Source organism: Methylophilus sp., from assembly GCF_008015755.1.
In the GTDB taxonomy this organism is placed as follows: domain Bacteria; phylum Pseudomonadota; class Gammaproteobacteria; order Burkholderiales; family Methylophilaceae; genus Methylophilus.
In genome coordinates this window covers 1-226,300 of the sequence record NZ_SSGF01000007.1, presented here as the reverse complement: position 1 = coordinate 226,300, position 226,300 = coordinate 1, and the positions used below count along the sequence as shown (strand labels likewise).

The following is a 226,300-nucleotide window of genomic DNA, read 5'->3' as shown; positions in this document are numbered from 1 at the left end:
GCCAGAGCGGCTGGCACTGGCCAAGCCGGATGCGATTGTCATGCACCCGGGGCCGATGAACCGTGGCGTAGAAATTGATTCAGCCGTCGCAGACGGCAAGCAGTCGGTGATCCTGCCGCAAGTGACTTATGGTATCGCCGTCCGCATGGCGGTGATGGCCATTTTGGGGGGAGGCAACGCCGCATGAACATCGTCATTAAACAAGGCCGCTTGATGGATGCTAGCCAACAGCTGGATCAGGTCAAAGACCTCTATATCAGCGCTGGCAAAATCGTCGCCATTGGTGAGGCGCCTAACGGCTTTAAAGCAGACCAAACGCTGGATGCCAGCGGCAAATGGGTATTACCTGGCCTGGTGGATTTGTGCGCCCGCCTGCGCGAGCCTGGCAGTGAATACAAAGCCACACTACTGAGCGAGCTACGTGCTGCCATGGCTGGCGGCGTCACCAGCCTGGCCTGCCCGCCAGACACCGACCCGGTGCTCGATGAGCCTGGCCTGGTAGAAATGCTCAAGCACCGCGCCAAGTCACAGGCACTGGCGCATGTCTATCCGCTCGGTGCCGTCACGCGTCAGTTGCAAGGCCAGTTACTCACAGAAATGTATGCCTTAACTGCCGCCGGTTGTGTTGGTTTCTCACAGGCAGATACCACCATTGTCGACACACAAGTACTGTGGCGCGCCTTTGAATATGCGGCCTCGTTTGGCTATACCCTGTTTATGCGTGCTGAGGATCCCTATCTGGCCAAAAACGGTGTCGCCCATGATGGCGAAGTCGCTTCCAGATTGGGCCTGAAAGGCATTCCTTCTGCGGCGGAAAGCATCGCCTTACAAACCATGCTCCGTATTGGGCAAGCCACTGGCGTCAGGCTACATATTGCCCGCGTCTCGACGGCCGAGTCCGTCGAACTTATCCGCCAGGCCAAGCAATCCGGCATGCAGGTGACGGCAGATGTGAGCATTCAGCACTTGCACCTCACAGACATGGATATTGGCTTTTTTGACAGCATGGTACATCTCACACCGCCGGTACGCACGCAACGCGACCGTGATGCCTTACGCGCTGGCTTGCTGGATGGCACATTAGATGCGATTTGCTCCGACCACACGCCGGTAGACGACGACGCCAAGGCGCTACCATTTGCGGAATCACACCCCGGCGCTTCCGCGCTTGAATTACTGTTGCCACTGACACTGAAATGGGCGGCACAAGCCAAGCTCTCACCGACGCAAGCGCTGGCAAAAATCACGCAAGCGCCAGCCAACATTCTCGGCGTCGCCGCAGGTGATTTAAAGGTAGGCGCTACCGCCGATGTGGTCATTTATGACCCGGAAATGGAGTGGCGGGTAGATGGTCGCGCCCTGCTGAGCCAGGGCAAAAATACGCCGTTTGTGAATCATGCAGTCACGGGCAAAGTGACGACTACCTTCACACAAGGCAATCTGGTGTTTCAGCAAGAAAACCTGCAAACCTTGTAGTCGTCAAACAAAACGCCTGTAATGTTGTCATTGCAGGCGTTTTTTTATGTCTGTCACTTTGAAGCTGGCTACAAAATATCCAGGTCAGAAATCTTGCCGCGCTCCTGGTTTTCTGGGTTGGCCATTTTGCTGTTGAGTTTAAATTTGAGGCGTAAATCATTGACCGAGTCAGCATTGCGTAGCGCATCGTCGTAACTGATCTGGCCAGACTCAAATAAATCAAACAAGGCCTGGTCAAACGTTTGCATGCCCAACTCGCGTGATTTAGCCATGATTTCTTTAATCGCGTGCACATCGCCTTTATAGATCAAGTCAGAGATCAGCGGCGAATGTAATAACACCTCTACTGCGGCGACGCGACCACTGCCGTCAATTTTTGGAATCAAGCGTTGTGAAGCGACACAGCGCAAGTTAAGCGACAAGTCCATCAACAACTGTTGCCTGCGCTCTTCGGGGAAAAAGTTAATAATCCGGTCCAAGGCCTGGTTGGTGCTGTTGGCGTGCAAGGTGGCCAGACATAAATGGCCGGTTTCAGAGAAGGCAATGGCGTAATCCATGGTTTCACGGTCACGGATCTCGCCGATCATAATCACATCCGGCGCCTGGCGCAGGGTGTTTTTAAGCGCCGCATGCCAGCTTTCAGTATCCACACCGACCTCGCGCTGGGTCACAATACAATTGCGGTGGCCGTGAATAAACTCAACCGGGTCTTCAATGGTAATGATATGACCGTAACTACTCTCGTTGCGATGCCCCAGCATGGCCGCCATCGAAGTCGATTTACCAGAGCCGGTGCCGCCAACAAAAATGATCAGACCACGTTTGGCCATCACCACATCTTTCAAAATCTGCGGTAATTTTAGATCATCAAACTTGGGGATATTGGTATTAATCACCCGAAACACCAGGCCGACTGCGCTGCGCTGGATAAATGCATTGACACGGAAACGGCCGACCGAAGGCATGCTGATGGCAAAGTTGCACTCCAGCGTGTTTTTAAATTCGAGCGCCTGCTTGTCATTCATCACTGCACGACAGATTTCGGCCGTTTGCTGCGTATTTAAGGTTTGTGTGGAGACCGGCGTCAGCTTGCCGTCTATCTTCATCGCTGGGGGGAAACCGGCGGTGATAAACAAGTCAGACGCTTTGCGAGTGACCATCAGCTTTAGCAGGTCAGTGACGAACTTCTCCGTCTGGTCATGATCGCCAGCAGTTTGTGCGCTATCCATAGTATTAGCCGATGATAGCGTCACGGTTTGCGGCCTTGGTGCGTGCTTCGGCAGCACTAATGACATTGCGTTTAACCAGGTCTTGCAGGTTCTGGTCCAGGGTTTGCATACCCATACTCTGACCGGTCTGGATGGCAGAATACATCTGCGCAATCTTGTTTTCGCGAATCAGGTTACGAATCGCCGGCGTGCCCATCATGATTTCATGCGCGGCCACACGGCCTTGTTCGTCCTTGGTTTTACACAGCGTTTGTGAAATCACGGCACGTAAGGACTCAGACAACATAGAGCGCACCATTTCTTTCTCGGCCGCCGGGAACACGTCGACTACCCGGTCTACGGTTTTTGCAGCAGAGCTGGTGTGCAACGTACCAAACACCAAATGGCCGGTCTCGGCGGCAGTCAGCGCCAGACGGATAGTTTCCAGGTCTCGCATCTCCCCCACCAGGATCACATCCGGGTCTTCACGCAGGGCTGAGCGCAACGCGTTTTCAAAGGATTGTGTGTGCGGACCGACTTCACGCTGGTTAATCAGCGACTTTTTCGAGGTATGCACAAATTCGATCGGGTCTTCCACCGTGAGCACGTGTGACATCTGCGACTCATTGATGTAATCAATCATCGCCGCCAGCGTAGTCGATTTACCAGAGCCGGTGGGCCCGGTCACCAGCACAATGCCGCGTGGCGTCTCGGCAATATCCTTAAACACTTTAGGCGCATTCAACTCATCCAGTGTCAACACCTTGCTCGGAATGGTACGGAACACCGCACCCGCACCGCGTTGCTGATTAAAGGCATTGACCCGGAAACGCGCCAGGTCAGGAATCTCGAACGAAAAGTCACATTCCAGGGTTTCTTCATAGATCTTGCGCTGGCTGTCGTTCATGATGTCATACAGCATGCGATGCACTTCGGCATGATCCATGGCGGGCAGATTGATCTTGCGCACGTCGCCGTGCACCCGAATCATCGGTGGCAGGCCGGAGGACAAATGCAAGTCCGAGGCTTTATTTTTAACAGAAAATGCCAATAAATCTGAAATATCCACAATCGACTCCGGTGATTATTTATATAATATTGCTTTGGTTTTTTGTATTCTTCGTGCTTAATTCACGTGTGTCCGCATACTTGCCTAATCCGCCATGACCACCATTTCTGACAATCTTGCCCTGATACAACAACAGATCACAGACGCACAGGCCCGCTTTCAGGCATCGCAGCCTGTGACACTATGCGCCGTCAGCAAAGCACAATCTGCCGATGCGATGCGTGCCGCCTACCATGCTGGCCAAACCGTGTTTGGCGAAAACTACCTGCAAGAAGCGCTGACAAAACAGGCACAACTAGACGACTGTGCTATAGCATGGCACTTTATCGGGCCAATTCAAAGCAATAAAACACAGCTAATTGCCCGTCATTTCGACTGGGTGCATTCGGTAGATCGCCTCAAAATTGCCCAGCGCCTGTCAGATGCACGCCCAACTGAACTGCCGCCATTAAACATTTGCCTGCAGGTAAACATTAGCGAAGAGGCAAGCAAAAGTGGTGCCAGTGGCCAAGAGTTATTGCAACTCGCCTTAAATATCAACCAGTTGCCACGCTTGCGGCTACGCGGTTTGATGGCGATTCCGGCCCCTTGCAGCGACTTTGCGCAGCAGCGTGACCAATTTCGACAGGTGCGTGTGTTGTTTGAGCAACTCAACCGCCATGGCCTGTCACTAGACACCTTATCCATCGGCATGAGCGGCGACTTTGCGGCGGCCATTGCCGAAGGTGCCACCCTGGTGCGTATAGGCACCGCCATTTTTGGGGCGCGTTCAACCCCCTCCCCTACAGATTCAGCCACAGAAGGAACCTGATCACCATGCAATCACTTTCAGCCACACGCATTGCCTTCATTGGCGGCGGCAATATGGCGCAAGCCTTGATGACAGGCCTGCAACAGCGTGCCTTTCACATGCAGCACATCACCGTGATTGACCCGGACACCGCCAAACACGCACATTTGCAAACCACCCTGGGCATCAATACCAGCGCTAGCCTGACGGCAGAATCACTGGCGGTGGATGTGATTGTGCTGGCGGTCAAACCACAGCAGCTACAAAGTGTGGCCCAATCGCTGGCCCCTTTGCTGCAATCACAATTAGTCATTTCTGTCGCCGCGGGCATCCGCACGGCCGACCTCAGCCGCTGGTTAAATGGCTACCAAACCATGATACGCACTATGCCGAATACACCAGCACAGATTCAGGCAGGCATTACCGGCGCTTACGCATTGCCAGCCGTCTCTGCCACACAGCGTGCATTGGCTGACGCAGTCTTACAAGCGGCGGGCGAAGTGGTTTGGCTAGACGATGAAGTGCAACTGGATGCTGTCACCGCCATTTCTGGTAGCGGCCCGGCCTATGTGTTTTTGATGATAGAAGCCTTGACGGCAGCAGGCGTTGAATTAGGCCTCAGTGAGGCGCAATCGCTCAAACTGAGTCTGGCAACATTTAAAGGCGCCAGCCTGCTGGCAGCTGGCAGCAGCACACCGATTGCTACCTTGCGTGAACAGGTCACTTCCAAAGGCGGCACCACCGAACAAGGTCTGCTCAGCATGCGCCAGCACGATATTCATGGCATGATGCAAGCTGCCGCTGCGCAAGCCGCACGCCGCGCCAAAGAACTGGGTGATCAACTGGGAGCACAAGCATGATGTTGCAAAATATGACGACTTTTTTACTCAATGCTGCGTTTGGCATTCTGACCTTTTTACTGGTCTTGCGCTTTTTAATGCAATGGACGCGTACTTCATTCCAGAATCCGCTGGGGCAAATGACCGTGGCGCTGACCGACTTTATGGTCAAACCAGCGCGTAAACTGATCCGCCCCATCAAGCAGTGGGATGTGTCTACACTGCTGTTGGCATTACTCATGCAAATTGCGTTATTTGCCCTGCTGGCCTTGCTGGCGGGTGCGCCTGCCTCACCACTTTTCTGGGTATGGCAAGCGGTGTTTGGCGTACTGGCGCAAATGGTGGATGTCTTTTTCTATGCCATCCTGCTGATGGCAATTTTAAGCTGGGTCAACCCATATAGCCCGATTTACGGTGTCCTGAACCAACTGTCAGCGCCGATTCTGGAGCCATTACGGCTTATTTTGCCACCGATTCAGGGCTTTGATTTTTCTGCACTGGTGGCATTGATCTTATTGCAAATGATCAGCCATATTGTGTTGCCAGGTCTGGCAACGGGCATTCTTTAAAAGCTGACACACAATAAAAAAGGACGACAATTTGTCGTCCTTTTTTTTTTATATCCAAACAATATCAAATTCTTCCCGCCCATATTGCGTATCCGGGTGCAGCGACAGTGGCTTTTTAATAAAGTCAGACAAGCTAGCCAAACTCTGTGACTCTTCGTCACTCAGCATATTAATCACGATTGGTGAGGCTAATATCTTGAATTCTTTAGCATTTTTAAACTGCTTAGACTCACGCAGTACCTCACGCATAATTTCATAACAAATGGTTTGTGCTGTTTTGAGTTCACCACGCCCCTGACACACCTGGCAAGATTCACATAACAAATGCGCCAGGCTCTCGCGTGTACGTTTGCGCGTCAGCTCGACCAAGCCCAAGGCCGAAAACCCATTCACATTAATACGCGCTCTATCCAGAGTCACCGCCTTGCGTAGCTCTTCGAGTACCGCTTCACGCTGGGCATCTTCATCCATATCAATAAAATCGATAATGATAATGCCGCCCAGATTGCGCAAGCGCAGTTGCCGCGCAATGGTTTGCGCCGCCTCGAGATTGGTTTTAAAAATGGTGTCAGACAGGTTTTTGCCGCTGACAAAACTACCCGTATTCACATCCACCGTGGTCAGCGCTTCGGTCTGATCAAAAATCAGATAGCCACCTGACTTCAACTCCACTTTGCGCGACAAGGCTTTTTCGATTTCACTTTCAATGTCATAAAACTCAAACAGCGAGCGTTCGCCCTTGTAGTGCGTGAGCGGCTTGACTGCATGGGAGACATACAACTCGGCAAACTCTTTCAGGCGCTCGAACATTTCACGCGAATCGACGCGGATACTGGTCGTTTCCGTGCACACCACATCGCGCAAAATACGGCGTGGCAAGCTCAGGTCATAAAAAATCAGCGAACGCTCACCGACTTTTTTACTCTCGGCCTGGATTTTTTGCCAGACTTTGCGCAAGTATTCAATATCAGCCAGCAGCTCGTCATCGGTTGCATTTTCGGACATAGTACGAATAATGTAGCCACCCTCGCGCTCTTCTGGCAATAAGCCCAGCAAGCGATTGCGCAAAAACTCGCGTTCTTCTTCGATATCAATGCGTTGCGAAACGCCAATATGCTTTTGATAAGGCAAATAAACTAAAAAACGGCCAGCAATACTGATTTCCGTCGTCAATCGCGCACCCTTGGTGCCGATGGCTTCTTTAATCACCTGCACGATAATCGACTGCCCTTCGTGCAACACCTCCTGAATCGGCCTGGCGGTTTTTACCGTCCCATCTTCTGAATGGCACTCCATAATATCTGCGGCATGCAAAAAAGCCGCGCGCTGTAAACCGATCTCAACAAAAGCGGACTGCATGCCAGGCAACACGCGCACCACTGTACCGCGATAGATATTACCCACAATACCGAGTGACGAAGCCCGTTCTATATGTAGCTCCTGGACAATGCCTTGCTCCAGAATCGCCACGCGCGTTTCCTGCGGCGTGACGTTAATCAATACTTCCTGCGCCAATGACATATTGCTTTACCCGATCCCGATCATTATTTTTATACAAAGTTTACCATGCGTGCAGTAACTGCGCCGTTTCATGCAGTGGCAATCCCATCACGCCGCTATAGCTGCCCGTAATGCGCCTGATCCACGCCCCCGCGCGCCCTTGTATGCCATAGGCACCGGCTTTATCCATTGGTTCTCCTGAGGCAATATAGTCCTGCAACACGGCCTGCGGCACCGGCATCATCTCCACCTCTGTAGTGCTCAGCAAGCAGCGCACTTCACCTGCCTCGTACACCGCCACCGCCGTATGCACCAAATGCACACTACCGCTCAGGCGCGACAACATGGCCAATGCTTCGCTGGCATCGGCAGGTTTACCTAAAATCTCCTGCCCCAGTGCAACGGTGGTGTCAGCGGCCAGAATCAGCAAACCACGTTCACCATGGTGTGCCGCAACAGCCAGCGCTTTTTCTTGTGCCAGTCGGCATACATACTGCGCCGGGTCTTCACCGGGCAGACTCGATTCATCAATATCGGCAGGCAAAATATCGCATTGCACGCCGAGTTGTGCCAGCAACTCCACTCGACGTGGACTACGTGATGCCAGAATGATCTTTTGTTGAGTCATAGATATTTTATAAGTGCAATAAACAAGCCGCACAAGGTAACACAAACACAGGGGATTTTGCGCTGTCGTCAGCCTAACTTACGCTAACCGCCGCTGGATGCATTGTGTACAATAAGCCCTCGTTCGACTTTTCTCACCAAGCCACTCGCATGAACTCACTTGAACACTTGCTGCAACGTGCTGAACAACTCATCACGCGCCTGGAAACGCTGCTACCAGCCCCGCCTGCCGACATCAATTGGCAAGCCATTGCCTGGCGCTGGGTCAAACATAGCGCACACGGTCAATTACAGGCCGTCGAACACCCGCATCATGTGCTGTTAGACGATATTCGCTTTATTGACCGCCAAAAAACCGAAGTCGTGCGTAACACCCGCCAATTTTTACAAGGCCTGCCAGCCAACCATGTGCTGCTCACAGGCGCACGCGGCACCGGCAAGTCGTCACTGGTTAAAGCCTTACTCAACACTTATGCAGACCAAGGCTTGCGCCTGATCGAAGTAGAAAAACAGGACCTCAACGACCTGCCGCAAATTGCGCAGCTGATTCGTCAGCGGCCTGAAAAATTCATTATTTTTTGTGATGACCTCACCTTTGAAGCCAACGACACCGGCTACAAAGCGCTTAAAGTCATCCTCGATGGTTCGATTGAGAACGCTTCATCCAACCTGCTGGTGTACGCTACCTCTAACCGCAAAAACCTGATGCCAGAATATATGGCCGATAATCAACCGATTGTTGATCAAGGTGAAATTCGCCAGAACGACACCATAGACGAAAAAACCTCACTGGCAGAACGTTTTGGTTTGTGGCTATCGTTTTACAGTTTTGACCAGGACGAATACCTGAGCATTGCCGAGCACTGGCTGGACACGTTTGGCATCACAATGGATGACGCTGCGCAGCACGCCGCCTTGCAGTTTTACCACACGCGTGGCGCGCGCAGCGGCCGCGTCGCCTACCAATTTGCCAAAGACTACGCGGGCAAACTGCAACTGAAATCCTGATATTTATGACCAAACTCGTACAAGTCGCCGTTGCCATCCTCATGAAATCCGATGGTGAATACCTGCTCGCCAGCCGCCCTAACGGCAAAGGCTGGGCAGGCTGGTGGGAGTTCCCAGGCGGCAAAATTGAATCTGGCGAAACACCAGAACACGCATTGATTCGCGAGTCGCAAGAAGAGCTAGGCATCACGCCGACCCAAATACAACCGTGGATCAAACGGCGCTACGACTACCCTGCCACGCACGACGCCGAAGCCAAAACCGTGCTGCTGCACTTCTTCTTCGTGCATGCCTGGCAAGGTGAACTCACCGCACGCGAAGGCCAGCAATTCGCCTGGCAACACCCGCGTAAGCTCAATGTCAGCCCCGTATTGCCCGCCAACGCGCCGATTATGCAAGCCCTGAGCCTGCCGCCTATGTACGCCATCAGCAACGTGCAAGAAATGGGCGAAGCCGCATTCTTGCACGCTTTAAAAAAACAATTAGACCAAGGCCTGCAACTGCTGCAAATTCGCGAATCACAGCTTGATAGCCCAGCCTTGGCGAAATTAAGCGAACAAGTGCTCACACTGTGCGCCCCTTACGACTGCCGCAGCCTGCTCAACGGTACGCCCGAACAAGCCCTGCAACTCGGTTATCAAGGCGTGCATTTAAATAGCCAGCGCTTGCTGACCCTCACGCAAAAGCCAGACCAGTTATTAGTCGGCGCCTCTTGCCACGACGCCGAACAACTACAACAAGCGCAAACGCTGCAATTAGACTTCGCCCTGCTCTCGCCTGTGCTGCCGACCCAAAGCCACCCAGAAGCCACAGGGCTAGGCTGGGAGAAGTTTGGTGAAATGCTGAATGGACTGGAAATCCCTTTATACGCGTTGGGAGGTATGCGCCTGGAACATCTTTCACAAGCACAAGCCTGTGGTGCGCGTGGTGTCGCGATGCAGCGGGCTTGCTGGTAAGCGCATCTGAGAGACTATGCGAAATCTCTAATACGAATGTCTATTCTTTTTCAAATATCACCACCGATAGACAATATCAATACTTAAGAAGTTAAGTTAAACCTTAACTGCGCCCTCCTATCTGTTTGCTTCTAGGCAAACAACATTCTTAAACATTAGCTTCCCGCCTTATCGCGAACACTTTTTTCTAAATCCACACAATTTCGCACATTACAGGCATTGCAATATGCAGGCAATCAATGTAAATTTAACATATGTTAATAAATATTAAATAGAAAATGTCTCGTAAGATCCGCTGTTAACGCTAATGGTTCAGCTATCGAAACTAAGGGAGTCATAGATGAAAAGTAATCGCTCTTACTCTAAGTTTGTATTTACTCTGCTATTCATGATGAACATTACTCCAACATTCGCTTTAGCTGGAGGTGTAAAAGAAACTCCAAAGGAGCTAACGCTTACCCGACATGATGATGGTACTTTTAGCATAGTATCCAAATCAGTCAGGTTAGAAGTGCTATTGTCAAAGATTCGAGAAAAAACCAATGTGGATATTTATGTAGATAACGAATTAAAGCAGCAACCTATTTCGATTGACGCGAAGAGTATTTCGCTAATTCAGCTATTGCAGCATATTGCCGGCGACAATTATGCAATTGTATATGATGGAGATAATATCGTAGCGATGCATATGCTCTCAGAAAAAGCCACGCCATCAACCAACTCAACCAACCCAGCACCCGACTTTTCTGGGCAAGTTAAAATTCGGAATCAACATGCCAAGATGTTTTTCATGCCTGCAAATAACTCCGAAAGCGCAATTAATAACTACATCAAAAAACGTCACCAAATTCTATCTAAACTAGTAGCGGGAACGCCAAAAAAAGAGCTCCACGCGCAATTATCATTCCCGCACTACATCTCATCCGAACAACTTGTAGCAACTCTAAAACAAAAGCAATTAGATCCTGTCACTCTAAATATTGGATGGAAAGAAAATGGCGGTGGATATGATTTGAAGTCTGGTGAATCTACAGAGGACGCCATTAAATCAGCCTCTTTACATCACGCTCGATTTGTCTCACAGCTCTTAGAAGATGCAAACTTGCAGGTGGAAACTTTGCGTCAGCAGGGTACAAATGACGATCAAATGATACCGGCACTTGAATTTCAAAAGAATGCAAATGATCTAAATACAACACTAAAGCAGAAGGGAATCCAGTTTTATGGCGTTCGCGTTGCAGCAACGGCAGAAAAACTACTTGCAGCAGCAAGTGACAATAGAAGTATTAGACTTGTTGATCCATTGTGGGGTGGGACAATAGAGTATGAAATCACTCATGTATATCCCACCATAAAAATCGCCATTCCGATTGCACCTCAAAGTACTGTGACCCCAGATATGAACGAGGAGAGTGAAAAATGAAAACAAGATTTATATTCAGTCTTCTACTTTGCATTGCTCCGACTATATTTGCCGGTGAACAATGGGCGCCTGTCTCTGGGTACAGCAGTGTCACTCAGTCAAAAGCCTACAATAGATTTATCTTCCCATCACTGAGTGGTCAGTATGCCGATACTGATACATATGAGCACGAAACTCAGGTTTACAACAATGCCTTTGCTAATTATGACGGATACTGGTCTAGCAATCTACCAACAAAATACTATGACACTCCTTTTCTGGATGACATAGACAATTTTACTATTGGCTCAGCAAGAGCTGCTGACATTAAAGAGGCTGTACAATACTACACGTACATGGCGTTAACAAAAGGTAACGATTCCGACTGTCAAGGCTGCTGCTCAACACATGGTGGAGTGGTTTGCACGAATGGTATTTCGCAATGTGCTGACGGCTCAGCAGCTTCCCCAACCTGTTTGGCCAAAGGGTGTAACCAATGTCTAAACGAAGCTGTCATTAGGATCAAAGCACAGCGCGGACATAGCGTTATTCCCGGTTGTACGTCGACATGGTGCATATTCGCCGATGCGACTACAGGAACAATGTGCCTCTTACATGCCCCTCAGTATAAGAGCTGGTCGTATTGATGATTCAGCCAGCGCAGCATGGCATTACTCTCGCCTGCACTGCCAACAAAATCCACTAGGAAGTGGTGAGGTTGGGAGAAATTTGGTCAAATATGCTGAATAGCATAGAAGCTACAGTCTATGGATTAGGCAATATACACGTTGAGTCATTTCTAAACTCAATCAAAGAAGATCAGCATTTGCGCGAGATTGAAATTGATCAGGAAGTCCAAGCCACTGCATAACGATTGCACTGGACGCAGGCAGATCAGTCCAGTTTTTTCAGAAAAATACTCTCGTCCTCAGAGTTTTCAGCATTTGAGGTGGAGAAGCAACCCATGATGGCCGAGATCATCAGCATCGTGAAGGCGTTTAACAAAGGAAGTGCATCAAATATGCCAGAGAGTTGCGATGATATTATTAGAATTCAGTCGATTATTTATCAAATCAGGGACGTGAATCGACGTCAGTATGATTTCATGTCGCGAACACTCAGTACTGCGAATTAACTTTTAAAAGTGAAGGCCAGTTGCGCTCAAATAGTTCAGCTCAAATGTTAGCTGAGTCTGCTTTTTCACAACAACTCTTGGGAGCATTTCACTCGCATAGAATAACTCTTGCCCTAACCAGCCTGCCGCCATATACTAATGCAATATACATATTTTGCAGAGGTGACTGGTATGAGTATTAGCACTGTTTTTATCAATAACCGAACGCAAGCCGTTCGCATTCCGGCAGATGTGCGCTTGCCTGAAAACGTGAAACAGGTGACGGTGCGAGCGATTGGCAAAGAGCGCATTATTGCCCCACTGGAGTCCACCTGGGATAGCTTTTTTATCAACCCATTAAATGTGACTGATGATTTTATGCCGGAGCGTGTAACACAAACGCAGCCTGAGCGCGAGGCGCTGGAATGATTCAATACCTGCTTGATACCAATATTGTGATTTACGTGATCAAGCATAGGCCCATTGAAGTACTTGAAACGTTTAATGCGCATGCAAATAGAATGGCCATTTCAAGCATCACGCTGGCTGAGTTATTTCATGGTGCAGAAAAAAGTAGCAAACCGGGGCACAACTACTCCGTGATTGAAGACTTTGCCAGCCGCCTGGAAGTGTTGCCTTATGCAACCAAAGCCGCACAGCATTACGGTAGCATCCGCAGCGAGCTGGAAAGACGTGGTCAACCAATAGGCGTGAATGACTTGCATATCGCCGCACATGCACGTAGCGAGGGGCTTGTATTAGTCACCAACAATTTGAAAGAATTCGACCGCGTTTCGGGGTTATTACTTGAGAATTGGGTCAATCGCTGATTGAAACGCTAAGCATCAACTATGCATACACCACAACCAAACAACCCACTACATGGCCTGACACTTGAGCAGATTGTCGAGCAACTGGTCGACCATTACGGCTGGAATAAACTCGCGCAGCGGGTCAATATCAACTGCTTCAAGAGTGACCCTTCAGTGAAGTCTAGCCTGAAGTTTTTACGCAGGACGCCCTGGGCAAGGGCTGAAGTTGAGGCTTTGTATCTGGCAACATTTGCCAAAGATCGCCATTAATACTGGCGATATAAGGCAGCGAATCAGGGCGCAGTTTTCACTGGCATGGTGACGAACTGATCTGTAATGTTGCCTTTTTTGTCTTTGAAGCACAGTCTGAATTTCACTTGTTCGCCTGCCTTAAATGGGGTTGGCAACTCAAACAGCATTAGGTGCAGGCCACCTGGTGCAAGTTTAACGGGCTTGCCTGCGGGCACGGGCAACGTTTCCATACTGCGCATTTTCATGACGCCGTTTTGCATGGTCATGCTGTGCATTTCCACGGTGCCTGCGCGCTCTGTTTCTGCATAAACCAGCGTCACATCCTTGTCACTGCTCAACGTCAGATAGGCTGCACCGACTGATTGACCAGGGTTTGAGGCACGCACCCAAGCCTCAGTGGTTTTGACTTCTGCATGCGCAAAACTTAGCCAGCCAAGCAAACAAACGCTGGTGATTAGACGAGATAAGCAATGAGTTGTATGCATTTGAATGATCCTGGCAGCCTGTTATTCCTGCTCGAACATATCTGGCGGGGTGTTATCGGGAATGCGGAATTTCTCGGTGGCCCAATCGCCTAAATCAACCAATTTGCAGCGCTCACTGCAAAAAGGCCGGTAAGCGTTGGCGGTTGAGTATTCTGAGGTTTCACCACAGGCGGGGCAAGCGACCTTACGGGGTATTATGGCGGGCTGGGTCAATTGTGTCCCGCTCCGGTAAAGTTACAGACAATCATTTTAAACGGGATGTCTTGCTCACAGCCTTTGGGGCGTTGTACAAAGTCCAGCCGTTGAAAACGGATATTGATGGCATATTTGTTGGCACTGACTTCAGGGAAGCATTCATCGTGGTCGATCTCGATGCGCAGCAATTGCGCTGGCTTGTGGCCGGACAATTGCTGCTGGTAAGCCCCATGATGCGCGACCAGCGACAGTACCTGACCGCTACCGCGTAATAACTGCAGAATCAGGCGGATAGATTCATACATAGGCATTAATTTAGCCAACCAATGCGCAAAGTCTTGCTTGCGACGCTCAATCCCCAGGTACAACCAGTGACGATAAGAAGGCAAGTCAAACTCACAGACGCCGCCAGGAATGCTGGTGCGTTGTTTGACGCTCATTAACCAGTCATTTTCACGTAATGACTGGCCGAGTTTTTGATGATCAGAACGCAAAGCGGTCGCGCAACGGTCCAGGCTGGACAAGGTACTTGCCAGTGCGTTATGGTCGATATTGGGATTGGTTTGCAGAAACGACAGCTGGACTTTATGGCGGTCCAGCTCTTGCAGCAGATCAACTTTCAAATCGCCGCGATCAATCAAATCGAGGATTTGCAACATCGAAATCAGCGCGACATGATGATTGATCTCATGCCCAATCTCTATGTGGTGCAACATTTTGACGAACAAATCCTCCAGGCGGAGATAAGTTCTGATGCGCTCGTTAAATGGAAACTCGTAGCTCGACACGGCAGCCTTTTCTGTCAGCTGATACTTGAAAAGTATGCAATAAAAGCCTGATTATGAAACCCTTTTCACTCACTGGCAAGTCTTAGAGAAGTTTTTATGAAACTCTAGCACTTTTTCCTGCAAATTATCCAATGTTTGGTCGTTTTCAATCACCGAATCCGCAATCGCCAAACGCTCATCACGGCTGCTTTGTGCGGCGATCATGGCCTGCGCCATGCCCTCGGACAACTGGCTGCGTTGCACCACGCGTGTCAGTTGCGTCTGCTCATCGCAATCCACCACCAACACGTGATCAATCATCTGCCAGTCGGCGCGACTTTCAACCAATAAGGGAATCGCCAGCACCACATAAGCCTCTGTATATTGCGCGATCTGGCGGATGGCTTCAAGCCGGATGGCCGGGTGCATGATCTGGTTGAGCTGGTCCAGCGCATCTGGCTCGGCAAACACCAACTCGCGTAATTTGGCCCGGTCAAGCTGACCTTCTGCGTTAAACATTGCATCACCAAACTGCGTGCGCACTGCCTGCATCGCCGGGCTACCGGGCGCACTCATGTCATGGGCAATGTGATCTAAATCGACCACAGGCACGCCGAGTGCCGTAAACGCTTTGCACACTTCGGTTTTACCACTGCCAATGCCGCCAGTCACCGCCACCACTTTACTCATACCAGCGCGCTTACGGGATCAGGTAATAGGAGGCCAGCGCTTGCCCGTAAAACAGGGCAGCAATGCCGCCCAGCGCTAAAAATGGGCCAAACGGAATCGCTGTTTGGCGGGTTTTGCCTTTAAGCAGAATCAAGCCGATGCCGATCACACTGCCGACCACCGAGCTCAGCAAAATAACAGCGGGTAATAATTGCCAGCCAAACCAGGCACCAATCGCAGCCAGCAGTTTAAAGTCACCATAGCCCATGCCTTCTTTACCGGTCACCAGCTTGAATAACCAATACACTGACCACAACACCAGGTAGCCTGCCATGGCGCCGACCACCGCTGAGGTGAGGTCGGTAAATCCGTATTTAATATTGAGCAACAAGCCCAGCCATAACAAAGGCAGCGTAATGTCATCGGGGAGCAACTGTGTGTCAAAATCGATAAAGGTTAAGGCAACCAAGGCAAAAACGAATACCAGCGCAAATACCGTTAGCATGCTGTAGCCATACTGCACCGCCACCGCCAGTGACAGCAGACCAGTTAACAACTCGACCAACGGATAACGGGCTGAAATAGATGCTTGGCAACCGCGGCAACGCCCACGCAAGAACAGGTAGCTGATAACAGGAATATTTTCGATAGCGGTAATCTGGTGTCCGCAATGCGGACAAGCCGAACGTGGCACGACCAGATTATATTTGGCTTGCTCCGGCGCAGTTTGCCCCTGCAAATCCAGGCAACTGGCATGCCATTCACGCTCCATCATTTTAGGCAGGCGGTGGATCACCACATTGAGAAAACTACCGACTAGCAAGCCAACCAACAAGCATACCGCTTGTAAAAAATGGGGTTGTGTTTGCAATAAACTTAAAACAGGTTCAAGGATTTCTGACATGATACCGATAACATAGTTAAAGTTGCTGCATGATGGCATCGTTAATGCAAGTAAGCAAGGCTAAAAGACGGCAAAACCTGTTTAAAAGCCGCTTTTCCCATCTTGAAAATCACTTGCTTGGCACCATTTATGTGTAAGATGGATACTGCAGTGCGGCAACATAATCGCGCATCTGTGTTTAAGTGACATCCGTTATCTAGTGAAGGAAGTTGCCTATGTCTGATCAAATCAAATTTACGCCACCGACCGAAGCAAGTCTCAATCAGGTCGAGTTAAATCAAGTTGACCATCCCGCCTGGGATCAGCCCGTGATTTGCCGGGTAGAAGTTGACTTGCCAGGCTGGCTGACAAAACTGACCGGACAATCGCACTGGGAAGTTTACAGTGAAGAGGAAGAAGAAAACTGCATCAGTTTTGGCATGCGTTCACTGCATAGCCACAGCTTGCACAAAGCGACCAAACTGATGGAAAAAGACATGCAGGCAGAGGTCACGCTCTATCACAATGGTTATGCAGTAGTAGATGTGAATGGACAGTCATTGTTTGACGGCGCACTCACCAACGCCACCAATGATTGTGCGCGGCTGAGCTATTACCACATCAGTGGCGAGCCGATCGCCTTGAATTAATAGACTGCAACAGTCAGCCTGCTCACAGGCTGACTGCCTGATTATTGCTGACGGCTGACAGAGAAATTGGCTAAATCCAGCATCGCCTGCTTGGCGGCTGTTGGTGCAAAGACAGACAAGGCCTCACAGGCCAGCTGCGCTTCTTTTTGTGCGACCGCACGCACGTAATCAAATGCTTGCACCGAATGCAAAATCTCCAGCACCGCATCCAGCTGTGATACCTGCCCTTCCAGTAACGCCTGCTTTACTAAATCTGCCTGCGCGGCCGGTGCTTGTTGAATCGCATACAGCATGGGCAAGGTAACTTTACCTTCGGCCAAATCATTGCCCAGGGTTTTGCCTATCTTTTCGCTGTCGCCCGTTAAATCCAGCACATCATCAATCAGTTGAAACGCGGTGCCCAGATGCATGCCATACGTGGCTAAACCCTCTTCCTGCTCTGCATTGGCCTGGCATTGCACTGCCCCCAAAAGCGTCGCCGCTTCAAACAGCTTGGCCGTTTTAAAGTGAATCACCTGTAAATAATCCTGCTCGCTGACGCCGATATTGCGCACGTTGAGCAACTGCAACACTTCGCCCTCAGAAATCACATTGGTTGCGTCGGCCAAGATCTCCATCACGCGCATATTTTGCAGCTTGACCATCATCTGAAAGGCGCGCGAATACAAGAAATCACCCACCAGCACACTCGCCGGGTTACCGTAAACATGATTAGCGGTCGATTTACCACGGCGTAACTCAGAGGCATCGACTACGTCGTCGTGCAGTAAGGTCGCGGTATGGATAAATTCAATAATGGCAGCCAGTGTATGATGTGCCGGAGAAACCGCGCCGGCCAGATCGCCGGACATTAACACCAGGGACGGACGCAAGCGCTTGCCACCACTGTGTATGATGTATTCCGAAATCTGATTAATCAGCGGAACTTGGGAGGACAAAGACTGGCGAATAACGGCATCCACCTGCTGCATATCGCCTGCAATCCTCGCCAAACAAGCATTTAGAGACACTGAAACACCAATGAAAAAACAAAGTTAAAGCATACCATACCTGCCCCGCCTCTCGCTATGCTCAACGCGGCAGAATATACATACAGATGGCGGCGATCATGCAGCAACATCTGCCAATAAGCAGCAAATACAATACGCTGTGACAGAAAAGAAAAAAGCCTTGCTTCCGAAGAAGCAAGGCTTTTTATTTTTGGCGCGCCCGGAGCGATTCGAACGCCCGACCCTTTGGTTCGTAGCCAAATACTCTATCCAACTGAGCTACGGGCGCCAAGGTTTGTTGCTATGCAACAAAAACAGCATTATAACACTATTTTAAGCTTTGTGGCGGTGCAGATTCACATCCAACAACCAATCTACCAAAAACAAAACCCACGCGGAGCAAGGTTTTTGGCGGTGAGCGAGGGATTCGAACCCTCGATACAGGTTTAAGCCCATATGCTTCCTTAGCAGGGAAGTGCCTTCGACCTCTCGGCCAGCTCACCTTATTAAAACAATCAAGTTCTAATAAAACCAACACAGCTTACGCTGTTTTCTTTGCAGCATTGCTACTGCATCGAAGGGCGCCATACTACGTGAAAACCCTTCAGAAATCAACGCAAAAAAGAAGAATGTTTTATTTCTTTAATTTTGCGCTTGTGATTATGCGTTTTCGAGGCCAAACGCCTTGTGCAACACGCGTACAGCCAGTTCCATATATTTCTCTTCGATCACCACGGCGATTTTAATTTCGCTGGTCGAAATCATCTGGATGTTAATGCCTTCTTCAGCCAAGGTACGGAACATCTGGCTGGCAATACCGACGTGTGAGCGCATACCCACACCCACCACGGACACCTTGGCGATCTTGTCGTCGCCGCTGATTTCACGCGCCTGAATATGGCCTTGCACCTTGTCACGCAACAACGCCAGTGTTTTGTTCATTTCGTTTTTATGCACGGTGAAGGTGAAATCAGTAGTGCCGTCTGCGCCAACGTTCTGGATAATCATGTCGACATCGATATTGGCATCCGCCACCGGGCCCAAGATTTGATAAGCGATACCTGGTTTATCCGGCACGCCAGTCACGGTAATTTTCGCCTCATCGCGATTAAAAGCGATGCCGGAGATAATTGGTTCTTCCATGTTGTCCTCATTTTCTTCGAATGTGATCAGTGTGCCGTCGCCTTCTTCTTCAAAGCTTGAGAGCACACGTAATTTAACTTTGTATTTACCGGCGAATTCTACAGAGCGAATCTGCAGCACTTTAGAGCCTTGAGACGCTAGTTCCAGCATCTCTTCAAAAGTGATTTTTTCCAGGCGGCGCGCCTCAGGCACCACGCGCGGATCGGTGGTATACACGCCATCCACATCGGTATAAATCTGGCACTCATCGGCTTTTAACGCGGCCGCCAAGGCCACGCCTGTGGTGTCAGAGCCACCGCGACCCAGCGTGGTGATATTGCCATTGCCATCCACGCCCTGAAAGCCTGCCACGACACAGACATAGCCGTCATCAAGGTCTTTTTTCAGGTTGTGCTGGTCAATGTCCAGAATGCGCGCTTTATTAAAAGCGTCATCGGTCAGAATCTTCACTTGCGTGCCGGTATAGCTTTTCGCCTTGATACCCAGCTCCATCAGCGCCAGCGCAGTCATGCCGATGGTCACCTGCTCACCGGTAGACACCATGACATCCAACTCGCGTGGATCAGGATCCGGCATGATTTCCTTGGCCAGCGCAATCAACCGGTTGGTTTCACCAGACATGGCTGAGACCACGACCACCACTTGATGCCCCATGGCTTTGTAGCGCGCCACACGACGCGCCACATGACGGATACGCTCAGGATTGGCGACTGAAGTGCCGCCATACTTTTGTACGATTAATGCCATTTTATTTCCTTAACAATCTTTTTTCTTATCCGCAGATAAACGCCGGTGAACGCCGATTTTCACAATCAACTATCGGCGTCTATCGATGTGCATCGGCGGTTAAACAAGCTTTTGCTTTACCCAATCGGTGACGCTTGCCAATGCTTGCGGCAAGTTGGCAGGCTCAGTACCACCGGCCATGGCCATATCAGGCTTGCCACCGCCTTTGCCACCGACCTGGCCTGCGACGTGATTCACCAGCTCGCCAGCCTTTACTTTGCCGATCAAGTCAGCGGTCACACCTGCCGCCAGGCTGACCTTACCGTCAGCCACGCTCGCTAACACAATGACGGCAGATTTGAGCTTATCCTTGAGTTTATCCATGGTTTCGCGCAGCGCGTTGGCATCTGCGCCTTCCAGGGTGGCGGCCAACATCTTCACACCGTTGATATCCAGTGCCTGTGTCGCGAGGTCATCCCCTTGGGAGGACGCCAGTTTGGATTTGAGGCGTGCCAGTTCTTTTTCCAGCGATTTCACGTTGTCCATTACTTGTGCGACCTTGGCAGGCAGCTCATGCGCTGGCGCTTTCAGCTCACCCGCCACCTGATTAATCAGGGTTTGTTGCGCCTGCACCAGCTTTAATGAGCCCTCGCCTGTGGTTGCTTCCACACGACGCACGCCCGCAGCCACACCACTTTCAGCGGTGATTTTAAACAAGCCAATATCGCCGGTACGGCTGACATGGGTGCCCCCGCACAACTCACGTGAGGTGCCGATATCCAGCACGCGCACTTCGTCGCCATATTTTTCGCCAAATAACATCATGGCGCCGGTTTGCTGTGCAGACTCAATGTCCATCACACGCGCTTGCGTTGCGGCGTTCGCAAGAATTTCAGCATTGACCAGTGACTCTACGGTGGCAATTTCTGCATCTGTCATCGGCCCATTGTGCACAAAGTCAAAACGGGTTTTTTCGGTATCGACCAGGCTACCTTTTTGCTGCACGTGCTCACCCAACACTTCACGCAAGGCTTTGTGCATCAAATGCGTGGCCGAGTGGTTACGCATAGTATTGACTCGCGCCTGCAGATTGACTTTGGCGGCTAACGCATCACCGACTGACAAAGTGCCGGTCTTGAGCACACCATGATGACCAAATACCGCGGCCTGAATTTTTTGCGTGTCTTCGACAGCAAAAATACCGTTGGCAGACTTGAGTTCACCGCTGTCGCCAATCTGGCCACCGGACTCGGCATAAAATGGGGTCTGATCCAACACGACCACGCCCAAGTCGCCTTCATTGAGCACATTCACTGCACTGCCATCTTTATACAGCGCCAGCACTTTAGCCGGTGTCTCTAATTTATCGTAGCCATGAAAGGTGGTCGCCGCACCATCATATTCAAGATTCAGCGCCATTTTAAACTTGCCGGCGGCACGCGCCTGTTCTTTCTGGCGCGCCATCGCCGCGTCAAACCCGACGGTATCGACGGTGACACCGCGTTCGCGGCAAATGTCGGCGGTCAAATCAAGCGGGAAGCCAAAGGTATCGTGCAATTTAAATGCCAGGTCACCATTGAACACAGTTGGCTTGGTCGCCAGTTCGGTTTCCAGAATCTGCATGCCGTTTTCAATGGTTTCAAAGAAGCGGTCTTCTTCCTGCTTGAGAATGTCAGTGATACGTACTTGATTGCTGACGAGCTCAGGATAAGCCTCGCCCATTTCAGCCACCAGGTCTGCTACCAACTTGTGGAAGAACGCAGCACGACAGCCCAGTTTGTAACCATGGCGAATCGCGCGGCGGATAATCCGGCGCAGGACGTAACCGCGGCCTTCGTTACCCGGAATCACACCATCGGCAATCAGGAAAGAGCAGGCACGGATATGGTCAGCCAGCACTTTGAGTGACGGGCTATCGAGGTCGGCCGTATGGGTTTCGCGCGCAGCCGCTTTAATCAGCGCCTGGAACAAATCAATTTCGTAGTTGGCATGCACGCCTTGCAGCACGGCAGAAATACGCTCCAAACCCATCCCAGTATCCACCGATGGTTTGGGCAGCGGATGCATGACGCCCGCTTCATCGCGGTTAAACTGCATGAAGACGTTGTTCCAGATTTCGATAAAGCGGTCGCCATCTTCATCGGGGGAACCTGGAGGCCCACCTGGGATATGCGCACCGTGATCATAGAAAATTTCGGTACAAGGGCCGCAAGGACCGGTATCGCCCATCATCCAAAAGTTGTCAGACGCATAACGTGCGCCCTTGTTGTCGCCAATACGCACGATTTTGTCCGCAGGCACGCCGACTTCTTTGTGCCAGATGTCATACGCTTCATCATCTTCCGCGTACACGGTCACCATCAGGCGCTCTTTTGGCAAGGCATAGACTTCTGTCAGCAACTCCCAGGCGAATGTAATGGCATCGCGCTTGAAATAATCGCCAAAACTGAAGTTACCCAGCATCTCAAAAAAGGTATGGTGGCGGGCAGTGTAGCCGACATTTTCGAGGTCATTGTGCTTGCCGCCAGCACGTACACATTTTTGCGCTGAAGCCGCACGCGTATAGGCGCGTTTGTCAAAGCCTAGGAATACGTCTTTAAACTGATTCATACCCGCATTGGTGAACAGCAAGGTCGGGTCACCGTGCGGCACCAGCGAACTGGAAGCCACTACCTGATGGCCTTTGGACGCAAAAAAATCCAGGAATGCCTGGCGGATTTGCTTGCTGGAAGGATTGCTTCCGTAACTAACTGTCGTCTTCTGGACTGTCATCTTCTGCGTGTCTATTCAATATGTGTTTAATGACTTCAAACTTAAAACCGCGACTTTGTAAAAAACGGGCTTGTTTCGCCCAGTCTTCACGCGTTGTCGCGGCCGCTTTAAACTTTTTGCGCCAGACTTCTCTGGCGCGTTCTATTTCACTGCCCTGCAAACCGGCAACGGCTTCAGCAATCAGGGTGTCATCCACCCCTTTTTCACGCAACTCTTGCGCCACGCGCGCTGCCCCAAACTTGGCCTGGCGCGCATGCACCATTTGCTCGGTATAGCGTGCATCACTTAACCAGCCACGGCCCTTGAAATCTGCAATCAAGGCCGGGATATCCTCTTCTTCGCCAGCGTAACTTTTGAGCTTTTGCGCCAGCTCAGCGGCGGAATACTCTCGCTTGCTTAACAACTCAAGCGCACGCTGGCGTAGTGATTTCTCCAGGGGTTGCCGCAAGAGTATTAATCGTCCTCGCCTCTGGCTGAAGGCATGCTATCGGCCAGCACATTTGAGTTGTCGCGAATCTTGGCTTCGATCTCGGCCGCAATGGCTGGATTTTCACGTAAAAACTCTTTGGCGTTTTCTTTACCTTGGCCGATTTTTTCACCTTTATAGCTATACCAGGCACCGGCTTTTTCCACCAGTTTGAGGTTGGTGCCCAGCTCAATCACTTCGCCCAGGCGAGAAATACCTTCGCCATACATAATGTCAAACTCAGCCTGCTTGAACGGCGGCGCGACTTTGTTTTTGATGACTTTGACTTTGGTCTCAGAACCAATCACCTCATCACCTTTTTTAATCGCGCCAGTACGGCGGATATCTAAACGCACAGACGAGTAGAATTTGAGGGCGTTACCACCTGTGGTGGTTTCAGGATTACCGAACATGACACCAATTTTCATACGAATCTGGTTAATAAAGATCACCAGTGTATTGGTACGCTTGATATTGCCGGTGAGTTTACGCAAGGCCTGTGACATCAATCGTGCCTGCAAGCCCATGTGGCTGTCGCCCATTTCACCTTCAATTTCGGCGCGTGGCGTCAATGCGGCGACCGAGTCGACCACCACGATATCCACTGAACCAGAGCGCACCAGCATGTCGGCGATTTCCAGCGCCTGCTCACCGGTATCTGGCTGCGAAATCAGCAACTCAGGCACATTCACGCCCAGTTTGGCGGCATATTGCGGATCCAAGGCGTGCTCGGCATCGATAAACGCGGCGACGCCACCTAGCTTTTGCATCTCGGCAATCGCTGACAAGGTCAATGTGGTTTTACCTGAGGATTCCGGGCCATAAATTTCCACAATCCGGCCACGTGGCAAACCGCCTACGCCCAGCGCAATATCCAGGCCCAACGAACCGGTAGAGACCACTTGCAAGTCTTCACCAATATCGCCATCGCCCATGCGCATGATGGAGCCTTTGCCGAACTGTTTTTCAATTTGAGAGAGTGCGGCGGCGAGCGCTTTGCTTTTGTTGTCATCCATGCTGATTGCTTTCTTTGACCAATAAAAATGCGTTGTTTTCACAATCGCTATATACTTCAAACAATAACTTCTAATTATTTCATAAATCGACCATCAGTGAAATGGCGAAGCCATGAATTCGAGCCGGTGGTTGCACGCAATTGCATTCAACCGGGCGCGTGTCAACCGTGACACAAGAGACGCGTTAAGTGAATATGGGAGCAGCAATTGTTTTCTGCACGAGGAGAATATATGAACATCGTCAAATATGTGTTGGGACTCACACTGAGCAGCCTGGCCGCATTCAGCGCACAAGCACAGGATAACTGGTCTGTTGGCGTGGTGGTTGGTAACCCTTACCCACCCGCTTACTACGCCCCGCCACCGGTTTATTACGCGCCACCACCAGTGGTCGTTTATCGCCATCCACAAAGTAATTTTTATGGTGTGCCTGCCGTCGCTTATCCGCAACCAGCGCCTGGCTTTATCCAGTTTTCATATGGTAACGGTGGCTATGGTGGTTATAACTACGGCCCGAGAAACTTTTACGGTGGTGGTTGGAACGGCGGCGGACATGGCCATGGTCACGGCCACCATCACCACCGCTAGTGGTTAATCACAGCCAGGCTCTCAATCAGCGAGAAGCCGCAATCTTCAACAAGCCAGCCAGCAAATAGCTGGCGGCTTGTTCGCGTATGTCAGCTCTATCACCTTCAAAATACCGGGTTTCCACCACAATTGCCTCAGGCGCGTCATCATTCGCACGATAAGCCCAGGCAAAACAGACGGTGCCAACAGGCTTGTGTGGAGAGCCACCACCAGGACCTGCAATCCCTGTGATGGCGGCACTCAACTGTGCCTGACTGTGTTGCAACGCCCCCAAGGCCATGGCCTCGGCAACGGGCTCACTCACAGCGCCAAACTCATCAATCAAAGCATTAGGTACGCCTAACATTTCGTTTTTTGCCGCATTGCTATAGGTGACAAAACCGCGATCAAACCAGCCTGAACTCCCAGCAATCGCAGTCACAGACTGCGCCACCATGCCGCCGGTACACGATTCGGCCAACGCCAACTGCCAGCCTCTCGCTTGCAGCGCCAGACCAAGCGTCTCGCTTAATTCAAGTAAGATGCTCACGCCAACATGCCTTGCGCAGCCTGCAGCACCACGATGGCCATGATCGCAGCCAGGACATCGTCCAGCATCACCCCCAAGCCGCCTTTGACGCGCTGATCCACCCAGCCAATCGGGAAAGGTTTCCAGATATCAAACAAGCGGAAGCTGGCAAATGCAGCGAGGCCCCAAGCCCACGTAAATGGCACAGTGACTAGCACGGCCGCCATCGCCACGACTTCATCCCACACAATCGCGCCATGATCGCTCACTCCTAGCGCACGCCCAGTGATCTCGCAACACCAGATGCCGAATACAAAAAATACGCCCAGACTTAGCCATTGCTGTGCCAGCGGCAAATCCATCAATAGCCAATACAGCGGGAAACCCAACAATGTCCCAACGGTGCCCGGCGCTTTGGGCGACAAGCCCGTGCCCAGGCCAAAACTCAGGCAATGCAAGGGATGCGAAAACAGCAAGCGCCAACTTGGCGGCTGAGATTGCGGAGATGGATTAGCCAAAATGCGCGTACCCTTTCTGCGACAAGACCACAGCGGCCTCGCCATTAAACACCTGCAAGCCTGCGGCCGCGGTAATGTGCCCGATGCGGTGTAATGGCAAAGCCAGTTGAGCAGCCAGTGCGCTCAAGGCGTCCCGATGCTGAGGTGCAGCGGTAAAACACAATTCGTAGTCATCGCCGCCAGCCAATACTGCTTGCTGCAACACCGCTTCAGTCACTGCCGATTGCTGCAACAAGGGCTTGGGCATGGCCGTCCAGTCTAACGCAGCGCCAACGGCTGATGCCTCAAGAATATGTGTCAAATCAGCCAGCAAGCCATCCGAAATATCCAGCACTGCCGAGGCGATGCCACGTAATGCCTGCCCCAACGCCACGCGTGGTTGCGGCGCATGCATGGCCGTGGCCAGTATCGCCACATCCTGCGTATGCAAATCGAGTGCGCCTAAACGATGTTGCAACCATAGTGCCGCCTGCCCCAACATACCACTGACCCAAACATCATCGCCCGCTCGCGCGCCGTTACGTTGTAGCGCCTGCCCTTGCGGCACTTCGCCCAAAATATTGATGGCGATATTTAACGGCCCGCGTGTGGTATCGCCGCCGATGAGCGACACGCCAAACGCGTCTGCACAGGCAAACAAGCCGGCACTAAAGCGTTGCAACCATGCGTCATCAATTTGCGGCAAGGCAATTGATAAGGTCGCCCACTTAGGCTCGGCGCCCATCGCGGCCATGTCACTGACATTAACGGCCATCGATTTCCAGCCAATCGCAAATGGGTCAATGTCGGCAAAAAAATGCGTGCCCGCCACAGACATATCGGCAGAGATGGCCAACTGATAACCGGGACGCACACGGATCAATGCCGCATCATCGCCGACGCCGAGGTCGGCCTGGGCTGGGCGCGTGAAATACTTGGCAATCAGTTCAAATTCTGCCACGGCGCGTGCTCCACCAGCGCTGCCACATCACGGCCACGCCCCAGGCCAGCAACAGACCAACCACGTCCGCCAGCCAGTCATAGAAGCTTGGCTGCCGAGTGGTTGTGAGGATGCCTTGCAATACTTCCATCAGCGCGCCAAAAACGGCGAGACCGAACAAGGTCGCTTTCGGCGACTGCGAAAACGCCAGCAAGCCCCAAAATGCAACGCCACCAAAGGCAATCACATGCTGTATTTTGTCTTTGTAGAGAGAGCCATCCGTGGTCGGCGCCATCTCTATGAGTAGCAAATAGGTGAGCAAAGTAAAGCAAAGTATGAAAATCAGCTTAAAAATGGGGCTGTAACGCATGCAATCTCTTTAGTAACTTAAGAATTAAATTTATTTGCGTATGGCAGACTTTGGGCGAAAGGCTTTGACGATGCTGTCCTCAGTCTCCAGATAAGGCATCGGTTGGCCGCTCGTCGCCAGTAAGTCGAGACAATATGGCACAGCCGCAAAAATCCCCGGCACCAGCGTGTTGCCTTCACGATCTTTGAGGCCTTCGAGTGTTTCTTGTATCGACTTCGGCTGTCCTGGCAAGTTAATAATCAGGCATTGCTTGCGGATCACCGCGACCTGGCGCGACAAAATCGCGGTTGGCACAAAGCGCAGACTAATCTGCCGCATTTGCTCACCAAAGCCCGGCATCTCGCGGTCAGCAATGGCCAAGGTAGCTTCTGGCGTCACATCTCTAAGCGCAGGTCCGGTGCCACCAGTGGTGAGCACCAAGTGGCAAGCCTCGTCGTCGACCAATTGCTTGAGGGTATGAGAAATGGTGGCTTGTTCATCGGCAATCAGGCGGGTGACGATGGTATAAGGAGAAACCACCGCTTGTGCCAGCCAGGCGGTGAGCGCCGGGATGCCTTTATCTTCATACACGCCTTGTGAGGCACGGTCACTGATAGAAACTAATCCAATGCGTGTGAATTGTTCTTGCATAACTTAGTCTACGTCAATTATGTCTGTGTTAATGTACCAATACATCATAACATTACAACCTGTTATTCGATCATGGAGAATTCAATGAACCGCCTGTGCATGCCTGCACCATCCCTTATCGCAAACGCTTCCCGGTCAGACCAGCGGTTATCATGGTTTAAACATGCCATGGTGTTGATAGCGCTGGCTGCAAGCCCGCTCAGCTGGGCAGAAGACAACCCTTACAGTAGTCACTATCAGCCGCAAAATCAGGGCAACCTGCGCTCACTGCAAGCACAGCCGGAACCACAAATGTTCAGTGGCACCCGCCGCGAAGAGGACAACATCAGAATGTTGGAAAATGGCTACGATCTGATGGGATTTAGCAGTTTTGAAGCAGGCGAAGTCGACGCAGCGCAGGCGCTCAACCACGGTCGCGAGATTCAGGCAGACAGCATCTTGGTTTACATGAAAAAAGCGGGCGGCGCGTCACCAGCCTCGAGGATGGAAGTGATTAAAGAAGCGGTTAAAAAAGGACAATCGCTCACCGAAAAAGACATGGCAACCAAGCCCGGCACTTATCGCTACTATGCGACCTTTTGGGCCAAACTGCCGCCACCAGTGCTTGGCATCCACGTCATTAAGCTGGTGCCTAAAAAGTCAGGTCAAAATGAGGATGCAGCGCCTGAAACCGGCAAGAGCGCGGGGGTGCGTGTGATTGCGGTCATTCATGAGTCTGCGGCTGAAAAAGGCGGCGTGTTGCGCGGCGATCAACTGCTCAGCATCAATCAGGAAAAAGTGGATGACGCCGCCCAACTCTCCAGCCTGGTGAGAAAATACCGTGGCAAAGCCATTCGTTTACAATTAGAACGTGAGGGCGAACCGCTGACGATTGAGGCTCAGCTGTAAAGCGCGACAGCAGCTCAGCAGCAACACCCTTATTAAAATAAAAAAAGAAAGCTTTTTGCATGTTTCAACCCACCTTTGATCATCAGGCTGCTCGTGAGGCTGCTGGTGACCTGGATGATATCCAGTTTTTGCGAGCATTGTTTGATGATATTCGCCCCAACGTATCGACTGATATTGAAAGTGCCAGCAAGGCATTACAGGCACTGTGTTTTTTATTGCAGCAACACCCGCAATATGCCTTATCGCTACGTAATAGCCTGCTAAGACTGCTGAATGAAAAAAGTGTGATCTCACTTTATTCTGATCACGGCATTCAGTCTGACCTCGGCTTTTTTACAGAAATCTACCGCAGACTCTCGCACAAACTTTTGCCAGATGTGCCAGATCCCAAATATTTAAAAGATGTATTTGGTCAGATTTTTCATCAAAACAGCGATGTTGACTGGGTGATAGGCATGCCGGATACCGTCTGGCGCGACTTTATGCAAACGCTGGACATCAGCCAGGGCGATGCCACGCAACAGCAAAACTGTATTCAGGAGGTCAAAGACGCTCTGCAAGTGCTGTCTTATCGCTTATCGGCTTCGGGGCTAGACCCTGAGCTGATTTTGCAGCATGAGGACCTGGAGTCCAATGACTCACCGTTTATCACGCAGAATATCGAGATTCAAAAATTTTTGGCGCTCAGCGCGATTCGGGCCGAAGATATTCAGCATCTCTACACCGTGCTCAAACGCTGCGAGCAACTGACTTACGAAATCCGCAAGTCAAATGCCAAAACCGGCACCAGCATTTCGCTCACGGCGCTCATGCAACGCATCCTGCAACAGATTCAACGCATGCAGCTACTGCTGGACATTTTGCACGGGCTGATTCTGAAGCACGATGTCAGCCAGGCCATCACACGACTGCTCAAGCAACTGGTGGATGCCGAATGCAAGAAAAATAACCTGGCTGAATACTGGCGACAAAATACCGAGCTACTGGCCTTGCGCGTGACCGAAAACGCCAGCCACACCGGCGAACATTACATCGCACAACATCGTCATGAGTACTATAAACTCATGGGCTCTGCCATGGGGGCCGGTATCATTATTGCGATCATGGCGCTGTTTAAAATCATCATTGCCAGCTACCACCTGGCACCGCTCACCGAGGCGATTTTGTTCAGCCTGAATTATGGTCTGGGCTTTGTGATTATTCATTTATTGCATTTTACAGTTGCTACCAAACAACCGGCCATGACAGCAGCCACCATCGCAGCCACCATAGACGACCATGGCCACGACAGTAAAAATATCCATAACCTGGTGAATATCGTGGCACAAACGACCAGCAGTCAGACCATTGCCATTTTAGGCAACGTGGTGGTGGTGATCCCGATGGCGATTCTGATTGACTGGCTCGTGATACAAGCCACCGGTCATCACTTTATCGGCGCCGAAAAAGCACATGCCTTGCTGGACAGCAACAACCCGCTGATTAGCCTGACGGTGCTCTATGCAGCCGTGGCGGGTGTCTGCCTGTTCTTATCCGGTCTCATTGCCGGTTATCACGACAATTTAGCCGCCTATAACCGGATTCCTGAGCGACTTGGGCATTTGCAGTGGTTACAACGACTTCTGGGCAAAGATCGCCTATGGCGTATTACTGAATATATCCGCCACAATCTGGGCGCGCTGGCCGGTAACTTCTATTTTGGCTGCTTGTTAGGCTTTGCCTCGGGGCTGGGCGTGATGCTGGGCTTACCGCTGGATATTCGCCACGTGACGTTTGTGGCGGCGTTTTCAGGCTACGCATTACCGGCGTTAGATTTCCAGGTCAGTCATTACATCATCGCCACCAGCGTGCTGGGGATTGCACTGGTCGGCACCACCAATCTGATTACCAGTTTTGGCCTGGCGATTTATGTGGCAATGAAGTCGAGAAAAGTGCGCTATCGGCATTGGAAAGCCTTTTGGCTGGAGCTGTTTACTGCACTCTATCGCCAGCCTGGCAAGTTTTTGCTACCGCCCAAAAAACCGGAGTAAGCAACCAGTAGCAGGCAGCGTGAAACTGCCTGCACAAACGTATCTTGGCAAGCGTTTATTGGCTTGCCAGCACGCCGTCTTTTTCGATCAAAAATTGAAACACACCGTTATCCTTGTTTAAGGAGAGTAATTTCACCGGGTGATTGTTGATCAGATTGCGAATATTTTGCTCGCTACCGACGGCGGTGGTCTTCACCAGTAACACCTGCCCTGGTAACAAACGATCCAGTGCATCCTTGGTTTGCAGCATAGGCAGCGGACTTTCCAAACCAGTTAAATCAAGTTGCAGATCAATGTGGTTATGCATGTTGGCTCCCTTTGTTAAGTGATTGGCAAATGGCGTACATCGCGCCATCTGCTGCTGATATTATTATATGGTTAATCGTCCAGTGACTCGTCTGCTGGCAGTGCTGCGTCAAACGCGTCATCCTCGGGACTGCTTTTGCCTTCCATGGTTTCGCGGATGATTTTAAATAGCTCGCGGCTACTTTTGGGCGGCTTGCCTGCCGCATGCTCTTTTTGCGCATTACGAATCAGCGTGCGCATTTGCTGCACAGGCGTGTGCGGAAACTCGACAATAAACAATTCAATCGCTTTCACATCTTCCAGCATGCGCATGCGCCAGCGCTCCATCTGATGAAAGCGGGCATTTTCTTCCTGATGCTTGCCATCCCACTTTTGCAACTGCTCGACAATCGGTGCCAGGTCTGTGTCGCGCATCAGGCGACCAATATATTGCATCTGACGACGAATGGCGCCATTGGCGGTAATGCGCTTGGCTTCAGCAATCGCGTCGAGCAAAGCCTCTTCCAGCTGTAGTTTTTTCAATCTTTCTTTAGGTAAAGCAACCAGTTGACGGCCTATTTCCTGCGCAGCATCGGCCTCTGCTTTCAATCGGGTTTTACTGGGCTGGGAATCATCAAAGGTTTCAGATGTCATGGTAAAAGCAATCTCTGCCAAATCACGGTATGATACCAGCTTTAACTGCCAAGCAAAAAACTAGCGCGTACAGCATGCAATCGGATCAACTTAAACAAATCGCTCAAGACATCATTCACCTGGCGCGTAAAGCAGGTGCCAGCAGTGCCGAAGCCGAGGTCAGTTTTGGCACCGGCCAAAATGTCTCCGTCAGGCAAGGCGAAACTGAAAACATTGAATATAACCGCGACAAAGGCTGCTCGGTCACTGTTTATTTTGGTCAAAGTAAAGGCTATGCCAGCACCTCAGACCTCAGCTTGCAAGCCTTGCAAGACACCGTAGAAGCCGCCTGCAATATTGCGAAATATACGGCGCAGGACCCCTTCTGCGGCTTGGCAGATGCGGCATTAATGGCCACTGAGTTTCCAGACTTATCCTTGCATCATCCCTGGCAGATCGACGTCGATGCGGCGCTTGCTTTGGCCAAACGATGTGAAGCAGCCGCCCTTGGCGTTGATGCACGGATCAGCAACAGTGAAGGTGCCAGCATTTATAGCCAAAGCGGCGCCTTTGCCTATGCCAACAGCCATGGTTTTATTGGCGGCTACCCTAGCTCGCGCCATAGTATCAGTTGCTCGGTGATTGCCGAAGCCAATGGCCTGATGCAACGCGACTACTGGTATAGCAGCGCACGTGATGCGCAAGATCTGGCAACGCCAGAACAAGTCGGCCAAATAGCAGGCTCGCGTACCGTCAAACGCCTGGGTGCACGCCCGATCAAAACCGGGCAATATCCAGTTTTATTTGAAGCGCCGTTGGCCAGTGGCTTGATTGGCACCCTGATCAGTGCGATTTCTGGCGGCAATTTGTACCGCAAATCTTCCTTCTTGCTGGATAGCCTGGGCCAGCCGATTGCTAGCCCGTTACTGCACATTGATGAAAATCCGTTTGTGCTCAAAGGCGCTGCCAGCAGTGCGTTTGATAGCGAAGGGGTGGCTTGCAAACCACGCATACTGGTTGAAAACGGCGTGCTGCAAGGCTACTTGCTAGGCAGCTACTCCGCCCGCAAGCTGGGCATGCAATCGACAGGCAATGCCGGTGGTGCGCACAATATTGTGGTGCGCTCAACCGGCCATACCCTTGAGCAATTATTACAAACCATGGGCAACGGCCTGCTAGTGACCGAGTTACTGGGTCATGGCATGAACATGGTCACAGGTGACTACTCGCGCGGCGCAGCTGGCTATTGGGTAGAAAACGGCCAGATTGTGCATCCCGTAGAAGAAATCACCATCGCGGGTAATATGAAAGACATGTTGAAGAACATCACGGCGATTGGCAACGATACGATTCCAAACAGCTCGAGATCAACAGGATCCATCCTGATAGAACGCATGACCATTGCCTCTGCTGAGTAAACGGCGGCGCCGGTGACACCCAATAAAAAAGGCTTTGCATGATGCAAAGCCTTTTTTATCACTCAGAGAGTAACACTACTGTGCTGACACCCCTGCATCCAGCATCAACAAGGTCTCATCTATCCCTGCCACAATCGCTGCTGATTCCTGTTCAACCACAGGCACCTCTTCGCTTGTCGATTGGTCAGCCTGCTCCAGCAACGGTGGCAGTGCCTCCAACACCTCTTCGGCTGGCTCAGCTTCAACAGCAGAGACTTCCAACGCTTGCACAGGCGACTGACTGGTGACAGACGCACCTTCAGCAGCTTGAGCTTCAGGGCCTTCAATCGGTGCAGCAGATTGCAACAGCACGGCATCAGCGGCCGCAGGCGTTAGCTCTGTATGGCTTGGCACATCTTCATCAGCTGGCTCAAACTCGTCTTGCAACAGCTCTTTTGGCACCAGGCCATCTTGAATCAGGCTGGCACGGCGCTGCAGATAAGCGTCACGCATAAACGCATACGGATCAATCGACGCATCATCCACCAAATCTGTGGCGTCCAGCAATTGCGTACGTTTATCTAAAAACTGCACAGCACGCACCTGGTTGTGCGCGCGGATCTGGCCGGTATTGTGTAAATAGGTAATTGGATCTGAGGTCACGGTATCAATAAACAGACCGCTGGCGTCACGCACAGTACTTGGCCCGATAATCGGCAGTACTAAATAAGCACCAGAGCCGACACCCCAATAGCCCATGGTTTGGCCAAAATCTTCCTGGTGTTTTTCAATTTTGTCCATGCTGGCGACATCAATAAAACCAGCAATGCCAAACGTCGAGTTGATGACGAAACGGCCCGCATCGGTAAATGCCTGAGCAAATTTCAGTTGCAGCAGATCATTCACAACGGTGGTCAAGGTGCCCAAGTTGCTAAAGAAATTGCTGATGCCTGTACGCACCGGCGTCGGCGCAACGGCTTTATAGGCTTTGGCGACGGGCTTGATGGCATAGCGATCGGCCACATCGTTAAATTTATAAATTCCCCGGTTGATGCCTTCGAGAGGGTCTTTGTTGGTTGTAGCACAACCTGAGACACTCACCAAAACGGCAGTCAGTACGATCGCTTTTAATGTTTTCATATTTGTCATTATGTTTAGAAGCTATTCAAGCGCATTTAAATTGTGGTATCCCCAACACAGCTTGCAGTGTGATCTTCGCAAAGGTGTGTCTTTCAGTTAACGGAAATCTCTTCTAAAAGTTGAAGGGATAGTTGTTAAAAAGTCGGATTAATTCACTCACCGGCGCTACACAAACCTCACCTTAGCACGAAGTAAAACGATCTTATTCTACATCAAATGTCATCTCTGCTTCACATTATTTTTGTATAAGCGCAAGGCCTCCTCGCGCTGTTGTGCATGATCCACCACAGGGGCCGGGTATTCCCCCATTAACCCATTGTCAAACAAGGATTTTTTGCGGAATTTTTCTGCCCATGGCGCATGAATTTGTTGATCATCAAGACCGGCAAGTTCGGGCACATATTTGCGGATAAACTTGCCTTGTGGATCAAACTTTTCTGACTGCGATTGCGGGTTAAATATCCTGAAATAGGGTTGTGCATCGCAACCGGTCGACGCGGCCCATTGCCAGCCGCCATTGTTGGCAGCAAAGTCAAAGTCGATTAACTTTTGTGCAAAATACCGCTCACCCCAACGCCAGTCTATGAGCAAATCCTTGACCAAAAAACTGGCCACCACCATGCGCAAACGATTATGCATATAGCCAGTTTGGTTCAATTGCCGCATGGCCGCATCCACAATCGGGAAACCGGTTCGCCCTTCGCACCAGGCGGCAAACCAGCCTGGGTCATTGCTAAAAGGCAGCGTTTCATACTCGGGCTTATACGAACGCCCCTGCTGCAGGTCCGGCCGATGAAACAGAATCTGAAAATAAAAATCGCGCCAGATGAGCTCACTCAACCACGTGGCTGCTCCGGCATTGCCAGCAACTGACAGTTGCCAGGCGGCACGCGCAAGCTGACGAATAGAAATCGTACCGAAACGCAAATGCACAGAGAGATAAGACACACCTTTAACGGCCGGAAAGTTACGCGCGTCGTGATAGTGGTCGATACGCTGCAAAAAATCGTCAAACAACTGCCGGGCACCCGCCATGCCGATCGGCACCCGCAAAGCCGCGAGATTGGTGGGTGTAAACCCAAGCGATACCAAGCTTGGCATCGGCTCGGGCGACACCTGCGCCAAATGGCTCGTATATTTTTTGACTGGATAGGCCTTTAAGTAAAAGGCATTCAACTTGGCCAGATGGGCATTTTTATAAGGGGTGAACACGCCGTATGGCTTGCCGGCTTGCGTCATCACTTCGTCTTGTTCAAACAGCACCTGATCCTTGAATAAGTGCAGGGTTAGCCCCGCGTTAAGTAGCGTCTGCGCTACAGCAGCATCGCGTGCAATCGCCAGCGGCTCGTAATCTTTGTTGGCATAAACAGCCGTCACATTGAGCGCTTGTGCCAAGGCGGGAATTTCTTCCTGCGCCCGGCCATGACGCACCAGCAGATCGCCGCCTTGCGCTTGCAAAGCCTGCTTGAGTGCCTGCACGCTCTCCCAGATAAACTCTACCCTGCGATCCTGTTTATCGCTCAAGGCATCCAGAATATCGGTATCAAAAACAAAAGCGACATACACTTGCGTATGCCGCTTTAAGGCGTGATAGAGCGCAGCATGATCGTCATCGCGTAAGTCGCGACGCAACCAGACCAAGGCATTAGACATAATTACTCTCTATGATAGGGGTGTCCGCTTAGAACCGTATGTGCGCGATAAAGTTGCTCAGCCAGCATCACACGCACCATGCCATGTGGCATGGTCAGTTTAGACAGGCTGAATAACCACTGCGCCTGACTTTTAAGTTGTATGTGCAAACCGTCTGCACCACCCACGACCAGAGACACATCACGACCCATTTCCTGCCAGCTTTTGAGCTTTTCAGCCAGTTGCAAGGTGGTCACCGCCTGCCCGCGCTCATCCAGCGCCACCAGGTAATCTTTACCCGCCACTTCCAGGATGCGCTTGGCCTCGGCCTCTTGAACCACTTCACTGTTTTTACCGGCCGCCCGTTTATCGGGCTTGATTTCAATGATGCGTGTGTCGAGTTCACGCGGCATGCGCTTCAAGTACTCGGCGCAGGCGCTTTCAACCCAGTCTGGCATTTTATGGCCGACCGAGATGATATTGAGTTTCATACCAGGAAAGGAGGTGTGCTTTTAGGCAGCAGACGCCGTGCGGCGCGTCTGTGACTCGGTCCACAGTTGTTCGATGTTGTAGTAGGCGCGGGTGGTAGGCACCATGACATGGACAACGATATCGCCCAAATCAACCAACACCCATTCGCCCTCTTTTTCGCCTTCAACACCGCGTGCTTCTATGCCCTTTTCTTTGAGCTTTTCACGTACGTTATCGGCAATCGCCTTGCATTGACGGGTGGAGTTACCACTGGCGACAACCATGTAGCTGGTGACCGCGGTCATCCGGCGCACGTCCATGACAGTGATGTCAAAGGCTTTAATATCTTCCAGCGCGTCGACGACGGCCAGCTTCATGTCGTCTAACGACATGGCATCAATGTGTGGTTGCATAGGTGTGTTCAAAATCAGGCGGCTTGCGCAGGAATATGGTTTTTTTGTTCGACAATGCGGTTTTGCGCATCGACATAAACCAGTTGTGGATGGTAATTGGTCAGTTCAGCTTCGGTATATTGCGAATAACTGGCAATAATAATCAAATCATCAGGATCGGCTTTATGCGCGGCAGCGCCATTGACCGAAATCACGCCTGAGTGGCGCTCGGCACGAATGGCATAAGTTGTGAAACGCTCACCATTGTTGATATTGTAAATCTGGATCTGCTCATACTCATGAATATTGGCGGCCTCCAGCAAGGCTTCATCAATCGCACAGCTGCCTTCATAGTGCAGCTCGCTATGCGTCACACGCACTCGATGCAGCTTTGATTTCAACATGGTTCTTTGCATTGCGTCCCTCAGCTCCAACTTCCACTCGCGCGGAAAAGGTCGTAATTATAGAGTTATCAATGGCTTAGCGCAAAATAAATTTATCAAAAACGCATTTATTCACCGCCAGCGCTGACTTCACAGTTATCGATGAGCCGCGTCTTGCCCAATCGAGCCGCCGCCAAAATCACCCAGTCACGCGTCTGCGCATCCGGCAAGGTCAGTGACTGTTGACGTCGAATCTCTACATAATCGACCTGCCAGCCCTGTTGGCTGAGCGCCAAACAGGCTTGTTCACGCAACGCCGCATAATCGCGCTGCCCGGCCAGCAAGGCCTGTTGAATAATTTGTAACTGCTGGTTGAGCTGGGCAGCTTGTGTTTTTTCCGTCGCGGTCAGATAGCCATTTCTTGAGCTCATCGCCAGCCCGGACGGCTCGCGCGCCGTTTCACCGGCAATAATCTCAATCTCAAAATTAAGTTGCCGCACCAGGGCGCGGATCACCATCAGTTGCTGGTAGTCTTTTTTGCCGAATACCGCCACCTGTGGCTGCACCATATGAAACAGCTTGGCGACCACCGTGGCCACACCCGCAAAATGCCCAGGGCGACTGGCGCCACATAAGTCATCGGCCAATGGGGGTGGTTGAATCACCACCTGCTGATGCAGAGAATGGCCATCAAAATCGGGATACATCTCAGCCACCGATGGCGCAAACACGACGTCGGCGCCCACGGCTTGCAACTTGTCGCAGTCAGCCTGCAAGGTGCGCGGATAACTGCCAAAATCTTCATTGGCGCCAAATTGCAGGGGATTCACAAAGATACTCACCACCACCAGGTCCGCATGCAGCTTCGCCAGCGTCACCAATTGGCAATGCCCGGCATGCAAATTCCCCATGGTGGGCACAAAACCCACGCGCTGATCCCCGCGACCAGCCAAAAATGTGCGCAATTCGCGCAAGCTATGAAACAACTGCATCTAGACTCTTCAACTTATTCGTCAACCACCAGAACAACCAATATATCACACAGCGCAATGCAAGAGCCTGGTACAAACGATTGCCCTGCCGACAATTGACAAGCATGCAAGTCCGCGCCTATAGTCACCATTTGCATCTATCTACAATAATTAACATCAGGAGTAAGTGAATGAGTGTGATGACCGAATTTAAGCAATTTGCGCTAAAGGGCAATGTCATGGATCTGGCGGTGGGTGTCATCATCGGCGGGGCTTTTGGCAAAATCGTCGATTCCATGGTCAACGACATGATTATGCCGGTCATCGGCAGAATTTTTGGTGGGTTTGATTTCAGCAATTTATATGTACCGCTGAATGGCCAATCAGCAGATTTAGCCTTGGCAGAAGCCAAAAAACTAGGCGCCGTGCTGGCCTACGGCAACTTCATCACCATCGTGCTTAACTTTATCATTCTGGCTTTTATCATTTTTCAAATGGTCAAATTCATGAATAGCCTCAAACAGGCAGAACCTGCACCAGCGCCGGCAGCCACGCCAGAAGATATTGTGTTGTTGCGTGAAATCCGCGACAGCCTGAAAAAATAATTTTTTGGCAACATCCATATGACAAAGGGCGCTAAAGCGCCCTTTGTTTTTTAACCCACCTTATGAGCGCCTATAAATCCGCTGGATTAGGCTGAACCTCATAAGTCTGGCCAGTGCTGGCATCAGAACCATCGTTATTCAGAAACACCACCACACTGACCTGATCATCAATCAGGTCCAGCTCTGTCGTCGGATAATAAGCGCCGGCGGCATCTTTATTGATGTTGTGATAATGCCAGATAGAAGCGACCACACGACCGCTATCCTTTAACTTCACATCTTCAGCCCGTGCCGGTTCACCTAATACAGCAATGAGCTGGGCGCGATTCAGTTTACCCACCGCATCAACAAAGCCTTGCTCATCTTCTGGCAATTTAGTTGCAGAGGTTCCCGCCACCGCGCCAACACTCAAAGACAATAATGCAACAGCCAACACCCCACCCAACCAAGTTTGTGCTCTCATCACGACTCTCCTTTATAATCAGAAACTCAGGCAATTAAAACAACAATAGGTTCACATCAGAGCATGACGCTTTACACTGACTCGATCGGATAGGCCTCTTCTGGCAATTGCTCGACCAGCAACACATGCACACGACGACTATCGGCATGCACCACGGTCACACTTAAGTTATCAATGCGGACATGCTCACCACGCTTAGGCAAGTGACCAAAGTGATTAACCACCAGGCCGCCAACGGTAGAAAACTCTTCGTCGCTAAACGCGGTGCCGATGGCTTCATTAAACTCGGGGATTTCGGTCAGGGCCTTGACGCGGTATTTGCCAGGCTCCTGCTGAATAATATTGCTTTCGTCTTCGTCATCATCGTATTCATCTTCGATATCGCCGACAATTTGCTCGAGCACATCTTCAATGGTAACCATGCCTGCGACACCACCATACTCATCGACCACAATCGCGATATGGTTACGGTTGCTGCGAAATTCTTTTAATAAGACGTTCAGGCGCTTGGATTCGGGAATAAACACTGCCGGACGCAGCATATCGCGCAGCTCAAACGACTCATTAGCGTAATAGCGTAATAAATCCTTGGCCAGCAAAATACCAATGACATCGTTTTTATTATCTTCAATGACGGGAAAACGCGAGTGCGCTGTTTCAATCACAAACGGCAAAAAGCTTTCTGGCGGTTGGGCAATATCGATGACGTCCATTTGCGACCGCGGGATCATAATATCCCTGACCTGCATTTCACTGACTTGCAGCACACCTTCAATCATCGCGAGCGAATCGCTATCCATCAGGTGATTTTCATAAGCCCCATGCAGCAACTCAACCAGTTGCTCTCTGTCTTCTGGCTCGCGCAGAAGAAAGTGACTTAATCGTTCTAAAAGAGAGGGTTTGTGAGACAACTTATCCGGCTCTGAAGCCATAGTTACTGCTGAAAACAGCATCCTGTATAACACGTTAACTCAAGCATACATGAAAATGGATGGCAATGTCACCTTCATCCCAGTGCGTGCCTGACTTATCATGGTCATCGTTATAAGCGCCAACATGCGCAAAGATTTGTTATAAAACACCACAAACAAACGGTATAACAGATTTAATTTCTGCTAAATTAACGCCTATGTTGAATCGTTTACCGCCTTCATTGCGCACCGTGTGGCAGTCACTCACCTTTAAGGTGCTTGCCGGGCTGCTTGTTTTTTATTTTTTATTTGCCTGGCTGGCGATTAATCCGCTGGCAAAATGGCTGCTGCCCTGGGTCGCTGAGACACAATTAGCCAGCAAGGCCAGCGTAGAAAAAGTCACATTTGACCCGCTACGCCTCACCGCCACCATCGACAAACTGGCATTGACTGAAAAAAATGGCGCGCCGCTGGCCTCGTTTGACAAGCTGGTGGTGGACATGGAAGCCAGTGGCTTGTTTGACTGGGCTTGGAAGCTCAAACAGATTGTACTGACCGCCCCGCGCGTCAATGTTCATATCTCCAAACAGGGGCGACTTAACTGGGCAGACCTCATTGCAAAGCTGAATGAAGACCCGTCACCACCGAGCCCAGACCTGCCGCGCGTGATCATTGAAAACATCGCGATCAGCCAGGGTAATATCGACTACCAGGATGTGCAGCATGCAACACCGCTGCAAGCCTCGATCAAACCGCTGGACTTTGAACTGGAAGGGTTCTCTACCTTGCCCAAAGACCGTGGCGACTACCTGATTGCTGCTAAACTGCCTTACCAGGGCGGCACGGTTAAGTGGAAAGGCAATTTTGGCGTTAACCCGGTTGCGTCTCAAGGCTCGCTGGCCATTGAAGGCCTGCAAATCGCCAAACTGATGCAATGGGTTAATCAGGCCAGCCTACCGCTGCAAGTGGAGACAGGCACGTTTTCCAGCCAGTTTAACTATGATTTTTCTTTGCCGAATCAACAGCCTAAGTTGTTGGTGACGGATGCCAGACTGCGTGTGAACGATTTGGCAGGCACACTAGCCGCTGGCGACAAACTGGCGTTAACGCAGTTGGAACTCAAGGCTAAACAGCTCACGCTGAATCAACAAAAACAGCTCTCGATCACAACGCAAGACATCGCAGTGACGCTGGATCAATTCAAACTCCACAAACCGCAGGCAGACCTTGCCATCGCGAACAGCCACCTGGCCTTACCTAAACTGGTGTTCAATCAGGACCATCAGGCGCAACTGCAGTTTGATGACCTCACCCTGCACGCTGAGCAAATACAGCTGCAGCAAGCGCAGAAAACCTTGTTTGCACTACCAGCACTGGCCATTGAACATGTCAGCCTCAACTTGGCAGAACGTCAGGCCAATGTGGCACACATATTGTTAGATAAAGGACAATTGTCTGCCACACAAACGGCCACCGGGCTGGATTGGCAACATGCTTTTGCTGAGCCTGCTGCAACAACAGCGGCAAACACGGATACCAAGACGGTTGCCAATCAAAAGTCCGATGATGCTTTCCACTTTAAGATAGACGACATCACGCTGGCACACTGGCAGCTGTCTTATACCGACCAACAATTTGCCAAACCATTACAAGCCACAGTTGGTGACGTCAATCTACAGCTCGCTGTAGATAATGCGTCAGGCCTCGCGCTAAAAAACCTACAACTGGAAGCGACGCAACTCAGCCTACAAGCCGATAAAAAACCCGCTGCACAATTAGCCAAATTTGCGCTAAACAATACACAGCTGTCGCTAGACCAGCAAAAAATAGACATTGCAGCCATTCAATTGCAAGGACTTAAAACAGCCGTCATCAGGCAAGCAGATCAACGCCTGAACTGGCAGACTATTCTCACACCAGCTGCAGGCAAAAACACCGCGACCACCACCACTGGCAAGCAAAGCGCCGCAGCAACCAAGCCCTGGGCTTACGCAGTGAAACAGCTGGCCTTGCAGCAGGCAGAAATTCATATTGAAGATCAATCGACACCGACACCAGTTGTGCTAGATGTGGTCGATGCCAGTGTGGAAGCCAGCGACCTGAGCCAGAATATGGCGCGCTTGCTGCCATTGAAAGCAGGGTTTAAGGTGAAACAAGGCGGCCAGTTTAAGGTGCAAGGCAAACTGGCAGCTGCGCCGTTTAAAACAGAGTTGCAATGCACACTCAGCGACCTGGTACTGAAACCCTTTGCACCTTATCTCCAGCAAGCAGCGCTACTGAAACTAGAGAGTGGTGCCGCCAGCCTGCAAGGCAAATTGCAACAAACAGGCAGTGGCGCGACCACATTTAACGGTGGCTTTAGCATCAACCAGCTATCTATCCTTGAGGAAAGCAGCCAGCAACCGTTTTTACGCTGGGAAACTCTACAGGGTGACGGCTTGGCCTTGTCACTGGCACCCAACAAGTTGCAATTAAGCACGCTCACGCTGAACAAACCGCAAAGCAAATTTATCATTTATCCGGATCGCAGCCTCAACATCACCAAAGTCATGCGTACCAATGCTCCAGGCCAGGCAGCAGACCAGGCGCAGGCAACAACACCAGCGGCTACACCAGCCACGGTGAGCCAATCTAGCCCAACGGCAACGGCCGCTAGCCCTGGCAATGACTTCCCGGTCGGCATCGATACCGTACGCATTAATAACGCAGAGCTGGAGTTTGCAGATTTGTCATTGCCGCAACCGTTCGGCACCAACATACACAGCCTAGGCGGCGTCATTAACGGTATTTCCAGCAATCCGTCATCGACTGCACAAGTCGAGCTGGACGGCAAGGTAGACGACTATGGCGCCGCGCGTATCCGCGGTGCCCTGCAACCGTTCAAGGCCACCGAGTTTACTGACATCAAACTGGCATTCACTAATCTGGAAATGAATCGCCTGACGCCTTACTCAGGTAAATTTGCCGGTCGCCGGATTGAGTCTGGCAAATTGTCTGTGGACTTGGGCTACAAGATCAAGCAGCGCAAGTTGGCCGGTGAAAACAAGTTTGTCATCAACAAACTCACCTTGGGTGAAAAGGTCGATAGCAAAGATGCCCCCAACCTGCCGCTAGACCTGGCCATTGCGATTTTGGAAGACAGTAACGGTGTGATTGACCTGGACTTGCCCGTCAGCGGTAGCCTCGATGATCCCAAATTCAGCATTGGCGGCATCGTCTGGAAAGCGTTTACCAATGTGCTGACTAAGATTGTAACGGCGCCGTTTAGCGCACTGGGTAAATTGTTTGGCGGTGGTGAAAAACTGGAAGCCATCGTCTTCGACCCCGGGAATGCGACGATTGCGCCACCGGAACTGGAAAAACTCCACACGGTGAGCGCTGCGCTGGCAAAGCGCCAACAACTTAAATTGGGTATTGTGCCTGGCTATGATGTGGCAGTGGACACGCGTGCGATTCAAGAAGCCGGCTTGCGACAACAAGTGGCCGACGAGGTCGGCATCCGCCTGGAGCCAGGACAAGCGCCAGGGCCGATTGACTTGAACAACCGCAAAGTGCAGTCGGCGATACAAACCTTGCACGACAAACTCACTCATAAAGGCTTGCTCAAGCGAATGGCCGCCAAACTGGAAAAAGCCCCTGAAGGTTTTTACGCACAGGCACAGGAGGCGCTCACCACCAGTATCCAGGTCACTGACGCTGACTTGCAAGCGCTGGCCAAGACACGGGCTGATGCCATGCAGAAAGCACTCTTAGCGGCTGGCGTGGGTGCCGAACGGGTTGCAATCGCCACCCCGGCCACCGTGAAGGCAGACCACGACCATGTGCCGAGCAAGCTGACGCTGGACGCCATCAAACAGTAAATGGCCATACATGATAAAGCCGCTTAGGTAGCGGCTTTATCAAAAAACTACATGACCAAGACTGTTAATACATGCTGAAAGAAGCGGATGACAGGCGACAACAACACGCCCAGAATGCCGGTAAATAACAGGGCGATGAGAATCAACATGCCATAGCGCTCGATCTGCGCAAACTTGATCGCAGCCTTCATTGGTAGCAAGCTGACCGCAATACGGCCGCCATCCAGTGGCGGTAACGGAAATAAATTCAACACCAGCAAGACCAGGTTAATCTGCACGCCCGCCAGGCTCATTTGCGCCAAAAAAGCCTGTGCAGATTCCGGAAACAAAGCAATCCGCGCCAGCACCAATCCCCACACAATGGCCATGGCAAAATTAGAGGCCGGACCAGCCAGCGCCACCCACAACATATCCTGTTTGGGGCGACGCAATTGGCCAAAGTTAACGGGCACCGGCTTGGCCCAGCCAAACAGCACCCCGCCCAGGATAATACTCAGCGCGGGCAGCAAAATAGTGCCGATCGGGTCAATATGCTTGAATGGATTTAAAGTGATTCTGCCCATACGCTCAGCGGTGAGGTCACCAAAAAACTTGGCGGCATAACCGTGTGCTGCCTCATGCACAGTGATGGCAAACAGGATGGGCAAGGCATAAGCGGCGATTTTCTGTACAACAGTCAGTTCCATGTCATTCTTTCAGCGAACATCAAGACTCTGCTGTAGAGTCGAATATTACAAGTTGCGGCCAAAGGCATTCAAATCAAGGCCATGGTGCCACACCAGCGCGCACCAGTTCAGGCGGGTCTTGGGTCAAGTCGACCACCGTAGTTGCGCCCACATGCGCAATATCACTGTCGATGACGGCGTCAATCTGGTGTTCCAGTGCTTCACGAATCTCCCAGCCCACAGACATCGGCGCCTCATCATCAGGCAACTGCAAAGTCATGCTGAGTAAGGGCGAGTCCAGCGCCTCCAGCAACGCTTGCGTGACCACATGCTTGGGCACTCGCAAACCAATGTTGCTGCGTTTGGGATGCTGCAAGCGGCGCGGCACTTCACGGCTGGCTTCTAACAAAAAGGTATAAGCGCCCGGCGTCATTGCCTTGAGCAAGCGAAACTGGCTGTTATTCACTTTGGCATAGGTGCCAATCTCCGCCAGGTCACGGCAAATCAGGGTGAACGGATGTTCATCATCCACACCACGCAAGCGGCGAATACGGGTTTGCGCATCCTTGAACTCCATCAGGCACACCAACGCATAACTGGAGTCGGTAGGGCACGCCAGCACCCCACCCTGCCTTAATAACTGCGCCGCCTGCTGGATTAACCTGGTTTGCGGGTTCTCCGCATGAATCACAAAATACTGTGCCATGAATAATAACCGCCTAACTCACTGAGGCCTGCAATTGGCTGGCCTCAGGCCAGTCTTGCCAGACTGGCACACACCCGGCTGGCAACGCTGGCAAGCGCCCCATATCCATATAAGACATGCCCGGGCCGTGATAATCAGAGCCTTGCGAGGCTTTCAAATCAAAGCGATGTGCCAGTTTGGCAAATTGCTCATACTGCGGTGGCTGATGGCTACCAGTGACGACTTCAATCGCCGCACCACCCAGGTCTCTAAACTCGTTAAGCAACAGATGCATATTCACAAAACCCAAGTCATAGCGGCCAGGATGCGCCAATACCGCGACGCCACCGCTCTCACGAATCAGCTGCATGGCCTCATCCAGGTTCATCCATTCATGATTGACATAGCCTGGTTTGCCTTTGACCATATATTTTTTAAACACCGATTTGACATTTTTGGCATGGCCGCGCTTCACCATAAACTGGGCAAAATGGCTGCGTGTCATCACACTGTTACCCGAACACTCACGCGCACCTTCATAAGCATCGGCGATGCCCGCCTTAGCCAGGCCTTCGGCAATCTGCCTAGCGCGGGCATCCCGCCCCTGGCGTACAGTAGCAAACGCGGCCAACAATGCTGGATGTTGCGGGTTTACGCGTAAACCCACCACATGCAGCGTCCGTTTTCGCCAGGTCACCGAAATCTCAACGCCATCAATAAAAGAAATGCCTTGTTGCTCGGCCGCGGCACGGGCACGCGCCAGCCCGCTCACTTCATCATGATCGGTCAGCGCCAATACGCGTACGCCTTTGCTCGCAGCATGCGCGACCAGTTCTTCAGGCGAGAGTAAGCCATCAGACATGGTGGAGTGACAATGTAAATCAATGGGAACAGACATGATGAATATGGGCGCGCCGTTTGAAAAAAAAGAGGCAGTCAAAGCGACTAACTTTACATTTTGACAGAAATCATAGCAAAATAGTGCCCTCACAGATAGCAGGAATTCAGTCGCCTGAAGCCAGTCATGCAAGTCATTACCGATTTACTCCCCGTCATCCTCTTTTTTATCGCTTATAAAAAAGCTGGCATTTTTACCGCCACGGCGGTCGCCATCATCAGTACGCTGGTACTCATGCTGATCCTCTGGATCAAACGCGGCAAGATAGACAAAATGCTGATGATCAACGGCGCGGTGATTACGGTACTCGGCGGCATCACATTATTGCTGCATGATAAAACCTATATTATGTGGAAACCTACGGCGATTTACTGGATAGGCGCACTGGCATTGTTATTCAGCCGCTACGCACTTAAACGCAACCTGATTGAAAACATGCTGGGCAAAATGATGGCGCCACCGCTGGCCATCTGGGATAGATTAAACCTGTGCTGGATTGCCTTTCTGGTAGGCATGGGCATCCTCAACCTCTACGTCGCCTTTCATTTCAGTGAAGATGACTGGGTCAACTTCAAACTGTTTGGTGCCACCAGCCTGATGTTTATCTTTATTATTGTGCAGGTGTTTGCCTTAAAAGCACATTGGATTGAACAAAACACGCCTTCTGCCTGACTAAGAGACAACAACCATGCTTTACATGATTTACGCCCAAGATACCGCTAACAGCTTGCCGCTGCGGTTGGAACATAGACCGCCACACCTGGCGCGCTTGCAACAGTTGCAGAATGAAGGACGTTTGTTACTCGCCGGGCCACTGCCCGCCATTGATAGCGTAGACCCTGGTGCAGCTGGCTTTAGCGGCAGCCTGATTGTGGCAGAATTCGATTCTTTGCAAGCCGCCACAGACTGGGCTAACGACGACCCCTTTGTGCATGCGGGTGTATATGGCAAAGTAGAGGTCAAGCCCTTTAGAAAGACCTTGCCATAGCATGTTAAAAACAGAGATTGAGCAACGTTTGCAGGCGCTGGCGCCCGATCTGCTCGAGATACAAGATGACAGTGACTTGCACCGCGGACACGCCGGCAATACGGGCGGCGGGCACTTCACCATCACGGTAAAAAGCTCGCTATTTTCAGGAAAATCACAGATAATGCGGCATCGCATGATCTATCAATGCTTGCAAGATTTAATGCCTCATCGCATACACGCGCTCAGTATTCAGGCCTTTTCGACTGATGAGTCATTTATTTGAAACATTCCTGTTTTTTAATATCGCACCAATTCAAATCGTTATATAAGGATATTGCATGAAATTTTTGAAAGTAATGTTGGCGATTGCTTGCTTAAGCGCACTGCCACATGTATACGCGGCTGATGCCGATGCGGTTGCCACAGTCAATGGCAAACCGATTAAAAAAACCTGGGTAGAGTTTATTTTGCGTGATGCTGAAGCACGTACTGGCCAAAAGGCTAACGACGGCATGAAAGCAGCGGTTGTCAACGAGCTAATTGGTTCTGAATTGGCTTACCAGGAAGCACAAAAAGCCGGCATCGATAAATTGCCAGACTTTATTGCCAGCGAAGAACTGGCACGTCGCAAATTACTGGTTAACGCATTCTTGGCTGACTTCATCAAGAAGAATCCAGTCACCGATGCCGAGAAAAAAGAAGGTTACGAGCAGTATAAAAAAGAGCTGGGCGACAAAGAATACAATGCACGCCACATTCTGGTCAAAACCGAAGCTGAAGCCAAAGCCATTATTGCTGACCTGAAAAAAGGTACTGACTTCGCCAAAATCGCCAAAGAAAAATCTCAGGACCCAGGTTCTAAAGACAAGGGTGGCGATCTGGGCTGGTTCTCTCCAGCAGGCATGGTCAGACCATTTGCTGAAGCTCTGGTGGGTTTGAAAAAAGGCGAAACAACGCCTGAGCCAGTTCAATCACAATTTGGCTGGCACATCATCAAACTGGTGGACACACGCGCTCTGCAAGCACCGCCTTACGAGAAAGTGCAAGAAGGTATTGAGCGTACCTTGCAACAACGCAAACTGGAAAAATACATGCTGGGTCTGAAAGACAAAGCGAAAATTGATGTCAGCGGCATCGAGAAGAAATAATCGCTAGCCCTGCTGTTAGCCAATAAAAAAGCCAGTTCAGACTGGCTTTTTTATTGGTTCTGCCTCCCCTTGCCACCCCCTCTGCCCATACAGAAACATTTTCTTTGCCTGGCATTCTGAGATAAAATCAAGAATTATTCTCATTTATAATATGCACATGCATCTTGACGCCCTCAAACCCGGCCAGTCTGCCATCATTGACCGCATTCATGCCGAGCAAGCCTTATCGCAACGCCTGAGCGCATTGGGTTTTCGCGCTGGCAAAAAGCTGGAAGTAATTCGTCAAGCGGCGTTTAATGGTCCGTTGCATGTACGTATCGGCTCGACAGACGTCATTATCCGCCTACTGGATGCCAAAGCCATCCATGTGCATCTCCTCTCCAACCAGACAGAATCCACCACCGCATGAAACGTGTTGCCCTGCTCGGCATGCCCAATACGGGCAAATCCACCCTGTTCAATCGTTTAAGCGGCGCCTCGGCCCGCGTTGGCAACTGGCCAGGCATCACCGTTGACTTAATGAGCGCAAAAATACTGCTGGGCGGCCATATTGCCGAACTGGTCGATTTGCCTGGCTTATATGACTTGCATGGCTTTTCTGATGATGAGCACGTCGTCCGCCACTTTTTAAGCCACCATCCGGTTGACCTGGTGCTGATTATCTTAAACAGCGCGCAGATTGACCGCCAGCTCTCACTCGCTTTGCAAATTCGTGCGCTGGGATTGCCTGCAGTGTTGCTATTGAATATGGAAGATGAGGCCAAGCGCGCGGGCATTACCATTGATGCACAAGCGATGAGCAAACAATTGGGCATGCCAGTACGCACGATTAGCGCCAAATATGGCCAGGGCTGTCCAGAGGCACTGCAACTGGCGGCACAAACCCTGTTACAGCAACCCAACCTGGTGACGCCAGAAACAATTGCTGGCAAGCTGGAGATGGATAACGTCATTGAGCAGGAAATGCACCAAATTATTGACCGCACCGTGCATTTCCCTATCCAGCTCAATCACAGCCTGACTGATAAACTGGATAAGATTTTGCTGCACCCATGGCTGGGGTTGCCACTGTTTCTGCTGTCGGTGTTCTTGCTGTTTCAGTTTATTTTTACGGTGGGCGCACCACTACAAGAGGGCATGGCCTGGCTGTTTGACAGCCTGCGTAGCGAAGTGCTTGAACCGGCACTGGCCAGTTTGCCTGACTGGTTAAATGGCTTGTTACTCGACGGCTTGTATACCGGATTCAGCACCGTGGCGGCATTTGTGCCGATTATTGTGCTGTTCTTTTTAGTCATGAGCATGGTGGAGGATAGCGGTTATTTATCACGCGCGGCCTTTCTCATGGATACGCTGATGGCCAAAATGGGCCTGGATGGCCGTGGTTTTGTCATGATGCTGATGGGCTTTGGCTGCAACGTGCCCGCCTTGATGGGCACGCGTGTGATGCGCAGCCGCCCGATGCGCCTGCTGACCATGCTTACGATTCCCTTATCGCTATGTTCCGCCCGGCTACAGGTGTTTTTATTTATTATTGCCATTTTGTTCCCACCGTCACAGGCGGCATTGGTGCTGTTTTCGCTCTACATGGTGAGCTTCGGGACCATCTTCATCACTGCCATTCTGTTCAAAAACAAGTTTGCCAGTCGCGAACCGTTTGTGCTGGAGTTACCGCCTTATCGCTTTCCGACCCCGCAGCAAATCTGGATGCGTGGCTGGCAAGAGGTCAAACACTTTTTAGCCCGCGCCACCAAGTTTATTGTGATTGGCGTGGTCATGGTCTGGCTGCTCACGCATCTGCCGACGACCGCCGTGCCCGCCAGCGCCGACACCTGGGCAGGCAGCATCGGCCGCTTTTTTGCGCCGGTACTAGACCCCATAGGCATTGACACACAGCTCGCCATTGCCTTGATCTTTGGCTTTGTCGCCAAAGAAATCGTCGTCGGCTCACTGGCGGTTATTTACGGCTTGCAAGGCGATGCGCTGAGCCAGCAGATTGCGGCCAATATCGACTGGGTACAAGGCATGAGCTTTATGCTGTTCACGCTGATTTACACACCTTGCCTGTCCACCATTGCCACCCTCAAATCAGAGAGTAAAAGCAGCGGCTTTATGTGGCTGTCGCTGGCCTGGTCACTAGGTCTGGCGTGGATCGTCAGCTTTCTGTTTTACCAAAGCGCCCGCGCACTGGGTTACTAGCCGCCTAGGCACAGCATTCAAACGGCCACCTGTGTGTGGCCGTTTTTATTTGCGGCGCGATTAGCCCTGCGAGAACACGCGCTTTCTGTTAAAATAACGGTTTGAATTTTCATTGAAAAATCCAACCGTCACATGTCCAGTCAAGCGCATTTTTTTAGCCTGCGCGGCAGCGCCGCCCTCTCGCAATTCCGTCTCGATAAGCTGTATAGCGCCCTCAAAGTCAGCGCACCGAATATCGCCCACATTTATGCCGAATTCGTGCATTTCGCTTTTAGCGAAACCGTCCTGAGTAGCACAGAGCAAGAGACCTTGCGCCAGATTTTGACCTACGGCCCTAAAACCGAGATTGAATCACCAAGTGGCGAGCTGCTGCTGGTGACGCCACGCATAGGCACCATTTCGCCCTGGGCCTCACGCGCCACCGACATTACACACAACTGTGGCCTGAACAGCCTGTTGCGGCTGGAACGCGGCATTGCTTACTATGTGACCACACACAACGGTCAACCACTGACAGACAGTGAAAAGCAGGCCTTGCGTGCCGTTATTCAAGACCGCATGACGGAAACCGTGATTGACAGCCTGGCCGCCGCCGAAAAACTGTATCACCATGCTGACCCGAAACCCCTGTCCAGCGTCGATATTCTGGCTGGTGGCAAAGCCGCGCTGGAAGCCGCCAACAGCGACATGGGCCTGGCACTCTCGCCTGACGAAGTCGACTACCTGCTGGAAAACTACAACAAAATGGGCCGCAACCCAACAGACGTTGAGTTGATGATGTTTGCCCAGGCCAACTCCGAGCACTGCCGCCATAAGATTTTCAACGCCGACTGGGTGATCGATGGCGTGCAGCAAGAGCTGTCGCTGTTCAATATGATCCGCAACACGCACAAGTTGAACCCCGGCCACACGGTGGTGGCTTATTCGGATAACTCTTCGATTGTGCAAGGTCAGAAAACCAAGCGCTTTTACCCAGCCGCCGACCAAAGCTACCAGTTTGTCGAAGACAATATGCACTACCTGATGAAGGTAGAAACTCATAACCACCCAACGGCCATTTCACCGTTTGCCGGTGCGGCTACAGGTGCAGGTGGCGAAATTCGCGATGAAGGTGCGACAGGTATTGGCTCCAAGCCCAAAGCTGGGTTGGCTGGTTTCTCAGTCTCCAACCTCAACCTGCCAGATTTCACCCAGCCCTGGGAAGAACACTACGGCAAGCCTGGCCGTATCGCCAGCGCCTTGCAAATCATGATCGATGGCCCACTCGGTGGCGCCGCCTATAACAATGAATTTGGCCGCCCTAACATTGCCGGTTATTTCCGTACCTTTGAGCTGGCAACGACTACCACCGACGGCCAATCCGAGGTTCGCGGCTATCACAAGCCGATTATGCTAGCCGGGGGTGTGGGTAACATTTCTGACAGCCATAGTTTTAAAAACAGCATTCCGCCTGGTTCCGCCCTGATTCAATTGGGTGGCCCAGCCATGTTAATCGGCCTCGGCGGCGGTGCGGCGTCCAGTATGGATACCGGCGCCAACACCGAGAACCTGGATTTTGACTCGGTGCAACGTGGCAACCCTGAGCTGCAACGCCGTGCGCAAGAGGTCATCGACCGCTGCTGGCAAATGGGCGACAAAAACCCGATCTTAAGCATTCATGACGTCGGTGCTGGTGGCATCTCTAATGCCTTCCCAGAGTTGGTCAACGACGCTAAAGTCGGTGCGGTGTTTCAACTGCGTGACGTGCATAATGAAGAGCCTGGCATGAGCCCGCGTGAGTTGTGGAGCAACGAAGCGCAAGAACGCTACGTGCTGGCCGTGACCCAAGACCAGTTGCCATTGTTTGAAGCCATTTGTGAGCGCGAGCGCTGCCCATTCGCAGTCGTGGGTGTGACCACAGAAGAACGTCACTTAACAGTAGAAGATACGCACTTTGCCAATAAACCAGTCGATATGGAACTCTCTGTCTTGCTGGGCAAACCACCTAAAATGCTGCGCGATGTGAAGTCAGTCAATAAATCACTGCCTGCATTTGATACCAGCAGCATAGACCTGAACGATGCCGTGGCACGTGTCTTGCGTTTGCCGGGGGTCGCCGATAAAACCTTCCTGATCACCATTGGCGACCGCAGCGTGACCGGCCTGATTGCGCGCGACCAGATGGTTGGCCCATGGCAAGTGCCAGTGAGCAACGTCGCGGTGACCTGTGCCGGCTTTGAAACCAATATCGGCGAAGCCTTTGCGATTGGCGAAAAAGCGCCATTGGCGCTGATTGATGCGCCTGCTTCCGGCCGTATGGCCATTGGTGAAGCCATCACCAACATTGCTGCGGCATCGATTAGTGACATCGGCAACCTCAAGTTGTCTGCCAACTGGATGGCCCCTGCTGGCCACGCCGGTGAAGACGCCGCCTTGTACGCGACTGTGAAAACCGTGGGCATGGAACTGTGCCCGGCCCTGGGCATCAGCATCCCAGTCGGCAAAGACTCCATGAGCATGAAAACTGTGTGGCAAGACAACGGCGAGAACAAAGCCGTCACTGCGCCGATTTCTCTGGTGATTTCCGCGTTTGCCAATACGCCAGATGTGCGTAAAACTCTCACACCACAACTGCGTACCGATTTGGGCGACAGCGAGCTCATTTTGATCGACCTCGGCAATGGCCGCAACCGCATGGGCGGCTCGGCGTTGGCGCAAGTGTATAAACAACTGGGTAACGCCGTGCCTGATGTCGACCAGCCTGCGCAATTGAAAGCGTTTTTTGCCGCCATCCAGCAACTCAATAGTGATGGCAAATTGCTGGCCTACCATGACCGTTCTGACGGTGGCTTGTATGTCACGCTGGCGGAAATGGCCTTTGCGGGTCATTGTGGCCTGACTGTCGATTTATCAAGCCTGGGTGGTGATGCGATCAGCACCCTGTTTAACGAAGAGCTGGGCGCCGTGCTGCAAGTACGCGCTGCCGATGCCGCTGCCATCGCGGCACAGTTGCAACAAGCGCTGGGCGCCTGTGTACACCGTATCGGCCAGGTCAATATAGGCCACGAGATTGTGATTACACAAGGCAGCTCGCAATACAAGGCTTCGCGTATCGATTTGCACCGCATGTGGTCTGAAACTACTTACCGTATGCAAAGTCTGCGTGACAACCCTGCGTGTGCGCAACAAGAGTACGACCGCATCCTCAATGCCAACGATGCCGGTTTGCATGCCACACTGAGTTTTGACCTCAACGACAATATCGCTGCACCGTATATCAACACTGGCAAACGCCCAAACATGGCGATTTTGCGTGAGCAAGGCGTCAACGGGCAAACCGAAATGGCGGCCGCGTTTGACCGCGCAGGCTTTAACAGCGTGGACGTGCATATGAGCGACGTCATCAGCGGCCGCGTGTCACTCACAGACTTTGCTGGCCTGGTGGCTTGTGGCGGCTTTTCTTATGGCGACGTGCTGGGTGCGGGTGAAGGCTGGGCCAAATCTATCCTGTTCAACAGCCGTGCCCGCGACGAATTCAGTGCCTTCTTTAACCGGGCCGATACGTTTGCCCTCGGCGTGTGTAACGGTTGCCAGATGATGAGCAACCTGCACAGGATTATTCCAGGCGCGCAACACTGGCCACATTTCGTGCGTAACAAGTCCGAGCAGTTTGAAGCCCGCGTGGCCCTGGTTGAGATTTTGTCATCGCCATCGATCTTTTTTGATGGCATGGCTGGAAGCCGCATGCCGATTGCCGTGGCACATGGTGAAGGTTTTACGGAATTTACTGATGCGAGTGCTGTCACAAGTGTGCTAAAACAGCAACTGGCAACGGTGCGTTATGTTGATCATGCTGCGCAAGCGACCGAGGTATACCCGTTTAACCCAAATGGTTCACCACAAGGGTTAACTGGATTCACCACGCAAGACGGCCGCTTCAGCATCATGATGCCGCACCCGGAACGTGTGTTTAGAACGGTTCAGCACTCCTGGCACCCTGACGAGTGGCAAGAAGATGGCCCTTGGATACGCATGTTCCGCAACGCACGCAAGTTTGTGGGTTAGGCGAAACCATCATTAAAAAATCGGTTTCGCCATAAAAACAAAGTTGTTATTTTTAAAAATGAAAATCAGGTGTTTGGAGAGATTATGAAATCAGTTAAGTTTTTAGTGGCCTTGTTCTCACTGTCATTCGCATTACAGGCGTTTGCGCTGTCTGATGAGGATTACATGGAGTTTACCGAGGCGCTCACAGGTGGTAACGTGAAAGTGGTCAAAAAGTTTGTGGAAGCCGATCCGACGCTGGTAAAACAGAAATTCTTTGCCTGGGAGCCACTGCAAATGGCTGCGTCAAAAGGCAAACTGGATGTTGTGAAATACCTGGTATCCAAAGGCGCTGACCTCAACTACGTGCATCCGGCCAGCCATAACACGGCGTTCCATATGTCTGCGTTTATTGGCGATACTGCAACGATGAAATACCTGGCGTCTGCTGGGGCTGATGTCAACATCAAGCTCAAAGGCGACGTCTCATTGGTGCGTTACTTCAAAGAAGAAAACAACCAGAAGATGGTTGATTTACTGACAGAACTTGGTACCAAAAACGATGGTTGCCAGGAAGAAAAATGCTTCTAATCGTGGCCAATTCGCAACGATGTTAATCAAAAACGGTCATGAGATTCATGGCCGTTTTTGTTTTAAGACCATGATTTAGCGCGGGTGTGTAACCATAGTCACTCACAGGAGACTCAAGCATTGAGAATAATGTGGGACTAATATTCACAACACCTTTGGGGGAAGCATGAAGCAGAGATACGTCAATATAGTATGGGCTTGTGTCGTCGCATGGTCGCTATCGGCCCAGGCAGAAGACTCTTCGGCGATTCACACACTGGCTGCGTCTTGTGCCGCTTGCCACGGACCCAACGGCAATAGCCTGGGCGGCACGCCGACGCTGGCCGCGCTCAATGAAGACTACTTTGTACAGCGCATGCAAGGCTTTAAAGATGGCTCGGTCTCTTCAACCGTCATGCATCATCATGCCAAAGGCTTAACCTCCGCTGAAATCATGGCGCTGGCGAGCTATTTCGCGCAACAACCCAGACAAACGCCACAGGCTTTGCCACGTCAATCATTTAAGGGGGCACAATAATGCAGACGGATGCCGTATTGACTACTAGCTCCCTAGGCGGAACACGCCGACAATTTGTGCGCTCGGTAATTTATGGCGGCCTGGCTTTTTATGGCCTGCCCGCCTTTGCACGTGCCAGTAAACCGCCCTTGGGCCATGTGGTGATTGTAGGCGCTGGCTTTGCGGGCCTCACCGCCGCTAAGTATTTACGTGCCTGGAGCATGGGCAACCTCAAAGTGACCATCGTTGAGCCTAATCCGCAGTTTATCTCCTGCCCGCAAAGTAACCTGGTGCTGGGGGGCAGCCGTACGCTGGACCAGCTCAGTTTTGGCTATGACTTAACGCGCAAGCAGCACGGGCTAGATTGGGTCAATGATACAGTGACCGCCGTCGACCTCGCTAATAAGCAAGTGCAACTCACGCGCGGCAAGCTCAGCTATGATCGTCTGATATTGGCGCCTGGCGTCGACTTTAATGTCAGCAAGATACCAGGCATGTCTGCGCCGGTGGCCGATATTCCGCACGCCTGGAAAGCGGGCAAGCAAACGCTGCAACTCAGACAACAACTGGAAAGCATGCCGGATGGCGGTGTGTTTGTGATGACAATCCCCACGGGGGCTTACCGTTGCCCGCCCGGCCCTTATGAACGTGCCTGCCAGGTAGCGCATTACTTTAAACAGCATAAACCGCGCAGCAAGGTGATTATTTTGGACGCCAATGCGGACATTATGTCTAAAAAAGGCTTGTTTTTGCAGAGCTTTAACGGCGCTTACCAAGGCGTCATCGAATACCATAACAACAGCGAAATCCTGCAGCTGGATACCGCCAGCAAAACTATCAAAACCGATTTTGAAACGGTAAAAGCCGACGTGCTGAATGTGATTCCGCCACAACTGGCGGGCAAAGTGGCGCAAGTCGCTGGCCTTAATAATGTCGATGGCCGCTGGTGCGAAGTCGACTTTGTGACGTATGCCTCGAGCCTGCAGGCAGATGTGCATATCATAGGCGATAGTATTTCGGCAGGCTTACCCAAGTCTGCTCATATGGCGACCTCGCAGGCCAAAGTGTGCGCCGCCGCCATCATAGACCTGCAATCAGGCAACGCACCAAACCCCCTGCCGGTGTTTGCAAATACCTGCTACAGCTTTGTCGATGACCAGCAAGCCATGCATGTGGCCAACGTGTATCGTTATGACCCTGCCAAAAAAGCCATGGTGTCCGCCGAAGGTGGTGGCGTCTCAGCCAAGGCCAGTACGCAGGAAGGCCAATACGCACAAGCCTGGGCAGAAAACATCTGGGCCGATACATTGACATGACGACTATGCATACGCAAACCTCTCCGCCTAATAAAGTCTCTCGCTTGCTGCTGATCGCAATCACGGGCTTGTGTATGGCGATTGGTTTGCACTATGCCATGGCGCAAACGCTAGCCGTAGAGGCAGCCTTATCCACATTGCATGTGCCAACCGGGCTCAACATTGAGCGCTTCAGTGATGTCAGCGCCCTGGGCGCACCGCGTATGCTAGCGCTGGATCGCCAGGGGCGGCTGTTAGTCAGCCTGTCTGATACCGGCCGCATCGTGCGCTTGAATGCACAAGGTGACGCAGAAGTCATCGCCCAAGGCCTTAATGCGCCTCATGGCATGGTGCTGCTGGGCGAAGACTTGCTGGTGGCCGAGCAAACCGGCGTGGTCAAACTGCCCAAACAAGGTGATGGCTGGGGCGCACCGCAGCCGTTTATCCGTAATTTACCCAGTGGCGGCCATAGCCTGAAAACGCTAAAGCTATCACCAGACGGTTACTTGTTTATCAATGTCGGCTCCAGTTGTAATGTGTGTGTTGAAGACAATCCGACGCGCGCCACGCTACTGCGCTACACCCTGGATGGTCGGCCTGCAGGCGCATTGCTCACCGTTGGCCGCCATGCACAATCAGCCATTTGGGCGCGCGGGCTACGCAACAGCCAGAGTGTTGCCTGGCATCCGCAAAGTGGGGAAATGTTTGCCACCAACAATGGCGCCGATAACCGCAGCGGACAAAAAAATGGTGTGATTGATGACGACCTGCCTCCAGAGCACTTAAACAAGATTGAAGCAGGCCAGCATTATGGCTGGCCGTATTGTTGGGGTGATCCTGCGCAGCCAGGGCAACTGATGCAAGACCCTAACTCTGTGGGCGAAACAGCGGTTTGCCAACAGGCGCAAGCCCCTGCTCTGCTACTGCCAGCACACAGCACTCCCATCGGCATCACTTTTCTGGATCAAAGCCGATTGCCCGACGACCTCAAACAGGATGCAATTGTGGCTTTACACGGTTCGTGGAACCGTAAACAACCCAGCGGCTATGCCTTGCTGCGTGTACAATTCAGGAACCAACAGCCCGTGGCCAGCGTCCCATTCATAGAGGGCTGGCTGCAAGGCAAACAAGCCTGGGGGCGGCCAGTCGATGTGATTGTTGGCGCTGATGGCTGGCTTTATGTGTCAGACGATCTGACTGGTTGGATTTACCGAATTCGCAGCCTGTAACCACACGCTGCCATGTACTTTTTCAGGAGCACGATATGAAACGCATATTATTGTCTATCACTGGCGCGATTTGCCTGGGCTGGATAGGCCTGAGCCAGGCAGAAACTGCCCCGGCGCTGGTCATTCAGGTGCCGGAGTCGTTTTACCAGCATCCGGTCCGCCTGTTGAACCCTTACCTCAATTATTGGCATAACCGTGCCGAAGCGGCCGAAACAGTAGGCTTGAGCAGTTTTCAGGCGCAAAAATACACCACTTCCAGCTGCGAGGCAGAGGCCAAAGGCCAGGCACTGGTGGTGATTGAGCCCAATATGTTTTACAACCCGCAAACCGGCGTGTTTTACAGCGAAATCACCGCTAAGGTGTACAACACATCTGCCGCAGATAGCGCACTGGGCAAACCGCTACTGACCGTGAAAGGCGAAGGCCAATCGCGTGGCTGGCTGACTTACAATGTAGAATACTTCACACACCAATCTTACCAGCGTGCGTTTGATCAAGTGATTCAGCAGTTACAGCAGAATCCGGTGTTTCAGCAATCGGTGTCTCAGGGCCCGATACAAACCTACGACGCCTTGTGCAATAGCATTAATACCCTGTCCCAACCTAAAGCCTTTTTCTAGGAGTCTATATGTTGTTTTCTCAGCATCAGCGCGCATGGATGCCCAGTTTTCTGGCTGGCCTGTTACTAACAGTGACCAGCCACAGTCAAGCGCATGGTTTGGCACCAGTGAGCGGCTTACTGACACCGGAATCGGTCGTGCAAGCGGCAGATGGCAAGATTTATGTGTCTGAAATCAATGGTTTTGGCCAAGATGGTGACGGCCAGATCCGCGTCATTGACCATGGCAAAACCTCGGTGCTGGTACAAGGCCTGGACGATCCCAAAGGCCTGATCATCATCGGCAATGATTTATACATTGCCGACAAAACACGCGTGCTGCGCGTGGCCCTGAATCAAGCGACAGCCAGCGCAGAGGTGTTTCTAGCCGCGACGGACTTCCCCAAACTGCCACAATTTCTCAACGACTTGAGCGCAGATGCCAATGGCAATCTGTATATCAGTGACAGTGGTGATATTTTGGGTAGCGGCAAAGGCGGCATCGTTTATAAAGTCACGCCGCAGCGCCAGCTGAGCTTATTGTTGGACGGCAGCATAGATGCACGTATTTTAGCGCCTAATGGTCTACTGACCGATGCAAAAGGCGAGCACCTGCTGTTGGTCGACTTCACCTCTGGCGTGCTTTACACCTACAATTTACTGACGAAAAAACTGGATGAAGTGGCGAGTGGCTTGGGCGGTGGTGATGGCATTGTCAAACAGGCCAACGGCACACTTTATGTCAGTGACTGGAAATCAGGCAAGGTATTCAAGATTGATCAACAACATAAAGTCACGCTGGTCAAAGAAGGTTATCAATCAGCAGCTGACATCGCCTTAAGCCAGGACGACCATCATTTGCTGGTGCCAGATATGAAAGCAGGCAAGCTGGATATCATCGACTTGCATTAACGCGGGGACTAAACGGACAGGCCGACAGCCTAAATCCCAGACAAAAAAAACCACGCTTGCGCGTGGTTAAGTGAGAGGATACACACGAAACCGCTGATTGCTTCCACGTACTGCAGGGAATTCAGTACGTTTAGGCAACTTCACAGTTACTTGGTTTGCGCAGTTTTTTTGTCAGCCTCCTTTTGGGAGCTGACCGCTGGCTGCGCAACAGCGTGTCTGGCGACTTTCAAATGTTTCTGCATTTCAACCTGATCGTGTGGTGAGGGGTTAGTCCCGGCAAACACACAGGCTGAAAAAATAAATCCCGACATGAATAACAAGGTCTTTTTCATGATCGCTCCTTAATCGTTGCTGCTCATTAAATATGCTGTATCTGCTTGGCATTGTGGCGAATGATTTCTTGTCCACCCCTGCAGAATACGCCGCTCCCCTTACAGCCAACTTACGCTTGGCTTGCAGAAAACTTACAAACGAAAAACCCGACAGCATTGAGGTACACTGAACAGATTGAAGCAAGCGGATATCTATAATGCGTTTATTAATCGTGGAAGATGACTTAGTGATTGCGAATGGACTGGTGCGTGCACTCACCCAGTCACAGTATGCGGTCGATCACGTGACGGATGGCAAGCAAGCCTTACGCGCTATTCAGGATGACGTGTATGACATGGTGATTTTGGACCTGGGCTTACCGACCATGGATGGCATGCAGTTGCTGTCGCACTTGCGCCAGCAGGCTAATGCGATTGCGGTGTTGATTTTAACCGCGCGCGAAGATGTCGCCACCCGTGTGCAAGCGCTAGACCTGGGGGCAGATGACTTTCTGACCAAGCCGTTTCATCTCGAAGAGTTAGAAGCCCGTGTACGGGCACTGATCCGACGCAGCAAGCTGGGCAACAACCTACCCTTGCAATGCGGCAATTTAAAACTCGATGTCGCCAACAAACTGGCCAGTATTAATGACCAGCTTATTACTCTGTCTGCGCGTGAACTCAATCTGCTGGAAACCTTGATGATGCGCATGGGTAAAATCATCGCCAAAGAGCAAATCATGGAGTCCTTGTGCAACTGGGACGAAACCTTGGGCGATAATGCCATTGAAGTGTATATCCACCGTCTGCGCAAAAAAATCGAACCCAGCGGCGCGCATATCCGCACCGTGCGCGGCTTGGGCTATATGCTCGAAGCCGAACACCTGAACCTCTCGTGACATGCGCAATAGCATAGGACCCCGCTCACTCAAAAACCAGCTGCGCTTGTGGCTGTTACTGCCTATGTTGCTGGTGCTTGGCGTGTCTGCCGCCCTCTCCTACTCACGCGCCTTGCTCTACGCCACCCAGGCTTATGACCAGTCTTTATTGCGCACGGTGCTTGCGCTGGCAGACGAAGTGATTATAGATGCCAATAATGAAGTCAAAATTGAGATCCCGGAAGTCGCCAGCCATTTACTGAGTTACAACGAGGGCGATCGCATTTACATCCGCATCAGTGGGCCACAAGGCAAACTGGTGTTTGGCGAGGCGCATTTACCTTTACCGCCCAAACCACCGGCGGGTAACCAGCAAACCTACTACAACAGCGTTTATCAAGGCGAAGCGATTCGGGCGGTGACCTTTGGTCTGCCTGAAAGCAAGGCTGCCGATGCACGCAATATCTTAATCACCATGGCAGAAACCACCGGCAAGCGTGATGCCATGGTGGCAGAAATGGTCGAAGAAATGCTGCTGCCGCAAGTGTTGATGATGATTTTGGCCGCGATTGTGATCGAATTGGGTATCCACTTTGCGCTAAAACCCATGCAAGACCTCAGGGAATCTTTACACCAGCGCTCTCACCGTGACTTAAGCCCGCTCAACACCGACTCCTCGCCGCTAGAGTTGCAACCACTGGTGCAAGCCATGAATGCGCTGTTGTCGCGCGTCAAAGCTGGCTTGCAGCAACAGCAGCAATTTATTGCCGATGCCTCGCATCAATTGCGCACGCCAATTGCCGGGCTGCAAACGCAAGCAGAGCTGGCCTTGCGCAGCCAGCCACCTGCAGCTCTGCAAGAGCCGCTCAATTACATGCTGCGCAGTACAACGCGCTTATCGCACCTGATTCAACGCCTGCTAAGTATGGCCAGAACCGATGCGGCCAGCAGTCAGTTTCAACCCGTCTCACTGACCGATATTATTTATGACGAGTGCGCGCGCTGGGTCGGCCCCGCCGCGGACAAACAGCTAGAGCTCGAAGTACTGATTGAAACCCGGCAAGACAAAGTGCTGGGCGATGCGTTAATGCTATCGGAGATGCTGAATAACCTGCTTGAAAATGCGATTCAATACACACCAGAACAAGGCCTGCTTGAAATTCGTTTATGGCAAACTGAACAGCAGTTGATGTTGCAAGTATCCGACAGTGGCCTGGGCATTCCTGCCGACCAGACGGCATTGATTTTTGAGCGTTTTCATCGGCTCGACCCCAATCAGGGCAATGGTTGCGGCCTGGGGCTGGCCATCGTCGCCGAGATTGCAGAACACCATAATGCCACGATCACCGTCACCCCAGGCTTGCCGCATCCAATCACTCATCACATTGGCAGCCAATTCACGGTAAAATTCGAGCGCTATGACATCCTGCCTGAGAACCCTCGCCCTGCAAGCACTGACGCTCAGTGATCCGCAACAAAAATGCCAGCAGGTTGCGCTGCTTTGGCAGGCCAAGCATCAAGCTGACCCATCGATCACGCTAAGTGCGCCTGCACAATCCATTCCGGGTCGGCCAGAAAAACCGACGCTGGTGCCGCCCAAACAACTGCAACGTCGCGCCATGAACACTGCCGAAGGCCGCGCAGCGCTGATTCACGCTTTGGCACATATTGAGTTTAATGCGATTAATCTGGCGCTGGATGCCGTGTGGCGTTTTGCCGACATGCCCGCAGATTATTACCTGGACTGGCTGCAAGTGGCGAAAGAAGAAGCTTACCACTTCTCGCTACTGCGTGCGCACTTGCTAACCCTGGGCTTTGATTACGGCGATTTTGACGGCCATAACAGCCTGTGGGAGATGGTCGAAAAAACCCAATCCGATGTATTGGCACGCATGGCACTGGTGCCACGCACCATGGAAGCACGCGGACTAGATGCTACACCACCACTCAAGCAAAAACTGTCGCAAGCAGGCGACCACGCTGCCGCCGCGATTCTGGACATTATCCTGCGTGACGAAATCGGCCATGTCGCCATAGGCAACCGCTGGTTTCAATATTTATGTGATCAACGTGGCCTCGATATCGTCGAGACCTTTGAAACCTTGCGCCAACAATACCAGGCGCCCAAATTGCGCCCGCCATTCAATATGGAGGCACGCAAGCAAGCCGGATTTAGTGCGATTGAATTAGCCTATTTAAATGCCGAAACAGGCTGAAGTGCTGTTTTATGATGGTCTGCGCGGTGGCAAATGACGGAACGTAATCCGGCCTTTACCCATGTCATAAGGTGACATTTCAATAGTGATTTTATCGCCAGCCAAAATACGTATTTTATGTTTACGCATTTTGCCGCCAGTATAAGCAATCAGCTTATGGCCATTTTCCAGTGTGACGCGGTAACGCGCATCCGGTAATATTTCAGTCACTGCGCCCTGCATTTCAATTAATTCTTCTTTAGCCATTGTGTCTCCTTAAAATAAAAATAAAAAAGCCCGTACAAACGGGCTTTCTCAGGGGTGAAACTCACCCAAACACATGTGCTTAAGCAATCACTTGAATTGCAGACGCTTGTTTACCCTTAGGGCCTGTCGTTTCTTCATAAGAAACACGTTGATTATCTGCCAAGCTTTTGAAACCAGCAGATTGAATGGCTGAGAAATGCGCAAACAAATCATCACCACCGTGGTCTGGCGTAATAAAACCAAAACCTTTTGCATCATTAAACCACTTCACAACACCTGTTGCCATAATATTTTCCTTAAAAATGAAGGGGATATCCCCTATTAAAGGCGAGGGTCAAGGTGCGGGATTAACGATAGAACCAAAAGATAACACCAGAAAAACAACAATGCTTGAACTTCGCGTGATCACACTATGCGCTTTAACTGCCACAATAGCAAACGTTATTTTCAAAAAAACAAAATAAATCAATTATTTATTAAATCGATCGCCAGCAGAACAGACCAGCTAGACGGTCAACAGATTGGTCACACCATCCAGCCCGGCTATGTTTAACGCATACATCGCCTGCTGTTGCACCACCGGTTTGGCATGATAAGCAACACCAACGGCAGCCACTGCCATCATGGTCAAATCATTCGCACCATCGCCAATCGCTACCGTTTGCGTCGCATTCAGGCCAAGTGCATCACGCAACTTGAGTAGCTCGTCGGCTTTGCGCTGCGCATCGACAATTTCGCCCACGACTTGGCCGGTCAATTTGCCATCCACGATCTCCAGCGTATTAGAAACCGCATAATCCAGCCCCAGGGTGTCTTTGACATAATTGGCGAAGAAGGTGAATCCGCCAGACACGACCATGGTTTTAATGCCATGATGTTTGCAAGTATTGATCCAGTCTTGCGCACCAGGGTTAAAAGTCAGGCGCTCTTCAATCACGCGCTGCAGTGCGCTTTCTGGCAACCCTTTGAGCAAGGCCACGCGCTTGCGCAAACTGGCGGCAAAATCAAGCTCGCCGCGCATGGCGGCTTCGGTGATTTCGGCCACTTGCGGCTTGAGGTTCATCATGTCGGCGATTTCATCAATGCACTCAATGGCAATCAGCGTCGAATCCATGTCCATCACGCACAAACCGATGTTCTGCAACCTGTGGGCATCCTTCACCAGAGCGCAGTCAATCTGCTGGCTGGCACAAAAGCTTTTCACATCCGGATATTCGCCGTCAGTCACCGGCAGGTAATACGCATGCTGTGCCACTTGCATAAACTGCGTATGCACACCAACCAAGCCATGAATATGTGACAAATGTGCCATGGTGATGGCAGGACCTTGAACCACTAAACGCATGATAACAATCGCTAATTGAACAAAAGCGCGATTATACCAGTTGCCTACCCAAACGCTGAGAACAGCTTGTTTTTGAGGAGTATTTCAGTGTTTAGAATGTCCTCAGCGGTGGTATGCTTGCAAGCAAACTAAAAACCCCCGGGAAATTGAATGAAACAAGACACACAAACACTACCATGGCTGAATCTGCCTAACTTACCCTTGCCCCTCAAAGCACTGTTCATCGGCTACCTGCTGGTGATCGGTGTCGGCCTGTGTATGGCCGGTTTGCAAATCATGCTCACGCACGGCATGGCCGATGGCAAATTTGGTTTATCGGTGAATGATATTGTTTATAGCTATTATGGCGACCGCAGCGGCACCAAGCTGGCCAGCAAATTAAACGGCTCCATGTCTGACAAAGCGCCGCTGGCCGTACGCCAGGACATTATTAAATGGGCACAACAAGGCGCACCGCAAGACCAGTGGGAATCCCATTACAAACAAATTTTTGCCCAGCACTGTGTGGTTTGCCACAGCAATATTCCGGGCATTCCTAACTTCACCAAATATGAAGAAGTGAAATCACGTGCGGAAGTGAATGAAGGCGCCACCATCAGCGGCCTGACGCGTATCTCGCATATCCACTTGTTTGGCATCAGTTTTATTTTCTTTTTTATTGGCCTCATTTTCAGTTTTGCGGTCAATGTGCCTAAAACGGCCAAAATTATCGCGATTGGTTTCCCGTTTGCGTTTTTGATTGTCGATGTGATGTCGTGGTGGCTGACCAAGTTATCGCCACACTTTGCCTGGCTGACGATAATTGGCGGCATTGGCTACAGCCTGGCCTCTAGTTATATGTGGGTGGTCAGCATGTATCAGATGCTGGTGCTGTCACGCAATGGCAAGACTTATGGCAATGCCTGGGCGCAAGACCTGTAAACCGTACGCAAGCCCGCATAAAAACCGCACTTGTGTGCGGTTTTTTTAATTGCAGTCTAGCCTTGCCGGGGTATTTGCGCGAAAATAGATGCTTAACCATAAAAAGCACCTATTTTCATGAATCTGCACGAATACCAGGCCAAACAGTTACTGCAAAAGTACGGTTTGGCAACCCCGACCGGTCTGGTCGTCCAATCTGAAGAAGCGGCCGCTGCTGCCACCAAAGAACTCGGTGGTGAAGCCTGGGTCGTCAAGGCGCAAGTACACGCTGGCGGCCGCGGCAAAGCCGGTGGTGTCAAAGTGGTGAAGTCCGCCCTCGAGGCACAAACGGTGGCAGGCGGTTTACTCGGTAAACATCTGGTCACCTACCAGAATGCGCCCAATGGCCAGCCAGTGCACCAGGTGTTAGTCGAACAAACCTTGCCGATTGCGCGTGAGCTGTATCTGTCTATGCTGGTCGACCGCACGCTGGAGCGCGTGGTGATGGTGGCTTCTAGCGCAGGCGGCATGGACATTGAAGAGATTGCCGCCACGCAGCCGGAAAAAATCCTGCAGGAAATCTGCGATCCGCTGAATGGTCTGGTCGATTATCAGGCACGTAACCTCGCGTTTAGCCTGGGCTTGAGTGGCGACCAGATAGGCGCGTTTAGCAAACTGGCCAAAGGTTTGTACAAACTGTTTAAAGACAACGATCTGGCCTTGCTCGAAATTAATCCGCTGATTGTCACCGCAGACGGCAAACTGGTCGCGCTCGATTGTAAAATGACGGTTGACGACAATGCCTTATATCGCCAAAAACCGTTCGCCGAAATCCGTGACTGGTCACAAGACGATGCCAAAGAGGCAGAAGCCCATCATAGCGGCCTGAATTACATTGCCCTCAATGGCAACATTGGCTGCATGGTCAATGGCGCGGGCCTGGCCATGGCGACCATGGACCTGATTAAACTGCATGGCGGCATGCCAGCCAACTTTTTGGATGTGGGCGGTGGTGCCACTGCAGAAACAGTGACCAAAGCATTTAAGATTATTTTGGCGGATAGCAATGTCAAAGCGATTTTAGTCAATATTTTTGGTGGCATCATGCGTTGCGACATTATCGCCACCGGCATTATCACCGCGGTGCGCGAAGTGGGCATGACCATTCCAGTGGTGGTACGTCTGGAAGGCACCAACGTAGAATTGGGCAAGCAAATGCTGCGCGACAGTGGTTTAAACATTATTTCTGCCGAGGGCTTGACGGATGCAGCCCAGCAAGCAGTTCTAGCAGTGAGTAAAGGTGTGTAGTCATGGCCATTTTAGTAGATAAAAATACCAAAGTATTGTGCCAGGGCTTTACCGGGAAACAAGGCACCTTTCACTCTGAACAAGCGCTGGCCTACGGGACCAAAATGGTCGGCGGCGTCACGCCAGGCAAAGGCGGCCAACAACATCTGAACCTGCCAGTGTTTAACACCATGCGCGAAGCGGTGAAACAAACCCAGGCCAATGCCAGCGTGATTTATGTGCCACCCCCGTTTGCGGCCGATTCGATTCTGGAAGCCGCCGATGCAGGCATCGAACTCATTGTGTGTATCACCGAAGGCATCCCGGTGCTGGACATGCTTAATGTCAAAGCAGCGTTGCGCGCTAACGGCACCAGGCTGATCGGCCCCAACTGCCCAGGCATCATTACCCCTGGCGAATGTAAAATCGGCATTATGCCGGGTAGCATTCATCAACGCGGTAAAGTCGGCGTCGTGTCACGCTCTGGCACGCTCACTTATGAGGCCGTGCATCAAACCACTGCGCTGGGTTTGGGTCAAACCACTTGCGTCGGTATTGGTGGCGACCCGATCAAAGGCCTGAACTTTATCGAGTGCCTGGAACTCTTTGAAAAAGACCCGGAAACAGAAGCCATTATCATGGTTGGCGAAATTGGTGGTAGCGATGAAGAAGCTGCGGCTGACTTTATCAAGCATCATGTCAGCAAACCTGTCGCGGCATATATTGCAGGGCTGACCGCGCCTAAGGGTAAGCGCATGGGCCATGCCGGTGCGATTATTTCTGGCGGCTCAGGCAAGGCAGAAGACAAAATTGCTGCGCTAGAAGCGGCAGGTTGCGTAGTGGCTGCCTCCCCTGCCGGCTTGGGCGAAGCGGTGCTTGAAGCCATCAAGCGCGCGACAAGATAAGTAAAGGAATCGGCATGAAGCATCGTCCTCAGACAACCCACCGGCTTGGCGCCCTTTGCATGAGCGCCTGCCTGTTGCTGGGGCTATCCCTGCCTGCACAGGCGGCAAAAAAAGCGCCGCCTGTTGATGACACCAGCATAGAGCCGAGTGCCAATATATCCTACCTGTTAATCGCCTCGTCCAAAGGCGATCTGGCCACGGTCAAAGCGCTACTCAAAAGCGGCGCCAACCCCAATGTGGCCGACAGTGAAAAAATCACGCCTATCATGTATGCCGCGCGCAAAAATCAGGCGGCGGTGATTACCGAATTACTGGCCAATGGCGCAGACATTAATGCCAAAGACCAGGGTGGCTGGACCGCGCTGATGTTCGCCGCCAAAAAGAATAATATCGACGCCGTCAAAGCATTGCTGGAAAAAGGTGCCGATGTCAAAGTACGCGACCCGGCAGGCTGGAGCGCGCTAGGTCTGGCAGCCACCTCTGGCTACAGCGAAGTGGTCGGTTTGATCATTACACGTGGTTTTGATGCGAATGTGCGTTCGTCAGATGGCAAAACGGTGCTGATGTATGCGGCCAAAAGTGGTGATGTACCAACCATTACCTCAATTTTAAGCCATGGCGCAGACGCAAACCTCAAAGACAAACTTGGCACCACTGCACTGATGATCACAGCCAGAGAGGGTCATGTGCCTGCTGCGATTTACTTGCTGGAGCATGGCGCGAAAGTCGACGAAGAAGATGAGCACGAGTGGACGGCGCTGACCTGGGCCGTGACCAAGAACCAGACCGAAGTGGCCAAAGCGCTGCTGGAGCATAAAGCCGATGTTAACCACAAAGACAGTGAGGGCACGCCTCTGCTGCATTTGGCCGTGAGCAACAACTCGCCCGAGATGGCACGCCTGTTATTAGCCAATGAAGCCAATGTCAAAACCCGCGACCAATACGGGCTCACCGCTTATGTCTACGCACTGAAAGGCCAGAACCCTGCCATGGTAGAGCTGATCAAAGCCGTTGGTGGCAAGTACTGACCACGCATACGCACTGAATAGGGCCACATGAAACTCGCAATTGCTCAAATGAACTGCATGGTCGGTGCCATGCAACACAATGCAGACCGTATTCTGGCATTGGCCAACCAAGCGTTTCAGGCAGGTGCCCGCCTGTTACTCACCCCTGAACTCGCCCTGTGTGGCTATCCGCCAGAAGATCTGCTGTTCAGGCAAGATTTTTATGCCGCCAACCAGCAGGCATTGCAATGGTTAGCGCAACACTTACCCACCGAGATGGCGGTGGTGGTTGGCCACCCGCACATGGTGGCTGGCAAGCGCTACAACGCCGCCTCTGTCATCCACTCAGGCAGTATTCAAGCCACTTACCACAAACATCACCTGCCCAACTATAGCGTGTTTGATGAAGAACGTTATTTTGAAGCAGGCGATCTGCCTGTGGTATTTGAATGGCACGGTGTGCGCTATGGCATTTTGATCTGCGCCGACAGCTGGGAGCCAGGCCCTGCCCTGCAGGCATTACAAGCAGAGGCGCAAGTCCTGCTCACCATCAATGCCTCGCCGTACCACATGCACAAACAGCATACCCGCTACCAAGTACTGCGTGACCGTATCAAAGAGACCGGCCTCGCCATGGTCTACACCAATATGGTCGGTGGTCAGGATGAACTGGTGTTTGACGGCGCCTCGTTCAGCATGAATAGTCAAGGCATACTGGTGCAAGAATTGCCCATGTTTGAAGAGCACCTGGGGTATCTCGACATAGACGGCATACAACCTCTGCCAACAGACATTGCCCCGCCATTATCAATTGAAGCTGCCGTGTATAAAGCGTTGCAGTTAGGCTTGCAGGATTACGTCCACAAAAACAAGTTTCCTGGCATCGTATTAGGCTTATCTGGCGGCATAGACTCGGCACTGACACTGGCAATTGCGGTGGATGCGCTCGGCAAAGAGCGGGTCAAAGCAGTGATGATGCCGTCGGAGTTTACCGCAGGCATCAGCGTAGAAGACGCGGCTGAAATGGCGCGCCTGGTCGATGTCGAGTACAGCGTATTACCGATCAAACCCTTGTTTGAGGGCTTTTGCGACACCCTCGCCGGCGAGTTCGCGGGCAAAGCGTTTGATACCACTGAAGAAAACCTGCAAGCGCGTATTCGCGGCATGTTATTGATGGCGATTAGCAATAAATTCGGTAGCCTGGTGCTGACCACGGGGAATAAATCCGAGACCGCTGTGGGCTACAGCACAATGTATGGCGACATGGCTGGCGGCTTTGCCCTGATTAAAGATGTGCCTAAAACGCTGGTTTACCGACTGGCGGCCTATCGCAATCAGTTGGGCAACGTTATTCCCGAACGCATTATCACACGTGCGCCCAGTGCTGAGTTGCGTGCCGACCAGACCGATCAGGATAGCTTGCCCGCCTACGAAATACTCGATGCGATCATGGAAGCCTATGTTGAAAAGGACCTCAGCGTCGCGGCGATTATCAGCCTGGGCTATGCACAGGCGGACGTAGAGCGCGTGACTCGCCTGATAGACCGCAATGAATACAAGCGCAGGCAAGCCGCCGTTGGCGTGCGCATTACTGAGCGCGGTTTTGGCAAAGACCGCCGCTACCCGATTACCTGCAACCTGCGCTTTTAAGTGAGACAGTGGCACACCAAGCGCGTGACATTTGAATAAACAGCACTGGTTGCGTAGAATACTAGACAAAGTTTTATCCACGGAGCGCGTATGAAAAAAGTAGAAGCCGTCATTAAACCCTTTAAACTGGATGAAGTACGTGAAGCCTTGTCTGCCATTGGCGTCAACGGCCTGACAGTCACAGAAGTCAAAGGGTTTGGTCGTCAAAAAGGCCACACCGAGCTATATCGCGGTGCAGAATATGTGGTGGATTTCCTGCCCAAAATCAAAATCGAAGTGATTCTGGCCACTGACATGGTAGATGCCGCCATCGAGGCGATTATCAAAGCCGCACATACCGGCAAGATTGGCGATGGCAAGATTTTCGTCACCTCCGTCGAACAAGTGATCCGTATCAGAACCGGCGAAACGGGCGAAGCGGCTATTTAATTTAACTTCAATACAACGTGTGGCGCAAGACAACGCGTCACACCATGTGGTACGGCGCCTGGTATGTCTTACACCCTGATTAAAACCATCCTGTTACTATCAGCAGCCAACCTGTTCATGTTGTTTGCCTGGTATGGCCACTTGCGTGACTTGCACCAGAAACCACTCTGGATTGCCATTATTGCCAGCTGGGGCATTGCCCTGATTGAATATTGCTTTCAGGTGCCTGCCAACCGCATCGGCTTTACCCAGCTCAACCTGGCGCAACTCAAAATCCTGCAAGAAGTCATCACCCTGGTCATCTTTGTACCGTTTGCCGTCATGTATATGCAGCAGCCGTTAAAATGGGACTACCTGTGGGCAGGCCTGTGCATGATGGGCGCCGTCTACTTTATCTTCAGAACCTGACACCCCAAGTTCCCTGCATGACCCTAAAGGGCTATTTCCCTAATGTCATTGGATCGTCATAATCGCACCCAGTAACACTTAAATAATATCTAACGGGGAACATTATGTTGAAAAATCTTCTAATCGCAGCTTCATTATTGGCAAGCACTTCTGCTTTCGCAACCAGCACCACAACCACATTCAATGGCACAGATTTGTCAGGCAGCAGTGACGCCAGAACCGCCAAAATCAGCATCAGCTCAGCCTTTGATTTTGATCTGACTGGCGTGCTTGACCCAAGTTTAAGACTATTGCAAGACAACAACTCCGGCTTGTATCAAGGGATCACAGTGATTAGTGACTCAGATCATACATTCACTTATGCGCCTATCGTTTTCCCGTTAAACCAGTTTGACTTGACCCGCTACACATTCAGCCTGTCAAACCTGGCTGCAGGCAGCTACACATTGCAGTTTAACCTGATTGGCGGCGGCCACTACGAAGGTAGCTATACCATTAGCAGCATCACTGCACCTGTGCCAGAACCAGAAACTTACGGCATGATGTTTGCTGGTTTGGCTTTGATGGCAACCATTGCTGTGCGTCGTCAGAAGAAAAACTAATTGACGCTTTCGCGCTAAATAAAAAAGCCTGCTGTTGCAGGCTTTTTTATTGCTATCGCCGTCACATCAAATAGGCGATATCGCGAACAATCTACGCACTAAGTCTAAATCATCTTGCGTATCTACACCGCTGGCAGGGGCATGCGCGGTCACCGTGACCGCAATCTGATAACCGTGATATAACACGCGCAATTGCTCCAGGCTTTCTATTTTTTCTAACGCAGTCACCGGCAAATTCGCGTATTGCTTGAGAAAACCCACCCGGTAAGCATAAATACCAATATGACGATGGGCGACCAGCGTTTGCTGATATTCGTCATCACGCGCAAACGGAATTGCCGCACGACTGAAATACAAGGCTTGCTGTTTGGCGTTTAAAACGACTTTAACCACATTCGGGTTTTGAAAAACCTCGGTTTCATGAATTAGATGACAGGCAGTCGACATCACCGCTTGCGGGTCGTTTGCCAAAGTTTGTGCGACTTCGTTAATCAATTCCGGGTCAATCAGGGGTTCATCGCCCTGCACATTCACCACAATCACATCGTCAGGCCAACCCATGGTCTGCACGACTTCAGCAATCCTATCCGTACCAGAGACATGATCTTCACGCGTCATCACCACAGAGACGCCATGCTGCTGCGCAGAATGCATAATCTCTGCATGGTCGGTGGCAATCACCACCTCGTTTGCCTGGCTTTTGGCCGCCTGTGCAGCCACGCGCACCACCATCGGCTTACCAGCGATATCCAGCAACGGTTTACCCGGTAAACGGGTACTGGCAAAACGCGCAGGGACAACCACTTTAAACATGGCTATTCGCTATACTCGTGTTCATCCAGGCGACGCGCTTCGTCCTCAAGCATGACTGGGATGCCGTCACGCACAGGATAAGCCAGGCGTGCATTTTTTGAGATCAGTTCCTGCTTTTGCTTATCATAGACCAACGGCCCTTTGGTCACTGGACAAACCAGGATTTCCAGTAATTTGGGATTCATTTTTGACTTCCTTTATATGGTGGCATAGCGGCTTTTGCAGGCTTGTGTTGTAACAGGCCAATGACAGAAGCAACCAGTGATTGATCATGGCCAACCGGGGTTAGTTCTGCCGACACCGGCAGAAACCATGCATTCGCCAACGGCAGATGCTGACATTTTACGGCATCTTTCTCGGTCATCAAGATGGTTTTTCCACGCAAGGGTAACAAGTCTGCCTGAGTATACGCATGATGATCTGCCAGCGGACGTTGTTCACAGCCCAGTCCCATGCGGGCCAGCAGGTCAAAAAAACGTTGGGGATGCCCGATACCTGCCACCGCGACCAAACTCCGCTCAGCGGATTGCTGGCGCAAGGCGTCATTGCTGGTTTCAGTATTAAAGTCAGTGACCGAGGTCCATGCCCCCGCGCGCAAGGTGAGTTGATATGTCATGGCATGCGCTGGCGTGGCTGCCAATTGGCCGCTTTCGACCACCAGATCTACCGAGCGTAAACGAATCAAGGACTCACGCAAGGGGCCGGCAGGCAATAATCGACCATTACCTATGCCCAAGGGCCGCTGCACCACGGCGATTTCAATATCGCGCTGCAAGGCATAATGCTGCAGGCCGTCATCACAGATTAAAACATTCACCTCAGGATGCGCTTTGAGCAATGCCAGGCCGCCAGCAGCACGCACAGGGTCTACCCACACCGGGCAACCCGTACGGCGGGCAAGCAATACTGGCTCATCCCCACACCATGCCGGTGCGCTCTCCACGCTGACTTCGCCTTGATGCTGACCACCGTAGCCCCGGCTCAGAATACCTGGAACATAACCCGCCGCACGTAACTGCTGTGCCAGTTCAATCACCAATGGCGTTTTTCCGACACCGCCAACAGAAATATTACCGACGACAATCACCGGCACCGGTAAGCGCCGGCTTGAGAATAGTCCAATTTTATAGCAACAACGTCTGGTCGCAGCCAGACAGGCAAATAGCCATGACAACGGCAGTAGCAGGCATTGTGCCCAGCCTGTAGTTTGCCACTGTTGCTCAAACCAGGTGCGTAACATTAGTCGTCTTGAAACTGCTTATGATAGAGCCTGCTGTAATAGCCATTCTGTGCCAGCAAGGTCTGGTGAGACCCGGTTTCGATGATACTGCCGTGATCCATGACAAAGATTCTGTCGGCGTTCTCTACCGTGCTCAAGCGGTGTGCAATGACAATGGTCGTGCGGTCACGCATCAGGCGATCCAGCGCCATTTGCACATGCAACTCTGACTCACTATCCAGCGCCGAGGTCGCCTCATCCAGCAACAAGACCGGCGCGTTCTTTAAAATGGCACGCGCAATCGCCAGGCGCTGGCGCTGGCCACCGGACAAGCGTACACCACGGTCGCCGATCTCGCTCTGCAAGCCTTTCGGCATTTGCTGGATAAACTCCCAGGCATTCGCCGCTTTCGCGGCGTCAATCACCTCTTGCTCACTGGCATCGCGTAATGCGCCATAGGCAATATTATTAAAAATGGTGTCGTTAAATAACACAATATCCTGGCTCACCAGCGAAAACTGCGCGCGCAAATTGTCGAGTTGATACTCGCGCACATCTTGGCCATCCAATAACACCCGGCCCTGCTGTGATTCATAAAAACGCGGCAATAAGTTGACCAGTGTGGTTTTACCACTGCCAGAGCGGCCAACCAGTGCGACCTTTTCACCCGCTGCAATCTCAAAGCTCAAGGCAGACAAAGCATCTTTTTTGGCTTGCGGATAACGCACGGTCACTTGCTCAAAACGCAAGGCACCCTGAGCGCGGCCGACCTGATAAGTGCCTTGATCGACTTCATTTTCAATATCCAGCACTTCAAATACACTTTGCGCCGCCGCCAGTCCAATCTGCAAGTCTTCATTGGCGGCAGTGATGTGTTTAATCGGTGCAATCAGCATCATCAAGGCGCCAACAAAGGCAGCAAATTCACCGACGGTAAACTGCGCCAGCGCGTAAAACACCACCAGACCCAAAGCGACGGCAGACAAGATTTCAATCACAAAGCTGTTCAATCCAGAAATTCTGGCCGTGCGTAATTCCAGTTGGCGGTTGCGACTCACCACCTCACCAAAGCGATCATTCTCAAACGCCTGCGCACCAAAAATTTTAACAATGCGTTGTGCGGCAATGGCTTCTTCTGCGGTTTTGGTAATCTCGCCCACCGCTTGTTGCACTTTTTTGGCGTTGGCTCGCAATTTAGGGGTGGTGCGCGCCAGGTATAAGCCCATCAACGGCGCCACCAAGGCAAAAATCAGCGTCAATCGCCAATCCAGATAAAGCATGTAACCAATCAGGCCGATCACCGTCAGCACATCCCGCAACACATTCAGCGCAGAACGGGTGACGACGGTAGACAGGCGCTCGATGTCGTAGGTCATTTTTGACACCAGCAAGCCGTTGGAGTTAGCATCAAAAAAGCTCACTGGCAGCATCAGCAATTTGGCAAAAATCTGCTTGCGCAAGACTTCTACGACGCGTCTGGCGACCGTGCGCAAACTGTAGACAGAAAAGAATCCTGCTACCGCACGGATGGCCATCAGGCCAAATAGCATCAAAGGCAGCACATACGCCTCATGGTCACTCGCCTTGGCAAAGCCTTCATCAGTGACTTTTTTAATCAAGGCCAGAAACAAGGTGTTGCTAGAGGCCAGAATAGCCGTAGACACCATGGACAATGCAAAATGCATCTTGTAATGCCAGGCATAGGCAAACAGGCGTTGATAGAGCAGCACGGGGTTAGTGATGACCACCGACTCAGAAGAGGACTTACGCGCCATGCAGTATTCTCGGGCAGACTAAAAACAAACAGCCCGCCAAGGTTGACGGGCTTGTTGATGGATCAAATGGGGGCACTGACAACATTAGCGGGCATTCACCTGCGTCGCAAAGGTAATGTGTGTGTAATTGGCCATCCGCGCCGCTTCCATAATATTCACCACTGACTGATGCGTGGCTTTGGCATCGGCATTGATGATAATGGTGGGCTCTTTACCAGACGGACCTTCAGCGCCTGCTTGCGTCAATGCGGCAGATAAATCAGACACCACCGCGCCATTGGCTTCTTTGCCGTTGACCAGATAACGGCCATTGGCATCGACCTCAACAGTAATGGTCAATGGTTTTTCTTGCGGAGCGCTGGCATCGGCGGTTGGCAAATTAATTTGCAGTTCGCTAGTGCGTGAGAATGTGGCGCTCACCATCAAGAAAATAATAATCACCAGCAGCACGTCGATCAGTGGAATAAAGTTGATTTCCAACTCTTCGTTACGGACACCACGTTTGAAATTCATGACATTGCCTTTGTGTTCAATGTGATTACGAACAGGTTATTGATACGCATTAGCCACGATCACCATGGATGATTTCAACTAGTTTAATCGCTTGCTGTTCCATGTCGACCAAAAAACCATCAATTTTGCCGCGGAAATAACGGTAAGCAATCATGGAAGGCACGGCTACTACGATACCTGCCGCCGTGTTATACAGCGCCACAGAAATACCCCGCGCAAACTGTGCGACGTCATGACCGCTATTCGTAAACGAACCGAACAACTCCACCATCCCGATCACCGTGCCCAGCAAACCCAGCAAAGGCGCCACCGTGGCAATGGTACCCAGCGTGGGCAGGTATTGCTCCAGCTTGTGTGCCACGGCGCGGCCGGTTTCTTCAATCGCTTCTTTGGTGACCTCACGGGAGTTATGCATGTTAGCCAGAGCACTGGCGAACACTTTACCCAACAAAGAGTGTGCTTCCAGACGGCTCAGTGTTTCGCGCGTGACACCACCTTGTTTTAGCCAGTTTTGCACTTCTGGCAGCAATTGCTCAGGCGTCACCACCGAGGCTCTTAACGCCCAGAATCGCTCGACGATAATCGCCAAAGCAATCACGGAGGCAATAATCAGAGGCCAGATGGGCCAGCCGGCCGCTAAAATAATTTCCCACACAGCGAACACTCCTGTTGTTTTTAAACTTTCGCTACTTTAGCGTTAACCAGGCCTAAGGGCAAGTTTTGTCCGGTATCTATCCGGTTACAATGCGTCTGCCGCCGTTTAATCAGCAGCCTCCCAATAGTGCGGCTCAACCGCACGCCAGCGAATGACTTGTGGCCGCTGGCCCTGGGTAAAATTCAACACAATGGCACCATCCTGGTCAGAACGCAGGGTTTGACTGCCTAGCGCCTGGTATCTGGCCATCACAGCAGGCTTGGGATGGCCAAACCGGTTCAAATAGCCGACGGTGGCAATCGCAACCTCAGGTTGTACTTGGCTGATAAAGGCCAGGCTGGAGGAGGTCTTGCTACCATGATGCGGCATCGTCATGACACTGGAACGTAATCTCTCCGACGCAGAGTCAAGCAGCGCTTGCTCGGCATATAGCTCAATATCACCGGTTAATAACAAGCTGCCGTGCGCAGAAAGCACCTGAATCACACAGCTTTTGTCATTATCTTTGACCTCTGCCGCGAGTTTTTTCGCTGGATAAATCACCTTAAAGATCACTTGATCCCATTGCCATTGCTGACCGGCGTGACACGCGACATGCGGGATGTGCATCGCTTGGGGAAGCTGCTGCAATTGCGTAAAAAAGCTGGCGTCAGGTGTCAACGAACTCAATATTCGTGTGGCCTTGACACCTGCCAGTACAGAAGCCATGCCGCCCACATGATCATTATCATCATGCGAGACCACCGCCAGATCTAATTGTTTAACACCGAGATGCCGCAAATACGGCAATATAATGCGCTGGCCAGCGTCACTTTGCGCGTTATAAATGGGCCCGGCATCATATAACAGCGTATGCTGGGCGGTTTCCACCAGCACACTCAGGCCCTGCCCCACATCAAGGACGGTGACGCGCATTTGCCCAGGCTGCAAACGCGTAGAGACTGGCAGACAAAGCGGCAACAAGAGTAACAGGCCAGCCCAGCGCAAGGGCCAGCCGCGTGGCATCAGCCACCACAGCGTGCCCAGCATCGCCAGCAGCCAAGCCCACATGGCAGGCGTGGCTAAATAACTCACCGCCCAAGGTAATTGCCGCAACCATTGCAGGGCGTGCGCGCACCCCTGCCACAACCCGGCGGCCAGTGGTAATAAAAAGTCTAGCGGCAGCACAGCACCGGCAATCGCCAGCGGCACGACGCCTATGCTCACCATAGGGATCGCTAAAGCATTGGCGAGCGGCGACACCAGTGATAACTGGTTAAACAACATCACCAGCACTGGCACAAATGCCAGCGTCATCACCCACTGCGCCTGTAGCGCACCCTGCCACCAACGCGGTTGGCGCAAACGCCCGCCCATGGCAAAAGCCAGTACCGCCACCGCTCCAAACGATAACCAAAAGCCAGGCGCCATCACGGCCCAAGGGTCTATCAATAAGACCACCCACATGGCAACGCAGAGTATCCATGAAAAAGGCAGACGCTGTTTGAGACTGAGCATCGCCAATACGGTGAGCAGCATATATAACGTGCGCTGGGTAGGGATAGAGAAACCGGCCAGCGCAGAGTAAGCAATGGCGACCAATGCACCGCCTGCACTGGCTGCTAACTTAGTCGGCACATAAAGCGCCCAATGCGGACGCAAACGCCACACCCAGCCTGCGCACAGATAGCCTAACGAGGCCAGCATCGTAATATGTAACCCTGATATCGAAACCAGATGATTGATGCCGGTATCGACAAATAACTGCCAGTCGGCGCGCGCAATCTGGCTATCGTCGCCAATCACCAGCGCACGCAGCACCGCACTGGCTGGCGTGCTGCCCAAGACACGCTCAATACGGTCACCCACGTTGGCGCGCCAGTGTGCAATCAACGCGGCAGGCTGCCAGACCAGTGACTGTAATTTGCGCATGGGCGCTTTGCTGACAATAGATCCGCTGGCTCCGATGTCATTCGCCAGGCACCAGGCGGCATAATCAAAGCCATGCGGATTACGCGTCGCATGTGGCCGCTTGAGCCTGACACTGAATTGCCAGCGTTCACCCGCTTGCAAACGCGGCATAAAGGCGGCTGGTGTTGCCGTGTCACCGCGATAAGACTGCTCATACAAATTGAGGCGCAGTCTTGCTGGTAACGGACAGGCGGGGTTAACACTATGCTCAATCGCCATATCGACATGCTGGCCACGCGCATCACGCTCAGGCACGCTGACAATCACGCCCTGTACTTGCAACACCTGCTGCTCACAGACCGCGGGCAACGCCGATTGCAAGCGCCACCAGGCGCGCGCCTGCGCGTAGGCAAAGGCCAGTGCCGCAATCAGCACCATCAGCCATAGCCGACGCAACCATGTTTGAATCGAGAAAGAAAAAGAGAGGCCGGGGAGGGTTGCCAGTCTGCGGCCACATCGCAATAGACTCAGCGCGGCGAGGGCCGCCAACCAGCCTAGCCACGCGGTCAGCGACCATAGTTGCGATTGCTGCTGAAACAGCCAAACTCCAAACAGTAATCCGACTGTGGCGCCTGGCAGCATGCGGTCACGCTAACTGGCTCTCACGTCCTGCGACGCAGCAGCCAGGGTTTGCAGCACGCCATCCTGCAAACGATATTGCCGGTGCATACGTGCTGCCAATGCTAAGTCGTGCGTGACGACGACTAACGCCGTACCTTGCTGAGACTGTATGTGCAACAGCAATTCAAACACCTGCTCTGCCGTTTGCCTATCGAGGTTACCTGTCGGCTCATCGGCCAAGATACACCGCGGCTGTGTGACCAGCGCGCGCGCCAAGGCCGCGCGTTGGCGCTCACCGCCGGAGAGTTCACCAGGCGTGTGCTCCAGCCGGTGTGACAAGCCAACCAGTGACAAATAGTGCTCAGCCTGTGCCAGTGCTTCTAGTCTCGGCATGCGGCGAATCAACAAGGGCATGGCGACGTTTTCGAGCGCGCTAAACTCTGGCAGCAAATGGTGAAACTGGTAAACAAAGCCCAGGTACTGGTTGCGCATGGCGCTCTTGTCACGCTCAGACAAACTGGCCAGCGGCTTGCCCAGCCATGCCACCTCGCCTTGCGTAGGCGCATCCAGACCACCCAGCAAATGCAGCAAGGTGCTTTTGCCGCTACCAGACGCCCCAACAATCGCTACATGATCGCCTGCGGCTAATTGCAGATCGACACCAGTCAATACCGAGGTATCCAGGCCTTGATAGGTTTTTGCCAGGCCGTGACATTGCAATATCAACTCACTCATAACGCAAGGCCTCCGCCGGATTCATGCTGGCCGCACGCGCACTTGGGTACAAGGTGGCGACCAGGCTGAGTAAAATAGACAAACCGACAATCGCCGTCACATCTGACCACATCAGTTTGGAAGGTAAGTCGCTGATGTAATACACATCTTTGGACAAAAATTGTACATTGAACGTGTGTTCTATCCACGGCACCACGGTTTCAATATTCAATGCCAATATCACGCCCAGCACCGCACCAGACACCGTGCCTATGATGCCTATCATCGCCCCTTGTACGACAAACATCTTGCGGATGGCTTGCGGCGTGGCACCCATGGTGCGCAAAATCGCAATATCCGCGCGCTTGTCGGTCACTGCCATCACCAGCGTAGACACAATATTAAACGCCGCCACGGCCACAATCAGCGCCAGGATAATAAACATCACGCGCTTTTCAAGCTGAATCGCTTTAAAAAAATTGGCGTGCTGTTGTGTCCAGTCAGTCACATAATAGTTAGGGCCCAGTGCCTGGACCAGCTCGCGGCTGACGCGATCGGCCATAAACAAATCGGCCAGCTTCAAACGCAGGCCAGACACCTGATCCCCCAGGCGATACAGTTTGGCGGCATCATCAAGGTGGATTAATGCCAGCCCGGCGTCATACTCATACATCCCGACCTGAAAAATCCCCGCCACCGTAAATTGCTTGATGCGCGGGACTAAACCCGCAGGTGTCACCTGCCCTTGCGGCGCCATCAATACCACTTTCTCACCGACGCGCACACCGAGCGCCATGGCAAGGTCTGAACCCAGCACAATATTGAACTGCCCCGCCTGCAAATCTTTTAACTGGCCAACTTTCATCTGAGTCGAAAGCTCAGACACACTGGCTTCCTGCGCAGGCAACACACCACGAATCAGCACACCCTGCACGGCCTGGTCATAGGTAAGCATGCCTTGCGCCATGATATAAGGCGCGACGCCTTCAATCGGGCTGGCGACGGACTTGGGCGGAATCGATTGAATCTGCTGCTGCAACCCTTGCCAGCCCGCCAGGCCCACATCGAAGCCACGCACCTCAATATGTGAGGCCACGCCCAGAATACGTTTACGCAACTCGTCCTGAAAGCCGTTCATCACTGATAACACGACAATGAGCGCCATCACGCCTAGCGCGATGCCGACCATGCTGGTGAGCGAGATGAAAGAAATGAAATGGTTGTTACGCTTAGCGCGCGTATAGCGCCAGCCTATCCAGTATTCATAAGGCAATCGTTGTAGCAGCGATTGGCCCAAGGCAGAAAGTGTGTTCTTCATGCCCGAATCTTAACAGCTTTTAATGGCACAGCGGAACCCGCGCACACCTAAAGTCATGCTTAAAAACAGCTTTTCTGACGGGCCATGTCAGCCTTATCTGACCGCAAGTTAGTCCACACGCCGACTGAGTCCAGGCGTTTTTATCTTTAACATGCAACACAGGTTAATCACCTGAACACTATTCTTACATTGAGGAGATTCAACATGAATAAAGATATTTTTGAAGGCAACTGGAAACAACTCAAAGGCAAAGTGCAGGAACAATGGGGTAAATTAACCAATGACGACCTGGATGTGATTGCAGGTAAACGTGACCAGATCGCCGGTAAAATTCAGGAGCGTTATGGCATCACCAAGGAGGAAGCTGAAAAACAAATCAGCAATTGGGAAAGCAACCATAAACACTAAGCGTGAGTGACAAAAAAGGACAAGCCTGGCTTGTCCTTTTTTAATGTCTGCCACACGATTAACCGGTGTTGCGCAAGCTGGTGGCAATGCCGTTAATCGTCAACGGAATCGCCCATTTCAATTTTTCATCGGTTTCACCATTGCGGTAGCGCTGGATCATTTCTACCTGTAAATGATTCATGGGGTCAAGATACGGCAAACGGTCACGGATAGATTTGGCAATCACCGGCTGCGTGGCCAGGCGTTGTGTGGTGCCTAGCAACAAATTCACCGCATCGGTGGTCAGTTTGTGCTCATGCGCAATGCGGCTGAAAATGTCTTCGCGCAGGTCACGGTCTTCGAGCAAATGGGCATAGTGGCGTGCCACAATCAGGTCGGTTTTTGCTAGCACCATATCCACATTTTGAATCAAGGTATTAAACAGCGGCCAATGCGCCTGCATCTCGTGCAGCATGGCCAGACGCGCGTCTTTTAACGCTGGGTCTTGCTGCAAAAAATGATGAATGGCACTGCCCAGGCCATACCAGCCTGGCAGTAGCAAGCGGCATTGCCCCCACGAGAAGCCCCACGGAATCGCACGTAAATCTTCAATACGCCGCGTCGATTTACGTGCGGCGGGACGGCTGCCTAAATTCAGCTCGGCAATCTCGTTGATGGGCGTGGTATTAAAAAAGTATTCGGCAAACCCCGGCGTCTCGTAGACCAGGCTGCGATAACTGGTCATGGCCGTGGCAGATAGCGTCTCCATCACACCTTCAAACGCGCGTCGCTTGCCAGATTCCAGCTGGTCAGCCGGGAACAAGGTTGCATCGAGCGTGGCGGCAATCAGCGTTTCCAGATGCTGGCGTCCGACTACCGGATCGGCATAGCGCGTAGAGATAATTTCGCCTTGCTCGGTGAGGCGAATCTGGCCATCCACCGTGCCTTTGGGTTGCGCCATAATAGCCTGGTAAGTCGGTCCACCACCGCGCCCCACCGTGCCGCCCCGGCCATGAAACAGGCGCAATTTAACATTGGCCTGATTGAACAATTCCACCAGTGAGATTTCTGCTTTATAGAGCTCCCAGTTCGAGGTCAAAAAGCCGCCATCCTTATTACTATCAGAGTAGCCCAGCATCACCTCCTGCTCATTGCTCTGGTAACGAATCACATGGCGGATGCCCAGCAGACTGAGCCATTTGCCCATAATCATCGGTGCATCACGCAAGTCAGCAATGGTTTCAAACAAGGGCACAATATTCAAATCCACCTGAATATTGGCCGAGCCCCAGACACCGCGCAATAAACCAGCTTCGCGTTGGAGCAAGGCCACTTCCAGCAGGTCAGACAAGGTTTCGGTGTGCGAAATAATATATTGCCGCACCGCATGCTCGCCAAACCGTTCGCGCATCTCGCGCACCGCCACCAGCACACCGATTTCTTTATGCACCAGCTCTGAGTATTGCTGGAACGGTGAAAACAGCAAGCGCGGCTGCTTGAGCTCCTCGAGCAAAATACCGATTTTTTCATCCTCATTAAACGCGGCATAATCAAAATCATGCCCGGCTTTTTGCAATAACTCGGTAATCACCGCTTCATGCACGTCTGAAGATTGCCGGATATCGACCGTGGCCAGGTGAAAGCCAAAGGTGGCAACCGCCTTGATCAGCTTGCCCAGCCGCGGATAAATCAATGCCTCACCATGATGCGCACGCAGCGAGTCGGCAATGGTTTGTAAAGGCACCAGCAGCGCCTCCGGCGTGTCGTAAGGCTCCGCCGCCATGTCTTCAGGCAGTACCCAGCCGCCTTGTGGCAGTAGCCTGTTCGCCGTGGCCAGCAGACTATCGTAAATACCATTGAGTGCTAAACGATAAGGCTCATCGAGCCGATGTTGCGATTGGTCACGCGAGGCTTTGGTGAGTTGTAATACCGCATCATCTACACCAACCACACGCGTTGACACCGCCAGCTCGCGCTTTAAGGCCGCCAGTTCCTGCAAATAAAATTTGAACAAGGTGTTCGCCTGCAAGCGCACGCTTTCACGCAAGGTCGCCCCGTTCACAAACGGGTTGCCATCGCGGTCACCGCCTATCCAGCTACCCATGCGTAAAAAGCCTGGCAGAACGACATCGGGTAACAGATCAGATAAATCGCGCTCGATGTCCTGCAGAATCTCTGGAATCACATGTAAAAATGTACTTTCGTAATAAGTGAGCGCATTTTCAATTTCATTGAGCACACTGAGCTTGGAGTAGCGCATCATGCGGGTTTGCCATAGCGCAGACACCGCGCCTTGCAACAACAGACTGTTGCGCGCTAATTGACGATCAGACACCATGCGCGCTCGCTCGCCCAACAGCTCAGCAATCAGGCGCTCAATATCCAGCACGCTTTTGCGTTGTACTTCGGTCGGGTGCGCAGTGAGTACCGGCGAAATCAGGGCATCTTGCAATAAGGTTTGAATGGTGTCGGCGGGAATGGCGGCGGCTTTGATTTGCGACCAGGTATAGGCCAGCATGCCGGGCGCAGGCGTATTTTGCTGACAATGCCCCATTTGCTGCCCGTATAAATCCTCGGCCAGATTGACCAGGTGCTTGAAGTAGGCCAGCGCCCGTACCACGCGCACCGTATGCTCCAGGCTTAAATCGGCCAGCAATTGCTCCAGATCTAGCGAGGCTTGCTGGTCATGGGTCTGATGAAAACGCAGGGCCGCTTGGCGGATAGCCGCAATTTTTTGCGCCACCTCTTCACCTTCGACCTCAAGAATCGCTTTATCTAGCAACGCACCCAGTAATTGAATATTGTCGGTCAACTGTGTTTCTGCAGACATCATGGCATTGGCCGCAAGTTTGTTGTTCATGGTGCCTCTCCTCTAGATTAATAACAGACTAGCAACAAGCAGGCCATCTTTAATATTGACTTTTTTACTTTAAAATCATAATGTTAATAATTTTAAATATGCCACACGCACTGTCATCAAGCGCACCTGTGCACTGATTTGGTTCTTGTGATTCACATTCTGAGATTTAAAAGAATCAACGGCAGAAAGCAAGCCAACCGTAAAATGATGCAAAATTGTGGCTGTAGTCATTCAAGCACAGGCTAAGGGCATGCCATCGCCGCTTCAGCTCAGGCATAATAAGGATATGGCGTATATCAACCTCGATCACTGGATACAGCAAATATTGACTGTCTGGCAGTCGTTGTCTGCGCTTGGCTTGTGGCAGCAAGATGCTTTCCTGCTATTGGTGTGTTTGCTGGCGTGCCTGCTGTTATTTATCACCGGCACGGTGATTGGCCTGTTTGTACAGTCGCTATGGGGGATTTTTGTGTCTAGCCGTCGCACGGCTGACGAAGAACATAAATAGCTGCGTGTGATCAGTCTGCGGCTAGGGATTGCTGAATCGCAGCCAACTCAGCGCTGATATCTTGGCCAAACGCTTCGTACTGATGACCACCGGTTTTGGCATACCAGTAGTTGCTGTTCCAGCGATCACCTTCCATTTTATGCAGCACGGCGTGTATCCAGTTGGCCGTGCTGTCACTGTAGTCCTGTGCGATATTGTGAGCGGCGTCCCAATCGCCAGCTTGCGCCAGCGCCACCGCCTCTAACAACTGGCTGCGATTAGACATTCGCCGGGTACTCGATGGTCCCCTTCTGGATGAATTCGATTTTATAACCATCGGGGTCTTCGATAAACGCGATGACGATGGTGCCATGTTTCATCGGCCCGGCTTCACGCACCACTTTGCCGCCCTGGGCTTTGACCCGCTCACAGGCTTTGTAGGCGTCATCCACTTCAATCGCCATATGGCCATAAGCGCTACCCATGTCGTAGGTGGTTTTGCCATAGTTATAAGTGAGTTCGAGCACGGTATTGTCATACTCGTTGCCGTAGCCAACAAACGCCAGCGTAAACTCACCATCTGGGTAATCCTGGGTGCGGATCAGCTTCATGCCGAGCACGCCGGTGTAAAAATCGATAGAACGTTGCAAATCACCTACGCGCAACATGGTATGTAATACTCGCATGATTAACTCCTTGAAATCGGTGAGACTTTGTTTTAATGATGTGTTGATTGCTTATTGCACTGCAACGGTTAAAAACTACTGAGCTGCGGTAATCCGCACATATTTCTCCATCAACTCTGCCTGTGTTTCGCGTCGCTCAGGATCTAGCGGAATGCAACTGATCGGGCATACCTGCTGGCATTGTGGCTTATCGTAATGCCCCACGCATTCCGTGCACAAATCCGGGTTGATTTCATAAATCTCGGCGCCCTGGGAAATCGCTTCGTTGGGGCACACTGGCTCACATACGTCGCAGTTAATACACTCGTCGGTAATAAATAACGCCATGGCTGGTTAAATCGGATTCTCTAACATTAAAGATTAAGCGGTTGCTAATTTTTGCTTGATGGCTGATTCGACGCCTGGTGACACAAACTGGTTCACATCGCCGCCCAGGCGCGCGACTTCACGCACTAGGCTAGACGAAATAAACATAAACTCTTCAGCCGGGGTCATAAACAGCGTTTCCAGTTTAGGGTAGAGCTTGCGGTTCATACCTGCCAACTGAAACTCATATTCAAAATCGCTGGCTGCACGCAAGCCACGAATCACCATTTGCCCGCCTTGCGCCTGCACAAACTGCATCAGCAAACCATCAAACCCGACTACGCGGATATTATCACCATGAAACACCGACTCGGCCAAGGCCACGCGCTCTTGCAGGCTGAACAAGGTCTGCTTGCTGGTGCTGCCTGCCACCGCCACAATTACCTGGTCGAACAGGTTGGCGGCTCTGCGCACAATATCTTCATGCCCCAATGTAATCGGGTCAAACGTGCCCGGATACACTGCCACTCTGGTTTTACTCATGCACCTTTACCCCGAATATTTTTTTAAGGTGTTTCTGACTTATGCTTGCGCAGCTTGCAGCAGATGATAAAACACCTGCCCCGCCTTGCCGGACTTAATCACTTGCCAGTCCGAGTCGGATTTTAACGCATATTCCGCTTCTACATACAGCAAACCGTCTGCGGCCAGGTGGCTGGCCAACTGCGGCAACAACTTATCCAGCCACTGTTTATGGTAGGGCGGATCACAAAAAATCACATCAAAACGCTGCTGGTTTTGCGCCAAAAACTGCAAGGCATCCATTTGCCGGAGGTCAGCCTGCGTTGCCCCCAGCAAGCGCTGGTTTTGCAGCAAGGCCTGAAACGGCGCCTTGGCCAGTTCCAGCATGGTCACCTGCCTGGCATTGCGTGACAGGGCTTCAAACCCCAGCGCACCGGTGCCGGCAAACAAATCCAGGCAGGTCTTACCTGTCATCTCTTGCCCCAGCCAGTTAAACAAGGTTTGGCGCACGCGGTCAGAGGTCGGGCGCAAGCCTTCGGCATCGGGAAACTTAAGTATGCGGCTACGCCACACACCGGCATTCAGGCGAACTTGATTCATGAAAAGGGTTCTATTCGTTAGCAACAACAAAGCATGATTATAAAGGCGTTCGCCATCAAGACGACATTTACATGATGATCGCTATCAAGAGATCATGCTATGATTTATGGCTATTCACAAAGGAAAACAGCATGGAATTCTTACTCGGGTTTGGCATACTGGGCAGCCTGATTGCACTGGCACTGGGATTGTTTTGGGTTTGGATGCTGGTCGATTGCCTGGCCAACCAAAGTGAAGACAAACTGGTCTGGTTTCTGGTGATTTTCTTCCTCAACCTGCTGGGTGCATTTTTATACTACCTGCTGGCGCGTAAAAAACGTCTTGCCTGATCACGCATATCAACATTGCGCATATCAAAAAGCCGACCATGTGGTCGGCTTTTTTGTTATTCAGCCCCGACAATCACGGTGGCAAAACTCTCAGGATGCACACGCCGTTTAAAGGCATCATTCACCTGCTGCACGGTCACCTTGGCCACTTGATCGTTAAAACTATCCAGGTAGTCCAAAGGCAATTGGTAAAAACCGATCATATTCAAGTATTCCAGAATCTTGCTGTTGCTGTCTATGCGCAACGGAAAACCACCGATCAGGTTATCTTTGGCCGCCGCCAGCTCTTTTTCTGTCACGCCTTTATCCACAAATTGCTGCACGGTGTCTTTGACCAGTTTGAGCGCTTCATCGGCCTGCTCCTTTTTGGTTTGCAGGCCGATCTGGAACGGGCCTAACTGGCTCATGGGCATAAAGTAGCTGTACACACTGTAGGCCAAGCCGCGTTTCTCGCGCACCTCTTCAGTCAGGCGTGAAACAAAACCGCCGCCGCCTAAAATATAGTTGCCCACATATAACGGGAAAAAGTCGACGTCACCGCGTTTATTGCCGGGCTGCCCCAACAGAATATGCGCCTGCACCGCTGGGTGCGGTATTTTTTTTACGCTGGCCGAGGCAGGTGCCGTCACAGGCGGCACTGCGGCTAGCGCAGGCCCTTGCGGCAAACCGGCACTCAAGCGCGCGGCAATTTGTTTGGCTTGTTCGGTGGTCAAATCGCCCATCATGGCAATCACTGCTGACTTGGCTGTGTAATAGGTTTGATAAAACTGGCGTAACTGCGCTGCCGTCAGCGACTGCACGGTGGAAATTTCACCGTTTTGATCCAGGCTGTAAGGATGCATGCCATATACAGATTGCATAAAGGCTTTTTGCGCAATGCTGTCAGGCTCGGTTTCAGCCTCTTGCAACGCCGCCACAATGCGCGCCTGCTCACGCGCAAGCACCGCTGGCGGAAAGTCCGGCTTGTGCAATACCAACGTAAAGGCCTCCAGCGCGGCCTGCTGTTCGCTGGTCAGCGTGCGCAACTTGAAACTGGCGCGGTCAGCATCAAAGCTGCCGCCCAGCACGGCGCCAATATCGGCAAACCTATTGGTCAGCGCCTCTTCCTCCAAACCGCCTGCCACCAGCGCCATCAAATGGTGCGTCACCGCCGCCGTACCGCCGGTGTCAGGGTGGTCATAGGCACTGCCTGCGCGAAAATTAATGCTCACATCCATCATCGGCAGCGAGTGGTTTTCAACAAAATACACCTCACTGCCTTCTGCTGTCGTCCAATGCTGGATGTTGAGGGCGGCCAACACGTTTGCTGCATAACTTTGCAACACCAGCGCCAGTACAGCCACTTTTAAAAAACCAATTACGTTCATGCTGTTCCTTGATTTGCCTGCCATGCAGGCGCATTAAATTAAACCAGTCAAAAATACAACTAGTGCTGATGCGGACGACCAGCGGGTTTCTGATCGGCCGTCATCGGTTGCGGATCCAGGCTGACCAGCGTCATCTGCTCCGGCAGCAAGTATTTCTTAGCCACTGCCTGTACTTGTTCAGAAGTCACCGCCTGCACCTTGGCGGCATTATTTTGTAGTAGTGACAACGGATAGTGCATGGTTTCAAGCTGACCGATCTGCATCGCCTGGTAGAACACAGAATCGCGTTTATACACATCCGCCGCAATCACGGCCGCTTTGACGCGATGCAACTCGGCCGCCGTCACACCATTATTTTTTACCTCATCAATTTGCGCCCAGATGGCTTTTTGCAAAGCCTCTTGCGTCACACCGTCACTTGGCGAAGCCGCCACTTCAAACGTCGAGGTCTGGCCACGGTTAGTGCTGTCATAGCCGGTATCAATTTCCAGCGCCACCGCCTGTTCACGCACCAGCTTCTGATTGAGTCGCGCGGCATCGTTCCCGCTCAAAATACTGGATAAGACCTCTAGCGCATAGGGCTCCCAATCCTGCTCACTGTAGCCTTGCCCATTTTTAAGCACAGGCGTATGAAAGCCCATCACAAAATATGGCAACTTAGCTGGCGCCTTCACGATGGCGCGGCGCTCACCCAATTGCACAGGTTCAGCTTGCGGTTTGCGCGCTGGCAAGGGTTTTGCCGCCAGTTTGCCAAAGCTTTTCTCAGCCAGCGCAAACACTTCCTGCGCCTTGACATCACCAACAACCACAATGGTCGCGTTGTTTGGCGCATACCAGGTGCGATACCACTCACGCGCATCATCGGTCGTCATGTTTTCCAGATCATTCATAAAGCCAACCACCGGCCGCCCATAAGGGTGCGCGCGATACATTAAAGCCTCAAATTGCTCATTCACACGGGATTGCGGCTTGTCTTCGGTACGCCAGCGGCGCTCTTCTTTCACCACCTCAATCTCTTTGGCAAACTCGGCATCGGTGATTTGCAGATTGGCCATGCGATCGGCCTCTAGCTTAAACGACAGCGGCAATCTGGATTTCTCCAATTGCTGAAAATAACAGGTGTAGTCTTTGCTGGTAAAGGCATTCTCCTTGCCGCCGGCCGCTGCCACCTGGCGTGAAAACTGGCCTGCGGGGACTTTTTTAGTTCCTTTGAACATCATGTGTTCCAGCACATGCGCCACGCCTGTTTTGCCGTTGACCTCATCCAACGAGCCTGCGCGATACCAGAATTGCGACACCACCACCGGCGCCCTGTGGTCTTCCTGCACGATCACTTTCAAGCCGTTTTTCAGGGTGGTTTGAACAATCTCAGCCTGTCCCTGCACAGCATACGTGCCAATCAGCGCAGCCAATAACCACGGAGACGCTACATTTGTCGATGTTTTCATAGTTTGTGATTCAAAGAATGTTGGATTCAAAAAAGAAGAAAATAATAGGATATGATTGAGTCTAGCTTGTGACTCATCTTTACCTGCGTTAGTTCGGGCGACACAGAAACCGCCTGCCACCTGCGCCTAACCATGGCAGGAAACACCGATTCAGCTTAAAATGACGATATTACCGAGTTTTAAGCCACCATGTTTAATCCTTTTGCTAAAAAATCCGAGCCCGTCACGCCCCCCACAACCGAAGCCCCAGGCTTAAGCTGGACGCAACGCCTGAAAAATGGCCTGGCTAAAACACGCCAGCAGTTGGGCGGCCAACTCAGCGCCTTGTTTGGCGGCGGCAAAATTGATGAAGACATTTATGAAGAGCTGGAGACCATCCTGCTCACCTCTGACGTCGGCGTCAATGCCACGCAATATTTGTTAGAGCAACTGCGCAGCCGCGTTAAAAAACAGGATTTACAAGACACGATTGCGCTGAAACAAGCACTCAAAGACACCTTGCTTGAATTGCTCTCACCGTTAGAGTCACCGCTGGATGTCAGCGGCCACCAGCCTTATGTGATGATGATGGTAGGCGTCAATGGCGCCGGTAAAACCACCACCATCGGCAAGCTGGCTAAATACCTGCAAGCCCAAGGGCACAGCGTCCTCATCGCCGCCGGGGATACTTTTCGTGCCGCCGCCCGCGAGCAATTGCAGGTGTGGGGTGAGCGCAACGATGTGCATGTCGTTGCCTCAGAAAGTGGTGACCCGGCTGCCGTGATTTACGATGCGGTGAATTCTGCCATCGCAAAAAAAATTGACGTCGTCATCGCCGACACTGCAGGCCGCCTGCCAACGCAGTTGCACCTGATGGACGAAATTAAAAAAGTACAACGCGTGATTGATAAAGCCTTGCCTGGCGCACCGCACGAAATTTTACTGGTGCTCGACGCCAACACCGGCCAAAACGCCGTCAATCAGCTCAAGGCCTTTCATGAAGCGCTGGGCGTCACCGGGCTGGCACTGACCAAACTCGATGGCACCGCCAAGGGCGGCGTCATCGCGGCGATTGCCCACCTCAGCCAGCAATCTGCCAGCAAAACGCCGGTGCGCTTTATAGGCGTCGGTGAAAGCATTGATGATTTGCGCCCGTTTAATGCCAATGACTTTATTGACGCATTAATTGATGACTAAAACTGATGACCCAGCATAGAATCCTATGATCGTTTTTAACAATGTCAGCATGCGCTATCCCAATAGCGCGCACTTGTTCCGCCAAGTCAGCTTTAGCATAGACAAAGGCGATTTTGTGCTGGTCACCGGAAATTCCGGGGCGGGCAAAAGCACCCTACTCAAACTCATGGCAGGGATAGAATTACCTTCTAGCGGGCATGTTTTGATCAATCAGCAGGATATCAGCCAGTTGCATCCTAACGCCGTGCCGTATCTGCGCCGCCGCTTTGGCCTGGTGTTTCAAGACCACAAACTGCTGTATGACCGCAATAGCTTTGACAATGTCGCCTTGCCCTTGAGCATACAAGGGATCACTGGCGAAGAAGCCGCACGCCGCGTGCGTGCCGCACTCGACAAAGTCGGCCTGCTCAATAAAGAAAAAGCCATGCCCATCACGCTCTCTGGCGGTGAACAACAACGACTGGCGATTGCGCGCGCCGTGGTTAGCCGCCCATCGATTGTGATTGCCGATGAACCAACGGGTGGCCTCGACCAGGCCGCCTCGCTCGAAATCATGCAGCTACTCAAAGCGTTTAACGATGTGGGCGTGACCGTGGTGATTGCCATGCATGATGTGACCCAGGTCAGCACCATTGCTTACCGCACGCTGCATATTGATCATCAAACCATTAGTGCCATGCCGGCACAAACGGCCATGCTATGAGCGCCCGATTAATGAAAGTAAGCGCATGAAAAACTGGCTCAATCAACACGCGCTGGCCATAGACCTGGTCTTGCAGCGCTTAAAAAATCACTGGCTGAACACACTCACCATCTGCATGGTGATCGGCATCACGGTCACGCTACCCGGCTTGCTGTTTGTCGCACTGGATAACCTGCAAGACATGTCGCGCACCATCAAACAAGATGCGCAAATCAGCGCGTTTCTCAAACCGGCAGTCAATGCCAACCTCATTCAGCGCCTAATCAACGACGTAGAGGCCTTACCGCAGGTGAAAGAAGTGCGTTATGTGCCCAAAGAAGACGCCATCAAGCAGCTCGGCGCACAGTTTTTGCAAAAAGACCTGCTGGTGGACTTGCCACAAAACCCGCTGCCAGATGCCCTGTTTATCACACTGACAGACACTCAGCCCGCCTCAGTCAAACCAGTGCAGGCCATGTTGCAAAAACGCGGTGAGGTCGAAGAGCTGGTGATCGACAGCGTCTGGATTGAGCGTTTACACGCCATGCTGCTGCTAGGTAAACGCATCGCGATTATTTTTGCCAGCCTGTTAGGCATTGCCATGATTACCGTCATCAGCAACACCGTGCGCATGCAGGTGCTCACGCACGAAGCCGAGATTGAAGTCAGCCGCCTGATTGGCGCCACGCACAGCTTCATCCGCCGTCCGTTTTTATATATGGGCAGCGTGTATGGCTTGGGTGGCGGCCTCATCGCCGTCGCCTTGTTATTCATGATTGTGTGGAACCTGAGGCAGCCGGTGCAATTGCTGGCAAACAACTATCAAAGCAACTTTCAGCTGGTGTTTCACCTGTTTAATGTCGGCGGACTGATGCTGCTGAGCACTATCACTATCGGCTGGATTGCCGCGTTTATTGCGCTGACGCAGAAGCGCTGAGCAAACTGATTGTGCCGATCTGGCACCATTGAGAGTCGAGCAAACGGCTTTTTCAGTGAATCATCAAAAAGTAATTCTTTTTTAGCGCATTGAGTTTGTTGTGGCGTAGAGATATTTTTGCTTTCGCGGCTAGGCGAATTGCTCTCTTTAGCGCCGTAGCGTGGGTATGAATGCCCACGGGTTTGTGGTTGTCTGTTAGGTTTCTTTTCGCTTTTTCAGCGAGTTACTTTTCTTTGCTTGCACAAAGAATAAGTAACCAAAAGAAAGTGCACCCCAGCTTCCGCTTATTTCCTGCGTTGCTCGCCAAAGTGGGCGCCCATCGAAACTCGCCCTGACAAGCCACACAGAACGTGGCTTGTTGCGAGGCTCAAACAGCCGATGGCCGAAACCTCCCACTTCACCTGCGCTACTCGGCGCGGCAGATGGGGACCCCGCACACCGTGCGACCGCAATCGTTCGTTAAGTAAATAAAAAGAATTTGGTTTTTGAATCGTCCGCATTTATGCAATGTGAGTTTGGTGAGATAAATCCCATCCCATCACGCTGAGTAGCGGAGACGAAGTGGGGGTAGTCGGCCATCGTCTGTTTGAGTTCCGCGGTGGCTTGCGCTTTTTGCAAGCCGCTAGGGCGAGTTTCGATGGACGCCCACTTTGTTGAGCAACGCAAGGGAGCCGAAGGCCGTGATGGCTGGGTGCCCTCCTCTTTGGTTACTTTCTGGGGGGCAAGCACCAGAAAGTGACTCGCCGAGAGGCGAAAAGAGTCATCACATATTCAAATCTAAACAATTAAATTTCGCAATCGGCCCGCACTCCAGTTTGCGTTCGCACATTTAGATCAGAAGCATAGTGGAAACGCGACTATGTAACTTTGCCTATCACTGCGCCACGTAATTCGGCCCACTACCGCCCTCTGGTGGCACCCAGTTAATGTTTTGCGTTGGGTCTTTAATGTCGCAAGTTTTGCAATGAATGCAGTTTTGCGCATTGATCTGCAAGGCTTTCTCGCCTGCCTGCTCTACAAACTCATACACGCCTGCCGGGCAATAACGTTGCTCTGGCCCTGCATAACGTGGCAGGTTGACCCGCACTGGCATATCGGCTACACCCAGTTTCAAATGGCAGGGCTGCTGATCGTCATGCGCAATATTGCATAAACTGACCGAACTTAGTTTATCAAAGGTGAGTACGCCGTCTGGCTTGGCATAAGTTGGCTGGCGGCTGTTTGCCGCATCGGTCAGCGTGGCATGATCTGCGGATGTATGTTTGAGTGTCCAGGGCAAGGTGACACCCCAGCTTGCCAGCCACATTTCTGCACCACCAAGCACAGTACCGACCCAAGTGCCCCAGCGCGACAAATACGGTTTGACGTTGCGCACCGCATACAACTCTTGCCAAACCCATGAATCACGCAGTTTTTGCGGATAGCTGGTCAAGACTTCTGGGCTGCCCTGCGCGATGGCTTCAAATACCGCTTCTGCCGCCAGCATGCCGGACTTCATGGCGTAATGCGTGCCCTTGATTTTAGGCACATTGACCAGGCCCGCGCTGCAACCCAGCAACGCGCCACCCGGGAACGCCATTTCTGGCAACGACTGTACACCACCTTCTGAAATCGCGCGCGCGCCGTAGCTCAGGCGTTTGCCATCTTTCAACAAGGCCTTGAGTTTGGGATGCGTTTTATAAGTTTGGAACACATCAAACGGCGATAAATAAGGATTGCTGTAATCCAGGTGCACTACATAACCGACCGAAACCAGATGTTCGCCATGGTGATAAATAAAACCGCCACCACCGGTGTTGGCATCCAATGGCCAACCCAGCGTATGCTCAATCAAGCCTTTTTGCTGCAGCTCAGGCTTCACGCGCCAGACTTCCTTGAAACCGATGCCATACTTGGCCGGACTAGAAGCGGCACGCAACCCATAACGTGCTTCGAGTTGCTTGGTGAGTGAGCCACGCGTGCCTTCGGCCACCAGCGTGTATTTGGCGCGAATTTCGATGCCTGGCGTGTAATTAGCCGTTGGCTCGCCTTGTTTGTCTAGGCCCATATCGCCGGTGATCACGCCTGTCATGCGGCCTTGTGCGTCATAACTTGGACTTTGCGCAGAAAAGCCGGTATAGATTTCTACGCCCAGCGCTTCGGCCTGTCCAGCCAGCCAGCGGCAGACTTCGCCCAGGCTGATAATATAATTGCCATGATTGCGCATCAGGGGCGGCAAGCCCCAGTCAGGCATATCCCAGGCTTTTTCCTCACCCAGCACCACAAAGGTATCTTTATTCACCGGCGTATTTAAAGGCGCGCCCAGAGCTTGCCAGTCTGGAAACAGCTCCTGCAAGGCTTTAGGGTCGAGCACGGCACCAGAGAAAATATGGCTGCCGACTTCGGCGCCTTTTTCCAGCACGCACACGCCAAGTTCCTGGCCTTGTGCCTGCGCCAATTGTTTGAGTCGAATGGCTGCGGACAAGCCGGCCGGGCCTGCCCCGACAATCAGCACATCGTACTCCATGACATCTCTTTCCATCTTTCGCTCCTTCTGTCAGGCAATCGCCGGGATATCAATCAGGTCGCTACGCGTCGCCCCTTGGGTAAACGCCTGGCAAAATGCCAAGAACTGACGAATGCCACCGGTCTGATATTTTTGCCTGTGCCATAAAAAATAAAAATTGCGGTGAAACTGCAAACTGTGGTTTTCAATCGGCACCAGGCTACCGCGCCTGAACGCGTCCTTAAGTGCCAGCCGCGAAATGCAGCCGATGCCGAGGCCGGACTCTACCGCGCGTTTGATCGCCTCGGTGTGTTCCAGCTCCAGCGTAATATTGAGCCGCGAATAATCTTGCTTGAATGCACGGTCAAAGGTCTCGCGCGTGCCCGAGCCTTTTTCACGCACGATCCACGGCTGTAGCAACAAATCTGATTTGTGGATGGTTTTACCAGTTTGCGCCACCTGCGCCAGCGGATGCGTGGGCGCCGCAAAAATGACCAGTTCGTCGGCAATCCACGGTGCAACGGCAATATCCGGGTGGTTACACTCGCCCTCAATCATCCCCAAATCCAAGGTATGATTTGCAATCTGCTCGACGATGGTACGCGTGTTTTGCACCTGCAACTGGATATGGCTTTGCGGATATTGCTGTAAAAATTTGGCAACCAATAAGGTCACCAGGTAATTTCCCACGGTGAGCGTGGCGCCAATTTTAAGGTTGCCATAGCCTTGCTGGCCTTGCAGCATGCGCTCGATTTCACGCGCCCTGTCCAGCAGTTCCACCGCTTTGGGCAACAGTTGCTGACCGGCCTCATTGATGCGCAAAGACTTGCCCACCCGGTCAAACAGCTGAATATCAAATTGTTTTTCCAGCTCGATGAGGGCAGTGCTGGCGGCAGATTGCGACAAGGCGAGTTGATCACAGGCGCGCGACACACTGCCAGCGCGACTGATCGCGACAAAAATCTCTAGCTGTCTAAGTGTGTACTTCATTGCAGGGTCAGGGATTGCACGACATTTGCGCCGCGTCAAAATTAATCTACAAAATAGATATATATTATTATAATAATCAATTTAATAAATATTACAAGCTGGCTTAAAATAGCCGGTTACGAGTAAAACCCCAACAAAGGCAAACGTTTTATGAAAGCACTGGTAGCGATCAAACGGGTCGTTGATTATAACATTCAAGTCCGGGTCAAAGCGGATGGCTCAAATGTAGACATTGATGGCGTCAAAATGGGTGTCAATCCGTTTGATGAAAACGCGATTGAAGAGGCGATTCGCCTCAAAGAAAAAGGCATCGTCACTGAAATCGTCGCTGTCACGATTGGCGCTGCAGTTAATCAGGACATCCTGCGCCATGCATTGGCGATGGGGGCTGACCGTGCCACGCTGATTGAAACCACAGATAGCCTGCAACCGCTGGACGTTGCCAAGGTGCTCAAAGCGGTGGTCGAACGTGAACAACCGTCGCTGATTTTGCTGGGCAAACAGGCGATTGATGATGATGCTGGCCAAACCGGCCAGATGCTGGCCGCGTTATTGAAACTGCCACAAGCCACTTATGCCTCTCAAATCACCATTGCCGATAACCAGGCCACCGTGGTCAGGGAGATTGATGGCGGCACGCAAACCTTGAGCGTGACCTTGCCTGCCGTGATTACTGCAGACTTGCGTTTGAACGAACCGCGCTACGTCAAACTGCCTAACCTGATGATGGCCAGAAAAAAACCGATTGAAACCATTGCACTTGACTCGCTCAACCTTGCACTCACCAATAGCGTGCAGCAACTTAAAGTGGCTGCCCCACCTGAGCGCCCTGCCGGCATCATGGTGAAAGATGTGAATGAGTTATTGAGCAAATTGCGTACGCACGAAGGGATCATCGTATGAGAACACTGATTATTGCCGAACACGACGGCCAGCATTTAAATGAGCAAGTCGCGCGTGCCGTGACCGCTGCCCAACAATGGCAACAGCCAGTAGATGTGCTGATTGCTGCCGCACAGCCAGAGGCTTTGGCTGCACAAGCCGCCGCCCTGCAAGGCGTGAGCAGCGTATTGGTCGCCAGCGACGCAGCACTGCAACACCCGACGGCTGAGCATCTGGCTGAGATAATTGTGCCACTGGCCGCCAACTACACCGTAGTACTGGCAGCGCACAGCGCCTTCAGCAAAAACGTATTGCCACGCGTCGCCGCCTTGCTGGACGTCAACATGCTGTCCGACGTACTGGAAATTGTGAATACCAATACCTATGTGCGTGGCATTTACGCCGGAAATGTACTGGCCACCGTGCAGAGCAGCGATGCCGTTCAAGTATTGACCGTACGCGGCAGCAAATTTGCCGCCGCTGCGGCTGGTGCAACTGCCGAAGTGAAAACAATCACTGCGCCAGCAGCCCCACAAGGTAGCCGCTGGGTATCAGAAGCCTTTAACAAATCCGAGCGCCCTGCACTCACGGCCGCTAAAGTCGTGGTTTCCGGTGGCCGTGCGCTGGGTAGTGCGGATGCCTTTGCCCAGGTCATCGCGCCATTGGCAGACAAACTGCATGCCGCCATCGGTGCCAGCCGTGCCGCGGTGGACGCAGGCTATGCGCCTAACGATCTGCAAGTCGGCCAGACTGGCGTGGTGGTTGCGCCTGAGCTGTATATCGCCGTTGGCATTTCCGGCGCCATCCAGCATGCTTACGGCATGAAAGACAGCAAGGTCGTGGTGGCGATTAACCAGGACCCGGAAGCGCAGATTTTCAAAATTGCAGATTACGGATTAGTGGCTGACTTGTTTGAAGTCGTGCCGCAACTGACCGCTGCGCTATAATAGCCTGTTAGCATAAACCCTTTAAATTCAACCCCTTTGCCTAGTCGCGAGTAAAAGAAAAGACATGAGTAATAAAAAATATTCCACCGAAACGATTCTGAGCGTTCATCACTGGAACGACACCTTATTCAGCTTTAAGGCCACTCGCGACCCAGGTCTGCGTTTTGAAAATGGCCAGTTTGTGATGATTGGCATGGAAGTGGATGGTCTGCCTTTGACCCGCGCTTACAGTATCGCCAGCCCAAACTATGAAGAACATCTGGAGTTTTTCAGCATTAAAGTGCCTAACGGCCCACTGACTTCACGCCTGCAACACCTGAAAGTGGGCGACCCATTGCTGGTGAGCCGCAAGCCGACCGGCACCTTGGTCACACACGATTTGAAACCAGGCAAAAACCTGTATTTCTTCTCGACCGGTACTGGTCTGGCGCCATTTATGAGCCTGATTCAGGACATCGAAGTCTATGACCGCTTTGAAAAAGTGATCCTGATTCACGGTGTGCGTTACGTCAATGAGCTGGCCTACGAAGAGTTCATCACTAAAGAATTACCGAATAATGAATTTTTTGGTGAAGAAGTGCGCAACAAGCTGATTTACTACCCCACCGTGACACGCGAACCATTTAAAAACATGGGCCGCCTGACTGACCTGGTAGAGAATGGCAAACTGTTCGAAGATATTGGCTTGCCGCCACTCAACCCGGAAACTGACCGCGCCATGATTTGCGGTAGCCCGGCCATGCTGGTAGATACCGCAGCGATGTTGGACAAACGGGGTTTCAAGGTGTCACCACGCATTGGTGAGCTTGGCGACTACGTGATTGAAAAAGCCTTCGTAGAGAAGTAATGACTTACCTGGCTGTTATCCCCGGATAGCAGCCAGCCCCCACCTGCCTATTCTCGTTTCGCGTCCTTCATGCCTAGCGCGGCAATCATTGCCAGCGCAAACACCACCGATAGCAGCAAAAAGCCTTGTGCATAGGCCTCGAAAATCCCTGGCGTCACCATGCCACACACGCGTTCGCGCCATTCCATAAACACCGCCATCATGGTCACACCGACCACGCCGCCCAACTGCCTGGCGTAACTCACCACCACTGAAGACTGGCCTAACTGATGCGGCTCCATTTCATGTAACGTCGCCAGATTGAGTGCCGGTAAAATCAGCCCCAGACCAATGCGGCCAACCACTGTCGCCGCGACAATATCCCAGTATTGCACCTGTTTGGCCGCCACCGCAAACACCATAAAAGACAGACCAAAGATGAGCAAACCGGCCAGCGTGATGCGCTTGGGCGAAAAGCGGTCAGCCATGCGCCCAGCAAAGGGAATCGTCAACACCAGGGCCAACCCTGACGGCAGCAATAACAAACCGGCATCTGTGGCTGAATAAGCCATGGCATTTTGCAAAAACACCGGGATTAGATAAGTCGAGGCATACAAGCCAAAGCCATAAGCAAAGGCGACCAAGGTGCCGCGGCTAAAGGTCGGGCGGTTAAACAAATGCAACTGGATAATGGCGTGCGGCAACTGATGTGCGTGTCGTAGATAACAAATCATGGACACCACAGTCAGCGTCGCTTGCCCCCAGGTCCAGGCTGAGGCGAGACCGCTGTGGTGCAAGCTGGAGACGAACTCGACCAGGCCGATGGTGGCGGCCGACAGCCAACCGAGGCCGGGCCAGTCAAATGGCTTGATAGGGTTTTTACGCGGTGCGGGTAACCAACGCCAGGCACACAACAAGGCAATCAACGCAAACGGCACACCAAGCAGAAAAATGGCGTGCCAGCCAAACTGGTCGAGTAACCAGCCACTGATAGACGGTGCAATCGCTGGCGTAAAGGCAATGCCCACGATCAAAATACCCGAGGCACGCCCCTGAATATTGGGAGGAAACAACCGCATCAGCGCCATCACCCCCAGCGGCTGCAACACGCCCGCGGCCAGGCCTTGCAGCAAACGCGCAATCACCACCTCGACAAATGAGTGCGCATAAAAACCTGCAACACTGGCGGCAATCAGCAACCACAGCGTGGTGATAAATATGCGGCGCAGGCCGAAACGCTCCAGCCACCACGCAGCGGGCAGCATGCCGATGGTCATCGCCGCTAAAAATGCCGTCATCGCCCACTGCACATGGTCTTGCCCCAGGTGAAAAGTGTGCGTCAGCGCGGGCACCGCCACATTAAAGCTAGAGGTACACAACACACCGGCAATGGTGCCAACACCGATAATGAGCAACACCATCCATTTATAACGCTCACCATAGCGCTGCGACAGCGCCTCAAATGAGCGGAGTTGTGTTTGCGTGTGCATCTTAATTCACCCTGTCTTTTCTACTGGAGAGGATCTGTAGCAGTGCGACCATAGCATGCATTTTTTGCAGAGTCACCTGCGCTTGCCCTGCAAAAAAAGCAGGCTTTACGCCCAGTTTAAGCCCTAGCACGCGCATCTGCAGTAAAGCACAAATCGTAACCACTTGATTTATTTAAACAATATATCAACACTCAGACACCTCTCAGGCTGGCACTCTTATTGCAAAAATACCCTTATTTAAACTGGGAGCCAATGTGAAACGTTTGATCATGTATACCTGCCTGGCCTTGCTGACGCATGCCGCTTTTGCCGATGAAGCCCTGGATAACGAACTGGCCAACCTGCAACATGCCTGGGCAAAAGCCACTTACCAAACCAGCAAAGATCAGCAAGAAACCGCTTTTAAAAGCTTGTCTGAGCAGGCACATCAACTGACGGCAAAAAATCCGGAGGCGAATGAGGCTCAAATCTGGGAAGCGATTGTATTGAGTGGTTATGCTAAAAGCATGGGGCCGCTACACCCGGTCAATGCCCTCAAAGCGGCCGAGCAAGCACGCGACCTGTTACAAGCCAGCATCAAAAGCAATCCGCAGGCACTGAATGGTTCCGCCTACACCACCTTAGGTTCGTTATATTTCCGCGTACCCGGCTGGCCGATTGGCTTTGGCGATAAGAAAAAAGGTCGTGAATACCTCGAAAAAGCCCTACAACTCAACCCAACAGGCATTGATAGCAATTACTTTTATGCCGATTATCTGCGCGCACAAGGCGATTACAGCCAGGCCGTGACCTATTACCAGAAAGCCTTGCAGGCACCGGCGCGCCCTGGGCGTGAAGATGCAGATGCTGGCCGCAAACAGGATATTGAAGAAGGCCTGAAACTGGCACAAAGCAAACTTAAATAAGAATGATCAATCATTGATTGGAGAAAGCAACATGCGTAAACACGCTATTTTATGGTTGATGAGCAGCCTGACATTCGTGGCACCCCTGTGTGCCAGTGCAGAAGGCGCGCGTACAGAAGGCTTTTATGCCGGCGCAAATCTGGGCGTAGGCATGCCCAACTTAAAAACCCCTAACGGGGTCGACAAAGACAGCCAGGCCGTGGCCGGTGTGCTGGCTGGTTACAAATTCAACCCGTATTTTGCCGTTGAAGGCCAATATACCGGCATCGGCAAAGTCACCGACAATATACATGGCAGCGCTAAGGCAGACGCCTTGAGCCTGACCGCCGTCGGCATTTTGCCGCTGAACGATGCCTTTGATGTCTATGGCAAATTAGGCGTTGCCGCCACCAGCAGCAAAGTCTCAGGTATCAGTGCATATGACGATGCCACCCGCATGGGCGCCACCTACGGCCTGGGTGCGGAGTACCATTTTGACAAAACCGTCTCGATGCGTGTCGGCTGGGATCACTACAAAGCCGAAGTTGACGTCAATGGCGGCGGCAGCAAATCTTTTGACTCCAACGTGACCACTGTAGGCGTGGTTTATCACTTCTAAACGCCAAAGACTGACTCAGGCCCGCGCCTGAGTCAAGCCGCTAAAACTTGATTTTTGAAGCCACCAGTGACGCCGCAGCGGTCCTGGTTTCTACCCCCAGCTTCTGGAACACATGCTCCAGGTGTTTGTTGATGGTGCGCGGGCTGGTGCCTAAAATCTCGCCGACGTCCTTATTGGTTTTACCTTTCACCGTCCAGTACAGCACTTCTGATTCACGCTTGGTCAGCTGGAACAACTTACCTAAGGACTCAATCTGCGCTTCGTCTGAATGCTCGCGCAACACCACTACCCACTGTTCTTCGCTGGTATTCGCCACGGTCAGGCTGAGGCGTGCACTGCCCTGATTGACGCTCAGGGTTTGCATGGACTGCCCACTCGAGAATTGTTGTATTGAGCTTTCTAGCCATTGGTAAATCATGGGCGGCAGCGTTTGCACGGCGCTGTAGGCTTCTTTGGCTGCCCACTCAGCAAAATACTGCGCCAGATAATGTTTGGCCAGCGGCGTTTGCCATACCAGGCGCTTATCCGTCGGCAAAATGGCAATGGTTGCCTGGCCAAATGCATCCAGTGCAGTGGTCGCCTGATGCATTTTTGTGGCATTTTGTACGTGCACCTTGAGGCGGGCCAGCACCTCTGCCGGACGCACTGGCTTGGTCACATAATCAACACCACCGGCATCAAACGCCATGGTGACGTGTTCAATTTCAGTCAGACCAGTCATGAAAATCACCGGGATATGCTGGGTTTCTGTGGCGGCTTTGATGCGTCGGCAAGTGGCAAACCCATCCAGGCCAGGCATCATGGCATCCATCAAAATCACATGCGGCTGCATCAGGTGCGCGACCTGCAATGCCATCTCGCCAGAGTTGGCGACATAGACCTGGTAGCCGGATTCATCCAGTGCGTCATGCAGATAGGCCAGGTTTTCTGGCACATCATCCACAATTAACACGGTATGGCTATGGCTGGTCATTCGGTGTACTCCTCAATCAAGCGTTGTAGTTTGGCAAAATCAAAGCGTTCCATGGCTTGTTGTAATGCGTGAATAAAAGGTTGATGTTGCGCATGGTCGCGGTTGAGCGTCGCTAGCACCTCGCGCACGCCCTTGACATAGCCCATGCGTGCAAACTCAGCCATATGGTCAAGCAAGGCGGCAGGAATAGGCGCGAGTGCCTCTCTATCGCTGGCAGACAGCGGTTCTGGCGTGGCGGTAGCACTATCCGCGTAGCGCCACGCCAGGTCTAGTTGATTGCCGATCCAGTCGAGTACTTCGTCTAGATTGACGGGTTTGACAAAGAAATCCTGTGCTGGAATTTTGGCTTGATTATCCAGACTACGGTCATAAGCATTGGCCGAGATAATGGCAATCGGCAATTTGGATTGATGCACTTGGCGAATGATATAAGCGGCTTCCCAGCCATCCATCATCGGCATGGCCAGATCCATCAAGATCAAGTCAGCATGCAGCGTCCGGTATTGATCAACACAAGCCTGACCATTGCCTGCTTCTTGCACAATAAAGCCCAGGGGTTGCAAGGCATCGCGCAATAATGCACGGTCGGCTTCCTCATTATCCACCACCAATATCGTCTTGATCGGCCCTTGGTAACCGATGCGTTGGCGCACGGCTTTTTTAGATAAGTGCGCGGTTTCACGAATCTGCGGTAAAAACAGACGAATCTCAAACCGTGTGCCTTGCCCCAGCACACTGTCAAAGTGCATTTCGCCGCCCATGAGTTGCGTGAGTAGTTTGCTAATGGTTAAGCCTAAGCCGGTGCCGCCTATACCCACCACATCTGCCGCGCTGCCGCGTTCAAACGGCTCAAAGATTTTTTCCACCTCGTTGGGCGCGATGCCCGGGCCGGTATCTTCAATATCAATCTGGGCGATTTCGCGCGCATAACTCACTCTGAAGGTCACACTGCCCTTGGTGGTGAACTTGACCGCATTGCCTAAAATATTCACCAGAATCTGCATCAGGCGCTTGTGGTCGGCCCGCACGTAGTCAGGCAAATTGCCCGACTGCTCAAAATAAAACGCCAGCCCTTTGTTTTGCGCCTGGATTTCAAACATGCTGACCATCTGGCTGATAAATTCCGGCAAATGCAGCGGCTTGACGTCAAACGTCATCTTGCCGCTTTCAATGCGGGCAATGTCCAAGGTGCTTTCAATCAGCGACAGCAGGTGCTCGCCCCCGCGGCTGATGGTTTTAATCGCCTGCTTGCGATGCTCGGGGATGCTGGCATCATTGGTGAGCAATTGTGCGTAGCCCAAAATACTATTGAGCGGTGTGCGTAGCTCGTGGCTGATGCCGGTAATATAGCGGCTCTTGGCCTGGTTGGCTTCTTCTGCCAGTCTGCGCGCCTTTTGCAACTGCGCATCGGTTTTTTTGTGTGACTCGATTTCTTCGAGCAGCAAGCCGGTTTGCCGGTTAGACTCTTCCTGTGCCACACGGCGACTGGCAGAAGTCAGCACCAGCCACCAGGCGACAATCCCGCCCAAAAACAACAAGGCGACAAACACTTTTAAATACCCGGAGCGGAAGTGCTGCATCAGCCCGGGGTACTCGCGGCCGACCGTCAGCGCATCATGCAGGTAAATCAAGCCGATGGTCGCTCCAAACAACAGCATGGCAATCAGCATCAACAACAAAAAGTGTGCCACGCCGCCGTTTAAATGCGGCCATAAACGCGGCGGCAAAAACTTCTTATTCAGTGCCTCCCACTGCGCACTGAGCCGCGCTTGCGGTTTACAGGCGTCATGGCAACGCGCATCCAGGCAACAGCACAGCGAGCAAATCGCACCGCCATAAGCCGGGCAATGCGCCATGTCACTCACTTCATACTCACGCTCACAGATCACACATTGCTTGGTGGTCGATGGTTGCAAATAAGTGGGGCGCTGCCTGGCCAGGTAATATTTACCTTTGGTGTACCAGGCAATCAGCGGCGACATAAGCAAGGCGGTAAACAGCGAAATAAAGGTGGAAAACGACTGCGCCAGCACCCCCATAATGCCGGTGTAGGCGGCGATTGAAATCGCCGACGCAATAAACATAGCGCCGACACCAACCGGGTTAATATCGTATAAATAGGCGCGTCTGAACTCAATGCCTTTGGGGCTTAATCCCAGTGGCTTGTTAATGACCAGATCAGCGACCACGGCGGCGATCCAGGCGATAGCGATATTGGCATACAGACCTAAAATCTCCTCCAGCGCCTGAAACACATTGAGCTCCATCAGCACAATGGCAATCATGACGTTGAACGCCACCCAGACAATACGCCCTGGATGGCTGTGCGTGAGGCGAGCAAAAAAGTTGGACCACGCCAGCGAACCAGCGTAAGCATTGGTCATGTTGACCTTGATTTGCGACACGCAGACAAACAAAGCCGTGACTGCTAACGCTACCTGGTGATTACTGAATACGTGTTCAAAACCGATCCAGTACATATGGGTCGGATTCACCGCCGAACTCAAGGGCATATCCCGGTTAAACACCAGGTAGGCCAGTAACGCGCCCGCCAGCATTTTGAGCATGCCAAGGATGACCCAGCCGGGCCCGGCCATTAACACGCCCAGATTCCAGCGCCAGTAATTTTCTTTGTTGCGCTCAGGCATAAAGCGCAAAAAGTCGACCTGCTCACCAATCTGCGGAATCAGCGCCACGCCAACAGCTGTCGCCGTGCCAAACATCACCCAGTTAAAGTGCCCACCGTTGGTTGACACCCCCGCAAATGTACTTAAACGATGCAGCACATCCGGGTCCATTCGGATAATGGCGAAAAACGGCAAAAACATCAGCGCAATCCAGATCGGTTGCGTGATCATCTGAATGCGGCTAATCAAGGTCACACCATGCGTCACTAGCGGAATCACAATCAGCGCACTGACCAGATAGCCGAGATACAAAGGCAGATGAAAATACAGCTCAAGCGCATAGCCCATAATCGCCGCTTCGAGCGAAAACAGGATAAAGGTGAACGAGGCGTAAATAAACGAAGAGATGGTCGAGCCGATATAGCCAAAGCCCGCACCACGCGTCAGCAAGTCCATATCTAAGCCGTATTTGGCGGCGTAATAGCTGATCGGTAAGCCAGTTAAAAAGATAATCAGGCCAACCGCTAAAATAGCCCACAAGGCATTAGGGAAGCCATAATTGATGGTAATGGTGCCGCCAATCGCCTCTAGCACCAGGAAAGAAATCGCACCCAAAGCTGTGTTGGACACACGAAGAATCGACCATTTGCGAAACGCGCACGGCGTATACCGCAGGGCATAATCCTCTATGGTTTCATTGGCCACCCAATTGTTATAGTCGCGACGAATCTTGACGATACGCTGTATCGGCTCTGCCTGAGTGGCGGATGACATTTCGGAAGGGTGTAACAATCAACAATCCTTAAAAAGACGGGACCGTCAGTAGAGAAATATGCGCCCCAAGCTATACTAGAGCAGGTGATAACATCAATCACTACGTTAATTGACGTAATGCAGCTGTAAGCATGCCACAAATAAAAAATGCGGATAACAAACTTATCCGCATTTTACGTTTGCCACGGCCTGGCGCGGCCGCAGGAGTCATTTAAACCCAGAGCAAGCTAGCGCCAAATACCAGCATCAGCCCACCTAGTAGTCTGGATGCAGAGCGCGCCCATAACTGTGGCTGACGCCCCAACCACCAACCTAAAGCATGTAAAAGCGCAGTAGCCAGTAGCATGCCTGCCAGTGCAACCCAATGGCTACCTAACTCTATACCATGCAAATAACCATGGGCGGCGGCGATCACCGCCACACCAGCAAGCTGGATACCGCGCGATATAGCGACATCAGCCAACAACAAACCGCCCATCAGCAATACGCTTGCCGCGACTAATACCTCAGCCATTGAAGCTGACAACCAGGTCATTGCGGTAAAAGCGGCAACTGCCATCGCCACCACAAACATGACAGGCAGCTGCCAACCCTGCCCCTTTGGACGCCGCGCGGCCCAGACACCGAGTGATAACATCACCAACAAGTGATCCCACCCTGTGAGTGGGTGCAAAAAGCCTGCTGCAAAGCCAGACGCCAGGCCGTGACCTGGATGGGCCAGCGCGCTGGTGGATGCGACGAGCCCAGCAATACCGACTAGAATATTTTTTTTCATTCAATCTTCTCCAAACGAATTGCATTCAAGATGAGTGAAGTCGTTCACACACCAAATTTTCTATATTGATTTAACGGCCAACATTGGCAATGTGCATTTGTGGCAAGCCGATACAACACCGCCACGCACCCGCAGTGCCAATGATCAAAGCATGAGACCTTGTTTCTCAATAAACCTGACAATGTCTTCCAGGCCCTGCCCGCTTTTGAGGTTGCTGAACACAAATGGCTTGTCGCCACGCATGCGTTTGGCATCCTGATCCATCACTTCCAGCGAGGCACCTACCATCGGCGCAAGGTCTATCTTGTTAATCACCAGCAAGTCAGATTTGGTGATGCCGGGTCCGCCTTTGCGCGGAATTTTTTCCCCGGCAGCCACGTCAATCACATAAATCGTCAAATCAGACAACTCGGGGCTAAAGGTCGCCGCCAGGTTGTCGCCACCACTTTCCACAAACACGATATCCAGCGTTTGAAATCGTTTACTCAGCTGATCAACAGCTTCGAGATTCATGGAAGCATCCTCGCGAATGGCGGTATGCGGGCAGCCGCCGGTTTCCACGCCAATAATGCGCTCAGGGGTCAGCGCTTGATTGCGGGTTAAAAACTCGGCATCTTCCTTGGTGTAAATATCGTTAGTTACCACGGCGATGTTATACACCTCGCGCAGGCGCTGGCACAAAGCCAATGTCAGTGCGGTCTTGCCTGAGCCCACCGGGCCACCAATGCCTACGCGCAAGGGCTCTTTGTAGTCAGTAACATTAGGCGTAGGGGTGTCAAACTGGGTATGTATTTTCATGATCTAAATAACCTGCTGTATTGTGTTTCGTGTTGGCAGCCCGCGATGCTGAGCAAGGGGTTAAAATTACTCATTTCATCGTCAGGCAACTGCATTGCTGCCTGTATCACCTGGGGCAATTGCGACCCCAGAGCGAACAAAATGGTCTGCCCGGCGACCTGGCCAAGCGGCACGGCTTTCATGGCGGCACTGGCCTGATTCTCCAGCCAACCCCAGGCATAACCATGCAGCATCTGTTCGGGCGCAATCTGCCAGTGCTGGGCAATCGCCGCATATAAGGTCGGAAAAGCGGGCGTTTCCAGCCTGTTGACCTGCGCAATCAGTGCGGGAGACATCGGCTTTAAGTCATTCAACAAGCGCCGCAAAGAATAACCCATCTGCCGCGTCTCGGCCCAGCCTTCGGCGGTGTCGCGCCCGGCCTGGTAAAAGTGGTCCCAGGCCTGCACCTGTTGCATATCGTTTGCCTGCCAAGCCTGATACAAGCGATATAAAAGCGGCAACTCAAACCGCGCCTGATACACCTGCAAGCTATCTCCTATCCAGGCCTGCGCGGTCGCAACGTCTTTGACCTCACCAGACTCAATGGCCCACTCTAGGCCCTGCGAGTAACAATAAGCCCCCACCGGCAACAATGGGCTGGCCAGTTGTAATAAACGGCTAAGTGCCAGCGCATCAGCCATGACCGTGCCCTCGCGGTTTCAGTGAATGCGGGGCCTCATCACCATGCCGATGGCCACCACCGTAAGCGCCAGCTTCTGGCTCAAACGGGGCATGCACTTCACTGACTTGCATACCTAGTCCAAGCAGCATATCTCTCAACACATAATCTTGCTCCAGCCGGAGCCAGCCATCGCCAATTTGCAGCGGGACATGCCGGTTACCCAAATGATAAGCCGCACACATGAGCTCGCGCGGGGTCGGTGCAATGACGTTATACACAGGCTCTTGGGCGGCAACAATCTGCACCACCATACCCTCTTCAGATTTAAGCAAATCACCACCACGCAGAATAATGCCGCGCGTTAAAAACAAGGCCGCTTCACGACCGGAGGCCAGCTTCACGCGCAAACGGCTTTTCTGCCGTTGATCAAATGGCAGCTCCAGAGTGTCATCAATCTGGCCACTCACGGCAATACGTTCGGTTAAATGAATCATGTTAAAACTCTTATTTTATTTGGCCGCAGATGCACGCCCATGAACGCGGATAAAAACAAATACATATTTCACCTGAATCGCTCTATCGGCGTGTATCTGCGTTTATCGGCGGTCAATCAATCGTTAAAACAAAAAGTAGCGCTGCGCCATCGGCAATACTTCGGCTGGTTCACAGACTAAAGGCATGCCATCAGCGAGTACTTCATAGGTTTCGGGGTCGACCTCAATCTTGGGCATCCAGGTATTGTGCACCATGTCTGACTTTTTGACATCGCGCGTGCCTTTGACCGCGACCAGTGGCTTTTGCAGACCTAATGCATGTACTTCCGGATTATCTAGCCCGGCTTGTGAGATAAAGGTCACTGCAGTTTTTAAGCCACCGCCATACGCGCCAAACATCGGGCGGTAATGCACGGGCTGCGGGGTTGGGATAGACGCATTCGGATCGCCCATCGCTGCCGCCGCAATCATGCCGCCTTTGATGATGGTAAATGGCTTCACGCCAAAGAAGGCGGGTTTCCACACCACCAGATCAGCCAATTTGCCGACCTCAACCGAACCCACCACGTGTGAAACGCCGTGCGTAATGGCCGGGTTAATGGTGTATTTGGCGATATAGCGTTTGATACGGAAGTTATCATTGCCCGGCGCGTCTTCTGCCAATGGCCCGCGCTGTATCTTCATTTTGTGCGCCGTTTGCCAGGTGCGGATAATCACCTCGCCCACGCGGCCCATCGCTTGCGAGTCGGACGACATCATGGAGAACGCACCAAGGTCATGGAAAATATCCTCCGCGGCAATGGTTTCGCGGCGGATGCGGCTTTCGGCAAACGCAATATCTTCGGCAATCGCCGGGTCCAGGTGATGGCACACCATCAGCATATCCAGATGCTCATCGATAGTGTTGACCGTAAATGGCCGCGTCGGGTTAGTCGACGACGGCAACACATTCGGATGACTGGCCGCCTTGATAATATCCGGCGCATGACCGCCGCCCGCCCCTTCGGTATGGAAAGTATGGATGGTGCGGCCTTTAAATGCGCCTATGGTCGTTTCTACAAAACCCGATTCATTCAGCGTATCTGAGTGAATGGCCACCTGCACATCCATCTCGTCAGCCACACTCAGGCAATTATCAATGGCCGCTGGCGTGGTGCCCCAGTCTTCGTGCAGCTTGAGACCGATCACACCTGCGCGGACTTGCTCACGTAAAGGCTCTGGCAGGCTGGCATTCCCTTTGCCCAAAAAACCCAGGTTCATGGGGAACGCATCCGCCGATTGCAACATGCGGTGGATATGCCATGGCCCCGGCGTACAGGTGGTAGCAAACGTACCCGTGGCTGGCCCGGTGCCGCCGCCTATCATAGTGGTCACACCAGACATCAGCGCCTCTTCAATCTGCTGCGGGCAAATAAAGTGGATATGCGTATCGATACCACCAGCAGTAATAATCATGCCCTCACCGGCAATCACCTCGGTGCCCGCGCCAATCGCAATGGTTACGCCTGGCTGAATATCCGGGTTGCCTGCTTTGCCAATGGCAGAAATATAGCCACCCTTAATGCCAATATCGGCTTTGACGATGCCCCAGTGGTCGATAATCAGGGCGTTGGTGATGACGGTATCGGCGACTTCTGCCGCCAGGCCCTGGCCTTGTCCCATGCCATCACGAATGACCTTGCCGCCGCCAAATTTGACCTCTTCACCATAGATGGTAAAATCTTTTTCCACCTCTACCCACAACTCGGTATCCGCCAAGCGCACCTTGTCGCCCACCGTTGGCCCGAACATTTCGGCATAAGCGCGTTTATCCATCTTGATGCTCATTTCAAAGCCCCCATCACGCGTCCGGCAAAGCCATACACGTTTCGATCCCCGGCCAGTTGTACCAATTGCACCGTGCGCGTTTGCCCCGGCTCAAAACGTACCGCCGTACCAGCGGCAATATTCAAGCGGCAGCCATACGCCAGCGCCCGGTCAAACGCCAAAGCATCGTTAGTTTCATAAAAATGGTAATGCGAGCCGACCTGAATCGGCCGGTCACCTTTATTAGCCACATCCAGCGTCACCGTTGCGCGCCCTGTGTTGAGTTCGATGTCGCCTGCTGCGACCTGCATTTCGCCGGGAATCATGTTTTTTTGCCTATTGAACTTTTATCGATGCATTAGTGAATGATCAAAATGGATGAGGTGCAAGGCGCACGGAACGCAGAAACCGGTATGTACATGTAGTACATGAGGATTTCGAAAACGTAGTTTCAGTGTAGGCTAACCTTAAGGTTATGCCGTAACTAAAAAACCGCGCAACGCCGCAATTTGCCATGTTCATCATTCACACCTATGGAATGGGGTGGTGCACCGTGACCAGCTTCGTGCCATCTGGGAAAGTCGCTTCCACCTGGATATCCGGGATCATTTCCGGCACGCCTTCCATGACGTCATCGCGCGACAATAAGGTGGTGCCGAAGCTCATCAGCTCGGCCACCGTATTGCCATCGCGCGCGCCTTCCATTATCGCCGCGGTGATAAACGCGATCGCTTCCGGATAATTGAGTTTGAGTCCACGCGCCTTGCGCCGCTCGGCGAGCAGCGCGGCGGTGAAGATCAGTAACTTGTCTTTTTCTCTAGGGGTGAGTTCCATCGCTGAGTCTCTTTAAGTATTCTTATTTTAAGTGTTCCAGATGCGTGGCCTGACCGCGTCACGCTGATAATACCAGGGCCGCAGAATCTGCCAGCATTGCTCGAAATATTGCCTGGCCTGTTGCGAGGCATGGCCAACATAGCGTATCGCCAGCACGTCTGGCAATGCGGTGATGCCGGTCTTGGCGCCTGCTGGCACCAGCGCGCGGCAAGCTTGCACTACGTCAGCAGGCACGGCGCCCGCACAGACTAAAAAGGTGCCGAAGACAACCGCGCCGCCCAAGCCGACGCTACTCGTCGCTAGCGCATCGGCTGCGCGCAGATGGGCGCGCTCATTCCAGATCAGGCGATCTTCACGCCAAATCTGCTGTTTTAACTGATAAACACCTGTTTGCCAGGCCTCCTGCTGCGCCTGTCGGCCCAGGCAGACGATATCCCAGGCAGCCAGCGTGGCACCTGTTGCCAGGCGAATGTCTGCCGTAAACCGCACCTCGGCGGCGTCAAACAAGATATTTTCTTGCGGCAACCACTCTAGGCCACTACCAGCCTCTAAGGTGAAGTTTAAATCCTGCGAAGCCAGCGTGCCATTGGCTTTATACCACTTGCCGGCGCCTGGCGTGGTCAGCAACGCTTGCGCGCCCTCGCCCACCGTGACTTGAAGCTGCAAGGCGTCGCCGCCTGCCACACCGCCCGGCGGATGCACAATCACCGCATGGCACACAGCCTCGCCTTCGGGATGCAGTGATTTTTGTACCACCAGCGGCCCTTTATGCAGACGATGTGCCAGATAAGAACGCGCGTCACGTTTGCAAAAGCCGAGTTCCAGTCTGGCTTGCCAGTGTTTGGCGGCTTTCGTTTGCGTTGGCAATATTGCCGTTTGCTTCAAATCATCCATCACCGCATCATGCCACAGACAAACCCTGATTATTCACTTTTTCTATCAGCCACAGAAGACACGGAGGAACTACAAATTCGTTTTTCTCTGTGAACTCGGTGCCCTCTGTGGCTAAAAAAGCACCTAAACAGACAGATAACTTTTCACCTTGGCGGCATCGACATTGTCGCGCGTATCTTCATGAATAAAGCGGCCTTTATCAATAACGATAATGCGGTCGGCCACTTCCATGGTGAAGCTCAACACCTGCTCAGACACGATGATTGTGATTTCACGCATCTTACGGATTTCATTCAGGACTTTGGCAATGTCTTTAATAATCGATGGCTGGATGCCCTCAGTTGGTTCATCCAACAACAGTACTTTAGGGTTAGTCACCAGCGCACGGGCGATGGCCAGTTGCTGTTGCTGACCGCCGGACAAGTTGCCGCCCTTGCGTTTGCGCATTTCATGCAACACCGGGAACAAGGCAAAAATATCCTCAGGAATTTCGCCAGAGCCAGACTTTTCCAGCCCGGTTTCGATATTTTCCTGCACCGTCATATTCGGGAAAATCCAGCGCCCTTGGGGTACATAGGCCAGGCCTTTCATCACGCGGTCATGCGTGGCGGCGCCTTGCAAGTCGACACCATCCACTGTCGCCTTGGTCGCTTTGCTCGGCAAAATGCCCATTAGCGATTTAAACAAAGTGGTTTTACCCATGCCGTTGCGGCCCATAATGGCCAGGGTTTCGTTTTTGTTGGCTTTAAAGTTCAGGCCATGAATCACCTGACTTTGGCCATAACTCACCTGCAAATTTTCAATTTCAAACATGCAATACTCCTCAAGTAATGGCGCTTCAGTTAGTGGCCTAGATAGACTTCAATCACTTTTTCATCTGCCTGGACTTTTTCCATCGGCCCTTCTGCCAGGATTTTGCCTTGGTGCAACACGGTGACTTTGTGCGCAATTTTCTTCACAAACTCCATGTCGTGCTCAATCACAATCACTGAGCGGTTCTGGCAAATGCGGTTGAGCAACTCAGCGGTCTGATCGCGTTCTTTCGCACTCATGCCAGCCACCGGTTCATCCAGCATCAATAACTCAGGCTCTTGCATCAGCAACATGCCGATTTCCAGCCACTGTTTCTGGCCGTGGCTAAGCAAGGCAGATTCCATGTCTAAAAACTCAGTCAGCATGATGTCTTGAGCCACCTTGCGTACACGGTCTTCGACCTCTTTGGTGCGTTTGAAGGTCAGGCTACCAAACACGCCGCGGCCTTTCGGGTACGATACTTCTAGGTTTTGGTACACCGACAGGTTTTCGTAAATCGACGGATTCTGAAACTTGCGGCCAACGCCCGAGCGAACGATCTCGTGCTCAGACAGCTTGGTCAATTCGGTATTGTTAAACTTGATCGAACCCGAGGTTGATTTGGTTTTACCGCAGATCAGGTCCAGCACCGTGGTTTTACCGGCGCCGTTAGGCCCCACCAGCACACGCAACTCATTTTTATCGATATACATGGTGAGGCTATCCACCGCTTTAAAGCCATCGAAGGAGACGGTCAAATCTTCTACTGCTAAGACGAAGTCGGTATTACTCATGCTTCTGCTCCTCTCATGTTGCTACTGTCGATCGCAGATACTTGATCCGCTTTCTTGCGCGTGACTTGTTTGCTGGCCACATCGGTAGATTCAGTGGCAGTGATTGTTTCACGGGATGTGTCGGTAAGTACTGCTGGTGCTTCTACCTCAGAAGTACTTACCTCAGGCTTTTTTGCTTCAGCCTTGTCTTTAAACCAGCCGTATTTGGTCGCATATTTATCCCAGATACCCGCCAGGCCACTTGGGAAGAACATCACCACTGCAATAAACAGCCCGCCCATCAGGAACAGCCACATTTCAGGGTAAGTTTCGGAGAATACGGTTTTGCCGTAATTGACCAGCAAGGTGCCATACACCGCACCAACCAGTGACGCGCGGCCACCGACGGCACAGAAAATCACCATTTCAATCGAAGGCACAATGCCGACAAAAGAAGGCGACATAAAGCCCACCTGCAGGGTAAACATGGCGCCACCCACCGCAGACATCATGGCGGCCAGGCAGAAGATAAAGATTTTGAAATTGGAGACGTCGTAGCCAGAAAAACGCACGCGCTCTTCTTTGTCACGCATGGCCAGCAACAACATGCCGAACTTGCTGCTCATGATGTATTTGGACAAGAAAATCGCGCCAAATAACAACAGGCCGTTTACAAAGTAGAGAATGTATTTGGCAGAGTCAGTGCGGATATCCCAGCCTAGCATAGTACGCAAATCGGTCATGCCGTTGACACCGCCGGTGTAGCCTTGCTGACCCACAATTAAAATACTCAGAATTAACGCAACCGCTTGCGTGATGATGGAGAAATATACCCCACCCACCCGACGCTTAAACATGGCGTAGCCAATGAGGTAAGCAAAGAAGGCTGGAATCGTTAGCACGGCAAAGATGGTAAATGGCAAGCTCTTGAACGGCTCCCAGAACCAGGGCAAGGCGGTCAGCTGGTTCCAGTCCATAAAGTCAGGAATACCTGGGGTAGACTGAATTTTGGTGCTGAGTGGATCAGAAGCCTCGAGCTTGAGGAACATGGCCATGGCGTAACCACCGAGACCGAAGAAGATACCCTGGCCTAAACTCAGGATACCGCCATGGCCCCACAACATGACCAGACCCACCGCGACAAAGGCGTAGGTCAAGTATTTGCCAATCAGGTTGAGACGGAAAATATCCACACTTAGCGGCAGTACGACGAAGATGATCGCAGCCAGAACGGCCAGGCTGATCACCCCTTCCTTACCACCCAATATTGGGCTGGCTTTCATTTTTTCCCATAATGTCATCAAGATTTCTCCTCTGTTGATGCGTTGATTCTATTGCGACAGATGTAAACAATTAATACGTCTATTTACTTATGGCGACGGATGAAAAAGATGTTCATCAGTCGCCAACCCTGTTATTTACGCAGTTTGGAGGCAAACAAGCCCTCTGGTTTCATCATCAGGATGCTGACGATGACGAGCAGAGTAGACACCTTGCCCATCGAGCTGGTCATAAAGAATTGCAATACAGATTGCGCCTGGGCAATACCGAAGGCCGAGGCAATGGTGCCGACGATGCTGGCTGCGCCGCCAAATACCACCACCATAAAGCTGTCGACGATATACAAGGTGCCGGTAGTCGGGCCGGTAGACGCAATGGTGGTGAAGGCCGCCCCGGCGATACCGGCAATGCCACAACCCAGCGCAAAGGTCACACGGTCGACCTTGGCAGTGTTAATCCCCACCGCGCCAGCCATGGTGCGGTTTTGCACGGTGGCACGCACACGCAGGCCCCAGCGTGATTTGAACATGAACATATAAACGCCAAAGGTCACTAGCGCCGCCAGCACCATCACAAACACGCCGTTAATCGGGATATCAATGTCTGGTGTTGGCTGGAACGAGCCCAGCATCCATTCCGGCAGCTCGGCACTCACCTCTTTGGCACCAAAGCTGGAGCGAAAGATTTGCTGCATGACCAGGCTCAGGCCCCAGGTCGCCAGCAAGGTATCCAGCGGCCGCTTGTACAGGTGCCGGATCATAATGAATTCAATAAAGTAACCAACGGCGAACGCCAGAACAAAGGCAATCGCAATGGCAAACACAAAATAATAATTGGTGAACCCATACGTCGCGGCGACTTTGGAAATCAGCACCGTGGTGTAGGCACCGATGGTCATAAACTCACCGTGGGCCATGTTAATCACCCCCATCTGCCCGAAAATAATCGCGAGACCCAGAGCCATCAGTAGCAACACTGTAAACATGCTCAGGCCGGAAAAGCCCTGCATCACCACAATATTGCCTATCTCAGCCATCGAATAACCAAACATATCGGTCTCCTTAAAATGCAATTTCTATATTAGATGTTGACTACTTGCGCCAAACGGCAGCCGGCAAACACCGGCTACCGCTTAAGCTTTTACGACAGGACTAATTTATTGATAGCCTTTTGGAAATGGATCTGGTTTGATGTAGCCAGAGGTATAAACCACTTTGGCCTGGCCATCTTTACCCCATTGACCAATACGCAGTTTGGTCGTCAGGTGATGGTTAGCCTCAACCGTCACTGGGCCTTCTGGTGCGTCTTTGAACTCGTAGCCAGGCAATGCCGCTTGTACTTTGTCTACGTCGAAGCTGCCTGCGCGCTCAACAGCCGCTTTGTACAACCATGGGCCCAGGTAAGCCGCTTGTGTCACGTCGCCGATCACAGCATCTTTACCCCAGCGTTTTTTGAATGCTTCAACAAATTTCTTGTTTGAATCATTGTCCTGAGACTGGAAGTACTTCATGGCTGAGTAGAAGCCGGCTAAGTTTTCACCGCCAATGCCCAATACCTCGTCTTCGGTCACAGAGATGGTCAACATGGTTTGTTTGCTAGAGTTCAAACCAGCCGCGTTCAATTGTTTGAACCAGGCCACGTTACTGCCGCCCACCACCGCTGCGTAGATCACGTCAGGTTTTTTCAGTTTGATTTTGTTGATCACAGAACCAAATTGTGTGTCGCCCAAAGCGATGTACTCTTCACCCACCACTTTGCCGCCCAGATGTTGCTCGATGTGTTTACGGGCAATTTTCATGGAAGTACGTGGCCAGATGTAGTCAGAACCAATCAGGTAGAACGTCTTGGCTTTTTTCTCTTTAGCGATCCAGTCTAAGCCCGCCAGGATTTGTTGAGTGGCTTCCTGGCCGGTATAGAATACGTTTTTGGATTGCTCAAGACCTTCGTAGAACGTTGGGTAGAACAGCAAGCCATTGTCTTTTTCAAACACTGGCAAAGCGGCCTTACGTGAGGCAGAGGTCCAGCATCCCATCACAGAAGCTACTTTGTCTTTTTCTAGCAGTTTTTTTGCTTTTTCAGCAAAGGTTGGCCAGTCAGACGCGCCATCTTCCTGCACGACTTCGATCTTGCGACCCAAAATGCCGCCCATGGCGTTAATTTGCTCAATGGCCAGTTTTTCAGCCTGGATAGAACCCGTTTCACTAATCGCCATGGTGCCGGTGGCGGAGTGCAGGATACCAACTTTAACAGTCGTGTCAGTCACTGCCAAACCAGTCGTGTTTACTTTTGCCGTTGGATAATCAGCAGCAAACGCGTGGCCGGTAACGAGACCTGCTGCCATCATCGCGCCTAACATTGCGCCTTTGATAAAACCCCTTCTGTTCAAGGTACTCATTACTTCTCTCCTTTATGGATAAATCAATTAAATACGATTATTACGTCAATCTGTTGCTTCACTGGTGGCAGGCGAATTAATGGCCGACCATCCAGGGACGTGCTGTTTTCTTGGTTTGCATCTGCATCGGCAGCTTGCCGGTGTCTTCATTCACTTTGCTGGTGGTTTTGCAGGTATGAGACCCTGTGCAACCACAGCTAGACCGGCGAGCGCTTCGTGGTTCATGCGCAGACTTCTCGTTACGTTCATGAGCGGACCGTTGATGCTTGTCCATGATGGCCAGCTTGGGCACCGACAGGATGCGCGGGCTGATGGCACCGCAGCAATCACACTCGGCAGGCAAACTGGAATCACTCATTTTGCGTAGCGCGGTAAACACGCCACAACTGTCACACTCATATTCGTATAAAGGCATCTGCGCACTCCTTATGACGTAAAGGAAACATCTACACCCGGTGGCACCATGATCTTCGGTCCATCCGCATTTGGCCGGATATCAAACTCGAAGATTTCGGTCGGGATCCACAAGGTGGCGCAGGCGTTAGGGATATCAACAATGCCGCTGATATGCCCTTCTACCGGCGCAGTGCCGAGGATAGACACCGCCTGTTCGCCGCTGTAACCAAATTTCTTCAGATACTCAATCGCGTTCAAACACGCCTGGCGGTACGCTACATGCACGTCCAAATAGTGCTGTTTGCCTGCTTCATCCACCGAGATACCTTCAAAAATCACATAATCGCGATAAGTTGGTGTGATCGGGCTAGGCTGGAAGATTGGGTTTTTAATGCCGTATTTCTTCACACCTTCTTTAATCAGACTGACCTTGATGTCGAGGTAACCCGCCATCTCAATCGCGCCACAGAAGGTGATTTCGCCATCGCCTTGCGAGAAGTGCAGGTCACCCATGGAGAGACCGCCATCCTTCACGTAGACCGGGAAGAAAATCTTGGAGCCTTTGGTCAGGTTCTTAATGTCACAGTTACCACCGTGGTCGCGAGGTGGCACGGTACGTGCGCCCTCCATCGCTGCTTTTTTAGCTGCATCACCGCTCAATTTACCCATCACGGCAGATTGAGGCTCAGGCGGCAGCGCCAGCGCTGGTACGCGGTCAGGGTCAGTAGCAATCAGCGCAGCTTCACGTTCGTTCCATTTTTCCAGCAACTCACGTGAGGGCAAACAACCAATCAAGCCCGGATGCATGATGCCGGCATAACGGACTTTTGGCACATGGCGGGAGGTGGTGTAGACACCGTGAAAATCCCAGATGGATTTGCTGGCCTCAGGGAAATGGTCAGTCAGGAAACCACCGCCATTCTCTTTAGCAAACAGGCCGTTAAAGCCCCATTGCTGGTCATCAAAGGTGCCGACATCCAAAATTTCCACCACCATCAGGTCACCCGGTTCAGCGCCTTCGACGCCAATCGGGCCACTCAGGTAGTGCACCTGGGTCAGGTCCACGTCACGAATGTCATTGGCGCTGTCGTTGTTGCCAATCTGGCCACCGGTCCAGTCCATACATTCCACGCGGAACTCATCGCCTGGCTTGACCATGGCAATCATCGGCAAGTCAGGATGCCAACGGTTGTGAATCTGACCGTCCTGCTCCCAGGGCTTTTTATCCAAATCCAATTTCACTATTGTTTTCATTACGCTCATCTCCTTTGTGAGAAAGGGTTATAAGGTGTTGATTAGAACTGCATCTGCAAAGCGACTTTGAAGTCGTTGGTATCAGAGGCGTTTGAAAGGTCAGTCTTACCGTAGCTGGCAGTAATCATGGCGTTGTAAGGCGCAATCACGTAGCTGGTACCAATTTCCACACGCTTGGTATCTGCACCGGTGCGCACGTTTGAGGTCGCTGTCGTTACACCATCTGCGTCAAACTTTTGATAACGGATAAACGGCTTGAATTTGCCCCAGCCGATTTCGTCCTGGAACAAATAGGCCACAGCAGCTGAATAGGCTTTACCTTGTTCACCCAAAATGGCGTTGTCAGTGTCGTAGTAGTAGTAAGCCGCTTCAGTAGAGAAGGTGCCAGGACCGACATCTTTTTTCTCTAACAAGAAGTCCACGCTGTAAGAGCTGTAATCGCCCACCGCGCCCAAGCCGCTCACCACACCATCTTTTTTCACACGCCCAGCCACACCAATGGCCAGAATGTCTTTGGCACCAAAGTAGCTACCTGTGCCGTAATAGCCTGGTTCTGCGTCCCAGAAGTTATATTGCACACGGCCTGCATACATCAATTTGTCTTTAGTGCCTGCCGTTTCTGATTGCGCACCCACACCGCTCAAGCGGAAGATGTTATCGCCTTCAAACGCACCGAAGGACACAGCCAGATGGTCTTCCAGGAAGCTACTCACCACCGCTACACCCTCATCACGGCCAATCACACCACCGTTAAAGCCATAACGTGAAGCAATGCCGCTCCAGTAGCCACCACCCATTGAGTAGTAAGGGCCGGCCAAGTTGGCGCGATCACTTGGGGACAGAAAGCGCCCCGCCCAGATAGCCACTTCTGGTGTTAACTGGAACTGTACGTTGGCATCAATCACTTGAATGGTGTCACTGCTTCCGCCACCTGGTGCAGCAATGTTTTTCTCTGTGTTCAACATACCCTTGATGTATTTGTTGAACGAGCCAGACAAGTAAATACGCGCACTGTCTAAAGAAAAGTCGTTAGAACGATCCTTGCCGTTGGCAGCGGCATCCTCGACTGATGAATAGCCTCCAATAAAACCGAAGCCAGCACTGATATACTTGTCTTCACCAAAAGTAATCGTGGCACCGGCATTTGCCATTTGTGCACCCAAGCCGCAAGCCATTGCTACTGCTGTATGCAAAGCACATTTTTTCAAGTTCATCATCAAAAACTCCCTTTCTCGTTAAATTCAAACCAACACAGTTAATCAAAACTTGCGCTCAGCTTAACGAGCCGGGCATGTAGGACAAATACGTCAATTTGCGTAGTGGCGACGGTGGGTAAACACCGCTAGACTGCACATAACAAATTGAGAACAGGGCTCGCAATGCGTCTTTTAACTTACATCCTATTCACCACTGTATTAGCAGGCTGCGGCGAGGTTTCTTATAAGCGCGGCGGCTCGCAGCAAGACATAGACCGCGCGCACCAGGCCTGCCGCGGCAGCGGTGACCAGTTGACCAAGTGTCTGGCTGAACATGGCTGGCAAAAACCCACGGTCGATGCCTTTGACCCCTTATTCGCGACCATAGAAGTCACGGATAACAAACAGGCCAGCCAGGCCAAGCCCAGTCCTTTTATAGAGTTATCGACGGAGACGCCGCAAAAACCGGTTGCCGCCGCTGTTGCGAAAACACCACAACCAGCCTCACAAACAGTGGAGTCGGCCAAGCAGCCAGCCGTGCCAGTTGCTGTTGCAGAAGCGGCAACGACAGCCAGCCACTCAACTGCCAACGATGGCCCGGATGTGCAATATTCGATTAACTCGTGGTGGAAAATGGGCGCCTTCCCGAATCAGCTCAAACAGGATCAAGGCACTTGTGAGAAAAAACTGGGACCGGACTATTTACCGGATTACAAAACGCAAACCTACAAACGCGCGTTTGTGGCCTGCATGCACGATCTCGGCTGGATGGCGATTCGCAATCTAAAATAAGTGGTCGCCAGACGATGATTTGAAGCGCGCATCATCGTCAGCGCTTTCTGACAGGACTATCAGAATCATGAGACTGTCATCAAATTGTCCAACTTTTTAAGATGCGCATACGCGTGAAATTTAATGCGTATCGACAGGCAAATACGCCTTATTAAGAGGGATGAAAAATGATGAAAAAATTAGCGATGGGTGCCGTATTAATGGTTAGTGCAGTCACGGCCTTCGCAGGAGATGTGGGTGTGGCCGTGAGCGTCGGTCAACCGGGATTTTATGGACAAATTGTGCTGGGCAACCCCTACCCTGCGCCACAAGTGATCTATCCACAACCAGTGATTATCCAGCCGCCACCCGTGGCCGTGGTGCAACCACCGATGTATTTGCGCGTGCCGCCCGGCCACATGAAAAAATGGGGCCGCTACTGTGGTCAATATGGTGCCTGCGGCCGCCAGGTCTATTTTGTGCAGGATAGCTGGTATCAAAATGTCTATGCACCACGGTATAACGCTTACGGCGGTGGGCCTGGAGGCAGATATGACCATGACCACCACGATCACGGTCATTGGCATGACGACCATGGTCACGGCCATGGCAATGGACATGGTCCAGGGAATGGTCGTGGTCGCGGACGTGACTAAATCGAATTTTCCTGCCTTCACGCGGGCAGGAAATCTGCAAGGCAGGCTATCAGTGTTTTTTAAAAGATGTAAGCATTCCGTCAGTGACTGCTGTTAATGTATTGCCCGAGACAATGTCAGGCCAGAACTGGCATCTCAGTCAGATTTAAATGACACAAATGATTGAATAGTGGTTGATTGCTGCGCCTGCGCTTTAATGAACATGCGCGTAGAGAAATCTTATTCAGTCGCTTGTGTAACAAGGAACACAAGACTTTGCAGCATTTTTTTTTGAACCACCCACTGGCAAATACAACCAGTAGTATTTCAAGCCCACCTTACGAATACCCGCCGATTATTCCAAACCCCTTTCCCAAACCACACCCTAAATAGTGCGGTCTTGCCGATATGATGCGCGCGAATACCAAAGGATTGACCTCAATTGCGTTGAACTTTTAAATGGGCTAGCACTCTCAAGCTTTGAGTGCTAAAATGATTTCCATACATCTTCTTTCAATAAGGATTTTATTATCAAGGCGTTAACATTACCTGTCATTGCATCGGCTGACAGCCTGGATCATTATCTGCGTACCATCAAGCAGTTTCCTGTGCTCACGGCTGAAGAAGAGTACAGCTATGCGACTGAGTTGAAACAAAGTGGTGACCTGGAGGCTGCGCGCGCGCTAATTGTGTCGCACCTGCGGTTGGTTGCCAGCATTGCCCGTGGCTATAGCGGTTATGGTTTGCCACAGTCTGACCTGATTCAGGAAGGCAATATTGGCTTGATGAAAGCGGTGAAACGCTTTGACCCTGACCGTGGCGTACGCCTGGTCTCATTTGCCATGCATTGGATTAAAGCCGAGATTCATGAATACATTGTGCGTAACTGGCGTCTGGTGAAAACTGCGACCACCAAAGCACAACGTAAATTATTCTTTAATTTGCGTAGCATGAAACAAGGCTTTGAAACGCTGAGCCAGGACGACGTGCAACGCATTGCCACCGAGCTGAACGTGAAACCGGAAGAAGTGTCCGAAATGGAATACCGCTTGAACGGTCAGGAGATTTCGCTGGACGCACAAGTGGATGATGACGGCGAAGAGGTGTACAGCCCGATTGCGTTTTTGGAAGATGAAGGCCCTGAGCCATCGACCTTGCTGGAAAACCTGCAAAACGAGCATTTGCAAACCGAAGGCTTGAGCATGGCGTTGCAACAACTGGATGAGCGTAGCCGCCGCGTGCTGCAAGCGCGCTGGTTGACCGAAGGCAATGCTTCCACGCTGCATGAACTGGCTGCTGAGTTTAATGTGTCAGCAGAACGTATCCGCCAGATTGAGCAGAAGGCGATGCAAAAAATCAAAACCTATATGCTGGAAAGCAAATAACAAAAACGGGAGCAGATGCTCCCGTTTTTGTTTTCATGGCAGCTATTTCAATCACTGCTATTCTTAAGCCGCTCGAACGATCACTTCTTCATGCGCTAAGGCAAACATGGCTTTGCCATTCAGCTGGTCCAGATCAGCCAGTTGCTGGCGTATCGACAACTCTACCTGTTCCAAATCTGCGATGCGCTCTTCTAAGGTATCAGTGGCCTGATAGATACGCTTGATACTTTCCACGCGGCGCTTGAGTTGCACGTGATGCTCACGCATCTGGCTTTCCATCGGCGCAATCACCGCTTTGAGCCAGCTTTCGGTATCGCGGTTAGCCGCTTCGTATTCGAGAATCACATGACTGGCCAGCGTTTCAAAAAACTTACTGGTCAGCGTCAGCTTTTCGTGGGCAATCATGTTGAAGGTGGTATTAAACTGGTCGCGGTAAATGGCTTCCAATTTATTGAGCGCTTTTAAATAGCGTGAAGTAGAAAATGGCGGCGGTGTTTTTTGCACCAGACCATGTTCTTTGGAGAACTTCTCGTACATGGCTTCCATCATTTTTTTGATTTCATGCACATGCACATCGGCATCCATCATCCGGCGCTTGAGATCACTAAAAAAGTCATCCATGGCTTGCCGCATGGTTTTGGTAAATGCGGCTTTCATCATGGTATCGCGGGTTTCGCGCACTTTGCTCTTGAGCGCTGGCAGGCCCAAATGATGGAACACCTGATTAGACTGCACCGAAAATACACTGCGTAAGGCCTGGTAACGTTGCAAGCCGACTTCAAAGTTCACCTTGTCCTGCTTGACCTTGCGCATCATCTGCGCAATCACGTCTTCATTTTTGCCTTGCAGGCATCGCAATTCATCGGCCTGATCGAGCACACTTTGCAAACGCGTCTCCAGCGTGGTGCGCGTTTGATGCATCATGTCTTCAATTTCGCCCTGTATGCTTTCGCGCACAATTTCCTGCTTGGCCGGGATCAGCTCATCAGACAGGTTTTTTTCCAGTTGTAGCAAACGGCTCTTATGCAGCAACTGCTGGTCGCCCTTCACTTTGGCCAGCAAGCCTTTTTGTGCCGAGGTCGGTAAAATCTGCTCGCGCGGCAAGCCTAATAATTCAGCCGTATTTTGTAACTGGCGATAGAGTTCGGTTTCCACTTCATCATCGGTTTTGAGAGGGTCCCACAAGCCGTCAATCTTGTTCAGCACGGCCATACGGCCTTTTTGCTTCCAGCGCGCACCACTGATATAACGGCGCCAGACTTCCATCTCGGATTTAGTGACGCCGGTATCGGCACCCAGAATAAACAACACGGCATGGGCATTTGGCAACATGCTCATGGTCAACTCTGGCTCGGCCCCGATTGCGTTTAAACCCGGGGTGTCCAAAATCACCAGCCCTTGCTTGAGCAAAGGATGGGGGAAATTAATCACGGCATAGCGCCAGCACGGAATTTCAAGCAGGCCATCCATGCCAATCAACATGGCATCATCGGGCTGGTCTGGATTATAGAGACCCAACGATTGCGCTTCATCGACTGTGACGCGGCGGGTACGGCTGACCTCTTTAAACGCTTCAACCATGCTTTCGCGGGAATGGGCATCAAACTCGACCGCAGACCAGGCTTGTGGCATGCGGCGATAGTCGCTGATGGAGATCTGGTGGGTGCTGGTTTCTATGGGCAATAAAGACAAACTGACCGGCTTGCCGGTGTCATAACGCAGCTCGGTCGGGCACATGGTGGTGCGGCCTGCACCGGATGGCAGCAAACGATGACCGTAACCAGAAAAGAAAATCGCGTTAATGAGCTCGGATTTGCCACGCGAAAACTCGGCGACAAATGCCACGTTTAACTTGTCCTCACGCAAACGGTTAAGTTGCTGCTGTATCCGCTCTTCTATTTGCACATCGCTGAGCTGTTTATCGGCCAACCAGCGCCGATACTCCCCCAAGACATCAGCAATCGATTGACGCCATCGCGTGTATAAATCAAATTGTTGTGCCAGTCTGTTATTTTCCATAGGACCTGCTTAAGTATTGTAGGGTGACCTATTCATGATGGTTTGTTTTTTTAGTAATCTATCATGAAAAGATAAAAGTTCAAATAAATCATGTAGGTATAGCCATTAATTCATAAATAAAATGAATTATCAACCCTAAGATACAACAATCAGTAGCCATGCGTGGCCACCATGCATCTGCTATCATGCACATAATTAAAGTTAACGACTCCATTCACCACTTTCTTCAATGTTATGAGCGGTCTACATCCCGATTGCCCGACCCCGACCCTGATACAACTGCATCAGGCCTCACACTTGCTCGAAATACATTTCGATAATCACACAGAATGTATGCTGTCTTGCGAGTTTTTGCGCGTGTATTCGCCCTCGGCCGAAGTGCGTGGACATGGCGCCGGGCAAGAGGTCCTGCAACTGGATAAAGAGAATGTCAATATTGCAGACATTGAACCGGTTGGTCGCTATGCAATCAAACTCATTTTTGACGATGGTCATGATACCGGCCTTTATTCATGGGATTATTTGTATTATCTGGCGCAACATTATGAAAGCTTGTGGCAAGACTACATCGCTAAACTAGCCATGGCTGGCCACACCCGCAAGGAACCGACACATGCAGCAAAACACTGATCAGGCAAAAACCACCCACTTTGGCTTTGACACCGTCGCCGAAAACGACAAACAGAAAAAAGTGGGCGAGGTCTTTCATTCGGTCGCACAAAAGTACGACATCATGAACGACGTCATGTCCGCAGGCATGCACCGCTTATGGAAACGCTTTGCAGTCGATGTGAGTGGCGTTGGCCAGGGCGACAAAGTGCTGGATATTGCCGGTGGTAGCGGTGACTTGTCACGCCTGTTTGCCAAAAAAGTCGGCACGCAAGCGGCGGTGAATCCGGGCACGGTGATTCTCACCGACATTAATGCCTCGATGCTGGGCGTGGGCCGTGACCGCATGATCGATGCCGGGCTCAGTATTCCGGCAACACAATGCAATGCAGAAGTGCTGCCGTTTGCCGACGAAACATTTAACTGTGTCATTGTCGCCTTTGGTCTGCGCAACATGACCCATAAAGACGTTGCGCTGCGTGAAATGCATCGTGTGCTCAAACCGGGTGGCCGCTTGCTGGTGCTGGAATTCTCAAAAGTCTGGCAACCACTGGAAAAGCTCTACGACACCTACTCATTTAAACTGCTGCCCAAGTTTGGCAAATGGATCGCCAACGACGAACCTAGTTACCGCTACCTGGCAGAAAGCATCCGCATGCACCCAGACCAGGAAACCCTGAAACAGATGATGCACGAGGCAGGGTTTGGCAAAGTGGATTATTACAATCTGACCGCGGGCGTCGTGGCCTTGCACAAAGGCATCAAGATCTAAGCACATGTTTAAGCCATTAATTCAATTTGTCCTGCAGCACTTAATGCAGCAAAACAGCTGGACCGCGCCGCTGCTAGAGCCTTATGCACACAAAAATGTGTGTATAGACTTTAAAGTTTCTCAGACCACACTCACCATCTTAAATAATGGCGAGCTGGCCGTCGCTGGGGAGTCGGCACAGGCCGATGCCACCATACACATGCCACCCAGCCTGGCCATGCGATTGCTACGCCAGGACCCGCTGGCGCACAGCCTGATTAAAATTGACGGCGATGCCGCGCTTGGCATGGCGGTCGGCAAAATACTGTCTGCCGTGCGCTGGGATATCGAAGACGACTTGAGTAAAGTTGTCGGCGATATCGCCGCGTATCAGGTGGTACAGATAAGCCAGGAAAAATTACAACGCTGGCAGAGCCAGGCCAAAAACCTGGGCGAGATGCTGGTGGAATACTGGCAAGAAGAGCAACCCATCATTGCCAAAAAAACCCGCGTTGAACAATTCAACCAGTCTGTTGACCAATTACGCGAAGACACCGACCGCCTGCAGCAGCGCGTCGACAAGCTGCTCGCAGCCACCCTCCCTGCAGAAAGTCAGTAACAATGCATTGGTTACGTTTTTTTCATATTATCGGTGTGTTGATCTGGTATCGCCTGGATGTTTTCTTTGTCCGCGAAGACCGCCCCAATATTAGTTCTCGCCTGCTGAATACTCTGTTGTTTTGGCGTCATGCGCCTGAAAAACGCGCCGTACGTTTACGCTTGGCACTAGAAAAACTAGGGCCCATTTTCGTTAAATTCGGTCAAATGCTGTCAACACGCCGCGATTTACTGCCAACAGACGTTGCCGACGAACTCACAAAACTGCAAGACCAGGTGCCACCATTCCCCTACGCACAGGTAGAGGCTATTATTGAAGAGGCATTCGCCGCGCCTTTGAGTACCGTGTACACAGAATTTAATACGACGCCGGTTGCCAGCGCCTCAGTGGCCCAAGTGCACTTTGCCAAACTGCATAGTGGCGAACAAGTAGCGGTGAAAGTGTTGCGCCCCGGCATTGCCGCCATTATTCACCGTGACATCGCCCTGCTGCGCACACTGGCCTGGTGGGTTAAAAAACTGTCTGCTGAAGGCCGCCGCCTGAAACCTGACGAAATGGTCGATGAATTTGCGCGCCACACCGAGCATGAGCTAGACCTTACTCTGGAAGCCGCACAATGCGCGCAACTGGGCCGCAATTTCAGCGATCGCAGCTTGCTGGTGCCTAGCGTTTACTGGGATTACTCGCATAAACACGTCATGACCATGCAGCGCATGTTTGGCCTGCCTGTGCGCGACACTGCGGCGCTGATGGCGCACGGCATCAACCTGACCAAACTGGCACACGAAGGCGTAGAAATCTTCTTCACGCAAGTATTCCGCGATGGTTTTTTTCATGCCGATATGCACCCGGGCAATATCCAGGTCGTGACTCAAGGCCCAGACAAGGGCAAATTTATCGCGCTTGATTTTGGCATCATGGGTAGCCTGTCAGCCACTGACCAATACTATCTGGCACGCAACTTCCTGGCGTTTTTTAACCGCGATTACCGTGATGTCGCTGTGGCACACATAGAATCTGGCTGGGTGCCTGCAGACACCAACGTCGAGGCGCTGGAAACCGCCGTCCGCGCCATTTGCGAACCGATCTTTGAAAAACCGCTTAAAGATATTTCGTTTGGCCGCACCTTACTCAGCCTGTTTCAAATGTCGCGCCGCTTTGGGGTGAATATCCAGCCGCAGCTGGTGATGCTGCAAAAAACGCTGCTCAATATTGAGGGCCTGGGGCGCGAACTCGACCCCAATATTGATTTATGGCAAAGCGCTAAACCGTTCCTTAAACGCTGGATGAGCGAGCAGATCGGCTGGCGCAGTCTGCTCAAATCTGCCAAGCGCGAATTACCTTATATCCTGACGCATGCGGCAGATATGCCACGCCTGTTTGAGCAATATCTGCGCAATCAGACCGAGCTGGGTAAACAGCAAAGCCGCATAGACAACCTGCTCAACGCCCAGCACCAGCAAGCCACCTGGCAAAAATGGGCGACCACCGCCATCATCGTGCTGGTATTGCTACAATGTGCAAGTTTGTTCCTGCTGTTTAACCACTAAAGGAGATTGACCATGCCATTTATCAAGTCACTGCTAGTCACTGCGTTATGCATGCTGCCCTATACACTACAGGCGGCAGACCTCGGCGGCCTGTGGCAAACCACAGACGACAAAACCGGCAAACCGAGATCGTTGGTGCGCATTGTTGAAAACGCAGGCGAATATAGCGCGATTGTAGAAAAAGGCTTGCTAGCTTCAGACACCGGCGATGCGGTCTGTGACAAATGTACGGACGAACGTAAAGGCCAGAAAATTATCGGCATGACCATCGCCAGGCATTTAAAGCCCAGTGCTGACAACCATGTGTATGATGGCGGCGAGATTCTGGACCCTGAAAACGGCAAAACCTACAAATGCAAAATGACGCTGAGCGCCAATGGCAATGCACTTGAGGTGCGTGGTTTTATTGGCTTCTCGCTGCTCGGGCGCTCACAAACCTGGAAGCGGGTCGAGTAATTGTGCAGAATTGTAAAAAAGACCTGATTTTCAGGTCTTTTTAGCTTTTACGCACAGCACAACCTCCTGTTTAGGCATGGTTTTGTTTTAAAATCGGCCTGTTGCAATCAACTCTAAGGAACTCTGGCTGTGCTGATCTGGTTTGTGGTGGCGTATTTACTGGTTTCAATCGGCATTGGCCTGATTGCGGCCCGCAATGTGCACAGCACCAAAGATTATGCCGTGGCTGGCCGTCACCTGCCGCTACCCGTGGTCATGGCCACGGTGTTTGCCACCTGGTTCGGCGCCGAAGCCGTGTTTGGCGTCTCTGCCACCTTTGTGCGTGAGGGCTTAACCGGCGTCGCAGCGGATCCGTTCGGCTCCAGCATGTGCCTGATCATCGCCGGCATTTTCTTCTCCAGCCGCCTGTATAAACTCAACATCCTCACCCTGGGCGACTTTTACCGCATGCGCTATAACCGCTCGGTCGAGGTGCTCACCACCATTGCCATCGTCATTTCTTACATGGGCTGGGTCGCGGCACAAATCAAGGCGCTCGGGCTGATTTTCAACCTGATCAGCGATGGCGCTATTTCAGAATCTAACGGCATGATCTTGGGCACCGCCATTGTGCTCACCTACACCACGTTGGGCGGCATGCTGTCAGTTGCCATTCTCGACTTTGTGCAGATGATTGTCGTCATCAGCGGCCTGCTGTATATCGCCAGCATTGTGTCTGGCCAAACCGGTGGCGTCGCGCCGGTGATTGAGCATGCACGCAATGCAGGCAAACTGCATTTCTTTCCACAATCGACCCACTGGAGTGTCTGGCTGACCTTTCTCGGCGGCTGGCTGACCATGATGCTGGGCTCGATTCCGCAGCAGGATGTGTTTCAGCGCATCACGTCAGCCAAAACGGCCAACATTGCTTTGTGGGGGTCTATCCTTGGCGCCAGCATCTACTTTTGCTTTACCTTTGTGCCCATGTTTATCGCCTATGCCGCGACGCTGATAGACCCGGCGACCTTCGGCGCACTGGTCAACACCGATTCGCAGCGCGTGTTGCCAACGCTGGTACTCACGCACACACCGTTACTGGCACAGGCCATCTTCTTTGGTGCCGTGCTCTCAGCCATTATGAGTTGCTCATCAGCCACTCTGCTGGCGCCGTCGGTCACCTTTGCCGAAAACGTGGTCAAAGGCTTTATGCCGCACATGAACGACCATGCCTTTTTGCGCGTGATGCGTTTATGCCTGGTCGGCTTTGCTGCTATGGTGCTGTTTTATGCACTCAACTCAGAACTATCGATTTTTGGCATGGTAGAAAGCGCCTATAAAGTGACGCTGGCAGGCGCGTTTGTGCCATTGTTCTTCGGTGCTTTCTGGCAGCGTGCCACCAGCCAGGGTGCGCTGGCAGCGATTATTTTCGGCATCGGCAGCTGGGTGCTGATTGAAGTCCTGGTCGGCGAAGCCAGCTTGGTGCCTGCACAATTGGTCGGACTATTGATCAGTGCCGTCGCCATGGTCATCGGCTCATTATTGCCACAAAAAGTAGGCGGTACGCCGCATACCGCTTCCGGCTATTTGCACGAGCACGCCGCACGTCACCACCCACACTAATTCTCGCCAAGCCGGGAATACCTCCTGAAAACAGCGACTATTCAAGTAAACAAAGCCGATTTATATTGATGATAATACTTTTTTTGGGCATGATTCGCCTTTGGGCAATTGAATTCTATGGTCGTTAACAAGCGTTACTACACTCTACTCTTAAGCGTTATCGTGCTTATTGGCTTTGTAGCGACCAGTCTGATGGGTTACTTTGTGGCCAAAGACTCGCTGACAGACCGTCTGCAACAAGAAATGTTGCCACTGACCAGCGACAACATCTACTCTGAAATTCAGCGCGACCTGCTACAGCCACTGCTCATTTCGTCATTGATGGCCAATGATGTGTTTGTGTTTGACTGGATCAACAATGGCGAACAAGATGCCAATAAAATGACCAGCTACCTGTCACAAATCCAGCAAAAATATAACACCATCACCGCGTTTTTCGTCTCCGAAAGTTCGGGCAATTATTACCATCCTTCTGGCGTATTAAAGCGGGTATCAACGACCAACCCCGATGATCACTGGTATTTTGAGGCCAGAAATTCGCATCACCCCTATGTTATTAATATTGACCGCGACACCGCAGATAAAAAACGCCTGAGTATTTTTGTTAACTATCGTATTGAAGACAAATCCGGCAAGTTTATTGGTGTGATTGGTGTCGGCTTATCCTTGCAAACGGTGGTAGAACTGATTGAAAACTACCAGAAACGCTATGGCCGTGAAATCTACTTTGTGAACCGCCAGGGCGAGGTCATGCTGCAAAGCAGCCAATACCGCTCAGAGCTGCACCTGCAGAACAAATCTGGACTGGATAAAGCCTTTTTGCAAGTGCTGACATCGCCCAGTGCGTCGCTGTCGTTTAAAACCAGCAGCGGCAACATGCTGTACCTCAATAGCCGACTGGTGCCCGAGTTTGACTGGTATTTAATTGTCGAGCAGGTCAACGACCCGAGCTCCGCACGCATTGAAACGGCCTTCTTGATCAACCTGGCGGTGGCGGTGGTGATCAGTATGATCGTGCTGGCACTGGCGCATTTTACGGTGCGTGGCTATCACGACAAACTGGAGATGATGGCCACCCAGGACAAGCTGACCGGCGTGGCCAGTCGGCAGGTATTCGAGTTTTACTTCAAGCAGGCCGTCGCCCGCGGTAAGCGCCGTGACGAACCGTTGTCATTGGTGTTGCTTGATATAGACCTGTTTAAAGCGGTGAATGATACCTATGGGCATGAAGCAGGGGATCGCGTGCTCACACGCGTGGCGCAACTGATCAAATCGCACGTGCGCGAAGAGGATGTGGTATGCCGCTGGGGTGGCGAGGAGTTTTTAATTCTGCTTTCCGGCTGCAACTTGCAACATGCCAGAGACATCACCGAACTCATACGCTCAGCGGTTGCCGGGCTGCAGTTTCACTTTAGCAATCAAGTGGTACACATCACCGTCAGCGCTGGCATTGCCGAAATGCAAACCGATGAAATACTGGGCCAGGTGGTGGAGCGCGCAGACCATCATCTCTATGCCGCCAAACGGGCCGGGCGCAATTGCATCCAGCCGGATATTGACGAAAATGAAGCGACCTAAAGCGTGTACGCAAGCATCTGCTTATTTTTTAGCTTTGGGGCCAGCCGGGCGCGGCTGGCAATATGAACAATAAAAAGTTGAACGCTGGCCAAGCCGGATATTCAGAATCGGGCTGGCGCACACACGGCAAGGCTCGCCCGTGCGGCCATACACGTTATACGTCTGCTGAAAATAACCAGGATTCCCATCCGCCCCAAAAAAATCCCGCAAACTGCTACCACCAGCGTCTAGCGCGGCCTGCAAGGTTAACTTGATCTCTTGTACCAGCAAGGCACATTGCGCCAGCGTCAGTGCATTAGCGGGCGTTTCTGGGTGTATACGGGCCCTGAATAAGGACTCGCTGGCATAAATATTTCCCACGCCAACCACCAGATGCGCATCCATGATGGTGGTTTTGATCGGTGCGCTGCGCGTACGGATATGCTGATACAAATAGTCAGCGTTAAAAGCAGCTTCTAGCGGCTCTGGCCCCAAACTGCTGAGCAGCGCATGCTGCAATGGATTGTTATCCAGCCACAACACCGCGCCAAAGCGTCTAGGGTCACGCAAACGGATCACACGACCATCTTCAAAACGAATATCAAAGTGGTCATGTTTTTCAGCAGGAAAATCGCGCTCAAGCAGACATAAACGACCAGACATCCCAAGATGCAACAACAATACGCCCTCGGTGTCAGTGGTGCCAATTTCGGCCAGAATATATTTGGCACGGCGGGTGAGTTTAAGCACACGGCGGCCATGCAGATGTTGCGGTAAATCAGCCGGAATCGGCCAGCGCAGGCCGTGATGGCGAATCGTCACGTGCGCGATCTGCGCGCCCTCAACGGGCAGCAAACCGCGTCGCGTGACCTCAACCTCGGGTAATTCGGGCATGCTATGGTTTAGGCGCTTGGATATTGACTGGCGGGTTCACCATGGTAAAGCCGGTGTCATTGCTAAAGTGATAGATAATGCCTTCGTCAGGGCGCGCCAGCAAATACTCCGGCGATTCTTGCACTTTGTCGAAATGGACCTTTTTGCCATTGCGCAACAACACTTCAAACGATGGATAAGACAGTTTTCGATCTGGCGTATAGAACTCAACTGAGGTGGCTTGCGCCTGCACCCAGCTAAAATCCATCCATTCGTTCATGTCATTTTGCGTGGGCTTGGCTTTGGGGTCATTAACCACCCACTTGCCTTCGTTAGACATCTGCACTTTAAGTGCATTCTCTTCCCATTGCTCCAGATGTGCGAGGTCAAACCCGGCCAGCTGTTTGCGCTCAACTGGCGACAACGGTGTTTTGTCGACCATTTCTATTGGCTGCGTAGACGCCGCTTCGCTGTATTGCCCAGGCAACAAATACACTTGGCCAGCATAACCGACATACTGCTCCTCTGACACCGGATTATAAGTACCAAACGTAAACACCTGGTCACCTTTGGCGCCAGACAGCGTCAACTTCAACACCGGTTGATCGAGGCCGTATTTGGCTGCATCCTGCAATGGTAGTTTAGTCGCAGTGGTGGCTGCAATAATAGACATGACACGCTGTACGGACGCCTGATCGGCGCGCGCCGCGTACGGCTTGCGCATCATCCAGTAACCGTCTTGTTTTTCAAAAATGGTCGGTGCTTTAGCCGGGAACTCAGCTTTCACTTGATTAAAATCTGCCATCTTGAGGCTGGAGACTTCAAACTTAGCGGACTGCGTCTGCTCCTTGGGCTGCAAATGCAGGAACACGGCGATGCCTACGACGACCGCTAACAACAACAGGTTCAATATCCATCTTTTTTTCATGACGCCACTCCGACAACCACACCGTTAGACATTAAGCCTTGCGGCGCTTCCACCACAAAAACAAGCCAGCCACAAACAAACCGACCGGGATCAGGTACTGGAACGCATGGAAGACGATCCAGGCCACCAGGCGACCTTGATCAGTGGCTGGAATCGTCACGTTGATGTCTTTGAGTGGCATTGGCTGTATGGTAATCAGGCGATCATCGCCAGCCAGCCAGTTAATGATGTTAATACCGAGGTCGAGGTTGCCGCCGTTGGTAATAAAGGTGTTGGCGAGAAAGTTGGCATTGCCGATCACCACCACGCGCTGGCCTTTTTTACCGTATTCACGCTCCAACGCCACGCCGACGTTAATCGGGCCTGCTTTGTCTTTGCCCTGGTCAAAACTCACTTTGAGGTTTTGCGCACCCGCTGGAATCTTATCAGACTCTAACCAGCCATTCGGTGCAACGTCAATCAGGCGACCGACTTTCCAGCCCAAGTCATCTGAGGCCTGGCCGTCAATCTGATGCGCCTCTGGGAACACCGTGCGCAACATAAAGTTACGTGTAATCGCATGGTCACCATACAAGCTGGCAAAGGCCATTTTCGGGTCTGCGCCATATTGCTCAGCCGCTTTATCGACCACAATGCCAGGCGACACTTTAATGCCCAGGTATTCGGCGACGTCTTGCAAGCCATGCAGATTGTCGTCATCCAGCAACCACAACACGTTACCGCCTGCTTCAATATAGGCTTTGATTTTTTTGGCTTCTACCGCGCTAAGATCGACTTGTGGCGCCGCAATCACCAGCATGGCACCATTGGCAGGCACCGCCTGGGCAATGGTCAGATCTGGGTTGGCAAACTTAAAGCCCTTGCTTTCCAGCTGTTTACCAAACTCACCGAGGTCATGGTTTTTCAGGCCTTGCAACAAACGCTCACCATGGCCATCCAGATACATCACTGGCTGATTATTGGTGCGAGACAAGCGCACCAGCAGGTTGGTCATTTCCTGTTCGGCAAACGGTGGCGTGATGTGCTCGGAACGCTTGTTGTATTCCACAATCGTCTCACCATCGACCTTCACCCCTGCTTCTTGCGCCAGTTTTGGCTCTTCTGACGGGTTGATGAACTTGATGAAGACGTTTTTCTTTTCGCGCTGGTAACGGGCGACAAAATCCAGCATCCCTTTGCGGAAGGTATCGCCATTGTTGGCGTCATCATTGGTCGCAAACACGGTGATATTGACGTCGCCATCCATTTGCTTAAGCACATTCACACTGCCCTGTGTGAGGATATTACGGTTTGCCTGGGTAATATCCTTGGCCCAGCGATATTGACCGGACAAATAGCCCAGCATGACCACCAGTGCTAAAAACACCAGCACAAACATCCAGTTTTGTGCCAATAACTGCCATTTAAATTTACGGTTAATTTTCATAATGCATTCTGCTCAAAAACAATGTCGCGACTAACCGCGTAAACGATCCGCATCCAGACGACGTATCGTCAGGGTAATAAACGTGAGGATAAACAAGCCAAAATAAGCCAGATCTGCCGTATCCATCAAGCCACCGGCGAAAGACTGAAAGTGTCGCATCAAGGAAAACTTGAGCATGGTGCTGGTCGGGTCCCCGGCAAAAAAGCGGTCCAGAATCATCAGTACAAACAACGCAATAAAACTGAGGATACCGGCAATAATCGGCTGCGCAGTGAGGCTGGAAAAATACAGGCCAAGCGCCGCAAAGCTCGACACTAGCAACAGCAAGCCCAGCGAATTGGCAAAAATATAGCCAAAATCAATGTCAGCCCAAATGTTGAGCGTAGTCAACATGACAGCGATATACACCACCAAAATGCTCAAAAACACCACCAGGCCCAAAAACTTGCCCACCACAATCTCGCTGATAGACAGCGGGGCACTGAATAAAAACGGCAAGGTTTGGCTGCGGCGCTCTTCTGAAATCAAACGCATAGAGAGCAACGGCACCGCAAACAGCATGATAAAAGACGCCAGGCCATACACGGTTTGGCCAACAAACTGGGTCACACCGATACGCTCCGCCGGACGAATCGAGCCGGACATGACCTCAAAGTAATTGTTTACCCCGTTAAGGTAATAGGTGCCGAACGAAAATGTCAGCAATGCCAAAATAATCCACCCCATTGGCGAGGCGAACATACTTTTGAGTTCTTTTCTTGCAATATTCAACATACTTAAATCTTTCCTTCTACACGCTCAATGGGGGCTTAGGCCGCTTTGGCCTCATCCGCATTAGCGGTCTCGTGATAAGTCAGCTGCACAAACACATCTTCCAGGCTGGTCTGGTCTGGCGCAATATGATATAAGCCCCAACCATGCTGGACCGCCGCCTGCACAATCGCCTCGTGCGGCTGCGCACCCTCCTCAAAGCGGATGCGCCACAGGCCATCAGCAGGCTCCACTTCTGCTACACCGGCAATCGCCATCAGTTGCGCCGCTTGTGGCGCTTGACGCAAACCAACCAGCAGTTTGTTACCTATGCGCTGCTTTTTAAGCACATCAATGCCGCCGTTAAACACCAGTTTGCCTTTATCGATAATCTGTACATGGTCACACACCATTTCGACTTCTGGCAGAATATGGGTAGACACAATCACACTATGCGCCTGGCCAATCTCTTTGATTAAGGCACGGATATCACGAATCTGGATCGGGTCCAGCCCCACCGTCGGCTCATCCAGAATCACCACCATCGGGTTATGAATAATAGCCTGGGCAATGCCCACGCGCTGCTGATAGCCGTTAGACAGGTTTTCAATCAGGCGCTTGCTCATGTGCGTCAGGCCACAGCGCTCTTTGGCATGCTCTACCGCTTTTTTAATATGCTTGCCCGACACATTGTGCAAACGCGCAGCAATGGTCAAATACTCATCAACGGTGAATTCTTTATATAAAGGTCGCATTTCCGGCAAGTAGCCAATCAAGGCCTTGGCCTCTTTGGGCTGCTCTATCATATCGATACCGCAGATTTTCACGCTACCAGCGCTGGGTGCCAGATTGCCGGTCAACATTTTCATGGTGGTCGACTTACCAGCGCCATTCGGCCCCAAAAAGCCCAACACCTGCCCTTGTTGCAGACTAAAGGTTACGTCACTGACGGCCGCACGGCCGCCATACAAACGGGTCAACTCAATTGCTTCAACTGTCAAATTTGCCATGATTTTTTCACACACCTACCGACGAGAGATCACCGCGAGGCGCCGACATACCCACCGCCGACTCGCAAATCCCTAGACAAGGATTTCATCAAAAAGTTATAGTGCTAAAGTGATACGACTGATGTAGCATGAGGTTTCAAGCTGCGCTTTAACCCTCAATTACAATTCAGTTACAAATCGCACATTATGGATGAACTTGCAGCAACTGTCACGGACTAAACAAAAAATCAGCCTTATAAATCAGCCACCCAAACCACCATCATGACAGTGCTCACTAACAGTTTCACTACACAGGAATTCAGTATGCCCCAAACCAGTCGCTTCACGCACACCCCAATAGCAAAGCGCCGCACAACGCTGGCACTTTGCCTGGCATTGCTGACAACGCCTGCCTGGTCAGCCAGCAGCGCGCCGACCATCACCACCCCCACCGCAGAGTTTGTCTATAAATACCTGCTGGGTGAAGTGGCTGCACAGCGTGGTGAGTTTGTGCTGGCAGGTCAATTATTCCTCGATTTAGCTAAACAGACGCGCGACCCCTTGCTGGCGGAACGCGCGACCCAAGCAGCGAGCATTGCGCGCACACCGCAACTGGCTTTACCTTCAGCCGAATTGTGGTCAGAACTAGCGCCAGACTCCATTCCTGCTGCACAAACAGCTAGCCAGTTATTGATTGCCAATGGCAATCTGAAAAAGGCCATTCCACAGATCCAGAAAGTACTCGCCAACGAGAGTATCAGGCCAAATGCGTTTATGGAGCTGAATGGCCTGATGATGCGCGTGACGGACAAAACCAGTGTGCTGGAAGCGATCCAGCAATTGGCCAAGCCCTACCCCAAACTGCCAGAAGCGCACTTTGCCGTGTCGCAAGCCGCCTATTTTGCCCATAACGAAAGTCTGATGGTCGCTGAGCTCAAGGAAGCCTCCAAACTGCGCCCAGGCTGGGAGCCACCGGCGCAAATCCGCGGCCAGATGCTCAGTGAACAAGACCCGCAAAAAGGCATCGCTTTTTACCAAGACTTTTTAAAAACGTATCCCGAAGCAGACCAGATCCGCCTGGCACTGGCGCGCGCCTTGCTTGTGCAAAAAAACACCACTGATGCCAAGGCAGAATTCACCAAATTACTGGATCGCCATAAAAACAATCCGGAGATGAACGTGATTGTCGGCCTGCTGGCGCTGGACGCCAAAGAGTACAGCTTTGCTGACCGCTATCTGCAACACGGCCTAGAAGTCGGCTTTAAAGAGCCCAATAAACTTTACTTTAACCTTGGCCGCTCTGCCGCTGAGCAAAAAGATGATGCACGCGCCTTACAATGGTTTGACAAAATCGGTGAAGGTGAACAATTTTTGGCAGGCCGCCTGGCCGCCGCCGCCATCATCGCACGCCGTGACGGCATCGATGCCGCGATTACCATGCTGGACAATGTCGATGGCTTGACACCGGAGCAGCAAGCAGTCGTCATCCAGAACCAGGCATTATTGCTCAACCAGGCCAAACGCACGGACGAAGCCTATGCCTTACTCGGCAAAGCGGTGCAAAGCTTTCCTGAGAGCCCGGAGCTGCAGTACGACTATGCACTCAATGCCGAGCGCAAAGGCAAATTCGACATCATGGAAGAGACCTTATATAAGGTCATTAAAATGAAGCCAGACATGGCTGCTGCCTACAATGCGCTGGGCTACTCTTATGCCGACCGCAATATCAAGCTCATGGAAGCCAAAAGCCTGATCGAAACGGCGACCAAGCTGGCGCCAGAAGATCATTACATTATGGATAGCCTGGGCTGGGTGTATTACCGACTGGGCGATTTGAACCATGCCACAGAAGAGCTGCGTCGTGCCTATGCTATCCAGCAGGACCCTGAAATTGCTGCCCACTTGGCTGAAGTCTTGTGGAAGCAGGGTCAGCGTGACGAAGCGCAACAAATCCTAGATCAGGCTCTGTCAGCCAACCCTGAGAATGAAATATTGGTCGCTACCGCACAAAAATTGAAATCTACTTTGTGATGCGAGTTGCGTGGCCTCTGTTTTTGCGCGGCAAATCACGTGTCACAGGCTCGGCTATGGCTGGCTTACTAGGCTTAGTCATGGCCGGTTGCAGCACTTTACCTGCGCCACCGACACAAGCCACTGCCAATAGCGCGGCGCAACAACGCACCCAACGCTTACAAGCCAACCACCCCTTTGCACTCGAGGCTAAGCTGGCGGTGCAATATGCGGGCAAAGGCTACACCGCGCGCCTGGAATGGCAGCATGATGATCAAGCAGACACCATGCGTATTTTCAGCCCCCTGGGGCAACAAGTGGCGCTGATTCAGCGTAATCAGCAAGCGGTAACTCTGACCGACCAAAGCGGCAAACAACACACCGCCGCAGATGTCGCCAGCCTGACCGAGCGGCTACTCGGCTGGCGCCTGCCACTCTCAGGCTTGAGCCAGTGGATATTAGGCATCCCACACCCGGCCAGCCCTTTCCAGGCCAACTACCTGGAGAATGGCGCGCCGGCCAGCCTGACACAGGACCAGTGGCAAATCAGCTATGACGATTATCGGCAGACGGCCTTTAACGGTGCGCTGGAACAACTACCCTATACCACGCGCCTGCAACAGCAGGATGTGCGCCTGAAGCTGGTGATTCAGCACTGGTAAATAGCGGCGAATAGGTCGCTTATCCCGTCCGAGGCTGATTAAAGATTCAGCGCAAGGCGTCGATAATGACACTATGAGCTGTGATCTTCTTATCCCCATTTATTACCGACGTTGGCTGGCATTTAGCTTATGGCTAGTGCTCGCCATGATGCCTGGCCAAGGCCACGCCTCGCAATGGCTGTCGATCAAAAAAACTGATGACAACCAGCTCATGATAGACAAACAGTCTTTGCTCGAAGAAAAACCTTATATCAAAGCCTGGGTAAAAGTCGATTACCGTAATCCGCAAAAAAACGTAGAGTCGGTCGATCGCGTCTACAACCATGCCAAAGCCTTGTGGTATTTTGACTGCGACAAACGCAAAGCCGCAACCATCCAGGTGTTTCAATACGATGATCAAGAGCTGGTCTATTCGGCGGGCACCACCGCTAAACAAGCCGATTTTATTGAACCACTGCCGGAATCCGAAGTAGAAGTGGCGCAACAATATGTATGCAAATGGCAGACCAAGGAAAAACAGCGCATAGAAGCTGCCGCCAGACGCGCCGCCAACCCGGTGGTGCCTGCTGTTGCCAGCAACAAAGATAAACCGGCCGCACCTGACAGCGTTGCCGAACCCGCAGCCACGCCGCCAGCCACTAACCCTGAAGATAAAGCGGCTGAAGCAAAACCTGCAGAGTCTAAACCAGCGGCTAAACCGGGTGCAGACAAATCAGCAGTGAACAAAACCGACAAAGCAACAGATAAAGGTGCCGACAAAAACACCGCCAACCCTAAAGACAAAGAAAAAACGGCCAAAACAGACAAGGCCAATGATCCATCCTGGGCCTATAGCGGCGCACGCGGCCCAGAAAAATGGGGCAGCCTGAACCCGGACTATGCCGTCTGCAACGCTGGCAGCCAGCAATCGCCAATCAATATAGATAACACAATCACGGCAGCACTTAAACCGATCAAACGCTTGCAGAAGTTTCCGCTCAAAAATATTGTACTCAAAGACAATAGCCTGATCATGGATGCGGGTACCGGCAATATGATGGTGCTGGACCAAAAACCTTATCAGCTCAAATATATCAGCGTGCATGTGCCTAGCGAGCATCAGATCAAGCAAAAATCTTATGCGGCAGAACTGCAAATGGTGCATGAAGATAAGGCCGGACACCGGGTGATTATCGCGGTCATGCTGGAAGAAGGCAGCACGCACGCCGGACTGGAAAAACTGTTAGGCAGCCTGCCTAAAGAAAAAGAGCAAAGCAAGGCGCTGGCAATACGCGTGACGCCTGGCGACCTGATGCCGGCCAAGCCTGCCTATTACAGATACAGCGGCTCGCTGACAGCCCCACCATGTACCGAAGGCGTGCAGTGGGTGATCATGAAAGAAACACTCAAAGTGTCTAAATTCCAGCTTGGTGCATTACAGCAGGCGATTGGTGCCCCCAACCAACGCCCACTTCAAGACGGCCAAGGCCGCATGATTCTGGAATAAACAGGCTTCGATTGCACAAAACTAGAACAAACAAGCCCTGAATCAGCATGCCTGCACGACGCAGGCATGCTTTACAATAGCGGACATGGAACTGCTGACCTACCCCGCCCCCTGCAAAATCAACCTGTTTCTGCACATTACCGGCCGCCGTGCTGACGGTTATCATGCCCTGCAAAGCGTTTTTTTGCTGCTGGATCACGGTGACGAACTGCGCATCAGCCCGCGTCAGGACGGGCAAATCGTACACCTGAACCCTTTGCCGGGCGTGCCTGAAGAAAGTGATTTAAGCATACGCGCCGCGCGCGCCTTGCAGCAGGCCAGCGGCACGATACTGGGCGCAAACATTCAATGCATCAAACGCACGCCCATGGGTGGCGGCCTGGGCGGCGGCAGTTCTGATGCGGCCACCGTACTCATGGCATTAAATCAACAATGGCAATTAGGCTATTCCAGGCAACAACTGATGACGATAGGGCTCACATTGGGCGCAGATGTCCCGGTGTTTATTTTTGGCCAAACCGCCTGGGCAGAAGGCGTAGGCGAACAATTGGCTGCCATTGCCCTGCCGCCTGCCATGCTGGAAAAATACTACGTGGTGATCACGCCAGAGGTCGCAGTGCCCACGGCAAAAATATTTGCACATCAAGCATTGACAAGAGACTCGAAACCATTGAGAATGGCGGACTTTTCAAACGGCGCTAATTCCAGCGCGTTCTGGCAGCAAGTCAGAAACGATATGGAAGCTGTCGTTTGTGCGTTATATCCCGACGTTGCCAATACCTTAAGCTGGTTAAAACAACATGGCGATGCCCGCATGAGTGGTTCTGGGGCATCGGTGTTCGTGGCGGTGGAGAGTGAACAAAAAGCGCGCGAATTGATTGAAAATAGACCAAAAAACACTTCCGGTTTTTGGTCAAAAGGGTTAAAATACCATCCGCTTTTTGCTTCGGTCAGAGATGATGACTAAGACACAAAAAGCGTGTGAGTAAGACAAGTTATTGGGGAGTCGCCAAGCTGGTTAAGGCACCGGATTTTGATTCCGGCATGCGAAGGTTCGAATCCTTCCTCCTCAGCCAAACATAAGCGTGTAGATTTAACGATTTACACGCTTAAATTTTTTGTAGATTCCGGCCACGTGACCAGAATCAGGTTTCAAGACATCGTCATCGCTAAAAAAGGGTACAACGTTGAGTAACGCCAACATGATGGTATTTACCGGCAATGCCAATCCGGTACTGGCACAAGAAGTTGCCCAGCATTTGGGCATTGAATTAGGACGTGCTGATGTTGGCCGTTTTTCAGACGGTGAAATCATGTTGGAACTGCTGGAAAACGTGCGTGGCCGTGACGTATTTGTATTGCAGTCCACCAGCTACCCGACCAATGACAGCCTGATGGAAGTCATGGTCATGGTCGATGCGCTGCGTCGCTCCTCTGCTGGCCGCATTACCGCTGCCATCCCTTACCTGGGGTATTCGCGCCAAGATAGACGTCCGCGCTCTGCCCGTGTGGCGATTACCGCAAAAGTGGTGGCCAATATGCTGACCAGCGTCGGTGTGAACCGTTTGCTGACCATGGATTTGCACTCAGACCAGATTCAGGGCTTTTTTGATATCCCGGTCGACAATATTTATGCAACGCCGATTTTGCTTGATGACCTGGCCAAACAAGGTCACGAAAATCTAGTCGTCGTTTCACCAGACGTTGGTGGCGTCGTGCGTGCACGTGCAGCCGCCAAACAACTGAATGCCGACCTGGCGATTATCGACAAACGTCGGCCGAAAGCAAACGTCGCCAAGGTCATGAACATCATTGGTGAGGTCGAAGGCCGCACCTGCGTCATCATGGATGACATGGTGGATACCGCGAACACCTTGTGTGAAGCCGCTGCCGCCTTGAAAGACCGTGGCGCGACCAAAGTGGTGGCCTATGCCACGCATCCGGTATTGTCCGGCGGTGCTGGTGAGCGCATCACGGCTTCGGCTCTGGATGAGTTGGTGGTCACTAACACCATTGCATTAAACGCTGGCGCGCAGGCCTGCAGCAAAATCCGCCAGTTGAGCGCGGCTACTTTGCTGGCAGAAACCATCAAGCGCATCAGCCAGGAAGAATCGGTTTCTTCTTTATTTATGGATTAAGTTTTACACCACCTGCTGGTCGCGGCAGGTGGATTTTAGTGTAGTACCGCCTGATCAAGGCGTTTTTAGGAGTTCTCTTATGAGTATCGAAATTAAAGCAGTCAAACGTGACGTTCAAGGTACGGGTGCGAGCCGCCGCCTGCGTCGCGCTGGCAGCGTGCCTGGTGTTGTTTACGGTGGCGATCAAGCCGCTGTATCTATCGAGTTGAACCACAAAGAACTGTTCATGGAATTCCGCCATGAAGCTTTTCACGCGTCTATCCTGAGCCTGGTGCTGGATGGTAAAGCTGAAAGCGTGTTACTGCGTGACTATCAACTGCACCCAGTGCGCAACACGATTCAACACATCGATTTCCAGCGCGTGTCTGCGACTGAGAAAATCCACGTGAAAGTGCCTTTCCACTTCATTAACGAAGATGTAGCACCTGGCGTTAAAACCGGTGGTGGTAACATCTCCCACATCCAGACTGAAGCGGACGTAAGCTGCCTGGCGAAAGACTTGCCTGAGTTTATCGAAGTTGACCTGGCCACACTGGAAGCGGGTCACTCTATCCACTTGTCCGAAATCAAACTGAAAAAAGGTCTTGAGTTCGTTCAACTGGCGCACGGTGATGACGCGGCAGTGGTTTCTATTGCTAAACCACGCGGTGGTAGCAGCGACGAAGCCGCTGAAGAAACACCAGCAGCCTAAGCAGGTACAGCGGTTATCCGCTACAATAAACGCGCACAACATTGTGCGCGTTTTTTTTGGCGTGCGTGCATCGCATGCCACACCGAGCCAGATCATACATAAGCAAGCTAGACCCTATACATGCATGGAATAAAACTCATTGTTGGCCTGGGCAACCCGGGTGAAAAATACACCATGACCCGTCACAATGCCGGGTTTTGGCTGGTTGATTTACTGGCAGAGCAATCTGCAAGCCGTCTGGCGGCGGAGGCCAAATTGTTTGGTATTGCAGGCAAATGGCAACCACATAGCGACAAATGGCTGCTCAAACCAACCACCTTTATGAATGCCAGCGGTAAATCTGTGGCGGCGATTGCCAATTACTACAAAATCCAGCCCGCAGAAGTACTGGTAGTGCATGACGAACTCGACCTGCCGCCCGGCCAGGCCAAGCTGAAATTTGGCGGTGGCCATGGCGGCCATAATGGCCTGCGCGATATTCACGCAGCGCTCGGCACGCCGGATTACTGGCGTTTGCGCATCGGCATTGGCCACCCAGGCAACAAGGCAGAAGTGGTCAATTTTGTCTTAAAAGCAGCAGGCAAAGAGGAACAGCAGGCGATTGATGACAGCATTATCAAAGCCACCACGGTCACTGACTTATTGGCACAAGGCCAATTTGAAAAAGCCATGTTGCAGCTGCATAGCAAATAACCCTTAGCGCGGCTGGATGGCCTGCTGGTGCCAAGCATGATGCCAGACGGTAAATGCTTCTGCACGTAGCGGTGGCGAGAAATAATAGCCCTGGCCAAAATCGCAGCCCATCTCTTGCAACATGCGTAACTGGCGCTGGTTCTCAATCCCCTCGGCAATGACCTGCATGCCCAAGCTATGCGCCATGACAATAATCGCGCGGCACAAGGCCTCATCTTGGCTCGACGTGCCCAGCTCGCGCACAAACGAGCGGTCAATCTTCACATAATCAATCGGAAATTTCTTCAGGTAAGACAAGGCCGAATAACCGGTGCCGAAGTCATCCAGCGCCACTTGTACGCCCGCCTGCTGATATTGCGCCAAGCGTTCGCTGACGTGTGTACTGCCATCCAACAACAAGCGCTCAGTGATTTCCACCACCACCATATTGCCCTCAAGATGATTTTTCGCCATCTCGAACAGCCAGTCTTCATTTTTTCTGTGCTCAGCGGCAAACTGCACTGGTGATTTATTCACCGCCAACTGAAACATCGGGTGTAGCGACTGGCGCCACTGCCGACACTGCGCAATCGCGGTTTTGAATACCCATTCACCGATAGGCACAATCAGCAGATTATCTTCAGCAATGCCAATAAACTCCATAGGCGGGATCAAGCCCTTGACTGGATGCTGCCAGCGCAGCAAAGCTTCGGCCTTCACCACCATATTGGTCTGCAAATTCACCACCGGCTGATACTCAAGGAAAAACTCCTCCTCACTGATGGCCTGCCGTAAATCATGCGACAAACGCATACGGTTTTCAGCATTTTGCTGCATGCGCGGCGTGAAATACGTAAAGCAGTTGCCGCCCTTTTGCTTGGACGCATACATCGCCTGATCAACACGCTTCATCAGATCTTCTTTGTTGCCGGCGTCGTCGGGATAGATCGCAATCCCCAGACTGGCAGAGACATAAGCATGTGTTTCATCCAGCTGAAACGGCTGCGACAAGGCTTCAAGCACGCGTTGCGCCAGCACTTCCACATGGCTGGCATGGGCATCACTCAGCATCAGCACAAATTCATCGCCGCCCAATCTGGCGACCAGATCATGATTGCCGACACAGCCGATCAAGCGCTTGCCCGCCTGCAACAGCAACTTGTCGCCCTGGTCATGACCCTGGCTATCGTTCACCTCTTTAAAGCGATCCAGGTCTAAAAAAATAATCGCCAGTTTTTGACCATTGCTTTTAATGCCATGCAGCGCATGGTCCAGGCGGTCAAAAAACAAGCGGCGGTTAGGCAAACCAGTCAAGGTATCGACATTGGCATATTGCCACACCACCTCTTCTGACTGCTTGATTTTTGAAATATCTGCCAGCGTGCCCAGAATCCGCGTCGGCTTGCCCTGCACATCCTGCATCAGCACCATGCCACGGTCAAACACCCACTTCCAGTTACCATCTTTGCACAACATACGATACTCAATGGCATACTGCTCACGTTCACCATTAAGCACCTGTTGATGCAAGTCCATCGCCGCCCCAGCATCGTCGGGGTGTATGCGCTGATTCCAGCTGTCAGGCTTGTCATCCAGTTCATGCGCAGCAAACCCCAGTATTTTCTTCCAGTGCTCAGAAAAAATCACCTTATGTTCCGGCACATTCCAGTCCCACACGCCATCGCCAGTGCTTTCCATGGCAAATTTCCAGCGCTGCTCGCTACTACTCAGCGCCTGATCATATTCGGCCAGAGTATTGCGTGTGCGGTGACGTACCAGCGCAAACTGCGCCAAAGCGCCCAGCAACAAGCTGATCACCACCCCCAGCATGCCTATGTCATTAGCATCACGATAATCAGCATCCGCCTCAAATGCAGGCGTAGAACGGGCTTGCAAACGCCATACCTGACCATTCACATTCAGGGTATACGCCAAGGCATACTCAGCCTCATTGTCATGCACATGCGCATCTTCTGAGCCGCTGTGATACAAAGGCACCTGACCTTCTTGCCGCCCCAGATCAAACACATCAAAATGCACCAGGCGCAGCTCCATCGGGTGCAAGGCCTCTGCCAGCAAGGCCGCCACATCAAAACGCAAAAAGACCCAGCCATTTAACCAATGCCGACGATCACTGGTTTGTATGCCCTCATGGTGGCGATACACCGGTGCATGAAACATATAGTTTTTGTAGGGATGTACACTGTTACTTTCAGCATAACGGCCAGACATCACCAACCGGTCGCCGTCCCCCGCCTCCAGCAGATCTGCGCGCAACTGCGCATCTAAAAACGTATTTTTTAGCAGCGTTTCGCGATTCGCATCATTGCGCGGCTCCACGTATAGCACAGGCGCAATTTCGTTATCGCCTTTAATCACTGGCAACTGCTTGAGCAGCTGCGGCAAAGGCGTCTCGAGATCTTTAAAGGTCTCGGGGTCATGCAGATCAATATATTTGATAAAGCCCAGCGCATTGAGGCTGTTGTATTCGGTGCTTTTGAGATAGTCATCAACATACAGCCTGAACTCTTCGGCCGAGACAAACTGTGAAGAAATATACAACTGCTCCACACCCTTGAGAATTTGCCGGTAAGCATTAAGGCGTTGCTGAATAGACTCAGACGCAGACACTGCCGCCTGCTTGAACTTCACCGCCTGCAAGGCGTCTGCATGATTGCGTTCGCTCATCCACAATAAAAACGTGGTTTGCAATGCACACAGCAGGACCACCGCAGCGATCCAACGTGACGACAACAACTGATGTAATGATGCCATATTGAAACGAAACATTTCTCATCCTTTATCAGGAAGGCGCATGACGCATATGATTATGCCCCCGCAGTCATGCAATTGTTTATTTATAATAAAACTTAAATCTTGTATACAACTTGTGCCAAATCAAGATTGATTCTGGCTCTATCTTCATACTAACGGTAAAATATTGGTTTTATTCAATCCTTGCCGCAATTTCATGCTGCGGCAATACTCACGCTAAGGTTCATCCATTATGAAATGCGGTATTGTCGGCCTGCCTAATGTAGGCAAATCCACCTTATTTAACGCCATCACCAAAGCGGGCATCGCCGCAGAAAACTACCCTTTCTGTACTATCGAGCCCAACGTTGGCATCGTCGAGGTGCCAGACCCGCGCCTGCAACCGCTCATTGACATCGTTAAACCGCAAAAAGTGCAACCGGCCATTGTCGAATTTGTCGACATTGCCGGTCTCGTCGCGGGCGCCTCTAAAGGTGAAGGCCTGGGTAACAAGTTTTTGGCCAACATCCGCGAAACAGACGCCATTGCCCACGTCGTGCGCTGCTTTGAAGACGGCAACGTCATTCACGTCTCCGGCAAGGTAGACCCGCTGGCCGACATCGAAGTCATCAACACCGAGCTGGCCCTGGCAGACATGGAAACCGTTGAAAAAACCATGCAGCGCGAAGGCAAAAAAGCCAAAAGTGGTGACAAAGACGCCATCGCCCTGATCAAAGTCCTCGAAAAAGTCGTGCCTTGCTTAAACGACGCCAAAGCCGTGCGCACATTAGGCCTGGATGCCGACGAACTCAACTTGCTCAAACCGTTGTGCCTGATCACCGTCAAACCGGTCATGTATATCACCAACGTCATCGAAGGCGGTTTTGAAAACAACCCGCACCTGGACAAAGTGCTGGCACTGGCCAAAACCGAACACGCCCCGGTGGTGACGATTTGCGCCAAAATTGAAGGCGAAATCTCCGAGCTGGACGAAGAAGACAAACTGCTGTTTTTAGAAGAACTCGGCCAGGAAGAACCCGGCCTCAACCGCGTCATTCGCGCCGCTTATGACTTGTTAGGCCTGCAAACTTACTTTACCGCTGGCGTGCAAGAAGTACGCGCCTGGACCGTGAAAAAAGGATCTACCGCGCCACAAGCCGCGGGCGTTATCCACACCGACTTTGAACGTGGTTTTATCCGTGCCGAAGTCATCGCTTATGATGAATACGTCAAAAACAAAGGCGAAAAAGGCGCGCAAGAAGCCGGAAAAATGCGCCTCGAAGGCAAAGAATACATCGTGCAAGATGGCGATGTGATGCACTTTAGATTCAATGTTTAAGCGCGCATTGCGCTAATACACAAAAAGGCTGGAGAATTCTCCAGCCTTTTTTAATGCGCCTATCAAGATGCCTTGAACATGACATAACGTGGATCATCAATCACCTGGACGAAACGTTTAAACATCTCAGGGTCCAGCTTGGTCCCGGCTTCACTTTCCATAATCTGCATAATCTCATGATGCGGCCTCGCGCCTTGATATACCCGCCGCACCGCCATCGCATCGTAGTTATCCACCACCGTCACAATGCGTGACAACAACGGAATCGCCTCACCGACAAGGCGGCCAGGATAGCCACTGCCGTTAAACCACTCATGATGGTGCCGCACCACATCGGCAATACGATGCGCATCGTCGTGGTCATACACCTCAATTAAATCCGCCCCCACCGACGGATGCGACTGCATGATCGCAAACTCACTCTCTTCCAGCTTGCTCGGCTTTAACAACACCGCATCCGGCACCACAATCTTGCCAATATCATGCAAACAGGCGCCCAACTCCAGGGCGTCCAGCTCTTTGCTGGTTAAACCAATCGCCTGCCCTATCCCTTTAGACAGCGACATCACCCGATCACTATGCAAGCGCGTATAGGCATCGCGCATGCGCAACGCATCCGCAAACACCTTGCTCAAATGCAACACCCCACGATGGTTGCTAGCAGGCTCGTTCATCGTTTTCCCGAGTTTTATTAGATTTAAAAGCTAGGATACTCCCAAAATTAAATCACTGAAAACCCCGGCAGCGTTAAATCAAGAAAATGCGTAGTAAAAAGGTCACAAAGGCATGTTGTCCTGCCCTGATACAACTGCTATAATCGCCGTCTTTCAAAGATGGTGATGTAGCTCAGCTGGTTAGAGCACAGGATTCATAATCCTGGGGTCGAGGGTTCAAGTCCCTCTTTCACCACCAATACCTAAGCGGCTTCCAGAGATGGAAGCCGCTTTCATTTTGGGCCATGGCCCATTTATGGCCCTCATTTAGCCCACATTCAAAATGATTGAGTTCTGATTCTTGAAATGTGACCCTAAGGGTAACTACTAGCTTTGTTGCTTCAACGCATTAAATTTTTCTGCCATGGTTGGGTTACCTTTGGTCAGTTTTTTTATGGTTACATCTTGCGCCTTGTCGTTACGTGCATGTTATTTGTTGATTATCTTAAAAAACTAAGGAAAGGTCAGATCTGTTACGAGCTATCACCTAATGGCAATAACAAATGATTCAAATTTATTGCTATCAATTAGGTGCTTTAGCAAAGTATCAAGTATCTCAATACTAGGTGGTATCACATAAAAACTCTCGAGTTCGATAATTTTTAAGAGTCTAATTTCATCGCTGAAATCATTAACATTTAAATAAAGTAGTTCAAAATATTCATTGGCATCCAACTCTGATTGAAAACCTTTTTTGTCAAACTTCCCCCTACCTTTTAGTTGAATTTTCCCTGTCTTAGGATCAACATCAATGTCAGGGTTTGTACCTACTTTTTTCTCATATAAATATTTACCTACAGCTGCCAGTATTTGCTTTTTTACAGCATGCGTATCATCTTCACTTTTATTTTTTGAGTGATTGGGGCTCTTCCATTTACCTCGTATAATTAGATGTAACATTTAAATATCCGATTGATAAAATCTAAACCTGTGAACAATAAGATAACTCTCATGCTCTTTGGTAACCCATCGCAACTGCATACTCTCACGAATATTCAACAAATCTCTCTGTGAATCACTAATTGCCTTAGATATGATGATTAGGCCATTTTCATCAAAACTGATTAAAAAGCGGTCAAACAAAGCGTCTAAGTTGGCAGTTAATAAAAAGCCGTTATAGACATCCAAACGTTCAGCATCTGTTTCGCATTCAGCCCAAGGTTTAGCATGACTGGCTTTTAAAACTTCAGGCAATTGCAGACCAGTGACTGCGCATGCGTTACCCCAATAATCAAGCATCGCTTTACGGTATGCATATTGGCCAATACGTTGGCGCACCATGCGCTCAACTTCAGTGCCCTTTGCGGAAGGTGGTATTAAAGCCAGTGCCGTTTTTAATTCAGTTTCGTAATTATCTACCGCCTGATTTGGTAGAGAGTTTGCAAGTTGGCTGACGCGTTGTAAAAGTAATGCGAGTTGGCTCTCACCTTGCGCATTAAATAGGTCGTTACTCTTAGCGGCAAAATCTCTATTAAGCTCAGCTATAAAATTGGCTTTAGCATTTTGGAAGCCTATATTGTAAATACCATCAACTAATGAAATTGCCGTATGGATACCATGCCTGGCAGAACCTAATGTGACTTCACTATCTGTTTCAGAGACCAAATACTCAAAACCAAAGTCATGGCCTGTTTTTTCGATGATGGCTTTTTGCAGTTGATTCATATAGCTACCATTTGTCAGAACACAAAGCTCTTATTGGCTCTAGTTTAGATGGTAAAGACTCATAACAAACCATACCAAGGTAAGTCGCGGCGCGTGTTGCGCCTACATAAATAAATCTATCAAACAACTCTGGCTTGTTAGCTGCAAGCTTATCAACTCCAGCAAAAAATACGGCTTCAAATTCCAAGCCTTTAATATGCTGAATATCAAACACACGTATGTCTGTACCTTCGCCAAGCGACTTACCCTCTTCACAGGCAACCGCTTTTAAGCTCATGTTGGACTTCACCCACTGCCTGTAAGTCCCGTTACTAACAAAAAACCCGACACTCGGTCGGGTTTTTAACATCTTAGCCTGAGCTAAAATTATTTGTTCATCACGTACATTGTTACTTCAAAGCCAAAACGCATTTCTGTAGCAGCTGGTTTAGTCCACATGGTGTTTCTCCTAAATGAAAGTAATGAATCGGTACAACGTGTGCACAGTATGCGCTGCTACATCCGTTGTGTGCAGGGCTGTTTTACCTGATTCTAGCTCATGATTTTCACCAGCAATGACCTCGTTCTCGTCATTCACACATTACTTTCATTCAGCTAGGCTGTGTGAGTTGATGAAAGCGTATTATTTTTATCTTGAATAACGATAAATTCAGCCAAAAATTACATTAATGTAATTTTCATAATTTATTATATTTGTATAATAAAAAGCATACAAAGACTTCTGTGTCAGGTCTTGCAAAACAACATATCACCCATTGCCTGAAAGTCCCGTTGCTAATAAAAAACCCGACACTCGGTCGGGTTTTTTGTCATCTTAGCCTGGGCTAAAATTATTTGTTCATCACGTACATTGTTACTTCAAAGCCAAAACGCATTTCTGTAGCAGCTGGTTTAGTCCACATGGTGTTTCTCCTAAATGAAAGTAATGAATCGGTACAACGTTTTCACAGTATGCGCTGCGATATCCGTTCTGTGCAGGGCTGTTTTACCTGATTCTGGCTCATGATTTTCACCAGCAACGCCCTCATTCTCGTCATTAACGCGCCATTTTCATTCCGCTGAGTCTCTTATCAAACACAAAAAAGCTATCAGAAATGGTCGCCGTTTTTACTTGCGCGCTATGTGCTGCAAAGCCCCTGATTTCAAGCGAAAGCAAAGTTTAAATGAATTTAACCCTGTAGTCGGAGTCATATTTATACCAATCAATCAATAATAAGGAATCGCATGCATGTAAGCTTTGAAGTCGCACAAGAGATCATTGAAAAAGCAGTTGAAAAATCCAAACAAATCGGCGTCAAGATGTGTATCGCCGTACTGGATTCAGGCGGCAACCTGAAAAGCTTCACGAGAATGGATGATGCGTGGGTCGGCAGTATTGATATTGCCATCAAAAAGGCGAAAACCGCCTGTTACTTCGCTATGCCTTCTGGTGAGATCGGCAAGCTTTCAGTACCTGGCTCGCCTTTATATGGCATAGAGCACTCCAATGACGGCTTGATTACTTTCCCAGGTGGTCTACCGATTGTAGATGAAGAAGGGATGCTGATTGGTGCAATTGGCGTGAGTGGTGACACGGTTGAAAACGATCATTTGGTCGCACAAGCTGGCGTGAATGTCGCTGGCGTTTGTGATGTGCCGAAGCACCCATGGCGTACTTAGTTTCATACCATTATTGGTTTAAAGTAAGTTTTGAAATTTAAACCGCTTGATTGTCCTCTCTCATTTCATAGCATCAAAAAACCAGAGCGGCCGCTATGTTTGACGATCCGTTCTGGTTTATCTAAGCCATGTAAAAGCCCTGCGTGCGGGGCTTTTAGCTTTGCTGCGACTTAAATCTGCGCCTGACCACCATCCACAAATAACTCAATGCCGTTGATGAAGCTGGCATCCGGTGATGATAAAAACGCCACGGCTTTCGCCACTTCGTCAGGATCACCCACTCTGCCCATCGGCACTTGCGAGCCTAAATAATCCAGCAAGCCTTGTTGTTGCGCTGGGTCGTTACCGGCCAACTCTACCAAGCCAGGGGTTTTGATTGGGCCTGGGCTGACGACATTGACGCGGATGCCACGGTCTTTGAGGTCTAAAATCCAGCTGCGTGCGAGATTGCGAATGGCTGCTTTTGAGGCACTGTAGATACTAAAAGCAGCGGTGCCTTTGACGCTGGTGGTTGAGCCAGTCAATACGATGGACGCGCTATCTTTGAGTAAAGGCAGTGCTTTTTGCACGGTGAAAATCACGCCTTTGACGTTACGGCCAAAAATATCTTCATAGTGATCCTCAGTGATGGCGCCCAATGGCAACATATTACCGCCGCCCGCATTGGCATAGATCACGTCAATTTGGGCGTGGTTTTGCTGTACGGCGTCATAGAGCTTATCAATATCCGCCAGTTTGGACATATCGGCCTGAACGCCTGTCACCTTGCCGCCTATGGTTTTGATTGCGGCTTCTAACTCGGCTTGTCTGCGGCCAGTGATATAGACATACGCGCCCTGTTTTGCAAAGTGTTTAGCTGTGGCGAGACCAATGCCGCTAGTACCACCAGTGACTACGACGACTTTATTTTCAAATGTTGCTGACATGATGTTTCTCCTTTAAGTGATGAAATGAACGTTTACTGCATGGATGAAATATTGCCAGTGGGCCAATAAATGCACTAGACTGCTTTTGTGAGTTTAATTGTTCCAAAAATGAGCCAATATGCGTGATATTAATGATTACATCCTGTTTGCTGAAGTGGTGAGTGGCGGCAGTTTTGCGGCGGCCAGCAGACGCGTACGCATCCCTAAATCCACCATCAGCAGACGAATTGGCCTGTTAGAAGAAAGGCTGGGCGTGCGCTTGATCGAGAGATCAACCCGGCGATTTCGGGTGACAGAAATCGGGCAATCGTTTTATGAGCGCTGCAAAGTGATTATGCTGGATGTGGAACAGGCGGATTCCATCGTGTCTGAATCGCTCAGCGAGCCTAAAGGCTTGGTACGATGCAGTTGCCCGCTGGGCTTATATGAAACGCTAGGCCCCATTTTTGCCTCGTTCCTCTTGGCTTTTCCTCAAGCCAGATTGCAGTTGGTGGCGGGCGATAACCCCGTGAATCTAATTGAAGACAGAATCGATATCGCCATCAGGGTGCGGACCGTATTGGATGCTGATGGCTCTTTAGTCATGCGGACACTTGGTCACTCTGAGCGCATACTGGTAGCCTCACCGGCCCTGGCTAGCAAGATTGATCAATCCAACCTGGACAATCTCTCAGCGCTGCCGACCATTGCGACCTCAGACCAGAATCATGCGATTGAATGGCAGTTTCATCATGCGGCATTAGGCACAAAATCACTCTGGCACGAGCCCATATTGAGTTGTGTGGATTTTTCAACCGTGCGAGAGGCCGCCATTGCAGGCATTGGGGTCGCCTTATTGCCTGACCATACGTGCAGCCAGGATTTAAAAAACGGGCGGCTGGTCAGAGTTTTCCCAGAGTGGAAAACAACCATGGGCATTCTGCATATTGTATTCACAACCCGGCGCGGGCTACCGCCAGTGGTGCGTGCATTTATTGACCACTTGGCGAGCCAAGTGAAGCAAAGATGACGCAAACTGGCTGCGCCATCAATTAACTGTACGCACTCATACCTGATCGACAGTGACCGAATTTTTAGAGTATCTGTCAGATTAGATTCAGTTCAGAATAGTGCTTCTTGCGGGCTGTCCAAGTCAAAACACAGTGTCAGTTATGTATTTGAGCAAATCTTTTAAGAATATCGACACATCCGCACCACGTGTCGATAAAAATTAAAAACATCGACATAAAATATTGACGTGTCGACAGCATCGACATACACTCAACATCTGTCGATAAAACTCACAATTGCAAACATAAAGGCATGCGTATGAACTTAAAAGCATGGCAGCCAGACCAGCCTTATTTATCTTTACCCTCCTTGCCACCTCAAGTAGATATTGAGACTAAGGCTATATTAAAGCAGTGTATTACTGCACGTGCGGCTTTGGCTGAACTCAAACAGGCTGCCGAGTTAATCCCTAATCAAGCTGTGCTGATTAATACTTTGCCACTGCTTGAAGCAGGGGCGAGTTCTGAAATTGAGAATATTGTCACGACGACTGATAAGCTTTTTCAACACTTGCGTAATGAGGATCAAGCCGACCCTGCCACGAAAGAGGCTTTGCGTTATAGCCGCGCATTATTTGAGGGATTTCGGGCACTGAATCAGCATCCATTAAACACACGAACGATTGAAGAAATTTGTACGCAGATTAAAGGCGTGCAAATGAATGTGCGCAAAGTCTCTGGCACAGCACTAAGCAGCCATAAAACAGGCGAAGTGATTTATACGCCGCCAGTGGGTGAAGATGTGTTGCGGACTATGCTCGCTAATTGGGAGCAGTTTTTACATAACCAGGTAGACATTGACCCCTTGATTCGCATGGCGGTCACGCATTATCAGTTTGAGGCTATTCACCCATTTACCGATGGTAACGGTAGAACAGGCCGCATTGTGAATAGTTTGTTTTTGATTCAGGAAGGCCTGCTGACATTGCCAATTTTGTATTTAAGCCGCTATATTATTCAACATAAATCCGAATATTACAGGCTATTGCTACAAGTCACGCGCGAGCAAAATTGGGAGGCCTGGATTCTGTATATTCTTAAAGGGATTGAGGAAACAGCCATTTGGACAACGGCCAAAATTGCAGCATTGAAGGCGCTCAATGAGCACACAGTAGCGTTTGTGCGCCAGAAACTGCCTAAAATTTATAGCCACGAATTGGTGAGTTTAATTTTTGAGCTGCCTTACTGCCGGATTAGCAGTCTGGTGGATGCGGGGATTGCTAAACGGCAATCGGCCTCTGTGTATTTAAAGCAATTGGTAGACATTGGGGTGTTGGTTGAAGCGCCTATGGCAAAAGAAAAGTTATTTATTCACCCCAAATTGATGCAGTTACTTACTAAAGACAGTAACGCATTTAAGCCCTATTTATAAATGCAGCCGAAACCCGTCCAGCATATATAGACCCAGCCCACAAAATCATGAGCTGGGGTGAGGTGGCTGTCGGTTTTCACTCAGAAAAAACGGCTGTCACTATTCAGCGTCTTTTTTAGATCTAAAGCGGCTGAATAAACCACAACGCACTTTTTCTTCTTCATCTGCTGTCATTGCCCCGTTGCAGCAATGTCTGTGGTGATGCCCATGGCGCCCTTTAAACCCGCCAAACAGGATTCTGCTGAGAATCAACAGCCCGACTGCGTGGCAATAATCAATCACATGTATGCCATCGGCTAATGAAACCACGACATGGTTCCACAATAGCATCACCACATAAGATAAAGCGGCAATGGCGACAACAGCCAACGCAGCGAAAGCAGCACATTTACTTTTACAATTTTTCATTTATTTCTCCAGTGAATTCAGTGAGTTATATATTCAGTTATACGCGTGCAGTTGCTCTTGTAAAAAAGTCACTGCATACCGTTTTCTGGCTAATAAGGTGTTGATGGCAACCCCGCTTTCTGCGGCAATTTGTTTAAAGCTCTTGCCGTCTAGCTCGTGTGCAATAAACACTTGCCGTTGTTCAGCGGGCAACAGGTTAAGCGTTGCAATCACATGTTCAACCAGCATTTTTCTTTCGAAAATTGACGCAGGGGTTTCGGTTTCTATGGAAAGAATCGCCTCCAGCCATAGCGCATCTTCATCGTCGTCTTGTGTGAGCACAACCTCATGCTTTTGCTTTCTAAAACGATCAACAATGCGATTTTTTGCGACACGGTATAACCACGCACCGACTTGCTCCAGTGGCTCTGGTAAACGGTAAGCTGAAACAAATTCATAGAACACATCCTGCAAAATATCATCCGCGTCACCGGCATTAGGAACGCTCTTACGGATGAAATTGCGTAGCTTGGCTTTTTCTTTATTAAAGGTATCTGTAATCACAGAGTCTTGCTGTGTCATATCACGCTGTGCCAAATAATGCTGCGTTGTGCGTAAATTGTTTTCTAAATGTATATCCATGCTGTGAAGACGTTTTAGCTTTGGAAATATTGTATGAATTCTGAAATATATCTAAATAAAGTTTGAGCAGCATGGTTATTGCCATTCCGTTGGCGTAGTGCCCAGCCGTTTTGCAAACACACGGCTGAATGCGGCTGAGCTTTGGTAACCCACTTGGGCGGCGATACTTTTGAGCGGCTTGCCCTGCCGGATCATGTTTTGCGCAATTGAGAGCCGCCAGTCAGTGAGGTAATCCAGCGGCGTGGTGCCGACCGTGGCTTTGAAGTTGGCAGCAAATCTGGCGCGTGACATGCCTGAGACATCGGCCAGGGTTTCCAGAGTCCACGGATGGGATGGATTTTCATGCATGGCTTTGACTGCCAGTGCCAAACGCGGCTCTGCCAATGCGGCAAAAATGCTTTGCTGTAACTGTCCATGTTGAATCACATGCCGCAAAATCTGGATCAGGAAATACTCTGCCAACCGGTCCAGCGCAGCTTGCCTGCCTAATGCTTGCTCAAATGCTTCATGAAACAATAGCTGCAAGGTAGGTGAAATTTGTTGCATATCACTCAATGGCACAATCACAAACTCAGGTAGTGCCGTCGCCAGCGGGCTGCGCACCTTGGCACCAAGATCAATCATGGCACACACCAGCTCACATGGCTCATCTGGCACAGGCGTGAGTACGTGTATGGTAGGCTTAGGGAAAAATACCACACTGGGCTGGTCGATGCGCGCGAGCGGCTTGCCCCTGAACATCAGATCGAGTTGGCCGGCGCGCAGCAAATGAATATGGCCCACCATGTCCGATCCATCAAAATTCACCACCTGGCAAAGGTCTCCAGTAAAAAAGACTTTGGCTGAGAGCGAGATTTGATTCAACAAGGGCAATAACGGATCCAAACGATACTCCTAATCAACATAACGAGACCTTTAATAGCCATGAGTATTGCATGATATCTCCAACGCACAAAGCGTCTTCATTAACCAAACAAGGAGATTGATCATGGCACGTATTCAAACTATCAACCGCGAAACTGCTAGCGCAGAAGTGAACACAACACTGGATGCAGTGAAAACAAAACTGGGTAAAGTACCTAACTTGATTGCAACTTTGGCGCAGGCACCTGTCGCGTTAAATGCTTACCTGAGTTTGAGTGAAGGTGTAACTAAAGGCCGCTTAACCGCCGAACAAAAAGAGTCCCTGGCGCTGGCCATTGGGCAGGCCAATAATTGCCAGTATTGCTTGTCAGCCCATAGCCTGATTGCCAGAGGCGCAGGTCTTAACACTGAAGCGATTCAGGCGGCACGCAAAGCTGAGGCAGTAGATGCCAAGACAGATGGTTTATTAAAACTGGCGGTCAAAATTGTGCAACAACGCGGCGTACTTTCTGACCAGGACTTTATTGAAGCGCATTTAGCAGGTGTGGATGACGGCTTGATTCTGGAAGTGATCGCTCATGTCGCGTTAAACACCTTGACCAACTACACCAACCACATCGCCCAGACAGATATTGATTTTCCAGTAGTGACTTTATAAGCATACAAGATCAGGCCACCAGCGTGTGGCCTGATTGCTTCCTGCTCACACCATCTGGTTCAGGAAATCCGCAACTGTTTGTATAAACAGTTGTGGCTGCTCGGCATGCACCCAATGGTCGGTGGGTAAGGTCACAAATTGTGCCTGGGGGAAATGTGGTTGCAGTTCGGTGATGTCGTGGTCTTGCACATAATCACTGCGTTCGCCGCGAATAAATAAACTCGGTGGGGCAAAATCGACGTCAATCGCTGCAATCAATGTCGCGTAATTGGCTTTGAGCGCTGGCAGGTTGATGCGCCACTGTAGCTGTGTGTCGTGTTTGACCAGGTTAGTGAGTAAAAACTGCCGTACCTTTAAATTAGGAATCGCATCCTTTAAAGCATTATCCACCTCATTGCGCGAGGCCATTTGGCTGAGATCAACGGCCAGCATGTGGTTCATTAACTGCGTATATCGGTCAGGATAAGCGCGCATGGCCATATCGACCACAATCAGCTTGCTCACTTTGTCCGGATATTGCGTGGCGAACTGCATGGCGACTTTGCCGCCCAGCGAGTGGCCGAGCAGTTGCACCTGATCTAGGCCAAGCGCAGTCAGCGTGTCGTGCAAGTCGTCTGCCATTTCAGCATAAGTCTGCGTGGGGCTGTGCGGCGAGCGGCCATGGTTGCGTAAATCGACGCTGATCACTTGGTAGTGCTGGGCAAAGTGCTTGGCCACCGCACCCCAGTTATCTGCCGAACCGAAGAGTCCGTGCAGCAACACGAGCGGCTGGCCCTGGCCGAGGATTTGAGTATGTAATTGCATGGTGAATGTGAAAAATCAAGGTAGCGCTATGGTATCTCATATGTGATTCGATGGTGGTGCAATGGTGCGGCCTTCATGTAGGAAAACCCACGTCAGCCATGTCCTACGGCATTATCAGCGTTCTCTGTCTATATCACTTTGGCTGTTTTTTTAATAATGAAACCTCGTTAAATTAACTCAACAAGGAATCATCATGAAAAACACAATCAAATCTCTGCTGTTAGTGAGTGCGTTGACATTGCCTATGGCTGGCTTTGCGGCGGATGGTGACTCGATAACCACTAAGGTAGAAGACTCTGTGATCACGGCTAAAGTGAAAACTGCGTTTGCCAAGGATAAAGCAGTGAGTGCGACCGACATTAAAGTAGAGACAGACAGCAATGGTCTGGTGCAATTGTCCGGCGTGGTGAAATCCAAAGCCGAGGCCGATAAAGCGGTGTTATTAGCTAAAAATGTGAAAGGTGTGACCGCCGTGAAAGACGACATTGTCGTGGCTCAATAAGCGTTTACCCGCCTGCGCCCCATAGGAATCAGTGCGATTCCTATGGGGCGTTTTAACGTTTACGCGCGCCAACCCTAAACCCTCACCACGCTTTGCCTAACCGCCTATAATGGGGAGCATAGATGCAGCCCCTGGCTACTGTAATGTATCGCTCAATTGGGAGGAGGCAACACATGGCGACCTTCAATACACCTGGCGTTTATATAGAAGAAGTGACGAGATTGCCGCCCAGTGTGCCGGCATTAGACACGGCGATCCCTGCTTTTATCGGCTATACCGAACAGGCCACACAACAAGGCGCGTCATTATTGCGGGTGGCAACCACCGTGTACTCGTTGCTCGATTATGAAGCCTTGTTTGGCGGACCGCCCGTGCAGCGCATCACGTTGTGGCTGGCGGCACAAGCACAGGGCGCCCCCGCGCAAGTGGTCGATGCCACGCTTGACCAGCCGTTTTACCTCTATGACAGCGTGCGGCTATTTTTTGCCAATGGCGGCAGCCAGTGCGTGATTATGTCGGTGGGGGACTATAGTGGTGAGGTGGACGCCAGCCAACTAGCCGCCGGGTTGGACGCACTGGAAGCAGCACCGTTGCCGACCCTGATCGTGATGCCGGAGGCGGCCTGCTGCGAAGAAGCGCACACCCTGGAGGCGGCAGCCTTAGCGCAATGCGCTCGGGTGCAAAACCGCTTTGCATTGTTTGACCTGCGGTTTAAAAACACGCTGACAGACTTTGCGGCAGAAGCCAGCCGTTTTAAACAGCACGTGGGGGATGAACACCTGAAATATGGTGCGGCTTACGGCCCGTGGTTGCTAGCTAACCTAACCAGAAACACCGACTTTAACCAGCTGGTGTTTAACCGCAAAAGTGATGGCAGCATCGTCGATGTTGCGCAACTGACGCAGGATGCTGCCATGCTGGCGCTGATTGCAGACATCCGCGCTGCCGGTCTGGCGCCTGTCACGCCCGACTCTCAGGCACAATTACAACGGCTTAACCAACAGCTCTACCAGCAGTATGTGCAGGCAAAACAATGGATAGATGCCGCCAACATCGCTTTGAACACCTTGCCGACAACCGGGGCGGTGGCCGGGGCCTATGCCGCCATTGACCAGAGCCGTGGCGTGTGGAAAGCGCCAGCCAATGTCTCGCTGAATCAGGTGGTTGCGCCCTTATTTAACCTCAACAACGCTCAACAGGAATCTTACAACGTGGATGCGGACACCGGTAAATCGATCAACATCCTGCGCAAATTCAGTGGTAAAGGCACGCTGATTTGGGGGTCCAGAACTCTGGCGGGCAATGACAACGAATGGCGCTATATCAATGTGCGGCGCTTGTTTAGCTGGGTAGAGGCCTCGGTGAGCCAGGGCTTGCAAGCCCTGATGTTTGAACCTAACGATGCCAACACCTGGGTACGCACACAAGCCATGATCGAAAATTTTTTAACCATGCTATGGCGACAAGGCGCATTACAAGGCCGCAAGCCTGAGCATGCTTTTTTCGTCAATATCGGGCTGGGAAAGACCATGACGGCAGCCGACATTGGGCAAGGATTGATGCGGGTTGAGATTGGCATGGCAGCGGTCAGGCCTGCTGAGTTCATCATCTTAAAACTTGAGCAACGCCAAGCAGTTTAAAGCAGGCAGGACGCCTAAGATTTCCCCTAGGCGCTCTGCCCTGCGCATCATGCGCGCCGATCATCGGCACTCAGCGTGTTATGAGCCGACGGCCTCATTACCAGTCAAGCTGCCATGACTGCGGATCCAGGCAATCACTTTCAGCAACTCATCCGGGGTAATGCCATTGTTTGGATCTGAAGGATCCATCAGGCCTTTGCCCTTCGCCCCCATGCCGCCATTGGTGCCGTTCCAGACAGTTTCAAACATGCCTTTATTCGTCGCGTCTTTGGCATAGTTGTAATTAGGTCCGGTCAATGCAGGGCCAACTTGGCCACCCGCCTCAGGGCCATGACACTGGGTGCAAGAATACAACTGAAAGGTTTTTTTACCTTGGGCAATCGCATCTTCTTTACCCACATAAGGGTTTTTACCGGTGGCTAAAAATTCTTTGGCCGCAGGTGTATCAAACAACTCAGCCTTGATTTCCAGCGGCGAGCCGTCCTGCGTTTTGACGAATTTAATGGTTTCGCCGCTGGCAGCGGCGCCCGCAGCGCCAGTCGTTGAGGCCTGTTTATCACAGGCGGTGAGTCCAGCAACTAATACCAGCAGGCCGAAGCCAAGGGTGCGATTCATGTCGTTCTCCTAATGGTTGAGTGTGTTCTTGATTGACGAGTTGTCGGCACTCATTATGTATAAAACACTTCCCGGCGCCCATCTCACAACGGCGGAATTTGCTGTAGGAAGATTCGGACAACGCAGCCACCCGCCTCAACCAGCCTGGCAATCGTAGCGCCATCGTCGGCAAAAATCGATGTGCTGGATAGCGTGACTATGATGACTCACTCACGGACGACTCACTGACGGTGTCAGACACCTCTGACAAGACAATCAGCCAGTGCCCGATACTTGGCTGCAGGCTTCATTTCTACACTGCTCGCAGATGAGAATCATTCGCCTTATTCGCGCCTAGGAATTAATCAGCCGCGCAGGCTGATCACCATAGGTTGGCGGGTATCGATTAACCATCATTTTTAAAAAAATAAGTTTTTTCAAAAACAACGTTTTGACCGCTTGAGTCTTTGAGTAGGAGTACGTCATGAGTCCTTATCCCGTGCAGGCTTTAGCCATGTCATCACCACTGCAACCTGACACTAACAGTGATGATGACATGGCCCAGGCCCGTTACATTCTTAACCGCTTATTTCAGGGCTTTGCGGATCCGTTTGCCGTGCGTTTGTGGAATGGCCGCGTATTGACCATAGGCGATGGCGCGCCCGTGTTTACCTTTTGTCTGGAGCAAGCCTCGGTGTTGCGTGACATGGTCTGGTTTAGTAACCCGCAACGACTGCTAGAAGCCTACTGCGCAGGTGAGCTGCAGATTCATGGCGACTTTCATGCCGCCATGCAGTTGCGCGAGCATGTTGAATCCTTGTGTTTACCGCTACATGAAAAACTTGGCCTGGTGTTTCGGGCACTGACACTGGCAGATCGCCCGCATGCACATCAGGTGCGTGACATTGCGACGGCGCGCGCGGCGGCCACTGCGCGCACGCAAACGCCATCAGCGATGCCGTTGAATGACGAAGTCGCGGATGCCTTTTATCAATACTGGCTGGATGAACAGATGTTGTACTCCTGTGCGTATTTCACCGGCGCTGGCACTAGCTTGTCGCAAGCCCAGCAAACGCAACTGACGCTGATCTGCCAGAAATTGCGTTTGCAGCATGGGGAAACGTTGCTGGATATGTCCTGCGGCTGGGGCGGACTGGCCTGCTGGGCGGCTAAACACTATGGTGTGTTTGTGCATGGCATCACAACAAATCCAGCACAATATGCCTATGCCACCAGACAAGTACAGCAACAAGGTCTGACGCACTTGGTCAAGATAGCGCTGGCTGAGGACGACCGCCTGCCCGCTCTGGCCAGTTACGACAAAGCCGTTTTTATTGGCATTGCCGAACAGATTGGGGCCGCGCAATACCCGGCGTTTTTGGCCAAGGTATATGCCGCGCTGAAACCTGGTGGATTATTTTTAAGCCATGTCATGACCACTGAACATGTAACAGGTGGACATACAGGGAGTGAACATGCACCGCGTCCGCAAGAGGCTGCTAGCGGACTCATCAACCGCCAGCGATATCCTGCAGGCGAGTTAACGTCGTTTGCGCAGGTGTTGCAGCATATGGACAACGCCAGGTTTGACGTGTTTAACGTAGAAGGTTTGCGCAGGCACTATATGATGACCTTGCGCGAGTGGCTGAAAAATCTGGAGGCACAGCACGCCTCGATTGCCGCCAACCTGAGCGAACGCACTTACCGAATCTGGCGTCTGGCCTTGACTGCCAGCGTCATCCAGTTTGAACAGGGCGTGACCGGCATGCACCAGGTGCTTGCCACACGCCGATGTGATTAACCAACTAGGAGGCGGCCTGATGCAACACACACGGATGTCCCCCACTCAACCACAACAGCGGCTACTTGCCTCGCTATGTATGCTGGCCTTAAGCAGTTGCTCACAATCGCCAGCGAGCTCCGCATCAAGCGCAGTACATACCAATGCGCAAAATGTCGCCCATCAGCCAAGCTGGTTTTCAACCACGCAAGCGGCAGAAACTCTGCGCTGGCCAGCGGGCAAACAAGCGATGTCTATGCCAGCCAGCAAGGTGGTGGCATTTGCCAATCACCTGTCTCACCCGCGCTGGCTATACGCCTTGCCCAATGGCGATATTCTGGTCGGAGAAAGCAAGCCTCAGCCGGCGAATGCTGGCTTTAGTCTCAAGCAGTGGATGCATCAGAAGCGCCTGCATGGCGCAGGTGATCAAACCACGAGCCAGTACCAAATTACCTTGTTGCGCGACAACAATGACGATGGCGTGGCTGACGAACGGCACGTGTTTATTCAAGAGACCGCGTTACCTGTTGGCGTGGCGCTGGTCGGCGATACCCTATATATGGCCAACAGCGACACGCTGTTGCAGTTTGCTTATCACACCGGGCAGACACACGTCACGCCTGTGGCGGTGACAGAACAACAGGTGACGCCAATGGCAGAGAGCGCTGAATCTGACCCTGCCAATCAGACAATGTCCCCCTTGCCAGATAACCGTGCAAAGACACCCTTGGACCTGCTGACCGAAACACTGCAGCAAGAGGGCCTGGTGCCACAACGGCCAGCCAATGTGCTGCACGATAAAAGAGGTTACTTGCTGGTGGCAGATGATGTCGGCAATGTGATTTGGCACGTGAAAGGCAACCGCAAAGTGGCACAACAATAGCCACAATGGACGGCCATAAATGACCATAGACCACCAGCCATGAAAAATATTCTGTTAATTTACGGCCATGCGCTTAGCCGTTGCGCATTAAAAACGCTGCTACGCAATGACCCTGGGCTGCACTTAGCCGCAGAGGTTGCCAGCGTGCGCGCCGCGAAATTAAGCATGCGCCAACATGCATACGATGCGGTCATCCTGGATGTGTCTGCCGCAGAAACAAACGGCCTCGAACTGTTTTGCGATCTCAAGCAGGCGTGTGCTGAGCTGCCGATTCTCATCGTCAATGGCAGTGAACACGCAGACCGCATGTTGCATTTTATGCGCCTGGGTTGTGCGGGCTATTTGCCCTATAGCGCAGACAGCGCGCAACTGATGCCGGCGATTCACACCATCACGCGCGGGCAACGCTACGTGCTACCGCAGCATCAGGCATTGCTTAAGCCGTTACTTACCGACAGCCGTCGCCTGCCACACGACCACCTGTCGCTTCGCGAGCTACAAGTATTTTTCAAATTGATTAAAGGTCAGGCGATCAATGCCATTGCCGCAGAACTGGCCATTACACCAGGCTCGGTCAGTGTCTTCAGGTCTAAAATTCTCAAAAAGATGGGGCTAACGAACAACACCGCGCTGATTCATTATGCACTGCAATCGCGGCTGGTGCTGGTCACCGCAGTGACTCACCACTTAAGCACGGCCACTGGCGCTGCTTAACGATTATCACCAGGCAGGCGCAAAAAACAACAAACCCGGCACTAGGCCGGGTTTGTTGTTTTGCAAGTTAACGCTTGAATTACTTGTTCATCACGTACATAGTGACTTCAAAGCCAAAACGCATTTCTGTAGCAGCTGGTTTAGTCCACATGGTGTTTCTCCTTGATGATGTGTTTGTTGATTAAGTTGTTTCCAACTCGTTAAGTATCACTATACGCAGACAACCCGCACAATGCTTGCGCAGCATCCTTAAAAGCGGCTCATGATTTTACTGAGCCACAGGGAATACCGAACACACTACTCGCCCACCGCAAAGCCGATGCCAAACATGGTTTGCGCCTGATTGTAATCAAGCAGCGACACGCCGTAACCACTGGCCAGCATGGCGTAAAAACGCACGCTTTCGGTTTTAAGTGGTTTATATTGCACGTCAAACTTCACATAGCCTTTATTATCGCTGCGCATATTGTTGCGCAAGGTCACGCTGGCCGCTGTGGTATTCGCTTCGTTGTCCCAGCGCAGTATCGCATCGCCATAGCCCATGTATTTACTGATATTCGGATTATCGTCATCCGACTTGTTTTCTGGGATGCGCCACCACGGCCGCACCAGCAAACTATAGCGCTCATTCAACTGCCAGCCGCCTTGCAGGTAGAGGCGGTTCCAGCTGCGTGACAGCGGCTGCGAGCGACCGTTGGACTCATGCACCAGGCCCACATTGAGCATATCCGGCATGGCATTCAGCCAACTGCTTTGCTCGGTGGGCTTGTTCAACCCCAACGACAAAATCAGCTCGGGCGAGTAGTTGTGATCGCGCATCGGACGCGACTGCGCTTCATTATACACTTGCCAGAACGACTGCTGGGTATACGCGCCCCACAAGCGGGCGCTTTGCACCCACTGGTTTTTAGGCAGCCAGTCCGACAGATTCATCAACTGCGTTTTCAGGCTGATTTGAAAATGGAGGTCATTATGGCCGAGGTCGCGGTCTTGCGTATTCGGGCGCGAGGGCGAGGTCGGCACATCGTTTGGATTATTTGAATAGGTGGTGATCAGGTAATTCAGCTGATGCGTTTCGAGGTCGGTAAAATGCAGCTCGTCCTGGCTATTCAAATGCCATTTGCGCGAGAGATAGCCGGTCTCGGCATCGACACTCTTCACCAGCTCCTGCTGGCTAGGGGCTAAGATCGGCGGCACCAGGTGGGTAGGCGTATATTGCTCGGCCACTTTATCAAAACAAACCAGACGCCGACTGGCATCGGTCGCAAATTCGGATTGGCAGGTGCGCAAGGCATTTTGCATCTCTTGCATGCCTGCGGCCTGCGCCTGACCGGCAAACATGCCCACAAACAGAGATGTGCCCATAAACACAGTAAAACTGCGTCGCAATAAGCTGCGCAGGTTGTTAAACACAAACATAAGGATTCCCTTCTGCGAAACGCCCGATCAAGGCGCCGGATTCATCATCATCAGATGTTGCTGCTCGATGGCGCTCAACACCTCATCACTCAAAGGCGTTTGATAAGCGGCAATATTTTCCTGTAACTGCGTCATGCTGGTGGCGCCAATAATAGTGGTGCCGACAAACCAGCGGTGATAGACAAAACTGAGTGCCAACTGCGTCGGCGTGAGTCCGTGCGCACGCGCCAGCTCGGCATAGGCTTTGGCCGCAGCGGGCACCCCCGGTTTTTTGTAGCGCTGGGCATAGCCCAAAAACAGCGTCACACGGCCAGGCGTGGCCGGGTCGTCTACATATTTGCCGGTTAAATGCCCAAACGCCAACGGCGAATAGGCGGCCAAACTGATGCGCTCACGATACAGCACCTCTGTCATGCCAAACTCCATGCCGCGATTCATCAGGTTATAGCAGTTTTGCAACACGGCAATGCGCGGCAAGCCTTGCTCGCGGGCGATGCGCAAAAACTCCATCACGCCCCACGGTTGCTCATTGCTCAAGCCGATGGCGCGCACTTTACCTTCTTGTATCAACTCTGCCAGCACCTCCAGCTGGGTTTGAATCGGCACCCAGTCTAGCGGCTGATCATTGGCATCGCGCTCGGCGCGCGGGTCAAACTGATATTGGCCAAACATCGGCACATTTCGCTCCGGCCAATGTAAATACAGCACATCCAGATAATCGGTTTGCAAACGCGTCAGGCTGTCGTGCACCGCCTGGCGGATATTGGCTCTATCCATGCCCGTCGGGCCGCCACGTATCCATTGCATGCCGCGTCTGGGGCCTGCGACTTTACTCGCCAGCACAAAGCGGTCACGCACTTGTGTTTTCATCCAGTGGCCGAGAATGGTCTCGGTCCGTGTCACCGTCTCGGCCCGTGGCGGCACCGGATACATCTCGGCGGTATCAATCAAATTAATACCTTGCGACAAGGCAAAATCTAGTTGGTTGTTAGCATCTTGCTGGGTGTTCTGGTCACCAAAGGTCATGGTGCCCAGCGTGATTTTGGAGACGCGAATGCCGCTGTCCCCGAGGGTGGTGTAATCCATTAATGTAATACCTGTTTTTCTGTGGGTACCTGCATTACGATGCTCGAAACGGCTTCTGGTTCCTTGTGCTTGAACACGGACAATCCCCAGCCTGCCTCCTGGCTGGCGACCATTAACATGCGGCTAATCGCCAGCACCAATGGGTGATTTAAACTCATGTTCACATTCATGCCATTGGCGCAGACCAGTTGCATATGGTTTAACTGGTCGTTAATCGACACAAACCGCGTATCAACCACCAATAAGGCCTGTTCACTCACCACCGACGGCCGCTGTTGATAGGCCGTGGCAAAGTCCAGGTCATCCAGCTGATGCACCGCCTCTGCCTCGGCTTCAAATTGGCGGGTCGCCTCGGTAGGTGACTGGACCGCAGGTAGCGGCACAGCCTCGCCCAGTGCCAACGCCGAGACCGGCAAATGCGCCTCACGGTTTAACACATTAAACATCTGCCGCGCGATGCGGTAAGTTAGCCACACCTGGATTTCCTGCGTTTCACTCACAGCCGCCTTCATCAGCAAACGGTCTTGTTGCTGGTCGTAAGAAAGATTGATCTGCTGGATAGATTGTTGTTGCATAAGATAAATCGCTTTGCAAAGGGGTCTTGACTAGCATACCGCAGTTGCGGCCAGGCTGCCTAACACTATCAGGCGCAGGCCATGCAAATGGCGGGTGCCCGATACACTCTGATACAAACTGGCCGCTGTTCATGCGGATACATTGATCTATATTTTGGTCTGAGAAATTAAGCATGCGTGTAATGGAGGCAATATGAAAAACGTCAAAAAAATATGGTTAACCGGCTTGGTTGCGGCACTGGCGCTCACCAGCACCATCGCCCAGGCACACCCGCCAGGCCGTGGTGGTTGGCATGGCGGCGGTTGGCATGGGGGTGTCGGCGTTTATTTTGGCGCGCCCTACCCCTATTTTCCATATGCGTATTCGCCTTACGCCTACCCTTATCCCTATGTGTATAACCCACCGCCAGTGGTCATCACCCAACCACAGCCGCAGGTCTATATAGAACAAGGCAGCGGGGCCAGCAGCACTACGCCACCCGCCCCAGCACAAACCACGCCGCCCACCGCCAGTGCGGGCAATAACGGCCAGAGCTACTGGTATTACTGCGAGCCCTCTGACAGCTATTATCCTTACGTCAAAGAGTGCGCGGCAGACTGGAAGCAAGTCACGCCCACGCCACCGGCCAAATAGGATGACCCACATGAATACGCATCCTAAGCTCATTATCGTGCTGGCCGCGCTGGCGCTCTCAGCCTGTGCCACCAACCCCACCGGCCCCAGCAATATGGCGCTGCCGGGCACCGGCAAAGACTTTAATCGTTTTAGGGCAGACGACTTATCCTGCCGCGACTTTGCCTTGACCCAAATTGGCGGTAAAACAGTCAACCAGCAATACAATGCCAGCCTCGCCACCACCACGGCTGTGGGCACTGTGGTCGGTGCGGCCATCGGTGCCGCAGCAGGCGGTGGCCAAGGCGCGGCCATCGGCGCGGGCATGGGCGCCTTGTCAGGCGGTGCGATTGGCAGCAATACCGCCGCCGTGAGCGGCATGAACGCGCAGGATAAATACGACAACGCCTATTACCAATGCATGTACGCCGCCGGACACCGCATCCCGGTCCCGGCCAGCATGGCGAGAACCTACTCGCAAGACACCAGCCCGGCCCCAGCAAGTACCCGCTCAGGCTATTACCCGCCTCCACCACCGCCCAATCGTAAGCCGTAGGCCATTTAAACAGGCAGCGTACGCTGCCTGCGCCACCCTATTCTTATCACTAAACCAGGGTAAAGCTGGTCAGAAACGCACATCAACCTTGCGCGTAGTGCATACAAATTGATGGGCTCGTAAACTTAGCTGGTCAACCAAGGTCGTATAGCCATGCGAAACATCACCCCCTTTTTACTTTTGCTGATTGCGATGACCATGGCCAGTTGTAGCCTGGTAAAAACCGCTTACAACAACGCACCGGCACTCATCGCATGGCGGCTGGATGATTACTTTAGTTTTAATGACGCGCAAAAAACCAAACTTAAACTCGCCCTGCAGGATGTACATGCCTGGCATCGCCAAAACGAGCTACCGCGTTATGTTTCGCTGCTCAATACCATACACGATGATCTAAGTCATGATGTGACAGCACAAACAGCCTGCCAGCGCATAGAGTCCATCAAATCAAATCTGCAAACGCTACAAATAAAAATGATCCCCATGATTGTGGAGATCGCTGGCACGCTGAGCGATAAACAACTGCAACATTTGCAAAAAAAGCTCGAAAAACGCAACCAGGAATGGAAAGAAGAATGGTGGCAGGAGACGACCGAAGAACAGCGGGAAGTGAGGCTAGAAAAATCCGAAGAGTTTGCTGAAAAAGTCTATGGCGATTTAAACGAAAAACAAATCAACCTTTTAAAACAAGTGATTGCCAAGAGTGACATTAATCCGGCCATCATCTATGCTGAGATTTTGCGGCGCGACGAAGATGCATTGGATATTCTCAAAGCATTACGCAACCTCGCATCATCAAACGAAGAAAAGTCGCAACTGGTGCGCGCAGGTTTCGAGCGCATGCAAACCAGCCCCAATGCCGCTTATCAGGCGCATATCGAGACAGTCACTCAACTCAGCTGTGAAACCATTGCCAGCCTGCATGCCACCACAACGGCCAAACAACGCCTGCATGCACAACAATGGATAGAAGACTACAAAACGCAATTCACCCAACTGCAAAGCAAGTGATTTTGAGCAATTTGAAGCGACTACCATGACTCTCTATATTGAGGTCTAACTACAGAAATAGCTTCTCGGCCAACAGGCTCAGTAATAAAAAACAGGCAGCCATTCGCTGCCCGTTTTACTTTTTTCAAACTGATTAAATGAGCATGCCGCCGGAAGCCTCAATGCGCTGCGCATTCACCCAGCGATTATTCTCCGACAACAGACTCGCAATCATCGGGCCAATATCATCCGGCATCCCCACTCGGCCAAGCGCAGTCTGACCGGCAATATAGGCATTCACCTCTTGGTTATCGCGCACCAGGCCCTGGCCAAAATCGGTTTCAATCGCCCCCGGCGCCACCGTATTCACCGCAATCTGACGTGCACCCAGTTCTTTAGCCATGTAGCGCGTCAATACCTCAATGCCGCCTTTCATCGCCGCATAAGCGCTGTAGCCAGGCAATGTAAAGCGGGCCAGGCCACTCGAGATATTGATAATGCGGCCACCATCATTGATCAATGGCAGCAATTTCTGCGTCACGAAGAAGGTGGATTTCAGGTGGATATTCACCATGTCATCAAACACCTGTTCCGTCGTTTCAGCAAAAGGAGCGGTGAGACCAGTACCCGCATTGTTAATCAGGAAATCAAACTTTTCCGCCTGAAAATGTGTTTGCAACGCTTGGCTCAAAGCACTGGCAAACGCATCAAACGTCTTCACTTGCGCCACATCCAGTGGCAAAGCCACCGCCTTACGTCCCAAGGCATGAATCTCGTTGACCACCTCTTGCGCAGCCGCCTGCTTGCTTTGGTAAGTCAGCACCACATCAATGCCCTGCCTTGCCATCGCCAACGCGGTATTTTTACCCAACCCACGGCTACCACCTGTAATCAATGCAATTTTGCTAACCATGCTCATTCTCCTGTGTTGATGAAAGATGTGCGTAGTTTATTGGTATTAAAATTAAAGATAAATTAACCATTAATAATTATACTGTTCACAATAAACGAACAATAAAGCACACATGAGTGATAGCACTGAAAGCCTGAAGCGTTTTATGCGCGTCGCCGAACTCGGCTCCTTTACCAAAGCGGCCGATAGCCTGGGCCTGCCGAAAGCCAGCGTGTCGCAAGCCATTCAGCAACTGGAAACCAGGCTACAAACACAGCTGTTTCACCGCACCACGCGCAAAGTACAACTCACGCCAGACGGCCAGTTGTTTTACGAAAAAGCCAAAGACGTGTTGAGTGAGATAGAAGAACTGGAAACCTTGTTCATGCGCGACGACAGCCAGGTCACAGGCATCGTGCGGGTGAATATGTCACAGCCCATGGCCAGGCATTTGGTTATCCCCGCCCTGCCCGCTTTTTTGCAGCGCCACCCCAACCTCAATATAGAAATCAGCAGCGAAGACCGTAAAGTCGATTTGGTCAGTGAAGGCTACGACTGCGTGGTCAGAACCGGTAAGGTCGATGAATCTGGCATGATCATGCGCAGGATAGGTGAAATGCAGCAAAGCAACTTCGTCAGCCCGGCTTACCTCGCCCAATACGGCACACCCAAAAGCATAGACGATTTGCAGCAACATTATTTGATTCACTACCAGACCAGCAGCAACAACCGCTTTGATGCGTTTGAATATCAGTTAGACGGAGAATTCCATCGCGTGAAAATGCGCAGCCGTATCTGCGTCAACAACACCGATGCTTACCGCGCTGCCTGCGCCGCCGGACTAGGCATCATGCAGGCGCCCAAGCTTGGCGCAATGGCAATGTTGACCAGCGGTCAGTTAGTGGAGATATTGCCCTCATTCACTGCACCAAGCATGACGGTTTCACTGTTGTTTCCGCATCGTCGGAACTTATCTAAACGGGTGCGAATTTTGATGGATTGGCTGAGCGAACTCATACAAAACCAGTTAACGCATCACTAAGCATTCACCCATATTAGGCAAAAAAATCCCCTGCACTTGCCGGAGGAAAATTGGCAAATGACAGGGGTTACATAGAGCAGGCGCCACCATTGAGCGAAAGTGAGGGATTTACTTTCTAATGACGCCAGCCTTCGGGAAACCGCGAAGGGATCACTCCAGTTTAAAATTCACTGGTATTGTTATTTTGAAGCTCTTCTTTTTTAAACTGTCTTTCACGCCCAGCTGTGCAATGGCTTTTTTCACCATGCGCATCGCCTCTTCATCCAGCGGCACATGCTTGCTGCTGCCAGCCAGTGACACATTCACCAGCTCACCGCGCACAAACTGCGCCACCACCGTCGCCTCGCCTTCGAGATGGCGGCGCACCGCAATGGCCGGATATTGTTTGCTTTTACCCACTAGCGCACGCAATTGCTCGCCATAATCGCCCCAGGCATCGGTATCACCGGCATTTAACTCCTCAGACTCGCTGCTGGCTGGCGTTGCACTGGCCGCCACGCTGGGTTTGCTGTCTTTGGCAGGGGCGTCATTCGCCGCGGGCTGCGCACTCTCTGCCGCACTCACGCTAGGCGTGGCGGCTGCCGGGGTCACGGGCGCTGGCTCGGCCTTGGCGGGGGCGACCTGCTCTGGCACACGGTAATCCGACGGTTGACTGCTTGGCGCCGCCAACACCTGTTTGGGTGTTTCTACCGGCGTTTGTGGCTTCACCACAGGCGTAGTCGTCGCCTTAGGGGGCTCAAGCGGCTTAGCCACCTCTGTCGGCGGCGCCACCGCTTGCACGCTTGGGGCTGCAGCTTTGATCGAAAAAAACTCAATTTCAAGGCGGTCTGGCAGCTTGGGCAGTTCAATCTGGCTCAGTGCCGGATAAAACACCACCACCAGCGCATGCAGCGCCAGCGAGACAATCACCGCCCGCCAAATCAGCGAATAGTCTTGCTGCTCAGGGTAAATCAGGCTGCTCATGCCTTTATTTCCCAACCTCTGGCGACATCACAAAACTAAATTTGCTAATGCCTGCGCGCTGAATCGCCGCCAACACTTTGGCCACCACGCCGTATTGCGCGTGCTCGTCGGCATAAATCTCCACCGCCGGGTCTTGGCTTTGCTTGAGCTGGCCCAGCGCCGGGGTTAAGCCTTCCAGCGCCAGGCGTTGCTGGTCCAAAAACACATCACCCGCATCCGTCACGCTGATATGTGCTGTTTTAGGCGTGGTAATCGCCACCTCGGCACTGGCTTGCGGCAGCTTCACCTTCACTGCATTCATCAACAAAGGCGCCGTCACAATAAACACGGTGAGCAACACCAGCATCACATCCACCAGCGGCGTCACATTGATTTCGCTTACCAGGTCTTCATTGTCACTATCACCTAAAATCGCCATGATATTAGCCTTCCGCGCCTGACTGCGTCAGCAGTGATTGAAAGCGGCTGGCCACTTGCTCCATGTCTGCCTTATGCACTTTTTGCTTGCGCATAAAATAGTTGTAAGCCAGCACGGCAGGCACCGCCGTGGCAATGCCAATCGCCGTCGCAATCAGCGCCTCACCAATCGGCCCGGCCACCACGTCCAGCCCGGCAGAACCGGTGGCGGTGATGGTTTTAAGCGCATTCATAATGCCCCATACCGTGCCAAACAAACCGATAAACGGCGCCGTAGAGCCTATGCTCGCCAACACTGCCACGCCGCCATCCATGCGCTTTTGCTCCAGATAAGCCTGCTGCTTGAGAGACAACAAAATCACCTCCTGGCGCTCGTTTCTGCGCAACACCGAATTCGCCATCACCTCGTTCATCGCCCGCATACCGGCATCGCACAAACGCGCAAAACTGCTATTGCTATGGGAGATAATTTTTGGCAACTCATAAATGGTTTTCACCTGCTGCCACTCAGATAAAAAGTGGTTCGCCTCATTGCGCGACTTAAACCAGGCCCAGCTTTTCATCAGGATGATGGACCACACCAGCACCGACAACACGCCCAGCAAAACCAACACAAGATCAACAATATCAGGCACTAAGTCCACAGCACGCTCCATTATAAAAATCAGATTAGAAATAATCCGGGTGCTTACTGCACTTTGGTCCCGCGGTTAACCAGGCAAAAGTGCATACAAGGAAAAAGCCCCATCAACGACAGGAATTTCTCACATTTACATCCCTTCATATGTTTAATCGCTGGGCGAGCTAAAAGCCTGACGTCAATAACATAACTTTACACAATCACATGCCACTAGTATTGAGGCCTAGCGGCTGCGGCAAGTAGACAAAGTACCACTCACCGTAATAGCGTTTGTCATTGAGATGCTGCAATTCGCCGCGGTAACCTTTGGTTTTAAAAGGTGGTTTGTCAGACAGGCTGTAAATCCCCATGATGCCGCCACTGGGGGCCTCGACAATACCCCAGCCTTCACGTTGTGTGATGGGGTCGACGTAGGGTTTGCGTAAATGGCGGCGCGCGGTCGGAAAACGGCTATCTTCCTGCAAGGCCTCGAGGGTGGGCGGAAAGGTTTTGACCACGCCTGGCGTCTGGTTGTAATAACGGCCAATGGCGTCGCGGTAAGCCAGCCCGACCTTGATTAACTCTGCCTCGCGCTCGCGCAGCACCTGCGTGTGCCAGCGCATGCTGGCCTGCGCCATCACCAGGCCACTGAGCATGACCAGCATCAACATGCCGATCAGCACAAAGCCGCAGTCAGGCGGCCTACCACAGCGCATAGGGCGTGCCATCCTCAGCTAATCGCGTCGAACCGCTATGCACATCAAACACACTGCCTTGCTCGTCTATATTCGGTGGCAAGGTAATCACCCAGGTATCCGCGCGCTCAGTCACCGGGTCAGGCGGGATGGCTTTGAGATATTGGCGTTCGACCAATTCGTCCAGCGTTTCTGGGTAGCGGTTTTTGTCGCTGTAAAATTTATCAATGGCGTCACGCATGGTCAGCAGGTCATGACGTAAAGTGGTTTCTTTAGAACGCTGCAACATATGCATAAATTTGGGCGAGACAATCGTCAGCAACATGGCCAGAATCGCCAGCACCACCAGCATTTCAATCAAGGTGAATCCACGTTTCATGGTGTTACCACGCGCTATAAGGTTGTTGGTTAATGCCGATGGTAGGCGAGCGCGACGACACGTCATAGACGTCTTGCGCCATGTCGTCCAACGCCCCATCGTAGGCACGGATTTGCCAGGTGGCGGCATTGCTTTGCGTGGCATCTGCCGCAAACGGGTCGCGCGGAATGCGGCGCAAAAAAAACAGTTTTTTCTTTTTGGCGTCTTGTGCATTTTCAACGCCAGTCACAAGGATTGCCAGATTAGGTGGATAGCCACTCCCCTCGGCCGTCTTCTTAATCAGGCCCTGATCGACCGCGTCTTTATACGCATCCAGTGCATCACGGATTTGCCATAAGGCGCGCTTGAGTTCGCGCTCTTTGTCACGCTTGGCGTTGAGTTGCAGCACCGGGCTGGCCGAGGTCACCAGCAATGCGAGTAAGGCCAGCGTCACCAACAACTCGACTAATGTAAATCCATACGTTCGCTGACCTGGCATACACACGTTTATTGACTCTGAATAATCATGGTATTGGGGCTCGCCGCTGGATTAGGTGGCGCCGAATTGATCAATTGATCAGCAAAGTTTGCATCCACTCTTGCACGGTCATTCGAGCTATTGAGAGGCGTAGCAACCGGGTTAGACGGTGTGTCGCTAGACTGCACGGCGCGCGCGCCACCCGCGCCCACCGGATTAGCCGTGGCGGCGATGCCGGAAGGAATCAGGCTATAGACCGCACTGGCCGGGCTCAGGTTGTGCATAATGCGCGGTGTAATCAGCAATACAATTTCGTTTTTGCGCTTGTCTTCATTGTTGCTGCTAAACAGTTTGCCTATCAGCGGCAAGTTGCCCAGGCCTGGTACTTTGCGGCGGGTTTTCTGCTCATCGTCACGGAATAGTCCGGCCAGAATCTGCGTTTCGTTATTGCGTAACTGCAAGGTGGTATTGGCGTTGCGGCTACCGATGGTGTACGCCAGCACGCCAGAGCTGGTGGTGACCTGATCGGTAATATTGCTGACCTCCATGCCGACTTTGATACTGACCTGGTCCTGCATCTGGATCACCGGCTCGACATCGAGCTTGATGCCGACCTCAATATAATTCACATTCTGGCTAACAAAGCCCTGCGCACTGGCCACACTGGTCAGCACTGGGATTTTGTCACCGACATGAATCTTGGCGCGATCACGGTTTTTGACGCGGATTTTGGGGCTGGCCAACAAATTGGTGTCGGTATCCTGATGCAGCAGGTTAAGCACAATGGCCGGATCATTGATTGAAAACACGCCCAGATTGCCATTAAAGTTACGCAACTCGGTCAAGGTCAGCTTGCCCGCCTGCGGTTGGGTGCCACTACTGTTACCCGCCGCATTGCCCTGCACGCCCACGCCAATCTGTGTAGGGTACTGAATGCCCACGTTTTCCAGGTTGCGGCGATTGATTTCCATCACCTCCACTTCGAGCATCACCTCGGGTTCATTGAGGTCTTGCGAGGCAATCAGTTTTTCGGCCACTTTAATGCGGTCCATGGTGTCGCGCATCACCAGCGTATTCAGCTTTTCATCCATATACACATCGCTGGCGCGCAACACGGTTTTCATCATGTTGAGCGCACGTTTGGCGTCCATGTGCGTCAGGTAAAAACTGCGCACAAACAACTCCTCATATTGCGCCGCGCGGGCTTGCGGATAAATCAGCAAGGTATTGCTATTGAGCACTTTTTTGCCCAGCTGGTGGCTGGTGAGAATCACTTCCAACGCCTGCTCAATTGGGGTATCGCGCAACAAGACATTGACGCGTATGCCCTCGTTGAGCTCCTGGTCAAACGAAAAATTGAGGTCGCCCGCCTTGCCCAGGTATTCAAAAGCATTTTTTATCGGCGTGTTTTTCAGCTCTAGCGTGACTTTCTTTTTAAGGGATGACTGCAATGGCCGCACCACGCTGCTGCGCTCGTTTTTTTTCTGCTCAAGCTGCTCGAATAATTGCCGCGCCTCAGCGTGTGCAGGCTGCTCAGCCAAAATGATACGTAACCCAAATTCGGCCCCGGCCAGGTCTTCTGCCGATATGGCTAATTGCACTTGTGCCAGTTGTGCCGCATGCTGGCGTGCCAGTTGCACCTTTTGCAGGCCATCACTGGCCGCACGGTTGTTGGGCGAGAGCTTCAGCACTTGCTGGTAAGCCTCGCTCGCCGCATCGTATTGCTGCGAGGCCTGCAAACTATCAGCTTGCTGCAATTGTTTTTGCAGTTTTTTCTCTTGCAACAAGGTGAGCCAGTTTTTGTATTGTGGCTGGCGCGGATACTGATCGACCAAGGGCTGCAATAGCTGGATGGCCTCATCGTCCTGGCCGCGCGCGGCATAGATTCTGGCCTGCTCTAGCGTGGCATCGCCGGTTTGCGGTGCGGGCAACAGATTGCTGCATCCCGCCAATAACAGTGGGCAGCCCAACCACCAGGCCCAATGGCTCATTTTATGCTTCACTTGCTTGTTCAAAATACCACCCCATTATCCAGCCTGATTTCAAAGCGCTCGGCCGCATGTTGCAGCACGATTTTTTGTTGATCCAACAACGCCACCTGCCAGCCATCGGCAAAGCGGTCCCCCGCGTGTAACACGTACTGTTGTTGACCGTCGGTTAAAAACACGATCCAGCGACCATCTTCTTGCAAGCGACCGGCATAGGTATATGGATTGACAGCTTCAGGCGCAACGGGCGGTGCACTCTCGGCCGAAGCTGGGTGCAGCACGGCAAACAGATCAATCGCGGCATCATCGGCTGTCGTCAGGCTGTGAGCCGTTTCTGCAATGCGTTGTAAGTCCGTGGCGTATGATGCTGGAGCATTTGGCAAAGGCAGCGCCTGTGCCAAACTCACGCGCTGCCGCGGCGCAGGCTCAGCCGACGCCGCAGGCGATGATGCCTGTTCGTCGGCCTGCTCTACCCACCAGCATGCCAGCAAGGTGCATACCAGTGCGGCCCATACGAATCCGCGCCGCATCATGGCTGACCTCGCTTGCGTGTATACAAACTAAACTCCACATAAGCCTCAAGCTCAGGTTGCATGACATCGCTACGCTGCAATTTAAACTGGCTCAATGCCAGGCTGGGGTAATGCTGCAACACCTGCTGCAAAAAGTGACGCACCTGCAAATAATCGCCTTTGAGCGGCAATTTGATGCGCTGCACTTGCAAGCGACTCTGTTCAAGCGCAATAGACTGAAACTCTGCCCGCTCAAACAGCATGCCCATGGCATCCGCGGTGGCCAGAATCTCGGCGCTGATACGGTCTGCTTCGTCTTCAACGGGCCAGGTTTGTGCCGCAGTTGTGGCGACAGGGCGGGTAAGGGGCGCAACTCTGGCCTGCATGGCCTCCCTGGTCTGCATTGGCAATGCTTGAATAGCGACTTGAAGAGTCTGGCGAAGCCACCAGGCCTGTGCGATCAGCGCAGACAATACCATCGTGATGAGCAACATGACTAGCAGCCAACGGTGACTCTGCCATGTTTGCTGGCAGACAAAGCGCAGGCGCTGCAGGATTGGGCTTAAAACAGCCATCCGGCCTCCAGATGCAAGGTGGTCATGCGCAAGCCGTTCACTTCGGTGGCTTCGCTGGCCTTGAGTTTCACGTCGGCCAGGCCGGATTGTTTTTTGAGCCGCTCGACCAACGCCCAGCCTTGCTGACGTTGCTGCGCCAGCACCGTCATGCGCACCTGTTTGCGTTTGGCATCGGGGGAGAGTTGCAGCCAGTACAGCTGCGCTTGCTGTGCGCGTTCTAGGCCACTCAACAACGCTAACCACGGCGTTTGAATCTGCACCTGCGCCGCGGCGATGTCCGCTGCCAGCGCCTGATTCACCACAGGCGTAGCAGCCACTTGCCGACTCGCCGCCAGCGCCGATTGGCGTGCCTGCCATTGTTGCTGCAAGCGCGTATTGTCCTCGGCAAGCTGTTGATAGATCACCACCAGGCAGACCAGGCCTATGAGCAGCAGACTACCCAGCAATGTCGCCATCGGCCCGGGCAGACGACCTGCCGCATAATTGATGCGCACTTGCGTCATCAGTGACTCCCCTGCCTGGCCAACGCAGCCACCTCAACAAACAGCGGCACAGACTGCTGCCTCACGCTACTCGCTGGCGTTTGTGGTAAAAAAACCGGCAAGTCCGCACGCGCGGGATGAATAGCTTGCTCACGCAGCAATAGTTGATGCAAGGTCTGCTGCCATTGCGAGTCTACCGGCACCTGACGGATGTGCTGCCAGTAGCCTTGCAGCAGACAGGCAACGGTTAAGCTGCCCGTCTCGCGGCAGACAATCCAGCCCTCGGCTGGCAAGCCTTGCTGACGCATCACCTGCAAGGCCAGGTTGGCGGCCAGCGTCCAGGCGGGGGTGATGATGCCGGGTAGCAAACGATGTGTAGCCAGCACGGTTTGTAATTGTTGCATGAGGGCCACTGGCAAGGCATTGAGCAAGATAGGCTGGCCATACCCCCCCGGCTGCGCCTGTATCTGCCAATCCTGGCCATCGCTGGCAAAGGCCTGCTGCAAGCCATGGCGGTAATACGCGGCCAGATCAGCCTGCGAGCGAATCTCGGCCTGCCACGGCAGCACCAGCCAGCGCGCATACTGGTTAGAAAGCACCACCACCACGTGCCAGCGCTGGTCCACCAATGGCGCTAATACGTCTGATAAGGTCGACCACAATGCGTCTGGCGGCAATATATCGTGCGCATTGCCTGGTAAGGCATGACGTTGATGGCTAACCATCTGCGGGCGACTGCCCGGCCACCAGGCGCGTTGAAATTGGAACACTTCCAATGCGTCACAAGTGATGACCAGACGCAATTCTGGCGCAGTCCATGCCTGCCACCAGCGGCGGCTATCGGCCAGGCGGCAATCCACACCAGGGTCAGGAGAGTGCAGTAACACGGTTAATCTCCTGCAATGTGGTTTCGCCTGCGGCCACCAGCGCCAGGCCTGCGTCACGCATGGCCCGTGTACCGGTGGTGGCCGCCAAAGCCTTGATCTGGCTAATCGGCGCTTTGGCGACGATGAGTTCGCGCATGCGGTCGTCAAACAACAATAATTCGGCAATGCCTTTGCGGCCCTTGTAGCCGCTGCCATGGCACTGGCCACAGCCGCAGCCTTTTTTAAACTGGTAGTGCTGTGTGGTCTCAACGCTCAAGCCAGATTTGCGTAACAATGCGGGTTCTGGCACATCATCCACTTTGCAAAACGGGCAGATCACACGCACTAATCTTTGCGCCAGAATCACATTCACGGCCGAGACAAAGCTGTAGGCATCCACGCCCATATTCGTAAAGCGGCCAATCACATCAAACACGTTATTGGCGTGCACGGTGGTGAGCACCAAATGCCCGGTGAGGGCCGACTGCACGGCAATCTGTGCCGTTTCGCCGTCGCGGATTTCACCGACCATGATTTTGTCGGGGTCGTGGCGCAAAATCGAGCGCAAACCGCGCGCAAAGGTGAGACCCTTTTTCTCATTGACCGGAATCTGCAACACGCCGGGCAATTGATATTCAACCGGGTCTTCAATGGTGATAATCTTGTCCTCACCCTGGTTGATTTCGGAAATCATGCCGTACAAGGTGGTGGTTTTGCCGCTACCGGTCGGCCCGGTCACCAGCAACATGCCATAAGGCGCTTCTGCCTGCGCGCGGATTTGCGCCAGCAAGTCTGGGGCAAATCCGAGCACCTCCAGGCTGATGCCTTGCGCTTCACTAAGCGCCTTGCGGTCCAGCACGCGCAGCACGGCGTCTTCACCCACCACGCTGGGCATGATAGATACGCGCAAATCAATCTCGCGGCCCAGGGCATGCACTTTGCAGCGACCATCTTGCGGAATGCGCCGCTCGGCAATATCCAGCTCAGACATCACCTTGATGCGCGAAATGGCCTGCTCGGCCTGCATCACCCCATTTAAGCCACCCACCTCGGTGAGCACGCCATCAATACGGTATTTCACGCGCAAGCCATGCAGGGTCGATTCAAGGTGAATATCACTGGCCCCGGCCTTGAGCGCATCGTACAGCGTCGAGCGTACAAAACGCACCACTGGGCTGCTATCTTCACTGATAGACTTGAGCGATAAGGCCTCGACCGGTGCCTCTTCTTCATGAGCAGCACTGTCACTGTGTTGCACCTGGTCCATCGCCCGCATTTGCGTTTCATGAAACTGCAAGCAGGCGGCAATATCGTTGCGATGAGCGAGGCACCATTGCACCGGCACACGCAACCTATTCTGCAACCGTAACAGCAGTGGTTCATCAAACGGGTCGGCCAGTACCATATATAAAGACTGTTCTGGATATAAAGATTGATCTGGCTTCTGCATCAGCACGGCATGCAGGGTGCTGGCATCGTTAAAGCGCAGCAAGTCAAACATCGGCTGCATGGCATGCAGGTCGAGCGCCGTCAGCGTCGGGTAATGCATGCACTGCCCGAGTGCCTGCACAAATACCTCAGGTGCCAACGTCGATAACTCCTCCAGCACCTCGATCAGTGGCCGCCCGGTTTGCTGCGCCAGTTGCCGCGCCTGCGGCAATAAGGTCAGCGGCAAAGGCGGCACCTGCTCGGTCAGCGGTAAGTCCTGCATATTCATGGCATGGTCTTTCTCATTCTATGGCGCCTGCCAGTTCAAAAATCGGCATATACATCAACACCACCACCAGCCCGACAATCAGGCCGATGATTACCATCAGTGCGGGTTCCAGTAACTTGCTCAGCCACTCCACCCGTCGCGCGGTTTCCTCGTCGTAAAACACGCCAATGCGCCCCAGCATGTCGTCTAATTTTCCGCTGCGCTCACCCACGCGCAACATGCGGTTGGCAATCGAGGTGGTCAGGCCATGCGACTCCATGGCGCCAGACAAAGCCTTGCCTTCACGCACCTCGGTCATCACGCGTTGCAGCGCCAGTTGCAACTCTTGCGGCAACAAAGATTGCACCATGCCCAGCGCAGTCAGCAAGGGAATTCCTCCCTGTAACAACATACCCAGGGTGCGGTAAAACCGCGCCAATTGGTAAATGCGCAAAGCTTCGCCCAAACTGGGGATTTGCCACACGCGCTGCATGATCCAGGCCTTGCTGGCCGGGCGTGAAAACAGCAGCCACAGCGTGGCCGCCATGCCCAAGGTACCCAGTAGCACCCATTCGCCATGACCTTGCAACAATTGCCCCCAGCGCAACAGCATCTGGCTGGCCCAGGGCAAATTGTCACCGCCGCTCTCATAAATCGTGCTAAAGCGCGGCACCACATAACCGAGCAGAAACAGCACCACCAGGCCACCCACCACAATCAGCAACACCGGATAAATGGAGGCTGCAATAATTTTTTTACGAATCGCCTCCACCTGTGACTGGTAAGCCACATGACGGCGCAAGGCATGCACCATGTCACCCGTGCGCTCACTGGCGCGGATCAGCGCGATATACAACTGGCTGAATACGCTGGGCTGCAAGGCCAGCGCCTGCGACAAAGGCAAGCCTTCAAACAAGGCCGTACGCAACTGGGTTAACACCGCGCGCGCATGGTCTTGCTGCTCTTTTTCGGCCAGGCCTTCAATCGCTTCGATCAGGCTCAGGCCGGATTCAAGCAGCGTCAGCAACTCCTGGCTAAACAGACTCAAGTTAAAAGTCTGTGTTTTGAGTGGCCATTGCGGCCAGCCGCGCGCCCGTGCTGACCTTACCTGCAAGACGCCATAGCCTTTTGCCTGCGCCTGATGCAAGGCCGCCTGCCGGTCAGTCGCGTCTAGCGACACCCAACTGACCTGCGCGCCCTGCAATACTTTTAATTCAAACTTCATCGCCGTTTCGCTTAAAGCACTACCAGTTACCGACGTCGCTATCTGCGTCTTGGCCGCCCACCGCGCCATCACTGCCCAGCGTCCACACATCATAATCACCATGCTCACCGGGGTAGCGGTATTGGTAAGCCCTGCCCCACGGGTCCGCGGGTACGCCTTTGGCCAAGTAAGGCCCCTGCCATTTCGCCTCACCATCCGGCTGTCGATTAAGCGCCGCCAGGCCTTGCTCAGTTGACGGATAATGACCAATATCCAGACGATAGGTATCCAAGGCACGTGACAGTGCCTCAATTTGTGCTTTAGCCGTTTTGGTTTCTGATTTGCCAATCTGGGCAAAATACTTGGGGCCCACATAACCCGCCAGCAGGCCGATAATCACCATCACCACCAGCAACTCCAGCAAAGTAAAGCCTGCTTGCTTAAATTTCGCCACTTTCATCGTCGTCACTTTCTAAAATTAACCCTGCGAAAAGATAGAGGTCTTTTAATCCAGGCTTGCACCTGCTGGCACCAATCCTGGCAGCACGACTTCAAATGCTTTTTGTCCGTTTTGACCCGTGGTGCGCAAACGAATCGCCCCTTCTTTCTCATCAGGCTCTTTGCTATCGCAATGGCTTTTGATATACAACATAGACGTCATTTTGCGTGTCGAACCATCCGGGTCAGCAAAACTCACGTCTGTGGTGAAATCCACCCAACTATCGTGATAAGGCGCAGCGTTCAAATCTGGTAAACCAGGCTGCTTGACTGATGTCATGCTGCGCCCAACTCGATATAACGCTTCTGGCATACCGTAGCTGGCATTAGGATTTGGGTTCATAAAATAGGCGACTGACACAGGGCGGCCGCCAAACCCACCACGCACAATGTCATTGATTTCCCACTGTTCGCCATGACTTAACTTGGGCTCTTTCATTAATATATGTGTGCCAAAAATGCATTCTTTGGTGTCTTTGTTCCACCAAATCGTATCAGTCAGGGTAGCGAACTCCTCGCTATCGTTACCTTCCGGTGCAGGTGGTGCAACACCTCGCGAAATCATGCCCACCATATTAAAACCCGCCAGCGGCGCGTTCATCGGGCTCGTTAATAACAGATCACTCGTTACAGCACACGTGGTATTTTTCCGCTGTGCCACATCTGGGGCACTACTCTCTTTTAAGCCAAATGCACCTGTCGCGTTACAGGCCACATAAGCGGATGTCTTGCTCGGCTTTAAATCAACGAACTCTGCCTGACAAATCAAAGGCAAGCACAACGCTAACAACGCCATTAACTTCAAATATTTTATTTTTAACACTTCATCGCTCCCTTAAGTCGGAGGGGTTGCCAGCGACAAGCTACATCGCTGGCAATTTGTTACATGCTTAACACTAAATCAATACAGAATTAGAAGTTTGCATTGGCACCGCTACGTGTCACACCATTAGTGACCACAGTGACCCATGGCTGAGACTCCTGTCCAGTCTGGCGAATACGCACAGTATTGTTGGTTGTTGGAAATGCTGTTGCTTCAGTGCCTGAACCGCAACCGGAACGTACATACATAAATGGACTATCCTTAGCAGTTGTACCGTCCTCATCTACACCACCTGTTACGTCAACAGTAAAGTCCACCCAATTGGTGCGAATCTCTGCAGTTTGCTGCGCAGCAGTCGGCGTACCTGGATTAACCAATGTCTGGCCAACGCCATTAATTTCTGTACTAGAAGCAGGTGCAGGGCTATTCACTGGACGACGTACATAACCTGCATTTAATGCGGTAGCTGCATCAAAATCATCGCCCTGAATTTGAACTGAAGTAAATGAGCGGCCCATTCTGAAAACCGGTGAGTCGGTATTTGCTGAGTGATAATAACCAGCACTTACATCCGTAGTACCACTAAACCCACCGAAAACATAATCGTTTACCTCCAGACGCTGACTGCCATCTAATTGTGGGTTGTAATCAAACGTTGCGGCTGCTACTGCTGGATTTGTCAACCCACTACTGGTATTCATTTCAAAACGCTTTTCAAAAACACATTCAGTTGCAGCAGCGTTGCGATAGACTCTTTGTCTCATACGCGCTAAAACTTCACCATTAGCTGTGATATTGACACTTTGTTTTGCTGTAGATAGGGTTACACTTGTAAACCCGGTCACCGGAGTACCGGGATTATTTCCACCGGAAGGGAAGACCGCACAAGTATTATTAGCACCAGCAGTGGGTGCTGTGTAACTCAAACTACCATACAACCCTGTGGTATTGCACTCACGCCAACCTGTAGTACCTGCTGCCTGATTTGTACCCGCAGTCACCGTGAAGCCTGCCGCTGGTAAGCTTTCCAAGCCTGTTGCAAATGCATTAGCTGATACGCCAAATGCTGTCATCACGGCTAACTTTAGTAATTGATTTCTCATTACATGCTCCTAATAAAAAGGTTAAAATGAGCAGGCATTTGTGGCTGCCTGCGTGTTGCTTCACCAATTCAGCACATTCTGTTAGCGCCTTGTGAGTTCTAATCTGAACGTGATTGAATCTTTTTTAAGTTGCACTTATGTGTAGTTCACAAATGCACTTCATAACAAACCAATCTAGTTTCATTTATGTTTACCTCCCAACATCAAAGTCGTACGTTAAGGTAAAAAATGCCGACCTTGGTGCACCAGGTGCCAAGAAAGTACTGGCCATCCAGTCATTGCTGTTGTAATTGAACCCACCAGGGCCAATCGCACCATTAATAGATGGCGAGAATGGGTTAATCCCTAACCGGCCTGCGCTGTAGTATTCACGATCAAAAAGATTGTTGATCATTAAGCCTGCCGTCAGATTTTTAGTGATTTTGTAGCTGGTCTTGAGGTTCCAAACCGCATACCCTGGCACCTTGCCAGGGTATCGAAAGTTAGGTCTGTCTATCCGCGTCTCGCAAGTGCTATTCCCATACTCAATACCATCAATGACAGTTGGTGAACTCAACCCACTACAGATGTAGCGGGAGTTTGCTGCACCCACCTGATGCTTGTTGTTTTCGTTACCACGTACAAAACTTTCTGAATGCAATATGCCTGTGAGGCTCACGGTCCAATCTGGGGTGATGTCATAACTCACAGTGGCATTCAGGTTGTGCAAGGGCACACCTGGGATACGATTGCCGGGGGAGACGACAGTCTGCTCGTAGCCATTGCCACGTCCAGATACATTCCCTGCACTGCTGTTATTAGGACTGGCTACTGTAAAGCGGTCTTGAAAAGTGGCATCCGTGAGTGAGTAGTTGACTCGGAAGCCAAGTTTATCGACTTTACCTTGCAACCCAAGCTCAACCCCTCGGCGGCGAGTGTCGCCAATATTCTGAAAGAAGCTACGCTCAGCGGTGAAAGAGACGAAGTAGATATCATCAGTCAAGTCAGTTTGATAGGCAGTGGCATTCCACTGTATCGTTGGCGTCAAATTGCCACGCCCACCAAACTCAATAGTCTCAGAACGCACTTGTTTCAAATATGGGTCACCAGATAAAGTACTTGGCAAACTACAGAAACGTCGCTCAGCAAGAGAGCGTGGCCCTACAAAGATGAGTTCGCCAGTATTAGGGTCTGTGTTGTATTTGGGGGTATCATCAAACGCGCAGCCAAGTTCAATCACACTGGGTGTACGTGCACCCCTGTTCCAGTTACCATAAAAGTTAAGTGTCTCCGTTGGCTGCCAGGTTGCGCCCAGACTTGGATTAAAGGAGCGATAAGTAAACTTCTCTGTTTCTGGTTGACCGAGAAAACCTAGCCCGCCTGCCAGCTCCGGACTAAATGGCAGCACACTCACTGGAGGACACTCCTCTAGCTCCAACGTACCGTTTCCATTACTGTCCGGGCACAGCACCGCATCCTGATAAAAGTTTTTAAATGCGGTAGGGCCTGACAATCCCAAGATATTATTAATGGCTAGAACGTTCTTGATCTTTGTATGGTTGAACCTACCGGCGGCTGTGAACGCCCACTCTTTGGTCGGTGTCCAGGTCTCACTAAAATAAATACTTTTGGTGGTGCTATTACCATCAAAGTTATTTAAGTCAATCCGGTTGTTTGCTGCGTAAAATTCGTAGCCGAGTTTACTAGGGTCTCGGATTGCTCTACGCTGATCGGTAAATAAGCCTAAATATTGGCCACTTTCGTAGGTCGCATCTGCTGCGTCAACCGAGGCTCCTACCATAAACTTGTGTTGTTCCAGATTCCAATTGAGCTGCATCGAAGCTCCATCCGTGGTCTGGTCAATCTCTGTTTGGGTAATTAGCGCAGTCGGTGTGCCTTCTACATAACCAGAGCAAGTTCCAAGCCCTGGATTGGGTTGACAATCAGCCCCATTACGCTCGATGGGTGTGCCGTTCGCGTCCGTGACTAACAATCCAAGTGGTTTGTTAATTCCTGGGTTTGATCCCGAAAATGTACGGACCAATGACACACCCGTAACAGGGTCTAATGCAGTGATAGAATAAGATGATCCACTTACAATAAAGCCGTTAGAGTCTTTGTACACATAGTTTAAATTATTAGGATCAAAAAATTGTCCAGGAAGATCTCTGCTACCGTCTGTTGCCAAACCTCTTGTTTGCCATGCGTATAAAGCTGCTTGATAAAACTCAGGTGTAAATGCAGGAGCAGTTGTTGGATTTTGTGGATTAAGCGTCCAGATTGGATTGCCGCTTGCATCTACAGACTGCCCTGTCACAGCAATCGAATTTGCAGCACTACCTATCGCCAATCGACTTAAATCATATCCCGAAGGTGAGGATGAATCATAAGCCGAGAACGCGGAATTTAATAAAACATTACCACTGGAATCAATACCAAAATACTCTGGCTCGCCATTAACATCTAACATTGCCAGAATATTGCCCCCACTACCATCCGGCACACTCTTTGCAGCCACATTTTCAAGACTTATACCATTGTCCGGATTAATATCCGGCAACCCATCCCCATCAAAGTCAGGCACCCCATTAGCGAGTTGCTCACCTGAGTTTGGTCTGCGGGTCGCACTACCTCCAAAGTTCTGGTTTACATCACCATTGCTGGCATTTCTACGGCTCTTACGTCTGTAGACTTGCCCCGTGATGTTGAAGGTGTCACTCACATCCCACGTGCCGTTTAACTGGAACTGCAACAAGCGGTTTTTAGTTTCATCCGGACTGGTGAAGATTTGACTGCCATCTTGCTTGGCCATTTCAGTGGGTAGCAAACCGTTACCCACAAGTTTATTGCCTGCATACAGCATGCTTAAACCCAGTTGTAGACTGTCATTACGCCATTCACCTTTAGCAAAAATTTGATTCACCTCACTAGGTGAGTTCACGCGCCAACCGTCTTCTTTAAAAATATTAGCCGCAGCAAAACCAGCTATAACGCCGTTGTTACCACCCACAGAGCCTTGAAACTGATTGCGCTTGAAAGAACCACCCAGGTATTCCACCGTGCCTTCGTTGCTATCAAAACCACTTTTGGTTTTCATGCTGATGGCACCGCCCAGCGTACCCAGGCCAAACAACGGATTGGAGCCGGGAAAAACGTCCAGGCTGTTGAGGGCGTTCATGGGGATCATGTCCCAGTTCACCACGTCACCAAATGGTTCATTCACGCGGATGCCATCCAGAAACACGCTTAAACCCTGTGAAGTGCCTAATTGCGGGCTGGCAGTAAAACCACGATAGGTGACGTCCATTTGAAACGGGTTGCTTTGGTAGTCGTTAACGTTCACAGACTGCAGTTTGCTGTTCATTAAGTCAGTCAAACTCACCGCTTTGGATTCTTTAATCTCTTTGGCGGTGATGCTTTGTACGTTGCCGGGAATCTCCTCCTTAGTGAGCGCCAGGCCTTTCAGCGGGCCGATGTCATAAGCACGTTTGGCGCGTATTTCAACTTTTTCCAGTTGTAGCGCTTGTTGCTTTTCTTCTTTTGGCGCCTTTTGGATGAAAGCATTATTTCCTTCCAGCTTAGGTACCAGCCCACTCTCACCTAATACGCGCTGCAACGCTTCTTTACGCGACATACGGCCGCGCACTTCGGGGGCGGTTTTGCCAGAAACGATGTCATTGGGGAATGAGATATTCATGCCTGTGGCTTTGCCAAGGTCATGCAATGAATTAGCCAACGGCTGCGCTGGAATATCCACATTCACGGGCACACTAAAGCTCTCCTCTTGCTGCTTTGGCAGTTGGGTATTCAATGCTTCCGCCCACACTGGTTGCGTTGCCATCACGCTCAAAGCCGCTAGCGCAGTGTGTATTCCTCTTCTATGTATTTTTTTATATGTATTCACAGATTTCTCCTGTACTTAGACTCATCTGTGAGCGCGGCAAAACCCTGATGCTGTTAACCTAACTTTACATTCAAAGGGTGGAAGTGAGAGCAACGAGAACGCAGTTAGCCCTTGAGGCTAATAAAAAAGGTGCTGATAGCAGCGCCTGTGGTGACATGACTTAGTCGTGAGTGGGCTATTGGCGGGAATGCAGCAGGGTGTATTGCGGCGTTTCCTGCAGCCTGACTGGCGCGATATTGGGCAGGCCACGCAAGAACTGGTCTATGTCCTGAATATTGATATCGGCAGAAATATTACGCACTTGCCTGCCTTGCGACTGCACTGGTTTTTGCCGGTAGCGCGAGACGGTATCGGCAATTTCACCGGTATCGGCGCGGTCAAACACCAGCCTGCCATTGAGGAAAGCAAAGGCATCTGAAGCCGGGCGGTTGACCAAGACCATGGCGCGATTAGCATAGACCTCGAGCACCTGGCCATTGGTGATTTCTCGCGCTAGCGGCGTGATGGCTGCTGGTGCAGCTTCTTTTTTCGGCTCGACCTTGACGCGCCCGTGATCGACGCTGACGCGCACCACTTGTTGCAGCCGGTTGACGGCGAAACGGGTGCCAAGGACGGTGATTTTTGCCGTATCGGTTTCAACCACAAATGGCCGATCCGGGTCTTTGGTCACTTCAAAAATGGCTTCGCCTTCTTTGAGCAGCACATGGCGCTCATGGCGATAATAAGTGACTTCCATGTCGCTCTTGGCGCTCAAGGTGACTTGAGTGCCGTCATCCAGTGTTTTGGTGACAATTTGGCCGACCGGGTTTTGCGCGGCGAGCTGCATGACGGGCGCGGCTTGCCAGACCTGGTATTGCTGGTGCGAGAAAAAGCCGGCCACACACATAAAGCAGACCACCATCAACTGTGCCAAGCGCTGCTGTTTGGCTTTACGGCCGGCTTCGTTGGCTAAAAAAGCCTGTTGCTCGGCGGCATCGGCCAGTGTCGACAAACTTTCGGCGGAATCGAGCTGGCGCATGGCGTGGGCAAAACTATCATATTCAGCCGCATGGCGAGGGTCATCGGCTAACCATTGCTCAAACGCGTGATGCTCGGCGCTGCGCTGGTTGTGCGCATGCTCACGCATCCGCAAATACCAGCGGGCGGCCATTTCACTCAGGGTGAGCGACTTGGAGGCCGCTGCACTAGAGGCGCTTGATTTGGGCGTGAGCGGTTTTGACATGGGCAAGGTTAATGCACAGCCTGTTGAAATGCGCGGATATCGAGCATGGCGCGGATCAGGTGTTTTTCAACCATATTGATGCTGATATCCAGTTGCACCGCGATTTCACGCTGCTTCATGTCATCGACGTGATACAGCCAGAATACCTGGCGGCATTTTTCAGGCAGCAAATCGACCACGCGCTGCAAGTGATGCAGTTTTTGCCGCGTTTCGTACAATTGCTCAGGCGTGCATTCCAGAATCAGCGCAGCTTCGTCAATCTGGTCTTCATCGACAAACCGCGTCCTGTGGCGAAACTCATCCACCAGCAAATGATTCACAATGCCATTTAAATAGGCTTGCGGCGACTCTTCACGGGCCGGATGGCTCGAGACGGCAAAAAATACCAGGGCGTCATGCAGGATGTCTTTGGCACGCTGCACACACGCGGTACGCCTGCCAATACGACGCAAGACGTCGGTATATGCCCAGGTTAAATCGATGCCGCACCAAGCCAGTGTTTCGCTCATATTTCATCACCCTACTTTGAATGAGTTGATAACTTGCAAAACACATGCCATGACTGCGACATGCAATAAGAGATTGATTCTCAATTAAAAAATGTCATCGGGTTTAAAAAGCGGCCAATATTGGCGGCTTCTTTCAACCACTTTTTTAGAAATTGGCTGTTATAAACCACTCAATTGTATTGAAATAAAAGTAAAATCGCCGCCTCACGCTAAACACTGCTCACAGTGGTCAATTTAGCAGCTGCCAGTTTTATCAAGCGGACCAAACCCATAAATGGAAAGCTTATTGCGCTGTGTTTACCGAATCGAAACGGCCAGCACATGCTTAATATTCAATCACTAAAAGACAATAATTCGTCTAAAAATCAATGTCATTCTTTAAAACGACCAGCCATGAAGTATTGCGAGCACGCTATAACAGCCTGCTTGAAGATGTGCCCGTCGCCCTCTTCACGGCGATCAGCGCGCTGAGCATACAGATGATCGTTTTGCATGATCAGGTGCATTGGTTGCTCTCGATTGCGACGCCTTTGATCAGGATGCTGATTGGCGGCAGCCTGCTGTTTTACTGGTTTGCGCACCGTGACGAGCACCCCTCGATTGATAAAATTCGCAAACGACTGGAGATCGCCTCCATCGTGTTCATTCTGGCCGGATTTTTCACGTTCTGGCGCAGCGTTTACCTCTACCCCCTCACCGACACCTTCGGCCATTACTTCCTGATTTTTCACAATACGCTTTACGGTTTCTGTTTTGCCTTTATTTTGAGCAAGCTAGGCCCGGCAGCCTACGCTTACAACCTGCTGATGATTTCCTCTGCCATTGCCTGCATTTACCGTGGCAATTTTGAGCATGCGCACTTGATGGCATTGCTGATTATGGTATTTGAAATTGGCATGCTGATGACCATGCGCGCCAGTACCACCATGTTTGACAAGTGGGTGAACGCAACTTATGAAACGCAGGCCTTATTAAAAGACAACCAACGCCTGGCAAACCAGGATGTACTGACGCAACTGCCTAACCGGCGGCAGTTTTTTATCCAGGTAGAACAGCAACTGCTGTTGGCCAGACAAACGCAAGAATGTTTTGCGGTAGGGATTTTAGACCTCGATAACTTTAAACCGGTCAACGATATACACGGTCACCACATCGGTGATCTGGTGCTGATCGAGGTGGGCAAGCGGCTGGCACAGGTGAGGCCGGGGCAGGTGCAATTTTACCGTTTGGGGGGGGATGAATTCGCCTTTCACCTGGTCACCGACGATGAGCATGCCTCACTCAGACAGATTGCCCAAGAGATCAACCAGGCCATTTCACAACCGATCGCCATTGATGGCTTGCTCATCAGCATAAAAGCCTCAATGGGCGCCTGCATTATTTGTGACGACTATCTCTCTGCGCAAATGTTGTACGAGCATGCGGACTTTGCTTTATACCACGTCAAACGCACCGGCCGCGGCAACCTCGAAATCTACTCTGAGACGCTAGAAAAAGAGCGTCTGCACCTCAACCGCATCGACCAGGCCTTGCGCACCGCGGATATTCACGCCGAGCTATATCCGGTCTTTCAACCGATTATTGATATGGATGCCAACGAAGTGTGCGCCTTTGAAAGCCTGGCGCGCTGGCAAAGCCCAACCATAGGCGCAGTGTCCCCGGCCATGTTTATCCCGGTGGCCGAAAGCCTAGGCATGATCGCCGACATCACCAAGCTGATGTTTAGCCACTCGATGATCGAAATGGCCTCATGGCCAGATCACATGCGTTTGTCGTTTAATTTGTCAGCTTATGATGTAACCAACCAAACAGTGATTAAAGCCTTGATAGACATGATGCATGCCAGCCAGCTGGCGCCCGGCCGCTTTGTGTTTGAAATTACCGAAACGGCTTTGCTGCAAAACTTTGAAACCGCGCGCGACAATATTAACCTACTACGCCAGGCGGGCGCCAAAGTGGCGCTGGACGATTTTGGCACTGGCTATTCCAGCCTCAGCCATGTGCAAACCCTGCCGCTGGATAAACTGAAAATTGACCGCGGCTTTGTGAAGGATATTGAAACCAACACCACCAGCCAAACCATCGTACGCTCGATTTTAGCGCTGTGCCACGGCATGCATATGGAGTGTGTGGCTGAGGGCGCTGAAACCGAAAGCCAGGTACGGTTTTTACAAGCCATGGGCTGCCAGTTCATTCAGGGCTATTATTTTGCCAAGCCCATGCCCAAAGAGCAGGTGCAGCCTTACCTGGCCACCGCAACAGGGATAGCCGACTCTTGATGCCATGCACCGGATACTGGTCTGAGATGGCCTTAAAGGTTGACAAAAATACCCTTTTTGCTAAAAACTAGATTAACATCAATGTTTTTAGTCATCGCGCGCGGTTATATCGCACGCGATGTAGTGCACGCGTGTTAAACACGCGCTGACAGCAGCGCCTGCCATCCCCAACCGAAACAAACCGAGCGCTTGCCAGCAGTATCCTAAAGATTACCAAGGAGGTTGCGCCATGCGTACAAACACGCTTTTAATCCTGGATGACGATAGTCATGATGCCAGTTTGATCGCTCACGAAGCCCAACATCTGGGTTTTGAGGTGAGAGTATTGGACGATGCCAAGCTGTTTATGGATGCGTTTCTGGCCTGGAAACCAACACATCTGGCCATCGATATTGTGATGCCTAGTATCAACGGCATAGAGATTTTAAAGACGCTGGCGCAACTCGATTGCCAATCGTCGATTATATTAAGCAGTGGCATAGGCTCAGACCTGCTACCAGCCGCGCAACTCGTCGCCATTGAGCACAACCTGAATATCCGCGGCATCCTCTACCAGCCGTTTCACCAGCACATTCTCAAAAATCTGCTCACAGACCAGGTGTCAGTCGACCTGCACGCGCGCTCTGCTAGCGATGCCAGCATGCAACCATTCACCGTCGATGCTCAAAGCATTGATGACGCCATCCGCAACCAGCAGTTCAGCTTGTTTTATCAACCACAAATAGAACTGCATAGTGGCCGAGTGATTGGTTTTGAAGGCTTACTGCGCTGGCAGCATCCGACGCTGGGCATCAAGCTCCCCGAGGCATTTATTCCGGTGGCTGAAAAAACCGGGCAAATTGACCAGCTGACCCAGATTGTGATTGAGCACGGATTTAACTTTATTCGATCACTCAGCAATACGCTGACATTTTCACTGAATATCTCAGCAAAAAGCATTAAAAACCATTTACTCACCGATGCGTTAGTCGAGGCCAGTCAATCGCTGGAGGTCGCCCCGGAAAGAGTCATTCTCGAACTCACCGAAACCGCCACCATGCAAGACCCGGATGAAGCGCAGCACATTCTTTCCCAGTTGCGGGCCGAGGGCTTTAAGCTGAGTATTGATGATTTTGGCACCGGCTACTCGTCGATGGCGCAGTTGGCCAAACTGCCTTTTACCGAGCTCAAGATTGATAAATCGTTTGTCACCACCATGGAAACTTCGTCAAAATCGAGAAAAGTGGTGGCCTCTACGCTCAAGCTGGCTGAAAGCCTGGGGCTGGAAACCATTGCAGAGGGCGTGGAAAACACCCTGGCCGCCATTGGTTTGCGCGAGTTAGGCTGCCGATATGGCCAAGGCTATTATTTTGCGCGGCCGATGGACCAAGCCACCGCCACTACCTGGCTTGGCCAGTGGAATCATCAGTTTTAAGCGGCTAGCATCTCACACGCCAGCGCCCCTACCTCGCGCACGGCTTGCTCAATCGCCAGCGTCCATAAATGGCTAAAGTTGAGGCGAATATAGTGCGTCAGTTCTTTGTTGCGCGAGAAGATGGTGCCCGGCGCAACAGTGATGCCGTTATCAATGGCGGCACGGTAGAGCGCCAGCGCGTCCAGCGCGGGTGGCAACTTGACCCAGATCACGTAACCGCCCTGTGGCACCGACAGCTGCGTACCTGTCGGAAAGCTCTGCTCGATCACATTACGCATCAGCACATAGTTGGAGCGCAAGGTATGCCGCAACTGCTTGAGGTGCTGTTCAAAGCTGTCACGCTGCATAAACTTGGCAATCGCAATCTGCGGCGCCGATGGCAATGACAGGCTGCTCAGAAACATCAGCCGCTCAACCTCCTGGCGATAACGCCCGGCGCTGGTCCAGCCGACGCGATACCCCGGCGCCAGTGACTTGGAAAAAGACGCACAATGCAGCACCATGCCTGCCCGGTCAAAGGCTTTGGCCGGTAGCGGCGCCGCATCGCTGAAATACAGCTCGCCATAGACATCATCTTCAATCAGCGGAATCTGCTGTTCGGCGAGAAACGTCACCAAGGCACGTTTTTTGGCTTCTGGCATCACAAAGCCAAGCGGATTTTGAAAGTTAGTGGTGAGGATCACCGCCGAAAGCCGCACATTGTCCGTCACGGCACGTAAGGCATCCAGGTCTATGCCAGACGCAGGATCGGTGCGCACTTCTATCACCTTCATGCCCAACCGTTCGACGGTATGCGCCAGGGCATAATAGCCGGGCGATTCCAGCGCAATGGTCGCCCCGGCTTTGGCCACCGCCTGCAAACAAAGGGTGATGGCTTCGGTGGCACCATGCGTGATCACAATGTCGTCTGGCGAGGCCTCCATGCCATGTGCCAGATAGCGGCGCGCAATCTGCTGGCGCAGACTTTCGTTGCCAGGCGGCAAGTCACTCAGCACGCCCCACTCGCCCTGATCGTCGGTCAGCGCTTTTTCATATTGATGGATTTTTTTTAACGGGAACAGCTGCGGGTCAGGAAATGGCGACCCCAGCGGCACGGTGCCAAATTCGCGGATAGATTTGAGTGTCGTCAGCACCAGCTTGCTGGCGTCGATTTCAGACAGGTTAATATCTTTGGCCAGCGGGGAAGCTTGCCGTTGTTGCAGGCGTTTGCGCGGGGTGACGTAATAGCCGGATTGCGGATGGCTGCTGATCACGCCCTCTTGCTCCAGCAACAAATAGGCGCGCAACACCGTGCTGATACTGAGCTCGTATTTTTGGCTGGCCTGCCGTACCGAAAAAATCTGGTCGCCAGGCCGCAACACGCCTTCGTCGATCATTGCGCGTATGCGGGCGGCAAACGAGACATAAAGCTTCATGGTAAGCAGGCGGTGTGCGGGGTTGCGATGCCTGTATTATACGTCAGGCCATTGCCCAGCCGTGCAAGATTTAGGCGGCCTGCAAGGCCCGCGACACCTCTTCGCCGCTGGCAGTCAGCATGGCGACCAGGCGATCTTTTTCGGTCCACACGGTGACCAGCGCCTGCTCGCTCAGCGCCGTCATCAGGCGTTGTAGCGTGCTCATGCGAATGCCCAGGCGTTTGCAAATCACGGCCAGTGACACCGCCGCCCGGCCCTGTGCATGCTCGGCATGCAGCAATTCCAGAATCCCCAGCATCAACACAGTACTGTTATCTAGCGGCACATAGTCGGCAATAAAGCCCGCTTCTAACGCTGTGTCAGCGTGCAACACGGTCAGGTCATTATCAAGCAGCATGGGCCACCTCTGGCGCGGTGGTTTTTTCAACAATCACCGGAATAGATTTAGAAGTGGGCGTACGTGAGTCATCTGCCACACTTTCCAGCGGCACCAGATTATTGGTTTCCGGGTAATAACCGCTGAGGCAGCCAGCCGGAATATCGTAAGACACCACTAAAAACTTGTCGGCACGGCGCGTGATTCCATCTTGCCAGACGCTGATCAGATTGACCCAATCACCAGCCTCCAGGCCCAGGCGTGCAATATCCAGCGGATTCATAAACACGACGCGACGCTGGCCAAACACACCACGGTAGCGGTCATCCATGCCATAAATAGTGGTGTTGTACTGGTCGTGCGATCGCGTGGTCATCAACACAAACAGCTGGTCACCATATTGTTGACGCGCCTGGTGGATAGGCGAGTTTTGCGGAATGGCCTGTACGGTAAATTCCGCCTTGCCTGAAGGCGTGTTCCAGATGCGCTCACTGGAAGGCACCGGCATGCGGAAGCCGCCGGGCGTCTTGATTCGCTCGTTATAATCCTTGAAGGCGACGGGCATGGTTTGCTCAATCGCGTCGCGGATTTTGCTGTAATCCTTGATCAATGCCAGCCATGGCGTTTTGCTGTGCTGGAGCGTGGCATGCGCCAGCCGCGCTACAATCGCAGGCTCAGACAGCAAATGCGGCGAAGCAGGTTTGTTCATACCATAAGAAATATGCACCATGCTCATGGAGTCTTCTACCGTCACCCCTTGCGGGCCAGTCTCTTGGGTGTCGATTTCGGTACGGCCCAGGCAAGGCAAAATCAGGGCTTCTTTGCCGTGCACCAAGTGGCTGCGGTTGAGTTTAGTGGTCACATGTGCGGTCAAATCGCAGTTGCGCATCGCTTGCCAGGTGCGGTCGGTATCAGGCGTTGCAATCGAAAAATTGCCACCCAGACCAAAGAATACTTTGCCTTTGCCATCCAGCATGGCCTGAATCGCGCCCACCGCATCGTAGCCCGGCGTTCTCGGCACGGTGATCTCAAATACGCGCTCCAGGCTATCCAGAAACTCGGCTGGCATCTTTTCATAAATGCCGACCGTACGATTACCCTGCACATTGCTGTGGCCGCGCACCGGGCACAGACCTGCGCCCTCTTTACCGATATTGCCGCGTAATAACATCAGGTTCACCAGCGTTTTAATGGTGGCGACGCCATGCTTGTGCTGAGTAATGCCCATGCCCCAGGTAGCAATCACGCGATCGCCGGTGGCATAAATGCGGGCGATTTCCTCAATCTGCGCTAACGGGACGCCGGACTCCTCAACAATCACTGCCCAGCTTTCCTGGCGCGCATCTTCGGCAATCGCTGCAAAGTTATTGGTGTGCTGCGCAATAAAGTCGAGGTCAACCACGCGCTCGGTGCCATGTTGAATCGCCTCGTCATCCCACTGGATCACATACTTGATCATGCCTTTAATCAGCGCCAGGTCACCACCCAATTTGGGCTGAATAAATAAATCACTGATTTTGCTGCCTTTGAAAGACAGCATGTCAAACGGGCTTTGCGGGTCAGCAAAGCGTTCTAGGCCGCGCTCTTTTAACGGATTGATGGCGACGATGCGTGCGCCACGTTTCGCCGCCTCGCGCAATTCACCCAACATACGCGGATGGTTGGTGGCCGGGTTCTGACCAAAAATCAGGATGGTGTCGGTGTGTTCAAAATCATGCAAGGTCACCGAGCCTTTGCCGATGCCCACGGTGGCGGGCAAGGCGATGCTGGTCGATTCGTGGCACAAATTAGAACAATCAGGGAAGTTATTGGTACCGAATTCGCGCACAAACAATTGATACAGAAAAGCCGCCTCATTGGCTGCACGGCCAGAGGTATAAAAAATGGCTTCATTGGGGTCGGCCAGCGCATTGAGGTGTGTGGCAATCAGCGCAAACGCCTGGTCCCAACTCACCTCTTCATACTTGTCGGTGGCAGCGTTGTAGCGCATCGGGTGCGTCAACCGGCCTTCGTTTTCCAGCTCAAAATCGCCCCAGCCCATGAGCTCGGTCACGGTATGTTTGGCAAAAAATGTAGGCGGCACGCGCTTGGCGGTCGCTTCTGCGGCCACGGCCTTGACGCCATTTTCACAAAACTCAAAGGTTGAGGTGTGCTCTTTGTCTGGCCAGGCGCAGCCCGGGCAATCAAAACCATCCGGCTGGTTTTGTGCCAGCAAGGTCAAGATGCCCTTGACGGGAATCTTTTGCAGCGCGAGTTGCGCGGCGACTTGCTTCAAGGCCCCCCAACCAGCGGCTGGGTGGTGGTATGGCTTAATGGAGGCTTTGGGTTGCGACATAAGTCCTACTGACGGTGGGTTGGCCTGCATTTACACAGACCAACAGATAAATACGGATTCACAATGACTATCATCATAAGACAGTCAACGATAGGAAACCAGACACAGAAACTCTGAATTTTTAGAGTACAGTTGCATGCAAAAAACGCACAGAACCCAGTACAGATGCGGTGGTTGTCACCTTCTCTTTCAGTCATCCAGCGTTGACGTGCAAGGCCTTCTTCTTCATTTCGTCAACGCCAGCGATTACTTTAGGGATGGCGATGTTTTTTTAATGCAGATGTGAATATCAGGGCAACAGGCAGGCGCTAAAAGCGTGTGTCTGGGCGTGAGGCTGACCAGCAGAAAACCCATTCCCCGGACAACCAGGGAATGGGCAGAGAGACTTAAAAGTTAGCAATCACTGACAACCGTGCCGCCAGTGGCGAACCCGGCGTAGTGTTGTTGTTATTGTGCGCATACAGGTAGTAGTCTTTATTGAGCAGGTTTTCAATATTGAGCTGCACGCGCAAGTCTTTATTCACCTGGGCAAACACAGCAGCATCCAGGCGCACATAGCCTGGCAAGGTCACGCTAGTGGATACCGTGGGGGCTGCCGCGTACATATCTGTACGGCTGATCACACCAAGCCCAGCGCCCCACACTTCATTAAAGTCATAACGGTTCCATAATGAAAACGTGTGACGCGGCACCATCGCCACTTCGGCCCCGGCAGGAATCACGTTGCCCGCCGTGGCATTGGGTTGCGTTTTGGTAAACTCGGCATCCTGGTATGCATAGCCGCCAGCCACACTCCAGGCGTCTGTCAACTTGCCATTAATGCCCAACTCCAGGCCTTTGGTTTGCTGCCCGTCCACCAGAATCTGGTTGGTGCTGGGATTCGCAGGGTCGGCCACCGCAATATTGTTGCGCTCCAGCTTGTATACCGCCGCCGTCAGCGCCAAGGCCGGTGAATAATCCCACTTCACGCCGACTTCAATATTGTTATATTTTTCCGGGTCAAAGGATTTGTTAATCGCGGTCAGGCTGGCCAATTGCTCACCTGCACGCGGCACGTAGCTAATGGCATAGCTGCTATACAGCGACAGATTTTCAACTGGTTTATAAATCAGACCGACGCGTGGTGAAAACAAATCATCGCGAGTGTTAATCCTGTAGTTGGCATCGGTAGACGGCAATCTACTATTAGTAAAGTCGGTATTAAAGCGGTCGTATCTCAAGCCAGCAATGGCAGACCATTGCGCGTTAAACTTCATCTGGTCCTGAAAATAGGCGGCATAGGTATCGTTCTGCACATAATTGTCTGCGTCTGTACCATTCTGGCGCCAGGTGATCGGCGCATTGGTGGTGGGGTCACTGAGTGGCACATTGACCGAAGTGGTCGCATTATTAAAAAAGCCGGTCTCACGATAATTAGATGTACGCTGACGCGCCAGCTCTACTCCGACCACAGACTCATGCTCAATAAAACCAGTCTCCCAGGCAAACGTCAGGTCAGTCTGGTTAATCAGGTTTTGGCGATCTGTCGCGTTGTTATAGGCGTCAATTCTGACCAAGCCTGCCGAGGTGACGGGGCCGTTTGCAAACACGTTCTGATAAAACTTATTGTAATTGGCGTAGCGGGTGCGGTTCTTCAGCGTCATGCCGTTATCAAACAAATGCTCAAACGACACATTAAACGCGGTGAGCTCGGTGTTGGTCGGGCTTTGTTTTGCGTTGCCAAAAAAGGTGGAGCGATTCGTCTCCACAGGTCGGCTGCCAAACGATGGAATTCCCCGGTCTGCCGTGCGGTCATCTTTAAAATATTCCAGACCAACGACCACCTTGGTTTTATCCGATGGCTGAATGGTCAACGTAGGGTTGATCGCTTTGCGCTCGAGGCTCACGCCGTCGCGATAGCTGTTGCCATCTTCATACATGGCATTTAAACGAAACGCCGCCACGTCATTGATCGGCTGATTAATGTCTACGGTCCCACGCGCCTGATCAAATGAGCCGTATTGCAAGCCCACCTCACGCAAGGGCGTCCAGTTGGCTTGTTTGGTGACGCGGTTTATCAGGCCACCAGCGCCGCCACGGCCAAAAATCATGCCATTCGGGCCTTTTAAAATCTCTACGCGCTCAATGTTATACAGGTCACGGTAATACTGCGTATCGTCTCGCACGCCATCCTGAAAGAAATCCGCCGTTGAGGCCAGACCACGGAACAAAAACGTTTCGCGATTACCCTCCCCTTGCGCTGCGCCAACGCCGGGGGTGTAACGGACCAGGTCACCCAAGTTTTGTACCGCCTGATCTTTCATCTGCGCCTGGTTAAAAATGGTGATCGACTGCGGAATATCTATGAGATCGGTCTCGGTTTTGGTGGATGCGCTGGACTTTTTGGTGACATATCCCTGGGTGATCTGCTGATTTTTTGGCGCCGACACCTTGATATCTGGCAGCGTTTGTACCTCTTCTGCGAACACGGGCTGCGTACTGCTAAAAACAATGCCAAGAACAGCGGCGAGCGGCCGCATGCGGAGAGCGTGTGTGTAATGCATTTATTTTCCCTTAATCATTATTTTATAATGAGAATAAATCTCATTCATTCAATGATAATAAATCTTAGAAAAAGTTTCAAAGTGCATTCTGTTTTTTTAATCATGCCAGAGGTGGATAGGCAAGGCTGCCCCTGATACAGACAGTCAACATAATTAAAATCACCCAGCAATAAAAGTCATCAGGCAATCAATGTGCTTGATAATATGATGACCATCATATATTATGAGGCGAATGAAAAGTAAATCTGTACCTAAAAGCGCGCCCAATCGCAAAGAGCTTACCCACACGCGCATCGTTGAAACGGCGGCCAAGGCCATTCGACGTAGTGGTTACAGTGGCACAGGCGTGGCCGACATCATGAAAGAGGCCGGATTAACGCATGGCGGTTTTTACGCGCACTTTGCCTCTAGGGATGACATGCTGGCTGAAGCCGCCAGTCAGGCAGGGGCAGAAACGCTGGCATTTACTGAGCAGCTATTAACCAATGCCCCGCAGGAACAACGCTTGTCGACACTGATGCATGCTTATTTATCCGATGAGCACCTGACCAATATTGAAATGGGCTGCTCATTCGCAGCATTAGGTTCTGAGATGCACAGGCAAGCCCCCGAGGTGAGAGCAGCCTCAACGCAAAGAATCAAACAAATGATCGGCTTAATCGAAGCCGAGTTATCGCAGCAAGCATCAAAGAAGCCGCATGAAGAGGCACTGCTGGTGGTTTCCACCATGGTGGGCACGCTGATGCTGGCGCGCGCAGTCGATGATCCTGAACTATCAGCGGCCTTGCGGCAAGCGGCGCTCCAGCAGTTTGCGCGTTAATGTTTTAAGCAATATGGCTTACTTTTTTTGGCATAAAAATATGATGAACATCATATTTTTATGCCATGACTCAATGATTTAAGGACCCCACATGAAAGCACTGATTTTAGAACGTTACGGCAAAGCCAATCAGCTCAGATTTGCTGAAGTTGCCCGCCCAACCATTAAGCCCGACGAAATCCTGGTGCAAGTCTATGCCGTTGGACTGAATCCGATTGACACCATGATCCCCAAAGGCAGTTTCAAGCCAATATTAAAGTTTGAGTTGCCCGCTATCATGGGCAGCGATCTGGCTGGCATCGTGGTGGAAGTTGGCGATCAGGTCACCACCTTTAAAACAGGCGATGCCGTCTATGCCAGTGTGTTTGATTTAGGCACAGGCTCGCTAGCAGAGTATGTCGCGGTGCCTGCCTCTGCGGCTGCCAGCAAACCGAAAAAATTAGATTTTGTACAAGCAGCATCTATCCCGATGGTCGGGCTGACCTCATGGCAGGCGTTCAACGATCATGGCAGTGCTATCAAGCGTGACCAAAAAATATTCATTCCAGCTGGCGCGGGCGGCATCGGCACGTTTGCAATTCAACTGGCCAAATACCTTGGCGCCACCGTGGCAACCACCACCAGCAGTCAAAATACTGCCCTGGTGAAACGACTGGGCGCCGATGAAGTGATTGATTACAAAACCCAGGCATTTGAACAGCGCTTGCAAGACTATGACTTTGTGCTCGGCACCGTCAGAGGCGATGGCATTGAAAAAGCGCTGCAGATTGTGAAACCCGGCGGCCATGTGGTGTCGTTAGTGGGTCCGCCAGATGTCGCATTTGCGCGCAAAAGAGGCATGAATATTATCATGCAATGGCTCTTTGGCTTGATCAGCAGCAAAATCAAACGACTCGCCAAAAAACGTCATATTGAATACGCCTTTATGTTTGTGCGCCCGGATGGTCAGCAGTTGACTGACATCGCCGGCATTCTGGATGACGGACATATCAAACCCGTCATCGATCAAGTGTTTTCATTTGATCAAACGCTTGAAGCGCTCGCTTACCTGGAGTCCGGTCGCGCCAAGGGTAAAGTGGTCGTGCGGTTTATTTAAAGCCAACATATCATCGATTTTTAATCTCACCCAAAGGAAATGACACATGAAAAATAAAGTCGCACTTGTGACAGGCGCATCATCCGGCATCGGTCAATCGATTGCGGAATTGTTAGCGCGGTCAGGCTATACCGTCTATGGCACCAGCCGCAAAGGCAACGCCACTGAACAGCGCAATTACAAGATCATTGCACTCGATGTGAATAGCGATGAATCCACCCAAGCAGCCATCAACACCGTGATACAGGCAGAAGGACGCATTGATGTGGTGGTGAATAATGCTGGTTTTGGCGTCGAAGCCGGTGGTGCGGAAGAAAGTTCGATCGCACAAATGCAACAAGTCTTTGAGACCAACTTCTTTGGCGTGGTGCGTGTGATTCAAGCGGTGCTGCCGTATATGCGCCAACAAAAACAAGGCCGCATCATTAATATCGGCTCTATGCTGGGCTTGTTACCCGCGCCCTATATGGCGACCTACTCCGCCACCAAGCACGCCATAGAAGGCTATTCAGAATCGCTAGACCATGAGCTACGCACCAGAGGAATTCGCGTGTCGGTGATTGAACCGGCATATACCAAGACCAACTTTGAGGCGAATGCGCCTGCACTAGACAGCAAAATTGAGGAGTATGCGCTGGCGAGAAAAGCATTGGCGAAGTTAATGAAAACCGCCATCGAAAGCGGAGATGATCCCATGGTGGTCGCGAAAGTGGTCCTCAAAGCGGCCAATGCTAAACATCCCAAAATACGTTATCCCGCCGGAAAACTCGCCTGTCGATTAAACTTTTTAAGAAAGTTTGCGCCCGCGGCATTGATGGATAAAGGCATTCGCCAGGAAATGAAGTTAGATATGCTCGATCACATCGCTGGTTAAACGCAAGGACAGATGATGCAGGTTTCTTTTCATACGCTCGCGCTGGTGACTGCAGGTATTTTTTTATTGATTGCCATCGTCTGGCTGTTTGCCCCCGCCCGTTTTCTAACGGCGTGGGGCGTCAAGGACTCGGCCGAGACCAGGCTCATCGGCAGGCGTGTGGCGGCGCTGTATGCCGGTGTCGCTGTCATGTTTTTTATAGCCAGAGATGCTGAGCCATCGCTCCCGCGTACCGCACTGAGTGTCGGCTTGGTAAGCACCTGCCTGCTACTCGCCGTATCAGGCGTAGTGGAGTGGCTGCAAGGCCGCGCTAGCAAAGGCATCCTCGCGGCGGCGGTGATCGAGCTGTTATTAAGCCTGTTGTTTGTGCAAGGCATGTCATCGGCGCCAGCGCTTTAAGGTATCTCGCATAGCCACTTAGGTGGCTACTGGCCATAACTCAATCACTTGATCAACCAGGGCAAGCAGCGCTTCTTTACTGGAGCCGTTAATGGCTTGCAGTGACAAGCCCTTGTGCAAAGTCACCACATACAGGGCCAGGCGCTCAGGATCGGCAGTGTGTTTGAGCTGCCCGGTTTGTTTTGCGCGCTCAAAGCAGGCCACCAGCTTTTGTTGATGCGTTTGCAAGGCATTGACCAACTGCTGCTGAATGCCTGTTTTTTGCAGTTGCTCACTGGCGGTGCTCATCACCACCAGGCAACCGTAAGGCGTCTCATTGTAAAACAACAATTCAATCGACTTTGTGAGCAGTGTTCTCACCATTTCTGTGGATGAGTGCTCATTCAGTACCTCATGAAAATAGGCCGAAGGCCCCGAAATATAAGCCTGCAGGACTTCCTGAAAAAGCGTTTCCTTGTTTCCAAAAGCCGCATACAAGCTCGGCCGGTTGAGGTCCAGCGCGCGCGTCAAATCCTCCAGCGAGGTGTTGTCGAATCCTTTTTGCCTAAACAAATCCAGCGCAATCTTGAGCGCGACTGCCTTATCAAACTTTCTGGGTCTTCCTCTTGGCCGTTTTATCTGTTCGCCTGACATACCCACACTCCAAATTAGAGAGATTGATCCATGATTAATAAATAATTTACCAAATAGTACATAAATACATTGACAAAGGCAAATGCAACGATTAAATTATTTTGTACTAATCGGTAAATTAATAAACAGGTTTAGGAGACCATCACAATGAACATCGTTAAATCCCTGATCAGTAAAACTTTTATTCTGCATTCTTTATTGGCCTTAGGCATGGTTGAAGCGGTTGCAGGCAGCGACAATATTGGGCTGGCGACGGCGAAGAATCAAACCATCGTCGCGGGCGGCACGACATTCTCATACCGCAGTTTTGGTCATCAACAAGGCACGCCGCTGGTGTTTCTGCAACACTTCACCGGCACCATGGATTATTGGGATCCTGCAGTGGTAGATGGCCTGGCCAAAACCCGCCGCGTGATTGTATTTAACAATACCGGCATGGGCCATAGTTCTGGCAAAGTTGCGGATAGCATTGATCAAATGAGCAAAGATGCGTACGCGTTCATCACCGCCTTAGGCTACAAACAAGTAGACTTACTCGGTTTTTCAATGGGGGGATTTATTGCACAAGAGCTGGCGGCCGCCCATCCAGACCAGATCAGAAAAGTGGTCTTGGTCGGCACCTCAAATAAAGGCGGCGGTGAGAATCTGATGAAAGTGCTTGGCGAAGCGTTTTCACAGAACCTGCCCGATCCACGTTTACATGTATTTTTTACCCAAAGTGTACAAAGCCAGCAGGCAGGCAAGGCATTCATCGCCAGGTCTACCGTGCGTCAGGATCGTGATCCTGAAATTTCTAAAGAGGACATGAACGCGCATGCAAAGGCACTCATCACCTGGGCAAATACCCCGGATCCAGAATTTGCCTTACTCAAAGCGATCCAGCAACCCGTGATGATTGTGCAAGGCTCAAACGATGAGATGTTAATCACTGACAATGCCATCACCTTGTACAAACACTTACCGAATGCGCAGCTGGTGCTGTACCCAGATTCCGGGCACGGCTCATTCTTCCAATATCCGACTGATTTCGTCAGCAAAGCGACCACCTTTTTGAATTAAGTTAAAAAAAACCCGCTAGCGCACTAGCGGGTTTTAAATGACTATCCAGCCTGTTAGCATATCTGTGATGAAAGCCATGGCCGCTCTGAACCACCCTCCTCAACCGCACCAAAATTACGCGTGTAAGCGATGCCAATCGTTCAAGCGCATGCCCGCAGCGATATTTTTAACCGAGGAAGCAATCTGTTCATGTGGCACGCCCAGGCTGACCTGACTCGCCGCATCCAAACGTGCAACCTGGCTGGCATCTAACACCACTTCAAGTGCGCCCAACGTCGCCTGGAGCTGATCGGCCGTTCTTGAACCTAAGATGGGAATCAAGGCGGTAGATGATGTCCGGGCTTGGTGCAACAGCCAGGCGATGGCAATATGCGTCGCGGTCGCACCCGCCTCTTTTGCCACTTCAAAAATTGTGTTCATTAATAAAGTATCTTTTTCGGTGGTTTCGGTATGCACCAACATGCCCAGTTTTTCTAAGCGTGTATTCGCCGGATGATCGCGATATTTACCAGTGAGCAACCCGCCGCCCAGCGGTGACCAGGTGGTGATGGCCAAGCCGAGTGCTTCAGCCATCGGCAGCAGCTCACGCTCGGCAGTGCGCTCCGCCAAACTATATTCTGTTTGAATGGCTACCATGGATGCCCAACCTCGCACCTCCGCCATCAGGTCTGCCCGCGCAATGCGCCAAGCAGGAAAATTCGACAAGCCTGCATAGAGAATTTTGCCCGCACGTACCAGGTCATCAAAGCCACGTAACACTTCTTCCATCGGCGTCATGCTGTCACTAATGTGCGCCCAATACAGGTCAATATGGTCTGTGTTCAAGCGCTTGAGGCTCTCCTCAACCGCGCGCATCATATTTTTACGGCTATTGCCTTTCGCAGATACCCCGGCAGTGGAATCGGTGCCATTGGTGTATTTGGTAGCCACCACAAAATGATCCCGGTCTGCGGCAATCAAATCGCCCAAAAGCTGTTCCGACTGGCCAAATTGATAGACATTTGCAGTATCAATAAAATTGCCACCTGCGCTGGCGTACAGCTCAAAGATCTTTTTGGCCTCTGCCGGTTCTGCGCCATGGCCCCAACCGGTGCCAAAATTACCGGTACCTCTGACCTGCTCCCCGTTTGCCCTACCAATTAAAAGTTAGTAAAGTCCACTCATTGGAGTGGATGTAATGAAGAAGAGTAGATTTACCGAAGAGCAAATTATTGGTTTTTTGAAGGAAGCAGAGGCTGGTTCACCAGTGACTGACATTTGTCGTCGTGGTGGCTTCAGTGATGCTACGTTCTATAAGTGGCGTGCCAAGTTTGGCGGCATGGAGGCGACTGAGGCGCAACGACTCAGAGCCCTTGAACGAGAGAACTCGGAACTCAAGAAGTTGCTAGCAGAAGCGCATCTGGATATGGCAGCACTCAAGGTTGCCTTTGGGGTAAAGCGCTAACCCCACAAGCGAAACGTGATGGCATACAGCGCATTCTGGATGCTCAGCTGATGTCAGAACGTCGTGCCTGTCGTTTAGTGGGGTTATCCAGATCCAGCTGGCGTGAAACACCACAGGATTCACATCAAACAGCTGAGTTACGTGAGCGTATCAAGGTCATTGCGCATCAGCGTCGTCGCTTTGGTTACCGACGTATTCACGACCTGTTACGATTCCAAGGGGTTGAAGTTAATCACAAGCGCATCTATCGCTTGTATACCGAGCAAAAGCTCAGCGTTAAGCGCCGCAAGAAAGTAAAGCGTCCTATCACTGAACGTGCTGAATTGCTGGTGCCATTAGCCCCTAATGAGGTATGGAGTATTGATTTTGTGATGGATAGTCTGGCTAATGGCAGAAAGCTAAAGTGTCTAACAATTGCCGATGACAAGACACACGAATGCGTGGATATTGCGGTAGACCATGGCATTGGCGGGTTGTACGTGACCAGAGTCTTGGAGCAGGCAGCTAGATTCAGAGGGTTTCCAAAAGCGATTAGAACGGATGGTGGGCCAGAATTCACAAGTCGGGTATTCATGGCTTGGATGCATACCCATGGGATTGAGCATTTATTGATTCAGCCAGGCAAACCAACACAGAATGCCTACATTGAATCATTCAATGGTAAATTCCGCGACGAGTGTTTAAATGAGCAATGGTTTGAGACACTCGCACAAGCTAGAAAGACAATTGCGCTGTGGCGTCAGGACTACAACGAAGTACGGCCTCATAGTAGCTGTGGTCGTATTCCGCCAGCAATCTATGCCCAAAAATTAAGGCATGCAAAATGATTTTTAATCGGACTTTGCTAACTTAAAAATGGTATGGCTTTGGGGGGCAGGTCAATGACCTAGACAGAATAGCAGCTACGAATCAACGGATGTTCAAGTATCGATTTGGATTGACTGCTAATGCGACGGTACGCTCCAAAATAATTGCCATTAAACGTCGATATAACTTAACCGATCCGGAAGTCAAAGCATTGGTTGGCTCCGGCCAAATCAGTGTTAAACAACACGAGGTATTTGCAACACCAGATAGGGTATCCCCCGTGCTTGGGTTCGTCTTTTTTGTAATTGTCAGCTTTATTTGTGGACTGAATATATTCTCAATCAGCATTGCGCAAACATCACCATGGAGAGTTTTTATAGCTCTTGGAATGATATTCAGTGTTTGGGGACTGTGTATTTACTACACCAAGAAGTTTATGGTGGCTCCTTGGCGAATTCTGGAGCGATCTGGGATTCTTAAAGACATCCCGACGAGCAGTATTTTGGATAGTTTACTAATGCGCTCATTCATTGTTGATATGAGCTACAACACTCATAATCAGAATTAGTCTTTTCTTAACGATGGTGCTACTAGGTTACTGCTGAGGGAACGCGGTAAACCAATCTTGATAATTCTCATCCAGCGGAATAATGCCAGGCATATCTTCATGTCTAGCTGGATGAATGCGCTCAATTACATCTCCAAACTTGCTTTTATATTTTTCCATTATTGCGTTGCCATAAGCTTCCAAGTCCTTGCTCAGCAACCGACTGAAAAAGATTACATCATCATTCAGACGACGTATTGCGTGCATCAAATCGTGATATTGGGCATTCGTATGGCCTTCCCCATAGGGTGTTGCAAAATATAGGGCTAGAAAATCGCCTTTACGGTTTTCCAAAGATAGCTTCTGAAATTCTGGAATCATTTCATTTCTCTTTACTATTGCGGCGTTCAGAGCCGATTGCATAGTGGTAATAGTAGATACAAGCGCTAAAGGCCTACCTGTGATTGATAAGTTTTCGTAGACCTGCTTTTGAAGTGCTATTAATGGCACTTCCTGAACTGGTAAGCTAGATAAATTAGCTTGGTACTCAAAAACGACCTCTTTGGCGGTAGTCCCGTGTTTTTTTGTTAAAAGATATTCTTCATAAACAGACTTTGCTTGGAAATAACTGTCTATTAGATGTTTTGTATTTTGTTTTTTAAGAGCAATGGCAGCATTGCAAATCATAAATGAAAAAGTAATTGCAGCATTTGTATTTCGTATCTGCGTCTGGAACTCCTCTTTCTCTTTACTTCGCTCCGCAATATTCTGAGCAGCTTTGGCGCCAGCATAAGCACCTGCTAACGCGCCGACCAACGACGTTGTGAATGCTGAGTTTAATATGTTTTCCCAAGTTAAGAGATCCAATATCCAGTTCATTAAACAATTCTCCAAAATGGCTATTTATGTCTTCAAGCCCGTCTAATAGCCTCACAGCGACGAGGTCATTTTTGTCAGCTTGTTGTTGCCTTACATTTATATTAACTTTGCTTCCAACTTTTTAATGCTTTAGTGGTTAAATGGATCATGGATCAAAAAAACATTACATCATTGACTGAAGCTGCAGCTCAAACACACTATCCCCCAGGATGGATAACGAAATCCATTGAGCTCAAGCCAAGTGGAAAGGCTCCAAAAAAATATGGGCCATACACTTACCGTTTTGGTGCTTCTATGACACTTAGTGTAATCCTTCCACGAAGAGGTTGGACACTGGTCAAAAAATCAAGAAATTACGTCTACCTAACACCGCCTGCTGGAGAGTTAACACCCCCATTTTACATTTCAATAGCAGTACCATCAGATGATCTATGCCTTGAAATCGCTAGAGAATGTTACGCACAAGGAGAATCCTGGCTTGGTCAACTAGGTGAGTGGCCTGCTCAGTATTTACATGAACGAAATACTGACATGCTTAAGATTTCGCGAGATCCAGTAACTGGAGAAATGGTAAGTGAACTCCTTAAAAACCCGCCTAAATCAAGTTTGCACATTGGAGAATGGGGGGCCTGGAATGCTGATGTCACTGGGATTGCGGGGGATTTCGCCATAGGTATATTTCCTCCGAGCTTTATTCGCACTGAGCAACTGCCAACACCGAACCTAACAGAGGGAACCCCAAGAGAGGTTCTGCTTACGAGTTATGAGCGAAACGAAGACGCTCGTCGACTTTGTATTGAGTACTATGGGGCTAAGTGCCAAGCATGCGGTTTGGTATATGAAAACAAATATGGTGTTATTGGTAAAGATCTCATTCATGTTCACCATGTGACCCCATTAGCCGATATCGGTGAGGCATATCAAGTTGACCCCATTAAAGACCTCATTCCACTGTGCGCCTCTTGTCACCATGTGGCCCACCACAGAACCCCTCCCTACACTGTCAGCGAACTTCGAGCTGCTATTGCAGCTAGCGTTTAGCGATTGATGGTACTCAACTCATCAGATACTTTCTTTTGCAGGTCAGCCAAGCTCAAACCCTCGTTTGCAATCAGGTACGATAAGGTAAGTATTGTGAGCGGATGCACTCCGATTGCATTTGCAAGGCTATCAATCTTATCAACACTAGGTTTCTTTCTGCCATTCTCTAAAACAGACATATATGTTCTGCTTGATATGTCGCTAAAGAACTCTTGCGTTAGTTGTTTGCTCAATCGGATTTCTTTGATTGCTAAACCTAGTGCTTTTTGAATTTCCATATTAAGCCCCAATAAAGGAGCTTATATAGCCAAAATGTGCTCTAAAGGACTATAATCTAAAGGACACATTGACTGAATTTCCCGAAATAATGCTAGCAACGCTTCATGAGGATAGTGTGCCGTATGTAAAGTCCAAAGAGGACGAATTGAATACCAGCTTCTGGCGATATGTCTATTTAGTCAATTGCGATTACTGGTTCCATGCAAACTGCTCACCAATAAAAGAAAGCAACGGGCGATCAATTGAGATAATTATTGGTCCCGATGGCGATCTAATGAATTTAATCAAAAATATAGAATTAAAGATCAACCATATTTATTTGATGAACTCTTTGATATTGGATGGCGCCAGGACATGGCAAAAGGAAGTAGTCAAATCCGTTTATCAAAACCATACTGATGGTACAGAAAAGGTCACAATCGAACTCAATGATGGGCGACTGTTTAGTCTTTCAAAAAAAGAAAGCCTCATAGAGTTTAGCAAAGTCTATTCATCAATGAGTTAGAGTAATTATGAAATCAGGCTGCAAGTGATCTCGGTCAGTGCATAGCTAGTGAGTGGTCAACAACATAAAAATAGTCTGTGATAAACAGCAATACCAATACTTCGGGATGTCGATATGAATATGGAGTCCAATAGCGCTGCAAATCTTGCACAAATCCGAGCCTTAGCTATTAATACCTTTGGTTCCGAATCGGTGGCAGAGTCTTGGCTCAATCAATATCATTCCTTGTTAGGAGCTACTCCTATCGTTGTGGCCAAATCAGCTTCTGGATTTGTTGAGATTCAGAAAATACTAAGTGCAATAAATTATGGTGCAGCTGTTTAAGCTGAAGCGGATGAAAATCCAGTGAGATTTTGTAAGGGTGTGGGATGGATGACTAAAAGCTTTTCAAATCTTCGTTTAACTATGAGCCCTGAATCGCAGCTGCGCTCTCAAACTATTACAGAAAAACTAATGAGAGAAATGCTATTGCATCACTTAAAGCAAACAGGTTCGCTCTCTCAACAGATACTTACACTAACTCAAACATTGGATGTTCATGAACCATCATTTAAAGAGTTAGAAAAGCTCGCAGATATATATTTATCTTCCTTACGCACACACGTTCAAGCTATGGGTGGTGAGTTGGAGATTGTCGCTCGCTTTACAAATAAGACCGTTAGAATAAGTAGCTTCTCAGATTTTGAAATGGAAGCAGAGACTGACAAAGATGCTCCAATTTAATATTGGCGTCCAAGGTTTCAAATGATCTCTTGGCCAACAGGGCTCATCTCCCTACATCGCCACGTCAGTGGGGGCTTAGCGTCCTTATCACATTGATCGAGAAGATCATCTAGATTGTATTTGAGTTTTACAACGCGAAACGCCTTTGGATCGACCATTAAAGTATCGCCAATGGCTGCACCGATTTCGGATAGTATCGCATTTGGCAACTGTACCGCGGCGCTATTGCCTTATTTTTGAATCTTTAATTTCATACCCATTCCCTACGTTTGATATGTCCATTTAGTCCCAACTTGCGCGTAAGCTTGTTCATCAATACCACCCTATTTTAGGCAAGACTCCCATAACATTGTGCGAATCAAATGCTGGTCTTCTAGAGGTTGAAAGAATTTTTAACGCCATCAATTATGGAGGCGTTGTTTGATCTAGCTTAAAGTACTACCTAATAGGATTCTTTAATTTACAATAAATCAGTTGACCTTCCCATGGAGGGAAGCTTTAGACTGGAAATATAGTTAATACAAGTTTCCGGATTATGAGCATGTCTAAAAAGACTTCAAGCGATGCCATCCAAAATATCTCGCTTCCTATCGAAGGGATGACATGCGCCAGCTGCGTTGGGCGTGTTGAAGCCGCCTTAACAAAGGTCCCTGGCGTAGAAAGTGTCTCAGTCAACCTGACAACTGAGCGAGCGACTATTCACGTTACCGAAGAGGTAAATCGCACAGCCTTGATCGAAGCTGTTCATAAAGTTGGTTATGAAGTTCCAACATCCAAGATAGAACTCAATGTTATTGGCATGACCTGTGCGTCATGTGTTGGGCGTGTTGAGAAAGCCCTCAGATCTGTACCAGGGGTCGTTGAAGCAACAGTTAACTTAGCCACTGAACGTGCCTCCATATATGGTTCTGCTGACCCAGCAGAATTGATTTCCGCGATCGAGCATATCGGTTACGAAGCTAAGGTCGTTGACTCTCTATCCTCCTTACAGGCTGTAGCAGAAAATCAAAAAGAGATTGAATTACTCAAATTGAAGCGGGACCTCATTCTCGCAGCAGCACTATCGTTACCAGTGTTTTTAATGGAAATGGGTGCGCATTTGATACCAGGTGTTCATGAATTAATCATGGATACCATTGGTATGAACACTAGTTGGTACATGCAGTTTGTGTTGACGGCTCTGGTACTGGCTTTCCCTGGTAGGCGCTTTTACCAGAAAGGCTTTCCTGCAATGCTTAGGCTTGCTCCAGACATGAACTCGCTCGTAGCAGTAGGTACTGCTGCGGCTTTCGGATATTCAATAGTCGCGACCTTTGCTTCTGGACTGTTACCGGAAGGAACGGTCAATGTCTACTATGAGGCGGCTGCAGTCATTGTCGTTTTGATATTACTTGGCCGATTTCTGGAGGCCCGTGCCAAGGGGCGCACTTCCGAAGCAATCAAGCGCCTGGCAAAAATGCAGGTCAAAGAAGCGCATGTCATGCGCAATCATCGCTTTTTGGATGTGCCTATCAATGAAGTGGTGCTGAATGATGTGCTCGAAGTGCGACCTGGTGAGAGAGTGCCGGTAGACGGTGAAGTCACCAATGGTAAAAGTTTCGTTGATGAATCCATGATCACTGGTGAACCCATCCCTGTTGAAAAAATCCTGGGTAGTTCTGTAGTCGGCGGCACCGTTAATCAGAAAGGGATGTTGGAGATGCGTGCGACAGCCGTTGGAAATCAAACCATGCTGGCTCAGATCATACGTATGGTGGAACAGGCACAAGGATCTAAGCTGCCAATACAGGCGCTCGTAGATAAAGTGACTATGTGGTTTGTACCTGCTGTTATGGGTGCTGCTTTGCTCACATTTATCAGCTGGATGATCTTTGGTCCATCCCCTGCGTTGACCTTCGCATTAGTGAATGCAGTCTCCGTGTTGATCATTGCGTGCCCATGCGCCATGGGTTTGGCTACGCCGACTTCAATTATGGTTGGAACGGGGCGAGGTGCCGAGCTTGGCGTATTGTTCAGAAAAGGCGAAGCATTACAGTTACTCAAGGATGCCAAAGTTGTCGCAGTTGACAAGACCGGTACGCTAACAGAAGGTCGGCCAGTACTGACCGACCTGGAAGTTGCAGAGGGCTTCGAGCGTAATAGTCTTCTTGCAAAAATCGGGGCGGTTGAATCTAAATCTGAGCATCCAATTGCCCGCGCTATTGTGACCGCTGCCACTGAAAATGGACAATCACTACCGTCTTTAACAGACTTTGAGTCTGTGACTGGTATGGGCGTAAGAGCAAGTGTTGAAGGTGCTCTCGTGGAAGTGGGCGCTGATCGCTTCATGCGACAACTAGGGTTAGATTTGAATGTCTTTGCGCAAACTGCTGAGCGGTTGGGTAAAGAAGGTAAATCACCTTTATACGCTTCTATTAATGGTCAGTTGGCTGGCATTATTGCAGTCGCTGACCCCATAAAAACTTCGACACCTGGTGCAATTTCCGCACTGCATCAGTTAGGTCTCAAAGTGGCCATGATTACTGGGGATAATGCCAAGACCGCACATGCAATCGCCCGCCAGCTTGGCATTGATGAAGTCATTGCTGAGGTCATGCCTGAGGGCAAGGTTGACACGGTACGCCGCTTGAAATCTACTTATGGGCAGATTGCTTTTGTGGGGGATGGCATCAATGATGCCCCCGCGCTGGCAGAAGCAGATGTAGGCCTGGCAATCGGGACCGGTACAGATATCGCTGTAGAATCAGCAGATGTCGTCTTGATGTCTGGCAATCTGCAAGGAGTGCCGAATGCGATTGCTTTATCCAAAGCAACGATAGGCAATATTCATCAAAACCTGTTCTGGGCATTTGCCTATAACACGGCTTTGATTCCGGTAGCGGCTGGGGTTCTTTATCCTGCCTGGGGGTTATTACTTTCACCAGTATTTGCTGCCGGAGCAATGGCCTTATCGAGCGTATTCGTTTTAGGGAATGCCTTGCGTTTACGGACATTCCAACCACCTTTAGTGGAACCCAACAACCACAAAGCCTTTGAATAATAATGCTTGACCTTACCATTATTGGAACCTTTAAGCTTATATCACTACCAATTATTCTTTAAGGAGTTGATGATGGAATTTCATATTGAAAATATGACCTGCGGTGGATGTGCAAGGGGTGTGACAAGTGCCATTAAAGCCATAGACCCAGAAGCAAGCATTACCACGGACCCTCCTACCAGGACGGTCAACGTTGAAACCAGCGTTGCAAAAGATGAGATCGTTTCAGCGCTTATAGATGCTGGTTTTCCACCTGCAACTAAGTAATTTCTATCTGCCTGCTGAGCAATATCAGCAGGCTTTTTACCTATCACTTGGGCATGGGCGATGAGTTTATTCAATATTGGGCAAGCTGCAAAGGCGTCGGGTATATCAACCAAAATGATCCGGCATTACGAAAGCGTCGGGTTGTTGCCTGTCGCTTCAAGAACTTTTGCGGGATATCGTCAATATTCTGAAAAAGATATCCATACGCTGAGTTTTATTCGACACTCTCGCGACTTAGGCTTTTCTATCAAGCAAATTGAGGAGTTATTAAGCTTATGGCAAGACCCGCATCGGCCAAGCAGTAAAGTGAAAGAATTAGCAAACGCCCATGTTGAAGCCTTAAACCAAAAGATTCAAAGCTTGATGTCGATTAAGTCGGAGCTACAAAAGCTTGTACATTGCTGCCATGGGGATGATCGCCCAGAGTGCCCCATCCTGGAGCAACTTGCGCTTAATCAAACATAGGGTCTTTCATAACAGGAAAACTTCAGTTTGGCACTGAATCATTTTTAATTTAGGGTTATCATATCCTCATCGTGAGAAAGCTCATTCAGATCTTCGCTATTTGGCTCATCGCAATCATTCTATCGGTGCAGGGATTTGCAGCGGTCAGCATGATGAATTGTGAGAAGCCACAAAGCCAGCATAACCATGAAAGTGTAAGTGGTCATAGCCATGAACACCACGAGGGTGCTGTGGATAGTCATGCTCACAAACATCAAGATGATACTAAGCACGCTTGTAATCATTGTTCCAAATGTTCAGTGTGCTGTTCAGGCTTCGCCTTTGCAGCGCCGGGTGACGACCTGAAGCATCATTTGATTGTTGCAGGTACGGCAATCGGTTTTATCGCCCCAGATTTCACTAGCCACATCTCCTCCGGCCCTGAGCGACCTCCGCGCTTTACCCTCATTTAGTATGTTATTGGCTAAAGTCCTATCAGGTCTTTAGCCAGCACACTTATGCTTTTGCATGCTCTGGGCAAGCAAAAGAATGTGTTTCCAACCAATGTTGGGAATTCTAAATGAGAGGTTTATATGAAATTTCCTACCCTAAAGAGAGCCTGGATAGCTTCTCTCTATCAATACTTACTATGTCTTGCAATGACATTACTGTTTGGTATCGGTGCGTCTCTTGCAGAAGAAAGCACAGCACCTTACCAGTCCACGTTTGAAGATTACAAGGCGACAAATAGTGACAATCAAACAGACTGGAAATCGCTAGATTCTTCAATTGCAGACCAAGGACATCAAATGTCAGGGATGCAGCACTCCTCAGATCAACCAATGAATCATGAAGCGATGGGACATAGTATGTCTCATGGCGATACGCATGCTTCACCTGACTCAAAGTCTCAGATGCCACCCATGGATCACAGCCATATGAAAGGCATGGATCATAACAGCATGCCGGGGATGGACCATAGCAACATGCATGACATGAATAGTCAGGCTGAGAATATGGGCCACAGCATGGCAAACATGGATCACAAATCATCTCCACCTGAAATGTCGGCACACACTCACGACCATACCATGATGAACCATGCTGGCATGGATCATCACGCAATGCAAAATATGAGTCATGCAGAAAGTGATAGTGAAGAGGCTGTATCAATGGCCCATGAGCATGGAAATTCAGAGGGTGTGCTTGCGGAAGAAGATCACTCAAGCCATATCCATGAGCCTTCAGAAGCCGTTAAACCAACAGCGCCCTCAGAACACACCGGTTTCCAAATTATTCCAAATTTGCATCCCGCAGTCGTGCACTTCCCAATTGCGTTGACGATAGTGGCATTCATTTTAGGCCTAGCTGAGCGCTTGCTCCGCCAATCTGCATCATCCACTTCATTGGCTGCTGCAGGATCTTATGTATTGATACTAGCCGCTGTGAGTGCTGTGGCTGCCGTTGGTTTTGGTTGGCTGGCATTCAACTCAACCATGAATCACGATGATGCTGGTCATGCTGCCATGTTGCTGCATCGAGCCTGGGCAATCCCTACTGCTGTTGGATTGGTGCTCGTTGCAATCTGGCACTCGTTGAAATCGCGTCAGGATAGCCCGATGTCCATTCCTGTATTAGTTTGCCTGGCTGGTTTATCCATGTCTGTCGCTACAACGGCATGGCTGGGTGGTGAAGTGGTCTATCACCATGGCATTGGTGTTCTATCTTTACCTGCATCTGGTGGCCATCATCATGCTGGACACCACCATGGTAAAGCAAGTGAATCAGCAATACCGGCTAAGGACAGTCATTCAGGTCACCAACATGCATCCTCTGAAGGAGATTCACATGCGCACTAATATTGGAAATCTCAGAGCACGCAGTGCCATTCTTGTTGCCGTTAGCTTGTTATTAGGTGGCTGTGCGACCTTCTCCAAAGATGGCGGCATGGATGAGGTACAAAAACAAACTCAACCGCACCTGAAGCAAGCGTATGAATGGGCAAAGACGGAAGAGTCTAAAAAGTCCCTGCAGGACAAGACTCAGGCATTGCTTGCACAACCTTTGGATGTAGAAGGTGCAGTACAGGTGGCGCTTTACAACAACAAAGGACTACAGGCTTCATTCTACGAACTGGGCATCTCAGAAGCAGACCTTGTACAGGCAGGCCGATTGCCTAATCCACGCTTCTCTATGCTTTATGCGCGTAATGGCGGTGAGTACAAGATCGAGCAGGCATTCACGTTCAACGTCTTCTCATTGATCACGATGCCTAAAGCGGTAGAGGTTGAAAAAAGACGTTTCGCCCAGACACAAGCCTCTACCGCTATTGAAGTCCTGAAGCTCGCCTATCAGACACGTATCGCTTATTTTAATGCGGTAGCCGCTACTGAATTGGCCAGATATAGCGCACAAGTGAAAGAGTCTGCAGAAGCTAGTGCTGAGTTGGCTAAACGACTGCATGAAACCGGCAACTGGAATCGACTGGAGCAGTCACGTGAGCAGAGCTTCTATGCCGATGCCGCCCTTGAATATGCTAATGCAAAGAATGCTGAAGTGAGGGCATATGAGGCTTTGGCCAGGCAATTAGGTGTGAAAGCTTCACAACTCACAATCCAATCTCGGTTACCTGATCTGCCTAAGTCTCTTTCAGAGTTACAGGCCTTTGAACAAAATGCCTATGAACAACGATTGGACTTGCTGGTTAAGCGCTCTGAAATGGATGCTTTGGCTAAGCAGCTAGGACTGACCAAAACCACGCGATTCATCAATGTGATCGAGTTAGGCCCGGCAAGAGTATTGGAGGGCAGAAGAAGCGAGCCTTACAAGAAAGGTATTGATATCGCTTTTGAAATTCCGTTGTTTGACTGGGGCCAGGCCAAGGTGCCACGGGCAGAGTCAATTTACATGCAGTCCGTACAGGAAACTGCTCAGTTGGTGACCAATGCGCAATCTGAGATACGAGAACGGTATAACACTTATCGCACCAAACATGATGTCACTCGTCACATTCGCGATGAGATTGTGCCATTACGCAAACGTATATTGTACGAGGATCAACTGCGCTATAACGGCATGCTCACAAGCCCATTTGAATTATTTGGCGATGCCAGGGCGCAAGTACAAAGTGTAAAAGGCTATATCGAATCATTACGTGATTTCTGGTTAGCTGATGCTGAATTACAAGCTACTTTAGTCGCTAGTCCTCGTTTGATGGAAGGTCAATAAGATGACAACTATGGATAGAAGAAACTTTTTTAAATATGCTGGATTAGGCATGGCTGGCGTTGCCGTCAGCGCTGTTAGCAAGGCTGCATTGGCTGCTATTCCGGAAATCATCACCTCTGAGGTGGCAAACACACAAGAGCCACTTTATCCTGGCACAGGGCGTCCGTATCAGCCGGTGGTTACCTTGAATGGCTGGAGCCTTCCCTGGAAGATGAACAATGGTGTGAAAGAGTTTCACCTTGTTGCGGAGCCTGTCGTCAGAGAGATTGCACCGGGTATGAAAGCTAATCTTTGGGGCTACAACGGCCAAAGCCCTGGTCCCACAATCGAAGTTGTTGAGGGTGATCGTGTCCGTATTTTTGTGACAAACCGCTTGCCCGAGAAAACTAGTGTTCACTGGCATGGTCAGCGTTTGCCTAATGGTATGGATGGTGTCAGTGGTTTGACGCAACCTGCCATTGAGCCTGGCAAAACGTTTGTTTATGAGTTCGAAGCCAAACGACCAGGCACGTTTATGTATCACCCTCACGCGGATGAAATGCTGCAAATGGCCATGGGCATGATGGGTAGTTGGATTACACACCCCAAGAACCCGAAATTTATGCCAGTGGATCGTGATTTTGTGTTTTTGCTTAATGCTTATGACATCGAGCCTGGCAGCTTTACCCCTAAGGTGAACACCATGCTGGATTTCAACTTATGGACTTGGAATAGTCGTGCATTCCCAGGTATTGATCCTCTCGTTGTTCGTAAAGATGATCGTGTGCGTATCCGCGTAGGGAATCTAACCATGACGAATCATCCGATCCATTTACATGGGCATGAGTTCGAAGTCACGGGAACAGATGGTGGTTGGGTACCAAAAACCGCACGTTGGCCAGAAGTGACTACTGATGTGGCCGTTGGTCAAATGCGTGCCATTGAGTTTGTTGCAAACGAGCCTGGCGATTGGGCATTTCACTGTCACAAAAGCCATCACACTATGAATGCCATGGGGCACAACTTCCCAACCATGATAGGTGTGAAACAGGGCGATCTGATGAAAAAGATCACCAACCTCGTGCCTGATTACATGCCTATGGGTGAAACAGGCATGTCTGAAATGACAGATATGTCTGAGATGATGGATATGCCATTACCTAAAAACACATTGCCAATGATGATGGGCAACGGTCAGTTTGGATCACTTGAGATGGGCGGGATGTTTACGACAGTGAAAGTTAGAGATGGGCTCGCCAGAAATGACTATAAAAATCCTGGTGATTATAAACATCCAAGCGGCACGGTTGCGCATGCAGTTGATGTGGATCTAACAAAGGTTGAACGTCAAAAGCCTCATGTTGAAGGTGAGTTGGAGGTCAATGTCAGGAAGCCCATTAATCATTCTGGGCATTAGTGACGTGATGGGCTTTTGACCTTAACTAACGCAAAAACGGCTTGCATATTCGCAAGCCGTTTTGTTACTTACTCCAATGGCCTAGAACCCACTCCCATTTATGTGTTCCATAATTCCAACGCCAATGTGCTTTAACCCATTTTGTTTTACCGAGCGGGCGTACCGTTTGTATATTCTGTAGTCTATCCGGTGGTTTTGGTGGCTTAGGAGGTTTTGGTGTCTTAATTTTAAAAGTAGCCATATACCCTCCAAATTAATGACAGTGATATGTACCAGTTTGGCGATCATGATGACAGCCATTCTTATCTGTGCCACCGGAGTGGGCACTGGCAAAACTTGAGCAAACAATGATGCATACAGCAACTCCAGCAATAATCCCTTTCATAGCAAAACTCCCTTTTTGAACATAGTTAATGTGTTTCAAGTTTAAGAAAGTATGGACAGCCAGTTACTTAAGCAGGCTCTAAAAAAACCTGAGAGCATAATAAAGATTTGAGTCTTGAACTGCAATAAGATATGAGCTGCTCATTAGGACTGGAACGACTGCTCAACACGCTGGAATGACTGCTCAAAATGAATGGAATACACAACTGGCTATCCAAGACCAATAAAGAATATCTGGAGCAATTACAGCTAATAGCCGAAATATAATGGATGCACTTTTCTCAATCTTTGAAAGTTGCGACTGAGTTTTTTTGATACGCATTCAAATGTCATTTAGAGCGTGAAGCCTCCACCTCATCCTCCAAATCCGGAAAATTGCTGTTTCTAACGGAGACCTCCGTAAAACGAGCGGTGATTTCCAGGTCACCTCCCATGTTCTGGATATGGGTACGTAAGGTAGTTAAGTACATATCTGTTTGTTTTTCTAACTTTGAAATTGATCGCGGTGGTACAGCTAATACTTCAGCGAGCATCGTTTGGAAAGTCCACGTGCATATCTCAATTTGCTCAAAGGCATTTAATTAAAGGTTGTTTTGTTATAAATTGAGAGCCCAGTTGTGATTCAGATGTCATACATAAACGAAGACTTGAGAATGCTTTAGCCATTTGTCAGTGCTTCCTTTCATCTTGTACATGATTATCAGTAGCCGACTTTCATTTAGGCTCTGAGATCGCAGCTAATATGAGGTTTATATTCTTCGATAAACATGCTGCATTATTAAATAATTCGGTGGTTGAAAATGAAACTAATATCAAACAGCTATCAAAAAGCACTTCACCTTTCCAATCTCAACAAAGAATTGAAATACTTTTTTGAGAGGTTCTTTAATGAAAGCCAACGTTTAACTGATCCAACCTATGGGTTTTCAGGTATCTCTTTTGAAGACAATCTGGAAAGAAACTTTTTTGATGTTTCGTATCTGGGTGTACAACTTAGGTTCGAATTCAATCTATGTATCGGTGAAGATGGTGTGGCGGAAGGCAATATTTATTGCTCAAAAGAGAGCCCAAATTTTTCTAAGGAGAAAAATATCATCGGAACATTCAAATTTGATCAGGCCGGAAAAACAAACTTTGAATCTGATAATGACCAAGAGACTGTTAGACTTCAGTATCAAGCTATAGAGATTATTTCGCATTTCATTTACTTATCTGCCACTAAACCATTAATTAATAAATAATTTTTCAAAAGGAAAAACTGTGACTTCCTTAGTTTTCTCTTATTCTCATGTAGATGAATTATTGAGAAATGAATTAGAAACGCATTTAACAGGCTTGAAACGGCAGGGCTTGATTGATACCTGGCATGACCGGCGGATTAAGGCAGGGCAAGAATTTGCAAATCAAATTGACCAGCATTTCGAAAATGCCGACATAGTACTTTTGTTGGTTAGCCCGGATTTCATTGCTTCAGACTATTGTTACAACATAGAAATGACGAAATCGTTAGCTCGTCACGAGTCTAAAGAGGCAATTGTTATTCCAGTAATACTTAGACCGTGTGATTGGCATGAATTACCATTTGGTAAATTAATGGCCGCGACAACGGATGGTAAACCGATAGTGCATTTTCCGACACACGATGATGGATTTTTGGAGGTTGTTAAATCTATCAAGAATGCATTAAAGAGGACACCCAGTACCAACGTTAAATCAGTAGTGAATAATGATTCAATCGAATCATCCCTTTTCCCCAGTCAGATGATTGAAGAGAATATTGAGCGATCTAGTAATCTTAGAATTAAAAAAACATTTTCCGATAGAGAAAAAGACAAAGCAAGAATTCAAGCGTATGAATATATCTCAGGCTATTTTGAGAACTCTTTAAACGAGTTAGCTGCTAGGAATACGGATGTTGAATGTGAATTTCGAAGGATTGATGCAAATAGTTTTGAAGCAGCAATTTATGTTCAAGGTAAACGTAAATCAAGATGCGGTATATGGACAGCTGATGGACGAGGTGGAGATATTTTTTTCAGCTCCAGTGGCGTAAGTCATAACAGTTATAACGAATGTATGACTTTATCTGATGATGGTTATGCTTTAGGCTTTAGACCAATGGGGATGGCTTTCAGAGGTCATACTAATCAACTTCTGAGTAATGAGGGTGCAGCAGAGGTATTCTGGGAAATGTTGATTGAGTCACTACAACATTAGATGTACTTGCTAAGTGAGTCTACAGCGCATGCTACAAGCTATTTCTTTTTTGATTTGTGCTGTTTATAAGTAAGAATTGCCAAGGCTATCGCAAAGACAGTACCAATAATACTTAAGAAAATAGCTACATTTAGCATAGTTAGCTTTCACTTCTTAACTCTTGTTTTACCTATCCATCAGCGACATAAAAGCATAGCAGTGATATTGAGTTTTAGTACAAACATTACTCGCATTAAAGGGTATTAAGCTACTCCACCATAACTTATCGCACCTAATATTTTTTTGACCTCTTGTACCCCCTGATCTGACTCCGCGATGGTCAAGGGTGTATCGCCTAACATGAGGTTGTAATCATTCATCCACGCCTCAGCGGTCTCTTGAGAGCCAAAGGTGTCTATTGCCAATTCAAGAATATGGGCTTGATTCGCGGAATATTCGGATTTAATTTTCATAGGTAATATCCATTCTAGTTTCAGCAAACCCAAGTTTGTATATTGAGTCGCATAGGTTTAAATTCCGTCATCTAAAAATACCGTCTTTACCCTAAAACAGTAATCATAGCTTTTCATGCCCATATGGTACTGCCATCTCCCACTCGTCCATATCAGAGGGAGCAACAGCATTGATGTCACACATGGCGATAAGATCATCCAATTTGTATGTTGGTCTACTCAACTTAAATGCCTTAGCATCGATCTCGACAACATCTCCAATAGTGGCACCGATTTGCGATAGCAGTGTCCGAGGTAATCTAATCGCTGCGCTGTTCCCCCACTTTTGAATTTTTAGTCTCATGTCTATGCTCCCCAAAAAATGTGTCTATCTCAAAAAGGATCAACCAATAGCAAAGCTGTTCTCGGTGCCTGATAACCCACTGTTTTGCGCGTTTAACTTTTCCGATGCCTTTGGTTACCGGAATATAACCGGATGGCTGCCAATATGTAGTCGAAAAAATGCCAGCTTTGCGAAATGCAGTACGAATCTCATCCGCATCCTCTTTGAAGATCAAACTACCACTTACACCAACATTTAAATAATTCAGAAGCCCGTTGTCGGAATAGCGTATCTGAGCAATGTAATTATTGATTCTGGACTTCACCCGCTTTACTAGACGATTATCAGGTTCCAATCTGTAACTTTTCAAACTCCATTGGACTCAGCTGATTGAGATGGCTGTGACGCCGTTTTCGATTGTAAAACACTTCGATATATTCAAATATCTCTGATTTAGCTTCCTCTCTTGATGCATAGAT

Annotated in this window: 235 protein-coding genes, 4 tRNA genes and 1 pseudogene (1 of these 240 cut by a window edge); 108 read left to right on the top strand and 132 right to left on the bottom strand. The window is 51.2% G+C overall.

What is annotated here, in order from left to right; all coding sequences use genetic code 11:
• Positions 1 to 187 carry the end of an aspartate carbamoyltransferase catalytic subunit gene (locus E6Q52_RS03670; RefSeq protein ID WP_292818587.1) on the top strand. The gene continues 770 nt to the left of window position 1, outside the view, so the window shows 187 of its 957 coding nt (coding positions 771-957); its start codon lies beyond the left edge, outside the window; it ends in the stop codon at positions 185 to 187.
• The gene (locus tag E6Q52_RS03665; protein ID WP_292818584.1) at positions 184 to 1,476 is read left to right on the top strand and encodes a dihydroorotase; all 1,293 of its coding nucleotides are present in this window, start codon (positions 184 to 186) and stop codon (positions 1,474 to 1,476) included. Before E6Q52_RS03670 ends, E6Q52_RS03665 begins: the two co-directional genes overlap by 4 nt.
• Positions 1,477 to 1,544: 68 nt before the next feature.
• On the opposite strand, the gene E6Q52_RS03660 is transcribed toward E6Q52_RS03665, so the two are convergent.
• Both E6Q52_RS03660 and E6Q52_RS03655 read right to left on the bottom strand, forming a co-directional pair.
• Positions 1,545 to 2,705, bottom strand: a complete 1,161-nt coding sequence (locus E6Q52_RS03660) for a PilT/PilU family type 4a pilus ATPase (RefSeq protein WP_292818581.1) — start codon at positions 2,703 to 2,705, stop codon at positions 1,545 to 1,547.
• A 4-nt stretch (positions 2,706 to 2,709) separates the two neighbouring features.
• Positions 2,710 to 3,753: a type IV pilus twitching motility protein PilT gene (locus E6Q52_RS03655; protein WP_292818579.1), complete on the bottom strand. Its 1,044-nt coding sequence runs from the start codon at positions 3,751 to 3,753 to the stop codon at positions 2,710 to 2,712.
• 94 nt (positions 3,754 to 3,847) lie between these two features.
• Here E6Q52_RS03655 and E6Q52_RS03650 point away from each other — a divergent pair, with 94 nt between their 5' ends.
• The 3 genes from E6Q52_RS03650 to E6Q52_RS03640 are packed head-to-tail and all read left to right on the top strand — an operon-like array spanning position 3,848 to position 5,951.
• On the top strand, positions 3,848 to 4,564 hold the full coding sequence (locus tag E6Q52_RS03650) for a YggS family pyridoxal phosphate-dependent enzyme (protein WP_292818576.1): 717 nt from the start codon (positions 3,848 to 3,850) through the stop codon (positions 4,562 to 4,564).
• 5 nt (positions 4,565 to 4,569) lie between these two features.
• Positions 4,570 to 5,403: a pyrroline-5-carboxylate reductase gene (gene proC / locus E6Q52_RS03645; RefSeq protein WP_292818573.1), complete on the top strand. Its 834-nt coding sequence runs from the start codon at positions 4,570 to 4,572 to the stop codon at positions 5,401 to 5,403.
• On the top strand, positions 5,400 to 5,951 hold the full coding sequence (locus E6Q52_RS03640; RefSeq protein ID WP_292818571.1) for a YggT family protein: 552 nt from the start codon (positions 5,400 to 5,402) through the stop codon (positions 5,949 to 5,951). The genes proC and E6Q52_RS03640 overlap by 4 nt, the downstream gene beginning before the upstream one ends.
• 48 nt (positions 5,952 to 5,999) lie before the next feature.
• Here E6Q52_RS03640 and rng read toward each other — a convergent pair whose 3' ends face one another.
• Together rng and E6Q52_RS03630 are read right to left on the bottom strand one after the other, a co-directional pair.
• On the bottom strand, positions 6,000 to 7,466 hold the full coding sequence (rng, locus tag E6Q52_RS03635; RefSeq protein WP_292818795.1) for a ribonuclease G: 1,467 nt from the start codon (positions 7,464 to 7,466) through the stop codon (positions 6,000 to 6,002).
• Between the two features lie 46 nt (positions 7,467 to 7,512).
• Positions 7,513 to 8,079 (bottom strand): nucleoside triphosphate pyrophosphatase, encoded by a 567-nt coding sequence (locus E6Q52_RS03630; RefSeq protein WP_292818568.1) that lies wholly within the window; start codon positions 8,077 to 8,079, stop codon positions 7,513 to 7,515.
• Positions 8,080 to 8,228: 149 nt separating this feature from the next.
• Here E6Q52_RS03630 and E6Q52_RS03625 point away from each other — a divergent pair, with 149 nt between their 5' ends.
• The 6 genes from E6Q52_RS03625 to E6Q52_RS03600 all read left to right on the top strand — a co-directional run bounded on the left by E6Q52_RS03625 (position 8,229) and on the right by E6Q52_RS03600 (position 13,640).
• A complete protein-coding gene (locus E6Q52_RS03625; protein ID WP_292818565.1) occupies positions 8,229 to 9,086 on the top strand; it encodes an ATP-binding protein in 858 nt (285 codons plus the stop codon).
• A gap of 5 nt (positions 9,087 to 9,091) precedes the next feature.
• Positions 9,092 to 10,042, top strand: a complete 951-nt coding sequence (locus E6Q52_RS03620) for a Nudix family hydrolase (protein ID WP_292818563.1) — start codon at positions 9,092 to 9,094, stop codon at positions 10,040 to 10,042.
• Between the two features lie 340 nt (positions 10,043 to 10,382).
• On the top strand, positions 10,383 to 11,465 hold the full coding sequence (locus E6Q52_RS03615; protein ID WP_292818561.1) for a hypothetical protein: 1,083 nt from the start codon (positions 10,383 to 10,385) through the stop codon (positions 11,463 to 11,465).
• Between the two features lie 1,285 nt (positions 11,466 to 12,750).
• Positions 12,751 to 12,987 (top strand): type II toxin-antitoxin system VapB family antitoxin, encoded by a 237-nt coding sequence (gene vapB, locus E6Q52_RS03610; protein ID WP_292818558.1) that lies wholly within the window; start codon positions 12,751 to 12,753, stop codon positions 12,985 to 12,987.
• Entirely contained in the window at positions 12,984 to 13,388 is a 405-nt protein-coding gene (locus E6Q52_RS03605) for a type II toxin-antitoxin system VapC family toxin (RefSeq protein ID WP_292818555.1), read from the top strand. The genes vapB and E6Q52_RS03605 overlap by 4 nt, the downstream gene beginning before the upstream one ends.
• A 21-nt stretch (positions 13,389 to 13,409) precedes the next feature.
• Entirely contained in the window at positions 13,410 to 13,640 is a 231-nt protein-coding gene (locus tag E6Q52_RS03600) for a VF530 family protein (RefSeq protein WP_292818552.1), read from the top strand.
• Positions 13,641 to 13,663: 23 nt separating this feature from the next.
• Here the strand turns inward: E6Q52_RS03600 and E6Q52_RS03595 are convergent, their stop codons facing one another.
• The 5 genes from E6Q52_RS03595 to E6Q52_RS03575 form a co-directional block, all read right to left on the bottom strand.
• The gene (locus tag E6Q52_RS03595; protein ID WP_292818550.1) at positions 13,664 to 14,107 is read right to left on the bottom strand and encodes a copper chaperone PCu(A)C; all 444 of its coding nucleotides are present in this window, start codon (positions 14,105 to 14,107) and stop codon (positions 13,664 to 13,666) included.
• Positions 14,108 to 14,128: 21 nt separating this feature from the next.
• Positions 14,129 to 14,320, bottom strand: a complete 192-nt coding sequence (locus E6Q52_RS03590; RefSeq protein WP_367124794.1) for a DNA gyrase inhibitor YacG — start codon at positions 14,318 to 14,320, stop codon at positions 14,129 to 14,131.
• Positions 14,317 to 15,090, bottom strand: coding sequence for a cell division protein ZapD (gene zapD / locus E6Q52_RS03585; RefSeq protein WP_292818548.1), 774 nt, complete (start codon positions 15,088 to 15,090; stop codon positions 14,317 to 14,319). The genes E6Q52_RS03590 and zapD overlap by 4 nt, the downstream gene beginning before the upstream one ends.
• Positions 15,091 to 15,159: 69 nt before the next feature.
• Entirely contained in the window at positions 15,160 to 15,759 is a 600-nt protein-coding gene (coaE, locus tag E6Q52_RS03580; RefSeq protein ID WP_292818545.1) for a dephospho-CoA kinase, read from the bottom strand.
• A 10-nt stretch (positions 15,760 to 15,769) separates the two neighbouring features.
• Positions 15,770 to 16,642 (bottom strand): A24 family peptidase, encoded by an 873-nt coding sequence (locus E6Q52_RS03575; RefSeq protein ID WP_292818542.1) that lies wholly within the window; start codon positions 16,640 to 16,642, stop codon positions 15,770 to 15,772.
• 215 nt (positions 16,643 to 16,857) lie between these two features.
• Between E6Q52_RS03575 and E6Q52_RS03570 the strand changes: the two genes are divergently transcribed.
• Positions 16,858 to 17,271: a hypothetical protein gene (locus E6Q52_RS03570; protein WP_292818539.1), complete on the top strand. Its 414-nt coding sequence runs from the start codon at positions 16,858 to 16,860 to the stop codon at positions 17,269 to 17,271.
• A 41-nt stretch (positions 17,272 to 17,312) separates the two neighbouring features.
• Here the strand turns inward: E6Q52_RS03570 and E6Q52_RS03565 are convergent, their stop codons facing one another.
• Positions 17,313 to 18,242, bottom strand: coding sequence for a polyprenyl synthetase family protein (locus E6Q52_RS03565; RefSeq protein ID WP_292818789.1), 930 nt, complete (start codon positions 18,240 to 18,242; stop codon positions 17,313 to 17,315).
• Positions 18,243 to 18,472: 230 nt separating this feature from the next.
• A tRNA-Arg gene (locus tag E6Q52_RS03560) sits at positions 18,473 to 18,549 on the bottom strand.
• 14 nt (positions 18,550 to 18,563) lie between these two features.
• Between E6Q52_RS03560 and E6Q52_RS03555 the strand changes: the two genes are divergently transcribed.
• Entirely contained in the window at positions 18,564 to 18,710 is a 147-nt protein-coding gene (locus E6Q52_RS03555; protein ID WP_292818536.1) for a hypothetical protein, read from the top strand.
• Here the strand turns inward: E6Q52_RS03555 and E6Q52_RS03550 are convergent.
• From E6Q52_RS03550 to recA, 5 genes are all read right to left on the bottom strand, one after another.
• Positions 18,670 to 18,763, bottom strand: a tRNA-Ser gene (locus E6Q52_RS03550). The two genes, E6Q52_RS03555 and E6Q52_RS03550, sit on opposite strands and share 41 nt — an antisense overlap.
• Positions 18,764 to 18,920: 157 nt before the next feature.
• Positions 18,921 to 20,150, bottom strand: coding sequence for an aspartate kinase (locus E6Q52_RS03545; protein WP_292818533.1), 1,230 nt, complete (start codon positions 20,148 to 20,150; stop codon positions 18,921 to 18,923).
• A gap of 99 nt (positions 20,151 to 20,249) precedes the next feature.
• Positions 20,250 to 22,901, bottom strand: coding sequence for an alanine--tRNA ligase (gene alaS / locus E6Q52_RS03540; protein WP_292818530.1), 2,652 nt, complete (start codon positions 22,899 to 22,901; stop codon positions 20,250 to 20,252).
• Entirely contained in the window at positions 22,876 to 23,349 is a 474-nt protein-coding gene (recX, locus tag E6Q52_RS03535; RefSeq protein WP_292818527.1) for a recombination regulator RecX, read from the bottom strand. The genes alaS and recX overlap by 26 nt, the downstream gene beginning before the upstream one ends.
• Before the next feature lie 5 nt (positions 23,350 to 23,354).
• The gene (recA, locus tag E6Q52_RS03530; RefSeq protein ID WP_292818524.1) at positions 23,355 to 24,383 is read right to left on the bottom strand and encodes a recombinase RecA; all 1,029 of its coding nucleotides are present in this window, start codon (positions 24,381 to 24,383) and stop codon (positions 23,355 to 23,357) included.
• 231 nt (positions 24,384 to 24,614) lie between these two features.
• On the opposite strand from recA, the gene E6Q52_RS03525 reads away from it, so the two are divergent.
• A complete protein-coding gene (locus E6Q52_RS03525; protein ID WP_292818521.1) occupies positions 24,615 to 24,971 on the top strand; it encodes a hypothetical protein in 357 nt (118 codons plus the stop codon).
• A 25-nt stretch (positions 24,972 to 24,996) separates the two neighbouring features.
• On the opposite strand, the gene E6Q52_RS03520 is transcribed toward E6Q52_RS03525, so the two are convergent.
• Genes E6Q52_RS03520 through mog form a run of 5 tightly spaced genes read right to left on the bottom strand, consistent with a single transcriptional unit; the run spans position 24,997 to position 27,916 of the window.
• Positions 24,997 to 25,500 (bottom strand): CinA family protein, encoded by a 504-nt coding sequence (locus tag E6Q52_RS03520; protein ID WP_292818518.1) that lies wholly within the window; start codon positions 25,498 to 25,500, stop codon positions 24,997 to 24,999.
• Positions 25,497 to 25,997 (bottom strand): phosphatidylglycerophosphatase A, encoded by a 501-nt coding sequence (locus E6Q52_RS03515; RefSeq protein ID WP_292818515.1) that lies wholly within the window; start codon positions 25,995 to 25,997, stop codon positions 25,497 to 25,499. The genes E6Q52_RS03520 and E6Q52_RS03515 overlap by 4 nt, the downstream gene beginning before the upstream one ends.
• Entirely contained in the window at positions 25,990 to 26,937 is a 948-nt protein-coding gene (gene thiL / locus E6Q52_RS03510) for a thiamine-phosphate kinase (RefSeq protein ID WP_292818513.1), read from the bottom strand. Before thiL ends, E6Q52_RS03515 begins: the two co-directional genes overlap by 8 nt.
• A complete protein-coding gene (locus E6Q52_RS03505) occupies positions 26,924 to 27,286 on the bottom strand; it encodes a hypothetical protein (RefSeq protein WP_292818510.1) in 363 nt (120 codons plus the stop codon). Before E6Q52_RS03505 ends, thiL begins: the two co-directional genes overlap by 14 nt.
• Positions 27,287 to 27,316: 30 nt before the next feature.
• The gene (gene mog / locus E6Q52_RS03500) at positions 27,317 to 27,916 is read right to left on the bottom strand and encodes a molybdopterin adenylyltransferase (RefSeq protein WP_292818507.1); all 600 of its coding nucleotides are present in this window, start codon (positions 27,914 to 27,916) and stop codon (positions 27,317 to 27,319) included.
• A 168-nt stretch (positions 27,917 to 28,084) separates the two neighbouring features.
• Between mog and E6Q52_RS03495 the strand changes: the two genes are divergently transcribed.
• Both E6Q52_RS03495 and E6Q52_RS03490 read left to right on the top strand, forming a co-directional pair.
• A complete protein-coding gene (locus E6Q52_RS03495) occupies positions 28,085 to 28,804 on the top strand; it encodes a PDZ domain-containing protein (protein ID WP_292818504.1) in 720 nt (239 codons plus the stop codon).
• Positions 28,805 to 28,863: 59 nt separating this feature from the next.
• Entirely contained in the window at positions 28,864 to 30,834 is a 1,971-nt protein-coding gene (locus E6Q52_RS03490) for a site-specific recombinase (protein ID WP_292818501.1), read from the top strand.
• 55 nt (positions 30,835 to 30,889) lie between these two features.
• Here the strand turns inward: E6Q52_RS03490 and E6Q52_RS03485 are convergent, their stop codons facing one another.
• On the bottom strand, positions 30,890 to 31,141 hold the full coding sequence (locus tag E6Q52_RS03485) for a sulfurtransferase TusA family protein (RefSeq protein WP_292818498.1): 252 nt from the start codon (positions 31,139 to 31,141) through the stop codon (positions 30,890 to 30,892).
• Between the two features lie 71 nt (positions 31,142 to 31,212).
• Positions 31,213 to 31,773, bottom strand: coding sequence for a ribosome biogenesis factor YjgA (yjgA, locus tag E6Q52_RS03480; protein ID WP_292818495.1), 561 nt, complete (start codon positions 31,771 to 31,773; stop codon positions 31,213 to 31,215).
• A 74-nt stretch (positions 31,774 to 31,847) separates the two neighbouring features.
• Between yjgA and pmbA the strand changes: the two genes are divergently transcribed.
• Positions 31,848 to 33,170: a metalloprotease PmbA gene (gene pmbA / locus E6Q52_RS03475; protein WP_292818492.1), complete on the top strand. Its 1,323-nt coding sequence runs from the start codon at positions 31,848 to 31,850 to the stop codon at positions 33,168 to 33,170.
• A 393-nt stretch (positions 33,171 to 33,563) separates the two neighbouring features.
• Here the strand turns inward: pmbA and E6Q52_RS03470 are convergent.
• The 6 genes and pseudogenes from E6Q52_RS03470 to panC all read right to left on the bottom strand — a co-directional run.
• A pseudogene (locus E6Q52_RS03470) lies at positions 33,564 to 34,289 on the bottom strand (VacJ family lipoprotein); the annotation flags it as partial.
• A gap of 219 nt (positions 34,290 to 34,508) precedes the next feature.
• Positions 34,509 to 35,942, bottom strand: coding sequence for a deoxyribodipyrimidine photo-lyase (locus E6Q52_RS03465; RefSeq protein WP_292818489.1), 1,434 nt, complete (start codon positions 35,940 to 35,942; stop codon positions 34,509 to 34,511).
• Between the two features lie 2 nt (positions 35,943 to 35,944).
• Complete coding sequence (rlmH, locus tag E6Q52_RS03460) at positions 35,945 to 36,412, bottom strand: 23S rRNA (pseudouridine(1915)-N(3))-methyltransferase RlmH (RefSeq protein WP_292818486.1); 468 nt, start codon at positions 36,410 to 36,412, stop codon at positions 35,945 to 35,947.
• A 21-nt stretch (positions 36,413 to 36,433) separates the two neighbouring features.
• Entirely contained in the window at positions 36,434 to 36,805 is a 372-nt protein-coding gene (rsfS, locus tag E6Q52_RS03455; protein WP_292818483.1) for a ribosome silencing factor, read from the bottom strand.
• Positions 36,806 to 36,819: 14 nt separating this feature from the next.
• Entirely contained in the window at positions 36,820 to 37,200 is a 381-nt protein-coding gene (gene panD / locus E6Q52_RS03450; RefSeq protein WP_194740750.1) for an aspartate 1-decarboxylase, read from the bottom strand.
• A gap of 95 nt (positions 37,201 to 37,295) precedes the next feature.
• Complete coding sequence (panC, locus tag E6Q52_RS03445; protein ID WP_292818476.1) at positions 37,296 to 38,159, bottom strand: pantoate--beta-alanine ligase; 864 nt, start codon at positions 38,157 to 38,159, stop codon at positions 37,296 to 37,298.
• Between the two features lie 170 nt (positions 38,160 to 38,329).
• Between panC and mscL the strand changes: the two genes are divergently transcribed.
• Positions 38,330 to 38,743 carry a large conductance mechanosensitive channel protein MscL gene (gene mscL / locus E6Q52_RS03440; RefSeq protein WP_292818473.1) on the top strand — a complete coding sequence of 138 codons (414 nt, stop codon included), beginning with the start codon at positions 38,330 to 38,332 and terminating at the stop codon, positions 38,741 to 38,743.
• 70 nt (positions 38,744 to 38,813) lie between these two features.
• Here mscL and E6Q52_RS03435 read toward each other — a convergent pair whose 3' ends face one another.
• Together E6Q52_RS03435 and E6Q52_RS03430 are read right to left on the bottom strand one after the other, a co-directional pair.
• Positions 38,814 to 39,206, bottom strand: coding sequence for a hypothetical protein (locus E6Q52_RS03435; protein WP_292818470.1), 393 nt, complete (start codon positions 39,204 to 39,206; stop codon positions 38,814 to 38,816).
• Positions 39,207 to 39,277: 71 nt separating this feature from the next.
• A complete protein-coding gene (locus E6Q52_RS03430; RefSeq protein WP_292818467.1) occupies positions 39,278 to 40,138 on the bottom strand; it encodes an HlyC/CorC family transporter in 861 nt (286 codons plus the stop codon).
• Positions 40,139 to 40,335: 197 nt separating this feature from the next.
• Between E6Q52_RS03430 and E6Q52_RS03425 the strand changes: the two genes are divergently transcribed.
• Positions 40,336 to 43,977, top strand: coding sequence for a DUF748 domain-containing protein (locus E6Q52_RS03425; protein ID WP_292818464.1), 3,642 nt, complete (start codon positions 40,336 to 40,338; stop codon positions 43,975 to 43,977).
• A 47-nt stretch (positions 43,978 to 44,024) separates the two neighbouring features.
• On the opposite strand, the gene E6Q52_RS03420 is transcribed toward E6Q52_RS03425, so the two are convergent.
• The 3 genes from E6Q52_RS03420 to E6Q52_RS03410 all read right to left on the bottom strand — a co-directional run bounded on the left by E6Q52_RS03420 (position 44,025) and on the right by E6Q52_RS03410 (position 46,225).
• On the bottom strand, positions 44,025 to 44,663 hold the full coding sequence (locus E6Q52_RS03420; RefSeq protein WP_292818460.1) for a site-2 protease family protein: 639 nt from the start codon (positions 44,661 to 44,663) through the stop codon (positions 44,025 to 44,027).
• A gap of 73 nt (positions 44,664 to 44,736) precedes the next feature.
• Positions 44,737 to 45,348, bottom strand: coding sequence for an L-threonylcarbamoyladenylate synthase (locus E6Q52_RS03415; RefSeq protein WP_292818457.1), 612 nt, complete (start codon positions 45,346 to 45,348; stop codon positions 44,737 to 44,739).
• Between the two features lie 13 nt (positions 45,349 to 45,361).
• Positions 45,362 to 46,225 carry a 3',5'-nucleoside bisphosphate phosphatase gene (locus E6Q52_RS03410; protein WP_292818454.1) on the bottom strand — a complete coding sequence of 288 codons (864 nt, stop codon included), beginning with the start codon at positions 46,223 to 46,225 and terminating at the stop codon, positions 45,362 to 45,364.
• 126 nt (positions 46,226 to 46,351) lie between these two features.
• Here E6Q52_RS03410 and E6Q52_RS03405 point away from each other — a divergent pair, with 126 nt between their 5' ends.
• The 13 genes from E6Q52_RS03405 to E6Q52_RS03345 all read left to right on the top strand — a co-directional run bounded on the left by E6Q52_RS03405 (position 46,352) and on the right by E6Q52_RS03345 (position 59,683).
• Positions 46,352 to 46,897 carry a septation protein A gene (locus tag E6Q52_RS03405; protein WP_292818451.1) on the top strand — a complete coding sequence of 182 codons (546 nt, stop codon included), beginning with the start codon at positions 46,352 to 46,354 and terminating at the stop codon, positions 46,895 to 46,897.
• Positions 46,898 to 46,913: 16 nt separating this feature from the next.
• Positions 46,914 to 47,213 (top strand): YciI family protein, encoded by a 300-nt coding sequence (locus E6Q52_RS03400; RefSeq protein ID WP_292818448.1) that lies wholly within the window; start codon positions 46,914 to 46,916, stop codon positions 47,211 to 47,213.
• A 1-nt stretch (position 47,214) separates the two neighbouring features.
• Positions 47,215 to 47,478 carry a BolA family transcriptional regulator gene (locus tag E6Q52_RS03395; protein WP_292818445.1) on the top strand — a complete coding sequence of 88 codons (264 nt, stop codon included), beginning with the start codon at positions 47,215 to 47,217 and terminating at the stop codon, positions 47,476 to 47,478.
• 55 nt (positions 47,479 to 47,533) lie between these two features.
• Complete coding sequence (locus E6Q52_RS03390) at positions 47,534 to 48,343, top strand: peptidylprolyl isomerase (protein WP_292818442.1); 810 nt, start codon at positions 47,534 to 47,536, stop codon at positions 48,341 to 48,343.
• A gap of 151 nt (positions 48,344 to 48,494) precedes the next feature.
• A complete protein-coding gene (locus E6Q52_RS03385; protein WP_292818439.1) occupies positions 48,495 to 48,752 on the top strand; it encodes a FeoA family protein in 258 nt (85 codons plus the stop codon).
• Entirely contained in the window at positions 48,749 to 50,539 is a 1,791-nt protein-coding gene (gene feoB, locus E6Q52_RS03380; RefSeq protein ID WP_292818436.1) for a ferrous iron transport protein B, read from the top strand. Before E6Q52_RS03385 ends, feoB begins: the two co-directional genes overlap by 4 nt.
• A gap of 132 nt (positions 50,540 to 50,671) precedes the next feature.
• Positions 50,672 to 54,583 carry a phosphoribosylformylglycinamidine synthase gene (purL, locus tag E6Q52_RS03375; protein ID WP_292818433.1) on the top strand — a complete coding sequence of 1,304 codons (3,912 nt, stop codon included), beginning with the start codon at positions 50,672 to 50,674 and terminating at the stop codon, positions 54,581 to 54,583.
• An 84-nt stretch (positions 54,584 to 54,667) separates the two neighbouring features.
• Positions 54,668 to 55,153 (top strand): ankyrin repeat domain-containing protein, encoded by a 486-nt coding sequence (locus E6Q52_RS03370; protein ID WP_292818430.1) that lies wholly within the window; start codon positions 54,668 to 54,670, stop codon positions 55,151 to 55,153.
• Between the two features lie 166 nt (positions 55,154 to 55,319).
• Positions 55,320 to 55,670: a c-type cytochrome gene (locus E6Q52_RS03365; RefSeq protein ID WP_292818427.1), complete on the top strand. Its 351-nt coding sequence runs from the start codon at positions 55,320 to 55,322 to the stop codon at positions 55,668 to 55,670.
• Positions 55,670 to 56,965 carry an NAD(P)/FAD-dependent oxidoreductase gene (locus E6Q52_RS03360; RefSeq protein ID WP_292818424.1) on the top strand — a complete coding sequence of 432 codons (1,296 nt, stop codon included), beginning with the start codon at positions 55,670 to 55,672 and terminating at the stop codon, positions 56,963 to 56,965. Before E6Q52_RS03365 ends, E6Q52_RS03360 begins: the two co-directional genes overlap by 1 nt.
• A complete protein-coding gene (locus tag E6Q52_RS03355) occupies positions 56,962 to 58,173 on the top strand; it encodes a PQQ-dependent sugar dehydrogenase (protein ID WP_292818421.1) in 1,212 nt (403 codons plus the stop codon). Before E6Q52_RS03360 ends, E6Q52_RS03355 begins: the two co-directional genes overlap by 4 nt.
• Positions 58,174 to 58,208: 35 nt before the next feature.
• A complete protein-coding gene (locus E6Q52_RS03350; RefSeq protein WP_292818418.1) occupies positions 58,209 to 58,793 on the top strand; it encodes a hypothetical protein in 585 nt (194 codons plus the stop codon).
• Between the two features lie 8 nt (positions 58,794 to 58,801).
• Positions 58,802 to 59,683 carry an SMP-30/gluconolactonase/LRE family protein gene (locus E6Q52_RS03345; protein ID WP_292818415.1) on the top strand — a complete coding sequence of 294 codons (882 nt, stop codon included), beginning with the start codon at positions 58,802 to 58,804 and terminating at the stop codon, positions 59,681 to 59,683.
• Between the two features lie 146 nt (positions 59,684 to 59,829).
• Here the strand turns inward: E6Q52_RS03345 and E6Q52_RS03340 are convergent, their stop codons facing one another.
• Positions 59,830 to 60,015, bottom strand: a complete 186-nt coding sequence (locus tag E6Q52_RS03340) for a hypothetical protein (RefSeq protein WP_292818412.1) — start codon at positions 60,013 to 60,015, stop codon at positions 59,830 to 59,832.
• Positions 60,016 to 60,212: 197 nt separating this feature from the next.
• Here E6Q52_RS03340 and E6Q52_RS03335 point away from each other — a divergent pair, with 197 nt between their 5' ends.
• Genes E6Q52_RS03335 through E6Q52_RS03325 form a run of 3 tightly spaced genes read left to right on the top strand, consistent with a single transcriptional unit; the run spans position 60,213 to position 63,088 of the window.
• Positions 60,213 to 60,893 (top strand): response regulator transcription factor, encoded by a 681-nt coding sequence (locus tag E6Q52_RS03335; RefSeq protein ID WP_292818409.1) that lies wholly within the window; start codon positions 60,213 to 60,215, stop codon positions 60,891 to 60,893.
• 46 nt (positions 60,894 to 60,939) lie between these two features.
• On the top strand, positions 60,940 to 62,340 hold the full coding sequence (locus tag E6Q52_RS03330; RefSeq protein WP_292818406.1) for a sensor histidine kinase: 1,401 nt from the start codon (positions 60,940 to 60,942) through the stop codon (positions 62,338 to 62,340).
• Complete coding sequence (locus tag E6Q52_RS03325; RefSeq protein WP_292818404.1) at positions 62,291 to 63,088, top strand: ferritin-like domain-containing protein; 798 nt, start codon at positions 62,291 to 62,293, stop codon at positions 63,086 to 63,088. Before E6Q52_RS03330 ends, E6Q52_RS03325 begins: the two co-directional genes overlap by 50 nt.
• 9 nt (positions 63,089 to 63,097) lie before the next feature.
• Here the strand turns inward: E6Q52_RS03325 and infA are convergent, their stop codons facing one another.
• The 3 genes from infA to serB all read right to left on the bottom strand — a co-directional run bounded on the left by infA (position 63,098) and on the right by serB (position 64,679).
• On the bottom strand, positions 63,098 to 63,334 hold the full coding sequence (gene infA, locus E6Q52_RS03320) for a translation initiation factor IF-1 (protein WP_292818401.1): 237 nt from the start codon (positions 63,332 to 63,334) through the stop codon (positions 63,098 to 63,100).
• 79 nt (positions 63,335 to 63,413) lie between these two features.
• Entirely contained in the window at positions 63,414 to 63,620 is a 207-nt protein-coding gene (locus E6Q52_RS03315; RefSeq protein ID WP_292818397.1) for a cold-shock protein, read from the bottom strand.
• Positions 63,621 to 63,839: 219 nt separating this feature from the next.
• Positions 63,840 to 64,679, bottom strand: coding sequence for a phosphoserine phosphatase SerB (gene serB / locus E6Q52_RS03310; protein WP_292818394.1), 840 nt, complete (start codon positions 64,677 to 64,679; stop codon positions 63,840 to 63,842).
• Between the two features lie 150 nt (positions 64,680 to 64,829).
• Here serB and E6Q52_RS03305 point away from each other — a divergent pair, with 150 nt between their 5' ends.
• The 8 genes from E6Q52_RS03305 (at position 64,830) to E6Q52_RS03270 (ending at position 71,867) form a co-directional block, all read left to right on the top strand.
• Positions 64,830 to 65,600 (top strand): cytochrome c, encoded by a 771-nt coding sequence (locus E6Q52_RS03305; protein WP_292818392.1) that lies wholly within the window; start codon positions 64,830 to 64,832, stop codon positions 65,598 to 65,600.
• 117 nt (positions 65,601 to 65,717) lie between these two features.
• Positions 65,718 to 66,887, top strand: a complete 1,170-nt coding sequence (sucC, locus tag E6Q52_RS03300) for an ADP-forming succinate--CoA ligase subunit beta (protein WP_292818389.1) — start codon at positions 65,718 to 65,720, stop codon at positions 66,885 to 66,887.
• 2 nt (positions 66,888 to 66,889) lie between these two features.
• Positions 66,890 to 67,771 carry a succinate--CoA ligase subunit alpha gene (gene sucD / locus E6Q52_RS03295; protein ID WP_292818386.1) on the top strand — a complete coding sequence of 294 codons (882 nt, stop codon included), beginning with the start codon at positions 66,890 to 66,892 and terminating at the stop codon, positions 67,769 to 67,771.
• Between the two features lie 14 nt (positions 67,772 to 67,785).
• Positions 67,786 to 68,799 (top strand): ankyrin repeat domain-containing protein, encoded by a 1,014-nt coding sequence (locus tag E6Q52_RS03290; RefSeq protein WP_292818382.1) that lies wholly within the window; start codon positions 67,786 to 67,788, stop codon positions 68,797 to 68,799.
• A gap of 27 nt (positions 68,800 to 68,826) precedes the next feature.
• A complete protein-coding gene (locus E6Q52_RS03285) occupies positions 68,827 to 70,428 on the top strand; it encodes an NAD+ synthase (protein WP_292818379.1) in 1,602 nt (533 codons plus the stop codon).
• Positions 70,429 to 70,518: 90 nt separating this feature from the next.
• Entirely contained in the window at positions 70,519 to 70,857 is a 339-nt protein-coding gene (locus tag E6Q52_RS03280; RefSeq protein WP_292818376.1) for a P-II family nitrogen regulator, read from the top strand.
• A gap of 63 nt (positions 70,858 to 70,920) precedes the next feature.
• A complete protein-coding gene (locus E6Q52_RS03275) occupies positions 70,921 to 71,265 on the top strand; it encodes a DMT family protein (protein WP_292818373.1) in 345 nt (114 codons plus the stop codon).
• 104 nt (positions 71,266 to 71,369) lie between these two features.
• Positions 71,370 to 71,867, top strand: a complete 498-nt coding sequence (locus E6Q52_RS03270) for an FxDxF family PEP-CTERM protein (RefSeq protein WP_292818370.1) — start codon at positions 71,370 to 71,372, stop codon at positions 71,865 to 71,867.
• A 66-nt stretch (positions 71,868 to 71,933) separates the two neighbouring features.
• Here E6Q52_RS03270 and kdsB read toward each other — a convergent pair whose 3' ends face one another.
• The 9 genes from kdsB to E6Q52_RS03225 all read right to left on the bottom strand — a co-directional run bounded on the left by kdsB (position 71,934) and on the right by E6Q52_RS03225 (position 81,385).
• Entirely contained in the window at positions 71,934 to 72,680 is a 747-nt protein-coding gene (kdsB, locus tag E6Q52_RS03265) for a 3-deoxy-manno-octulosonate cytidylyltransferase (RefSeq protein ID WP_292818367.1), read from the bottom strand.
• A gap of 2 nt (positions 72,681 to 72,682) precedes the next feature.
• Positions 72,683 to 72,865 (bottom strand): Trm112 family protein, encoded by a 183-nt coding sequence (locus E6Q52_RS03260; RefSeq protein WP_292818364.1) that lies wholly within the window; start codon positions 72,863 to 72,865, stop codon positions 72,683 to 72,685.
• Positions 72,862 to 73,920 carry a tetraacyldisaccharide 4'-kinase gene (gene lpxK, locus E6Q52_RS03255; protein ID WP_292818361.1) on the bottom strand — a complete coding sequence of 353 codons (1,059 nt, stop codon included), beginning with the start codon at positions 73,918 to 73,920 and terminating at the stop codon, positions 72,862 to 72,864. Before lpxK ends, E6Q52_RS03260 begins: the two co-directional genes overlap by 4 nt.
• The gene (gene msbA / locus E6Q52_RS03250) at positions 73,920 to 75,674 is read right to left on the bottom strand and encodes a lipid A export permease/ATP-binding protein MsbA (RefSeq protein WP_292818358.1); all 1,755 of its coding nucleotides are present in this window, start codon (positions 75,672 to 75,674) and stop codon (positions 73,920 to 73,922) included. The genes lpxK and msbA overlap by 1 nt, the downstream gene beginning before the upstream one ends.
• 84 nt (positions 75,675 to 75,758) lie before the next feature.
• Positions 75,759 to 76,187, bottom strand: coding sequence for a biopolymer transporter ExbD (locus tag E6Q52_RS03245; RefSeq protein WP_292818355.1), 429 nt, complete (start codon positions 76,185 to 76,187; stop codon positions 75,759 to 75,761).
• A gap of 49 nt (positions 76,188 to 76,236) precedes the next feature.
• Positions 76,237 to 76,842, bottom strand: coding sequence for a MotA/TolQ/ExbB proton channel family protein (locus E6Q52_RS03240; RefSeq protein WP_292818352.1), 606 nt, complete (start codon positions 76,840 to 76,842; stop codon positions 76,237 to 76,239).
• 105 nt (positions 76,843 to 76,947) lie between these two features.
• Entirely contained in the window at positions 76,948 to 79,374 is a 2,427-nt protein-coding gene (locus E6Q52_RS03235) for a DNA internalization-related competence protein ComEC/Rec2 (RefSeq protein ID WP_292818349.1), read from the bottom strand.
• A 9-nt stretch (positions 79,375 to 79,383) separates the two neighbouring features.
• Complete coding sequence (gene lolD / locus E6Q52_RS03230; RefSeq protein WP_292818346.1) at positions 79,384 to 80,088, bottom strand: lipoprotein-releasing ABC transporter ATP-binding protein LolD; 705 nt, start codon at positions 80,086 to 80,088, stop codon at positions 79,384 to 79,386.
• Positions 80,081 to 81,385, bottom strand: coding sequence for a lipoprotein-releasing ABC transporter permease subunit (locus E6Q52_RS03225; RefSeq protein WP_292818343.1), 1,305 nt, complete (start codon positions 81,383 to 81,385; stop codon positions 80,081 to 80,083). The genes lolD and E6Q52_RS03225 overlap by 8 nt, the downstream gene beginning before the upstream one ends.
• Before the next feature lie 204 nt (positions 81,386 to 81,589).
• On the opposite strand from E6Q52_RS03225, the gene E6Q52_RS03220 reads away from it, so the two are divergent.
• A complete protein-coding gene (locus E6Q52_RS03220) occupies positions 81,590 to 81,793 on the top strand; it encodes a CsbD family protein (RefSeq protein ID WP_292818340.1) in 204 nt (67 codons plus the stop codon).
• A gap of 58 nt (positions 81,794 to 81,851) precedes the next feature.
• On the opposite strand, the gene ppc is transcribed toward E6Q52_RS03220, so the two are convergent.
• A complete protein-coding gene (gene ppc, locus E6Q52_RS03215) occupies positions 81,852 to 84,632 on the bottom strand; it encodes a phosphoenolpyruvate carboxylase (RefSeq protein ID WP_292818337.1) in 2,781 nt (926 codons plus the stop codon).
• A 250-nt stretch (positions 84,633 to 84,882) separates the two neighbouring features.
• On the opposite strand from ppc, the gene E6Q52_RS03210 reads away from it, so the two are divergent.
• Complete coding sequence (locus E6Q52_RS03210; protein ID WP_292818334.1) at positions 84,883 to 85,140, top strand: hypothetical protein; 258 nt, start codon at positions 84,883 to 84,885, stop codon at positions 85,138 to 85,140.
• 10 nt (positions 85,141 to 85,150) lie between these two features.
• Here E6Q52_RS03210 and E6Q52_RS03205 read toward each other — a convergent pair whose 3' ends face one another.
• The 5 genes from E6Q52_RS03205 to rsmD all read right to left on the bottom strand — a co-directional run bounded on the left by E6Q52_RS03205 (position 85,151) and on the right by rsmD (position 87,233).
• Positions 85,151 to 85,405, bottom strand: coding sequence for a hypothetical protein (locus E6Q52_RS03205; protein WP_292818331.1), 255 nt, complete (start codon positions 85,403 to 85,405; stop codon positions 85,151 to 85,153).
• Positions 85,398 to 85,805 (bottom strand): lactoylglutathione lyase, encoded by a 408-nt coding sequence (gene gloA, locus E6Q52_RS03200; RefSeq protein ID WP_292818328.1) that lies wholly within the window; start codon positions 85,803 to 85,805, stop codon positions 85,398 to 85,400. Before gloA ends, E6Q52_RS03205 begins: the two co-directional genes overlap by 8 nt.
• Positions 85,806 to 85,880: 75 nt before the next feature.
• Positions 85,881 to 86,132, bottom strand: a complete 252-nt coding sequence (locus E6Q52_RS03195) for a YfhL family 4Fe-4S dicluster ferredoxin (protein WP_292818325.1) — start codon at positions 86,130 to 86,132, stop codon at positions 85,881 to 85,883.
• Between the two features lie 33 nt (positions 86,133 to 86,165).
• Complete coding sequence (gene coaD, locus E6Q52_RS03190) at positions 86,166 to 86,654, bottom strand: pantetheine-phosphate adenylyltransferase (RefSeq protein WP_292818322.1); 489 nt, start codon at positions 86,652 to 86,654, stop codon at positions 86,166 to 86,168.
• Between the two features lie 39 nt (positions 86,655 to 86,693).
• Positions 86,694 to 87,233, bottom strand: coding sequence for a 16S rRNA (guanine(966)-N(2))-methyltransferase RsmD (gene rsmD / locus E6Q52_RS03185; RefSeq protein WP_292818319.1), 540 nt, complete (start codon positions 87,231 to 87,233; stop codon positions 86,694 to 86,696).
• 131 nt (positions 87,234 to 87,364) lie between these two features.
• Between rsmD and E6Q52_RS03180 the strand changes: the two genes are divergently transcribed.
• On the top strand, positions 87,365 to 87,562 hold the full coding sequence (locus E6Q52_RS03180; RefSeq protein ID WP_194753046.1) for a PLDc N-terminal domain-containing protein: 198 nt from the start codon (positions 87,365 to 87,367) through the stop codon (positions 87,560 to 87,562).
• 56 nt (positions 87,563 to 87,618) lie between these two features.
• On the opposite strand, the gene E6Q52_RS03175 is transcribed toward E6Q52_RS03180, so the two are convergent.
• Together E6Q52_RS03175 and E6Q52_RS03170 are read right to left on the bottom strand one after the other, a co-directional pair.
• Entirely contained in the window at positions 87,619 to 88,929 is a 1,311-nt protein-coding gene (locus E6Q52_RS03175; protein ID WP_292818316.1) for a pitrilysin family protein, read from the bottom strand.
• 59 nt (positions 88,930 to 88,988) lie between these two features.
• Positions 88,989 to 90,377: a pitrilysin family protein gene (locus E6Q52_RS03170; RefSeq protein WP_292818313.1), complete on the bottom strand. Its 1,389-nt coding sequence runs from the start codon at positions 90,375 to 90,377 to the stop codon at positions 88,989 to 88,991.
• A gap of 189 nt (positions 90,378 to 90,566) precedes the next feature.
• Here E6Q52_RS03170 and ftsY point away from each other — a divergent pair, with 189 nt between their 5' ends.
• Genes ftsY through ftsX form a run of 3 tightly spaced genes read left to right on the top strand, consistent with a single transcriptional unit; the run spans position 90,567 to position 93,172 of the window.
• Positions 90,567 to 91,553, top strand: a complete 987-nt coding sequence (gene ftsY, locus E6Q52_RS03165) for a signal recognition particle-docking protein FtsY (protein WP_292818310.1) — start codon at positions 90,567 to 90,569, stop codon at positions 91,551 to 91,553.
• Between the two features lie 25 nt (positions 91,554 to 91,578).
• Positions 91,579 to 92,256, top strand: coding sequence for a cell division ATP-binding protein FtsE (gene ftsE / locus E6Q52_RS03160; RefSeq protein WP_292818307.1), 678 nt, complete (start codon positions 91,579 to 91,581; stop codon positions 92,254 to 92,256).
• Between the two features lie 25 nt (positions 92,257 to 92,281).
• Entirely contained in the window at positions 92,282 to 93,172 is an 891-nt protein-coding gene (gene ftsX, locus E6Q52_RS03155; RefSeq protein ID WP_292818304.1) for a permease-like cell division protein FtsX, read from the top strand.
• An 874-nt stretch (positions 93,173 to 94,046) separates the two neighbouring features.
• Here the strand turns inward: ftsX and E6Q52_RS03150 are convergent.
• Together E6Q52_RS03150 and E6Q52_RS03145 are read right to left on the bottom strand one after the other, a co-directional pair.
• Positions 94,047 to 95,693 (bottom strand): electron transfer flavoprotein-ubiquinone oxidoreductase, encoded by a 1,647-nt coding sequence (locus E6Q52_RS03150; protein WP_292818301.1) that lies wholly within the window; start codon positions 95,691 to 95,693, stop codon positions 94,047 to 94,049.
• A 15-nt stretch (positions 95,694 to 95,708) separates the two neighbouring features.
• A complete protein-coding gene (locus E6Q52_RS03145) occupies positions 95,709 to 96,647 on the bottom strand; it encodes a LysR family transcriptional regulator (protein ID WP_292818298.1) in 939 nt (312 codons plus the stop codon).
• Positions 96,648 to 96,797: 150 nt separating this feature from the next.
• On the opposite strand from E6Q52_RS03145, the gene E6Q52_RS03140 reads away from it, so the two are divergent.
• From E6Q52_RS03140 to E6Q52_RS03130, 3 genes are all read left to right on the top strand, one after another.
• Positions 96,798 to 97,550: an electron transfer flavoprotein subunit beta/FixA family protein gene (locus E6Q52_RS03140; protein ID WP_292818296.1), complete on the top strand. Its 753-nt coding sequence runs from the start codon at positions 96,798 to 96,800 to the stop codon at positions 97,548 to 97,550.
• Positions 97,547 to 98,476 (top strand): FAD-binding protein, encoded by a 930-nt coding sequence (locus E6Q52_RS03135; protein ID WP_292818293.1) that lies wholly within the window; start codon positions 97,547 to 97,549, stop codon positions 98,474 to 98,476. Before E6Q52_RS03140 ends, E6Q52_RS03135 begins: the two co-directional genes overlap by 4 nt.
• A gap of 64 nt (positions 98,477 to 98,540) precedes the next feature.
• Entirely contained in the window at positions 98,541 to 99,323 is a 783-nt protein-coding gene (locus tag E6Q52_RS03130; protein WP_292818290.1) for a ferredoxin--NADP reductase, read from the top strand.
• Positions 99,324 to 99,370: 47 nt separating this feature from the next.
• On the opposite strand, the gene E6Q52_RS03125 is transcribed toward E6Q52_RS03130, so the two are convergent.
• Complete coding sequence (locus E6Q52_RS03125) at positions 99,371 to 100,792, bottom strand: DHA2 family efflux MFS transporter permease subunit (protein ID WP_292818287.1); 1,422 nt, start codon at positions 100,790 to 100,792, stop codon at positions 99,371 to 99,373.
• Positions 100,793 to 101,046: 254 nt separating this feature from the next.
• On the opposite strand from E6Q52_RS03125, the gene E6Q52_RS03120 reads away from it, so the two are divergent.
• On the top strand, positions 101,047 to 101,697 hold the full coding sequence (locus E6Q52_RS03120; protein ID WP_367124765.1) for a hypothetical protein: 651 nt from the start codon (positions 101,047 to 101,049) through the stop codon (positions 101,695 to 101,697).
• Between the two features lie 31 nt (positions 101,698 to 101,728).
• Positions 101,729 to 102,295, top strand: coding sequence for a porin family protein (locus E6Q52_RS03115; RefSeq protein ID WP_292818284.1), 567 nt, complete (start codon positions 101,729 to 101,731; stop codon positions 102,293 to 102,295).
• 40 nt (positions 102,296 to 102,335) lie between these two features.
• Here E6Q52_RS03115 and E6Q52_RS03110 read toward each other — a convergent pair whose 3' ends face one another.
• The 18 genes from E6Q52_RS03110 to E6Q52_RS03025 form a co-directional block, all read right to left on the bottom strand.
• Positions 102,336 to 103,268 carry a response regulator transcription factor gene (locus E6Q52_RS03110; protein ID WP_292818281.1) on the bottom strand — a complete coding sequence of 311 codons (933 nt, stop codon included), beginning with the start codon at positions 103,266 to 103,268 and terminating at the stop codon, positions 102,336 to 102,338.
• Positions 103,265 to 106,669 (bottom strand): ATP-binding protein, encoded by a 3,405-nt coding sequence (locus E6Q52_RS03105; protein ID WP_292818783.1) that lies wholly within the window; start codon positions 106,667 to 106,669, stop codon positions 103,265 to 103,267. The genes E6Q52_RS03110 and E6Q52_RS03105 overlap by 4 nt, the downstream gene beginning before the upstream one ends.
• Positions 106,670 to 106,880: 211 nt before the next feature.
• Positions 106,881 to 107,444 carry a HupE/UreJ family protein gene (locus E6Q52_RS03100; protein WP_292818278.1) on the bottom strand — a complete coding sequence of 188 codons (564 nt, stop codon included), beginning with the start codon at positions 107,442 to 107,444 and terminating at the stop codon, positions 106,881 to 106,883.
• Positions 107,445 to 107,588: 144 nt separating this feature from the next.
• Positions 107,589 to 108,242, bottom strand: a complete 654-nt coding sequence (ureG, locus tag E6Q52_RS03095; protein WP_292818275.1) for an urease accessory protein UreG — start codon at positions 108,240 to 108,242, stop codon at positions 107,589 to 107,591.
• A complete protein-coding gene (locus E6Q52_RS03090) occupies positions 108,239 to 108,922 on the bottom strand; it encodes an urease accessory protein UreF (RefSeq protein WP_292818272.1) in 684 nt (227 codons plus the stop codon). The genes ureG and E6Q52_RS03090 overlap by 4 nt, the downstream gene beginning before the upstream one ends.
• On the bottom strand, positions 108,915 to 109,397 hold the full coding sequence (gene ureE, locus E6Q52_RS03085; protein WP_292818269.1) for an urease accessory protein UreE: 483 nt from the start codon (positions 109,395 to 109,397) through the stop codon (positions 108,915 to 108,917). Before ureE ends, E6Q52_RS03090 begins: the two co-directional genes overlap by 8 nt.
• A 123-nt stretch (positions 109,398 to 109,520) precedes the next feature.
• Positions 109,521 to 111,224, bottom strand: a complete 1,704-nt coding sequence (gene ureC / locus E6Q52_RS03080; protein WP_292818266.1) for an urease subunit alpha — start codon at positions 111,222 to 111,224, stop codon at positions 109,521 to 109,523.
• Positions 111,221 to 111,529 (bottom strand): urease subunit beta, encoded by a 309-nt coding sequence (locus E6Q52_RS03075; protein WP_292818263.1) that lies wholly within the window; start codon positions 111,527 to 111,529, stop codon positions 111,221 to 111,223. The genes ureC and E6Q52_RS03075 overlap by 4 nt, the downstream gene beginning before the upstream one ends.
• Before the next feature lie 205 nt (positions 111,530 to 111,734).
• Positions 111,735 to 112,037, bottom strand: coding sequence for an urease subunit gamma (locus E6Q52_RS03070; RefSeq protein WP_029148355.1), 303 nt, complete (start codon positions 112,035 to 112,037; stop codon positions 111,735 to 111,737).
• 27 nt (positions 112,038 to 112,064) lie between these two features.
• Positions 112,065 to 112,931, bottom strand: a complete 867-nt coding sequence (locus E6Q52_RS03065; RefSeq protein WP_292818253.1) for an urease accessory protein UreD — start codon at positions 112,929 to 112,931, stop codon at positions 112,065 to 112,067.
• 123 nt (positions 112,932 to 113,054) lie between these two features.
• Positions 113,055 to 113,744: an urea ABC transporter ATP-binding subunit UrtE gene (gene urtE / locus E6Q52_RS03060; protein ID WP_292818251.1), complete on the bottom strand. Its 690-nt coding sequence runs from the start codon at positions 113,742 to 113,744 to the stop codon at positions 113,055 to 113,057.
• Between the two features lie 29 nt (positions 113,745 to 113,773).
• Entirely contained in the window at positions 113,774 to 114,517 is a 744-nt protein-coding gene (gene urtD / locus E6Q52_RS03055) for an urea ABC transporter ATP-binding protein UrtD (RefSeq protein WP_292818248.1), read from the bottom strand.
• On the bottom strand, positions 114,514 to 115,797 hold the full coding sequence (urtC, locus tag E6Q52_RS03050; RefSeq protein WP_292818245.1) for an urea ABC transporter permease subunit UrtC: 1,284 nt from the start codon (positions 115,795 to 115,797) through the stop codon (positions 114,514 to 114,516). Before urtC ends, urtD begins: the two co-directional genes overlap by 4 nt.
• Positions 115,798 to 115,910: 113 nt before the next feature.
• Positions 115,911 to 116,828: an urea ABC transporter permease subunit UrtB gene (gene urtB / locus E6Q52_RS03045; protein WP_292818242.1), complete on the bottom strand. Its 918-nt coding sequence runs from the start codon at positions 116,826 to 116,828 to the stop codon at positions 115,911 to 115,913.
• Between the two features lie 105 nt (positions 116,829 to 116,933).
• Positions 116,934 to 118,172 (bottom strand): urea ABC transporter substrate-binding protein, encoded by a 1,239-nt coding sequence (urtA, locus tag E6Q52_RS03040; RefSeq protein ID WP_292818239.1) that lies wholly within the window; start codon positions 118,170 to 118,172, stop codon positions 116,934 to 116,936.
• Positions 118,173 to 118,248: 76 nt separating this feature from the next.
• Positions 118,249 to 118,587 carry a zinc ribbon domain-containing protein gene (locus tag E6Q52_RS03035; RefSeq protein ID WP_292818236.1) on the bottom strand — a complete coding sequence of 113 codons (339 nt, stop codon included), beginning with the start codon at positions 118,585 to 118,587 and terminating at the stop codon, positions 118,249 to 118,251.
• Between the two features lie 11 nt (positions 118,588 to 118,598).
• A complete protein-coding gene (fmdA, locus tag E6Q52_RS03030) occupies positions 118,599 to 119,822 on the bottom strand; it encodes a formamidase (RefSeq protein WP_292818233.1) in 1,224 nt (407 codons plus the stop codon).
• A gap of 41 nt (positions 119,823 to 119,863) precedes the next feature.
• Complete coding sequence (locus E6Q52_RS03025) at positions 119,864 to 121,039, bottom strand: porin (RefSeq protein ID WP_292818230.1); 1,176 nt, start codon at positions 121,037 to 121,039, stop codon at positions 119,864 to 119,866.
• A 162-nt stretch (positions 121,040 to 121,201) separates the two neighbouring features.
• Here E6Q52_RS03025 and E6Q52_RS03020 point away from each other — a divergent pair, with 162 nt between their 5' ends.
• The 3 genes from E6Q52_RS03020 (at position 121,202) to rpoH (ending at position 123,809) form a co-directional block, all read left to right on the top strand.
• Entirely contained in the window at positions 121,202 to 121,810 is a 609-nt protein-coding gene (locus E6Q52_RS03020) for a hypothetical protein (RefSeq protein ID WP_292818227.1), read from the top strand.
• 170 nt (positions 121,811 to 121,980) lie between these two features.
• Positions 121,981 to 122,445 carry a hypothetical protein gene (locus E6Q52_RS03015; protein WP_292818780.1) on the top strand — a complete coding sequence of 155 codons (465 nt, stop codon included), beginning with the start codon at positions 121,981 to 121,983 and terminating at the stop codon, positions 122,443 to 122,445.
• 506 nt (positions 122,446 to 122,951) lie between these two features.
• Positions 122,952 to 123,809 carry an RNA polymerase sigma factor RpoH gene (gene rpoH / locus E6Q52_RS03010; protein ID WP_292818778.1) on the top strand — a complete coding sequence of 286 codons (858 nt, stop codon included), beginning with the start codon at positions 122,952 to 122,954 and terminating at the stop codon, positions 123,807 to 123,809.
• Positions 123,810 to 123,872: 63 nt separating this feature from the next.
• On the opposite strand, the gene E6Q52_RS03005 is transcribed toward rpoH, so the two are convergent.
• Complete coding sequence (locus E6Q52_RS03005) at positions 123,873 to 125,828, bottom strand: dynamin family protein (RefSeq protein ID WP_292818224.1); 1,956 nt, start codon at positions 125,826 to 125,828, stop codon at positions 123,873 to 123,875.
• A 234-nt stretch (positions 125,829 to 126,062) separates the two neighbouring features.
• Between E6Q52_RS03005 and E6Q52_RS03000 the strand changes: the two genes are divergently transcribed.
• The 7 genes from E6Q52_RS03000 (at position 126,063) to E6Q52_RS02970 (ending at position 132,990) form a co-directional block, all read left to right on the top strand.
• On the top strand, positions 126,063 to 126,458 hold the full coding sequence (locus E6Q52_RS03000; RefSeq protein ID WP_292818221.1) for a DUF971 domain-containing protein: 396 nt from the start codon (positions 126,063 to 126,065) through the stop codon (positions 126,456 to 126,458).
• On the top strand, positions 126,442 to 127,209 hold the full coding sequence (ubiE, locus tag E6Q52_RS02995) for a bifunctional demethylmenaquinone methyltransferase/2-methoxy-6-polyprenyl-1,4-benzoquinol methylase UbiE (RefSeq protein WP_292818218.1): 768 nt from the start codon (positions 126,442 to 126,444) through the stop codon (positions 127,207 to 127,209). Before E6Q52_RS03000 ends, ubiE begins: the two co-directional genes overlap by 17 nt.
• A gap of 4 nt (positions 127,210 to 127,213) precedes the next feature.
• On the top strand, positions 127,214 to 127,807 hold the full coding sequence (locus E6Q52_RS02990; protein ID WP_292818214.1) for an SCP2 sterol-binding domain-containing protein: 594 nt from the start codon (positions 127,214 to 127,216) through the stop codon (positions 127,805 to 127,807).
• A 2-nt stretch (positions 127,808 to 127,809) separates the two neighbouring features.
• On the top strand, positions 127,810 to 129,357 hold the full coding sequence (gene ubiB, locus E6Q52_RS02985; protein WP_292818211.1) for a ubiquinone biosynthesis regulatory protein kinase UbiB: 1,548 nt from the start codon (positions 127,810 to 127,812) through the stop codon (positions 129,355 to 129,357).
• Between the two features lie 12 nt (positions 129,358 to 129,369).
• Positions 129,370 to 129,813, top strand: coding sequence for a DUF2147 domain-containing protein (locus tag E6Q52_RS02980; RefSeq protein ID WP_292818208.1), 444 nt, complete (start codon positions 129,370 to 129,372; stop codon positions 129,811 to 129,813).
• Positions 129,814 to 129,942: 129 nt separating this feature from the next.
• Positions 129,943 to 131,412 carry a sodium:solute symporter family protein gene (locus E6Q52_RS02975; RefSeq protein ID WP_292818205.1) on the top strand — a complete coding sequence of 490 codons (1,470 nt, stop codon included), beginning with the start codon at positions 129,943 to 129,945 and terminating at the stop codon, positions 131,410 to 131,412.
• Between the two features lie 162 nt (positions 131,413 to 131,574).
• Positions 131,575 to 132,990, top strand: a complete 1,416-nt coding sequence (locus E6Q52_RS02970) for a sensor domain-containing diguanylate cyclase (RefSeq protein WP_292818203.1) — start codon at positions 131,575 to 131,577, stop codon at positions 132,988 to 132,990.
• Positions 132,991 to 133,011: 21 nt separating this feature from the next.
• On the opposite strand, the gene mutM is transcribed toward E6Q52_RS02970, so the two are convergent.
• The 5 genes from mutM to E6Q52_RS02945 are packed head-to-tail and all read right to left on the bottom strand — an operon-like array spanning position 133,012 to position 137,956.
• Positions 133,012 to 133,863, bottom strand: a complete 852-nt coding sequence (gene mutM, locus E6Q52_RS02965) for a bifunctional DNA-formamidopyrimidine glycosylase/DNA-(apurinic or apyrimidinic site) lyase (RefSeq protein WP_292818200.1) — start codon at positions 133,861 to 133,863, stop codon at positions 133,012 to 133,014.
• Position 133,864: 1 nt separating this feature from the next.
• On the bottom strand, positions 133,865 to 134,770 hold the full coding sequence (locus E6Q52_RS02960) for a DUF4340 domain-containing protein (RefSeq protein ID WP_292818197.1): 906 nt from the start codon (positions 134,768 to 134,770) through the stop codon (positions 133,865 to 133,867).
• A 31-nt stretch (positions 134,771 to 134,801) separates the two neighbouring features.
• Positions 134,802 to 136,196, bottom strand: coding sequence for a DUF4350 domain-containing protein (locus tag E6Q52_RS02955; protein ID WP_292818194.1), 1,395 nt, complete (start codon positions 136,194 to 136,196; stop codon positions 134,802 to 134,804).
• A gap of 30 nt (positions 136,197 to 136,226) precedes the next feature.
• Positions 136,227 to 136,970, bottom strand: coding sequence for an ABC transporter permease subunit (locus E6Q52_RS02950; protein ID WP_292818191.1), 744 nt, complete (start codon positions 136,968 to 136,970; stop codon positions 136,227 to 136,229).
• Positions 136,971 to 137,005: 35 nt separating this feature from the next.
• Positions 137,006 to 137,956 (bottom strand): ATP-binding cassette domain-containing protein, encoded by a 951-nt coding sequence (locus tag E6Q52_RS02945; protein ID WP_292818188.1) that lies wholly within the window; start codon positions 137,954 to 137,956, stop codon positions 137,006 to 137,008.
• A gap of 303 nt (positions 137,957 to 138,259) precedes the next feature.
• On the opposite strand from E6Q52_RS02945, the gene E6Q52_RS02940 reads away from it, so the two are divergent.
• The 8 genes from E6Q52_RS02940 (at position 138,260) to pth (ending at position 145,615) form a co-directional block, all read left to right on the top strand.
• Entirely contained in the window at positions 138,260 to 139,966 is a 1,707-nt protein-coding gene (locus tag E6Q52_RS02940; protein ID WP_292818186.1) for a tetratricopeptide repeat protein, read from the top strand.
• A gap of 56 nt (positions 139,967 to 140,022) precedes the next feature.
• On the top strand, positions 140,023 to 140,607 hold the full coding sequence (gene lolB / locus E6Q52_RS02935) for a lipoprotein insertase outer membrane protein LolB (RefSeq protein WP_292818183.1): 585 nt from the start codon (positions 140,023 to 140,025) through the stop codon (positions 140,605 to 140,607).
• 73 nt (positions 140,608 to 140,680) lie between these two features.
• Positions 140,681 to 142,093: a carbonic anhydrase gene (locus tag E6Q52_RS02930; RefSeq protein ID WP_292818180.1), complete on the top strand. Its 1,413-nt coding sequence runs from the start codon at positions 140,681 to 140,683 to the stop codon at positions 142,091 to 142,093.
• Between the two features lie 85 nt (positions 142,094 to 142,178).
• Positions 142,179 to 143,060, top strand: coding sequence for a 4-(cytidine 5'-diphospho)-2-C-methyl-D-erythritol kinase (gene ispE, locus E6Q52_RS02925; RefSeq protein WP_292818177.1), 882 nt, complete (start codon positions 142,179 to 142,181; stop codon positions 143,058 to 143,060).
• 32 nt (positions 143,061 to 143,092) lie between these two features.
• Positions 143,093 to 143,169: transfer RNA gene (locus E6Q52_RS02920), tRNA-Gln, on the top strand.
• A gap of 126 nt (positions 143,170 to 143,295) precedes the next feature.
• A complete protein-coding gene (locus E6Q52_RS02915) occupies positions 143,296 to 144,231 on the top strand; it encodes a ribose-phosphate pyrophosphokinase (RefSeq protein WP_292818776.1) in 936 nt (311 codons plus the stop codon).
• A 79-nt stretch (positions 144,232 to 144,310) separates the two neighbouring features.
• The gene (locus E6Q52_RS02910) at positions 144,311 to 144,922 is read left to right on the top strand and encodes a 50S ribosomal protein L25/general stress protein Ctc (protein ID WP_292818174.1); all 612 of its coding nucleotides are present in this window, start codon (positions 144,311 to 144,313) and stop codon (positions 144,920 to 144,922) included.
• Positions 144,923 to 145,042: 120 nt separating this feature from the next.
• Positions 145,043 to 145,615 (top strand): aminoacyl-tRNA hydrolase, encoded by a 573-nt coding sequence (gene pth / locus E6Q52_RS02905; protein WP_292818171.1) that lies wholly within the window; start codon positions 145,043 to 145,045, stop codon positions 145,613 to 145,615.
• 3 nt (positions 145,616 to 145,618) lie between these two features.
• Here pth and E6Q52_RS02900 read toward each other — a convergent pair whose 3' ends face one another.
• Positions 145,619 to 148,384 carry an EAL domain-containing protein gene (locus E6Q52_RS02900; protein ID WP_292818168.1) on the bottom strand — a complete coding sequence of 922 codons (2,766 nt, stop codon included), beginning with the start codon at positions 148,382 to 148,384 and terminating at the stop codon, positions 145,619 to 145,621.
• Between the two features lie 217 nt (positions 148,385 to 148,601).
• Between E6Q52_RS02900 and ychF the strand changes: the two genes are divergently transcribed.
• Positions 148,602 to 149,687: a redox-regulated ATPase YchF gene (gene ychF, locus E6Q52_RS02895; RefSeq protein ID WP_292818165.1), complete on the top strand. Its 1,086-nt coding sequence runs from the start codon at positions 148,602 to 148,604 to the stop codon at positions 149,685 to 149,687.
• Between the two features lie 62 nt (positions 149,688 to 149,749).
• Here ychF and E6Q52_RS02890 read toward each other — a convergent pair whose 3' ends face one another.
• Positions 149,750 to 150,361 (bottom strand): HD domain-containing phosphohydrolase, encoded by a 612-nt coding sequence (locus E6Q52_RS02890; protein WP_292818162.1) that lies wholly within the window; start codon positions 150,359 to 150,361, stop codon positions 149,750 to 149,752.
• Between the two features lie 161 nt (positions 150,362 to 150,522).
• Between E6Q52_RS02890 and E6Q52_RS02885 the strand changes: the two genes are divergently transcribed.
• Positions 150,523 to 150,599, top strand: a tRNA-Met gene (locus E6Q52_RS02885).
• A gap of 284 nt (positions 150,600 to 150,883) precedes the next feature.
• Here E6Q52_RS02885 and E6Q52_RS02880 read toward each other — a convergent pair.
• From E6Q52_RS02880 to pqqA (E6Q52_RS02860), 5 genes are all read right to left on the bottom strand, one after another.
• Positions 150,884 to 151,300 (bottom strand): hypothetical protein, encoded by a 417-nt coding sequence (locus tag E6Q52_RS02880; protein ID WP_292818159.1) that lies wholly within the window; start codon positions 151,298 to 151,300, stop codon positions 150,884 to 150,886.
• A complete protein-coding gene (locus tag E6Q52_RS02875) occupies positions 151,301 to 152,065 on the bottom strand; it encodes an HNH endonuclease (RefSeq protein WP_292818156.1) in 765 nt (254 codons plus the stop codon).
• A gap of 4 nt (positions 152,066 to 152,069) precedes the next feature.
• Positions 152,070 to 152,342 (bottom strand): ATP-binding domain-containing protein, encoded by a 273-nt coding sequence (locus tag E6Q52_RS02870; protein WP_292818153.1) that lies wholly within the window; start codon positions 152,340 to 152,342, stop codon positions 152,070 to 152,072.
• Positions 152,343 to 152,431: 89 nt separating this feature from the next.
• On the bottom strand, positions 152,432 to 152,503 hold the full coding sequence (gene pqqA, locus E6Q52_RS02865; protein WP_081624291.1) for a pyrroloquinoline quinone precursor peptide PqqA: 72 nt from the start codon (positions 152,501 to 152,503) through the stop codon (positions 152,432 to 152,434).
• A gap of 392 nt (positions 152,504 to 152,895) precedes the next feature.
• Entirely contained in the window at positions 152,896 to 152,967 is a 72-nt protein-coding gene (gene pqqA, locus E6Q52_RS02860; RefSeq protein WP_081624291.1) for a pyrroloquinoline quinone precursor peptide PqqA, read from the bottom strand.
• A gap of 322 nt (positions 152,968 to 153,289) precedes the next feature.
• Between pqqA (E6Q52_RS02860) and E6Q52_RS02855 the strand changes: the two genes are divergently transcribed.
• The gene (locus tag E6Q52_RS02855) at positions 153,290 to 153,724 is read left to right on the top strand and encodes a heme-binding protein (RefSeq protein WP_275356106.1); all 435 of its coding nucleotides are present in this window, start codon (positions 153,290 to 153,292) and stop codon (positions 153,722 to 153,724) included.
• A 170-nt stretch (positions 153,725 to 153,894) separates the two neighbouring features.
• Here E6Q52_RS02855 and E6Q52_RS02850 read toward each other — a convergent pair whose 3' ends face one another.
• A complete protein-coding gene (locus tag E6Q52_RS02850) occupies positions 153,895 to 154,650 on the bottom strand; it encodes an SDR family oxidoreductase (RefSeq protein ID WP_292818147.1) in 756 nt (251 codons plus the stop codon).
• A 118-nt stretch (positions 154,651 to 154,768) separates the two neighbouring features.
• On the opposite strand from E6Q52_RS02850, the gene E6Q52_RS02845 reads away from it, so the two are divergent.
• Positions 154,769 to 155,659: a LysR family transcriptional regulator gene (locus E6Q52_RS02845; RefSeq protein WP_292818144.1), complete on the top strand. Its 891-nt coding sequence runs from the start codon at positions 154,769 to 154,771 to the stop codon at positions 155,657 to 155,659.
• A 299-nt stretch (positions 155,660 to 155,958) separates the two neighbouring features.
• On the top strand, positions 155,959 to 157,071 hold the full coding sequence (fic, locus tag E6Q52_RS02840; RefSeq protein WP_292818141.1) for a protein adenylyltransferase Fic: 1,113 nt from the start codon (positions 155,959 to 155,961) through the stop codon (positions 157,069 to 157,071).
• Positions 157,072 to 157,170: 99 nt separating this feature from the next.
• Here fic and E6Q52_RS02835 read toward each other — a convergent pair whose 3' ends face one another.
• The 3 genes from E6Q52_RS02835 to E6Q52_RS02825 form a co-directional block, all read right to left on the bottom strand.
• Positions 157,171 to 157,479 carry a hypothetical protein gene (locus E6Q52_RS02835; protein WP_292818138.1) on the bottom strand — a complete coding sequence of 103 codons (309 nt, stop codon included), beginning with the start codon at positions 157,477 to 157,479 and terminating at the stop codon, positions 157,171 to 157,173.
• A 33-nt stretch (positions 157,480 to 157,512) separates the two neighbouring features.
• Positions 157,513 to 158,100: a sigma-70 family RNA polymerase sigma factor gene (locus tag E6Q52_RS02830; RefSeq protein WP_292818136.1), complete on the bottom strand. Its 588-nt coding sequence runs from the start codon at positions 158,098 to 158,100 to the stop codon at positions 157,513 to 157,515.
• Positions 158,101 to 158,175: 75 nt separating this feature from the next.
• Complete coding sequence (locus E6Q52_RS02825) at positions 158,176 to 158,985, bottom strand: AraC family transcriptional regulator (RefSeq protein WP_292818133.1); 810 nt, start codon at positions 158,983 to 158,985, stop codon at positions 158,176 to 158,178.
• 103 nt (positions 158,986 to 159,088) lie between these two features.
• On the opposite strand from E6Q52_RS02825, the gene E6Q52_RS02820 reads away from it, so the two are divergent.
• Positions 159,089 to 159,622 (top strand): carboxymuconolactone decarboxylase family protein, encoded by a 534-nt coding sequence (locus E6Q52_RS02820; RefSeq protein WP_292818130.1) that lies wholly within the window; start codon positions 159,089 to 159,091, stop codon positions 159,620 to 159,622.
• Positions 159,623 to 159,667: 45 nt separating this feature from the next.
• On the opposite strand, the gene E6Q52_RS02815 is transcribed toward E6Q52_RS02820, so the two are convergent.
• Positions 159,668 to 160,426 (bottom strand): alpha/beta fold hydrolase, encoded by a 759-nt coding sequence (locus tag E6Q52_RS02815; RefSeq protein WP_292818129.1) that lies wholly within the window; start codon positions 160,424 to 160,426, stop codon positions 159,668 to 159,670.
• A 193-nt stretch (positions 160,427 to 160,619) separates the two neighbouring features.
• Between E6Q52_RS02815 and E6Q52_RS02810 the strand changes: the two genes are divergently transcribed.
• Both E6Q52_RS02810 and E6Q52_RS02805 read left to right on the top strand, forming a co-directional pair.
• A complete protein-coding gene (locus tag E6Q52_RS02810; RefSeq protein WP_292818127.1) occupies positions 160,620 to 160,928 on the top strand; it encodes a BON domain-containing protein in 309 nt (102 codons plus the stop codon).
• Positions 160,929 to 161,101: 173 nt separating this feature from the next.
• Positions 161,102 to 162,568 (top strand): phage tail sheath C-terminal domain-containing protein, encoded by a 1,467-nt coding sequence (locus E6Q52_RS02805; protein WP_292818124.1) that lies wholly within the window; start codon positions 161,102 to 161,104, stop codon positions 162,566 to 162,568.
• Between the two features lie 78 nt (positions 162,569 to 162,646).
• Here the strand turns inward: E6Q52_RS02805 and E6Q52_RS02800 are convergent, their stop codons facing one another.
• Positions 162,647 to 163,183, bottom strand: coding sequence for a c-type cytochrome (locus tag E6Q52_RS02800; RefSeq protein ID WP_292818121.1), 537 nt, complete (start codon positions 163,181 to 163,183; stop codon positions 162,647 to 162,649).
• Between the two features lie 463 nt (positions 163,184 to 163,646).
• On the opposite strand from E6Q52_RS02800, the gene E6Q52_RS02795 reads away from it, so the two are divergent.
• The 3 genes from E6Q52_RS02795 to E6Q52_RS02785 are packed head-to-tail and all read left to right on the top strand — an operon-like array spanning position 163,647 to position 166,539.
• Complete coding sequence (locus tag E6Q52_RS02795; protein WP_292818119.1) at positions 163,647 to 164,963, top strand: cyclopropane-fatty-acyl-phospholipid synthase family protein; 1,317 nt, start codon at positions 163,647 to 163,649, stop codon at positions 164,961 to 164,963.
• 19 nt (positions 164,964 to 164,982) lie between these two features.
• On the top strand, positions 164,983 to 165,825 hold the full coding sequence (locus tag E6Q52_RS02790; protein ID WP_292818117.1) for a hypothetical protein: 843 nt from the start codon (positions 164,983 to 164,985) through the stop codon (positions 165,823 to 165,825).
• 39 nt (positions 165,826 to 165,864) lie between these two features.
• A complete protein-coding gene (locus E6Q52_RS02785; protein ID WP_292818115.1) occupies positions 165,865 to 166,539 on the top strand; it encodes a response regulator transcription factor in 675 nt (224 codons plus the stop codon).
• Between the two features lie 79 nt (positions 166,540 to 166,618).
• Here E6Q52_RS02785 and pqqA (E6Q52_RS02780) read toward each other — a convergent pair whose 3' ends face one another.
• The 4 genes from pqqA (E6Q52_RS02780) to E6Q52_RS02765 form a co-directional block, all read right to left on the bottom strand.
• The gene (pqqA, locus tag E6Q52_RS02780) at positions 166,619 to 166,690 is read right to left on the bottom strand and encodes a pyrroloquinoline quinone precursor peptide PqqA (protein ID WP_081624291.1); all 72 of its coding nucleotides are present in this window, start codon (positions 166,688 to 166,690) and stop codon (positions 166,619 to 166,621) included.
• A 146-nt stretch (positions 166,691 to 166,836) separates the two neighbouring features.
• On the bottom strand, positions 166,837 to 167,958 hold the full coding sequence (locus E6Q52_RS02775; RefSeq protein ID WP_292818113.1) for a phospholipase A: 1,122 nt from the start codon (positions 167,956 to 167,958) through the stop codon (positions 166,837 to 166,839).
• Between the two features lie 27 nt (positions 167,959 to 167,985).
• On the bottom strand, positions 167,986 to 169,044 hold the full coding sequence (locus tag E6Q52_RS02770) for an aldo/keto reductase (RefSeq protein WP_292818111.1): 1,059 nt from the start codon (positions 169,042 to 169,044) through the stop codon (positions 167,986 to 167,988).
• Positions 169,044 to 169,619 (bottom strand): hypothetical protein, encoded by a 576-nt coding sequence (locus E6Q52_RS02765; protein ID WP_292818109.1) that lies wholly within the window; start codon positions 169,617 to 169,619, stop codon positions 169,044 to 169,046. Before E6Q52_RS02765 ends, E6Q52_RS02770 begins: the two co-directional genes overlap by 1 nt.
• Before the next feature lie 193 nt (positions 169,620 to 169,812).
• On the opposite strand from E6Q52_RS02765, the gene E6Q52_RS02760 reads away from it, so the two are divergent.
• The 3 genes from E6Q52_RS02760 to E6Q52_RS02750 all read left to right on the top strand — a co-directional run bounded on the left by E6Q52_RS02760 (position 169,813) and on the right by E6Q52_RS02750 (position 171,799).
• Positions 169,813 to 170,253, top strand: a complete 441-nt coding sequence (locus E6Q52_RS02760) for a hypothetical protein (RefSeq protein ID WP_292818107.1) — start codon at positions 169,813 to 169,815, stop codon at positions 170,251 to 170,253.
• 10 nt (positions 170,254 to 170,263) lie between these two features.
• The gene (locus tag E6Q52_RS02755; protein ID WP_292818105.1) at positions 170,264 to 170,788 is read left to right on the top strand and encodes a YMGG-like glycine zipper-containing protein; all 525 of its coding nucleotides are present in this window, start codon (positions 170,264 to 170,266) and stop codon (positions 170,786 to 170,788) included.
• A 153-nt stretch (positions 170,789 to 170,941) separates the two neighbouring features.
• Positions 170,942 to 171,799, top strand: a complete 858-nt coding sequence (locus E6Q52_RS02750) for a DUF6279 family lipoprotein (RefSeq protein WP_292818103.1) — start codon at positions 170,942 to 170,944, stop codon at positions 171,797 to 171,799.
• 133 nt (positions 171,800 to 171,932) lie between these two features.
• Here E6Q52_RS02750 and E6Q52_RS02745 read toward each other — a convergent pair whose 3' ends face one another.
• Positions 171,933 to 172,691 (bottom strand): SDR family oxidoreductase, encoded by a 759-nt coding sequence (locus tag E6Q52_RS02745; RefSeq protein ID WP_292818101.1) that lies wholly within the window; start codon positions 172,689 to 172,691, stop codon positions 171,933 to 171,935.
• Between the two features lie 112 nt (positions 172,692 to 172,803).
• Between E6Q52_RS02745 and E6Q52_RS02740 the strand changes: the two genes are divergently transcribed.
• The gene (locus E6Q52_RS02740) at positions 172,804 to 173,712 is read left to right on the top strand and encodes a LysR family transcriptional regulator (RefSeq protein WP_292818099.1); all 909 of its coding nucleotides are present in this window, start codon (positions 172,804 to 172,806) and stop codon (positions 173,710 to 173,712) included.
• Between the two features lie 150 nt (positions 173,713 to 173,862).
• Here E6Q52_RS02740 and E6Q52_RS02735 read toward each other — a convergent pair whose 3' ends face one another.
• The 19 genes from E6Q52_RS02735 to E6Q52_RS02645 form a co-directional block, all read right to left on the bottom strand.
• On the bottom strand, positions 173,863 to 174,675 hold the full coding sequence (locus tag E6Q52_RS02735) for a TonB family protein (RefSeq protein ID WP_292818098.1): 813 nt from the start codon (positions 174,673 to 174,675) through the stop codon (positions 173,863 to 173,865).
• A 4-nt stretch (positions 174,676 to 174,679) separates the two neighbouring features.
• Positions 174,680 to 175,093: a biopolymer transporter ExbD gene (locus tag E6Q52_RS02730; protein ID WP_292818097.1), complete on the bottom strand. Its 414-nt coding sequence runs from the start codon at positions 175,091 to 175,093 to the stop codon at positions 174,680 to 174,682.
• A gap of 4 nt (positions 175,094 to 175,097) precedes the next feature.
• Entirely contained in the window at positions 175,098 to 175,736 is a 639-nt protein-coding gene (locus tag E6Q52_RS02725) for a MotA/TolQ/ExbB proton channel family protein (protein ID WP_292818095.1), read from the bottom strand.
• 196 nt (positions 175,737 to 175,932) lie between these two features.
• Entirely contained in the window at positions 175,933 to 176,427 is a 495-nt protein-coding gene (locus E6Q52_RS02720; RefSeq protein ID WP_292818093.1) for a type II secretion system protein, read from the bottom strand.
• Positions 176,414 to 176,785: a type II secretion system protein gene (locus tag E6Q52_RS02715; RefSeq protein WP_292818091.1), complete on the bottom strand. Its 372-nt coding sequence runs from the start codon at positions 176,783 to 176,785 to the stop codon at positions 176,414 to 176,416. Before E6Q52_RS02715 ends, E6Q52_RS02720 begins: the two co-directional genes overlap by 14 nt.
• 4 nt (positions 176,786 to 176,789) lie before the next feature.
• Complete coding sequence (locus E6Q52_RS02710) at positions 176,790 to 177,263, bottom strand: prepilin-type N-terminal cleavage/methylation domain-containing protein (RefSeq protein WP_292818089.1); 474 nt, start codon at positions 177,261 to 177,263, stop codon at positions 176,790 to 176,792.
• Positions 177,264 to 177,271: 8 nt separating this feature from the next.
• Positions 177,272 to 179,233: a tetratricopeptide repeat protein gene (locus tag E6Q52_RS02705; protein ID WP_292818087.1), complete on the bottom strand. Its 1,962-nt coding sequence runs from the start codon at positions 179,231 to 179,233 to the stop codon at positions 177,272 to 177,274.
• Between the two features lie 20 nt (positions 179,234 to 179,253).
• Complete coding sequence (locus E6Q52_RS02700) at positions 179,254 to 179,763, bottom strand: hypothetical protein (protein ID WP_292818085.1); 510 nt, start codon at positions 179,761 to 179,763, stop codon at positions 179,254 to 179,256.
• Positions 179,760 to 180,317 (bottom strand): hypothetical protein, encoded by a 558-nt coding sequence (locus tag E6Q52_RS02695; RefSeq protein WP_292818083.1) that lies wholly within the window; start codon positions 180,315 to 180,317, stop codon positions 179,760 to 179,762. Before E6Q52_RS02695 ends, E6Q52_RS02700 begins: the two co-directional genes overlap by 4 nt.
• Entirely contained in the window at positions 180,305 to 180,820 is a 516-nt protein-coding gene (locus tag E6Q52_RS02690) for a hypothetical protein (protein ID WP_292818081.1), read from the bottom strand. Before E6Q52_RS02690 ends, E6Q52_RS02695 begins: the two co-directional genes overlap by 13 nt.
• Entirely contained in the window at positions 180,820 to 181,686 is an 867-nt protein-coding gene (locus E6Q52_RS02685; RefSeq protein WP_292818079.1) for a hypothetical protein, read from the bottom strand. The genes E6Q52_RS02690 and E6Q52_RS02685 overlap by 1 nt, the downstream gene beginning before the upstream one ends.
• A complete protein-coding gene (locus E6Q52_RS02680; protein ID WP_292818077.1) occupies positions 181,667 to 183,382 on the bottom strand; it encodes a GspE/PulE family protein in 1,716 nt (571 codons plus the stop codon). Before E6Q52_RS02680 ends, E6Q52_RS02685 begins: the two co-directional genes overlap by 20 nt.
• A gap of 13 nt (positions 183,383 to 183,395) precedes the next feature.
• Entirely contained in the window at positions 183,396 to 184,586 is a 1,191-nt protein-coding gene (locus E6Q52_RS02675) for a type II secretion system F family protein (protein ID WP_292818075.1), read from the bottom strand.
• A 19-nt stretch (positions 184,587 to 184,605) separates the two neighbouring features.
• Positions 184,606 to 185,025, bottom strand: a complete 420-nt coding sequence (gene gspG / locus E6Q52_RS02670) for a type II secretion system major pseudopilin GspG (protein ID WP_292818074.1) — start codon at positions 185,023 to 185,025, stop codon at positions 184,606 to 184,608.
• Positions 185,026 to 185,070: 45 nt separating this feature from the next.
• Positions 185,071 to 185,664 (bottom strand): hypothetical protein, encoded by a 594-nt coding sequence (locus E6Q52_RS02665; RefSeq protein ID WP_292818072.1) that lies wholly within the window; start codon positions 185,662 to 185,664, stop codon positions 185,071 to 185,073.
• A gap of 311 nt (positions 185,665 to 185,975) precedes the next feature.
• Entirely contained in the window at positions 185,976 to 186,989 is a 1,014-nt protein-coding gene (locus tag E6Q52_RS02660) for a hypothetical protein (protein WP_292818070.1), read from the bottom strand.
• Between the two features lie 190 nt (positions 186,990 to 187,179).
• Positions 187,180 to 190,872 (bottom strand): TonB-dependent receptor, encoded by a 3,693-nt coding sequence (locus tag E6Q52_RS02655; RefSeq protein WP_292818068.1) that lies wholly within the window; start codon positions 190,870 to 190,872, stop codon positions 187,180 to 187,182.
• 175 nt (positions 190,873 to 191,047) lie between these two features.
• Complete coding sequence (locus E6Q52_RS02650) at positions 191,048 to 192,094, bottom strand: FecR domain-containing protein (RefSeq protein WP_292818066.1); 1,047 nt, start codon at positions 192,092 to 192,094, stop codon at positions 191,048 to 191,050.
• 8 nt (positions 192,095 to 192,102) lie between these two features.
• Entirely contained in the window at positions 192,103 to 192,603 is a 501-nt protein-coding gene (locus tag E6Q52_RS02645; protein ID WP_292818064.1) for a sigma-70 family RNA polymerase sigma factor, read from the bottom strand.
• A 368-nt stretch (positions 192,604 to 192,971) separates the two neighbouring features.
• Here E6Q52_RS02645 and E6Q52_RS02640 point away from each other — a divergent pair, with 368 nt between their 5' ends.
• Both E6Q52_RS02640 and E6Q52_RS02635 read left to right on the top strand, forming a co-directional pair.
• On the top strand, positions 192,972 to 194,882 hold the full coding sequence (locus E6Q52_RS02640) for an EAL domain-containing protein (RefSeq protein WP_292818062.1): 1,911 nt from the start codon (positions 192,972 to 192,974) through the stop codon (positions 194,880 to 194,882).
• 229 nt (positions 194,883 to 195,111) lie between these two features.
• On the top strand, positions 195,112 to 196,296 hold the full coding sequence (locus E6Q52_RS02635; protein ID WP_292818060.1) for an EAL domain-containing response regulator: 1,185 nt from the start codon (positions 195,112 to 195,114) through the stop codon (positions 196,294 to 196,296).
• Here E6Q52_RS02635 and E6Q52_RS02630 read toward each other — a convergent pair.
• From E6Q52_RS02630 to E6Q52_RS02615, 4 genes are all read right to left on the bottom strand, one after another.
• Positions 196,293 to 197,711 carry a PLP-dependent aminotransferase family protein gene (locus tag E6Q52_RS02630; protein WP_292818058.1) on the bottom strand — a complete coding sequence of 473 codons (1,419 nt, stop codon included), beginning with the start codon at positions 197,709 to 197,711 and terminating at the stop codon, positions 196,293 to 196,295. The genes E6Q52_RS02635 and E6Q52_RS02630 overlap by 4 nt on opposite strands.
• 70 nt (positions 197,712 to 197,781) lie before the next feature.
• Positions 197,782 to 198,108 carry a hypothetical protein gene (locus E6Q52_RS02625; protein WP_292818056.1) on the bottom strand — a complete coding sequence of 109 codons (327 nt, stop codon included), beginning with the start codon at positions 198,106 to 198,108 and terminating at the stop codon, positions 197,782 to 197,784.
• Positions 198,098 to 200,422 (bottom strand): FdhF/YdeP family oxidoreductase, encoded by a 2,325-nt coding sequence (locus tag E6Q52_RS02620; RefSeq protein ID WP_292818054.1) that lies wholly within the window; start codon positions 200,420 to 200,422, stop codon positions 198,098 to 198,100. The genes E6Q52_RS02625 and E6Q52_RS02620 overlap by 11 nt, the downstream gene beginning before the upstream one ends.
• A 386-nt stretch (positions 200,423 to 200,808) precedes the next feature.
• Positions 200,809 to 202,965: a TonB-dependent siderophore receptor gene (locus E6Q52_RS02615; RefSeq protein ID WP_292818052.1), complete on the bottom strand. Its 2,157-nt coding sequence runs from the start codon at positions 202,963 to 202,965 to the stop codon at positions 200,809 to 200,811.
• 232 nt (positions 202,966 to 203,197) lie between these two features.
• On the opposite strand from E6Q52_RS02615, the gene E6Q52_RS02610 reads away from it, so the two are divergent.
• The 4 genes from E6Q52_RS02610 (at position 203,198) to E6Q52_RS02595 (ending at position 206,154) form a co-directional block, all read left to right on the top strand.
• Positions 203,198 to 203,785, top strand: coding sequence for a TetR/AcrR family transcriptional regulator (locus E6Q52_RS02610; RefSeq protein ID WP_292818050.1), 588 nt, complete (start codon positions 203,198 to 203,200; stop codon positions 203,783 to 203,785).
• Positions 203,786 to 203,876: 91 nt separating this feature from the next.
• Positions 203,877 to 204,881: an NADP-dependent oxidoreductase gene (locus E6Q52_RS02605; protein WP_292818048.1), complete on the top strand. Its 1,005-nt coding sequence runs from the start codon at positions 203,877 to 203,879 to the stop codon at positions 204,879 to 204,881.
• A gap of 46 nt (positions 204,882 to 204,927) precedes the next feature.
• Positions 204,928 to 205,755, top strand: coding sequence for an oxidoreductase (locus E6Q52_RS02600; protein ID WP_292818046.1), 828 nt, complete (start codon positions 204,928 to 204,930; stop codon positions 205,753 to 205,755).
• A 15-nt stretch (positions 205,756 to 205,770) separates the two neighbouring features.
• The gene (locus E6Q52_RS02595; RefSeq protein ID WP_292818044.1) at positions 205,771 to 206,154 is read left to right on the top strand and encodes a hypothetical protein; all 384 of its coding nucleotides are present in this window, start codon (positions 205,771 to 205,773) and stop codon (positions 206,152 to 206,154) included.
• Between the two features lie 18 nt (positions 206,155 to 206,172).
• Here E6Q52_RS02595 and E6Q52_RS02590 read toward each other — a convergent pair whose 3' ends face one another.
• Positions 206,173 to 206,787, bottom strand: coding sequence for a TetR/AcrR family transcriptional regulator (locus E6Q52_RS02590; RefSeq protein WP_292818042.1), 615 nt, complete (start codon positions 206,785 to 206,787; stop codon positions 206,173 to 206,175).
• 147 nt (positions 206,788 to 206,934) lie between these two features.
• On the opposite strand from E6Q52_RS02590, the gene E6Q52_RS02585 reads away from it, so the two are divergent.
• Positions 206,935 to 207,846 (top strand): alpha/beta hydrolase, encoded by a 912-nt coding sequence (locus tag E6Q52_RS02585; protein ID WP_292818040.1) that lies wholly within the window; start codon positions 206,935 to 206,937, stop codon positions 207,844 to 207,846.
• A 114-nt stretch (positions 207,847 to 207,960) separates the two neighbouring features.
• Here the strand turns inward: E6Q52_RS02585 and E6Q52_RS02580 are convergent, their stop codons facing one another.
• On the bottom strand, positions 207,961 to 208,986 hold the full coding sequence (locus E6Q52_RS02580) for an aldo/keto reductase (protein ID WP_292818773.1): 1,026 nt from the start codon (positions 208,984 to 208,986) through the stop codon (positions 207,961 to 207,963).
• A gap of 37 nt (positions 208,987 to 209,023) precedes the next feature.
• Between E6Q52_RS02580 and E6Q52_RS02575 the strand changes: the two genes are divergently transcribed.
• Together E6Q52_RS02575 and E6Q52_RS02570 are read left to right on the top strand one after the other, a co-directional pair.
• Positions 209,024 to 210,117 (top strand): IS3 family transposase gene (locus E6Q52_RS02575; protein ID WP_292818038.1). Its coding sequence is split into 2 segments (ribosomal slippage): positions 209,024 to 209,285 and positions 209,285 to 210,117, totalling 1,095 coding nucleotides; the frame shifts between segments, so codons are not numbered across the junction.
• Positions 210,118 to 210,206: 89 nt separating this feature from the next.
• Positions 210,207 to 210,665 (top strand): hypothetical protein, encoded by a 459-nt coding sequence (locus E6Q52_RS02570; protein WP_292818036.1) that lies wholly within the window; start codon positions 210,207 to 210,209, stop codon positions 210,663 to 210,665.
• A 27-nt stretch (positions 210,666 to 210,692) separates the two neighbouring features.
• On the opposite strand, the gene E6Q52_RS02565 is transcribed toward E6Q52_RS02570, so the two are convergent.
• Positions 210,693 to 211,523 (bottom strand): hypothetical protein, encoded by an 831-nt coding sequence (locus tag E6Q52_RS02565; protein WP_292818034.1) that lies wholly within the window; start codon positions 211,521 to 211,523, stop codon positions 210,693 to 210,695.
• Positions 211,524 to 211,670: 147 nt separating this feature from the next.
• Between E6Q52_RS02565 and E6Q52_RS02560 the strand changes: the two genes are divergently transcribed.
• Complete coding sequence (locus E6Q52_RS02560; RefSeq protein WP_292818032.1) at positions 211,671 to 212,564, top strand: HNH endonuclease; 894 nt, start codon at positions 211,671 to 211,673, stop codon at positions 212,562 to 212,564.
• Here the strand turns inward: E6Q52_RS02560 and E6Q52_RS02555 are convergent.
• Complete coding sequence (locus E6Q52_RS02555; RefSeq protein WP_292818030.1) at positions 212,561 to 212,842, bottom strand: helix-turn-helix transcriptional regulator; 282 nt, start codon at positions 212,840 to 212,842, stop codon at positions 212,561 to 212,563. The two genes, E6Q52_RS02560 and E6Q52_RS02555, sit on opposite strands and share 4 nt — an antisense overlap.
• A gap of 146 nt (positions 212,843 to 212,988) precedes the next feature.
• Between E6Q52_RS02555 and E6Q52_RS02550 the strand changes: the two genes are divergently transcribed.
• From E6Q52_RS02550 to E6Q52_RS02510, 9 genes are all read left to right on the top strand, one after another.
• Positions 212,989 to 213,348, top strand: coding sequence for a hypothetical protein (locus E6Q52_RS02550; protein ID WP_292818028.1), 360 nt, complete (start codon positions 212,989 to 212,991; stop codon positions 213,346 to 213,348).
• A 114-nt stretch (positions 213,349 to 213,462) separates the two neighbouring features.
• A complete protein-coding gene (locus E6Q52_RS02545) occupies positions 213,463 to 213,672 on the top strand; it encodes an antitoxin Xre/MbcA/ParS toxin-binding domain-containing protein (RefSeq protein WP_292818026.1) in 210 nt (69 codons plus the stop codon).
• A gap of 48 nt (positions 213,673 to 213,720) precedes the next feature.
• Positions 213,721 to 214,071, top strand: a complete 351-nt coding sequence (locus tag E6Q52_RS02540; protein WP_292818024.1) for an XRE family transcriptional regulator — start codon at positions 213,721 to 213,723, stop codon at positions 214,069 to 214,071.
• 535 nt (positions 214,072 to 214,606) lie between these two features.
• The gene (locus E6Q52_RS02535; RefSeq protein WP_367124738.1) at positions 214,607 to 217,111 is read left to right on the top strand and encodes a copper-translocating P-type ATPase; all 2,505 of its coding nucleotides are present in this window, start codon (positions 214,607 to 214,609) and stop codon (positions 217,109 to 217,111) included.
• A 72-nt stretch (positions 217,112 to 217,183) separates the two neighbouring features.
• Positions 217,184 to 217,378: a heavy-metal-associated domain-containing protein gene (locus E6Q52_RS02530; RefSeq protein WP_292818020.1), complete on the top strand. Its 195-nt coding sequence runs from the start codon at positions 217,184 to 217,186 to the stop codon at positions 217,376 to 217,378.
• Positions 217,379 to 217,438: 60 nt separating this feature from the next.
• Entirely contained in the window at positions 217,439 to 217,843 is a 405-nt protein-coding gene (gene cueR, locus E6Q52_RS02525) for a Cu(I)-responsive transcriptional regulator (RefSeq protein ID WP_292818018.1), read from the top strand.
• A 572-nt stretch (positions 217,844 to 218,415) separates the two neighbouring features.
• Positions 218,416 to 219,681 carry a DUF2231 domain-containing protein gene (locus tag E6Q52_RS02520; RefSeq protein WP_292818016.1) on the top strand — a complete coding sequence of 422 codons (1,266 nt, stop codon included), beginning with the start codon at positions 218,416 to 218,418 and terminating at the stop codon, positions 219,679 to 219,681.
• The gene (locus tag E6Q52_RS02515) at positions 219,671 to 221,050 is read left to right on the top strand and encodes a TolC family protein (RefSeq protein ID WP_292818015.1); all 1,380 of its coding nucleotides are present in this window, start codon (positions 219,671 to 219,673) and stop codon (positions 221,048 to 221,050) included. Before E6Q52_RS02520 ends, E6Q52_RS02515 begins: the two co-directional genes overlap by 11 nt.
• Position 221,051: 1 nt before the next feature.
• The gene (locus tag E6Q52_RS02510; RefSeq protein ID WP_292818013.1) at positions 221,052 to 222,446 is read left to right on the top strand and encodes a copper oxidase; all 1,395 of its coding nucleotides are present in this window, start codon (positions 221,052 to 221,054) and stop codon (positions 222,444 to 222,446) included.
• A gap of 253 nt (positions 222,447 to 222,699) precedes the next feature.
• Here E6Q52_RS02510 and E6Q52_RS13140 read toward each other — a convergent pair whose 3' ends face one another.
• Positions 222,700 to 222,831, bottom strand: coding sequence for a YHYH domain-containing protein (locus E6Q52_RS13140; RefSeq protein ID WP_367124736.1), 132 nt, complete (start codon positions 222,829 to 222,831; stop codon positions 222,700 to 222,702).
• A gap of 799 nt (positions 222,832 to 223,630) precedes the next feature.
• On the opposite strand from E6Q52_RS13140, the gene E6Q52_RS02505 reads away from it, so the two are divergent.
• Positions 223,631 to 224,071, top strand: a complete 441-nt coding sequence (locus tag E6Q52_RS02505; RefSeq protein ID WP_292818011.1) for a hypothetical protein — start codon at positions 223,631 to 223,633, stop codon at positions 224,069 to 224,071.
• 19 nt (positions 224,072 to 224,090) lie between these two features.
• On the top strand, positions 224,091 to 225,047 hold the full coding sequence (locus tag E6Q52_RS02500) for a toll/interleukin-1 receptor domain-containing protein (RefSeq protein WP_292818009.1): 957 nt from the start codon (positions 224,091 to 224,093) through the stop codon (positions 225,045 to 225,047).
• Between the two features lie 242 nt (positions 225,048 to 225,289).
• Here the strand turns inward: E6Q52_RS02500 and E6Q52_RS02495 are convergent, their stop codons facing one another.
• From E6Q52_RS02495 to E6Q52_RS02485, 4 genes are all read right to left on the bottom strand, one after another.
• The gene (locus E6Q52_RS02495) at positions 225,290 to 225,499 is read right to left on the bottom strand and encodes an MbcA/ParS/Xre antitoxin family protein (protein WP_292818007.1); all 210 of its coding nucleotides are present in this window, start codon (positions 225,497 to 225,499) and stop codon (positions 225,290 to 225,292) included.
• 103 nt (positions 225,500 to 225,602) lie between these two features.
• Entirely contained in the window at positions 225,603 to 225,842 is a 240-nt protein-coding gene (locus E6Q52_RS13135) for an AbrB/MazE/SpoVT family DNA-binding domain-containing protein (protein WP_367124733.1), read from the bottom strand.
• A complete protein-coding gene (locus E6Q52_RS02490) occupies positions 225,799 to 226,176 on the bottom strand; it encodes a hypothetical protein (RefSeq protein ID WP_292818005.1) in 378 nt (125 codons plus the stop codon). Before E6Q52_RS02490 ends, E6Q52_RS13135 begins: the two co-directional genes overlap by 44 nt.
• On the bottom strand, positions 226,166 to 226,300 hold a 135-nt coding region (locus E6Q52_RS02485; RefSeq protein WP_292818770.1), incomplete at its 5' end, for an IS3 family transposase. The genes E6Q52_RS02490 and E6Q52_RS02485, both read right to left, overlap by 11 nt.

What these genes read in the sequence shown, in the direction of transcription:
- E6Q52_RS02735 (WP_292818098.1), bottom strand. Translation starts at nt 174,675, where the DNA reads ATGAGCAGCCTGATTTACCCTGAGCAGCAAGACTATTCGCTGATTTGG.
- E6Q52_RS03575 (WP_292818542.1), bottom strand. Translation starts at nt 16,642, where the DNA reads ATGTCAGAAATCCTTGAACCTGTTTTAAGTTTATTGCAAACACAACCC.
- E6Q52_RS02930 (WP_292818180.1), top strand. Translation starts at nt 140,681, where the DNA reads ATGAGCTGTGATCTTCTTATCCCCATTTATTACCGACGTTGGCTGGCA.
- E6Q52_RS13135 (WP_367124733.1), bottom strand. Translation starts at nt 225,842, where the DNA reads ATGAGACTAAAAATTCAAAAGTGGGGGAACAGCGCAGCGATTAGATTA.
- E6Q52_RS02700 (WP_292818085.1), bottom strand. Translation starts at nt 179,763, where the DNA reads ATGATGCGGCGCGGATTCGTATGGGCCGCACTGGTATGCACCTTGCTG.
- E6Q52_RS03650 (WP_292818576.1), top strand. Translation starts at nt 3,848, where the DNA reads ATGACCACCATTTCTGACAATCTTGCCCTGATACAACAACAGATCACA.
- fic (WP_292818141.1), top strand. Translation starts at nt 155,959, where the DNA reads ATGAACTTAAAAGCATGGCAGCCAGACCAGCCTTATTTATCTTTACCC.
- E6Q52_RS02820 (WP_292818130.1), top strand. Translation starts at nt 159,089, where the DNA reads ATGGCACGTATTCAAACTATCAACCGCGAAACTGCTAGCGCAGAAGTG.
- gspG (WP_292818074.1), bottom strand. Translation starts at nt 185,025, where the DNA reads ATGAAAGTGGCGAAATTTAAGCAAGCAGGCTTTACTTTGCTGGAGTTG.
- ureG (WP_292818275.1), bottom strand. Translation starts at nt 108,242, where the DNA reads ATGAAAATACATACCCAGTTTGACACCCCTACGCCTAATGTTACTGAC.
- infA (WP_292818401.1), bottom strand. Translation starts at nt 63,334, where the DNA reads ATGGCTAAAGAAGAATTAATTGAAATGCAGGGCGCAGTGACTGAAATA.
- E6Q52_RS03505 (WP_292818510.1), bottom strand. Translation starts at nt 27,286, where the DNA reads ATGCGTTACAGCCCCATTTTTAAGCTGATTTTCATACTTTGCTTTACT.
- E6Q52_RS03260 (WP_292818364.1), bottom strand. Translation starts at nt 72,865, where the DNA reads ATGAATCCCAAATTACTGGAAATCCTGGTTTGTCCAGTGACCAAAGGG.
- E6Q52_RS02850 (WP_292818147.1), bottom strand. Translation starts at nt 154,650, where the DNA reads ATGTCAGCAACATTTGAAAATAAAGTCGTCGTAGTCACTGGTGGTACT.
- E6Q52_RS02505 (WP_292818011.1), top strand. Translation starts at nt 223,631, where the DNA reads ATGAAACTAATATCAAACAGCTATCAAAAAGCACTTCACCTTTCCAAT.
- ppc (WP_292818337.1), bottom strand. Translation starts at nt 84,632, where the DNA reads ATGAACAACAAACTTGCGGCCAATGCCATGATGTCTGCAGAAACACAG.
- E6Q52_RS03130 (WP_292818290.1), top strand. Translation starts at nt 98,541, where the DNA reads ATGAGTAATAAAAAATATTCCACCGAAACGATTCTGAGCGTTCATCAC.
- E6Q52_RS03360 (WP_292818424.1), top strand. Translation starts at nt 55,670, where the DNA reads ATGCAGACGGATGCCGTATTGACTACTAGCTCCCTAGGCGGAACACGC.
- E6Q52_RS02785 (WP_292818115.1), top strand. Translation starts at nt 165,865, where the DNA reads ATGAAAAATATTCTGTTAATTTACGGCCATGCGCTTAGCCGTTGCGCA.
- urtA (WP_292818239.1), bottom strand. Translation starts at nt 118,172, where the DNA reads ATGAGTACCTTGAACAGAAGGGGTTTTATCAAAGGCGCAATGTTAGGC.
- E6Q52_RS02570 (WP_292818036.1), top strand. Translation starts at nt 210,207, where the DNA reads ATGTTCAAGTATCGATTTGGATTGACTGCTAATGCGACGGTACGCTCC.
- E6Q52_RS03210 (WP_292818334.1), top strand. Translation starts at nt 84,883, where the DNA reads ATGCCATCGCCGCTTCAGCTCAGGCATAATAAGGATATGGCGTATATC.
- E6Q52_RS03290 (WP_292818382.1), top strand. Translation starts at nt 67,786, where the DNA reads ATGAAGCATCGTCCTCAGACAACCCACCGGCTTGGCGCCCTTTGCATG.
- E6Q52_RS02615 (WP_292818052.1), bottom strand. Translation starts at nt 202,965, where the DNA reads ATGCATTACACACACGCTCTCCGCATGCGGCCGCTCGCCGCTGTTCTT.
- E6Q52_RS02955 (WP_292818194.1), bottom strand. Translation starts at nt 136,196, where the DNA reads ATGAAAATTAACCGTAAATTTAAATGGCAGTTATTGGCACAAAACTGG.
- E6Q52_RS03280 (WP_292818376.1), top strand. Translation starts at nt 70,519, where the DNA reads ATGAAAAAAGTAGAAGCCGTCATTAAACCCTTTAAACTGGATGAAGTA.
- msbA (WP_292818358.1), bottom strand. Translation starts at nt 75,674, where the DNA reads ATGGCGCGTAAGTCCTCTTCTGAGTCGGTGGTCATCACTAACCCCGTG.
- urtC (WP_292818245.1), bottom strand. Translation starts at nt 115,797, where the DNA reads ATGACATTATGGGAAAAAATGAAAGCCAGCCCAATATTGGGTGGTAAG.
- E6Q52_RS02545 (WP_292818026.1), top strand. Translation starts at nt 213,463, where the DNA reads ATGAATATGGAGTCCAATAGCGCTGCAAATCTTGCACAAATCCGAGCC.
- E6Q52_RS02710 (WP_292818089.1), bottom strand. Translation starts at nt 177,263, where the DNA reads ATGCCAGGTCAGCGAACGTATGGATTTACATTAGTCGAGTTGTTGGTG.
- E6Q52_RS02960 (WP_292818197.1), bottom strand. Translation starts at nt 134,770, where the DNA reads ATGAAAAAAAGATGGATATTGAACCTGTTGTTGTTAGCGGTCGTCGTA.
- E6Q52_RS03495 (WP_292818504.1), top strand. Translation starts at nt 28,085, where the DNA reads ATGGTGTTGATAGCGCTGGCTGCAAGCCCGCTCAGCTGGGCAGAAGAC.
- E6Q52_RS02950 (WP_292818191.1), bottom strand. Translation starts at nt 136,970, where the DNA reads ATGTTGAATATTGCAAGAAAAGAACTCAAAAGTATGTTCGCCTCGCCA.
- coaE (WP_292818545.1), bottom strand. Translation starts at nt 15,759, where the DNA reads ATGAGTAAAGTGGTGGCGGTGACTGGCGGCATTGGCAGTGGTAAAACC.
- urtD (WP_292818248.1), bottom strand. Translation starts at nt 114,517, where the DNA reads ATGAGTAATACCGACTTCGTCTTAGCAGTAGAAGATTTGACCGTCTCC.
- E6Q52_RS03225 (WP_292818343.1), bottom strand. Translation starts at nt 81,385, where the DNA reads ATGAAGAACACACTTTCTGCCTTGGGCCAATCGCTGCTACAACGATTG.
- E6Q52_RS03340 (WP_292818412.1), bottom strand. Translation starts at nt 60,015, where the DNA reads ATGAAAAAGACCTTGTTATTCATGTCGGGATTTATTTTTTCAGCCTGT.
- E6Q52_RS03425 (WP_292818464.1), top strand. Translation starts at nt 40,336, where the DNA reads ATGTTGAATCGTTTACCGCCTTCATTGCGCACCGTGTGGCAGTCACTC.
- serB (WP_292818394.1), bottom strand. Translation starts at nt 64,679, where the DNA reads ATGCGTTTAGTGGTTCAAGGTCCTGCCATCACCATGGCACATTTGTCA.
- E6Q52_RS02940 (WP_292818186.1), top strand. Translation starts at nt 138,260, where the DNA reads ATGCCCCAAACCAGTCGCTTCACGCACACCCCAATAGCAAAGCGCCGC.
- E6Q52_RS02765 (WP_292818109.1), bottom strand. Translation starts at nt 169,619, where the DNA reads ATGCAACAACAATCTATCCAGCAGATCAATCTTTCTTACGACCAGCAA.
- E6Q52_RS02605 (WP_292818048.1), top strand. Translation starts at nt 203,877, where the DNA reads ATGAAAGCACTGATTTTAGAACGTTACGGCAAAGCCAATCAGCTCAGA.
- E6Q52_RS03035 (WP_292818236.1), bottom strand. Translation starts at nt 118,587, where the DNA reads ATGCCTTTATACGAATATGAGTGTGACAGTTGTGGCGTGTTTACCGCG.
- rsmD (WP_292818319.1), bottom strand. Translation starts at nt 87,233, where the DNA reads ATGAATCAAGTTCGCCTGAATGCCGGTGTGTGGCGTAGCCGCATACTT.
- E6Q52_RS02635 (WP_292818060.1), top strand. Translation starts at nt 195,112, where the DNA reads ATGCGTACAAACACGCTTTTAATCCTGGATGACGATAGTCATGATGCC.
- E6Q52_RS03435 (WP_292818470.1), bottom strand. Translation starts at nt 39,206, where the DNA reads ATGAGAGCACAAACTTGGTTGGGTGGGGTGTTGGCTGTTGCATTATTG.
- recA (WP_292818524.1), bottom strand. Translation starts at nt 24,383, where the DNA reads ATGGATGACAACAAAAGCAAAGCGCTCGCCGCCGCACTCTCTCAAATT.
- E6Q52_RS02530 (WP_292818020.1), top strand. Translation starts at nt 217,184, where the DNA reads ATGGAATTTCATATTGAAAATATGACCTGCGGTGGATGTGCAAGGGGT.
- ispE (WP_292818177.1), top strand. Translation starts at nt 142,179, where the DNA reads ATGGAACTGCTGACCTACCCCGCCCCCTGCAAAATCAACCTGTTTCTG.
- E6Q52_RS03025 (WP_292818230.1), bottom strand. Translation starts at nt 121,039, where the DNA reads ATGATGAACTTGAAAAAATGTGCTTTGCATACAGCAGTAGCAATGGCT.
- E6Q52_RS02845 (WP_292818144.1), top strand. Translation starts at nt 154,769, where the DNA reads ATGCGTGATATTAATGATTACATCCTGTTTGCTGAAGTGGTGAGTGGC.
- fmdA (WP_292818233.1), bottom strand. Translation starts at nt 119,822, where the DNA reads ATGAAAACAATAGTGAAATTGGATTTGGATAAAAAGCCCTGGGAGCAG.
- E6Q52_RS03205 (WP_292818331.1), bottom strand. Translation starts at nt 85,405, where the DNA reads ATGTCTAATCGCAGCCAGTTGTTAGAGGCGGTGGCGCTGGCGCAAGCT.
- E6Q52_RS03005 (WP_292818224.1), bottom strand. Translation starts at nt 125,828, where the DNA reads ATGGAAAATAACAGACTGGCACAACAATTTGATTTATACACGCGATGG.
- E6Q52_RS03195 (WP_292818325.1), bottom strand. Translation starts at nt 86,132, where the DNA reads ATGGCGTTATTTATTACCGACGAGTGTATTAACTGCGACGTATGTGAG.
- ubiB (WP_292818211.1), top strand. Translation starts at nt 127,810, where the DNA reads ATGCATTGGTTACGTTTTTTTCATATTATCGGTGTGTTGATCTGGTAT.
- E6Q52_RS02660 (WP_292818070.1), bottom strand. Translation starts at nt 186,989, where the DNA reads ATGAGAAATCAATTACTAAAGTTAGCCGTGATGACAGCATTTGGCGTA.
- E6Q52_RS03605 (WP_292818555.1), top strand. Translation starts at nt 12,984, where the DNA reads ATGATTCAATACCTGCTTGATACCAATATTGTGATTTACGTGATCAAG.
- E6Q52_RS03630 (WP_292818568.1), bottom strand. Translation starts at nt 8,079, where the DNA reads ATGACTCAACAAAAGATCATTCTGGCATCACGTAGTCCACGTCGAGTG.
- E6Q52_RS03270 (WP_292818370.1), top strand. Translation starts at nt 71,370, where the DNA reads ATGTTGAAAAATCTTCTAATCGCAGCTTCATTATTGGCAAGCACTTCT.
- ftsY (WP_292818310.1), top strand. Translation starts at nt 90,567, where the DNA reads ATGTTTAATCCTTTTGCTAAAAAATCCGAGCCCGTCACGCCCCCCACA.
- vapB (WP_292818558.1), top strand. Translation starts at nt 12,751, where the DNA reads ATGAGTATTAGCACTGTTTTTATCAATAACCGAACGCAAGCCGTTCGC.
- ftsE (WP_292818307.1), top strand. Translation starts at nt 91,579, where the DNA reads ATGATCGTTTTTAACAATGTCAGCATGCGCTATCCCAATAGCGCGCAC.
- E6Q52_RS03065 (WP_292818253.1), bottom strand. Translation starts at nt 112,931, where the DNA reads ATGGATGATTTGAAGCAAACGGCAATATTGCCAACGCAAACGAAAGCC.
- E6Q52_RS02910 (WP_292818174.1), top strand. Translation starts at nt 144,311, where the DNA reads ATGAGTATCGAAATTAAAGCAGTCAAACGTGACGTTCAAGGTACGGGT.
- E6Q52_RS02755 (WP_292818105.1), top strand. Translation starts at nt 170,264, where the DNA reads ATGAATACGCATCCTAAGCTCATTATCGTGCTGGCCGCGCTGGCGCTC.
- E6Q52_RS02665 (WP_292818072.1), bottom strand. Translation starts at nt 185,664, where the DNA reads ATGAACGCGCCGCTGGCGGGTTTTAATATGGTGGGCATGATTTCGCGA.
- E6Q52_RS03620 (WP_292818563.1), top strand. Translation starts at nt 9,092, where the DNA reads ATGACCAAACTCGTACAAGTCGCCGTTGCCATCCTCATGAAATCCGAT.
- E6Q52_RS03285 (WP_292818379.1), top strand. Translation starts at nt 68,827, where the DNA reads ATGAAACTCGCAATTGCTCAAATGAACTGCATGGTCGGTGCCATGCAA.
- E6Q52_RS02915 (WP_292818776.1), top strand. Translation starts at nt 143,296, where the DNA reads ATGATGGTATTTACCGGCAATGCCAATCCGGTACTGGCACAAGAAGTT.
- ychF (WP_292818165.1), top strand. Translation starts at nt 148,602, where the DNA reads ATGAAATGCGGTATTGTCGGCCTGCCTAATGTAGGCAAATCCACCTTA.
- E6Q52_RS02890 (WP_292818162.1), bottom strand. Translation starts at nt 150,361, where the DNA reads ATGAACGAGCCTGCTAGCAACCATCGTGGGGTGTTGCATTTGAGCAAG.
- E6Q52_RS03660 (WP_292818581.1), bottom strand. Translation starts at nt 2,705, where the DNA reads ATGGATAGCGCACAAACTGCTGGCGATCATGACCAGACGGAGAAGTTC.
- E6Q52_RS03595 (WP_292818550.1), bottom strand. Translation starts at nt 14,107, where the DNA reads ATGCATACAACTCATTGCTTATCTCGTCTAATCACCAGCGTTTGTTTG.
- E6Q52_RS03565 (WP_292818789.1), bottom strand. Translation starts at nt 18,242, where the DNA reads ATGCAGCAGGTGGATGCCGTTATTCGCCAGTCTTTGTCCTCCCAAGTT.
- E6Q52_RS03335 (WP_292818409.1), top strand. Translation starts at nt 60,213, where the DNA reads ATGCGTTTATTAATCGTGGAAGATGACTTAGTGATTGCGAATGGACTG.
- E6Q52_RS02620 (WP_292818054.1), bottom strand. Translation starts at nt 200,422, where the DNA reads ATGTCGCAACCCAAAGCCTCCATTAAGCCATACCACCACCCAGCCGCT.
- lpxK (WP_292818361.1), bottom strand. Translation starts at nt 73,920, where the DNA reads ATGTTACGCACCTGGTTTGAGCAACAGTGGCAAACTACAGGCTGGGCA.
- E6Q52_RS03625 (WP_292818565.1), top strand. Translation starts at nt 8,229, where the DNA reads ATGAACTCACTTGAACACTTGCTGCAACGTGCTGAACAACTCATCACG.
- E6Q52_RS02900 (WP_292818168.1), bottom strand. Translation starts at nt 148,384, where the DNA reads ATGTTTCGTTTCAATATGGCATCATTACATCAGTTGTTGTCGTCACGT.
- E6Q52_RS03395 (WP_292818445.1), top strand. Translation starts at nt 47,215, where the DNA reads ATGTTAAAAACAGAGATTGAGCAACGTTTGCAGGCGCTGGCGCCCGAT.
- urtE (WP_292818251.1), bottom strand. Translation starts at nt 113,744, where the DNA reads ATGTTTGAAATTGAAAATTTGCAGGTGAGTTATGGCCAAAGTCAGGTG.
- E6Q52_RS03490 (WP_292818501.1), top strand. Translation starts at nt 28,864, where the DNA reads ATGTTTCAACCCACCTTTGATCATCAGGCTGCTCGTGAGGCTGCTGGT.
- panD (WP_194740750.1), bottom strand. Translation starts at nt 37,200, where the DNA reads ATGCAAAGAACCATGTTGAAATCAAAGCTGCATCGAGTGCGTGTGACG.
- E6Q52_RS03415 (WP_292818457.1), bottom strand. Translation starts at nt 45,348, where the DNA reads ATGGCACAGTATTTTGTGATTCATGCGGAGAACCCGCAAACCAGGTTA.
- E6Q52_RS02775 (WP_292818113.1), bottom strand. Translation starts at nt 167,958, where the DNA reads ATGTTTGTGTTTAACAACCTGCGCAGCTTATTGCGACGCAGTTTTACT.
- E6Q52_RS02610 (WP_292818050.1), top strand. Translation starts at nt 203,198, where the DNA reads ATGAAAAGTAAATCTGTACCTAAAAGCGCGCCCAATCGCAAAGAGCTT.
- E6Q52_RS03180 (WP_194753046.1), top strand. Translation starts at nt 87,365, where the DNA reads ATGGAATTCTTACTCGGGTTTGGCATACTGGGCAGCCTGATTGCACTG.
- E6Q52_RS03615 (WP_292818561.1), top strand. Translation starts at nt 10,383, where the DNA reads ATGAAAAGTAATCGCTCTTACTCTAAGTTTGTATTTACTCTGCTATTC.
- E6Q52_RS02515 (WP_292818015.1), top strand. Translation starts at nt 219,671, where the DNA reads ATGCGCACTAATATTGGAAATCTCAGAGCACGCAGTGCCATTCTTGTT.
- proC (WP_292818573.1), top strand. Translation starts at nt 4,570, where the DNA reads ATGCAATCACTTTCAGCCACACGCATTGCCTTCATTGGCGGCGGCAAT.
- E6Q52_RS03350 (WP_292818418.1), top strand. Translation starts at nt 58,209, where the DNA reads ATGAAACGCATATTATTGTCTATCACTGGCGCGATTTGCCTGGGCTGG.
- E6Q52_RS02640 (WP_292818062.1), top strand. Translation starts at nt 192,972, where the DNA reads ATGTCATTCTTTAAAACGACCAGCCATGAAGTATTGCGAGCACGCTAT.
- E6Q52_RS02520 (WP_292818016.1), top strand. Translation starts at nt 218,416, where the DNA reads ATGAAATTTCCTACCCTAAAGAGAGCCTGGATAGCTTCTCTCTATCAA.
- E6Q52_RS02805 (WP_292818124.1), top strand. Translation starts at nt 161,102, where the DNA reads ATGGCGACCTTCAATACACCTGGCGTTTATATAGAAGAAGTGACGAGA.
- E6Q52_RS02565 (WP_292818034.1), bottom strand. Translation starts at nt 211,523, where the DNA reads ATGAACTGGATATTGGATCTCTTAACTTGGGAAAACATATTAAACTCA.
- E6Q52_RS02945 (WP_292818188.1), bottom strand. Translation starts at nt 137,956, where the DNA reads ATGGCAAATTTGACAGTTGAAGCAATTGAGTTGACCCGTTTGTATGGC.
- E6Q52_RS03420 (WP_292818460.1), bottom strand. Translation starts at nt 44,663, where the DNA reads ATGGAACTGACTGTTGTACAGAAAATCGCCGCTTATGCCTTGCCCATC.
- E6Q52_RS02790 (WP_292818117.1), top strand. Translation starts at nt 164,983, where the DNA reads ATGCAACACACACGGATGTCCCCCACTCAACCACAACAGCGGCTACTT.
- E6Q52_RS02625 (WP_292818056.1), bottom strand. Translation starts at nt 198,108, where the DNA reads ATGCTGCTTGATAATGACCTGACCGTGTTGCACGCTGACACAGCGTTA.
- sucD (WP_292818386.1), top strand. Translation starts at nt 66,890, where the DNA reads ATGGCCATTTTAGTAGATAAAAATACCAAAGTATTGTGCCAGGGCTTT.
- E6Q52_RS03640 (WP_292818571.1), top strand. Translation starts at nt 5,400, where the DNA reads ATGATGTTGCAAAATATGACGACTTTTTTACTCAATGCTGCGTTTGGC.
- E6Q52_RS02495 (WP_292818007.1), bottom strand. Translation starts at nt 225,499, where the DNA reads ATGAAAATTAAATCCGAATATTCCGCGAATCAAGCCCATATTCTTGAA.
- E6Q52_RS02875 (WP_292818156.1), bottom strand. Translation starts at nt 152,065, where the DNA reads ATGAATCAACTGCAAAAAGCCATCATCGAAAAAACAGGCCATGACTTT.
- E6Q52_RS02590 (WP_292818042.1), bottom strand. Translation starts at nt 206,787, where the DNA reads ATGTCAGGCGAACAGATAAAACGGCCAAGAGGAAGACCCAGAAAGTTT.
- mutM (WP_292818200.1), bottom strand. Translation starts at nt 133,863, where the DNA reads ATGCCCGAATTACCCGAGGTTGAGGTCACGCGACGCGGTTTGCTGCCC.
- pmbA (WP_292818492.1), top strand. Translation starts at nt 31,848, where the DNA reads ATGCAATCGGATCAACTTAAACAAATCGCTCAAGACATCATTCACCTG.
- alaS (WP_292818530.1), bottom strand. Translation starts at nt 22,901, where the DNA reads ATGACAGTCCAGAAGACGACAGTTAGTTACGGAAGCAATCCTTCCAGC.
- E6Q52_RS03545 (WP_292818533.1), bottom strand. Translation starts at nt 20,150, where the DNA reads ATGGCATTAATCGTACAAAAGTATGGCGGCACTTCAGTCGCCAATCCT.
- E6Q52_RS02680 (WP_292818077.1), bottom strand. Translation starts at nt 183,382, where the DNA reads ATGAATATGCAGGACTTACCGCTGACCGAGCAGGTGCCGCCTTTGCCG.
- urtB (WP_292818242.1), bottom strand. Translation starts at nt 116,828, where the DNA reads ATGTTTGGTTATTCGATGGCTGAGATAGGCAATATTGTGGTGATGCAG.
- E6Q52_RS02560 (WP_292818032.1), top strand. Translation starts at nt 211,671, where the DNA reads ATGGATCAAAAAAACATTACATCATTGACTGAAGCTGCAGCTCAAACA.
- E6Q52_RS03385 (WP_292818439.1), top strand. Translation starts at nt 48,495, where the DNA reads ATGCACATGCATCTTGACGCCCTCAAACCCGGCCAGTCTGCCATCATT.
- E6Q52_RS03075 (WP_292818263.1), bottom strand. Translation starts at nt 111,529, where the DNA reads ATGATTCCCGGCGAAATGCAGGTCGCAGCAGGCGACATCGAACTCAAC.
- E6Q52_RS13140 (WP_367124736.1), bottom strand. Translation starts at nt 222,831, where the DNA reads ATGAAAGGGATTATTGCTGGAGTTGCTGTATGCATCATTGTTTGCTCA.
- E6Q52_RS03465 (WP_292818489.1), bottom strand. Translation starts at nt 35,942, where the DNA reads ATGTCTAATGCCTTGGTCTGGTTGCGTCGCGACTTACGCGATGACGAT.
- E6Q52_RS03235 (WP_292818349.1), bottom strand. Translation starts at nt 79,374, where the DNA reads ATGCTGCCAGGCGCCACAGTCGGATTACTGTTTGGAGTTTGGCTGTTT.
- E6Q52_RS02645 (WP_292818064.1), bottom strand. Translation starts at nt 192,603, where the DNA reads ATGAGCGAAACACTGGCTTGGTGCGGCATCGATTTAACCTGGGCATAT.
- rlmH (WP_292818486.1), bottom strand. Translation starts at nt 36,412, where the DNA reads ATGAAACTCAATATCATCTCGGTCGGCCATAAAATGCCAGACTGGGTT.
- E6Q52_RS03220 (WP_292818340.1), top strand. Translation starts at nt 81,590, where the DNA reads ATGAATAAAGATATTTTTGAAGGCAACTGGAAACAACTCAAAGGCAAA.
- E6Q52_RS03430 (WP_292818467.1), bottom strand. Translation starts at nt 40,138, where the DNA reads ATGGCTTCAGAGCCGGATAAGTTGTCTCACAAACCCTCTCTTTTAGAA.
- E6Q52_RS02555 (WP_292818030.1), bottom strand. Translation starts at nt 212,842, where the DNA reads ATGGAAATTCAAAAAGCACTAGGTTTAGCAATCAAAGAAATCCGATTG.
- E6Q52_RS03570 (WP_292818539.1), top strand. Translation starts at nt 16,858, where the DNA reads ATGTCTGATCAAATCAAATTTACGCCACCGACCGAAGCAAGTCTCAAT.
- E6Q52_RS02740 (WP_292818099.1), top strand. Translation starts at nt 172,804, where the DNA reads ATGAGTGATAGCACTGAAAGCCTGAAGCGTTTTATGCGCGTCGCCGAA.
- E6Q52_RS02750 (WP_292818103.1), top strand. Translation starts at nt 170,942, where the DNA reads ATGCGAAACATCACCCCCTTTTTACTTTTGCTGATTGCGATGACCATG.
- sucC (WP_292818389.1), top strand. Translation starts at nt 65,718, where the DNA reads ATGAATCTGCACGAATACCAGGCCAAACAGTTACTGCAAAAGTACGGT.
- E6Q52_RS03170 (WP_292818313.1), bottom strand. Translation starts at nt 90,377, where the DNA reads ATGAAAACATCGACAAATGTAGCGTCTCCGTGGTTATTGGCTGCGCTG.
- E6Q52_RS03315 (WP_292818397.1), bottom strand. Translation starts at nt 63,620, where the DNA reads ATGGCAACAGGTGTTGTGAAGTGGTTTAATGATGCAAAAGGTTTTGGT.
- E6Q52_RS02800 (WP_292818121.1), bottom strand. Translation starts at nt 163,183, where the DNA reads ATGAATCGCACCCTTGGCTTCGGCCTGCTGGTATTAGTTGCTGGACTC.
- E6Q52_RS02770 (WP_292818111.1), bottom strand. Translation starts at nt 169,044, where the DNA reads ATGGATTACACCACCCTCGGGGACAGCGGCATTCGCGTCTCCAAAATC.
- ubiE (WP_292818218.1), top strand. Translation starts at nt 126,442, where the DNA reads ATGCAGCAAAACACTGATCAGGCAAAAACCACCCACTTTGGCTTTGAC.
- E6Q52_RS02730 (WP_292818097.1), bottom strand. Translation starts at nt 175,093, where the DNA reads ATGGCGATTTTAGGTGATAGTGACAATGAAGACCTGGTAAGCGAAATC.
- E6Q52_RS03175 (WP_292818316.1), bottom strand. Translation starts at nt 88,929, where the DNA reads ATGAACGTAATTGGTTTTTTAAAAGTGGCTGTACTGGCGCTGGTGTTG.
- E6Q52_RS02795 (WP_292818119.1), top strand. Translation starts at nt 163,647, where the DNA reads ATGAGTCCTTATCCCGTGCAGGCTTTAGCCATGTCATCACCACTGCAA.
- panC (WP_292818476.1), bottom strand. Translation starts at nt 38,159, where the DNA reads ATGCAGTTGTTTCATAGCTTGCGCGAATTGCGCACATTTTTGGCTGGT.
- E6Q52_RS02830 (WP_292818136.1), bottom strand. Translation starts at nt 158,100, where the DNA reads ATGGATATACATTTAGAAAACAATTTACGCACAACGCAGCATTATTTG.
- E6Q52_RS03390 (WP_292818442.1), top strand. Translation starts at nt 47,534, where the DNA reads ATGAAATTTTTGAAAGTAATGTTGGCGATTGCTTGCTTAAGCGCACTG.
- E6Q52_RS02600 (WP_292818046.1), top strand. Translation starts at nt 204,928, where the DNA reads ATGAAAAATAAAGTCGCACTTGTGACAGGCGCATCATCCGGCATCGGT.
- E6Q52_RS02815 (WP_292818129.1), bottom strand. Translation starts at nt 160,426, where the DNA reads ATGCAATTACATACTCAAATCCTCGGCCAGGGCCAGCCGCTCGTGTTG.
- E6Q52_RS03125 (WP_292818287.1), bottom strand. Translation starts at nt 100,792, where the DNA reads ATGCACACGCAAACACAACTCCGCTCATTTGAGGCGCTGTCGCAGCGC.
- E6Q52_RS02690 (WP_292818081.1), bottom strand. Translation starts at nt 180,820, where the DNA reads ATGACGCAAGTGCGCATCAATTATGCGGCAGGTCGTCTGCCCGGGCCG.
- coaD (WP_292818322.1), bottom strand. Translation starts at nt 86,654, where the DNA reads ATGAGTAAAACCAGAGTGGCAGTGTATCCGGGCACGTTTGACCCGATT.
- E6Q52_RS02760 (WP_292818107.1), top strand. Translation starts at nt 169,813, where the DNA reads ATGAAAAACGTCAAAAAAATATGGTTAACCGGCTTGGTTGCGGCACTG.
- E6Q52_RS03405 (WP_292818451.1), top strand. Translation starts at nt 46,352, where the DNA reads ATGCAAGTCATTACCGATTTACTCCCCGTCATCCTCTTTTTTATCGCT.
- E6Q52_RS03115 (WP_292818284.1), top strand. Translation starts at nt 101,729, where the DNA reads ATGCGTAAACACGCTATTTTATGGTTGATGAGCAGCCTGACATTCGTG.
- E6Q52_RS02745 (WP_292818101.1), bottom strand. Translation starts at nt 172,691, where the DNA reads ATGGTTAGCAAAATTGCATTGATTACAGGTGGTAGCCGTGGGTTGGGT.
- E6Q52_RS03555 (WP_292818536.1), top strand. Translation starts at nt 18,564, where the DNA reads ATGCAACAAAAACAGCATTATAACACTATTTTAAGCTTTGTGGCGGTG.
- E6Q52_RS03275 (WP_292818373.1), top strand. Translation starts at nt 70,921, where the DNA reads ATGTCTTACACCCTGATTAAAACCATCCTGTTACTATCAGCAGCCAAC.
- E6Q52_RS02650 (WP_292818066.1), bottom strand. Translation starts at nt 192,094, where the DNA reads ATGTCAAAACCGCTCACGCCCAAATCAAGCGCCTCTAGTGCAGCGGCC.
- E6Q52_RS03355 (WP_292818421.1), top strand. Translation starts at nt 56,962, where the DNA reads ATGACGACTATGCATACGCAAACCTCTCCGCCTAATAAAGTCTCTCGC.
- E6Q52_RS03145 (WP_292818298.1), bottom strand. Translation starts at nt 96,647, where the DNA reads ATGAAGTACACACTTAGACAGCTAGAGATTTTTGTCGCGATCAGTCGC.
- lolD (WP_292818346.1), bottom strand. Translation starts at nt 80,088, where the DNA reads ATGAGTGAGTTGATATTGCAATGTCACGGCCTGGCAAAAACCTATCAA.
- E6Q52_RS03345 (WP_292818415.1), top strand. Translation starts at nt 58,802, where the DNA reads ATGTTGTTTTCTCAGCATCAGCGCGCATGGATGCCCAGTTTTCTGGCT.
- E6Q52_RS03110 (WP_292818281.1), bottom strand. Translation starts at nt 103,268, where the DNA reads ATGACCAGCCATAGCCATACCGTGTTAATTGTGGATGATGTGCCAGAA.
- E6Q52_RS03525 (WP_292818521.1), top strand. Translation starts at nt 24,615, where the DNA reads ATGAACATCGTCAAATATGTGTTGGGACTCACACTGAGCAGCCTGGCC.
- yjgA (WP_292818495.1), bottom strand. Translation starts at nt 31,773, where the DNA reads ATGACATCTGAAACCTTTGATGATTCCCAGCCCAGTAAAACCCGATTG.
- E6Q52_RS02810 (WP_292818127.1), top strand. Translation starts at nt 160,620, where the DNA reads ATGAAAAACACAATCAAATCTCTGCTGTTAGTGAGTGCGTTGACATTG.
- E6Q52_RS02595 (WP_292818044.1), top strand. Translation starts at nt 205,771, where the DNA reads ATGCAGGTTTCTTTTCATACGCTCGCGCTGGTGACTGCAGGTATTTTT.
- E6Q52_RS02715 (WP_292818091.1), bottom strand. Translation starts at nt 176,785, where the DNA reads ATGAAACGTGGATTCACCTTGATTGAAATGCTGGTGGTGCTGGCGATT.
- mscL (WP_292818473.1), top strand. Translation starts at nt 38,330, where the DNA reads ATGAGTGTGATGACCGAATTTAAGCAATTTGCGCTAAAGGGCAATGTC.
- E6Q52_RS03015 (WP_292818780.1), top strand. Translation starts at nt 121,981, where the DNA reads ATGAAAAAATTAGCGATGGGTGCCGTATTAATGGTTAGTGCAGTCACG.
- feoB (WP_292818436.1), top strand. Translation starts at nt 48,749, where the DNA reads ATGAAACGTGTTGCCCTGCTCGGCATGCCCAATACGGGCAAATCCACC.
- ftsX (WP_292818304.1), top strand. Translation starts at nt 92,282, where the DNA reads ATGAAAAACTGGCTCAATCAACACGCGCTGGCCATAGACCTGGTCTTG.
- E6Q52_RS02720 (WP_292818093.1), bottom strand. Translation starts at nt 176,427, where the DNA reads ATGCGCTGTGGTAGGCCGCCTGACTGCGGCTTTGTGCTGATCGGCATG.
- E6Q52_RS02990 (WP_292818214.1), top strand. Translation starts at nt 127,214, where the DNA reads ATGTTTAAGCCATTAATTCAATTTGTCCTGCAGCACTTAATGCAGCAA.
- E6Q52_RS02535 (WP_367124738.1), top strand. Translation starts at nt 214,607, where the DNA reads ATGAGCATGTCTAAAAAGACTTCAAGCGATGCCATCCAAAATATCTCG.
- E6Q52_RS03100 (WP_292818278.1), bottom strand. Translation starts at nt 107,444, where the DNA reads ATGAAAAAAAATATTCTAGTCGGTATTGCTGGGCTCGTCGCATCCACC.
- pth (WP_292818171.1), top strand. Translation starts at nt 145,043, where the DNA reads ATGCATGGAATAAAACTCATTGTTGGCCTGGGCAACCCGGGTGAAAAA.
- E6Q52_RS02835 (WP_292818138.1), bottom strand. Translation starts at nt 157,479, where the DNA reads ATGAAAAATTGTAAAAGTAAATGTGCTGCTTTCGCTGCGTTGGCTGTT.
- E6Q52_RS03305 (WP_292818392.1), top strand. Translation starts at nt 64,830, where the DNA reads ATGAAACAAGACACACAAACACTACCATGGCTGAATCTGCCTAACTTA.
- E6Q52_RS02870 (WP_292818153.1), bottom strand. Translation starts at nt 152,342, where the DNA reads ATGAGCTTAAAAGCGGTTGCCTGTGAAGAGGGTAAGTCGCTTGGCGAA.
- E6Q52_RS03485 (WP_292818498.1), bottom strand. Translation starts at nt 31,141, where the DNA reads ATGCATAACCACATTGATCTGCAACTTGATTTAACTGGTTTGGAAAGT.
- rsfS (WP_292818483.1), bottom strand. Translation starts at nt 36,805, where the DNA reads ATGCAACCACACATTGATGCCATGTCGTTAGACGACATGAAGCTGGCC.
- E6Q52_RS02705 (WP_292818087.1), bottom strand. Translation starts at nt 179,233, where the DNA reads ATGAGCCATTGGGCCTGGTGGTTGGGCTGCCCACTGTTATTGGCGGGA.
- E6Q52_RS02675 (WP_292818075.1), bottom strand. Translation starts at nt 184,586, where the DNA reads ATGAAGTTTGAATTAAAAGTATTGCAGGGCGCGCAGGTCAGTTGGGTG.
- E6Q52_RS03365 (WP_292818427.1), top strand. Translation starts at nt 55,320, where the DNA reads ATGAAGCAGAGATACGTCAATATAGTATGGGCTTGTGTCGTCGCATGG.
- E6Q52_RS03325 (WP_292818404.1), top strand. Translation starts at nt 62,291, where the DNA reads ATGACATCCTGCCTGAGAACCCTCGCCCTGCAAGCACTGACGCTCAGT.
- mog (WP_292818507.1), bottom strand. Translation starts at nt 27,916, where the DNA reads ATGCAAGAACAATTCACACGCATTGGATTAGTTTCTATCAGTGACCGT.
- gloA (WP_292818328.1), bottom strand. Translation starts at nt 85,805, where the DNA reads ATGCGAGTATTACATACCATGTTGCGCGTAGGTGATTTGCAACGTTCT.
- E6Q52_RS03400 (WP_292818448.1), top strand. Translation starts at nt 46,914, where the DNA reads ATGCTTTACATGATTTACGCCCAAGATACCGCTAACAGCTTGCCGCTG.
- E6Q52_RS02855 (WP_275356106.1), top strand. Translation starts at nt 153,290, where the DNA reads ATGCATGTAAGCTTTGAAGTCGCACAAGAGATCATTGAAAAAGCAGTT.
- E6Q52_RS03410 (WP_292818454.1), bottom strand. Translation starts at nt 46,225, where the DNA reads ATGTCTGTTCCCATTGATTTACATTGTCACTCCACCATGTCTGATGGC.
- E6Q52_RS03665 (WP_292818584.1), top strand. Translation starts at nt 184, where the DNA reads ATGAACATCGTCATTAAACAAGGCCGCTTGATGGATGCTAGCCAACAG.
- E6Q52_RS03245 (WP_292818355.1), bottom strand. Translation starts at nt 76,187, where the DNA reads ATGAATTTCAAACGTGGTGTCCGTAACGAAGAGTTGGAAATCAACTTT.
- E6Q52_RS02880 (WP_292818159.1), bottom strand. Translation starts at nt 151,300, where the DNA reads ATGTTACATCTAATTATACGAGGTAAATGGAAGAGCCCCAATCACTCA.
- E6Q52_RS03150 (WP_292818301.1), bottom strand. Translation starts at nt 95,693, where the DNA reads ATGGAAAGAGATGTCATGGAGTACGATGTGCTGATTGTCGGGGCAGGC.
- E6Q52_RS03105 (WP_292818783.1), bottom strand. Translation starts at nt 106,669, where the DNA reads ATGTCATCCGCCACTCAGGCAGAGCCGATACAGCGTATCGTCAAGATT.
- lolB (WP_292818183.1), top strand. Translation starts at nt 140,023, where the DNA reads ATGGCTGGCTTACTAGGCTTAGTCATGGCCGGTTGCAGCACTTTACCT.
- E6Q52_RS02540 (WP_292818024.1), top strand. Translation starts at nt 213,721, where the DNA reads ATGACTAAAAGCTTTTCAAATCTTCGTTTAACTATGAGCCCTGAATCG.
- E6Q52_RS03135 (WP_292818293.1), top strand. Translation starts at nt 97,547, where the DNA reads ATGAGAACACTGATTATTGCCGAACACGACGGCCAGCATTTAAATGAG.
- E6Q52_RS02980 (WP_292818208.1), top strand. Translation starts at nt 129,370, where the DNA reads ATGCCATTTATCAAGTCACTGCTAGTCACTGCGTTATGCATGCTGCCC.
- E6Q52_RS03090 (WP_292818272.1), bottom strand. Translation starts at nt 108,922, where the DNA reads ATGGCTGATGCGCTGGCACTTAGCCGTTTATTACAACTGGCCAGCCCA.
- E6Q52_RS03020 (WP_292818227.1), top strand. Translation starts at nt 121,202, where the DNA reads ATGCGTCTTTTAACTTACATCCTATTCACCACTGTATTAGCAGGCTGC.
- E6Q52_RS02585 (WP_292818040.1), top strand. Translation starts at nt 206,935, where the DNA reads ATGAACATCGTTAAATCCCTGATCAGTAAAACTTTTATTCTGCATTCT.
- E6Q52_RS03070 (WP_029148355.1), bottom strand. Translation starts at nt 112,037, where the DNA reads ATGGAACTCACCCCTAGAGAAAAAGACAAGTTACTGATCTTCACCGCC.
- E6Q52_RS02695 (WP_292818083.1), bottom strand. Translation starts at nt 180,317, where the DNA reads ATGGCTGTTTTAAGCCCAATCCTGCAGCGCCTGCGCTTTGTCTGCCAG.
- ureC (WP_292818266.1), bottom strand. Translation starts at nt 111,224, where the DNA reads ATGAGCATCAAGATGGATAAACGCGCTTATGCCGAAATGTTCGGGCCA.
- purL (WP_292818433.1), top strand. Translation starts at nt 50,672, where the DNA reads ATGTCCAGTCAAGCGCATTTTTTTAGCCTGCGCGGCAGCGCCGCCCTC.
- E6Q52_RS03600 (WP_292818552.1), top strand. Translation starts at nt 13,410, where the DNA reads ATGCATACACCACAACCAAACAACCCACTACATGGCCTGACACTTGAG.
- cueR (WP_292818018.1), top strand. Translation starts at nt 217,439, where the DNA reads ATGAGTTTATTCAATATTGGGCAAGCTGCAAAGGCGTCGGGTATATCA.
- kdsB (WP_292818367.1), bottom strand. Translation starts at nt 72,680, where the DNA reads ATGTTTAAAGTGGTTGTCCCTGCGCGTTTTGCCAGTACCCGTTTACCG.
- E6Q52_RS03000 (WP_292818221.1), top strand. Translation starts at nt 126,063, where the DNA reads ATGAGCGGTCTACATCCCGATTGCCCGACCCCGACCCTGATACAACTG.
- E6Q52_RS02510 (WP_292818013.1), top strand. Translation starts at nt 221,052, where the DNA reads ATGACAACTATGGATAGAAGAAACTTTTTTAAATATGCTGGATTAGGC.
- E6Q52_RS02630 (WP_292818058.1), bottom strand. Translation starts at nt 197,711, where the DNA reads ATGAAGCTTTATGTCTCGTTTGCCGCCCGCATACGCGCAATGATCGAC.
- ureE (WP_292818269.1), bottom strand. Translation starts at nt 109,397, where the DNA reads ATGATTCATTTAACCGAACGTATTGCCGTGAGTGGCCAGATTGATGAC.
- E6Q52_RS03370 (WP_292818430.1), top strand. Translation starts at nt 54,668, where the DNA reads ATGAAATCAGTTAAGTTTTTAGTGGCCTTGTTCTCACTGTCATTCGCA.
- E6Q52_RS03140 (WP_292818296.1), top strand. Translation starts at nt 96,798, where the DNA reads ATGAAAGCACTGGTAGCGATCAAACGGGTCGTTGATTATAACATTCAA.